The sequence below is a fragment of the Streptomyces acidiscabies genome, assembly GCF_020010905.1.
Classification (GTDB): Bacteria; Actinomycetota; Actinomycetes; order Streptomycetales; family Streptomycetaceae; genus Streptomyces; species Streptomyces acidiscabies.
In genome coordinates, this window is sequence record NZ_JAGJBY010000002.1 from 1437836 (window position 1) to 1668521 (window position 230686).

209 protein-coding genes, 5 tRNA genes, 8 pseudogenes and 2 riboswitches (2 of these 224 cut by a window edge) are annotated in these 230686 nt (G+C 69.7%); of the genes and pseudogenes, 111 read left to right on the top strand and 111 right to left on the bottom strand.

Annotated elements, in window-relative coordinates:
• Positions 1-684, bottom strand: the 5' portion of a protein-coding gene (locus tag J8M50_RS33345) for a cysteate synthase (protein WP_010349997.1). Its footprint begins 645 nt before the window's first position; the window shows 684 of its 1329 coding nt (coding positions 1-684); the start codon lies at positions 682-684; its stop codon lies off the left edge, out of view.
• A 237-nt stretch (positions 685-921) separates the two neighbouring features.
• On the opposite strand from J8M50_RS33345, the gene J8M50_RS33350 reads away from it, so the two are divergent.
• From J8M50_RS33350 to J8M50_RS33360, 3 genes and pseudogenes are all read left to right on the top strand, one after another.
• Complete coding sequence (locus tag J8M50_RS33350) at positions 922-2028, top strand: thiamine pyrophosphate-dependent enzyme (RefSeq protein WP_029183312.1); 1107 nt, start codon at positions 922-924, stop codon at positions 2026-2028.
• A gap of 1 nt (position 2029) precedes the next feature.
• Positions 2030-3001: pseudogene (locus tag J8M50_RS33355) on the top strand (alpha-ketoacid dehydrogenase subunit beta); the annotation flags it as partial.
• Between the two features lie 81 nt (positions 3002-3082).
• Positions 3083-4036: pseudogene (locus J8M50_RS33360) on the top strand (dihydrolipoamide acetyltransferase family protein); the annotation flags it as partial.
• 55 nt (positions 4037-4091) lie between these two features.
• On the opposite strand, the gene J8M50_RS33365 reads toward J8M50_RS33360, so the two are convergent.
• The 3 genes from J8M50_RS33365 to J8M50_RS33375 all read right to left on the bottom strand — a co-directional run bounded on the left by J8M50_RS33365 (position 4092) and on the right by J8M50_RS33375 (position 7510).
• Positions 4092-5528: a tyrosine-type recombinase/integrase gene (locus tag J8M50_RS33365; RefSeq protein WP_010349993.1), complete on the bottom strand. Its 1437-nt coding sequence runs from the start codon at positions 5526-5528 to the stop codon at positions 4092-4094.
• 111 nt (positions 5529-5639) lie between these two features.
• Complete coding sequence (locus J8M50_RS33370; protein ID WP_307718548.1) at positions 5640-6062, bottom strand: helix-turn-helix transcriptional regulator; 423 nt, start codon at positions 6060-6062, stop codon at positions 5640-5642.
• A 296-nt stretch (positions 6063-6358) separates the two neighbouring features.
• A complete protein-coding gene (locus J8M50_RS33375; protein ID WP_010349991.1) occupies positions 6359-7510 on the bottom strand; it encodes a hypothetical protein in 1152 nt (383 codons plus the stop codon).
• A gap of 316 nt (positions 7511-7826) precedes the next feature.
• Between J8M50_RS33375 and J8M50_RS33380 the strand changes: the two genes are divergently transcribed.
• The 7 genes from J8M50_RS33380 to J8M50_RS33410 are packed head-to-tail and all read left to right on the top strand — an operon-like array spanning position 7827 to position 14242.
• Positions 7827-8669 (top strand): sugar phosphate isomerase/epimerase family protein, encoded by an 843-nt coding sequence (locus tag J8M50_RS33380; protein ID WP_040835110.1) that lies wholly within the window; start codon positions 7827-7829, stop codon positions 8667-8669.
• The gene (locus J8M50_RS33385) at positions 8666-9595 is read left to right on the top strand and encodes a Gfo/Idh/MocA family oxidoreductase (protein ID WP_029183311.1); all 930 of its coding nucleotides are present in this window, start codon (positions 8666-8668) and stop codon (positions 9593-9595) included. Before J8M50_RS33380 ends, J8M50_RS33385 begins: the two co-directional genes overlap by 4 nt.
• Positions 9543-10760: a methionine adenosyltransferase gene (locus tag J8M50_RS33390; RefSeq protein WP_010349988.1), complete on the top strand. Its 1218-nt coding sequence runs from the start codon at positions 9543-9545 to the stop codon at positions 10758-10760. Before J8M50_RS33385 ends, J8M50_RS33390 begins: the two co-directional genes overlap by 53 nt.
• Positions 10757-11617, top strand: coding sequence for a phosphoenolpyruvate carboxykinase (ATP) (locus J8M50_RS33395; protein WP_010349987.1), 861 nt, complete (start codon positions 10757-10759; stop codon positions 11615-11617). The genes J8M50_RS33390 and J8M50_RS33395 overlap by 4 nt, the downstream gene beginning before the upstream one ends.
• Positions 11614-12657: a glycosyltransferase family protein gene (locus J8M50_RS33400; protein ID WP_010349986.1), complete on the top strand. Its 1044-nt coding sequence runs from the start codon at positions 11614-11616 to the stop codon at positions 12655-12657. Before J8M50_RS33395 ends, J8M50_RS33400 begins: the two co-directional genes overlap by 4 nt.
• Positions 12654-13376, top strand: a complete 723-nt coding sequence (locus tag J8M50_RS33405; protein ID WP_010349985.1) for a coenzyme F420-0:L-glutamate ligase — start codon at positions 12654-12656, stop codon at positions 13374-13376. The genes J8M50_RS33400 and J8M50_RS33405 overlap by 4 nt, the downstream gene beginning before the upstream one ends.
• On the top strand, positions 13373-14242 hold the full coding sequence (locus J8M50_RS33410) for a shikimate dehydrogenase (RefSeq protein WP_010349984.1): 870 nt from the start codon (positions 13373-13375) through the stop codon (positions 14240-14242). Before J8M50_RS33405 ends, J8M50_RS33410 begins: the two co-directional genes overlap by 4 nt.
• Here J8M50_RS33410 and J8M50_RS33415 read toward each other — a convergent pair.
• The 11 genes from J8M50_RS33415 to J8M50_RS33465 all read right to left on the bottom strand — a co-directional run bounded on the left by J8M50_RS33415 (position 14223) and on the right by J8M50_RS33465 (position 23676).
• The gene (locus J8M50_RS33415) at positions 14223-15113 is read right to left on the bottom strand and encodes an aminoglycoside phosphotransferase family protein (protein ID WP_078480342.1); all 891 of its coding nucleotides are present in this window, start codon (positions 15111-15113) and stop codon (positions 14223-14225) included. The two genes, J8M50_RS33410 and J8M50_RS33415, sit on opposite strands and share 20 nt — an antisense overlap.
• A gap of 48 nt (positions 15114-15161) precedes the next feature.
• Positions 15162-15659, bottom strand: a complete 498-nt coding sequence (locus J8M50_RS33420) for a GntR family transcriptional regulator (RefSeq protein WP_010349981.1) — start codon at positions 15657-15659, stop codon at positions 15162-15164.
• 77 nt (positions 15660-15736) lie between these two features.
• Positions 15737-16579 (bottom strand): endonuclease/exonuclease/phosphatase family protein, encoded by an 843-nt coding sequence (locus J8M50_RS33425; protein ID WP_010349979.1) that lies wholly within the window; start codon positions 16577-16579, stop codon positions 15737-15739.
• Positions 16576-17544 (bottom strand): endonuclease/exonuclease/phosphatase family protein, encoded by a 969-nt coding sequence (locus J8M50_RS33430; protein WP_010349978.1) that lies wholly within the window; start codon positions 17542-17544, stop codon positions 16576-16578. The genes J8M50_RS33425 and J8M50_RS33430 overlap by 4 nt, the downstream gene beginning before the upstream one ends.
• Positions 17545-17796: 252 nt before the next feature.
• Positions 17797-19047, bottom strand: a complete 1251-nt coding sequence (locus J8M50_RS33435; RefSeq protein WP_010349977.1) for an acyl-CoA dehydrogenase family protein — start codon at positions 19045-19047, stop codon at positions 17797-17799.
• 70 nt (positions 19048-19117) lie between these two features.
• Positions 19118-19729 (bottom strand): GAF domain-containing protein, encoded by a 612-nt coding sequence (locus tag J8M50_RS33440; protein ID WP_010349976.1) that lies wholly within the window; start codon positions 19727-19729, stop codon positions 19118-19120.
• Positions 19726-20301, bottom strand: coding sequence for a GTP-binding protein (locus J8M50_RS33445; protein ID WP_010349975.1), 576 nt, complete (start codon positions 20299-20301; stop codon positions 19726-19728). The genes J8M50_RS33440 and J8M50_RS33445 overlap by 4 nt, the downstream gene beginning before the upstream one ends.
• A 7-nt stretch (positions 20302-20308) precedes the next feature.
• On the bottom strand, positions 20309-20707 hold the full coding sequence (locus tag J8M50_RS33450; protein ID WP_010349974.1) for a DUF742 domain-containing protein: 399 nt from the start codon (positions 20705-20707) through the stop codon (positions 20309-20311).
• Complete coding sequence (locus tag J8M50_RS33455; protein ID WP_029183309.1) at positions 20704-21201, bottom strand: roadblock/LC7 domain-containing protein; 498 nt, start codon at positions 21199-21201, stop codon at positions 20704-20706. The genes J8M50_RS33450 and J8M50_RS33455 overlap by 4 nt, the downstream gene beginning before the upstream one ends.
• Positions 21202-21285: 84 nt before the next feature.
• Entirely contained in the window at positions 21286-22719 is a 1434-nt protein-coding gene (locus J8M50_RS33460; protein ID WP_162138040.1) for a sensor histidine kinase, read from the bottom strand.
• A gap of 12 nt (positions 22720-22731) precedes the next feature.
• Positions 22732-23676, bottom strand: coding sequence for an ATP-binding protein (locus J8M50_RS33465; RefSeq protein WP_010349971.1), 945 nt, complete (start codon positions 23674-23676; stop codon positions 22732-22734).
• Positions 23677-23806: 130 nt separating this feature from the next.
• Here J8M50_RS33465 and J8M50_RS33470 point away from each other — a divergent pair, with 130 nt between their 5' ends.
• Positions 23807-25051 carry a helix-turn-helix transcriptional regulator gene (locus J8M50_RS33470; protein ID WP_029183308.1) on the top strand — a complete coding sequence of 415 codons (1245 nt, stop codon included), beginning with the start codon at positions 23807-23809 and terminating at the stop codon, positions 25049-25051.
• A gap of 2 nt (positions 25052-25053) precedes the next feature.
• Here J8M50_RS33470 and cutA read toward each other — a convergent pair whose 3' ends face one another.
• The 5 genes from cutA to J8M50_RS33495 all read right to left on the bottom strand — a co-directional run bounded on the left by cutA (position 25054) and on the right by J8M50_RS33495 (position 28303).
• Positions 25054-25374: a divalent-cation tolerance protein CutA gene (gene cutA / locus J8M50_RS33475; RefSeq protein ID WP_010349969.1), complete on the bottom strand. Its 321-nt coding sequence runs from the start codon at positions 25372-25374 to the stop codon at positions 25054-25056.
• A 103-nt stretch (positions 25375-25477) separates the two neighbouring features.
• Positions 25478-26059 carry a phosphatase PAP2 family protein gene (locus J8M50_RS33480; protein ID WP_010349968.1) on the bottom strand — a complete coding sequence of 194 codons (582 nt, stop codon included), beginning with the start codon at positions 26057-26059 and terminating at the stop codon, positions 25478-25480.
• Between the two features lie 29 nt (positions 26060-26088).
• Positions 26089-27192 carry an MAB_1171c family putative transporter gene (locus J8M50_RS33485; protein ID WP_010349967.1) on the bottom strand — a complete coding sequence of 368 codons (1104 nt, stop codon included), beginning with the start codon at positions 27190-27192 and terminating at the stop codon, positions 26089-26091.
• On the bottom strand, positions 27189-27740 hold the full coding sequence (locus J8M50_RS33490) for a hypothetical protein (RefSeq protein ID WP_010349966.1): 552 nt from the start codon (positions 27738-27740) through the stop codon (positions 27189-27191). The genes J8M50_RS33485 and J8M50_RS33490 overlap by 4 nt, the downstream gene beginning before the upstream one ends.
• Before the next feature lie 131 nt (positions 27741-27871).
• Positions 27872-28303 (bottom strand): helix-turn-helix domain-containing protein, encoded by a 432-nt coding sequence (locus J8M50_RS33495; protein WP_010349964.1) that lies wholly within the window; start codon positions 28301-28303, stop codon positions 27872-27874.
• Between the two features lie 429 nt (positions 28304-28732).
• Between J8M50_RS33495 and J8M50_RS33500 the strand changes: the two genes are divergently transcribed.
• From J8M50_RS33500 to J8M50_RS33540, 9 genes are all read left to right on the top strand, one after another.
• Entirely contained in the window at positions 28733-29038 is a 306-nt protein-coding gene (locus J8M50_RS33500) for a hypothetical protein (protein WP_010349963.1), read from the top strand.
• A 1-nt stretch (position 29039) separates the two neighbouring features.
• Positions 29040-30026, top strand: coding sequence for a hypothetical protein (locus tag J8M50_RS33505; protein ID WP_010349962.1), 987 nt, complete (start codon positions 29040-29042; stop codon positions 30024-30026).
• Positions 30026-30718 (top strand): ATP-binding protein, encoded by a 693-nt coding sequence (locus tag J8M50_RS33510; RefSeq protein ID WP_010349961.1) that lies wholly within the window; start codon positions 30026-30028, stop codon positions 30716-30718. The genes J8M50_RS33505 and J8M50_RS33510 overlap by 1 nt, the downstream gene beginning before the upstream one ends.
• Positions 30719-30804: 86 nt before the next feature.
• Positions 30805-31335, top strand: a complete 531-nt coding sequence (locus J8M50_RS33515) for a WhiB family transcriptional regulator (protein ID WP_010349960.1) — start codon at positions 30805-30807, stop codon at positions 31333-31335.
• The gene (locus tag J8M50_RS33520; protein ID WP_010349959.1) at positions 31332-32327 is read left to right on the top strand and encodes a DUF2637 domain-containing protein; all 996 of its coding nucleotides are present in this window, start codon (positions 31332-31334) and stop codon (positions 32325-32327) included. Before J8M50_RS33515 ends, J8M50_RS33520 begins: the two co-directional genes overlap by 4 nt.
• A 90-nt stretch (positions 32328-32417) precedes the next feature.
• On the top strand, positions 32418-32642 hold the full coding sequence (locus J8M50_RS33525) for a hypothetical protein (protein ID WP_029183306.1): 225 nt from the start codon (positions 32418-32420) through the stop codon (positions 32640-32642).
• The gene (locus tag J8M50_RS33530; protein ID WP_010349956.1) at positions 32639-33265 is read left to right on the top strand and encodes a plasmid mobilization protein; all 627 of its coding nucleotides are present in this window, start codon (positions 32639-32641) and stop codon (positions 33263-33265) included. Before J8M50_RS33525 ends, J8M50_RS33530 begins: the two co-directional genes overlap by 4 nt.
• The gene (locus tag J8M50_RS33535; protein WP_010349954.1) at positions 33262-34917 is read left to right on the top strand and encodes a relaxase/mobilization nuclease domain-containing protein; all 1656 of its coding nucleotides are present in this window, start codon (positions 33262-33264) and stop codon (positions 34915-34917) included. Before J8M50_RS33530 ends, J8M50_RS33535 begins: the two co-directional genes overlap by 4 nt.
• Before the next feature lie 65 nt (positions 34918-34982).
• Entirely contained in the window at positions 34983-35384 is a 402-nt protein-coding gene (locus J8M50_RS33540; protein WP_010349953.1) for a hypothetical protein, read from the top strand.
• Here J8M50_RS33540 and J8M50_RS33545 read toward each other — a convergent pair.
• Both J8M50_RS33545 and J8M50_RS33550 read right to left on the bottom strand, forming a co-directional pair.
• Entirely contained in the window at positions 35381-36832 is a 1452-nt protein-coding gene (locus J8M50_RS33545; protein ID WP_141655518.1) for a hypothetical protein, read from the bottom strand. The genes J8M50_RS33540 and J8M50_RS33545 overlap by 4 nt on opposite strands.
• Positions 36833-36984: 152 nt before the next feature.
• Positions 36985-37303 (bottom strand): annotated as a pseudogene (locus J8M50_RS33550) (transposase family protein); the annotation flags it as partial.
• Positions 37304-37481: 178 nt separating this feature from the next.
• Between J8M50_RS33550 and J8M50_RS33555 the strand changes: the two are divergent.
• A pseudogene (locus J8M50_RS33555) lies at positions 37482-37627 on the top strand (IS5/IS1182 family transposase); the annotation flags it as partial.
• Between the two features lie 6 nt (positions 37628-37633).
• Here J8M50_RS33555 and J8M50_RS33560 read toward each other — a convergent pair.
• Positions 37634-40819: a DEAD/DEAH box helicase gene (locus J8M50_RS33560; protein WP_223786366.1), complete on the bottom strand. Its 3186-nt coding sequence runs from the start codon at positions 40817-40819 to the stop codon at positions 37634-37636.
• A 286-nt stretch (positions 40820-41105) separates the two neighbouring features.
• Between J8M50_RS33560 and J8M50_RS33565 the strand changes: the two genes are divergently transcribed.
• Complete coding sequence (locus J8M50_RS33565; RefSeq protein ID WP_223786367.1) at positions 41106-41819, top strand: hypothetical protein; 714 nt, start codon at positions 41106-41108, stop codon at positions 41817-41819.
• Between the two features lie 76 nt (positions 41820-41895).
• Positions 41896-44184, top strand: coding sequence for an SF1B family DNA helicase RecD2 (recD2, locus tag J8M50_RS33570; RefSeq protein WP_010349947.1), 2289 nt, complete (start codon positions 41896-41898; stop codon positions 44182-44184).
• Positions 44185-44281: 97 nt separating this feature from the next.
• On the opposite strand, the gene J8M50_RS33575 is transcribed toward recD2, so the two are convergent.
• Genes J8M50_RS33575 through J8M50_RS33585 form a run of 3 tightly spaced genes read right to left on the bottom strand, consistent with a single transcriptional unit; the run spans position 44282 to position 45270 of the window.
• The gene (locus tag J8M50_RS33575) at positions 44282-44602 is read right to left on the bottom strand and encodes a hypothetical protein (protein WP_010349946.1); all 321 of its coding nucleotides are present in this window, start codon (positions 44600-44602) and stop codon (positions 44282-44284) included.
• A gap of 46 nt (positions 44603-44648) precedes the next feature.
• Complete coding sequence (locus J8M50_RS33580) at positions 44649-44861, bottom strand: hypothetical protein (protein WP_010349945.1); 213 nt, start codon at positions 44859-44861, stop codon at positions 44649-44651.
• A 43-nt stretch (positions 44862-44904) separates the two neighbouring features.
• Positions 44905-45270, bottom strand: a complete 366-nt coding sequence (locus J8M50_RS33585) for an SPDY domain-containing protein (RefSeq protein WP_010349944.1) — start codon at positions 45268-45270, stop codon at positions 44905-44907.
• 132 nt (positions 45271-45402) lie between these two features.
• Between J8M50_RS33585 and J8M50_RS33590 the strand changes: the two genes are divergently transcribed.
• Complete coding sequence (locus J8M50_RS33590) at positions 45403-45684, top strand: hypothetical protein (protein ID WP_010349943.1); 282 nt, start codon at positions 45403-45405, stop codon at positions 45682-45684.
• On the opposite strand, the gene J8M50_RS33595 is transcribed toward J8M50_RS33590, so the two are convergent.
• Genes J8M50_RS33595 through J8M50_RS33625 form a run of 7 tightly spaced genes read right to left on the bottom strand, consistent with a single transcriptional unit; the run spans position 45681 to position 50195 of the window.
• Positions 45681-46151 carry a hypothetical protein gene (locus tag J8M50_RS33595; protein WP_010349942.1) on the bottom strand — a complete coding sequence of 157 codons (471 nt, stop codon included), beginning with the start codon at positions 46149-46151 and terminating at the stop codon, positions 45681-45683. The two genes, J8M50_RS33590 and J8M50_RS33595, sit on opposite strands and share 4 nt — an antisense overlap.
• Entirely contained in the window at positions 46148-47047 is a 900-nt protein-coding gene (locus J8M50_RS33600) for an SPDY domain-containing protein (RefSeq protein WP_029183302.1), read from the bottom strand. Before J8M50_RS33600 ends, J8M50_RS33595 begins: the two co-directional genes overlap by 4 nt.
• A 5-nt stretch (positions 47048-47052) precedes the next feature.
• Positions 47053-47835 (bottom strand): winged helix-turn-helix transcriptional regulator, encoded by a 783-nt coding sequence (locus tag J8M50_RS33605; RefSeq protein ID WP_010349940.1) that lies wholly within the window; start codon positions 47833-47835, stop codon positions 47053-47055.
• Positions 47832-48446: a hypothetical protein gene (locus J8M50_RS33610; protein WP_010349939.1), complete on the bottom strand. Its 615-nt coding sequence runs from the start codon at positions 48444-48446 to the stop codon at positions 47832-47834. The genes J8M50_RS33605 and J8M50_RS33610 overlap by 4 nt, the downstream gene beginning before the upstream one ends.
• Positions 48443-48901 (bottom strand): type II toxin-antitoxin system RelE family toxin, encoded by a 459-nt coding sequence (locus J8M50_RS33615; protein WP_050987097.1) that lies wholly within the window; start codon positions 48899-48901, stop codon positions 48443-48445. The genes J8M50_RS33610 and J8M50_RS33615 overlap by 4 nt, the downstream gene beginning before the upstream one ends.
• Positions 48898-49650: a hypothetical protein gene (locus tag J8M50_RS33620; RefSeq protein ID WP_010349937.1), complete on the bottom strand. Its 753-nt coding sequence runs from the start codon at positions 49648-49650 to the stop codon at positions 48898-48900. The genes J8M50_RS33615 and J8M50_RS33620 overlap by 4 nt, the downstream gene beginning before the upstream one ends.
• Positions 49647-50195: a DUF4913 domain-containing protein gene (locus J8M50_RS33625; RefSeq protein ID WP_029183301.1), complete on the bottom strand. Its 549-nt coding sequence runs from the start codon at positions 50193-50195 to the stop codon at positions 49647-49649. The genes J8M50_RS33620 and J8M50_RS33625 overlap by 4 nt, the downstream gene beginning before the upstream one ends.
• A gap of 178 nt (positions 50196-50373) precedes the next feature.
• Between J8M50_RS33625 and J8M50_RS33630 the strand changes: the two genes are divergently transcribed.
• Positions 50374-50691: an Imm51 family immunity protein gene (locus J8M50_RS33630; RefSeq protein WP_010349935.1), complete on the top strand. Its 318-nt coding sequence runs from the start codon at positions 50374-50376 to the stop codon at positions 50689-50691.
• Positions 50692-50721: 30 nt separating this feature from the next.
• Here the strand turns inward: J8M50_RS33630 and J8M50_RS33635 are convergent, their stop codons facing one another.
• Together J8M50_RS33635 and J8M50_RS50435 are read right to left on the bottom strand one after the other, a co-directional pair.
• On the bottom strand, positions 50722-51843 hold the full coding sequence (locus J8M50_RS33635) for an IS630 family transposase (protein ID WP_305793695.1): 1122 nt from the start codon (positions 51841-51843) through the stop codon (positions 50722-50724).
• Between the two features lie 109 nt (positions 51844-51952).
• Positions 51953-53022 (bottom strand): IS630 family transposase gene (locus J8M50_RS50435; protein WP_422397533.1). Its coding sequence is split into 2 segments (ribosomal slippage): positions 51953-52536 and positions 52536-53022, totalling 1071 coding nucleotides; the frame shifts between segments, so codons are not numbered across the junction.
• A gap of 294 nt (positions 53023-53316) precedes the next feature.
• Here J8M50_RS50435 and J8M50_RS33650 point away from each other — a divergent pair.
• Positions 53317-53901 (top strand): hypothetical protein, encoded by a 585-nt coding sequence (locus J8M50_RS33650; RefSeq protein WP_141655604.1) that lies wholly within the window; start codon positions 53317-53319, stop codon positions 53899-53901.
• 18 nt (positions 53902-53919) lie between these two features.
• Here the strand turns inward: J8M50_RS33650 and J8M50_RS33655 are convergent, their stop codons facing one another.
• Positions 53920-55131 (bottom strand): S1 family peptidase, encoded by a 1212-nt coding sequence (locus tag J8M50_RS33655; protein WP_141655605.1) that lies wholly within the window; start codon positions 55129-55131, stop codon positions 53920-53922.
• 495 nt (positions 55132-55626) lie between these two features.
• Entirely contained in the window at positions 55627-56634 is a 1008-nt protein-coding gene (locus J8M50_RS33660; protein WP_010355948.1) for a PIN domain-containing protein, read from the bottom strand.
• Positions 56635-56937: 303 nt separating this feature from the next.
• On the opposite strand from J8M50_RS33660, the gene imuA' reads away from it, so the two are divergent.
• From imuA' to J8M50_RS33685, 5 genes are all read left to right on the top strand, one after another.
• Positions 56938-57600: a DnaE2-dependent mutagenesis accessory factor ImuA' gene (gene imuA', locus J8M50_RS33665; protein ID WP_063748100.1), complete on the top strand. Its 663-nt coding sequence runs from the start codon at positions 56938-56940 to the stop codon at positions 57598-57600.
• A gap of 29 nt (positions 57601-57629) precedes the next feature.
• The gene (locus J8M50_RS33670) at positions 57630-59129 is read left to right on the top strand and encodes a DNA polymerase Y family protein (protein ID WP_223786468.1); all 1500 of its coding nucleotides are present in this window, start codon (positions 57630-57632) and stop codon (positions 59127-59129) included.
• Positions 59122-62223 (top strand): error-prone DNA polymerase, encoded by a 3102-nt coding sequence (locus J8M50_RS33675; protein WP_010355952.1) that lies wholly within the window; start codon positions 59122-59124, stop codon positions 62221-62223. The genes J8M50_RS33670 and J8M50_RS33675 overlap by 8 nt, the downstream gene beginning before the upstream one ends.
• A 498-nt stretch (positions 62224-62721) precedes the next feature.
• On the top strand, positions 62722-63918 hold the full coding sequence (locus J8M50_RS33680) for an ISAs1 family transposase (protein WP_079187963.1): 1197 nt from the start codon (positions 62722-62724) through the stop codon (positions 63916-63918).
• A 460-nt stretch (positions 63919-64378) separates the two neighbouring features.
• Positions 64379-64906, top strand: a complete 528-nt coding sequence (locus J8M50_RS33685; protein ID WP_141655684.1) for a hypothetical protein — start codon at positions 64379-64381, stop codon at positions 64904-64906.
• A gap of 24 nt (positions 64907-64930) precedes the next feature.
• Here the strand turns inward: J8M50_RS33685 and J8M50_RS33690 are convergent, their stop codons facing one another.
• The 10 genes and pseudogenes from J8M50_RS33690 to J8M50_RS33730 form a co-directional block, all read right to left on the bottom strand.
• Positions 64931-65212 (bottom strand): hypothetical protein, encoded by a 282-nt coding sequence (locus tag J8M50_RS33690; RefSeq protein WP_010361065.1) that lies wholly within the window; start codon positions 65210-65212, stop codon positions 64931-64933.
• Positions 65213-65503: 291 nt separating this feature from the next.
• A pseudogene (locus J8M50_RS50245) lies at positions 65504-65830 on the bottom strand (DNA cytosine methyltransferase); the annotation flags it as partial.
• Between the two features lie 64 nt (positions 65831-65894).
• Positions 65895-66065 (bottom strand): annotated as a pseudogene (locus J8M50_RS50250) (DNA cytosine methyltransferase); the annotation flags it as partial.
• A gap of 1 nt (position 66066) precedes the next feature.
• Positions 66067-66636 carry a hypothetical protein gene (locus tag J8M50_RS49370; protein ID WP_010358355.1) on the bottom strand — a complete coding sequence of 190 codons (570 nt, stop codon included), beginning with the start codon at positions 66634-66636 and terminating at the stop codon, positions 66067-66069.
• Positions 66633-67046, bottom strand: coding sequence for a hypothetical protein (locus J8M50_RS33705; protein ID WP_010358357.1), 414 nt, complete (start codon positions 67044-67046; stop codon positions 66633-66635). The genes J8M50_RS49370 and J8M50_RS33705 overlap by 4 nt, the downstream gene beginning before the upstream one ends.
• Before the next feature lie 100 nt (positions 67047-67146).
• Positions 67147-68268: a DnaB-like helicase N-terminal domain-containing protein gene (locus J8M50_RS33710; RefSeq protein ID WP_010358359.1), complete on the bottom strand. Its 1122-nt coding sequence runs from the start codon at positions 68266-68268 to the stop codon at positions 67147-67149.
• A complete protein-coding gene (locus tag J8M50_RS33715) occupies positions 68265-70031 on the bottom strand; it encodes a type IV secretory system conjugative DNA transfer family protein (protein ID WP_010358360.1) in 1767 nt (588 codons plus the stop codon). Before J8M50_RS33715 ends, J8M50_RS33710 begins: the two co-directional genes overlap by 4 nt.
• A 184-nt stretch (positions 70032-70215) precedes the next feature.
• On the bottom strand, positions 70216-71451 hold the full coding sequence (locus J8M50_RS33720) for an ATP-grasp domain-containing protein (protein ID WP_040837941.1): 1236 nt from the start codon (positions 71449-71451) through the stop codon (positions 70216-70218).
• Positions 71452-71491: 40 nt separating this feature from the next.
• Positions 71492-72697, bottom strand: a complete 1206-nt coding sequence (locus tag J8M50_RS33725) for an MFS transporter (RefSeq protein ID WP_040837943.1) — start codon at positions 72695-72697, stop codon at positions 71492-71494.
• Positions 72694-73362 (bottom strand): hypothetical protein, encoded by a 669-nt coding sequence (locus J8M50_RS33730; RefSeq protein WP_010358365.1) that lies wholly within the window; start codon positions 73360-73362, stop codon positions 72694-72696. Before J8M50_RS33730 ends, J8M50_RS33725 begins: the two co-directional genes overlap by 4 nt.
• Before the next feature lie 536 nt (positions 73363-73898).
• On the opposite strand from J8M50_RS33730, the gene J8M50_RS33735 reads away from it, so the two are divergent.
• Positions 73899-75071, top strand: a complete 1173-nt coding sequence (locus J8M50_RS33735) for an amidase domain-containing protein (RefSeq protein ID WP_010358367.1) — start codon at positions 73899-73901, stop codon at positions 75069-75071.
• Between the two features lies 1 nt (position 75072).
• Complete coding sequence (locus J8M50_RS33740; protein WP_010358368.1) at positions 75073-75534, top strand: hypothetical protein; 462 nt, start codon at positions 75073-75075, stop codon at positions 75532-75534.
• 123 nt (positions 75535-75657) lie between these two features.
• Here J8M50_RS33740 and J8M50_RS33745 read toward each other — a convergent pair whose 3' ends face one another.
• From J8M50_RS33745 to J8M50_RS33800, 12 genes are all read right to left on the bottom strand, one after another.
• A complete protein-coding gene (locus J8M50_RS33745) occupies positions 75658-76155 on the bottom strand; it encodes a hypothetical protein (protein WP_010358369.1) in 498 nt (165 codons plus the stop codon).
• A 24-nt stretch (positions 76156-76179) separates the two neighbouring features.
• Positions 76180-76866, bottom strand: coding sequence for a hypothetical protein (locus J8M50_RS33750; RefSeq protein WP_010358371.1), 687 nt, complete (start codon positions 76864-76866; stop codon positions 76180-76182).
• Positions 76863-77303 (bottom strand): hypothetical protein, encoded by a 441-nt coding sequence (locus J8M50_RS33755; RefSeq protein WP_010358372.1) that lies wholly within the window; start codon positions 77301-77303, stop codon positions 76863-76865. Before J8M50_RS33755 ends, J8M50_RS33750 begins: the two co-directional genes overlap by 4 nt.
• Positions 77300-78691: a hypothetical protein gene (locus tag J8M50_RS49375; RefSeq protein WP_010358373.1), complete on the bottom strand. Its 1392-nt coding sequence runs from the start codon at positions 78689-78691 to the stop codon at positions 77300-77302. The genes J8M50_RS33755 and J8M50_RS49375 overlap by 4 nt, the downstream gene beginning before the upstream one ends.
• The gene (locus tag J8M50_RS33765) at positions 78688-80034 is read right to left on the bottom strand and encodes a hypothetical protein (protein WP_010358374.1); all 1347 of its coding nucleotides are present in this window, start codon (positions 80032-80034) and stop codon (positions 78688-78690) included. Before J8M50_RS33765 ends, J8M50_RS49375 begins: the two co-directional genes overlap by 4 nt.
• A gap of 17 nt (positions 80035-80051) precedes the next feature.
• A complete protein-coding gene (locus J8M50_RS33770) occupies positions 80052-81536 on the bottom strand; it encodes a putative type IV secretion/conjugal transfer ATPase (RefSeq protein WP_010358375.1) in 1485 nt (494 codons plus the stop codon).
• Positions 81533-81931 carry a DUF6238 family protein gene (locus J8M50_RS33775; RefSeq protein WP_010358376.1) on the bottom strand — a complete coding sequence of 133 codons (399 nt, stop codon included), beginning with the start codon at positions 81929-81931 and terminating at the stop codon, positions 81533-81535. The genes J8M50_RS33770 and J8M50_RS33775 overlap by 4 nt, the downstream gene beginning before the upstream one ends.
• A gap of 7 nt (positions 81932-81938) precedes the next feature.
• A complete protein-coding gene (locus J8M50_RS33780) occupies positions 81939-83393 on the bottom strand; it encodes an SCO6880 family protein (protein ID WP_075662300.1) in 1455 nt (484 codons plus the stop codon).
• A 63-nt stretch (positions 83394-83456) separates the two neighbouring features.
• Positions 83457-84758, bottom strand: coding sequence for an SCO6881 family protein (locus J8M50_RS33785; RefSeq protein ID WP_029184727.1), 1302 nt, complete (start codon positions 84756-84758; stop codon positions 83457-83459).
• Positions 84759-84789: 31 nt separating this feature from the next.
• Positions 84790-85461, bottom strand: a complete 672-nt coding sequence (locus tag J8M50_RS33790) for a hypothetical protein (RefSeq protein ID WP_010360853.1) — start codon at positions 85459-85461, stop codon at positions 84790-84792.
• Positions 85461-85769, bottom strand: a complete 309-nt coding sequence (locus tag J8M50_RS33795; protein ID WP_010360854.1) for a DUF6112 family protein — start codon at positions 85767-85769, stop codon at positions 85461-85463. Before J8M50_RS33795 ends, J8M50_RS33790 begins: the two co-directional genes overlap by 1 nt.
• Before the next feature lie 80 nt (positions 85770-85849).
• Positions 85850-86932 (bottom strand): C40 family peptidase, encoded by a 1083-nt coding sequence (locus J8M50_RS33800; protein WP_029184728.1) that lies wholly within the window; start codon positions 86930-86932, stop codon positions 85850-85852.
• Between the two features lie 436 nt (positions 86933-87368).
• On the opposite strand from J8M50_RS33800, the gene J8M50_RS33805 reads away from it, so the two are divergent.
• Positions 87369-88115 carry a DNA-methyltransferase gene (locus tag J8M50_RS33805; protein ID WP_010360857.1) on the top strand — a complete coding sequence of 249 codons (747 nt, stop codon included), beginning with the start codon at positions 87369-87371 and terminating at the stop codon, positions 88113-88115.
• Between the two features lie 70 nt (positions 88116-88185).
• Here the strand turns inward: J8M50_RS33805 and J8M50_RS33810 are convergent, their stop codons facing one another.
• Complete coding sequence (locus J8M50_RS33810) at positions 88186-88905, bottom strand: DUF5655 domain-containing protein (RefSeq protein WP_010360858.1); 720 nt, start codon at positions 88903-88905, stop codon at positions 88186-88188.
• 232 nt (positions 88906-89137) lie between these two features.
• On the opposite strand from J8M50_RS33810, the gene J8M50_RS33815 reads away from it, so the two are divergent.
• Positions 89138-89833, top strand: coding sequence for an IMP cyclohydrolase (locus J8M50_RS33815; protein ID WP_075693088.1), 696 nt, complete (start codon positions 89138-89140; stop codon positions 89831-89833).
• Here the strand turns inward: J8M50_RS33815 and J8M50_RS33820 are convergent, their stop codons facing one another.
• The 4 genes and pseudogenes from J8M50_RS33820 to J8M50_RS33835 all read right to left on the bottom strand — a co-directional run.
• The gene (locus J8M50_RS33820; protein WP_010360948.1) at positions 89834-90415 is read right to left on the bottom strand and encodes a DUF6262 family protein; all 582 of its coding nucleotides are present in this window, start codon (positions 90413-90415) and stop codon (positions 89834-89836) included.
• Positions 90412-93042, bottom strand: coding sequence for a tyrosine-type recombinase/integrase (locus J8M50_RS33825; protein WP_075693844.1), 2631 nt, complete (start codon positions 93040-93042; stop codon positions 90412-90414). The genes J8M50_RS33820 and J8M50_RS33825 overlap by 4 nt, the downstream gene beginning before the upstream one ends.
• Positions 93039-94217, bottom strand: a complete 1179-nt coding sequence (locus J8M50_RS33830) for a tyrosine-type recombinase/integrase (protein ID WP_075692555.1) — start codon at positions 94215-94217, stop codon at positions 93039-93041. Before J8M50_RS33830 ends, J8M50_RS33825 begins: the two co-directional genes overlap by 4 nt.
• Before the next feature lie 120 nt (positions 94218-94337).
• Positions 94338-94562, bottom strand: a pseudogene (locus J8M50_RS33835) (hypothetical protein); the annotation flags it as partial.
• Between the two features lie 138 nt (positions 94563-94700).
• Here J8M50_RS33835 and J8M50_RS33840 point away from each other — a divergent pair.
• The 3 genes and pseudogenes from J8M50_RS33840 (at position 94701) to J8M50_RS33850 (ending at position 97228) form a co-directional block, all read left to right on the top strand.
• The gene (locus J8M50_RS33840) at positions 94701-95288 is read left to right on the top strand and encodes a hypothetical protein (protein WP_141655688.1); all 588 of its coding nucleotides are present in this window, start codon (positions 94701-94703) and stop codon (positions 95286-95288) included.
• A gap of 41 nt (positions 95289-95329) precedes the next feature.
• Positions 95330-95794, top strand: a pseudogene (locus J8M50_RS33845) (transposase); the annotation flags it as partial.
• Positions 95795-95974: 180 nt separating this feature from the next.
• Positions 95975-97228, top strand: a complete 1254-nt coding sequence (locus J8M50_RS33850; protein ID WP_119612590.1) for a hypothetical protein — start codon at positions 95975-95977, stop codon at positions 97226-97228.
• Here J8M50_RS33850 and J8M50_RS33855 read toward each other — a convergent pair.
• Complete coding sequence (locus tag J8M50_RS33855; RefSeq protein ID WP_079187963.1) at positions 97197-98393, bottom strand: ISAs1 family transposase; 1197 nt, start codon at positions 98391-98393, stop codon at positions 97197-97199. The genes J8M50_RS33850 and J8M50_RS33855 overlap by 32 nt on opposite strands.
• Before the next feature lie 321 nt (positions 98394-98714).
• On the opposite strand from J8M50_RS33855, the gene J8M50_RS33860 reads away from it, so the two are divergent.
• On the top strand, positions 98715-100013 hold the full coding sequence (locus tag J8M50_RS33860) for a hypothetical protein (protein ID WP_141655619.1): 1299 nt from the start codon (positions 98715-98717) through the stop codon (positions 100011-100013).
• A gap of 585 nt (positions 100014-100598) precedes the next feature.
• Here J8M50_RS33860 and J8M50_RS33865 read toward each other — a convergent pair.
• The 4 genes from J8M50_RS33865 to gcvT all read right to left on the bottom strand — a co-directional run bounded on the left by J8M50_RS33865 (position 100599) and on the right by gcvT (position 104916).
• Entirely contained in the window at positions 100599-101966 is a 1368-nt protein-coding gene (locus tag J8M50_RS33865) for an L-serine ammonia-lyase (protein WP_010356843.1), read from the bottom strand.
• Positions 101967-102073: 107 nt separating this feature from the next.
• Entirely contained in the window at positions 102074-103339 is a 1266-nt protein-coding gene (gene glyA, locus J8M50_RS33870; protein WP_010356844.1) for a serine hydroxymethyltransferase, read from the bottom strand.
• Positions 103340-103351: 12 nt separating this feature from the next.
• Complete coding sequence (gene gcvH / locus J8M50_RS33875) at positions 103352-103729, bottom strand: glycine cleavage system protein GcvH (protein WP_010356845.1); 378 nt, start codon at positions 103727-103729, stop codon at positions 103352-103354.
• 74 nt (positions 103730-103803) lie between these two features.
• Complete coding sequence (gcvT, locus tag J8M50_RS33880; protein WP_010356846.1) at positions 103804-104916, bottom strand: glycine cleavage system aminomethyltransferase GcvT; 1113 nt, start codon at positions 104914-104916, stop codon at positions 103804-103806.
• A gap of 63 nt (positions 104917-104979) precedes the next feature.
• A riboswitch (glycine riboswitch) is annotated at positions 104980-105085 on the bottom strand.
• A riboswitch (glycine riboswitch) is annotated at positions 105086-105185 on the bottom strand. It lies immediately after the preceding riboswitch.
• Positions 105186-105371: 186 nt separating this feature from the next.
• On the opposite strand from gcvT, the gene J8M50_RS33885 reads away from it, so the two are divergent.
• The 10 genes from J8M50_RS33885 to J8M50_RS33930 all read left to right on the top strand — a co-directional run bounded on the left by J8M50_RS33885 (position 105372) and on the right by J8M50_RS33930 (position 116887).
• Positions 105372-106031, top strand: a complete 660-nt coding sequence (locus J8M50_RS33885) for an AAA family ATPase (RefSeq protein WP_010356847.1) — start codon at positions 105372-105374, stop codon at positions 106029-106031.
• 70 nt (positions 106032-106101) lie between these two features.
• Positions 106102-106881: an enhanced serine sensitivity protein SseB gene (locus J8M50_RS33890; RefSeq protein ID WP_010356848.1), complete on the top strand. Its 780-nt coding sequence runs from the start codon at positions 106102-106104 to the stop codon at positions 106879-106881.
• 158 nt (positions 106882-107039) lie between these two features.
• Positions 107040-107837: an enhanced serine sensitivity protein SseB C-terminal domain-containing protein gene (locus tag J8M50_RS33895; protein ID WP_010356849.1), complete on the top strand. Its 798-nt coding sequence runs from the start codon at positions 107040-107042 to the stop codon at positions 107835-107837.
• Positions 107838-108154: 317 nt separating this feature from the next.
• Positions 108155-109153, top strand: a complete 999-nt coding sequence (locus J8M50_RS33900; protein ID WP_010356850.1) for an ABC transporter permease — start codon at positions 108155-108157, stop codon at positions 109151-109153.
• A gap of 28 nt (positions 109154-109181) precedes the next feature.
• Positions 109182-110930: an ABC transporter substrate-binding protein gene (locus J8M50_RS33905; protein ID WP_040837517.1), complete on the top strand. Its 1749-nt coding sequence runs from the start codon at positions 109182-109184 to the stop codon at positions 110928-110930.
• Positions 110931-111029: 99 nt separating this feature from the next.
• Positions 111030-112040 (top strand): ABC transporter permease, encoded by a 1011-nt coding sequence (locus tag J8M50_RS33910; RefSeq protein WP_010356852.1) that lies wholly within the window; start codon positions 111030-111032, stop codon positions 112038-112040.
• On the top strand, positions 112037-113113 hold the full coding sequence (locus J8M50_RS33915) for an ABC transporter ATP-binding protein (RefSeq protein ID WP_010356853.1): 1077 nt from the start codon (positions 112037-112039) through the stop codon (positions 113111-113113). The genes J8M50_RS33910 and J8M50_RS33915 overlap by 4 nt, the downstream gene beginning before the upstream one ends.
• Positions 113114-113121: 8 nt before the next feature.
• A complete protein-coding gene (locus J8M50_RS33920) occupies positions 113122-114345 on the top strand; it encodes an ABC transporter ATP-binding protein (protein WP_223786369.1) in 1224 nt (407 codons plus the stop codon).
• 437 nt (positions 114346-114782) lie between these two features.
• On the top strand, positions 114783-116174 hold the full coding sequence (locus J8M50_RS33925) for a M1 family metallopeptidase (protein WP_010356856.1): 1392 nt from the start codon (positions 114783-114785) through the stop codon (positions 116172-116174).
• Positions 116175-116230: 56 nt separating this feature from the next.
• Positions 116231-116887 (top strand): trimeric intracellular cation channel family protein, encoded by a 657-nt coding sequence (locus J8M50_RS33930; protein WP_010356857.1) that lies wholly within the window; start codon positions 116231-116233, stop codon positions 116885-116887.
• Here J8M50_RS33930 and J8M50_RS33935 read toward each other — a convergent pair.
• On the bottom strand, positions 116868-118091 hold the full coding sequence (locus J8M50_RS33935) for an alpha/beta hydrolase (RefSeq protein ID WP_010356858.1): 1224 nt from the start codon (positions 118089-118091) through the stop codon (positions 116868-116870). The two genes, J8M50_RS33930 and J8M50_RS33935, sit on opposite strands and share 20 nt — an antisense overlap.
• 164 nt (positions 118092-118255) lie before the next feature.
• Between J8M50_RS33935 and J8M50_RS33940 the strand changes: the two genes are divergently transcribed.
• Positions 118256-119101, top strand: coding sequence for a thioesterase family protein (locus J8M50_RS33940; RefSeq protein WP_010356859.1), 846 nt, complete (start codon positions 118256-118258; stop codon positions 119099-119101).
• Here the strand turns inward: J8M50_RS33940 and J8M50_RS33945 are convergent.
• Positions 119088-119672, bottom strand: a complete 585-nt coding sequence (locus J8M50_RS33945) for a TIGR03086 family metal-binding protein (protein WP_010356860.1) — start codon at positions 119670-119672, stop codon at positions 119088-119090. The two genes, J8M50_RS33940 and J8M50_RS33945, sit on opposite strands and share 14 nt — an antisense overlap.
• 91 nt (positions 119673-119763) lie before the next feature.
• Here J8M50_RS33945 and J8M50_RS33950 point away from each other — a divergent pair, with 91 nt between their 5' ends.
• Entirely contained in the window at positions 119764-120744 is a 981-nt protein-coding gene (locus J8M50_RS33950) for a helix-turn-helix transcriptional regulator (protein ID WP_010356861.1), read from the top strand.
• A gap of 183 nt (positions 120745-120927) precedes the next feature.
• On the opposite strand, the gene J8M50_RS33955 is transcribed toward J8M50_RS33950, so the two are convergent.
• Positions 120928-121554 carry a TetR family transcriptional regulator gene (locus J8M50_RS33955; RefSeq protein ID WP_010356862.1) on the bottom strand — a complete coding sequence of 209 codons (627 nt, stop codon included), beginning with the start codon at positions 121552-121554 and terminating at the stop codon, positions 120928-120930.
• Between the two features lie 127 nt (positions 121555-121681).
• Here J8M50_RS33955 and J8M50_RS33960 point away from each other — a divergent pair, with 127 nt between their 5' ends.
• The 3 genes from J8M50_RS33960 (at position 121682) to J8M50_RS33970 (ending at position 123718) form a co-directional block, all read left to right on the top strand.
• Entirely contained in the window at positions 121682-121858 is a 177-nt protein-coding gene (locus J8M50_RS33960; protein WP_010356863.1) for a hypothetical protein, read from the top strand.
• Positions 121859-121860: 2 nt separating this feature from the next.
• Entirely contained in the window at positions 121861-122136 is a 276-nt protein-coding gene (locus J8M50_RS33965) for a hypothetical protein (RefSeq protein WP_010356864.1), read from the top strand.
• A gap of 412 nt (positions 122137-122548) precedes the next feature.
• A complete protein-coding gene (locus J8M50_RS33970) occupies positions 122549-123718 on the top strand; it encodes a cysteine desulfurase family protein (RefSeq protein ID WP_010356865.1) in 1170 nt (389 codons plus the stop codon).
• Between the two features lie 19 nt (positions 123719-123737).
• On the opposite strand, the gene J8M50_RS33975 is transcribed toward J8M50_RS33970, so the two are convergent.
• Positions 123738-125264: a multicopper oxidase family protein gene (locus J8M50_RS33975; protein ID WP_010356866.1), complete on the bottom strand. Its 1527-nt coding sequence runs from the start codon at positions 125262-125264 to the stop codon at positions 123738-123740.
• A gap of 105 nt (positions 125265-125369) precedes the next feature.
• Positions 125370-126044 carry an N-acetylmuramoyl-L-alanine amidase gene (locus tag J8M50_RS33980; RefSeq protein ID WP_010356867.1) on the bottom strand — a complete coding sequence of 225 codons (675 nt, stop codon included), beginning with the start codon at positions 126042-126044 and terminating at the stop codon, positions 125370-125372.
• An 86-nt stretch (positions 126045-126130) separates the two neighbouring features.
• On the opposite strand from J8M50_RS33980, the gene mnmA reads away from it, so the two are divergent.
• Entirely contained in the window at positions 126131-127252 is a 1122-nt protein-coding gene (mnmA, locus tag J8M50_RS33985) for a tRNA 2-thiouridine(34) synthase MnmA (RefSeq protein WP_010356868.1), read from the top strand.
• A gap of 4 nt (positions 127253-127256) precedes the next feature.
• On the opposite strand, the gene J8M50_RS33990 is transcribed toward mnmA, so the two are convergent.
• Positions 127257-128147 (bottom strand): amidohydrolase family protein, encoded by an 891-nt coding sequence (locus J8M50_RS33990; RefSeq protein ID WP_010356869.1) that lies wholly within the window; start codon positions 128145-128147, stop codon positions 127257-127259.
• A gap of 90 nt (positions 128148-128237) precedes the next feature.
• Positions 128238-128561 carry a DUF427 domain-containing protein gene (locus J8M50_RS33995; protein ID WP_010356870.1) on the bottom strand — a complete coding sequence of 108 codons (324 nt, stop codon included), beginning with the start codon at positions 128559-128561 and terminating at the stop codon, positions 128238-128240.
• Between the two features lie 52 nt (positions 128562-128613).
• Here J8M50_RS33995 and J8M50_RS34000 point away from each other — a divergent pair, with 52 nt between their 5' ends.
• Positions 128614-129153 (top strand): LOG family protein, encoded by a 540-nt coding sequence (locus J8M50_RS34000; RefSeq protein WP_029184264.1) that lies wholly within the window; start codon positions 128614-128616, stop codon positions 129151-129153.
• Positions 129154-129184: 31 nt separating this feature from the next.
• On the opposite strand, the gene J8M50_RS34005 is transcribed toward J8M50_RS34000, so the two are convergent.
• The gene (locus J8M50_RS34005; RefSeq protein ID WP_158002819.1) at positions 129185-129934 is read right to left on the bottom strand and encodes a Stf0 family sulfotransferase; all 750 of its coding nucleotides are present in this window, start codon (positions 129932-129934) and stop codon (positions 129185-129187) included.
• Positions 129935-130031: 97 nt separating this feature from the next.
• On the opposite strand from J8M50_RS34005, the gene J8M50_RS34010 reads away from it, so the two are divergent.
• Both J8M50_RS34010 and J8M50_RS34015 read left to right on the top strand, forming a co-directional pair.
• Positions 130032-131066 carry a glycosyltransferase family 8 protein gene (locus J8M50_RS34010; protein ID WP_010356874.1) on the top strand — a complete coding sequence of 345 codons (1035 nt, stop codon included), beginning with the start codon at positions 130032-130034 and terminating at the stop codon, positions 131064-131066.
• Positions 131067-131427: 361 nt separating this feature from the next.
• Positions 131428-132117: an SDR family oxidoreductase gene (locus J8M50_RS34015; protein ID WP_010356875.1), complete on the top strand. Its 690-nt coding sequence runs from the start codon at positions 131428-131430 to the stop codon at positions 132115-132117.
• 5 nt (positions 132118-132122) lie between these two features.
• Here the strand turns inward: J8M50_RS34015 and J8M50_RS34020 are convergent, their stop codons facing one another.
• On the bottom strand, positions 132123-133529 hold the full coding sequence (locus J8M50_RS34020) for a glycosyltransferase family 39 protein (protein WP_010356876.1): 1407 nt from the start codon (positions 133527-133529) through the stop codon (positions 132123-132125).
• 95 nt (positions 133530-133624) lie between these two features.
• Between J8M50_RS34020 and J8M50_RS34025 the strand changes: the two genes are divergently transcribed.
• The 9 genes from J8M50_RS34025 (at position 133625) to J8M50_RS34065 (ending at position 144571) form a co-directional block, all read left to right on the top strand.
• Positions 133625-134620, top strand: coding sequence for a methionine synthase (locus J8M50_RS34025; protein WP_010356877.1), 996 nt, complete (start codon positions 133625-133627; stop codon positions 134618-134620).
• A 12-nt stretch (positions 134621-134632) separates the two neighbouring features.
• Entirely contained in the window at positions 134633-136807 is a 2175-nt protein-coding gene (gene ligA, locus J8M50_RS34030; protein WP_010356878.1) for an NAD-dependent DNA ligase LigA, read from the top strand.
• Positions 136808-137067: 260 nt separating this feature from the next.
• Positions 137068-139266 (top strand): putative bifunctional diguanylate cyclase/phosphodiesterase, encoded by a 2199-nt coding sequence (locus J8M50_RS34035; RefSeq protein WP_010356879.1) that lies wholly within the window; start codon positions 137068-137070, stop codon positions 139264-139266.
• Positions 139267-139667: 401 nt separating this feature from the next.
• Positions 139668-140021: a VOC family protein gene (locus J8M50_RS34040; protein WP_010356880.1), complete on the top strand. Its 354-nt coding sequence runs from the start codon at positions 139668-139670 to the stop codon at positions 140019-140021.
• 518 nt (positions 140022-140539) lie between these two features.
• Positions 140540-140836, top strand: coding sequence for an Asp-tRNA(Asn)/Glu-tRNA(Gln) amidotransferase subunit GatC (gatC, locus tag J8M50_RS34045; RefSeq protein WP_010356882.1), 297 nt, complete (start codon positions 140540-140542; stop codon positions 140834-140836).
• A gap of 5 nt (positions 140837-140841) precedes the next feature.
• The gene (gene gatA, locus J8M50_RS34050; protein WP_010356883.1) at positions 140842-142335 is read left to right on the top strand and encodes an Asp-tRNA(Asn)/Glu-tRNA(Gln) amidotransferase subunit GatA; all 1494 of its coding nucleotides are present in this window, start codon (positions 140842-140844) and stop codon (positions 142333-142335) included.
• On the top strand, positions 142332-142574 hold the full coding sequence (locus J8M50_RS34055) for a hypothetical protein (RefSeq protein WP_010356884.1): 243 nt from the start codon (positions 142332-142334) through the stop codon (positions 142572-142574). The genes gatA and J8M50_RS34055 overlap by 4 nt, the downstream gene beginning before the upstream one ends.
• Before the next feature lie 16 nt (positions 142575-142590).
• The gene (gene gatB / locus J8M50_RS34060; RefSeq protein ID WP_010356885.1) at positions 142591-144105 is read left to right on the top strand and encodes an Asp-tRNA(Asn)/Glu-tRNA(Gln) amidotransferase subunit GatB; all 1515 of its coding nucleotides are present in this window, start codon (positions 142591-142593) and stop codon (positions 144103-144105) included.
• Positions 144106-144223: 118 nt separating this feature from the next.
• On the top strand, positions 144224-144571 hold the full coding sequence (locus J8M50_RS34065; protein ID WP_010356886.1) for a CDP-alcohol phosphatidyltransferase family protein: 348 nt from the start codon (positions 144224-144226) through the stop codon (positions 144569-144571).
• On the opposite strand, the gene J8M50_RS34070 is transcribed toward J8M50_RS34065, so the two are convergent.
• Positions 144537-145913 carry an acyltransferase family protein gene (locus tag J8M50_RS34070; protein WP_059047697.1) on the bottom strand — a complete coding sequence of 459 codons (1377 nt, stop codon included), beginning with the start codon at positions 145911-145913 and terminating at the stop codon, positions 144537-144539. The genes J8M50_RS34065 and J8M50_RS34070 overlap by 35 nt on opposite strands.
• 180 nt (positions 145914-146093) lie before the next feature.
• On the opposite strand from J8M50_RS34070, the gene J8M50_RS34075 reads away from it, so the two are divergent.
• The 6 genes from J8M50_RS34075 (at position 146094) to J8M50_RS34100 (ending at position 152371) form a co-directional block, all read left to right on the top strand.
• On the top strand, positions 146094-146669 hold the full coding sequence (locus J8M50_RS34075; protein ID WP_010356889.1) for a GNAT family N-acetyltransferase: 576 nt from the start codon (positions 146094-146096) through the stop codon (positions 146667-146669).
• Positions 146670-146836: 167 nt separating this feature from the next.
• Positions 146837-148045: an RNA-guided endonuclease InsQ/TnpB family protein gene (locus J8M50_RS34080; RefSeq protein WP_010356890.1), complete on the top strand. Its 1209-nt coding sequence runs from the start codon at positions 146837-146839 to the stop codon at positions 148043-148045.
• A gap of 56 nt (positions 148046-148101) precedes the next feature.
• Positions 148102-148635, top strand: coding sequence for a hypothetical protein (locus J8M50_RS34085; RefSeq protein ID WP_075661136.1), 534 nt, complete (start codon positions 148102-148104; stop codon positions 148633-148635).
• 189 nt (positions 148636-148824) lie between these two features.
• Entirely contained in the window at positions 148825-148983 is a 159-nt protein-coding gene (locus J8M50_RS34090; RefSeq protein WP_086014047.1) for a hypothetical protein, read from the top strand.
• 114 nt (positions 148984-149097) lie between these two features.
• Positions 149098-152079, top strand: a complete 2982-nt coding sequence (locus J8M50_RS34095; RefSeq protein ID WP_010356892.1) for a helix-turn-helix transcriptional regulator — start codon at positions 149098-149100, stop codon at positions 152077-152079.
• A 67-nt stretch (positions 152080-152146) separates the two neighbouring features.
• Complete coding sequence (locus J8M50_RS34100; RefSeq protein WP_010356893.1) at positions 152147-152371, top strand: DUF6191 domain-containing protein; 225 nt, start codon at positions 152147-152149, stop codon at positions 152369-152371.
• Positions 152372-152384: 13 nt separating this feature from the next.
• Here the strand turns inward: J8M50_RS34100 and J8M50_RS34105 are convergent, their stop codons facing one another.
• The gene (locus J8M50_RS34105) at positions 152385-153578 is read right to left on the bottom strand and encodes a PQQ-dependent sugar dehydrogenase (RefSeq protein WP_075661134.1); all 1194 of its coding nucleotides are present in this window, start codon (positions 153576-153578) and stop codon (positions 152385-152387) included.
• Between the two features lie 53 nt (positions 153579-153631).
• Positions 153632-154624 carry an aldo/keto reductase gene (locus J8M50_RS34110; protein WP_010356895.1) on the bottom strand — a complete coding sequence of 331 codons (993 nt, stop codon included), beginning with the start codon at positions 154622-154624 and terminating at the stop codon, positions 153632-153634.
• Between the two features lie 78 nt (positions 154625-154702).
• Here J8M50_RS34110 and J8M50_RS34115 point away from each other — a divergent pair, with 78 nt between their 5' ends.
• The 6 genes from J8M50_RS34115 to serA all read left to right on the top strand — a co-directional run bounded on the left by J8M50_RS34115 (position 154703) and on the right by serA (position 164645).
• Entirely contained in the window at positions 154703-155689 is a 987-nt protein-coding gene (locus tag J8M50_RS34115; RefSeq protein WP_010356896.1) for a 2-hydroxyacid dehydrogenase, read from the top strand.
• Between the two features lie 390 nt (positions 155690-156079).
• A complete protein-coding gene (locus J8M50_RS34120; RefSeq protein ID WP_010356897.1) occupies positions 156080-159040 on the top strand; it encodes a putative bifunctional diguanylate cyclase/phosphodiesterase in 2961 nt (986 codons plus the stop codon).
• A 287-nt stretch (positions 159041-159327) separates the two neighbouring features.
• On the top strand, positions 159328-161175 hold the full coding sequence (locus J8M50_RS34125; RefSeq protein WP_029184266.1) for an acetolactate synthase large subunit: 1848 nt from the start codon (positions 159328-159330) through the stop codon (positions 161173-161175).
• Between the two features lie 19 nt (positions 161176-161194).
• Positions 161195-161719: an acetolactate synthase small subunit gene (ilvN, locus tag J8M50_RS34130; protein WP_010356899.1), complete on the top strand. Its 525-nt coding sequence runs from the start codon at positions 161195-161197 to the stop codon at positions 161717-161719.
• Between the two features lie 90 nt (positions 161720-161809).
• A complete protein-coding gene (gene ilvC / locus J8M50_RS34135) occupies positions 161810-162808 on the top strand; it encodes a ketol-acid reductoisomerase (RefSeq protein ID WP_010356900.1) in 999 nt (332 codons plus the stop codon).
• A gap of 247 nt (positions 162809-163055) precedes the next feature.
• Positions 163056-164645 (top strand): phosphoglycerate dehydrogenase, encoded by a 1590-nt coding sequence (serA, locus tag J8M50_RS34140; protein ID WP_010356902.1) that lies wholly within the window; start codon positions 163056-163058, stop codon positions 164643-164645.
• Positions 164646-165073: 428 nt separating this feature from the next.
• Here the strand turns inward: serA and J8M50_RS34145 are convergent, their stop codons facing one another.
• Entirely contained in the window at positions 165074-166549 is a 1476-nt protein-coding gene (locus tag J8M50_RS34145; protein WP_050987332.1) for an MFS transporter, read from the bottom strand.
• 96 nt (positions 166550-166645) lie between these two features.
• Between J8M50_RS34145 and J8M50_RS34150 the strand changes: the two genes are divergently transcribed.
• Entirely contained in the window at positions 166646-167221 is a 576-nt protein-coding gene (locus J8M50_RS34150) for a TetR/AcrR family transcriptional regulator (protein WP_010356904.1), read from the top strand.
• Here J8M50_RS34150 and J8M50_RS34155 read toward each other — a convergent pair.
• The 5 genes from J8M50_RS34155 to J8M50_RS34175 all read right to left on the bottom strand — a co-directional run bounded on the left by J8M50_RS34155 (position 167196) and on the right by J8M50_RS34175 (position 173117).
• Entirely contained in the window at positions 167196-167888 is a 693-nt protein-coding gene (locus tag J8M50_RS34155; RefSeq protein ID WP_010356905.1) for an ATP-binding cassette domain-containing protein, read from the bottom strand. The two genes, J8M50_RS34150 and J8M50_RS34155, sit on opposite strands and share 26 nt — an antisense overlap.
• Positions 167885-168841, bottom strand: coding sequence for an ABC transporter ATP-binding protein (locus J8M50_RS34160; protein ID WP_010356906.1), 957 nt, complete (start codon positions 168839-168841; stop codon positions 167885-167887). Before J8M50_RS34160 ends, J8M50_RS34155 begins: the two co-directional genes overlap by 4 nt.
• On the bottom strand, positions 168831-170573 hold the full coding sequence (locus tag J8M50_RS34165; RefSeq protein ID WP_040837526.1) for an ABC transporter permease subunit: 1743 nt from the start codon (positions 170571-170573) through the stop codon (positions 168831-168833). Before J8M50_RS34165 ends, J8M50_RS34160 begins: the two co-directional genes overlap by 11 nt.
• Entirely contained in the window at positions 170570-172063 is a 1494-nt protein-coding gene (locus J8M50_RS34170; RefSeq protein WP_010356908.1) for an ABC transporter substrate-binding protein, read from the bottom strand. Before J8M50_RS34170 ends, J8M50_RS34165 begins: the two co-directional genes overlap by 4 nt.
• Positions 172064-172187: 124 nt before the next feature.
• Positions 172188-173117, bottom strand: a complete 930-nt coding sequence (locus tag J8M50_RS34175) for an NADP-dependent oxidoreductase (protein WP_010356909.1) — start codon at positions 173115-173117, stop codon at positions 172188-172190.
• 104 nt (positions 173118-173221) lie between these two features.
• Between J8M50_RS34175 and J8M50_RS34180 the strand changes: the two genes are divergently transcribed.
• The gene (locus J8M50_RS34180) at positions 173222-173602 is read left to right on the top strand and encodes a winged helix-turn-helix transcriptional regulator (RefSeq protein ID WP_010356910.1); all 381 of its coding nucleotides are present in this window, start codon (positions 173222-173224) and stop codon (positions 173600-173602) included.
• 22 nt (positions 173603-173624) lie between these two features.
• On the opposite strand, the gene J8M50_RS34185 is transcribed toward J8M50_RS34180, so the two are convergent.
• On the bottom strand, positions 173625-174992 hold the full coding sequence (locus tag J8M50_RS34185) for a PucR family transcriptional regulator (protein ID WP_223786370.1): 1368 nt from the start codon (positions 174990-174992) through the stop codon (positions 173625-173627).
• A gap of 106 nt (positions 174993-175098) precedes the next feature.
• On the opposite strand from J8M50_RS34185, the gene J8M50_RS34190 reads away from it, so the two are divergent.
• The 8 genes from J8M50_RS34190 (at position 175099) to J8M50_RS34220 (ending at position 184739) form a co-directional block, all read left to right on the top strand.
• A complete protein-coding gene (locus J8M50_RS34190; protein WP_010356912.1) occupies positions 175099-176025 on the top strand; it encodes a proline dehydrogenase family protein in 927 nt (308 codons plus the stop codon).
• 20 nt (positions 176026-176045) lie between these two features.
• Positions 176046-177677 (top strand): L-glutamate gamma-semialdehyde dehydrogenase, encoded by a 1632-nt coding sequence (gene pruA, locus J8M50_RS34195; protein WP_010356913.1) that lies wholly within the window; start codon positions 176046-176048, stop codon positions 177675-177677.
• Positions 177678-177779: 102 nt separating this feature from the next.
• Positions 177780-178403, top strand: coding sequence for an HAD family hydrolase (locus J8M50_RS34200; protein WP_141655620.1), 624 nt, complete (start codon positions 177780-177782; stop codon positions 178401-178403).
• Positions 178404-178625: 222 nt separating this feature from the next.
• On the top strand, positions 178626-178757 hold the full coding sequence (locus J8M50_RS49380) for a hypothetical protein (protein WP_010356915.1): 132 nt from the start codon (positions 178626-178628) through the stop codon (positions 178755-178757).
• A gap of 90 nt (positions 178758-178847) precedes the next feature.
• Entirely contained in the window at positions 178848-179891 is a 1044-nt protein-coding gene (locus J8M50_RS34205; RefSeq protein ID WP_010356916.1) for a 3-isopropylmalate dehydrogenase, read from the top strand.
• Between the two features lie 216 nt (positions 179892-180107).
• The gene (locus J8M50_RS34210) at positions 180108-181199 is read left to right on the top strand and encodes a branched-chain amino acid aminotransferase (RefSeq protein WP_010356918.1); all 1092 of its coding nucleotides are present in this window, start codon (positions 180108-180110) and stop codon (positions 181197-181199) included.
• Positions 181200-181530: 331 nt separating this feature from the next.
• The gene (cimA, locus tag J8M50_RS34215) at positions 181531-183132 is read left to right on the top strand and encodes a citramalate synthase (protein WP_010356919.1); all 1602 of its coding nucleotides are present in this window, start codon (positions 181531-181533) and stop codon (positions 183130-183132) included.
• A 278-nt stretch (positions 183133-183410) separates the two neighbouring features.
• Positions 183411-184739: a hypothetical protein gene (locus J8M50_RS34220; RefSeq protein WP_010356920.1), complete on the top strand. Its 1329-nt coding sequence runs from the start codon at positions 183411-183413 to the stop codon at positions 184737-184739.
• An 85-nt stretch (positions 184740-184824) separates the two neighbouring features.
• On the opposite strand, the gene J8M50_RS34225 is transcribed toward J8M50_RS34220, so the two are convergent.
• The 4 genes from J8M50_RS34225 to J8M50_RS34240 form a co-directional block, all read right to left on the bottom strand.
• On the bottom strand, positions 184825-185613 hold the full coding sequence (locus J8M50_RS34225) for a S1 family peptidase (protein WP_029184267.1): 789 nt from the start codon (positions 185611-185613) through the stop codon (positions 184825-184827).
• Positions 185614-185838: 225 nt separating this feature from the next.
• Complete coding sequence (locus J8M50_RS34230; protein ID WP_107116109.1) at positions 185839-187089, bottom strand: tetratricopeptide repeat protein; 1251 nt, start codon at positions 187087-187089, stop codon at positions 185839-185841.
• Between the two features lie 182 nt (positions 187090-187271).
• Positions 187272-188468, bottom strand: a complete 1197-nt coding sequence (locus J8M50_RS34235; protein WP_079187963.1) for an ISAs1 family transposase — start codon at positions 188466-188468, stop codon at positions 187272-187274.
• Positions 188469-188541: 73 nt separating this feature from the next.
• Entirely contained in the window at positions 188542-189471 is a 930-nt protein-coding gene (locus tag J8M50_RS34240; RefSeq protein ID WP_010354680.1) for an NB-ARC domain-containing protein, read from the bottom strand.
• Between the two features lie 95 nt (positions 189472-189566).
• Between J8M50_RS34240 and J8M50_RS34245 the strand changes: the two genes are divergently transcribed.
• Positions 189567-190772: a GNAT family N-acetyltransferase gene (locus tag J8M50_RS34245; protein WP_010354681.1), complete on the top strand. Its 1206-nt coding sequence runs from the start codon at positions 189567-189569 to the stop codon at positions 190770-190772.
• 24 nt (positions 190773-190796) lie between these two features.
• Here the strand turns inward: J8M50_RS34245 and J8M50_RS34250 are convergent, their stop codons facing one another.
• Together J8M50_RS34250 and J8M50_RS34255 are read right to left on the bottom strand one after the other, a co-directional pair.
• The gene (locus J8M50_RS34250) at positions 190797-191855 is read right to left on the bottom strand and encodes a Hint domain-containing protein (protein ID WP_010354682.1); all 1059 of its coding nucleotides are present in this window, start codon (positions 191853-191855) and stop codon (positions 190797-190799) included.
• Between the two features lie 135 nt (positions 191856-191990).
• Positions 191991-192590 (bottom strand): YceI family protein, encoded by a 600-nt coding sequence (locus tag J8M50_RS34255; RefSeq protein WP_029183991.1) that lies wholly within the window; start codon positions 192588-192590, stop codon positions 191991-191993.
• A gap of 275 nt (positions 192591-192865) precedes the next feature.
• On the opposite strand from J8M50_RS34255, the gene J8M50_RS34260 reads away from it, so the two are divergent.
• Positions 192866-194449, top strand: coding sequence for an acyl-CoA carboxylase subunit beta (locus J8M50_RS34260; protein WP_010354684.1), 1584 nt, complete (start codon positions 192866-192868; stop codon positions 194447-194449).
• 35 nt (positions 194450-194484) lie between these two features.
• Positions 194485-194676, top strand: a complete 192-nt coding sequence (locus J8M50_RS34265) for an acyl-CoA carboxylase subunit epsilon (RefSeq protein WP_010354685.1) — start codon at positions 194485-194487, stop codon at positions 194674-194676.
• Between the two features lie 46 nt (positions 194677-194722).
• Here J8M50_RS34265 and J8M50_RS34270 read toward each other — a convergent pair whose 3' ends face one another.
• The 9 genes from J8M50_RS34270 to J8M50_RS34310 all read right to left on the bottom strand — a co-directional run bounded on the left by J8M50_RS34270 (position 194723) and on the right by J8M50_RS34310 (position 208561).
• The gene (locus tag J8M50_RS34270; RefSeq protein WP_010354686.1) at positions 194723-197854 is read right to left on the bottom strand and encodes an NACHT domain-containing protein; all 3132 of its coding nucleotides are present in this window, start codon (positions 197852-197854) and stop codon (positions 194723-194725) included.
• A 92-nt stretch (positions 197855-197946) separates the two neighbouring features.
• Complete coding sequence (locus J8M50_RS34275) at positions 197947-198528, bottom strand: GTP-binding protein (protein ID WP_029183992.1); 582 nt, start codon at positions 198526-198528, stop codon at positions 197947-197949.
• Positions 198509-199093 (bottom strand): DUF742 domain-containing protein, encoded by a 585-nt coding sequence (locus tag J8M50_RS34280; RefSeq protein ID WP_029183993.1) that lies wholly within the window; start codon positions 199091-199093, stop codon positions 198509-198511. Before J8M50_RS34280 ends, J8M50_RS34275 begins: the two co-directional genes overlap by 20 nt.
• Positions 199094-199167: 74 nt before the next feature.
• On the bottom strand, positions 199168-199581 hold the full coding sequence (locus tag J8M50_RS34285; protein WP_007384910.1) for a roadblock/LC7 domain-containing protein: 414 nt from the start codon (positions 199579-199581) through the stop codon (positions 199168-199170).
• Positions 199582-199591: 10 nt separating this feature from the next.
• Positions 199592-202873 (bottom strand): sensor histidine kinase, encoded by a 3282-nt coding sequence (locus tag J8M50_RS34290; RefSeq protein WP_010354690.1) that lies wholly within the window; start codon positions 202871-202873, stop codon positions 199592-199594.
• 367 nt (positions 202874-203240) lie between these two features.
• On the bottom strand, positions 203241-203816 hold the full coding sequence (locus tag J8M50_RS34295; protein ID WP_010354691.1) for a GTP-binding protein: 576 nt from the start codon (positions 203814-203816) through the stop codon (positions 203241-203243).
• Positions 203797-204195, bottom strand: coding sequence for a DUF742 domain-containing protein (locus J8M50_RS34300; RefSeq protein WP_010354692.1), 399 nt, complete (start codon positions 204193-204195; stop codon positions 203797-203799). Before J8M50_RS34300 ends, J8M50_RS34295 begins: the two co-directional genes overlap by 20 nt.
• Positions 204196-204307: 112 nt before the next feature.
• Positions 204308-204721: a roadblock/LC7 domain-containing protein gene (locus tag J8M50_RS34305; protein WP_003993189.1), complete on the bottom strand. Its 414-nt coding sequence runs from the start codon at positions 204719-204721 to the stop codon at positions 204308-204310.
• A gap of 9 nt (positions 204722-204730) precedes the next feature.
• Positions 204731-208561: a sensor histidine kinase gene (locus J8M50_RS34310; RefSeq protein WP_223786371.1), complete on the bottom strand. Its 3831-nt coding sequence runs from the start codon at positions 208559-208561 to the stop codon at positions 204731-204733.
• A 561-nt stretch (positions 208562-209122) separates the two neighbouring features.
• Between J8M50_RS34310 and J8M50_RS34315 the strand changes: the two genes are divergently transcribed.
• The 9 genes from J8M50_RS34315 to J8M50_RS34355 all read left to right on the top strand — a co-directional run bounded on the left by J8M50_RS34315 (position 209123) and on the right by J8M50_RS34355 (position 213016).
• Positions 209123-209290 (top strand): hypothetical protein, encoded by a 168-nt coding sequence (locus J8M50_RS34315; RefSeq protein WP_010353904.1) that lies wholly within the window; start codon positions 209123-209125, stop codon positions 209288-209290.
• Positions 209291-209433: 143 nt separating this feature from the next.
• Entirely contained in the window at positions 209434-210210 is a 777-nt protein-coding gene (locus tag J8M50_RS34320; protein WP_010353903.1) for a fumarylacetoacetate hydrolase family protein, read from the top strand.
• On the top strand, positions 210194-211678 hold the full coding sequence (gene gltX, locus J8M50_RS34325) for a glutamate--tRNA ligase (protein ID WP_029183884.1): 1485 nt from the start codon (positions 210194-210196) through the stop codon (positions 211676-211678). The genes J8M50_RS34320 and gltX overlap by 17 nt, the downstream gene beginning before the upstream one ends.
• A gap of 68 nt (positions 211679-211746) precedes the next feature.
• Entirely contained in the window at positions 211747-212478 is a 732-nt protein-coding gene (locus J8M50_RS34330; RefSeq protein WP_040836518.1) for an HAD family hydrolase, read from the top strand.
• A 94-nt stretch (positions 212479-212572) separates the two neighbouring features.
• A tRNA-Gln gene (locus J8M50_RS34335) sits at positions 212573-212644 on the top strand.
• 25 nt (positions 212645-212669) lie between these two features.
• Positions 212670-212742: transfer RNA gene (locus J8M50_RS34340), tRNA-Glu, on the top strand.
• A gap of 31 nt (positions 212743-212773) precedes the next feature.
• Positions 212774-212846: transfer RNA gene (locus J8M50_RS34345), tRNA-Glu, on the top strand.
• A 21-nt stretch (positions 212847-212867) separates the two neighbouring features.
• Positions 212868-212939 (top strand) — tRNA-Gln (locus tag J8M50_RS34350).
• Between the two features lie 4 nt (positions 212940-212943).
• A tRNA-Glu gene (locus tag J8M50_RS34355) sits at positions 212944-213016 on the top strand.
• A gap of 116 nt (positions 213017-213132) precedes the next feature.
• On the opposite strand, the gene ndgR is transcribed toward J8M50_RS34355, so the two are convergent.
• Positions 213133-213849, bottom strand: coding sequence for an IclR family transcriptional regulator NdgR (gene ndgR, locus J8M50_RS34360; RefSeq protein ID WP_007384919.1), 717 nt, complete (start codon positions 213847-213849; stop codon positions 213133-213135).
• Between the two features lie 185 nt (positions 213850-214034).
• On the opposite strand from ndgR, the gene leuC reads away from it, so the two are divergent.
• The 4 genes from leuC to J8M50_RS34380 all read left to right on the top strand — a co-directional run bounded on the left by leuC (position 214035) and on the right by J8M50_RS34380 (position 217254).
• Positions 214035-215462: a 3-isopropylmalate dehydratase large subunit gene (gene leuC, locus J8M50_RS34365; protein WP_010353900.1), complete on the top strand. Its 1428-nt coding sequence runs from the start codon at positions 214035-214037 to the stop codon at positions 215460-215462.
• A gap of 3 nt (positions 215463-215465) precedes the next feature.
• A complete protein-coding gene (gene leuD, locus J8M50_RS34370; RefSeq protein ID WP_010353899.1) occupies positions 215466-216059 on the top strand; it encodes a 3-isopropylmalate dehydratase small subunit in 594 nt (197 codons plus the stop codon).
• Positions 216060-216314: 255 nt separating this feature from the next.
• Complete coding sequence (locus tag J8M50_RS34375; protein ID WP_010353898.1) at positions 216315-216545, top strand: SCO5555 family protein; 231 nt, start codon at positions 216315-216317, stop codon at positions 216543-216545.
• Between the two features lie 136 nt (positions 216546-216681).
• Positions 216682-217254 (top strand): HU family DNA-binding protein, encoded by a 573-nt coding sequence (locus J8M50_RS34380; RefSeq protein ID WP_010353897.1) that lies wholly within the window; start codon positions 216682-216684, stop codon positions 217252-217254.
• Positions 217255-217339: 85 nt separating this feature from the next.
• Here J8M50_RS34380 and J8M50_RS34385 read toward each other — a convergent pair whose 3' ends face one another.
• Together J8M50_RS34385 and cofC are read right to left on the bottom strand one after the other, a co-directional pair.
• A complete protein-coding gene (locus J8M50_RS34385) occupies positions 217340-217543 on the bottom strand; it encodes a hypothetical protein (protein ID WP_010353896.1) in 204 nt (67 codons plus the stop codon).
• 36 nt (positions 217544-217579) lie between these two features.
• Positions 217580-218218: a 2-phospho-L-lactate guanylyltransferase gene (cofC, locus tag J8M50_RS34390; protein ID WP_010353895.1), complete on the bottom strand. Its 639-nt coding sequence runs from the start codon at positions 218216-218218 to the stop codon at positions 217580-217582.
• A 198-nt stretch (positions 218219-218416) separates the two neighbouring features.
• On the opposite strand from cofC, the gene J8M50_RS34395 reads away from it, so the two are divergent.
• From J8M50_RS34395 to J8M50_RS34405, 3 genes are all read left to right on the top strand, one after another.
• Positions 218417-219181 (top strand): lysophospholipid acyltransferase family protein, encoded by a 765-nt coding sequence (locus J8M50_RS34395; RefSeq protein ID WP_010353894.1) that lies wholly within the window; start codon positions 218417-218419, stop codon positions 219179-219181.
• Positions 219178-220188 (top strand): NAD(P)H-dependent glycerol-3-phosphate dehydrogenase, encoded by a 1011-nt coding sequence (locus J8M50_RS34400; protein ID WP_010353893.1) that lies wholly within the window; start codon positions 219178-219180, stop codon positions 220186-220188. Before J8M50_RS34395 ends, J8M50_RS34400 begins: the two co-directional genes overlap by 4 nt.
• 95 nt (positions 220189-220283) lie before the next feature.
• Complete coding sequence (locus tag J8M50_RS34405) at positions 220284-221438, top strand: D-alanine--D-alanine ligase family protein (RefSeq protein ID WP_010353891.1); 1155 nt, start codon at positions 220284-220286, stop codon at positions 221436-221438.
• 2 nt (positions 221439-221440) lie between these two features.
• Here the strand turns inward: J8M50_RS34405 and J8M50_RS34410 are convergent, their stop codons facing one another.
• Both J8M50_RS34410 and J8M50_RS34415 read right to left on the bottom strand, forming a co-directional pair.
• The gene (locus J8M50_RS34410) at positions 221441-221920 is read right to left on the bottom strand and encodes a DUF3515 domain-containing protein (protein WP_029183883.1); all 480 of its coding nucleotides are present in this window, start codon (positions 221918-221920) and stop codon (positions 221441-221443) included.
• 20 nt (positions 221921-221940) lie between these two features.
• Positions 221941-222174 carry an Lrp/AsnC family transcriptional regulator gene (locus tag J8M50_RS34415; RefSeq protein ID WP_010353888.1) on the bottom strand — a complete coding sequence of 78 codons (234 nt, stop codon included), beginning with the start codon at positions 222172-222174 and terminating at the stop codon, positions 221941-221943.
• 197 nt (positions 222175-222371) lie between these two features.
• Between J8M50_RS34415 and J8M50_RS34420 the strand changes: the two genes are divergently transcribed.
• Together J8M50_RS34420 and thiD are read left to right on the top strand one after the other, a co-directional pair.
• Positions 222372-223334: a thiamine-phosphate kinase gene (locus J8M50_RS34420; protein WP_010353887.1), complete on the top strand. Its 963-nt coding sequence runs from the start codon at positions 222372-222374 to the stop codon at positions 223332-223334.
• Positions 223331-224116, top strand: coding sequence for a bifunctional hydroxymethylpyrimidine kinase/phosphomethylpyrimidine kinase (gene thiD, locus J8M50_RS34425; protein ID WP_010353885.1), 786 nt, complete (start codon positions 223331-223333; stop codon positions 224114-224116). The genes J8M50_RS34420 and thiD overlap by 4 nt, the downstream gene beginning before the upstream one ends.
• 82 nt (positions 224117-224198) lie before the next feature.
• Here thiD and rpmB read toward each other — a convergent pair whose 3' ends face one another.
• Complete coding sequence (gene rpmB / locus J8M50_RS34430; RefSeq protein WP_003973430.1) at positions 224199-224384, bottom strand: 50S ribosomal protein L28; 186 nt, start codon at positions 224382-224384, stop codon at positions 224199-224201.
• 203 nt (positions 224385-224587) lie between these two features.
• Between rpmB and J8M50_RS34435 the strand changes: the two genes are divergently transcribed.
• Entirely contained in the window at positions 224588-226252 is a 1665-nt protein-coding gene (locus J8M50_RS34435; RefSeq protein WP_010353884.1) for a DAK2 domain-containing protein, read from the top strand.
• A 1-nt stretch (position 226253) separates the two neighbouring features.
• On the opposite strand, the gene J8M50_RS34440 is transcribed toward J8M50_RS34435, so the two are convergent.
• Positions 226254-229184, bottom strand: coding sequence for a tetratricopeptide repeat protein (locus tag J8M50_RS34440; RefSeq protein ID WP_372462338.1), 2931 nt, complete (start codon positions 229182-229184; stop codon positions 226254-226256).
• 1 nt (position 229185) lies between these two features.
• A protein-coding gene (locus J8M50_RS34445; RefSeq protein ID WP_029183882.1) for an HSP90 family protein crosses the window boundary here: on the bottom strand, positions 229186-230686 show its 3' portion. The gene runs 332 nt beyond the window's last position; the window shows 1501 of its 1833 coding nt (coding positions 333-1833); its start codon lies beyond the right edge, outside the window; the stop codon is at positions 229186-229188.

Genomic DNA, 230686 nt, shown 5'->3' on the forward strand with positions numbered 1-230686 from the left:
GGTCCCGAGCCCGTCCCGCCGCCCCACATTGCGCGCACCCCCCTCCGCCCGATGCCCCGGAAGCGAGGAGAGCAGATCGGCGCAGGCGATGGCGTCGCTGTACGTCGCGGGCCCGTCGAGGACGACGATCCGTACCCGCGGATCGAGCGGCCCGGGGAACCGCATGCCGTCCAGGGCCGGCGCGGGGACGACGATGAGGCAGGGGACTTGATGGAGGGTCGCCGCCCAGGCGAACGCGGCGGCCGTGTTGCCCGCCGAGGGGATCACCAGGACGGGCGGGTCGGCGGGCAGCCGGCCGAGCACGGTGTACGCCTCAAGGTCCTTGAACGTGCAGGTCGGCAGGTGCGCGCCGCGCTCCGGCCAGTGCCCGTTGAAGGCGGTCCACAGCCGGTCGAGACCGAGCCTGCGCCCGAGCTTCTCGGCACGCAGGACGACAGGCCCGGGTACGTCGGGGAAGGTGCGCGCGACCGGCAGCAGCGACGCGAACCGGAACAGACCGGTACGCGGCGCCTCGAAAGGAGCCGCGCCGAAAGAGGTCTCGTACTCCGCACGCAGGAACGCCGGTTCGTGCGCGCCGGCGCAGTCGAGAATCAGCCCGTCGTCCGCGTGCCGCGCCCCGCAGGAGGAGCAGACGAGCGAGTAATGCCGATTTCCCGCGTGTACTGAGGGGCGTACTCGGGACATTCCATTGCCTTCCGCAGGTCGTGCTTCGCCTTTCCATTGCAGCCGGGACTGGGTGAAGAGCGGGAGGGCCGGGAATTGCGGTTGGCCCAACGGTCGGTAGACATTCGGTGCTCGGTCAAGAGGTGGTATAGACCGGTAGATTGTTCAGTTCCGCTTCATCCTCCCTTCTCAGGAAGGGAGTCGAGGGTGTGTTAGCTCTGGCCCGACACGGTTCCTTGACGAGAGGACGGCTGGAAAATGGGCGACAGGCCGACGCGATCGCGGGTGCCGTGGCTGCCATCCGAGAATCCGGTTCGTTTTCTCCCGCGCACTGGAGAAGCGGCCTCGGGCAAATGGTTTTCGGGGAATGAGAACGGGGAATACTCGTTGCCCGATCCGGAGTTGCTGCGCACCGCGTACCGGAAAATGGTCGTCGGCCGCCGCTTCGACGCGCAGGCCACCGCCCTCGCCCGGCAGGGCCGCCTGGCGGTCCACCCCTCCAGCCTCGGCCAGGAGGCGTGCCAGATCGGCGCCGCCCTCGCGCTGCGCCCCACCGACTGGCTCTTTCCCACCTACCGCGACTGCGTCGCCCTGGTCAGCCGGGGCATCGACCCCGTCGAGGCGCTCACGCTGCTGCGCGGCGACGCCCACTGCGGGTACGACCCCGTCACCCACCGCACCGCCCCCCAGTGCACCCCGCTCGCCACCCACACCGCCCACGCCGCCGGCCTCGCCCACGGCGAGCGCCTCAAGGGCACCGACACCGTCGCCCTCGCCCTCCTCGGCGACGGCGCCACCAGCGAGGGCGACTTCCACGAAGCGCTGGGCCTGGCAGGGGTGTTGAAGGCACCGGTGGTCTTCCTCGTGCAGAACAACGGGTACGCCATCTCCGTGCCGTTCGCCGCGCAGAGCGCCGCACCGGCCCTCGCGTACAAGGGAGTCGGCTACGGCGTCCGCTCCGAGCAGGTCGACGGGAACGACGCGGTCGCCCTGATCGCCGTACTGCACAAGGCCGTTGAGAGCGCGCGTGCCGGAGACGGGCCCTGGCTGATCGAGGCGCACACCTACCGCATGGCGGCGCACACCAGCGCCGACGACCCCTCCCGCTACCGGTCCGCCGAGGAGGCCGAGGCCTGGCGGGACCGGGATCCCGTCGAGCGGCTGGAGTCGTGGCTGATGGAGCGTCAATTCCTCACGTCCGCCGAGGTGATGGAGATCGCCGCCGAGGCGGAGGCGTACGCGGCCGGGGTGCGCGTACGGCTCGCCGAGGACCCGGCGGTCGACCCCCGTGGCCTCGTCGACCACGTCTTCAGCACGCCCACACCCCAACTCACCGAACAGTGCGCCGCGTTGGAGGGCTGCTGAGATGACCCCCACGACCATGGCCAAGGCCCTCAACACCGCCCTGCGGGACGCCCTGCGCGCCGACGAGCGCGTTCTCGTCTTCGGTGAGGACGTCGGACGGCTCGGCGGCGTCTTCCGCGTCACCGACGGGCTCGCCGCCGACTTCGGTGAACACCGCTGCTTCGACACGCCAGTTGCCGAGTCCGGGATCGTCGGGCTCGCCGTCGGGCTCGCCATGGCCGGGTTCCGTCCGGTCGTGGAGATGCAGTTCGACGCGTTCGCCTATCCGGCGTTCGAGCAGATCGCGTCCCACGTCGCCAAACTCCGCAACCGTACGCGCGGCGCGCTCACCCTGCCGATCGTCCTGCGCGTTCCGTACGGGGGCGGCATCGGCGGGGTCGAGCATCACAGCGACTCCAGCGAGGCGTACTACGCCCACACCGCCGGGCTGAAAGTCGTCACCCCGGCTACCGTCGGCGACGCGTACGCCCTTCTGCGCGAGGCCATCGACGACCCCGATCCCGTCGTCTTCCTCGAACCCAAACGGCACTACTGGACCAAGGAGGACGTCGAACTCCCCCTGCGCGCCGAGCCGTTCGGTACCGCCGCCGTCCGCCGCGCCGGGAGCGACGTCACGCTCGTCGCGTACGGGCCCGCTGTCGCCGTCGCCCTCGCCGCCGCGGAAGAGGCCGCCGTGGAGGGGCTGGACGTCGAGGTTCTCGACCTGCGGACGCTCGTTCCCCTCGACGATGCCGGGCTCGTCAACTCGGTGCTCCGTACCGGGCGTTGTGTCGTCGTCCATGAGGCGCAGGGGTTCGCCGGGGTCGGGGCCGAGATCGTCGCCCGGGTTCAGGAGAGGTGCTTCGACGCGTTGCGGGCGCCCGTCCTACGGGTCACCGGGCTGGATGTGCCGTATCCGCCGCCGCTGTTGGAACATGCCCATCTGCCCGACGCCGCGCGGGTGTTGACGGCGCTCCGCCGCGTGCACCCCGAGCCGGTGCGCGGCCCCGAACGCACCTTCCACCTTCCCGACCTGGGGGAGGGGCTCACCGAGGCCGAGGTCGTCGAATGGCTGGTGCGCGTCGGGGATCAAGTCACCCACGACCAGCCTCTCGTGGAGGTCGAGACCGCCAAGTCCCTTGTGTCGCTGCCGAGTCCGTACGCCGGGGTGGTGACCGCGCTGCACTGTGACGCCGGGGTGGCGGTCGAGGTGGGCGCGGCGCTGGTGTCGGTCGCCGAGGTCCCGCCCACGCAGGAGCGCTCACGGCCCGACAGCACCACGGAAGCACTCCCGGAGTCCAACAGGCCCACCACGGACGCCGGTTCAGGCGCGGTCCTCACGGGCTACGGCACGGGCCGCACTCCGAAGGGCACCACCCCGAACACCCCCTCCCGCACCCCCCTCAACCGAGCCACCGCCGACAAGTTCCTCCGCGCCCAGCGCGACACCCCCGCCGTCACCATCTGGGCCGACACCGACGCGACCGACCTCCTCGCCCGCAAGAAGTCCGAAGGAGTCGGCCTCCTCGCCCTCTTGGCCGAGGCAGCCGTCAAGGCCCTGGAGAAATACCCCGAGTTCAACTCACGGATCGACCCCGACCGAGGCGAACTGATCCAACTCCCGCACATCAACCTGGCGTTCGCGGCCCAGACCCCGAAGGGCCTGACGGTCCCGGTGGCGAGGAACGCGAACACGCTCCCCCTGAGGGACCTGTCCGCGGAACTCACCCGCCTGACAGCCCTGGCCCGCACGGACACCCTGCCCCCCGACCACCTCACGGGCGGCACCTTCACCCTCAACAACTACGGCCCCCTGGGCGTCGACGGCGCGACCCCCCTCCTCAACCACCCCCAGACGGCGATGCTCGGCGCCGGCCGCCTCACGGACCGCCCCTGGGCGGTGAACGGCGAGGTCACGGTCCGGACGATCCTCCCCCTCTCCCTCACGTTCGACCACCGGACCTGCGACGGCGCCTCGGCGGCAGGCTTCCTCCACCACGCCATCAGCACGCTCACGCAGGGGAGTTGAGGCAAGACCGCCCTGCACCGCGAAACCCGCCGCATCACCGAGCAGCGCGGCCCGTTCAGCACTCGATGATGTTCACCGCCAGCCCACCCCGAGCCGTCTCCTTGTACTTCACGTTCATGCGGGCGCCAGCAGCGATGAGTACCTTGACCTGCGGGTTTGGCGGCAGCTTCTTGATCCATCCCGTGAGCAGGGACTTCTCAGGGACATTCGGTGTCTGACTGGACTCCAGCCACGAGTTCATGACGGACAGACCGCGTTGGCCAGCACCGGGCATGAAGTGAGCGTAGTGCTCCAGGGTGATCTTCGGCGTGGAGTGCCCCATCCAGACGGACAGGCTGACGACCGACTCGCCGGCCGCCAGCTGCACGCTGGCGTAGGTGTGCCGCAGCACATGGAACATGTCCTCGCGGGGCGCTGCGTAGATGGGGGTCCTACGGATTCGCCCGCCGTGCCGTTCGACTTTCTCGCCGACCGCTTGGATCAGACCGGCAGCAGCAAGTGCTGGCTTCCAGCTCTTGTCGTTCCACGTCCGGTAGTAGATGCGGTTGCCGTGCGAGGTGGTGAGGACCAGTTGAACCGTGATCGGCTTCCGCTGTCGAGCCTCCACCGCGTTGGTCGGTGGCTCTGGATTCCTCCACGGCAGAGTGCAGGAGACGGACGGGAATTTCCGGAAGTGCTCACGCGCCCGCACCGCGAGGTTGGGCGGTAGCGGAACCGTACGAGTCTTTTGCCCCTTGGGCAGGCAGAAGTACGGCCGACCTTTGGCATCCCACCTGAGTTGGCGACGGACATGTACGACACCCGCCTCGAAATCGAAGTCCTCCTCAGCCAAGCCGAAGGCTTCTCCTTGGCGCAGGCCGAGGCCCAGCCCGAGGTCGACAGCGAACTTGTAGCGGTCCTGAATGTGGAGGCGGACAGCATCGACGATGGCGCGTGTCCACGCCTTCGCCTTCTTGGCTGTGCGTCGCGGGGCCTTGACACTCTTGTGAACCTTGATGGGGTTGTGGAGGATCCGCTTGTCGTCCGCTGCGCAGGTAAGGATGGTTGAAAGGTGGCCCCAGATCACCTCCGCAGTCGTATTCTCGACGCGGCTCAGCAAAGAGGCTGCGAACGAGCGCAACGCTGAAGCATCGATCTCGCGGAGAGAGAGGTCGCCGAGGAGCGGGATGATGTGATTCCAGATTCGGCTACGCATCGGGGCTGCGGTGGAGGGCTCGTCCGACCTGCTGGGCCACCAGTGGTTGACGATGTAGTCAGTGAGGGAGATGTCGCCGGCGCGTGGATCGATGAACTCTCCACGCTGGGCGTCGGTCTTAGCGGTGGCGAGCCAACTCTTGGCGTCCTCGCTGGTGTCGAACGATCGGTCTTGGACCCCGGGAATCCCCTTGACGCGGTACCTCTTCCCTTTCCCGTAGAGGGAGGTCCTTTCTCGCTTCCCGGTCTGCTTGTCGGGTCGCTTCTTGAGCCAGCGATCCTCTATGTAGCCCGCCACTTCGGTGTCCTCTGGTTGTTCGTTGTTCTTGAAGCGGTTGGTCCTAACGCGCTTCGAGGCAGACCCTTATCCCCGATTTCGAAGTTTCTTCGAGGAGATCTCGATCAAGGGCTACTGCGGTGACTGGGAGGTCGCTGAACGACGCTTCGGCTTTTGCGCCAGAGGGTTGAGGGCAGGATTCGAGCGTGAATCCGCTTGTTCCTGGGCTCGGACCCAAGCGTCGAGAGCCGAGATGCGGTACATCACGCGTCGGCCCATGCGGAAGCTGGGTGGCCCCTGTCGGCGATGACGCCAGACGTAGAGGGTGTTCGGGGAGATTCCCAGATACTCTGCGGCTTTCGGGAGGTTCAAGAAGGCGGCCTCAGGAACCCGGGTAGGTTGCGCCATAGCCTCTGCTCCTGTCGTGATTGGTGCGGTGACAGGATGAGAATCCGAGGAAAGAGCGGCTTGGCTTGGCCGGGGATTCCTGGTAAGGCTGATCGCCAACTGACAGGGAGTTGGAATACGGTTTTCCACCGGGCGGTGGAGAGCCATGAGGTGGGTGGGGTCAGGTCGTTGACCCCGGGGCGGTGAGGCGGACTTCGAGGTCGGCGATGCGCCGGTCTCGGGCTCGCGTACTCGCCAAGACAATCCTGGACATCGGCAGGTCTGCCGCTACGCACGCCGAGGCTGCCAGTGCTACATGTGGGACGGTCCTCGCACCTCGGCGAGAAGGCGCTTTCGGAAGCGCGCTGCCAGGAAGGCTGAGAAGAGTGCCTTCCGTCAGATGAGGTGAGGGGGCGGCCCTTCAGGGTGGTGCCGGTGGGAAGAGCGTGAGGCGTTCCTAGTTGTTATGGACGTGACTCCTGCTCTTCGGCACCTGGATGGCGATGAGCGTTGTCCAGGTGGGTGGTGAAGCCGCCCGCCTGATCGCGGGTCAGGAGAAGCAGGGGGTCGGTGGTGGTGAGGTCGGGGGTGTCGGTGATGCCTCCGATCTTGCGGGTGGTGGTGACGGCGACGAAGTCGCCGTGGTCGGATACGGCGTCCAGGTGGGCGGTGTTGCGGGGGTTGTTGAGGAGGGCTTTCGCGGCGCCGAGGACGCCGAGGGTGTGGCAGCCGCCGAGGAGGATGACGGTGGTGCCCTGGTCGAGGGTGAGGCGGGTGATGACCGTGAGGTCGGCGAGGAGTTCGCCCTCGGGGGCCCAGAGGGGGCCGAATCGGATGTTTCCGTGGCCGGGGAAGGTGAGGTCGGCGTCCGGGGGTTCGGCGAAGCGGTAGGGGAGGTGGGGGCCGAACTCGCGGTAGACGGTGTTGCGGTGGGGTGAGCCGAGGATGATGAGGCAGTCGGGGTCGGCTGCGTAGTACTCGCCGGGGTAGAAGTCGCGGATGGTCGCGGTGGGGAATGCCTGGGCGAGGTGGACGCGGGTGTAGACGAGGGCGTCGAGGTCGGCGAAGGCGCCGTAGCGGGTAGGGGTGGGGTCGCTCCGCCGGGGGCGGGTCATGGTCGAACAGACCACGTGGACGTTGGAGTTGTGGCCGATACCGAAGAACCGTGCCGTCGCGTCGGTGTCCTCCGCTTCGTCTCCGTCTGTCTCCGGGGGTTCTCCGGTGAGGTAGCTGCCGTCGGAGATGAGCAGGGCGAGGCTGTCCAGTGCTTGTCCAGCGTGTCGGCGGACTGTCTTGACCGAGCACCGCAGGACCCGGGCCAGGGACTCCTGCCGTTCGGTGAGGGTCGGCCAGGAGTGTTCGTCGACCAGGTTGAAGTCCGCTGTGGCGTACCGGCGTTCGTGCGGGGAGAGGCCGTCGATCGCCCGGCGCAGGGCCGCGACCAGCCGGGTCGTCTCGCTGGCCGCCGGTGACAGCGGGGGCTGTCGGCTCAGCAGCAGCGCACGTAGGGGACTGCTGAGCGCGGTGACGGCGCCGGGGTGGCCGAGGGCGGGTCCTTGGCGCAGCCGCAGGAGTTCGGCGCGGACGGCGTCAGGGGTGAGTGCGGGGGCGGGCATGTGACCAAGCGTTGTCCAGTGGCCAGGATCTGTCCGCACTCTGGGACAGCTGATGGGATGTCAGGTCTGGTGGGGTCGCGGTGATGGTGGATGCCTTCTCACCTGGGAGGTAACCATGCACACCGCTGTCGTGTTCGCTCCGGGGCAGCCGCCGCCCCCGCCCCCTCCGCCGCCCCCGCCGGGTCCGATCCCCACCCCGCCGCCCCCGGGCGGCGGAGACGGCCCGCTGTGACGGTTCTCTGATCCGGTCCGGTGCCTGGAGGTCAGTTCCGGCGCCGGACCGGTTCCCCCTGTATCGCGAGTGAAGAGAGTGATCGTGAAGACGAGTACGGCACCGTCGCTGGTCCTCAACCCGGACGAGCTGGGCCCCGACCCGGTCCCCGGCATGGACCTGGCGGCGAAGCTGGGCATCACCCGGCTGGAGATCCGCTCGGCCCAGGGCACCAACGTGCTGAAGCTGCCCGACGAGGACATCGAGCGCATCCGCCGCCTTGCCGACGAACGCGGCCTGACGGTAACGGCGTTGGCATCGCCGTTGTGGAAGTGGTGCCGCCCGGAGGCGACGCCGGGACGCGTGGACAGCTTCGGCTTCCCCACCCGGGTCGCGGTGGAGGAGCGGCTGGAGTGGGTGGAGCGTGCGATCGCGGTGGCGGGGATGCTCGGCGCCGGGATCGTGCGGGTCTTCTCCCACCTGCGGGTCGAGGAGGAGCTGACCGAGCGGCTGCCGGGTGACCCCCTGCTGGCCCAGGCCCTGGACCTCGCCAACTCCACAGGCGTACGGCTCCTGCTGGAGAACGAACCGGTGTGCACCGTCGCCCATGTCGAGACGCTCCTAGAGGTCCTCGACCGCTACCACGGCCAGGGGCTCGGGCTGTGGCTGGACGTGGCCAACCTCCACGAACTCGGCCAAGCCACACCGGAGTCGGTCCAGGCGCTGGCGCCGTATGTCGGCTACGTGCACGTGAAGGATTTCCGGGCGGACGGCGGCGGCGGGCGGGTCTTCTGTCCGGCCGGGGAGGGGAGCGTTCCGTATGGCATGGCGCTGCCGGTGCTGCACGCTGCGAACCCGGTGCTGCCCTACGCCCTGGAGACCCACGTCCGCGACACCCCCGCCGACGCGCTGACCGTCGGGGCGGAGTTCCTGCGGGGCGCGTTGTGAGGCGGGTGCTGCTGGTCGGGGCCGGTGAGGTGGGCGGCAAGCACCTCGACGCGCTCGCCGGCGCAACCGACTTGGCCGTGGCGGGGATCGCAGACCCCGCGCCGCGCGCCGAACTCCCCCACGGAGTGCCGGTATTCGGGTCGTGGGAGTCGGCTCTGGCGGCGGTGTCCCCGGAACTGGTGATCGTGGCCGTACCGCCGGGCGCCGCGCTCACCGTCGCCCGCGCGGCTGCCGCGAACGGAGCGGCCGTCCTGGTCGAGAAGCCCGTCGTCCTCGACCCCGCCGCCCTCACCGGCGAGGATGAGGGGATCTTCGTCGGGTTCCAGCCGCACTTCGCTCCCGGCCTCGACACCCTGCTCGCCGATCCTCCGATGGTGGAGCGCGCGGAGGTGCGGCTCGCGGTCCGGCGCGATGCGCACTACTTCCAGGGCTGGCGCTGTCACTTCGCCACTGCCGGCGGCGTACTGCACCAGCAGGCCGTCCACGGCCTGGCCCTCGCCCTGCGATTGATGCCGGGGGACGTCGAGAACACTGCGGCGGTCACGGTGCACGGCCGGGAGCTGGGGGAGATGGAGGACGGGATCGCAGCGGTCGTCACCCTGCCCGAAGGGCGGGCCGTCATCGTCGACGCGCGGATCGACCACCAGGGTCCGCCCCACCACGAAGTCACCCTGCACCTCGCCGACGGCCGCCGCCTCGACGTACGCGGCCGGAATCTCGAAGCCGGACTTGGCGATCCGGCTGCCGCGCCGACCCATGAGGAGTTGCGGCGCCGGATGTATACGGCGGTCCTGGCCGCAGCTGACGGCGGTGCCGTCCACCCCTGTCTGTTCCCGCTGTCGGCGCTGCGGCGCCCGTTGGAGGTGATCGACCGTGTCTATCGCGACGCACACGTGGTCCGGGCAGCGCGCCCCGCTGCCGTCTGACCTGCCCGTCGAGGTCGTCGAGCGCAAGGGCATCGGCCACCCCGACACCCTCGCGGACGGCATCGCCGAACTCGCCTCGATCCGCTACAGCCAGTACTGCGAGGGCGAGTTCGGCGCGGTGCTGCACCACAACCTGGACAAGGTCGCCGTCCTCGGCGGCCGGGCCGCCTTCACCGACACCGACGGTGTGTACGACCGGCCGCTGCGGATAGTCTTCGGCGGCCGGGTCTCCGCGACGTTCGCGGGACGGCCGCTGCCGGTGCGGGAGATCTTCGAGCAGGCGGCCGTCGAGCACCTGCGGACGGCGCTGCCCGGCTTCGAGCGGGTACGGCTGGAGTTCCTCCACGGGACGACGGACTCCAGCAAGTTCCCGTACTGGTTCGCCCCGCGCTCGCTGGAGGACCTGCCGGAGCGGCCGAGGGCGTTCTCCAACGACACCGCGTACCTGGTGGGTTCGTTCCCGCGCACGGTCACGGAGACGGTGGTGCTGCTGGCGGAGTCGTTCTTCCGGCGCCGTCCGTGGGCGGGCAGCGACATCAAGGCCCTCGCGGTCCGCTCCGGTGCGGAGCTGACGGTCACCGTGTGCGTCCCCGCTCTCGCCGGACACCTCGGCAGTGCGGCGGAGTTCCACGACGCGGTCGTCTGCGCGACCGACGACCTGACCGCGCTGCTGCGACAGCGGCTGCCGGGCCGGGTCAGCGTGGTGTGCAACACCCGCGACACCCTCGTCGAGCCGCTCTCCCGCCAGTACTTCACCCTGTCCGGCTCCGCCGTCGACTACGGCGAGGACGGCCTGGTGGGCAGGGGCAACGCCCGCACCGGAGTGATCAGCGGCGCGCATCTCGCGGGCAACGAGGCTGCGTTCGGGAAGAACCCTGCCTATCACGTCGGGAAGGTCGGCGGCTGGTTCGCCGACATCGCCGCCCGCGCCGTAGCCGAACAGTTCGGTCCGTGCCGTGTGGGGTTGCTGTGGCACAACAACGCCGCCTACGACCAGCCCGCGTCCATCGAGATCACCACCTCGAAGGACGCCCCTGCCGAGGAACTGGTCCGGGACGCGCTGGCGCGTACGGGCTGGCTGGCGGACCTCCTGGACGGCCGTTACCTGCCGCGCGTCGAGCCGCTGGAGACGCTGCTGGCCGAACTCGACGAGGCAGTCCGGTGACCCTGTACCGGATCACGACCGGACACGTCCACGGCATCCTCGAACTCACCGACCAGGTGCGGATCCCCGGCGCTCCTGCGCTGCCCGGCGGCTGGACGCTGGAACCGTACGACGCCACGGACACGAAGGCCGACGTCGAGATCAGCCTCGGCACCCCGGACGTCACCGCCGGCCCACACACCGTCCACATCCGGCTGACCCGTGCCGCCGCCACGTCCGACACCTTCGCCCACGTCACCTACACCGCGCTCGAACGCCTCCGCCAGCGGCAGCGCAAGATCACCGTCCACGCCACCGCCCTGGTCGCACCCGACGGCCGCGCGCTGCTCCTCCTCGGCGCGAAGAGCGCCGGGAAGACCTCGACCGCGCTCGCTCTCGCGGAACGCGGCTGGATACATGCCGGGGACGACCTCGTCGTCCTCGGCGCCTCCGGAGACGGAACCGTGGAGGTGTGGCCGGGGAAACCCACCGCCGCCGTCCGCGACCCCCAACAGCCCCTCGCCCCCAAAGCCCAGCTCTCCCTGTTCCCCTTCACGGCCGGACCGTCCCCGCTGGCCTGGGTCGTACGCGTCGCCGTCCACCCCGTTCTGCGGACGCGATCGCTGACGCCGGCGGTGCCGCTGACGCTGAACGAACGCCTGCGGCTGCACGAACTCCTGGCCCGCTACATCTCCGGCCTCCCCACCCCGCTCGGCGTCACCGGGATGCCGTACGGGACGGTGTGGCCGCTGGACAGCCCCGCCCTCGCGCGCCAGCGCCACGAACTGATCCACCTGCTCGCCGCATGCCGGTACGACTACCTCCACGCGCCCGACGCGCAGACGGCCGCCGACCTACTGGACAAGGAGGCCGGATGAGGACGGCCGCGATCCTGCCCAGCCGCAACGAGGCGTCCACCATCGCGGCGGTCACCACCGCCGTCGACAGCAGAGGCATGGTCGTTGTCAACGCGGACTCCTCCGACTCCCCGGACACCACACACCGGTTCACCGCCACCACGACGCGGGCGGCGAAGGTCGCGCTGACCGGCCTGGTACGGGGGAAGGGCGCCCAGATCCTGGCCGCCGCCCGCCGGCCCGAGCTCGGCGACGCGGACGTCGTCCTGATCGCCGACACCGACACCCTGAACCCCGACCCGGCCGTCTACGCCGCACTGATCGACCGCGTCCGCACAGGAGCCGCCCTCGCGATCGCCGACTACCCGCGCCACTGGGACGAAGCCAACCTCACCAACCACCTCGCCCGCCCCCTCATCGCCGCGACCACCGGCCACGACATCCCCCAACCGCTCGCCGGAGACCTCGCACTCTCCCGCACCACCCTGACCACCGTCCTCCGCGCCGCAGAAAAGCTCCCCGAGGAGCTGGCGGCATGCGTGAACGGGTACGGCATCGACGCCTTCCTCCTCCTGACCGCGACCGGCCCGATCGCCTCCGTACGCGTCGACCGGCCCAAGGAGCACGCCGGGTCCTTCCCGCACCTGGCCGCGATCTACCACCAGGCCGTCCCCGTCCTCCTCCACCTGACCACCAGCCGTCCGCCGAGCCCGCAGGCGGACGGCGGGGTGCCGGCTGCGTACCGGGCCGCTGACCGGGAGATCACCCCGGACCGCCTCCAGGCCATGCTGACCACGCTTCGCGAGAGCCTTGGCCCAAGCCCGGACCGATACCATGAACACCCCTGGCCGCTCCCCGTCGCGGAAGCCTGGCAGGCCGTCAACTCCGGTACATCGCCCGCCAGTTCGGCACGCGCGCTGTGGCCGTACTACATCTGGCGCGTCCACGACTGGCTCGCCGACGGACAGCACGCCACCACCGAACACCGCGTACGGCAGCTCGCCGCCGCCCACACCCTCCTGCACACCGCCCTCCACTCCCCACCAGGAGCCCACCCGTGACCACTACCTCCGGCTTCACCGCCTTCGCCCTGGAACCCTTCCCCGAACTCCAGCTCGGCGACGACCTGGCCGACACCATTACCACCGTCCTCACCGACACCGGCACCGCCCTGGAGGACGGAGACATCGTGGTCGTCGCCAGCAAGGTCGTGTCGATCTCGGAGAAGCGGTACGTCGCCCTCGCTGACGTCACCCCCGGCCCCGAAGCCCTCGAACTCTCGGCCTGCACCGGGAAACCTGCACCCATTGTCCAGCTCATCCTGGACCACTCCACCAGCCACTTCCTCGCCACCGAACGCGGCCCGATCATCGCCCAGCACACCCTTGGTTACCAGCTCACTTCCGCCGGCATCGACCGCGCCGGAACCGACGGCGCCTGGCTCCTGCCCGCCGACCCCGACGCCTCCGCCCGCACCCTGCGCGACACCCTCACCGCGAAGACCGGAGCACAGGTCGCAGTCGTCATCGCGGACTCCGACGGCCGCGCCGACCGACGAGGCGCCACCGTCCTGTCCATCGGCGCCGCCGGGATCGCGCCCCTGCGCGTCACCGAACACGGGGGCAAGCGGCAGGAGGAGACCTTCACCGACCTGATCGCAGCCGCCGCCGGCATCATCCTCGGCCAGCGTGGACGCGGCGCCCCCGTCGCCGTACTGCGCGGCGTCACCTACACCCCCAGCGACGACGGCGTGGCCACCATGCTCCACCACCAGGCATGACCCGTAAGCGACTTGCCCTCCTCGGCTCACCAGTCGACGCGGCGCTCTCCCCGGTCCTGCACCGGGCCGCCTACCGCGCACTCGGCCTGAACTGGACCTACCAGGCCATCGACTGCACCCCCGAACAGCTCCCGGCCTTCCTCGCCGGCCTTGACGACACTTGGGCAGGGCTGTCGCTGACCATGCCGCTCAAACGCGCCGCCGTACCCCTCCTCGACGAAGTCTCGGACACAGTGAAAGCCACCGGCACCGCCAACACGATCACCTGTGTGGACGGACAACTTCTCGGAGAGAACACCGACTTCACCGGCGTGCTTTACGCCCTCTGGGACTCCGGGGTCACCCGGGCCGAGTCGGCGTGCGTGCTCGGCGCAGGAGCCACCGCGTCCACCGCACTCGCCGTCCTGCACACCCTCGGCTGCTCCACGGCGACCGTCGTCGCCCGCGACACCAGCCGCATCCACGAACTGGCCCTGGCCGCCGAACGCATCGGCATCACCGCGCATATCCGGCCGTGGGACCAGGCTCTCCGCCACCTGGACGCCGACCTGGTTGTCTCCGCCCTCCCGCCCGGCGCCGCCGACCCCCTCGCCCCGCACTGGCCGACGACGGGGAACACCCTCCTCGACGTCGTGTACCGCCCCTGGCCGACCCCGCTCGCTCGCGCTGCCCAGGACAGGGGGAGCACGGTCATCGGCGGCCTCCCCATGCTCGTGCACCAAGCCGCCCGCCAGGTTGAACTCCAGACCGGCCACAGCCCGGCGCCCTGGGAAGCCATGTACGCGGCGGCGCGACGAGCCCTCCCGGACAGCAGCTCCTCGGTGTACGGGACCGACGTCCGGCCGTTCAGATCTTCGTCCCTTTGATCATGCGGGCCAGGAGACGCCGACCTGACCGGACATGCGCCTCGTTGCCTTCGAAGACGCCGCGCGTCAGCCGGTTCACGGCGCGGAGCGTGATCAGCGAGACGAGCATGTGGCGTTCGGCGGTGCTGATCCTCTGGCCGTACCCCTCGTAGAAGCTGCTGCGCAGGAGGGGGAGGTCGATCCAGCGGCAGGCCAGCGGGACGAGGTCGTGGACGACCGACGCGTGGCGGCTGTTCGCGTAGTCGACGAGCGCGAGCGGGCCGCCTGCCGAGCGGATCCAGTTCCCTTCGTGGGGGTCGCCGTGGATGAAGCCGGTCAACAGCGGTTTGGCGTCCCGGAGATGCTTCACCCGTTGCCTGGCGAACTCCTCTTCCTTCTCCGATAAGCAGGGGCGGCCGGTGTCGAGGAGGCGTTCGGCGGCGTCGGCCGCCTGCGTCAGCGATGTACGGGCCGTGGCCCAGGCGTGTGGGGAGGGCTGGTGGGCGTGGAGTTGGGCGAGGACGGCGCCGGCGCGGCGGTAGATGTCGACCCGGCTGGTCACCGGCATGCGGGCGTGGGAGACGGGGATGCCCGGAACGGCGGTCATGATCAGGGCCAGGCGTCGCTCGGAGGACGCCACGAGCCGAGGGGTGCAGGCGGCGTCCAGGCCGCGTAGGACGTTCCGGTAGGCGTACGTTTCGCGCTGGTAGGCGGTGCGGCTCGCGCACCGTTTGACGAAGAACCTCCGGTCGCTCTGGATGACTTCCCAGACACGGGGGCTGCCTGTGGGGCGTGGGGGGCGAGACGTCCCCAGTGCATCCATGGCCCAGGTCAGCAGAGGGCTCCCTGAGGAGGGGATAGCTGCTGATCGGGCCGCGTTGAAGCTCGTCATGATTCTTTTCCGGAGGCGAGGGAGGAGTGGTCGGAGGTGGCAAGAGGCTCAGATGGGAGGACAGTTGTGGCCGGCGAGGGGTGTGACGCGGGGGCCGATGTGATCGTGAGTGAGGAGTCCTTCGGCGAAGAGAGGGCCGAGAGCCTTGGCGATCGCGGGGGCGGGAACGCCGTACCAGTCGGCAAGCTCTTCGGGCGCCGGGAACTTTCCGCCGGGTGGGTACACACCGTCGGCGAGACGCAGCCGTATCGAATGCTCGATCTGCTGGATCTTCTTCCGGGGGATTCCCGGAGAGGTCGACGCCGTTGAGGCGACGACGAGCGGGTCGGTGCTGACGAGGCCGTCCCGGGCGAGGCCGCGCAGGGCGGCGTGGATGACGATCGTGGGGACGAGGTATCCGGCCGCGAGGTCGGTGACGTTCAACGGGGTGCCGGGCGGGATCTGTCCGGTGGTGATGGCGTCGTGCAGCCCTCGGTAGGCGCGGCCCGCCTGTCCGGTGCGTCGGGGGTCGAGGCCGCGGGTCTCGGCGGCGGTGAGGTCGGTCATTGTGAGGTCGTCCTGTGGATGGTCCGGGCTCTGCTGCCCGCCGTTCCTGAACCCGGCGGGCGGCAGAGAGGCGGTGGTCAGGGGGTGGTGGTTTCGGCGTCGAGGATCACCGGGAGGTGGTCCGACGCCCGCCGGGCGATCGCCGTGTCGTACGTCGTGCAGGCGTGGACCCGGAGGTTGCTGACGAGGATGTGGTCGAAGCGCATCGGGACGGGTTCGTTGTCGTAGAAGTGGCCGACGCTCGCGGCGCGGGGCCGGCCGGTGAGGGTTTCGGGGTCCTGCCATCCGGCGGCGAGCAGCAGGTGGTAGGCGTCGAGGTCGGCGTCGCCGAACGTGCCGTCCGGGTTGATGCGGCAGTAGCGGGACCGGAGGTTGCGCGGGATGAGGTTCCAGTCGATCCGGTCGCCGGGGTGTGGGCAGTTCAGGTCGCCCATGAGGAGTCCGCGGCCGGGGGTGCCGGGGAATTCTCCGGCGTAGTCGGTCATCCGGCGGGCTTCGGCGAGCCGGGCCTCGCCGCCGCTCCAGTCGAGGTGGGTGGTCAGGACGGTCAGGTCGCCGGAGCCGTCCTCAGGTGCGTCTTGGGGGCGCAGCCGGGTGAGGATCAGCGCGTGGTGGAAAGCGGTGACGGCACGCCGCCGGCTGTCGATCAGGCGGAAGGTGTCCGGCCGGTACAGCGTGGCGGTGAAGTTGCGGAACGCGGGGTCCGCGCCGTACGACGGCGCCATGAGGGCGATCTTCATGCCGAGCTTGTCCGCGACCCTGGTGGCGCGGTCCTTCTCGTCCCAGGAGGTGCACTCCTGGAGCGCGAGGATGTCGGGGTGCAGGTGGGTGAGGATGCCGACCTGGTCGTCGAACCGCTGTTCGTCGTCGCCGTCCAGCCCGCCGAGGTAGAGGTTCCAGGTCACCGCCCGCAGTTTCATGCGGCCTTTCCCAGGGGCTTGAAGTCGTACGGGGGCAGAGGGGTAACCGCACGCTTCTGCGCCTCGATGAACTTGGCGCGGCTGTAGACGACTTCGACGGCGTTGTGGTCGGAGAAGTCGCTGGTGTCGTGGATGATGACGTCGACGGCTGCGGTGGCAGTCCAGGGGTCGGTGTAGTGGCGGTCGATGCGGCGTGGTCCGCCCTGGCCTCGGGACTGGGGAGCGTGGCCGGCGGTGGGGTTGAGGGCGTGGGGTTTGCCGAGGTGGTGAGCGGCGTAGCGGGCGGGGTCGTGCAGGCCGCAGGCCAGCAGGGTTCCGTCGAGGTAGGTGCAACTGGTGCGGGTGCCGTCGGGGTTGGGCTTGCTGCGGTGGACCATGTGGACGCGGTCGGTGATGTCGGGGCTGGACCAGTCGATGGGCGGGACCTTCTCACCGTGCGGCACGGGGTATTCGTTGCAGTCCCCGCCGCCGATGAAGCCGAACCCCTGTTTCATCTTGTCGGCGAGATTGGTGATCTCGTCGGCCTCGCGTTCGCGGCCCTTGACGGAGTTGAAGGCGCCGTGCCAGCTGACCACGACGATGGGACGCTCGGGGAGCTCGCGCAAGCAGACGACCGCCTGAGCGGGCGGGGTACGCCAGATGCCGGGGTGGTCGAACTGCCGGAGGATGTTGAACGTGCCAGGGCGGCTGAATAGGGCGGTGGGGTTGTTGCCGACGCCTTCGGCACCGATGAACCCTCGCATTCCGAGGTATGTCTCGGCGGCGTGGAGACGGCGGTTGCCGGTCTTCTTGTCGCGGCTGTAGGTCATCTCCTGACGGAACAGCAGGTCCGGTTCGAGCTCGGAGAGGAAGTGGTGGGCGTCATGCCACCGCTTCGGGAACCGGCCATCCTCATCGGGGCCGCCGTCGTGTTCCAGGTTGAAGGTGACCACTTTGATCACGGGTTCGCTGTACGTGTTGCTCACGGAGTCCCTCCGGTGTTCTTGGACGAGATGCGGACAGAAGACGGAAGTCGGGGTCTCCCTGTCGCCGCGCCGACACGGCAACAGGGAGACGGTCCACCGCGCGGCCGAGCAGCCCAGGGCGCGGTCGCGCGGTGGGTGTGGGGGGTTGGGCTCCTGCCGCCTGCCACCGAGTCGGCGGCAGGAGCCCGCGGTCCGCGTGCGGCCGTAGGCAGAGACGGGGGTGGCCGCGCGCGGTGGCAGGAAAGCGGGAGGTCAGGTGGGGGTGCCGAGGAGTGTGTCGGCGAGTCTGATGCGCTGGGTCTCGCCGGTTCCGGCGGGTGAGTAGAGCATCTGGGCGTCGCGCCAAAGCCGTTGGAAGGGGTGGTCGAGGTCGTAGGCGCGGGAGCCGTGCAGGTGTGCCGCGTCCTGGCCGGAGGCTTCAACGAGCTGCTGGCTGACGTACTTGGCGGTGACGAGATCGGCAGTCCACCGCGTGCGGACGTCGGAGGCGACAGTGTCCGGGACGGGGGCAGGGTCCTGTTCGCCGGGGTGCGGGGGGAGGTCGAGGAGGGCGGAGGCGTGGTAGACGAGGGTGCGGGCGGTGTGAAAGCGGGCCTGCATCTCGCCGAGCTGGTCCCGGACGACGGGGAGGTCGGTGAGGGAGCCGTTGTAGCGGGGACGGCTGCTCAGGTAGCCGGTGGTGGTCTCCAGCATCGCTTCGTGCAGGCCCAGGGAGATCGCTCCGATGTTCAGGCGGCCGGCGGTGATGCTGGCGGTCTGCGCCACGTCCATCCCCCGGCCGACCTCGCCGATGACGTGCTCGGCGGGGACGTGGACGCGGTCGAGGTCGATCTCGCCGAGCGAGAACCCTCGTAGTCCGAGCGCGGGGTGGTGCGGGTGAAGCACGAGGCCGGGCGAGTCGGCGTCGATCGCGAACGCGGTCAGGGCTCGCGAGGCCGTCTCGCCGGGAGCACCGGTGCGGGCGACGACCAGGTGCCAGCGTGCGAGGTGCGCGTTGCCGACGCGGGTTTTGGTGCCGGTGATGAACCAGCCGCCGTCGGGAGCGGGTTCGGCGGTCGTCTCCATCCCGCCGATGTGTCCACCGGCCCAGCGTTCGGTCACGGCGATCGACCACAACGCCGACCCGTCGGCGATCCCCGGCAGCCAGGTGCGCTTCTGCTCGTCGTCGGCGAAGACGGTCAGGCCGTACGCGGGGATCACGGTGGCCTGGAGCGCTGCCGCGACGGCCGCCGAGACGCGCGCGGTGCGGTGGACCAGGACGGTCTTCGCGACATGCCCGGCCTCCGTACCGCCGTACTCGGCGGGGATGATCACCCCGTACCAGCCCTGCTCGGCCATGAGCGCGACGAGCCGCTTCTCGACCCGCACCGAACGTTCCATGGTGTCCACGCGCCGCGCGATGCGGTCGGCCGCGAACCGGTCGGCCGTCTCCCACAGCCTTTCGTGCTGGTCGGTGAGGTAGAGGCGGAGCGACGGCGGCGGTGGCGCGGGGGTGGTGTACATGGGGCGTCTCCCTCTCCCTGGAGTCGGCTTACGGGCGGTACGGCCGGGGACCTCGAACGCGGGGTGTGGTTCAGCGAGCGCGCTGGACGATGACGTCGCGGGCCTCTTCGGCGGCGTCGACGGTGATGTCCCGCAGGCGGTAGGAGTCGGCGACGGTGCGCACCTCGCGGTCGATCGCGCACACCGTGGCAAACGGAGTCCCGGTCACCGGGTCCTTGATCGACATCCCGAAGTAGGTGCGGACGCCGAGGGCTTCGGCGACGAAGTCGAGGTGGAAGCGGGAGGCGTAGATGTCGGGGAGAGGGAGCGCCTTGTCGCGGGTGATGGTGTGGCGGCACCAGCCGCGGTCCAGGCTCATGGTCCGGCCCACCGGGACGTAGCCGTGGCCGTCCGGAGGCTGGCGCAGACCGATGAAGTGCTGCTGGTCGGTGATCAGGTTGACGAACGCGTACTGCATGTCCATGCGGGCGGCCAGGTCGGCGGCGATCTCGTCGAGGACGGGGTCGGGATCGGTGGACAGGCCGAGCCGGTGCGCCACTTCCATCCGGGCGGCGATGTCGGAGAGCCGGTCGGCACGCTCGCCGGTCACGCTCTCGCCGTCGGCTCCGATCAGACCCGGCGGCGGGACGACGAGCGGAGGCTCGGGGGGCTTCGGGAAGGCAGGAGGGAGATGAAAGGTCATGGTGCGTCCAGGAGAAGAGAGTCGGCCGGGACAGCGTCCAGGGCGTGCTCGATGAGGGTGACGAGCGTGCCGACGGCGGCGGCCTGGGAGCGGGCGTCGCAGGTCACGACCGGGATGCCGGGGTGCAGGTCCATCGCGGTGCGGACCTGCTCGGGGTGGTAGCGGTGGGCGCCGTCGAACTCGTTGAGCGCGATGACGAATGGCAGCCGCATCTGCTCGAAGAAGTCGATGGCCGGGTAACTGACGGTCAGGCGGCGGGTGTCGGCCAGGACGACGGCTCCGGCTGCGCCGTATGCGAGGTCGTGCCAGTAGTCGGTGAACCGGTCCTGACCGGGCATTCCGAACAGGTACAGCTCCAGCGGGACGTCTCCGGGGAGGGTGAGACGGCCGAAGTCCAGGGCGACCGTGGTCGTGGTCTTGGACTTGATCCCGTCCAGGTCGTCGGTGGCCTGTCCGGCGGCCGTCATGACCTCTTCGGTGGACAGCGGCTCGATGTCGCTGACCGCGCCGACCATGGTCGTCTTGCCGACCCCGAACCCTCCCGCGATGAGGATCTTCAACATGGTGGTCATGGGTGGTTCACCCGGCCCGCAGGTGGGAGACGGCGTCGGGGAACTTCTTCCGCAGGCCCGCAAGGGCTGCCTCCAGGAGCTGTCGGCGGGGGACGGGGGAGCCGTCCGTGCTGGTGGCGGGGAGGTAGAGGGCGCGGTCGTCGACGAGGTCGGAGAGAAGGACCTTGACCTGAGTCACCGGCAGCCGGGTCCGTCCGGCGAGTTCGGCGACCGAGCGGTGGTGGGTACGGCACAACTCCACGACCTGAATGTGGACTTGCGTGTGCCCCGGCCGGGGTCGTCCCGGCCCGGCCGCGAGGACCGTCTCCAGACTCATCGGATACCGGGGGGTCGTGCGTCCGCCGGTGTGGAGGTAGGGACGTACGAAGTGGCCGTCCTCCACCGCGTCGTGCCGGGAGCCGATCACCGTACGTCAGCTCCCTGAACCTCGCGCACGGGTACGGCGATGTACGGCGCGAAGCTCGCCACCAGCTCGGCCATCTCCTCGCCGATCCTCCCCACGGACGCACCCCGGCCGGCCAGGACACATAGCACCGTGGCCACCTTGGTCTGCCGCTGGGGGAAGACACCCCGGCTCTCCCCGGTGCTCTGTACGAAGAGCCAGAAGTCGTCGTACTCGACCATCACCTGGCGCGGGTCCCCAGCCCGGCGTCCGTTCGGTGTCTGGACGCTGGCGGTCAGCCCGGCGATCCCGGACACGGCTGCAGACTGCTTGTCGGCCCAGGTCTGGTCGTTGCCGGTGTCGACGAGCGGCAGTCCGTCCCGCGACAGCAGCAACGCACGCTCGGCTCCCGGTACGGACTCGACGAAACGCTCTAGCAGCCAGGTCAGGCCCGACATGCCTGCGTCCTGCGCGGTCGATCCGGTCCCGGTCGTGCTGTCCATGCCATGAGTGGTCATGCGAGTGCTCCGTATGTCCGTAACGGTGGGGGCGGCCGTACGCGCTTCTCGGTGGCGAGAGGCGGGGCCGGTGGGGGGAAGTCGTCAGGCGTGGTGCGGTGCGGCGGACTGCTGGCCGTCGAGGAAGTCGGCGAACGCGCCGGGGTCGGGAGCCGCCCGGGGATCGGTGGGGCGTTCGGCCGCAGGTGGCACAGCGGCGGGTTTCCGGCGTGGGAGCGGCGGCGCGCCGTCCCCGGCCGGGGGATGGTCCGGCCGCGGTGACGGGACAAACGGCCGCTGTCGCGCCGGGGATACCGGTCCTGCCGGTTCGCTCCACGTCCGGTCCGGTATCCCGACGGGCTGCGGGGGCAGCGCTGCGCGCAGGAGCCGGGACGGCACGACGACCTGTGCGGTGCTTCCACCGAACGTGTTCTGCACCAACTGGACGTCGATACCGAGCTGGTGCGCGATCTTCGCGGCCGTTACGAGACCCAGCTTCCCGCTCTTCACCCGAGCCGCGATGTCCATACCGTTAGGCGCCTTGAGTAGCCGGTTCAGCTCCACCCGCAATGCGTCCGGCATCGTGAGCGCCTGGTCCTCGACCAGGACCAGCACCCCCGCCGGCACCCGGTCCGTACGGACCGTCACCCGTGCGCTCGGCGGGGAGAAACGCAGTCCGTTCTCGATCAACTCGGCCAGCAGATGGGAGAGTTCAGCGCCCGCGTGTCCGCGTAGGGCCAGTTCGTTGCCCACCTCGGTGTGGACCACGGTGACGCGCGGGTACTCCTCGACCTCGACGACCGCACCGTCGAGTACCTTCGACAACGGCACCGGCTCCCGCGTGTCCCGGAGGGACTCACCGCCCAGCACGGCCATGCTCTCCACCTGGCGGCGCAGCCGTGTCGTCTGATGGTCGGCCTTGAACAGGAGCTGGAGCATCTCGGGGTCGTCGGTCAGGTGCTCTACCTTGGTGAGCGTGTCCAGCATCCGGCTCACCAGCAGGTGCTGCCGCCTCGGCAGGCTCCGCAGGAGACCCAGCAGGACTAGCGACTCCGACTCCTCCTGGACCTGCCGCAGAGCCAGGACCGCAGCAACCGTGACCTGAGCCAGCTCCGACTCCGCCAGCGCCGCCAACCCCTCGTCCCTGTTCACGAGTTCGGCGGACGGCAGGGGAACCTCATTCCCTCGGCACAGCTCGTCGGACGACCACGACACTGTGGTGACCGCCGCCTCCGCAGCCCGCACGATCCGCTCGTGCTCGGCCATCTGGGCTTCCCGCGATGCCTGTTCTGCGGAGTTCGCCAACTGTCCAGCCAGGAAAAGGCCGTAACCGGTGGAGACGATCACTGCACATGCCAGGGCCATCAGGACATCCGCCGCCCCGACCACAGCCCCCTGCCACCAGCAGAACCCCGTCACCACCAGAGACATCGCAACGAGCAGCAGTGGAACGACGGCCGCCTGCCGGAGACGCGTCGCCAGAGCGACGTCCGGGGCTGGCCTGCGGTGCCGTGGGCTGTCGACCAAGCGGGCAGACATGAATGAGGTTCCTCAGCAGTCGACTTGAGCGGACGGGACGAGAGAAGACGTTCGGCTCCCGGAGGGAGGAGCAGCAGCGGGAAGACGGACCGACGCCGTCGTTCCCTCACCGTTGCGCCAGGGCCGCCAGACGATCTCCCCGGCCACCACGCGCACCCGCGCGAGCCCCGGATCCCCCGGCATCGCCTGACCGAAGTCGACCGTCACCGGGACTGACACCGATACGGTCAACGCCTCGTCCACGCCGATCGCCAGACCGAGCACGAATTCTTCGGCGCTGTCGCCGAGCGTCTTCACGGCGTAACCCGCCAACTCCCGGACTGCACCGACCCCGAGGGACTGATCCCCGGACCATGCAGCGCTCGTCAGCGCCGAGCGGACAAACAGGTTGAGTCCCTTGGGCAGGGGCTCCATCGGCCAGTTGGACTCCCAGGCCAGGGGACGGACCGCGACTTGGCTCGAGCCGTCGGCCAAGTAGCCGCCCGCAGGCGCCAGTTCGCGAACGTCAGCCGCAGGGACAGCGAAGGAGCACCACGTCATAGTGCCGTCGCTGCTGACCCCCCACTCCTTGGAGAGAGCGGCGATAAGTAACAGCCCTCGGCCGTTCTCCTCCTCGGCGTTCGCTTCCCTGAGACGGGCCGGCGCCGGGTTCCCGTCCGTGACTTCGACCCGCAGCTCCTGCGCGTTCGTCACCACCCTGAGCCCTGCCGGTTTTCCCTGGCCGTGCTCGACGGTGTTCGTCACCAGCTCGGAGACCGCGAGCGTGACCGCCTCACGCAGAGCCCACAGGCCCCAGTGGCGTAGGTGAGCCGAGGTGATCTTGCGCATCCGCCCGACCTGTACGGGGGTCGGTACGAAGCTCACCTCGAAGCCACGTACGGCCGTCCGCTCCACGCCGGCCGTGGCGTGGAGGTCGCGGTCCTGGCGGCAGTGGGGCGCCTCGCGGAACGTGGTCATGGGCCTATCGCATCGCGCGGCCAAGCCCCCTGCCAGGGGAAAACTGAGGGGGAAAAGTCTGTCAAGTGGGAAACCAACGGGGGGAATTGAAGCCATCATGGGGTTCCACCCACCGACAGAGGGCACGCTCATGGCGACAGATCCGTTTGCCGAACGACTCCTCCGGCTCAGGAAGGCGACGGGTCGTACGCAGGAGGAGCACGCGGAAGCGATCAACGCGGTCTCCGGGCGGGAGACCATGACCCGCCGTGAGATCAACCGCTATGAAAGCGGCAAGAACATCCCCACCAAGCGGACCATCGCCCACATCGCGGTCGCAAGCGGCGTACCTGTTGAACAATTGGAGCGAGAGGCGGCAGCCGCACGCGCCCGCAAGAGGGAGGGAGGACACGGTGGTGAAGAGGACGCGGACGACATGAAACGCCGGACCCTCCTCGGCGGCACCGTTCTCGGCGCTGCCGCTGTCACCGAGCCGTGGGGACGGCTCGCGCACGCCATCGGCAAGGCCGCCAGGATCGACTCACCCGGCGCCCACGTGCTCATCGACCGGGCCTCGGCCCTCCATGTGAGCGAGCACGACCTGGCCGCCCACCAACTTCAGGACGCGGTCGAGTCGCACTTGGACGCGATCACCGCCGTACTGCCTCGCGCTGGCGCGCACGAGCGCGAACTGACCATCGCCGCCGGAGAAACGGCCGCACTGGCGGGCTGGGTCGCCTGGGACCTCGGCGACCATCGCCGGGCACGCGCCTTCTACGAGGTGACCAAGGACTGCGCCGATGTCGCCGGACACCTCCCTCTTCGCGCCCTCGCCCTCGCCTACGCCAGCTACGGAGCCAGCACCCCCGAGAAGGCCATGCGGCTCCTCGCCCAAGCCGCCCAGGACGTCCGGGGCTTCGGCAACGCCACCGCCGCGGCCTGGATCCACGGCCGTTACTCGGAGGAAGCCGCGAACCTCGGGGACGACACCGAGGCACTACGCGCACTGGACCGAGCCCACATCGCGTACGACTTCGCCGACCACACCGCCGAGCAGGCGTGGGTCCAGTTCATGACCCCGTACCGCCTCGACTCCCTCTCGCTCTCCGTGTACGGACAACTCGGCCGACAGGAACTGACCGAGACCGCCGACAACGCGGTACGACGCCTCGGCGAGTCCCTGCCGGGTTCGGGAGTCGTCGTCCTGGGCGACCTGGCCGCTGCCCTGCTGCGCGGCGGAGACATCGACCAAGGCGTCTACGTGTCACGGCAGTTCGTCGCCGCAGCGGACGCCCGCCCCAACACCATGGGCCGGGACCGCGCCCACACCATCGCCTCACGACTCCCCGACAGTGAACGCGAACTCGCCCGCCACCTGCTCCAGTTCGCCGCCTGACGCTACGCGGACGTCTGCTCGCCCACCCACGCCAGGTACGCCTCGGACCCGCCGTCGACCTTGAAGACGACCCACTCCGGGACCTCGTAGCTGTGCTGCTCGTCGACCCACGCCGCAAGCTCCGGCAACCGCTCAGCGGTCGTCTTGTACGAGACCCGCCACTCGCGAGCGGTCTCGATCGCGCCCTTCCACCAGTACACGGCGGTCAGCGGAGGGTCGATGTGCGCGCCGGCGGCCAGCCGGTTCTCGACCGCACCACGCGCCAACGCCTTCGCCAACTCCTCGTCGTCGATGGTCGTTTGTGCGACCACAACCTTCGCCATGAGACCGCCCCTCTTGATCGGTGTATCTCTCGACCCTACCCAGCGGTGTCTCGTCAGGTTCTGGGAGGTGAGGGCGGGCAACATGTCGGGCGGCACCCTGAACTCAGCGCAGTGGCGCGAACGTGAGCACGGCCAGCAGTGCGCCCAGCGCGGTACCGGCGGCGACCTGGGCCGGAGTGTGGTCACGCAGCTCGATCCGTGACCACCCGACAAGGGCCACGAGAACGAAACCGATGAGTGCCCAGGGCCCGTATGCCACGGCGATCATGACGACGCTGCCCGCGGCCACGGCCTGATGGACGCTGATCTTCCAGGCGAAGGTGATCGCGGTGAGGGCGAACAGGGTCACCATCATGGTGACCACCATGGCGATCATCTCCTGGGGCGCATTGCAGGCCAGCATCACGCCGAGGCCGATGGCGACGGACAGGAGGATGAACGGCAGGACGACGAACCGCTGTTTGCGGGAGCCGACGTGGCGGTCGCCGTACTTGCCCTGCTTGACGCCGCGTTTGATGAACACCATGGGGATGACGGCGCAGAAGGCGGCGGCGAAGACGCCCCAGGCGATGCCGGACCAGTGGGAGCTGTGCCATCCGATGACGAGGGTGTTGAGGATGATCCAGGTCCGGGGCTCAAGTACGTCGGTGATGCGTTGTGCGGTCGGCGACTTGGTGGCGGGCATGTGGGGGTTCCGTTCGTGGTCGGGTGCGTTCAGACGGTGGTGAGCGGGGTGGGGGTGGGGTGTTTCATCGCGTCGGAGAGTGACACGAGCCAGCGGAGTTCCTCGGCAGGCGCGAGTCCCTTGTTGCCCAGCTCGGGGCGGGACCCGGAGGGGTAGGGCAGGCCGGCGGCTTTGCGCTCGATCGCGGTGCGCATCCACGCGGCCTCGCGCTGGGCCTGGGAGAGAGGAGCACGCGGGAGGTCGGCCTCGGTGACCCACTCCCGGAGTGCGAGCTGGCCGTCGCAGATCTCGATCACGCGGCGGTGCAGCCACAGTTCGACGCTGAGGACAGGCTCGCGGCGAAGGACGACGTGCGGGGTGGCGCGGGCGACGGTTTTCCAGAGGGGGCGGAGGCGACGCCAGGCGGTGTACTGGTGGTAGGTCCGTGCGGAGGCCGGTAGGAGGGGAAGCGCCTGGCCTACGACGATCAGGAGGAGCGCGGCGCTGCGCAGGGCGACGGCGACGGCGTTCTGGCAGCCGGTGGAGATCGGCGGGGTGAGGTCGGCGAGGCGGAGGTACACGAGAAGGGTCTTCTGGAAGGCGTAGACCGCTCCGAGGGATGTCCCGATGCCGAGCAGGAGCAGTCCGTTGCGCAGCCAGCGTTCTTCCGTTTCTCGAATCGCGCCGAGGAACAGCCGGGAGGCGACGAACATGGTGACGCCGAGGGAGAGTTCGAAGGTCACGGCGTGAGCGGACGGCCAGAAATGCCCCTCGACGTTCTTGAAGGGCATCGAGTCGATTTCGGGCCTGCCCGAGAGGAAGAAGGTGAGTGTCAGGGCCGCGACGGTCAGCGTCCTTCCTGCTATCCGGGCTCTGCCGCTCGGTTTCCGGTCTGGCTGTACGACGGCGATGACGAAGTTCAGGAGGCAGACGGCCGACAGGAATGCGGCGACGTGTTCGATGAGCGAGGAGATGCTGTGGATGTGGAACAGCGTGTTCGTGTAATGCGCGACTGCCGGTATCTCGAAGCTCATGGCGAAGGCGATGAGGAGGAGTGCTCCGGTCCAGGCCGTCTGCTTGCGGGTTCGCCCGAATGTCGGGAGGCGCCAGAGGGCCGCGCACCAGAGAAGACCGGCGACGATGGCATTGCTCATGAGACAGCGTCTTCTCGCTGGGGGCCGAGTGCCCTGGCGAGCCGGGTGATGATGCCGGGCCGTCCCGGGGCGAGATCGCCGGGGTGGTTGTGGCGCAGGATGTCGACCATGATTGTTGCCGCGATCTCGGCCTCTTCCTCCTGCACGGAGCTGTAGGCGGTCAGTCCCAGGGCGCGCTGGACCTGGGAGGAGTCGGCCTCGGAGAGCGCGGAGGCGGCGAGGGCCTCTACGGTCCGGTCGCTGCGGTGGTTGAGGAGCATGTGGGCCAGCTCGTGCCGGATGATCTGACTGCGGTGGCGTCGGCTGGCGGCGGCCTCGTGGAAGATGAAGTCGCTGTCCGGCATTTCGAGCCAGATGCCGCACGGCGCGTTGGTGGCCTCGATCTCCGGGAGCGGCTCCACCCGCAGGGGGCGACCGCGTTTGAGAGAGATGGCCTGGCACAACTCGTCGACGTCGCTGGGGTTTTCGAGGAAGATGCCGCGAAGTGCTTCCCTGCATTCACGTTGCAGCCGGCGCGCTTTTCGGGTGCCGGGCTGGTATCGCCGCATTCCTGTTCCTTCGTACTCACGCCCCCCGTGGTCGTTCATCCAGGTGTGCACGCGGACCGAAAGCAGAGATGAATTCCAGGTGCCGAATTTTTATACGGCGCGATGAATCCCCGGTGCAAGTAATGATCAACTCACGGCTGAGGGTCGGCCGGGTTTTCTGGTGAATCGTCAGACCGGTCAAGTCCCTCTAGTTCACGGGCTCTAGCGACCACAGCCTCGATCATCTTCAGTGACCCGGCGGAAAGTCCGGCGCTTCTCAGGGCGATGTTTCTCACACCGGCATCGGCCAGAACGCCGGCGAGTTCCGACTCCGGAGTGTCCTGACCCGGCGGCATCAGGCGTTCTTCCGGGACGCCGAAGAACTGCGCGAGCGCGGAGATCGTGTTGATCGTCGGGTTGGGTCGGTCGCCGCTGCGCAGGGCGGCCACCGCCGCCTCGCTCAGTCCTGAACCGGCGGCGATCTGGGCGGTGGTGTAGGGCCGGCCGGAGGGGGAGCGGACCTCCTCTATGACCGACTGGAGCCCGCGAGCTACCCGGCCGGAACGCTTGTCGGCTGACGTCATGGCGGTGTCCTCGGTTGGTGGCTTGCGGGCAGAACTCTACGTCAGTGGTCCTGTCGTGTCACTGCGGCGGCTAATTGGTTACTTCAGTAAGGTGCGGCTCGCTGCGGGTGAAGCGGTGGTCGGTGTCGCGTGCACCCCGTCTGAACAGTTGAAACCGTTAACTCGTGGGCGTATGTGATCTCTTCGTCATCAGATCTGACCCCTCTGCGGTAGATGTTTCAGCCACACCACAGTATGTTCATGTCCCGCAGAGGAACACCACAGTAGTGATCGGAGGGGGAGGGGAACGAAAAGCGGCGTCCGGGAGGGCCAACTCCTGAACGCCGCTCGCGACACCGAAGTGCCGACACAGTCACGCGCAGCGGGGCCTCTTAGCCCGAGTCAACCCGCTACGCGCTCCTACAAAAAGCGGAGTATCGCATGGAAACCATGCCGAGCGGAACCTTGGCATGCCCCGAAGACAGCCAGGCCAAGCGGCTGTCCGCGCAGGTCAGGGAACTGGTGGCCGGGGCGTACCGGCTGCGCGTCAGCCTCGCGCACCCCGCTCACACCTGGCCCCACCCGTACTGCCTGGTCCTAGGCGCCGACGGACGCAGCATCCCGGCCCACCATCACCTGACCAGGACGCTCGCCCGGTGGGTGATCCGGACCTTCCCCGACACCGACTGGATGACGGCCCACGAACTGGACCTCACCACCGGAGCGCTGACCGCTCGCTGCGGAAAGGGCTGCTGAGATGGCCCGCATCCGTACGGTCAAGCCGGACCTCTGGATCAACGAGCGCGTCGCGGCCTGCTCGGTGACCGCGGTGGTGACGTACATCGGCCTGTTCACCCAGGCCGACGACCACGGCCGTCACCGGGACAACGCGGCGATCATCACCGGGGTGCTGTGGCCGCTGCGCTCCGAGCACACCCCGGTCCACGTCGAGGACGACCTCCAGCAGCTCGCCGAGGCGGGGCTCATCTGCCGGTACGTCGGCTGCGACGGCAAGCGGTACCTCCACATCACCGGCTGGTTCGAGCACCAGAGGATCGAGCGGCCGAGCCAGTCCCGGCTGCCGGTGTGCACCGAGCACCACGGCGAGGACCGCTGCGGTCCGTGCAAGGGAGCGTGCACCGCGTCGTCGCCTCACGAGGAACTACCTGTCGCCGAGGTGGCGGTGAACCCTCACCGCCACCTCACGGACACCTCGACGCAGGTGGAACGTCCGGGAGCTGCCGCCTCCCAGCCGTCGGCAGGCCGGCAGGAAGCCCTGCTCGACCTCCCCGCCCCGACCGTCGCGCCCGCAGATGAATCCGCAGGTCAGACGGGTTTCGGTGAAGGATCACCGCAGCCTCACCGAAACACCGGGGAAGCCTCACCGTCCGGATCCAGGATCTTGGATCCTGGATCTTCCCCTACGGGGCGCACCGCGCCCGGCGCCTCCACCGGGGCGAACGCTCTCGTCGCCGAGTACATCCGCTCCTGCGACGAGCGCCCGCCGGGCTCGGTGCTCGGGCACCTGGGCCGGGAGGTCAAGAAGCTCCTCGACGAGGGCATCGCGGTCGACCACGTCAGGGCCGGACTGACCCGCTACGGCGAGATCCAGGGCCACCCGTCGCGGCTGCCGAGCCTGGTCAACGACTCCATGAACCGGCCCCGCAACCGCACGGGCGTCCAGACGCACCAGCCCTGGACCAACCCCACCGACGCCGTCTCCGCCTACGCCGAGGAGCTGTGATGACCGACCCGCAGCGCCTCGGCGACGGCGCCCTGCGCAGCATGGAGCGCATCCTGCGCGCCCGGGGCATGAACCCCCGTGCCCTACCCGAGACCGGCCCGGCACCGGACGCCGCTGACCGGCTGGCCCGGGTGGACGAGCGGATCCCGCCCCGCTACCGCAACGCCGAGGCCGACCAGCCGCAGGTGCGGGAGTGGGTCCGCCAGGTGATCGCCCAGGCGCGCCCCGCGAACGCGGGGGCCCGCCCGGAGATCACCACGGGACCGAGCCTGCTGATGGCCGGGGTGACCGGCGCGGGCAAGACCCACCAGGCGTACGGCGCCGTACGCGCCCTGACCCGGGCTGGGATCGCGGTGCGCTGGGAAGCCACCACGGCCGCCGACCTCTACGCCGAACTGCGCCCGCAGACCGGCACGGACACCGAGCGGACTCTCGCCAGGGTCTCCCGGGTCCCGGTGCTGATCCTCGACGAACTCGGCGGCGCGAAGACCACCGAGTGGGTCGAGGAGATCACCACCCGCCTGATCAACCGCCGGTACAACCTGCTGCTGCCGACGCTGATCACCACCAACCTCGCCATCCGGGACCTGCGCACCCAGCTCGGCGACCGCGTCGCCTCCCGCCTCGCGGAGATGACGACCCGGGTCGCCTTCGAGCCGGTCGACCGCAGACGGCAACGCCCGGCCGCCTGACCGGCCGACCGCCCCCATACCAGAACCACCCCGCTTCTCCGCCGACGCCTTCTCCGCGCGCGGAGAAGGAACGGAGCACCACACCCATGCACCGCACCCCGGCGACCCCCACCCGACGCCACCGCCTCCTCGGCGACGTCACCTGGCAGAGCGAGGCCGCTTGCCGCTCCGCCGACCTGAACACCTTCTACCCAGACCCCGCGGACCTCGACTCCGTCGCCACCGCCAAGGCCCTGTGCGCACGCTGCCCCGTACGACGGGTCTGCCTGGACGCCGCCCTGGAGACCAACGACCCCCACGGCATCCGGGGCGGCCTCACCGAGGAGGAACGCGCACCCCTCCACGAGAACGTCGCCCTGCGCATGGACCGCACCCGCGTCGAGGAAGCCCTCGCCGGCCGCGACATCCACCTCACCAAGTCCGAACGCCGCGCCGTCGCCCACGCCGCCCACCTCCGGGGCATCAGTGAGGAGCGTCTCGCCTGGATCCTGAAGGTCACCTTCGAACACGCCCAGAAGCTCCTGCGCGCCGCCCGCCTCGCCGAACAGCACCGCGAGGCCCACAACGGCGCACAGAAGAAGGGCGACCCCCGCTCGGACTTCGGTACGGCGGCGTGAACACCACCCCGACGGCACAGCTCAGCGCCTGGGACCGCGCCGCCGTGATCGCGCTCGGTGCGGCAGGCTGCGCCCTGAGCTACGACGCCCTGCGGCAGATGGCCCTCGCCATCCACGTCCGGCCCACCTTGACCTGGCTCTTCCCGATCGTGATCGACGGCTTCATCGCCTACGGCGTCCGCGCCCTCCTCGTCCTCAAGGACGCGCCGCTGCGCGCCCGCCTGTACGTCTGGGCCCTCTTCGGAACGGCGACCGCCGCCAGTATCTGGGCCAACGCCCTCCACGCGGTGCGGATCAACCAGCAGACTCCGGGGGACGGACTGCACCTCGGCGACATGGTGGTCGCGGTGCTGTCCACGATCGCGCCGCTGGCCCTGGCCGGGGCCGTCCACCTGTACATCCTGATCGCCCGCTCCCCGGACAACGGGCGGCCGGTGACCGACTGCGTCGGCCGGACAGGGGAGGTGACCGGACAGCCGGACACGGTGACCGCGTCCCGGCGGGACGGCGTCGGACAGGCGGCCACCGAAGAGGTGACCGGACGGCCCGACCGTCCGGAACTGACCGGCTCGGACACCGGCCAGGACACCTCCTCAGATGTCCGGGACAGCCGGACGACCGGACAGCCCGCCGACAAGGGCGAACGCCGGACGGAGACCCCGGCCGATCACCTCACGGACAAGGAGGAGGGCGGCCCTCACAGCAGCCAGGACACCCTGGACATCCTCCCGCTCTCCGGCCTCGAACAGCCCGCTGACCTGCGCGGACAGCTCTCCCCGGCCGGGAAGGAGGGGACGGTCGTCGACCGGGACACCAAGGCCCTGCTGGAGATCGCCCGGGAGGCTGTCCGCGCGGAGGACAAGCTCACCCGGAAGGTCGTCGCCGAGGCGATCCGAGGCCAGCGGATTCCCCTGTCCAACGACACCCTCACCACGCTCATGGTCCAGCTCCGCGCACAGCACGGACAGCAGCTCACCACCTACCGGAACTGACCGGCCTGTCCCGGGGTGACCGGCCAGGTCACCCCGGGACAACCGACCGACGGCACCCGGCCGGTCACTCCGAGCCCGAAGGGACAGACGATGCGCAGTACCCCCGCCACAGCGGCCGAAGTCGACGCCTGGCTGACCGTCCTGCACACTCACGGCCACCTCCATCACCGCGAAACCCACCCGGACGGCACCTGGAGCGTCCGGGAACACCCCGACAGCATCCCGTGGACCTTGCACCACCCGGTCCTCGCCATGGACTGGATCGAGGCCCTGGTCCGCGAGATCGCCGCGAACGAGCCGGACACCCGCCGATGAGCGGACCCGGTCCGGCACCGGCCACCGACGGCCAGGACAGTGACCGCGTCCCGGCCACCGGCGGAGCAAGCTATCCCGTACGACACTCCTACGGAGCGACGTACGGACCCGACCCCGCCCCGGGGGGCGAGGACGGGACGTCGGGTCTTCGGACGAGGGCGCCCGAAGACCCGACGGAAGACCGGCACCAGGGGGCACCGGTCTCCGGGGAGAAGCCGTACGTCCGCGTGCCGCGCCGCCGTACCCGTAACCCGAAGCCGCGCAGCCGCACGCAGTTCTTCACCGTCCGCGTCAACGCCGACGAGTACACCGAGATCACCGCCGCCGCGCGAACCCGAGCCGTCACCGCCGCACGCTTCCTCGCGACCGCCGGCCTCGCCGCCGCGCGCGGCACCAGCACGCTCGAAGCGACCGCACAGCGTGACGCCGTCGTCGACGAACTAGCTTCCCTGCGTGCTCACTTGGCGCGGGTCGGCAACAACGTCAACCAGCTCGCGCGCGGCGCCAACGTCGGCGTCGTCCCTCACCCGGACGAGCTGGCCTTCACCCTCACCCGCCTCCGCAAGACGATCGCTGTCGTCGACCGAGCCGCCGACGCGCTCGTCACCCGAAGGCCGTCATGAACCCCAACGTCACCCGAGGCGACCGCACATACGGCCTGCTCGCCTACCTCTACGGACCCGGCCGCCACAACGAACACACCGACCCCCACCTCGTCGCCTCCTGGGACGGCTTCGCACCCGACCCCGGCCGCGACCCCGACGCCACCCTCAAACACCTCGCCACCGCGCTCGACCTGAGGGTGAAGCAGGCCGGGGACAAGGCACCGGCCAAGCACGTCTGGCACTGCTCGATCCGCACCGCTCCCGAGGACCGCCACTTCACCGACGAGGAATGGGCGATGATCGCGCGACGCGTCCTGGCGGAGGCCGGCATCGCCCGCGACGACGACCCCGACTCCTGCCGCTGGGTCGCCGTCCGCCACGCCGACGACCACATCCACATCGCCGCCACCCTCGTACGCGGAGACCTCCGCCGCGCCCGCATCAACAACGACTGGCCCAAGGTCCAGGCCGCCTGCCGCACCCTGGAGAAGGAACTCGGCCTGCGCCGCCAGAACACCGGCGACGGCACCGCCGCCAAACGCGCCACCGCCGCCGAACGCCGCAAAGCCGAACGCACCGGCCGCGCGGAACCCCCACGCGACACACTCCGCACAGTCGTACGCCAGTCCCTGGCCGCAGCCGCCACGGAGACGGAGTTCTTCGACACCCTCACCCGAGCCGGACTCCGCGTCCGCCTCCGGCACGCTCCCTCCGGCGACACCCTCGGCTACTCCGTCGCCCTCCCCGACGACCACAACGCCCAAGGCGAACCCGTCTGGTACGCCGGCACCACCCTCGCACCCGACCTCTCCCTCCCCAAGATCCGCACCCGCCTCGCCACAACGTCCTCCCTCCCCGCCGGCACCGACCCGGCGACGGCCCGCCGCCGCACGACGGCCCGTCTCGACGAAGCCCTCCTGGTCCTGGCGGCCGACGAGGACGAGGCCGCCGACGACCTGACCGGCACCGGAGCCGTCCTCGACGCTCTCGCCGCCACCGCCCACCGCTCCCACCGCGCCGAACTCCTCGCAGCCGCCCGTACCTTCGAACGCGCCACCCGCAGCCACGTCCGCGCCGAGAACACCGACCGCCGCGCTCTGCGCTCCGCCGCACGCGGCATCCTCCACGCCGGCACGGCTCTGGGACGAGGTGAGGACGGCGGCACGACCGCGATGATCCTCTCCACCCTCGTCCTCATGGTCCTCGCGGCAGCTCGCTGGCACGCCGCCCGAGGCCACGCACAGCAGGCAGCCGCCGCACACCAAACTGCCGTGCACCTGCGCGCCGCGTACCACAGGACGGCCACAACTCCCCTGACCCGCCTGCGCGGTCAGGCCGAACACCTCCCCGCGACCGAGCGCCGCCACTACGACACGACGATCCGCACCACCCTCACCGACACCGGCCACCCCGACGTCCCGATGCCCGCACTCGCCGCCACCCTGGCCGAAGCCCAGGCGGCTGGCCACGACCCCGACACGCTCCTGCGCGAGGCGGCCAGCTACCGCGAACTCGACACCGCAGACTCCGTCGAACACGTCCTGGTCTGGCGCATACGACGACTCGCACGCCTCCCCGCATCGCCGGCACTCGTGCAGGCTCCGAGCGACCCGGACCCCTCGGCGGCGGGAGTCCCGGCCGTGCGGACCCGGCCAGGTCCCCGGCGCTGAACTCCCTGGACACCCGACCCTTCGGGGTGTTAGCCCTGAACAACGGACACCTGACGGAGAACCCCATGCACAGAACCCTCCCCCAGCACACCGACAACCCCACCACGACGCCAGCCGCACCGCTCCCGACGACCCGACCCGCCACACCGACCCAGAATCAGCTGAACCAGCAGGAACCGGCAGGTCCCCTCCGGGTGCGGCTGGTCGAGCATCCCGGTCCCTACGCGCTGCGCGGGATGCCGGTGTGGTGCACGCAGTGCAGAGCCAAGAGGGACTGGGTCTTCATCAACCAGGGCCGCAACGTCTGGGTCAGCTGCCGCTGCGGACATACCTGGCACGAACCGGAGATCACCCGCGCCGACTATGACGCGATCAGTATCCCCGGCAGCACCACGTACCTCACCGTCGAAGCGGCTCTAGAAGCCCTCGGGTTCGACGGGAGCCTCCGGGGGATCTACTTCGATTAAGGAGAAGCCTCGTCAGGCAACGACTCGGGCTCGGAAGGCTCTTCGTCGAGGTGTAGACAGCGGATCAGGACCATACGGTCGTCGATCTCCGCGTCACGCCATCCGAGTTCGTCGCATTCCCCACACTGGGCAATCCAGCGACGGTCTCGGACGCGGGCGACGCGGACGTGCTCGGCACAGCCCGGAGCGAGAGCGAGCAATGGCTGGTGCCAAGGGCGACTGTTGTACTCCGGTACCGGTTGCCGCCGTTCGATCGCGTCGCAGATCTTGCCCTCCAGGGTTGTGACGGCGGCGGAGGAAGCCTCGACGGCACCGAGGTTCTTGCGTTCTTTCCAGGACGACGCGGAGTCGGCGGCACGCCAGGCGAGACAGATCATCTGCCCCGTTGTGAAGCCCTGTTCGAAGCCTCGCTCGACGAATGTCGCGAGATCGTGCATACGAGCCGGAGGGACCTCGGGGTAGCGGTACTCCGCCACCAACTGCTCGTTGAAGTAGGTCACCATGTCGGCAACCTCCATCCGCCTGACCAGCGTGGCCAGCTCCTTTCGGGCCGCGGCCCCCGCTTCTCCGTGCGCCAGTTGCAGATGCTTCCTGGCTTTGTCGATCACGGCCTGCGCATGCGTGGTGCCGCCCACCAGTCGCCAACTCGCCAGCCATACCGCGTAGGACACTGTGCCGTCCTGTCCTCGCCTGGTACCACCGGCTGGGGAACTGGGGTGCACGGCGAGGAGTCCGAGGGCGTACAAATCCAGGACGGCGGCGTGGTCCTCCTCGGGGAAGCCCGTCCAAGTGCCTGGGCTGAGTTCCTCGAAACTGGGGATTGGCCTCATGGGGTCGGCACAAGTGTGCCGGAGCATCGCGCTGAGGACGACGAAGGCTGCGGCGCTGATTCTCCCCACTTGAAGATCGGGGTCGGGTTCCCGATCATCCTCCGCCTGCCTGAAGTCAGCAATCTGCTGAGCGAGCCTTTGCTGCTCGCGTTCCGCTTCCTGCTGGGCTTTCTCTTGCTCGATGAGGCGAGCTTCATTCTGCTGCTTGAGCTCCTTGGCCTGAAGGGTCCGGCACGGAGGGCAGCGGAAGTTGGTTGCTCTGCGGTTGAGTTGGGGCCCCGTGAGGAGGCGTGCTTCCCGCCGACTGGCCACTTGGGTCGGTTCCCCGCACACCGAGCAGACGTGGGTGAGCAGGAGGACGTGCGAGGCTTTGGCCACGGTGGTCTCCACCTGGGAGGTGTCACCGAGTTCGCCGATGCGATGCGCCCAGTTTCCTTTCGCGTCCAGCGCCCAGTATCGCTGGCACAGTTCACGGGTCTTCGCTGATGAAGCTTGTTTCAACGCAAGGCGCAACCTGGGGCCGGGGCCCTCAGGTAGGTCGGTGAAGACCAGCCTCGGAGTCTTCACCCGTTTGCCCCCCATGGCTTCTCGCTCCCGGCGGCGTCCACGCTTGCCCATGATGATCTCCAGACTTGACGGTCGGCTAGCCCGATAGTGTGTCGAGTAGGAGCCGGCCGATCTGGGTCGTTTAGACCGGACAAGCGAGAGCAGCTGGGAAGAAAGGTATTTTCTGTTCCTCCGATCGGATGATTCGGTGAGGCTCTTCCGTGTTGCCACTCCAGTGTGAGGACTGCCGCGGCGATTGACGTCATTCGATTCGGGCTGCACCGGGATCTGCGGAAGGTGCGCCAGGACTTCAGCCGTACGACGCCGCGTTCAACCGGTGTTCGTGCGGCGGACAGCGCGCCGCAGTTGACGGTTTGAGGGGTCGGTGTGAGTTCGTGGCCCGGCGGGCATCTGAGGGGTGTTGTTACCCACGGGCTGGCTCCCCACGCAGGCACGGTCGGCGAGGATCGAGACGCCCTGACGTTCGCGGATCCGGATGATCAGGTGGGTGCGGGCCGCAGTCAAGTCGTGGGTCTCTTCCGGACAACAAAGAAGGGCGCCCTCAGCCGGAGGACGCCCTTCTTTGTTGCTTTACGCGGCCAGTCAGGCGTTGGTCTTCGTGTACGCCTAGCGGATGGTCACGGGGACCCAGCCAGGGTCGTTGACCTCATGCTCGTTCATGTTTGTCCACGCCCGGATCGCGGCAACGTCCTCATCGCGCAATCGAGCACTGGCCGCAGCGCGAGCGCCCGTCGAACGCGGCGTCGCGAGGCTGAAGTCCTGACGGATCTTCTTCAAGTCTCGATGTAGCCCCAACCGCATGACGTCAATCACCAGGACATTCTCACGCTGGAGCGGCAGCGCTGAAAAAACTCATTTCTCGGAAGCGTAAGAGTAGTCCGAGAGCCAGCCGGTAGCGACGCTATCCCCTCGGCGGCTGAAGATTGCGAGGCCCAGTTGGGAATCTTCACCCATACCCTCTTCCGAGGGGAAAGGGGTGGTGTTTTCCTCACCGTCGCTGACGGCGTAGTGGGCATGAGGGCCGTTCCAGATGACGACGGTATGGCCGATCGGGGCCTGCCATACGGCTTCCTGTTCACGTAAGTCGGCCCGGCTTCCGGTAGTGCGTTCGCGCAGCAGGGCCGTGTACGCATCGTCGGAGATCTGGCACTGTGCCGGGCGTCCTCCGGCGGTCCAGTCGGGCGAGAGGACGGCGTGCTTCCTTGCCGATGCCCACATCCGAGGGACGAACTCGGAGGACTTCACCGGTGTGGCCATCTGCTCGAGGATCCACAGGAGACGTCCCGAACCACGACTCGGGGCGATATGACGCCAGCGGATGCGGCGTGCGAGATCGGAGGAGACGATCACAGACCACGGGTGAGCGGAGTTCAATGTGCCCTGTGCGCCCAGCCAGTAGAGGTAGCGCTCAGCTTCGGTGAAGACGGAATACATGGCCTCGACGGGGATGCCGCCTACGTGACGTCGGCCGCTGCGGAAGGCTCGCGGGCTGCGGGCGAGAGTCAGCAGGCATGCATGGGCGAAGTCCCCGGGCGCGAGACCGCGCGGTGCAGCGAGCCCGCCTCCGTACTCCTCGGTCGGTGGGTCGGCGTCGAGGTATCCCTCCTTCTTCAACAGTCGCTGGACGGAGTCGCGCATCCGTTCCCCGACTGGTGCCAGGGACAGATCCGGCAGGACAACGCTGATGGTCTCGATCAGTACGCCCTCGGCCGTCGCGGGGTCCGTGGGAAGTTCCAACCGGCCCACATGGGTGCGTACTTCGTGGGCCGAGACTGCCGAGACCATCAACCGTGCGGTCAGAAGCCCCAGTTCGGTCGCGGTCAGCTCATTGTCGGTCTCGCCCATCGGGCGGTGCTGGAGGAAATCGGCCCGGACGAGGAAGCGGAGCGCTTCAGTCAACGGGGCCAGGTCGCGGTGGCCCTGATGGTAGGCGAGCGTCTGTTTCCACCAGGCGTACGCCTCGCGCACCGTGGTGATCCGCCGCTGCACGACTTCGGCGAGCACATGGTCGGGCAGGCTGTTGCCGATCTGAGAAGAGACCGTGTAGCCGGCCGCGAGCTTGGCCTGCCAGAGAGGGCGTTCGGCTTCGTCGGTGAGCAGGTAGGCCCAGCCTTCCCGTTCACCGGCGCCTGCCCGACCCGCCCGCCCAAACATCTGCTGGACCATGGAGACCTCGATGTCGTCGAGGCCGATACGGGTGTCCCGGACCACCACGGCGCGTGCGGGCAGGTTGACGCCGGCGGCAAGGGTGGAGGTGGCGACCACGACGTCGGTCTCACGACGGTCGAAGTCCGCGACCGTGTCGCGTTTGTAGGGCCAGTCGCTGTAGTGCAGCCCCACTCCGGCCTCTCGGCAGACCTGGTGCACCTGGTCTGCGTCGTCCGGATCCACTTTGGTCGTGGAGGCACCTCGGTTGGCGGCGATCGCCAGAGCGGTGGTCCGTACGTTGCGTTTGCTGCCGCAGAAGACGAGCACGCTGCCTTGCTCTTTGACGAACATGGCCGTAATACGCACTGCGGCATTGGTACGCGCCAATTGCTGGGCTGCGCGGTCGAAGCTCACGGGGAGCAGGGGAAGTTGCCAGACCAGCCGAGTGGGGCGCCAGATGACACGGACCAGTTCGGCGTGGAGCCACTCCGCGATGTCCTCGGCGTTGGAGACGGTCGCGGACAGTCCCACGATCCGTACTTCGCTGGCGGTTTCCCGGACTCGCGCGAGTAAGGCTTCCAGGACCGGGCCGCGGACGGGGTCGCCAAGGAGGTGGATCTCGTCCACGACGAGGCAGCCGACGTCTGCGAGTGTCTGGCGCATGCTGGCGGCGCGGCACAGGGCCTCGAACTTCTCCGTGGTGCTGATCCAGACGTCGGCCTGCTTGATCTGCTCCTGGTCGGTGGCGTGTTCGCCAGAGAGCCGGACCACCCGTAGTCCGTTGCGGCGCCAGAGTTCCAGGTCCCGGTCGAGTTCGTCGGTGAGTGAGCGTTGCGGTACCAGCCAGACGGCCTTGCGTCCGGCGAAATGCGCCTTGAGCGCCCCGGTCATACCGATCGGGGTCTTGCCGGCCCCAGTGGGCGCCACCACGACGACGTGACCGTCGCTGCCCAGGACCGCTGGGACTGCCATGCACTGCGCCGGATTGAATGTGGGGTACGGCAAGAAGGGTGTCCACGCCTGGGGAACAAGTTCGGTCACCGACAGGAACACAGGAGGCTCCTGAGGTGTGGGGGCAAGAGATTCCCAGGCGAGGTCGAAGCAGTCTCGGGCGGCGTAGGCGCCAAGGCCGCCGACCGGCGAGCAGTTGGAGTCTTCATTCGGGAAGCGGGGGTGGGCGACCAAGTCGGCCTGCCCACCCTGCTCATTGACCGTCGATACCTCCTCCGACTCCAACCAGTGCGGTACTCGGCGGAACGGAACCGACAGCTCACCGAGACGATCGGCGAGATCTTGGAAACGCTCGGAGTCCGGCAGGATCACCCGCAGGTCGACTTCGTCAGGAAGCGATTCTGGGCTCCAATTCGGCTGTGTGACCTTGACCCAGTGGAGCCTACGAGTCTCGGGACCGACCGGTCGCGGCAGGTCTTCCGGCCACCGCGCGTTTTCCGGACGACGAGGACGAGACGTCCCCCACACTGTCCCGGACACCGCAGGAATCCCTGCTTCAGGGGGTCGCTGCTGTGGAACGGGCGTCGGGTTGAGTTGCTTCCTGGCCGAGGGCGCAGGCTTCTTGAGACTTGAGTACCCCGTCAGGCCCAGATCTCTGAGGGTGTACGCCCGTGCACAGGGCGGACAGACCACGGCGGCGTAGTGCTGGTTCCGACCTCGGCTGACATACGGCTTCCGCACCGTATGCAGCCCCTCGCTGCAGAGCGTGCACGGAAAGGGGACCTCCTCGCCGTAGACCCATCCCGGCTCGTCGAACCGGGCGGGCAACTCGCCCGCCAGTTCGACCTGCCAGCGGTCGAGCACGACTTGGGCGACCGTCCGCTCACCAGGAGGTGTCCCGGAGCCGGCCGCGGGTGCGTCATCGGAGGTCGTAGACACCTACGTTCCTTGCCCTCGCCTTGCGTTGCTGGCCTACGGTAGTTCCGCGCTGAGCTTGACTGCGGTACTACTGGGGGATGTTGACCGGTGCTAGCGGTGGGGCGTCTGGTGTGCCGCTGTGGACGTGATGGCCCCGAGCCACTCTTTCCAGTGGTCCTCGCCGAGGCCAAGGCAGGCTCTTTGAAGCTCAGGAGGCCGGAAATTACTGGCAGTTGGTCTCTGTCCATGCGTCAGCCCATTGGTACGCGGGCATAGATGTGCTTCCTTTGTACGCCATGGTGGCTGGGTGGATGCGGAACAACACACTTCGTATCGGATTCCCCCGCGCCGTCCCTCATTGATGGCCGAACTGCACCGCCAACTGCCCAGCGTGAACGACCGGATCAACTGGCTCTCCGCGCTCGCGGACCCCACTGAGTACGAACAGATCACCGATGACCTGTACGCCGTGTTCATCACGGCGCGAGACCTTGCTCCGGCCCGCAACGCCACTGGATGTTCCCGTCACCCCAACGGCCCGGTCGACACTGAGGCTCCCGCTGGTTGGGGGCTCTGCCTGCTCTGCAACACCAGCCGTCGGATCGGTAACCCCAGTGCCAGAGCAGCGCCGGAACTTCAGCGGAGTATGTGGGTGATCCCTCAACCTCCCTACGACCACCGCGCGTTGACCGGCACTATGAAGACTCTCAACGAGGCCGTCGCGGACCTCGGATTCTGTTCCCCCGACCTGGACTTCGAGCGCGTCGCCGACCTTGTGCACTGCGCCTTCTGGATCGCCCGCGAGCTTGCCCGGCCACCCAGCGAGTCCGGCTGTTCACAACATCCGAATGCGCCCATCGACCACGACGCGCCTGGAGGGCCGCAGTGCCTGTTCTGCCTTGGTCGTCAGCGGCGTGCCCTCCTCGGCGAACCCACCGTCAATGTCCGCCCCAGCCGTCCGCTTCCTGCGCCTCGGCGCCCACCACGCACCTGGCTCATCCATCCCACAGACGACACCTGACCGAAGCCTGCCGTGTATTCGGTGCTCCAGGAAGCCATTCCCCGCTGAAGGCGCGTCCGAGAAAGGTCTTACTTCCGTGACCATCACACAAGTAGAACTCGGCGAGGAGTGCATTGAGGGGGTCGTCGGACATGTGTTGTACATCAGCCACGATCAGACGACCCTGCTGCGGATCACGCTGACGGCGGACGACGACGCCCCCGAAGCCGAAGTCACCGCCAAAGGGATGGCTCTCTTCGGCTGCAAGCCCGGAGAGAGCCTTCGGCTTACCGGAACATGGACTCTGCATCCCCGCTACGGTCGCCAGTTCGCGGCCCGCCGGTGCGAACGCACCCTGCCCGCCGGAGTACGTGCCATCCGCCTCTATCTTGCTTCCGGCCTGATCCGCGGCATTGGTGCGGCGATGGCCCAGGCCATCGTCCACCGCTTCGCGGACCAGACTCTCCACATCATCGACACTGACCCCGAGCAGCTGCTCGAAGTCTTCGGTATCGGCCCCAAGCGGCTCGCAGGGATTCTCGAAGCCTGGGCGGAGCAGAAGGCGGTCGCCGAACTCATGGTCATTCTGCAAGGGCTAGGCATTTCCCCGAACCTGGCAGTGAAGATCTACGACCACTATCACAAGGCCGGCCGCAACCCGCTCGCCGTCGTACAGGAGACGCCCTACAGCCTCTGCCGGGAGGTACGTGGCATCGGCTTCCACACCTCCGACAGTATCGCGCTAGCCTCCGGGGTACCGAAGCACAGCGCCGAACGGCTCCAAGCGGCGCTCCTCGCCGCCCTGGACTCGTCGGTCGCTAAAGGCGACTGCCACCTCGCCGAGGGCGACCTTCTGAAACGTACCCGGGACCTACTTGAGGACAACGACCCGGCCACCGGCCTCATCCTGCACGACGACGTTCTCGGTGAGGCACTGACTGTGTTGCGCCGCATCGGCCACGTCGTCATGGAGAGCATTCCGCTGCGTGTGCGCGAGGACCTCGACACCTTCCACGCGGTGGACACCGTGAGTACCCCCCGAATGCATCGGGCGGAGACCATCCTGGCAGAACACACCCGCAGACTTCTTGATGCCAACCAGAGCTCGCTAAACGGCAGATGGGAGAAGGCACTTGAAGCCCTTCCCGAAGCGGGCACTCTTACCTCCGAGCAACGCCGAGGCGTCCTGGGGGCCTTCACTCACACCCTCTCGGTTCTCACCGGCGGACCGGGGTGCGGCAAGACGCACACCCTGCGCACCGTCGTCGCACTCGCCGGTGGCCTCGGTCTCACCGTGGCGCTGGCCGCGCCGACCGGCAAGGCCGCCAACCGGCTGGCGCAGATGAGCGGACAGGAGGCCCATACGGTCCACCGGCTCCTGAGAGCGCCGGAGGGGGACACCCTCTTCGATCACTCCAGTCCTCTGGCAAGCGCTGACCTCATCGTCATCGACGAAGCCTCGATGTTGGACGTACAACTTGCCGCAGAGCTTTTCACCAAGGTTCCCACCGGCAGCCGCCTCCTCCTGGTCGGCGACGTCGATCAACTGCCCAGCGTCGGGCCAGGACTTGTCCTGCGAGACCTGCTTGCTGTACCGGCTATTCCTCGGACCCGCCTTACTACGATCTTCCGGCAGGGCAACGACAGCACGTCCATTGTCGACAACGCGCACCTCATCTTGAACGGCGACCGCCCGCAACACGCCCGGGGGACATTCGAGATGTCCCCGTGGCAGAGCGGCGAGAACATCGCCGACGAAGTGGTCCGGCTCGTCCGGAACCGGCCGACGCACGTGAGCCTCGACGACATCCAAGTCCTCTGCCACACCAAGCGCAGGGACGCAGGGATCGTTGACCTCAACATGCGCCTCCAGCAAGCCCTCAACCCTGCTGCGCCCGACAAAGCGGAACATCATCACGACGGCCGGGTACTGCGTGTTGGCGACAAAGTCGTGCAGACCCGCACCTTGCGCGAGATCAGCCTGTTCAACGGAACGACAGGAGTCATCAGAAGCATCGACGCGGAAGCGGCGCAACTCCGCATCGACTTTGAAGGCCAGGAACTTGCGTACCCCTTCCCCGAACTCGACGGCCTCCTGCACGCGTACGCGATGACTGTCCACCGCGCTCAGGGCAGTGAATACCCGTACGTCATCATCGCCCTGCCCTGGACAGCACCACTACTGCTCACCCGGAACCTTCTCTACACCGCTGTCACCCGGGCGCGGCTCCGGGTCTTCCTGCTGTTCCAGCAGGAAGCCGTGCAGCGGGCACTGGACAACAGGAGCGGCAATCGTCGCAACACGGCTTTGGAACACCGGATCAGCAGGCGAATCACGCAAGTTCCGGCTCCCCGAGCCGAGGACTTGGATCGACTCGTCTGGTGATCAACTCGGGTGGTGGAAGAACCCTGTGTCCTCGCTGGGATAGCCACGTCCAAGGCGAAGGCCGCTCCGCTGATGTGCGGAGCGGCCGTCCTGAGGTTCAGGTGGGGAGCGCGAGTGAGTGGTTGAGGGCGCGGGTCGCGACGCGGAGTGCGGAGCACAGGCTCCGGACTTCGTGGAGGGTGGGGCGGGTGATGTCGGGCCAGTGGTCGGGGGAGTTGGGCCAGGTGGCGAGGCGGACGGGGCCGGTGGCGAGGCCGAGGTGGGCCTGGACGTTCCAGCCGGTGGGGGCGGGTTCCCAGTGGAGAGCGACCTGGCCGAGGGCGAGAGGGGTGTCGTCGGTGAGCCAGCGGATATGTATGGGCCGGTCGGGGGTGTGAGGGGCGGTCAGGACGAGGGCGCCTCGGGTTTCGGGCGGCATGGGGTGGGTGGCGTGTGGTGGAGCAGAGGCGCGGGGGGCTTTCGGGTCAGGTCCAGTTGAGGGCTTCGGCGACGGGGTGGGGGAGGTAGTCGTCCTGGCCGTTCTCGGCGATGTAGGCGGTGTTGTCGTGGACGATGAGGTGGGGGCGGATGTGGTGGGTGAAGGGGAAGCCGGGGGTGATGGCGAGGCGTACGGGGAGGTGGCCGGGGAGGGTCTGGAGCTGGTCGATGAGGTCGGTGACGGTGCAGGTGTTCGGCATGAACAGGCTTTCTACGAGGGTGGGTTGGCGTCGAACGGTGGCTTCAGCTGGTCGTACGCTCCCGCCCAGGGAGGAAGGGGAGGAGGAAGCACGCGACGGCGGCGGGCGGTGTGTCGATGCCGAACGCCTGCGTCCACGTTGTGCCGTCCTCTGCCGTGACGTGGACCCGGAAGACGACGTCGCGGCTGCGGGCGTCGGGGTCTTCCGGCAGCCAGCCGACGTAGATGTTCCTGTCGGGGCTGGTGGCGTGGAGGTTGGCCTCTGGGGTGGAGACGACGCTCCAGCCGTGGGTGGCGAGGAGGTCGAAGACGGTGCTGACGTCGTGGCCGGAGACCAGAGGGGAGGAGCGGGGGAGGACGGTCGTGCCGAACACGGTGATCCCTTCGTTGACCTGCGGTTTCGTGGACACCGGTACGTTGACATGGGTGTCGGCGCTGGTCGTAGTCCGTTGCCCGGTTCACACGTCTGCCGTCGGCGAACTGCCCTTGCAAGGCGCCGGGTTCGGGAAGACGCCGAAGGAGTGGGACGTCGTGGGAGGGAGATGAACGACCGTACGAAGGAGGTCGATGTGGTGGAGGGTCTGGAGCGCAAGGTGCGGGCGGCGGGGAGGCCGTGGACGGTCGGCGACATTGCGATGGTCGCCGATGGACAGTGGGCGGTACCGGCCGGACCGCGCCGGGACATCGAGGACGCAGGTGCTGTACGGGAGATCCTGCGGCGGGCCGGGGACGGCGAACGGGTGGAGCTGTCTCTGGACGAACTGAGACGCGCCGCCGACCCGGAGGGGGACGACGGCGCGGGGCGGGAGGCGGACGGGGACTAGCGGTGTGGAGTTCGGGCTGGAGCGGACGGAGGGACGGCAGGACTGTCGGCTCCCTGCGTCCGGGTGGCGGCGGCCTGGCGGCGTTCTGCACGTGTCCGGCGTGCCTGGTCGGCGAGTTCGCGGCTGTGGATGAGGTGTTCGATGGCGCGTGTGGCTGTTTCGGCCTCGGTGCTGGCGACGCGGAGCGCGGTGGCCGAGGCGGTGATGCGGTCGAGGTCGTAGCGCGACGTGATGACGTCGGAGCCGGTGAGGGTGTGGAGGTGTTCCTGGTGCGTGTACACGGTCCTGTATGCGGAGGCCAGTGTCTGGCGGATGTGCAGGACCGACCGCAGGAGCGGGTCTTTGTCGGGGTGGTGTATCGCGGTGGCTTCGAGGGTGCTGATCGGCTGTCCCCAGGCGGTGGTGATCATCTGGTCGGCCGCGTGGAGCGGGTCGTTCGTGGCGATGGCGGGTTCCTCGGTGGTCATCGGAGCGGCCGGAGCGAACTGGTCGGCGCAACGGGTGAAGAGGGGAGGGGAGAGGTCGGCGAAGGTGCGGATGCGGGGGATCGAGGGCTGCGGGAGCGCGCCACGACGGTGCGTGGGTTGAGCGTGCCGCCGTGAGCGCGCAGGAGCGCGGCGGTGACGGCCGTACGGCGGACGTCCAGCGGGGTCGGCGCCGTCGTGGGCCGTGGCGGGGTGATGGGTTCGAGGCGGACGGCGTGCCGTACGGAGGGGTGGAGCATGTGGTGTTCGCGCAGGAGGGGGCGGGGGGAGCTGAAGGCGGCCAGGGTGGTGCTGACGAGGTGGTCGGGGGTGGTGGCCGAGAACGTGATCAGGGTCTGGTTCCGGCCGGAGTTCGCCCACAGGACGTACCGGTCGTCGGCGGAGTAGCGGTTGACGTGCAGGCCGGCCATGCGGTCGGGGGAGACCATGTGCAGGGTGTCCCCGGACCGCCGGGTGTCGTCGAGTTTCCAGCCGGCGTCGAGGAGCGGGGCCAGGGGCCTGCTGCGAATGGCGCCCGGGGGGTTCAGGAACGCTTCCCGGCACGCCTCGTAGTCGTCGGCCAGGGTCTTGGTGAGGGCGCCGATGAACTCGGGAGGGGTGTTGTGGTTGGCGGTGACCACCCACGCGAGGTCGGCGACCGGACTGTCATAGGCGCCGATGCGCCACAGTTCGTCCAGGCCGTCGCCGTCCCAGCAGATCTGGATACGCCGGTCCGGGGAGGTGATGATGAACCGGCCGTCGTCCGGGTCGGGGGTGAAGCGCGGCCAGGTGTCGGGGACGGACGCGAAGCCGGGATCACCGATGCCGGAGGAGCCGGCCAGGTAGCCGGGGGTGACGCGGTACTCCCGCCACCATGCCTCGTCGGGATTGTTGGGCACGGTGGTCACCGTCCCCGTATCGCGGTGGTGCCGGGGTGTTGCCAGGGCCTGGCTGTCTCCGCGTGGCTGAACAGCGGTGTCCTCGGAGAACCCGGCGCGGGTACGGACGTTGCTGCGGGGCTGCGGCGTACGGCGGCGGCGCTCTGCGGCATCGCGTGGACCGGTCGTGGTGCCGAGGCGTGGCCGGTCGGAGCGTGGAGGCCGGTCCAGGTGGTGAGGGCGGACAGGGCGGCGGGGACGTCGCGGCCGGCCGGGGTGAGGTGGACGGTGCCTCGGTTGCGCGTGGAGCGGCCGGCGAGTTCGACGAGGCCGTCGGCCGCGAGCTGGTCGATGCGGTAGACCGCCGAGATGTACGCGATCCCCAGTCCGTCGGTGATCTCCTGGGAGGTGGCGCCGGGATGGCGGGCGAGCCAGTCGACCATGGGCACGAGGTGGGTGTGGCGCAGGCGGCGCAGCGCGTCCTCGGTGCGTTCGGCTTCAGCGACGGAGCCGGGCAGGAGGTCGTGGCGGCGGGACCAGTCGGCGAGCGCGGCGTGCACAGGCTGGAGGCTCGCTCCGCGTGGGGACAGGGCGACGGGGTCGCGGGCGTGGCGGGGCTGGAGGAGACCTGTCGTGCTCATGTGCCGGATGCGGCCGGTCAGGGTGGGGTACTTGATGAAGGGCAGGTGCTGCTTCCACAGGTCGACAGGGGCGATCGGCCCGGTGCGGTGGACAGTCTGGACGATCCAGGTGGTCCAGCGCGGGCCGACGACGCGCAGGGCCCGGTCGACGGCGGCGGTGTTGTTCATCGGGGGGTCTCCGTGCGGGCGAGCAGGGTGCGGACGAGGCGGGGGAGGTGGTCGGGGCCGTCGCCGGGACGGGTGTCGCGGTCGGCGACCTGGGCGGCGTCCTCGCGCAGGCCCTCGGCGATCTCGCTGCACTCCGCGTCGATCCGCCCTCCGGCGCGCAACGCGGCGGCCAGGACATCGGCGTACCGGGCGGGAGAGAGACCGCACAGCGCGGCAGCGGCGCGCACCGACGCCAGCTCGACGCCGCTCAGCCCGGACGCCGGCGCGGGCAGCGGCCCGTACTCCTTCTCCGGTACGGCGGGCAGGCCCGCGCGGGTGCAGATCGCATCGACATCGCGGACGAACGTGCTGAGCGACTCGGTGAACCAGCCCAGCGCGGAGGCGAGCGAGGCGAGGGCGAAGAGACTGGCCGGAGTCTGCGGGGGCCGCTCCGCCAGGACGTCGAGCCGCTCCCCGAGGTACGCGGCCACGCGGGGGCCGGCGGCGAGCGGTCCGAGGACGGGGTGGAGGTAGGAGCGGCTCGGCGGGGTCGGGTACGAGGCGACGGGGATGTTGCTGACCTCGTCGGCCGCGTCCCGCAGGAGCTGGGCCAGCTCGGCAGGGGAAGTCACAGGACAGCCCTCCTGAGGGGAACGGGTGGGGCGGGGAGGTGCGCGGGCTCGACGGCGCCCTGGGTGCGGACGGCGTACGGGGAACGGGCCCGGGCTGCGGCGACCTGGTCCGGGGACGGCTGGTCGATGGGGTTGGAGCGGCCGAGGCGGAGCTGGGCGTCGCGATAGACGGTGTAACCGCGACGCGGGCCGACGGCGACGAGGAACACCTCACGCGAGTACGCGCTGCGGGGAGGGGCGTCACGGAACTGCACGACCATCCGCCACTGCGCCTCGGGATCGACGTACACCTTCTGGAACCCGGCCAGCGGACCCGTCAGCGGCAGGCAGTCACCCTCGCCGTGGACCAGGACCTGAAGCCCAACGAGGGTCAAGTCCCGTATCTCCGGCGGCAGAGCGCGCAGGTCGGCCAGGGCGTCGGGGTGAGCGGCGAACCCGAACCGCGCCCGGCTCACCGCGACCGCCCCGGGCCACCGGACGCGTCCGGACCCGCCGGAGGCCGCTCCCGGCATGGCCCTGCGGCCGGGTCTGGGGTGTGCGGGGAGCGGGCGGACGCCGCGCGGGCCCGTCGTTCGGTGAAACCGGGGCCCGGCGGCTGGGGCATCGGGGTGTCCCGGTCGCCCTCCAGCCACTCCCGTGCGTCGGCCACGGATACGAAGGCGCCCTCGGTGAGCGTGTACGTCCCCGCGTCGTAGTCCGGGACCTCCAGCAGCACCCGTACCGGGAGAACTTCGGCCGCGGGGTCCTGCACGATCATCCACGTCGCAGGGAGATCGCTCCAGGAATCATGGACGGCAAGGCCGTCCCCCGAACTCCACAGTTGCTCCTCCAGCGCGCGGGTCGCGTCGTCGGCCGGTTCCAGCAGACCATCGGGCAGACGCAGGATCGGCTCACGCGGACAGCCACGGGCAATCAGCCACGCCTGTCCGAGAGCGGTCAGACTGTGCGGCGCGACGGAGAAGAGGTAGAGCCCCGCATACTGGTCCCGCTCGATGATCAGAGACCTCAACGCAGGAGCGCCCGGGATGCCCCACGTCGCCGACCGGTCGTGGGCCAGCAGGAAGGTGATGTCCCTTCCCGGACCACGGGTCTCGGAATGAGAGGCGAACAGGTCCAGGTCGCCTTCCCACATCGTGCGCCGCGCCTGCAGCGACGGGGGATCGGCCGGGAACAACCCCTCCAATCCGAAAGCGACGTCCCTCACGCGACCGGCTCCAGATCGGCCGGCGTCGACAGCAGACGGTGCGCGATCCGCGACACGCTCGTAGTGCACGCCGCGAACGGGCCGTCAGGCGACCGCAGTTGAGCCATTACATGATCGAGATGATCCCGGTGCCACGTCGACGGACCCGACAGACCCGCCTCGACGTCCGTCAGCTGCTGCCACGCCAGCCACAGCCCGTGCAGCCGGGCCACCGCCTCCGGATGCTCCCGCCACTGCGCACACCACGGACGCGAACTGCTCACCTCCCGCCCGTAGACCGGCAGGAGCAGGTACTCCACCCACGCCGTCAGTGCCTCCAGCTCGGCGGCGTAGGCGTCACCGCCCAGGGCGAGGATGAAACAGGACCGCGCCTCACCGTCCTGCGGTGGAGGGGGAGTTGGGGTGTCGGAGGTGATGCGGTCGAGCAGGCTGCCCTGCTCGCGGGCCTCGGTCATCGTCCGGCGCAACGACGCGGCGAGGCCGTCCAGGTCGGTGTCGGGGAGACGGAAGTCGGGCTCGGCGGAGCCCTCGGGGAAGTCGGGCATGTCGGCGGGCTCCATCTGTGATCGGGAGACATGCCGACAGGGTCCAGGGAACTCCGCGTTTGGACTGGCCAGGGTTTCGAGCTAGTGCTGTGACCGGAAAGGTTCACCGGGGTCGGGAGCGGGTGAGCCTCTGGAGGGAGCGGACGGTCCGTGGGCCGGGCGTGAGAGGATCGCGGCCGTGACCATCAAGCTTCATGACTTCGACGGCGAACACTCGCTGACGTTGGATGTCGGTGGCCTGGCTGCTGATGCCGCAGTGGTCGATGCAGAACACGAGCCGAACGGATACTTCTGGGAAGGTCTCGTGCGGTTTGCCTGGCCAGACATCGCCGAGCGCCTCGACTTCGACAGTGAGGCCGGCATGTTCTGCGCGGTCGGGAGTCCGAGCGACCTCGCGCTTCTCAAGACGGCCGTTGAATCAGTCATCACCAGCCCCGAGGCAGTCCGCGAGATCATCGCCCGGGCGGAAACTTCGGGCTTCGAGTTCGACGATTAAAGATCCAACCGGATAGCAACACCAGTTGGGTCAGGATGCTGTGCTGAGGGGGCGTCCGCCCCAGCGGATGCCCTTCTCGCTGCGGATCCGGGCACGCTCCTTGCGCTGGGCGGCCAGCACGTCGGGGTGTCGGGCGTTCTTGTTGCGCCAGCGCAGGTAGGCGTGCAAAGCCCGGGTCTGGGTGGGGTGGCTGCGGTGGTTGGAGTTAGCGACGGTGAACTGCCGCAGTGGTCCGAAGTGGGCCTCGATCGGGTTGGCCCAGGATGCGTAGGTGGGCGTGAAGCACAACTCGACCCTGTTCCTCCTGGCCCAGCGCCGGATCATCTCGCCCTTGTGGGCAGACAGGTTGTCCAAGATGACGTAGACCGGCGCGCCGTCCGGGCGGGCCGTGCGGATCGACTTCAGCGCGGCCAGGGCGTTCGCGGCGCCCTTCTTGCAGCGGTTGACGCCCCACAGGGTGTCGTCGCCGATCGAGTAGCAGCCGTGGAAGTAGCGGACGCCGTGGGTGCGGTGATAGGTCGCGGGGTGCCGCTCGGGGTAGCCGGCAGGGGCCCAGCCGCAACCGCCGGTGGGGCGGATGCCGAGCGGGCCGAACTCGTCGAACGCGAACACCCGGTCCGGGAACCGCTCCAGGACGTGCTCGATCCGGTCGAGCTTGGTGTCACGCTCGGGGTCGGGTGATTCCTTCCATGTCTTGGTGCGCTGGAAGGTGATGCCGCGGCGGGCGAGCAGGCACCGTAACGCCTCGCGGCCAATCCTGATCACGCGACCGTGCACGCGTCGCAGGTGGGCGGCAAGTTTGCGGACGGACCAGCGGGTGAAGGGCTGGCCGAGCTTGGTCGGGCGGGTGGTGGCCGTCGCGACGACGAAGTCCTCGTCGTCAGGACTGAGCAGGCGGGGACGGCCTCCCGCCCACTGAGGGTCCAGGCAGGCCAGGCCGATCTCGTTGAACCGGTGGATCACGTCGCGGACGGTGTCCTCGTCTGCCTGCACCAGCAGGGCAATCACCGGGACCCGGTTCCCGCCGGCCGACGCCAGCAGCATCATCGCGCGCCGGTAGCGCACCGAACTGGTGCTGCCCCGGCGCACGATCTGCTGCAGCTTCTGCCCCTCCTGGTCGGTCAACCTGCGCACACGGACAGGCTCAGCCACCACACCCCCAGCGATCGGACGAACGGACGTCACCGGACATCCAACCGCCGCGACCACCAACCCGGCGAACCTTCCCGGTCAGAGCACTAGAGATCTTTAATGGCTGAGGTTACGGCGGTTGGGGGTCGAGGCCGGTCTTGGCGATGAGGCCGTCGATGAGACCGGGTCGGTACTGCATCTGTTTGAGTCGGCTCTTCACCAGCGTGGTGAGCTGTTCGAGGCTGTGTCTGGTGAGGTTGGCCAGGGACCTCTTCAGGTGCGACCACACGCCTTCGACCGGGTTGAACTCCGGGGCATAGGGCGGCAGCTGGTAGACGGTCAGCCATGACCGTGCGGCGATGAGTCGTCGCATGGTGTGGCTGACGTGCGTGTTCAAATTGTCCCAGACCAAGACGATGGGGCCGCCGAGCTGCTGGTGCGCGGCATCCAGCAGCCGGGCGTAGTCGGTCTCGGTGAAGCCCTTGCGCCGGCCTTTGGCAGGGCCGTGGTCCAGGTGGATGCGGTAGATCAGCCGTGGCCGACGGCCGTCTTTGGTGCAGATCAGCGCCGCGATCGAGACCCGTTTGGTGCCCGCGGCGGTGACCTTCACGACCGGGGTGCGGCCTCGACGGCCCCATGTGCGGCCTTTGGGCGGCCTCAGGCCCTGTCCTGCCTCGTCCTCGAAACAGAGCCAGGCGCCCAGGTCCGCCGCCTTCTTTTTATGACGGGCCACTGCTCGTCCTTCCAGGCGGCGATCCTCGGTTCGTCCCGCTCGGCGGCTCTGCGGGCCGGGATCTGCACGCTCCAGCCGATCCGGTGCAGCAGCAGGTCGAGCCCGGCCAGGGTGTACTCGGCACCGAACCGGCGGCGCACGATCTCGGCGATCCTCGCCAGCGTCCAGCACTGGTCACTCCAGCCGTACGCGGCCGGACCGGCTTCCAGCACCGTCTCCAGGGCCCGTAACTGACCGGTATCCAGCTTGCAGCGGGCACCACCCGGCCCCTTGGAGACCAGGGCCTGGCGACCGCCCGCGGCCAGTGCCCGCCGCCAGCGGTTCGCCGACATCCGCGTCACCCTGAACCGTCGGGCCACCTCCCCGTCACCAGCTCCCGCCTCGATCAGATCGGCTGCCGCGAGCCGGACTTGCTCGCGTCGAGCCCGCTCCTCGGCCGTCAGCCCACCGCCATCGGAATACCTCATCCCTCCGGCATAGCGCAGCCCACGGCAGACGTCACGACCCGACGTAACCCCCACCATTAAAGATCTCTAGAAGGCACTCGCCGGACGCAAGCTGTGGGGACGATGGCCACACCTTCGGTACCTTGTTGAACAGGGTGATAGTCAACGGCGTACCTCTCTGATGAGAGTGCGCTGGAAGCCTCAAGTTGCCGAGGGGGCTACCTCTGTGGCTGCCGCTTACGGTCCGATGAACCTGATGGCGAGGTGAAGCGTCGTAGTTGTGAGGTTCGGTGTCTGAGGCCCATGGGAGGAAACGTGAAACGCCTGTATGCCGTACGGTGGCTGACTGCGGTGGGAGTTGTGGGAGTTTTGATCACTGGATGCGGAGATTTATCCGGAGATGCGTCCGTCAGTAAACCGGAATCCGCGTCACCGTCTGGGTTTCCTTCCACTGGCACGGACGATCCGGTGCTTTCTGCGGCATCGGACGCTGTGGACAGGGTTGTTCACCCCCGCTATGACGATTGGTACACGAGCATCGTCCTCGACCACCAGAACCGGGCGATGACTATCTACCGGAAGACGGGAAGCGACATGGATAAGGCCGTGCGCTCTCAAGTTCCCGAAGTGAAAGTGGCATTCAAGGACGCAGCCATGTCCGAGAAGGACATGCTGGCCCTGACCCGGAAGGTTCTGGCTGATACCGACTATTGGCGAAGGCAAGGAGTCGTCATTACGGGTGGAGGACCGCTGAGTGATGGTTCAGGAATTGAAGTCATGACGCAGACTGGGGCGCACACGGAAGCGATGCGGCTGTCGGAGCATTACGACAGCCGCATCGTTGTCGAACGTGGTGGTGCTACTGCAGCACCCGGAGGACGGTTTACGCCGTCGTCTTAAGGGGCTGCGACCGATCCATCAGAAGTGGACACCGAGGTTGTTGGCCGCCACCGTGACGTCGGGGTACCACCAACGCCAGGAGCATTTACGGTCGGGACCGTTGGGGACTCCCGGGCAGTCGATGATCTGAGTGCCGTCGTAGGCGCTGATGATGCCGCGTGCGACCCCTGGTCCAGAACTGGAGATGGTGTACACAGGACCGCCGCTGTCGCCGTTGCCGATGCCGGAGGCCCGGTTGGCTGCTTCTACCCGGACCATGTTGGTGACGGTGCCGAAGCCTCCGATGTTCACGGTCTGGTTTACGGCGGCAATTGTGTAACCACAGATGCTGCCGGAGTATGAGCCGCCCTGGCATATGGACTCGCCGACCCGGGTGCTTGAAGCACTGCTGATGGTACGGCCGGTGTTCGTGTCGCCGTCCTGGATGGACGGACCCTCGTAGATGGCGGAGCCGATGTTACCCAGGACCAGTTCCGCGTCGCGGCCAGGGTCCTTTCCTGATAGCACGGTCCCAACGGGCTGATTGGTGCCGGTGCGCCATTCTGCCCCGCCGCAGTGCGCGGCCGTGAGGATGTAGCGGGCGGCCCCGTTGTTGCCGGCAACGCCGAACCCGGTGGTGCAAGAACTCAGGTAGGCACCTGAGGCATTGTGTACGTTGGCGTAGGCCCCACCCCAGTAGGGCGCGGTGTCAGCAAGTCGGCTTGCCGGGCGCGGTGCCATGTCCTGTGTGATGTCGATGTCCACGCTCTTGGTGAGAGCGGTGTCGAGGTCTCCGACCAGTCCGCTGCTGGTACTGACAGCGACCTCCACGCCATTTCCATCAGACCGAGGTCCGACAGAGGTGATCGTCGCTCCGCCCACTGACCCTATGGCGGATAATCGGCTGCTCTCTGAGAGGAGCTGCTTGAGGGTGTACTTCGCTTCTTGGATCTTGACGGTGATGCCGGATCTTTCGATCTCTCGGACGGTCTCCGAGACCTGAAGAGGAAGCTTCCCACGCCAATAGAGGGTGACAGTGTTGCTATCGGCGTCGATCCGATCTCCAGCAAACCCTGACTCGTTCAGAGATTTGACTGCCGCCTGGATCTGATCGGCAGATTCGTTGAGTCGCTCCTGCGTATTGAACAGATCCTTCTGTCCGGCAGGGGTGCGTCCGATGATGTCTGCGTTGGGCGTGGCGCCCAGGAGGAGCCTATGCGTCTCCTGCGCGGGGGTGTCCTCTACCGCCACTGCTGTAGAGGACACCCCCGTCGCAAGTAACGCCGATGCTGCGCAGCCGACGCTCCAGGCAGTGAGTCTGAAGCGGTGTCGTGTTGAGGTGAAGGGCACGCTCAACCTCTTTCTGACTAGAGGGAGGTAACGTTTCGTCACTGATGTGCCTTGCGTGTCCCAGCATTGTTTGAGTGCGCGGCAGGCGTCAACAGTGCTGCACCGTCGCAGCAGCATCAGGCGGAGCGTTTCGGCTGGTTAGCCGACCTGTATCGAGACTTGTAGAAACTCTGGGAACTCGTACGATGGCTGATTTTGACGGGCTGTCCACTGCTGGGCGGTGTCATGCTTCCCAAGCGCATGACCCGGAGGAGTGTGATCACCCGAGCCGCACCGTCAGTTCATCAACGTTGGCAAATGGCTGTGACCTGCCGAGAATCGCAGATTCCGCCGATGGAGGGACGGTGCACACGGGACATCACCGGCCGTTGAGTTGCTGCTACGTGAGTTCTCCGATTACTGGCAGCCGAGGCGGCCGACCTGCCAGTGCCCCCGGCCCGTGACGTCCACGAACATTGCGTGGGCGGTCAGCACATCCCGGACAGACGCCATCCGCTCGGGGTGCCTGGCACCAGGGACAGCCTCTCCCAGGCGCTCCACGATCGCGGTACGGGTCAGAGGCTCCTGCGACCTGACCAATGTCCGTGCGACCCGATGCAGCAACGTGTCGCCGGGCGTCCCCAGCTCCGCCTGCCGCCACCGGTCTTCACCGCGGGTGTGCCGCTCGGCGTGGGCGGCCATCCGCGTCGAGACGTGCTCCAGCATCACCGGCCACACCGGCTGCCGCTGCGAGGGCACTCGCGGGTGCTTCCGAAGCTGCCAGTACACCGCCCCGCCCACCACCCCGGCCACCGCCGCTGCGGCTGCCAGACGCTTCGGGCTGCTCTGCCGGATCACACCCTTCACCAAGTGCTCCGTGATATTCAGGAAGGCGCTGGCCTGCCGTTCCAGGTCGATCATCTTGCCCTCCGTCACCCCCACATCTCCCAGGGCCGAACGCAGCTCCCGCCACTCTTTGACCGCGAGTCCGCTGTCGACCAGGTCCGCATCGGTCCCGATGATGACCACTGGGGCGATCACCCCGGCCAAGAGCAGCATCGGCACGTCGGAGGCATCTCGTCCGGCGAGAACCTGAGCCTGCGGGGTCATCGACAGGCCGGCGGTGTCCACGACGTACAGGACGGGCGCGTACCGGGACTGCCACAGCGCCAGTGCCCGCCTCAGGTCGAACCGCCCGCCTTCCCGATGCCGGTCGGCCAGCACCCGCGGTACTTCCTCCCACACGTCAACAGGGATCAGGCACCGCACCGTCCCTGCCCGAGCCCCGGCGACGAACGATGACGGATCCCGCCGACGGGTGGCCGCGATGATGTCCGTGGTCAGCACGGAGGTGTCCAGCAGAGCGCGGCGCAGCGGCCCGCGCTTGTGCAAGGTGCGCCGCATGGACGCCGCCAGGTCGCTCATCCGCGCATCGTAGTGCGGGCGTTGACCAGGCCGGTGGGGAATTCCGGCGCTGTTCGGGCTGCATCACCCGGCTGGGGAGCGCTGAGCACTACCGCCCGAACCGTTCCCGGCGCTCCTTCCCGGCCCTTATAGCCCCTTGCTGGTCAGCGAGCAGGCTACGGCTTCGGTGCAGGCCGCGATGGCAAGTGCTCAGCCTCCGGCGCGAAGGGGCACCAGCCTCGGAAGAGCTACTGAGACGCATCTGGGTCTGGCTTGAATATGTCGCACATGTATTCGAATATCGTAGGTATGGGTACACCAGTGATGAGTGACGGATCGCGGCATGGCGCTGCTGAGCGGCAGGCCGTGTCGTTGCTGGATGCTCTGCTGCCGGGGGGTCGAGTGCGTGCTGGGAGCGTTGTTTCGGCTGGTGGGGACGTTCCGCTGGCGTTGGCGCTTGCGGCCGAGGTGGCGTGTCGTGCGGCGGGGTGGGCGGTGGTGGGGATGCCGGAGCTGGGTGTGCTGGCGGCTGAGGCGGCAGGGCTGGATCTGGCCAGCGGGATGCGTGTCGATGCGCCGGGCCGTCAGTGGGTTCAGGTGCTGGCGACGCTGCTGGAGGCGGTCCCGGTCGTCGTGGTCGGGCCGGTGGGTGCGGTTCCCGACCGAGTGGCGCGGCGGCTGGCGGCCGTGCTGCGGCGGAGCGGGTCGGTGCTGTTGTCCGTGGACCGGTGGCAGGGGGCAGAGCTTCGGCTGGAGGTGGTCGCAGCGTCCTGGGAGGGAGTGGGCCAGGGACACGGTCTGCTGCGAGGACGGCGGGTGACGGTCGCGGCCACCGGCCGGGGTGCCGCGTCCGTGTCCCGGTACGCGGACATGTGGTTGCCCGGCCCGCAAGGCGCCACCGCTCCGGTATCCCGTCCCGCTCCCGCCGCAGAGCCCGTCCGCGAGGCGGCGGGGGAACGGCGGTCGGTCCTGCGAGTGGTGGGGTGAGCGGGGTGGTGTCCGCTCGCGTGGCGGTGGTGTGGATCCCCGACTTTCCCGTTCTGGCGTGCGGCGGTCCGGACTCTGGGCCTCTGGCCGTCGTGTACCGGGAGGCGGTGGTGGCGTGTTCGGCGGCTGCGAGAGCGCACGGGGTGCGGCGCCGGATGCGTGTGACGACGGCGCAGGTGCACTGTCCGCAGCTCCGCGTCGTCGAGCGGGACCTGGCGGTGGAGATGCGGTTCTTCGAGGAGGTGGCAGGTCATCTGGAGGACACGGTGCTGCCGCGTCTGGAGGTGATCCGGCCTGGCCTGGTCGCCGCGCCCGCGCGAGGTGCTTCCCGCTACTGGGGTGGTGAGCCGCAGCTCACGGACCGGCTGGTCGCCGCAATTGCCGAACGGGGTCTCCCGGCGCGTGCGGGTATCGCCGACTCCCTGTTCACTGCCGCGCTCGCGGCCCGCCGCGGTCACATCGTCCCGGCCGGCGGTGATGCCGCGTGGCTCGCGCCGTACCCGGTCGGGGTGCTGGGGGTACCACGGCTGACGGAACTCCTGGCGCGGCTCGGTATTCGCAACGTCGGCGCGTTCGCACGGTTGCCGGCGGGGAGCGTGGGGAGCCGGTTCGGCGCGGATGCGGTGGCAGCGCACCGCACCGCGCGAGGGGAGGCGGTGCGTCCGCTGTCGGTCCGCGCCGGCCGGGACGAGTACGTCGTGGCGCACGATTTCGAGCCTGCTCAGGAGAGGCCGGAGGCGGTGGCGTTCGCCGCCAAGACGCTCGCCGAGGAACTCCACCATGCTCTGGCGGGAGCGGGGGTGGTGTGTGCGCGGCTGGGGGCTGTCGTCCGTTTCGCCGACGGCCGTACGAAGACGCGGTGGTTCCGTCACGAAGGCAGGCTGTCCTCCCTCGCGGTCGCCGAGCGGGTACGCGGTGTCCTGCAGGCGTGGGCCGACGACGCAGTGCTCGACGCCGGTGGGGAACGCGGGATCGTCCGCCTGGAGCTGCGTCCGGAGGGGCTCGGCGTGCAGACGGGACGCCAGAGTGCGTTGTTCGGGGAACGGCACACTCCGGAGGAGGTCGAGCGGGCCGCCGCGCGGATCCAGGCGATCCTCGGCCACCGCGCGGTGGTGCGTATGGAGGCCGTCGGCGGCCGGGCACCCGCCGAGCAAGTCCGCCTGCTCCCCTTCGGTGACCTCACTCCCCAGCACACGGCCGACGGACCGTGGCCCGGCCGACTGCCTGCTCCCTACCCGGCCAGCACCTTCCCGCAGCGGCTTGCGGCCCACCTCACCGACGCGTCAGGACGCACGGTGCGGGTGTCCGGCCGTGCCTCCGTGTCCGCACCACCCACGCGCCTCGCGGTCGAGGGACATGGGGTGGCCGCGATAGCGGGGTGGGCGGGACCCTGGCCGGTACTCGAAGCATGGTGGGACCACGCGCAGTCCCGGCGGATCGCGCGCATGCAGATCGCCACCGACGACGGACACGCCTGGCTGCTCGCCGTCGACCAGGGACGATGGTGGGCGGAGGCCCACTATGGGTGACGCGCCGATTCTCCGTCTCCCGGCGACCGGCCCGACGGACGGTCCCGGGTGGGCCGAACTCCACGTGCACACCGCGTTCAGCTTTCTCCAGGGCTGCGCGCAGCCGGACGAACTCGTCGCCGAAGCCGCCCGGCTCGGCATCACCGTCCTCGCGGTCACCGACCGGGACGGCCTCTATGCCGCGCGCCGTCTCGCCGAAGCCGCAGGGCCGGCCGGGATCGGCACCGTCTACGGCGCCGAACTCACCCTCGGCGACCCGGACCTCGGCACCCCCGTGATCCTCGCCCGCACCCTGGAAGGCTTCCGCTCGCTGGCCGCGGCCATCAGCACCGCCCAGCTCGCCGGCACGAAGAACGCTCCCGTCTACGACCTGGACGCGCTCTCCCGTACGGCCGCCGCCGGACACTGGGCTGTCCTGCCGGGCTGTCCCCGGCCCGGCACCGAACGCCGGGACGTCACCACGGCCGCCCACCGCTTGCGGCGGCTGGTCGGGGTGTTCGGCACCGCCGTCCACGCCGAACTCACCGACCATCACCTCCCAGAAGACGCCGACGCCAACGACGCGCTCTTCGTCGCCGCCCGCCGCGCCGGTGTTCCCGTCGTCGCCACCGGCGCCGTCCACTACCCCGCACCCCGCCACGCGCGCCTGGCCCAGGCGCTCACCGCACTACGCCGCCGCGAACCCCTCCCCCGAGCCGCCGGACACCTGATGCCGGCCCCGACCGCCCACCTGCGCTCCCACCAGGAAATGACACGGTGGCTGGCCCGCTACCCCGGCGTCGCGGAAACCACCCTCGACCTCGGTCGCACCTGCGTGATCGATCTCAGCCTCCTGCACCCCGAGCTGCCGGGCTTCCCCACCCCCGAGGGACACGACGAGGACTCCTGGCTGCGCCGTCTCGCCGAAGACGCCTGCACCACCCGCTACGGACGGCGCGAAGACCCGCACGCCGCAGCGGCGTGGCGGCAGCTCGGCCACGAACTCGACGTGATCACCGGGCTGGGCATGTCCGGGTACTTCCTCATCGTCCACGACATCGTCCGCCACGCCGCCGAACAGGGGATCTGGGTCCAGGGACGCGGTTCGGCGGCCAGCAGCGTCGTCTGCCACGTCCTGGGCATCACCGCCGTCGACTCCCTCAAGTACGGGCTGCTGTTCGAGAGGTTTCTGTCCCTGGAGAAAGCGGGTCCGCCCGACATCGACCTGGACATCGAGGCCGGCCGCCGCGAGGAGGTGATCCAGTACGTCTACACCCGCTACGGACGCGAGCACGCCGCCCAGGTCGCCAACGTGATCACCTACCAACCCCGGCTCGCCGTCCGCGACGCGGCCAGAGCGCTCGGCCACCTGGCCCCGCAGATCCGCGAGATGACCCGCCACATCCACCACCACACCCCACCCGGCGCCGACATCCCCCTCCCGGCCGACGTACGCGACCTCGCCTCCCAGCTCCACGGCCTCCCACGCCACCTCGGCGTCCATTCGGGCGGCATGGTCCTCACCCGCCGCCCGATCGGCGAGACCATGCCGGTCGAATGGGCCACCGCCGAAGGCCGCTCCGTCCTCCAGGGAGACAAGGACGACGTCGCCGCCGCCGGACTCATCAAGATCGATCTCCTCGGCCTCGGAATGCTCTCCGCACTCCACACCGCCTGCGACCTCATCCACCAGCACCACGGCATCCGCCTCGACCTCGCCTCCATCCCCCAGGACGACCCCGACGTCTACCGCATGATCGCCCGAGCCGACACCATCGGCGTCTTCCAGGTCGAATCCCGCGCACAGATCTCCACCCTCCCCCAACTGCGCCCCACCACCTTCGACGACCTCGCTGTCGCCGCCTCCATCATCCGGCCCGGTCCCATCCAGGCCGGCTCCAAACATCCCTACCTCCGCCGCCGACGCGGCGAAGAACCCGTCACCTACCCCCACCCCCTCGCCGAACCCGCGCTCAAGGCCACCCTCGGAGTCCCCCTCTGGCAGGAACAGGCCATGCAACTCGCCATCGACTGCGCCGGCTTCACCCCCGGCGACGCCGACCGGCTCCGCAAAGCCATGGCCGCCAAACGCGGCCCCGAACACATCGCCCGCCTTCGTGGACGACTCCTCCACGGCATGGCCGACAACGGCATCCCGCCCGCGGCGGCCGACCGGATCGTGTCCATGATCGAATCGTTCTCTGACTACGGCTTCCCCCAGTCCCACGCCCAGTCGATGGCCGGGATCATCTACGCCAGCGCCTGGATCAAACACCACCACCCCGCCGCCCTCCTCGCCGCGATCATGAACCACCTCCCCATGGGTTTCTACGACGTACAGACCCTCATCCAGGACGCCCGCCACTACGGAATCCCCGTCCACCCCGTCGACATCGAGGTCTCGGACGTGCACGCCACACTCGAACCCGGTCCGAAAGAAGGGAAGCCGGCCATCCGGCGCGGCCTGACCAGCGTCACCGGCCTCAGTCCGGACACCGCACGCACCATCGTCGACACCCGCACCGAACACCCCTTCACGGACCTCGAAGACGTCGCGCGACGCACCCGCCTGTCCCCCCGGCTCATGGAACGACTTGCCGCAGCCGGCGCCTTCGACCGCTACGGCGACCACCGCCGCACCGCCCTGTGGACCGCCGGCGCCTTCCCACGCACCCACCAGCCCTACCTCCCCGGCACCGCAACCCTCACCCCCGCACCCCACCTCGCCCCCATGACCCCCGCCGAGGAAACAGCCGCCGACCTCGCCACCACCAGCGCCGGCACCACCCACCCCGTCCACCACATCCGCCCCCACCTCCAGCAACACGGAGCCCAGACCACCGCGACCGCACTCGGCCTCACCGACCAGACCCCCGTACGACTCGGCGGACTCGCCAAATACCTCCAACGCCCCCCGACCGCCAACGGCATGGCCTTCGGCGTCCTGGAGGACGAGACCGCCATGATCAACCTCGTCCTCACCCCACCCGTGTGGGACCGCTACGGCCGCACCCTCCTCGAAGCACCCGCCGTCCTCCTCGAAGGACACGTGGAACGGGCATACGACGCGATCAACGTACTCGTGCACCGAGTCGAGGAACTGCCGTCGTCCTAGAGCTGGATGGAGACAGGCGGACGGATGGTGTCGGCTGCTGGTTCCAGGAGCTCTCGATGGCTCGTTGTCTGTCTTCTGAGCCGCACGGGATACGGTCATGCGGCTACACAAGTTCCACACAGTTCACGCACGGCATGTGCGTATCGAACAAGGGAGAACCTGTGAGTACGAAGGCGCGAAGACTCGGGTCCTTACTCGCGGCTTTGGCCGCGTGTCTCGTCCTGTTGACCCCTGGGGCGCTGGCTTCGGCATACAGCGTCGAACCCGAGGGCGGGCCAGGGCAAGCCACCATCGCGGTTGAAGCCGACAGCCCCGACAACCTGAAGCATCTGATCGACAGGGCTCCGTCAAGTTCCGTGATTGCGTGGAGGGTTGGCGATCAGGCCGGTAGGGGCGGACAGCAGAGCAGGCACGGGGGTTCGTGATCATTGTGGTGTCGAAGCCAGATGATCACGAGGACGTCCCGTGCCTGCTGTTGCATCTTCCCCTATCCCTGCCGTGCTGGAGAAGCTGGGTCCGCTGGATGCGGACCGGATCGCTGACCTGCGTCCCTACCTCGAATCGGTTCCGGATCCGCGCTCGCGCCGGGGCCGGTGGTACTCGCTGACGGCGATCTTGCTGGTGTGTGCCTGCGCGGCCGTCTGCGGAGCGAAGAGCATCGACGAGCTCGCCGAGTTCGGCGAGCGGGCCACGAACTCGCTGCTGGCATCCCTCGGGGTACGCCGTCACCTGCTCGGCTGGCGGCGCAGCCCCAGGCCGGTCACTCTCGGACGCGTTCTTTCGGCACTTGACGGCGACGCCCTGGACCAGGCTGTGGGCGCCTACCTGGCCGACCGGCACCGCATCACCGCGTCCGCGGAAGTGCCCGAGGCCCGATCGCGGCAGGTCATCGCCGTGGACGGCAAGGCCCTCAGGGGCTCAGCCCGCCTGGCCGCGCCGCGCCGTCACCTGCTCTCGGCGGTCACCCACGACCGCGTCGCCACGATTGCCCAGGTCGAGGTCGGTGCGAAGACCAACGAAGTGCGCCACTTCAAGCCCCTGCTGGCGCCACTCGACCTCGCCGGCACCGTCGTCACCTTCGATGCCCTCCACTCAGTGAAGGCCAACATCACCTGGCTGGCCGAGACGAAGAAGGCCCACTACATCGCCGTCATCAAGACCAACCAGCCCACTGCCTACGCCCAGCTCGCCGCTCTGCCCTGGACGTCGATCAAGGTCCAGCACACCACCTCCGCCACCGCCCACGGCCGCCGCGAGTCCCGCTCGATCAAGACCTGCGCCATCGCCGACAACCTCGGCGGCATCGCTTTCCCCCACGCTCACCTCGCCATCCGGGTCCACCGCCGCCGCAAGCCCACCGGTCGGCCCGAAACCCGCGAGAACGTCTACGCGGTCACCAGCCTCGCCGCCCACCAAACCCGCCCCGCCGACCTCGCCACCGCCATTCGCGGGCACTGGGGAATCGAAAATTCCTCCCACTACATCCGAGACGTCACGTTCGCCGAGGACGCCTCGACCATTCACGCCGGCACCACGCCCCGCGCCATGGCCACCATCCGCAACCTCGCCATCGGCACCCTGAAGATCCTCGGAGCCGACAACATCGCCAAGACCACCCGCGCCATCCGCCACGAACCCGAACGAGCACTCGCCATCCTGGGCATCACCAACACCCCGGACACTCACGGAACTTGATCGAGCCCTGTCTGATCGAGTGCACCATCAATGCGACTCAGCCTCGCTACAGTGGTTCGGCCATCACTTCTGTCGGGTACATGAGTAGTTGTACCCCCAGTGCCCCCGAAGTTTGCCGGACGGAGACCGATCTCCTGAGGTATTACCCCGGACCCGGAAGGTTCGAAGTGATCGCGGCCGGTGCTGTGAACTATTCGTGCCCGCCGCCGAACCGGACGAGTACCGCCATCCTGAGGAACTGCACACCCGCCTCCGTCAGCTGGACCTATATGACCCGAACGTACGGGACAATCATCCACGATGGCAGAACAATAACCGGGCACGTGGACAGTTCCCTGCTGAACATCAGGTGCGTTTGAGGTAACCCATCAGGGCTTCAGTGGGTATGCCTGAAGGGGGTATGCGGCAGACCCGCATACCCCCTTCAGGACGCAGTGCCTATCGAAGTGATCGGAGGACCATGACTGTCGATCGAGACGATGCATGGCGGTTCTGCGTGGCAGTGAGTACTGGCTTGTACGAGGAGTGCACACGTGATCCATCGTTCGAGGCCGAGATCAGTCGCCTCTACCAGAAGTGGAGGGCGGATCCTGCTGGGACCAGTTCGAAGGTCCGGATATTAACGTCACTCGCCCTGTATTCATTGATTCTGGACCGCCCGTCTTCTGTGGAGAGCGACTGGAAGCAGATCACAGGAGTAGAGATCCTCAACGCGGTCGTTTCCCGTCCCATCCATGAGCTTTTTGTATCTCTTCCTCGCTTTGCTGAGGAAGAAGAAGGACATGTGCAGGCCCTCAAGCTCATGAGTTACGGCTTCGGGACCGTCTCTGGTCCGTCTACCTCAGTAAACTACTGGGCTTATCTCACCACATTGGTCGGCCTGTTCCTGGAGCAGATCGCCAGGGCAACCAGTGAGGACTCGCCCACCTGCGAGACGATCCTGAACACAGGTGGACAAGAAGCTACACCGGTAGAGGGAAGTGGATGAGGCGAGCACCGAAAACCAGATGAGTTACGCGTGCTGACAGGTGATCAAAGGCTTGAGTTGCTGCAGTGCTTCGATGGCCTGCTGGGGTACGACTCCATTGCCGAGGGCGGTGAGTTGGGCGGGGCGGCTCAGGTCGGGGGTGTCGGTGACCCAGCCGTGGGGGAGGCCCTGCATCCATTCGACGAACCGGGGTTGGAGGCGGCTGTGGGCGTCGACGGGGTCGGGTGCGGGGCGGGTGAGGGCTTCCCATCGGGTGATCGCGGCGGCGTAGGGTCCCCAGCGGTCCGCTGATCGAGGATCGGCCACAGGGATAGGGCTGTTGAGGGCGTCGGCTTCCGGGCAGGGGGCGTATGGCGCCCCGGTTTGCCCTCGGTGGCGGAGTTCGGCCGGAGGGTGGCTGCGGCTGAGGGCAGGGTCAAGTCCCCGGAGCCGTAGCGCTGTCGGGGGCTGCCCTTCGTGCCGTCCGTGGCCTTCGGTGTCGGCAGGAGCCACTCCACCTCGTCCGCGAGGTTGGGGCCGTGGCCTCCCGTTCGGCGTTTGTCGGGGTGTTGGGAGCCGCCGTTGGTGCCGAGGTTGCTGGTGGGGGTTTTGAGGAGTGGCGGTGAGGAAGAGGCGTTCGCGGCGGTGGGGTGCTCCGACGGCGGAGGCGGGTAGGACGAGCCATTTCGCGTCGTACCGGAGGTCGGCCAGGGAGCCGAGTACGGCGCCGAGTGCGCGCAGAGGACGCTGGTCTGGGGTGTTTCCCAGACACCACGGGCAGGGTTCCAGGTCGCGAAGGGGGTGGGCGGGTGAGGTGAGGATGCCTCGGACGTTTTCGATCACCACCAGGCAGGGTTGGAGGGCCTCGATGGCGCGGGCGACGTGGTGCCAGAGGCCGGAGCGGGTGTCGGGGGCGAGGCCGGCGCGGCGGCCGGCGACGGAAATGTCTTTGGCAGGGGAAGCCTGCGGTCAGGACGCAGACCTTCGGGACGGTGGTCCAGTCGACGGTGGTGATGTCGCCGAGGTTGGGGACGCCGGGCCAGTGGCGGGCGAGGATGCGGGAGGCGTGGGGGTCGGTTTCGGCGTGCCAGGTGACGTGGGCGTCGTAGACGGTTTCGGCGGCGAGGTCGAGGCCGCCGTATCCGCTGCACAGGGAGCCGATGGTGCGGTGCGACGGCATGTCAGAGGCTTCGGGCGGTACGGGGCACGGGCGGGGGAGTAGCGGCCGGAGAGCGGTCGAAGCCGGAGGGGGTGAGGGAGGTCGTGGTAGTGCGGGCGAGTGCGGCGGTGATGAGTGGGGGATCGAGGTCGTTCGCGAGGCGGTGGAGGTCTGTGGAGCCCTCGCGCAGGTCGATGCGGGCTTCGGCCAGTGCGTCTTCGAAGACGCCCCGGGACGCGGTGCGTGCGTCGGCGGTGTCGGGCTGGTTGCGGTGGGGGTGGGTGTCGGTGAGGAAGGCGAGTTCGGACAGGGCGCGGCCGACGTTTCCGGTTCCGGTGGCGAGGGCGGCGGTGGCGCGGGTCAGGCGCCACAGTTCCATGGGGTGGCGGTCGAAGGAGGAGGTGGCGTCGAGGCGCAGGACGAGGTCGGTGAGTTCCCTGGTCGTGCGGGTGAGGTCGGCGAACTGGCCGGTGAGCTGGGTGAAGTCGGGTGGGCGGACGGGGTCGTCGAGGTTGGGGAGGCGGGCTGTGTGGCCGTCGACGGCGGTGGCGTAGGCGCGCAGGCGCGCGCCGTTGTCGTGATCGAGGTTCATGGGCGGTGAGGGGTCCTGGTCGAGGGAGATGCGGCCGGGGGTGTCGGTGGCGCGGCGGAGGAGGGGAGCACGGCGGGGGTAGTGCGGTGGAGGGAGGTGCGGGTGCGGTCGACCGTGTCGGCGGCTCGGCGCAGGCCGCTGGCGGCGTCGGTGAGGCTCTCCCGCGCGGCCTCCAGATACAGCGGTACGAGGGACTCGTCCGGTTCGCCGGTGCCGGGGAGCCGGGACCGGATGACGGGGAGGGCGGCGTCGCTGAGCGCGGTGAAGGCGTCGCCGCTCTTCGGGACGGCGTCCACGCAGGCGAGGGTGATGCGGGGGTCGATCTCGGAGTGGCACAGGCAGGTGCGGACGTCGGCGAGGAGGTTGCGGCCGGTGAGCAGGAGGCGTTCGGCATCGCGGGTGAGACGCATGATGCCGAAGCTGTCGAATGGCTCGCGTCCGTCGGGGAGTTGAGCGGCGAAGACGGTGAGGAAGTCGGCGGTCGGTGGTGGGCATCGAGGGCTTCCGGTGTCAGCGGGAGGGACGGGGGGTCGCCTCGGGCCGGTGGCGTACGGCGGGGGAGGTCTCGCCGGGTGCCCCGGAGGAGGGGTGCGGACTGCGGGAGAGCGCGGCAGCCGTACGTTCCGGGCCGGTGACGCGTACGCGGTCCGGCGCGGTGGGTGGCGGCTGGCCGGTGTGGGCGGTGTGCCAGCGGGCGCGGACGGCCTCGGTGGGAGCGAGGGCCTGGTGGGCGAGGCGGATGAGACGGCCGGGGGTGTAACTCGGGTCGCCTGCCGCCGTCTTGATGCGCTGGGCGGTGCTGGAGGCCGCGCGGGTGAGGGAGGTGCGCAGGATCTGTTCGCCGAGCCAGTCGGCGTCCCCGGCGGCGGGCCCCTGGGCGACCGCGTCGAGCCGTCGGCCGAGAGCAGGGTCGGCAGCAGGACCGCGCCGTCGGGCCTCCCACAGAACCGTGATCCGGTCGACGGGCTCGCCACGGTGGACGAGGGCGCTCACACACCGGAACAGGACGCCGTGTTCGGGGACGGTGAAGTCCTCCGCCGTCAGCCACGGCACCTGCGCGAGCGCGGTGGCGTCGTCGAGAAGGACGGCGAGCAGATCACGTTCGTCCGCGACCGGGTCGTCACTGACCGGTACGGGGGTGTCGGGGACGGCGGTGGAGGGCGAGGACGGGCGGGTGCGGACGCCCCAGCGGCGGGCGGCGTCGTCCAGCGCACGGGTGAGTTCGTCCGTACGCCGCAGGACCTCACGCAGGTCCGTGAGGTGGTCGTCGAGCCGGACGGCGTGCTGGAGGACCGTGCGGTGGATCGCGCCTTCGAGGACCATCCGTCCGTAGAACGGGGCGTGTTCGGGCTGCGGGCACGCCCCCACGAGGACGTGCAGGTACGGCGCGTCCAGCCCCCGGACGTGCGTCGTGGCCTCGGCCAGGACGTCCGACAGCCACCGCACCGGAGGAAAGCCTGGCGGGGGAGGGCTGGTTCGGGCGAGCGTGCGCGCTGCGTCGAACAGCGCGGTGTGGACGGGCCGGTCGAAGTCGCCGGGGCGCAGCCAGGTGAGGTGGTCGAGCCGGCGGGGGTCGAGGAGGACCGCGCCGAGCAGCGCCTGTTCCGCGGACAGCAGGGGGCCGGTGCTCATGCCGCGAGGTCCAGGTCGGTGGTCTTGGCCAGGGCACGCTGGGTGATCGCGGCCGTCGCGGCGACGGAGGCCGGACCGATCGTTTTGGCGGCCGGTTCCTTGTACCAGGGCTTGAGGTCGAGGAGGGCGACGCGCAGGCCGGTGGCCAGCAGCAGCGCCTTGCCCTTGGGCAGAGCACGGATCGCGTCCGGCGGCAGGATGCGTTCGGTGCGCATCGATACGGTCGTGGACTTGCCGTTGTCGGAGTCGGAGACCGAGGAGGTCTGGACGTCGTGTTCGCCGATCGCGCGGGAGAGCTTGTCGGCGAAGTCGATGTCGTCGATGCCCGAGCCGACGAGCTTGATCGTGGCGGCGGACCACAGGGCGTCCATGCCGGTCTCGCCCCACACGCGCTGGCCCTGCCGGTAGGACTGCAGGATCGTGATCGGGATGACCCCCCGGCTGCCCAGGTGGGAGTAGAGGTCGGGGAGATCGCTGATCTTGCACACGTTGGCGGCCTCGTCCAGGACGCAGAGGGCGGGTGGGTCGAGGCGTCCCCCGGAGCGTTCGGCGACCGCGACGGCGGCGCGCATCACGGCGTCGGCGGCTGCGGCGATGATCGCCGAGGCGGAGCCGCCGCCGTCCTTCGACAGCAGATACAGCGTGTCGCGGGATGATGCGAACGCCGACGGCCGGAATTCCGGGAGCGTCGTGGACGGGGTGACCCAGGCGGCGATCTCCGGGTCCAGGAGACACGACGCGTACTGCCGCGCCGTCTCGAAGATCCCGTCGCGGGTTTCGACGGCGCCGGTGACGGTGCCCTGGAGCTGGGCGGCAACCGCTTGGTGGCCGGCGTCGGTGAGGAGGTCGACGGGGGTGCGGTCGGCGGGTGAGGCGAGCCAGCCCAGGACGTCGGTGACGGGACGGCGGTGGCCGGCGGCGGCGAGGAAGAGCGCGCCGAGGGTGTTGGAGGCGGCCGTGGACCAGAAGTCGCTGCCGTTGGACTCGTCCACGGAAGCGGCAACGAAGTGCCCGGCGAGCCGTTTCGCCCCGGCGAGGTCACGGGCGTCGGCGAGGATGTCCCACCACATCTCGCGAGGGTGGTGGGCGATCTGCTGGGGGTCCAGCGTCCACACCGTCCCCACCTGCGCGCGGGCGTCGACCGTGGCGGTGAAGGCGTCGTTGGCGGCCTTGTTGGAGGTGAGCAGGACCGGGCCGGGGGCGGCGAGGATCGCGGGGATCGCCAGTCCGCTGGTCTTCCCGCTTCGCGGCGCCATGACCGCGACGATCACGTCCTCCCAGCTCGCACGGACCTCGGCCCGGCCCAGCGTGCCGACCATGATTCCCCGGTCGGCCGGCGCGATCTCCTTCGGCGAGAGTTTCGCGAGGGACGGGCGCAGGGACTTCGCCTTGGCGGTGCTCTCCTTCGCCAGCAGCGGACGCAGTTCCGCCCGCCCGGCCAGTCCCCGGCGCCGTCCCGCCTGGTGACGGAGAAAGAGGAGCCCGGCCGTTGAGAGAAGCGCGGTGGTGAGGACGCCGGGGATGATGCGGGCGCCGACGAGCAGAGCGGCGGGCGAGAGGCCCGGCCACAGCTCGGCGGGATGGAGCGCGGCCTGAACGGGGGAGAAACGGCTCCAACTACCGGCTCCGGTGAGGGCGTTGGCGAGGTTGCCGGTCAGGTAGGCGGCTGCGCCGAAGAGGAGGACGGCGCCGAGCGCGGCGAACAGCGCGTAGAGGAGGGCGTCCGTGCCGGTGGTGGAGGACGGCTGACGGGTGGCGGGCACACAGGCTCCGGGGCGGTGGTGCTGGTGAGGGGCGGAGGCGGGCGGGCGAGGGGGAATCTGCGCATCAGGGGGCTCCTGTGGAAGGGGTGAGGGACGAGCAGCGGAAACAGGAGGGCGTCGGGACCGTCGTCCTCCTGACCGGGAGGCCGTTCAGCCGGATCGCGGCGTCGATACGGGCGCGGCATCAGGCAGTTACGGAGGCACGGACGTCCAGGACGATGGCCTCCTCGGCGTCCCGGCGAGCGGCTTCTGCCTCGGCGAGGGTGGGGGCGGAGGTGATCAGGTAGCCGATCCGCGCCGCGCTGAGGTCCCCCTCGGGCGGCAGGAGAACCGACTCCCCCGGCTCCCGCAGCCACCCGGCCTCCCGCACCTGCGACCCGTCAACGGGGAAGCGTCGTTCGGTGAGGATCCCGGAAGCGGGCGGGTAGACGATCCGGACGGCGGCACTCGCGCGGTGAACGGCCGTGAGATCCGGGGTCCGGTCGGCCGCGATCGACGTAGCGACAGCCGGCAGGTCGAGGCCGGTGGCCAGACCGACGAGCTTGCCGATCCAGTCCCCGCCGATCCGGGCGTTGACCTCGATGATCCGCGGCCCTGAGGAGGTGAGCCGCATCTCCACGTGCTGCACCCCGTCCGTGACCCCGAGAGCCCGCAACGCCCCACGGGCGACGGGGGCCACGACCGGCAGGAGCGGGTCGTCGGCGGTGACGGTGTGCCCGACCTCCTCGAAGAACGGCGCGAACCCGATCTCCTTGCGCGTCACGGCGACCACGACCGTCTCCCCGGCCAGCGTCACGCACTCCACGGAGACCTCCGGCCCGTCGAGGTACTCCTCGACCAGCACCCCGCTTCCCTCTGGCCCCTGCTCACCGGCCCCGGCCGCCGCGAACTCCCACCCGGACGCGAAGCCTTCCGGGGTGTCGACACGGACGACACCGATGCTCGCGGCATGGCTGGCGGGCTTGAGGACGACCGGGTAACCGATCCGGGCCGCGGCCAGCACCGCCTCCTCCCGCGAGGACACCCGCACCGAACGCGCCGAGGGAACCCCCGCCTCGGCGAGGAGACGCCGGGTCGTTCCCTTGTCCCGGCACGCACGAACCGCCGCCACGCTGTTCCCGCGCAGACCGAGACGCTCGGTGAGGACAGCCGTCGGCAGGAGCGCGTACTCGTCCCACGTGAGGACCCCGGCGATCTCGTGCCGCGCCGCCAGGGCCAGGCCGGCGGCGAGCACCGAGGCGGTGTCGCGGGTGTCGGCGACCTCGTGGTCCAGGACAAGCTCGGCGACACGCCCAGCCGGAGCGGCGGTGTCGATGAGGACCAGGCGGTGCTCGGACGAGGCGCCCTCGACGCAGTACCCCCGGTACACCGGGTCGGTACCGCCGACGACGATCACGACAGGCTCAGACACAACAGACATGCGAGGAACTCCAGAAAAGAAAGAGGAAGGGAAAGGAAGTTCAGGCACCAGAGGGGACGAGGGCGCGGCGGAGACGGCCGAATGCCCCGGCCAGAGCCAGCCCCTGCACGAGGGCGCAGACACCGACGACGGCACCGAGACGGTGGGCCGGTACGGCGCCGACAAGGACTCCGCAGAACGGGAGCGGCACGGTGACCAGGAGGATCGACGCGGAGAGCGTCGAGGCGAACCCGTCCACGGGGATGAGGGAGGCGCGCAGAGTCCGCAGGACCACCGTCAACGCGCCCTCCGCCGTCATGAGCACCGCGACCGCGACGGCGTAGACCACGAAACTCGACGACGCGGCGGCCCCAAGGCACCCGGCGGAGCACACGGCCGCCGACACCACCCCGACCGGCCAGACCCCCCACCGGCTCACAGCCCGCTGCGCACCCCATACCGCGCCGAGCGAGGCGACGGCCGCACCACTCCACACCGCACCCACCTGCGCCGCCGACTCCCCGAAACCCACCACGACGGTCACGGGAGCGGCGGCCTGGACGACACCGGTTGCGAAGTTCGACACGGCCAGACCACCCGTCAGCCACAGCAGAGCGGGAGCCGACCGCAGCACCCGCCACCCTGACCGCACACCACTCTTACCGGACACGGAAGTTGAGACGGCCGGGGCCGGTACGACCGGGGTGACGGCAGCGGCGAGTACTGCCAGAGCGGCGAAACCGCCGAGCAGCAACACGGGCCCCGCGACCAGGGCGAGCGCGCCGAGCACCGGCCCGGCCAGCGCCGCCCCCTGATCGATCCCGGTGAGCACCGCCTGCACCCGATGCGCCGCCCCTTCCTCACGGCGGGCAGCCTCGGACCCCAGGGTCTCGCAGGCCACATACCCGAACTCCGAGAGCAGACCCGACACCACCCCGAACACCGACACCGCCACGAACCGGCCCTCGGAACCACCGACCACGGACAGCACCCCCGCCACCGTGACGGCGACGGCGGCGCGTACGGCGTTGGCCAGACGGAAGACCCGATGCGCCCCGAACCGGTCGGCACATGCCCCGGCGAGACCGAACGCCACCAGACGCGGCGCCCACTCGGCCGCGAACGCCATCCCGGTCAGCCCGGCCGACCCGGTGGCCAGCAGAACCAGAAGGGGAACCGCGTAGGAGGCGACCGCACTCGCGAGCGCGTCCGCCGCCCGCATCACATACAAGCGCTCCCACCGAACACCGGAACGCAGACGGATCATCGGCCCCGCCCCGCCGGAGACGTCCGTACGCCGGAGGCCGGACCCACCTCAACCGAAGGAGCGGGAGGAAGAGCGGAACGCACCGCCGCAGGAGACGACGTCCGGGCCGCCGACGACACCGCCCCCTCCACCGGAGCAACCTTCGCGACGTCGACGACAACCCACTCCAGATCGCCGTTGACCGAGTAGAGCAGATCCGAAGCAGCACCCAACCGGTCCGACAGCTCGTAAGCATCCGGATCGAGATCCGTGACCTGCTCACCCGCCGCCTCCTGAAGCCGGATCAGCACCCCTTGCTCCCGGTCGAGCAACTCCACCAGCACACCGGAGAGTTCGGCCCCGCTCTGCGCCCCGCGCAGCCGGTCCGCGAGATGAAGGAGACGCTTCCCGAGACCGAACTGCCCCTCTACAGAAGGCGCGTCGGGACTCAACGACGCGGGTGCGACAACCTCGTACCGAGCCGCTGAGAGCATCCGCACCGCGCTGCCCGCCACTTCGGTTTGCGTCTCGCGCGGCATGGTGGTCGGCAGCCGGAACCGGATCCCGTGCCAGTCCGCATGCCGGGTGAAACCGGCGTGCTTGAGCAACTCGTGGGCGAGCTGGTCCCCGCCGGTGGCGACGACCGCCCCCGACGGCTGCTCGGTGATCGTGACGGTGACAGGCACAGCAGACACTCCAGCCGCGCAGCCGACGACAGGCCGGACGCGGTGCCCGGAGCTGCGCTGACGCAGAGGATCCGGGCGAACCGGAACTTGGACCGGCTGAAGAAGAGTGCTAGAGAGCCATGAAGCCCCGTTGGGCAAGGGTATTTTCGGTCTGTCTTCCGGTCCATGGAATTCACTTGGAGGTTTCCCTGATCCCCTGTTCTGAGTTTTGCCAGGGAGTAGTCCACTAGGTGCGAAGCGTGGCTGGAAATGGCCGATTTTCGTGCCTGTCTCGGGGCTCGAAGCGGAACCCTCCCGGTTGTCCTGGCCTGAGATCTGGCCGATGGGGTGTAGGTAAAGAAACTCCCGCCCTTTCCCCATCTCCATGCAAGACTTGGGTCAAGCGCTCACGGGGGGCGCCTTTTGGGGGACTTGTGATTCGAACGCGTTCGTTGCGCACACTCGTTGTATCCGGCCTCACCGCGACCGTACTGACCAGCGGATCCGCAGTTGCCGTGCAGCCTTCGACATCTGCGGCCAGCGGCACTGCGGCCGTGATGACCGAGGGGACCACCGAACTCTTCGGCGCCCTCGCCGAGGCGGTCATCGAACGGCGGACCGCTGCCCTGCTGGACACGCCGGCGCCCGCCGCGCTCACCGCCAAGCTGGCCACCAGCACGCGCGGCCCGGTGCATCTCAGCTCCGCCACTGTCGCGGAAGAGGACGCCGTCGTCGGGGAACTGGCCGACCTCAAGAAGGAGTTGGCCGAGATCCCGGAGGCGTACACCGCCGCCGAGACGGCAACCACGGTCGACTCGGTCAAGGTCGACGGCACTACCGCCACGGTCGTGGTGACGGAGGACACCGCCCTCACCTACAAGCAGATCCACGGCGACGAACCGCCCACCACCGAGTTCCAGGCCGAGCACCGCTTCGTCTACTCCCTCGGCGCGGACGGAACGTGGGCACTCACGGCCTCCGAACCGGTCAACACGAGCGGACCCGCCCCCATCAACCAGGTGGCAGTGTCGCCCGCCGACCTGACCGTGCCGGAACCGGCCGAGGAAGCGAACGTCGAGGACGGCACCGAGGACCCGGACGACGGCCCGGCCCTCCCGCCCGGCACCGGCGACAAGCCCGGCGACACCGCCGAGGACCCGGCACCGCTCGTCGGCCCGCTCTCCTCGGACACACGGCGAGTGTCCGTGAAGAACCTCGGCGAGGAGCCGCAGAAGAGCGCCGACGGCGTCGCCCTGGCCGCGAGCTACAACTACTCCGCCATGGCCAAGTACGCCGAGAAGTACTGGAAGAACTACAACTCCGCCTACCGCAAGTTCGACGGCAAGGGCGGCGACTGCACCAACTTCATCAGCCAGTCGCTGCGCGCCGGCGGGTGGAAGAACAAGAGCGGCTGGTACCGCAACGCCAACTACTGGTGGTACAACTCCAGCAACCAGACGTACTCCTGGACCGGCGTCGACCACTGGGCGACCTTCGCCAAGAAGAGCGGCCGGACCTCGATCCTCGGCAACGTCTACAACATGGGCATCGGAGACATCCTCCAGATGGACTTCAACCGCGCGGGCGGCAAGGACCACTCGATGATCGCCACCCATCTGGCCAACGGCCAGCCATACCTGACGTACCACAGCAACAACACCTACCGCCGCTCGATGGCCAGCATCGTCAAGGCGTACCCCAACGCCACGTACTACGCGCACAGGACGTGATGTGAAGTCTCCCCACACTCCCCGCTCCCACCGGACATCCCGTGCTCTCGCTGTTCTCGCGCTGTTCTTGGGGGCGGCCGTCGCTGTCACCGGCTGCTCCTCCGATGACAGCGACGGACCGGACACCGACGCCCTGGACACCTTCCTGACCAGCTACGTCGATGACCTGAACACCCAGGACACCGAAGGGCTCGCGAAGCTGCTCGGATCGCCGAACGGGGAGAAGGACGCACCTGCGCGGCTCGCGGAGTACGGAGGCCAGGACTGGAAGGTGACCTGGAGCCACCGCAGCGAGATGGAGGGCGTCTACAAGGTCCGTATCAAGGGCACCGCCCGCAAGGACCAGAAGCCCGTCGACGTCAGCGAAGTCCTCGTCTGGGAGCGCGACCACTGGAACATGGCTCCGCTGGGCGACGGTTCGACGCCCCCGGGGTCCTCCAGCACGGAACGCCCCGCTTCTTGATGCGCTAGAGGTACGGCTGCCGGGGAGACACCCGACCACGTGACGAAGTCCCTGACCCGCAGGCCAGGGACTTCGTCGTGCGCGGGTGAGGCCGGTGAACCCTTTCTGCCGGAGTAGGCAGGTTCAGACGAACGGGTTCTCTGTGAGCCGGTCGTCGGAGGTGGCAGCTCGCAGGAGTTCGGGAAGATCTCCGGGGTCGGTGTTGCGATGGTCGAGCCACCATCCCGCACGGGTGACCAGACGGGCGTCGTCCTCCAACAACTCCCATTCCTCTTCGGTGAGTCCGCCTTCGACGACGAGGGTGGTGTAGGCGGCGGTGAGGAGTTGGTGGCGGCAGCGGACGGCCCAGGGGACGGCGCGTTCGGTGCCGTCGAGTGGGGGCATGTGGTGGTGTTCGGCCCAGGTGTCGGCTTCGGCCTGTTCGGTGGCGCGTTGTTCGGCGAGCCAGGCGTCCTTCGAGGCGGTGTCGGTGGTGCGTGTGGCGTGCCAGCAGTCGGTGCAGGGGCTGCGGGTGAGCCAGTCGGCGAAGCCGGCGCGGCGGTCGGCTGGGCGGTCGGAGAGGTCGCGGTCCGTGGTGTGTCCGCAGGAGTGGGTGATGGTCCAGGTGGTGGGTACGGTCACGGGTGATTCCAGACGGACGGTGGGTCAGCGGGTGCGGGAGGGGAGCGAGGGGAGAGGGACCGACGGGGGAGGGGTAGCCGGTGTGCTGCTGGCCGACTGCCGTGAAGTGGCCGAGTGCGCTGGGCTGTTGGCCACGGCTACCGCACTCATCGGCGGGCGTCCCGGACGGTGGGCGGTGGGAGGGGCCTGCAGGGAGCGGTGCGCGGCGGCTTCGGCGAGGGCGGGCTCCACGGCGACGGTGTGACCGGTTTCTTGGAGGGTCCGGACGGTGCCGACGACGGTCGTCAGGGCGTCGAGGTGGGCGGGGAGCGTGTAGACGTCGAGGGACGGCTGGTACTCCCAGCCGAGGGCGCGCAGGGCGTAGTCGCTGGGGGTGAGGGTGGGCCAGGGGGTGCTGGTGGCGGCGGTGACGCCGAGGTGAGGATGGTCGGCGATCGCCACGTCGGGGTCGGTGGAACGGGAGGCGATGCTGAAGTCGCTCTGCACGGTCAGGCCAGCCTGTTCCATTAGACGGCCTGCCTGGGCGGCGCGTTGGGCGGCTTCGGCGGGCAGGGCCTGGAGGGCGTAGAGGAAGGGGTGGTTGGGGACGCGGTGGAAGCCGAGGCGGTCGAGGTACCAGTCGGCGATGTGGTGCTGGGCGGGGTTGGCGGCGACGATGCCGTGGTCGGGGTGGTGGCCGAGGACGACGTCGGGGGCGGGAGAGGAGGTCATGGGTGGTTCCAGGATTCAGCGGCGCGAGCGGGACGGGGAGGGGCGCTGTGCAGCAAGCGCCGTCGGGTGGGCGGGTCGGGAGACGTGCGTGGTGCGGGGCGGGACGCCGAGGCGGTCGAGGTACGTGTCCAGCGCGCGCAGAAGCGGGATGACGTGGCCGCGCTGGGCTGCGTTGGTCCGCCGGGCGCGGAGTCGTACAGCAGCCGGTGCGCGGGCGAGGCGTCGCGGTTCCAGGAGGCGAGCCACGCTTCGGGCCGGCCGGGCGGATGGTCGCCCGGGGGTTCCTGGGGCGGTGCGATGAACAGGTAGGAGCCGTCGGGGAGTTCGGCGTGGACGACCCAGTCCGACAGCCCGTACTCGACGGTGCAGGTCAGGCCCCGTGCGGTGAGCGGACCGGTGACGTCGCGGTACAGGTTCTGGACGTCGTCGCGTTTCACCGGCCGCGCCGCGAGGGCGAGACCGCCGCGCGGGGCGCGGGCGGGACCGGCGTGGGAGTGGGCCGTCGTGCCGGGAGTTCTTCCGGGGGCGGTTGGGGTGTGCCGACCCGGGAGGTGACGCGGCGGGCGGCGCGGAGCATGGCGTCGCCGTGCATGGCCAGGCCGACGGCGTGGCTCCACGATTCGTAGCCGCGTTCCTTGAGGAGGAGGGGGAGTTCCTCCGGGGGCGCGTGGTGCAGGGCGTTGTCCACGGCCTGTCGTATGCGGGCGGTACCGGTGAGGTGGTGGCGGAGGGCGTCGAGTTCGCGTAGGTCGTCGCGGATCGGGCCGGTGAGGCGGTCGGCGCCGGTGGCCGCGGACTCGATGCCGTTGAGGACGGTGGGGGCGTGGGTGAGGTAGACGTCCACGGCGTCCATGGCTCGGCGGTCGCGTTGTCGGGTCGCGGCGTCGTACTGCTCGTCTCCGCCGAGGGAGTCGGTGTAGGTGGCGGAGACGGCGTTCCAGGAGTGGAGGGTCTGGTGGAGTTCGGCGGTCGCGTGGGCGAGCAGGGTGACGCGGGCGGCCCAGACCGCTCGGGTGAGGGCGGGCAGGAAGCCGGTGGTGATTTCGTCGGCCGCTTCGTGCGCATCGAGGGGCAGGGCGAGGAAGGCGGGGCCGGGGACGAGGGCGTCGGGGGCGACGTACGGGTCGGTCGGGAGGACGGCAGCGGCGGTGACCCGCTGGTAGGGCCCGGAGTCCTGGATGAGGACCAGGTTGTGGTGGGCGTCGGACAGGAGCGTGACGCGGGCGGCTTCGCGGGTGAGGGCCTGTCCTGTCCTCGGCTCGGAGTCCCAGAGCCGGTTGCGGAGTTCGGCCCAGGCGACGGAGTCCAGGGGCAGGCGGCTGGATTCCCAGGAGCCGGGGAGGGCATCGGCGACGGTGTCGGAGTAGGAGGTGAAGGAATGGTCTCGCCGGAGAGCTTCCTGCGGGTCGTGCATGGCTTGTACGAGGGCGAGATGCTTGGCCCACCGCTCGGCGAGGAACCGGATGTCCGTCGTGAAGTCCGGTTCGGTGGTGCTGATGGTGAGGGCGCGCGGGGTCCACGGGTCGTGTGCGGCGATCTCGTCGGGCGGAAAACCGTCGGGGAGGAGCGGGCCGACGACGTACAGCCCTTCGGCGGGGAGAGAGACGGCCAGGAGGCGGATACCGGTGGGGGTAGTCAGGAGCGACGCGGCGGTCGCCCGCCTCAGTGAGTCCCTCAGCAGGGAGTCCGGGATCTGCTGGGCGAGGTCGCCTTGCCGGGGAGCGGTGAGTGTGGTGGCGGTCCAGTCCAGCTTGTCGGCGAGGGATGTGATGAAGGCCAGGTCGGAGGGCGCGGAACGTTTTTCCTCGAAGGGGCGGGGGCTCACCTGCTGCGGCGGACCGGCGTGGGGACCGTGGGAGCTGTGGGCGCCTGAGTGGAGGAGGGGCCCGGAGCGGGTGTTTTCGGTGTGGGAGGGGGCGAGCCGATGCGGTGGGTGACGTGGCGGGCGACGCGTACGACGGCGTCGCCGCGTTCGCCGAGTTGGGCGGCGTGGTGCCACATGTCGGCGTTGCGGTCCTCGACGAGGAACGGCTGCTCGGCGGCGGTGGCCTGCTGGATGAGCTGGGCCCAGTGGCGTTTGATGCGGGTGGCGCCACGGAGGTCTTCGCGTACGTGGTCCAAGGTGCGCAGGTCGCGGCTGAGCGGTCCGGCGAGGTGGTCGGCGCCGGTGGTCACGGAGGCGATGCCGTTCAGGACGGCGGGAGCGTGGGTGAGGCAGACCTGCACGGCATCCCAGGCGCGGGCGTCGCGCAGGACCGCGCCGGCATCGGGGATGCGGGAGGTGTTGTAGGAGTCGGAGACGGCGTCCCACGAGTCGAGGGCCTGCCGCAACTCGACGAGGGCGTGGGCCAGGACACCGGTCCGGGCGGAGAAGACCGCGCGGTCCCAGGAGGGCAGGAGGTCGGCCTCGATGGTCCGGGCTGCTTCGGTGGCGTCGTTGGGCAGGGCGAGCAGGTCCGGGCCGGGGATGAGGCTGTCCGGGGCGATGCGCGGGCGGGGCGGGCGGAGGGCCGCGGCGACGATCCCCTGGTAAGGGCCGGTGTCCTGGACGATCAGCACGCGGTGGCGGGGTCCGGACAGGAGCGCGGCGCGCGCGGCCGAGGCGGCGATCCTGCGCCCGGGTTCGGGTCCGGCGCTCCACAGGCTGTGGACGAGACGCTGGTGGGCGGCGGAGGTGAGGTCCAAGGGTTGGGACGTCCAACTGCCCGGGAGGGAAGCGGAGATGGCCTCGGTGAAGGAGGTGAAGGCGTGGTCGAGGAGTTCCGCTTCGCCCGGTTCGAGCGCCGCCCGTGTGCGGGTGAGGAGCTTCTCCCAGTAGGAGAGGAAGAAGCGGAGGCGGTCGGCGGCGTGGTCGGGGGTGGCTGCGGCACTGACGAGGACGGAGGACGGTTCCCACTCGGCGAGCGCGGCGACCGCGTTGGCGGGCAGATCGGTGGGGCGCAGAGGGCCGACGAGATAGCGGTAGACCTCCGCGTCGGCGCGCGGGGCCACGATGAACTCGATGCCGCCAGGAGTGGTGAGCAGGGCTGCTTCGGATGCCTGAGCCAGGACATCGAGGAGGTGAGTGTCGGTTTCCCACAGAGGGTGGCCGTCCGGGCTCGTCGGGGCGGCGGTCCAACCGAGTTGCACGGCGATGGAGGTGGCGAAGCGGGTGACATCGGAGGACATGGCGGGTTCCCGGGCGTTCAGGCGCCCATGCGGGCGTCGGTGTCGAACAACTGGCGCTCGGCGGGGTGGAGGATGTGCTGGGTGATGAAGGAGCGTCCCGCGACCTTCCACAGGCCGCGTCCCTTGGTGAGGGAGGAGACTGCCTGGGTCTCGACACCGGTCAGGCCCAACAAGGAAGCGGCGGCGGCGAGTTGGTCGGGTTCTTGGCGGTAGATGATCCGGGTGGAGCAGTCCGCGAGCAGGCCCTCAGCCAGCACCCGGCCGCGTGATCCGGCGTCACCGGCGGACAGGAGGTCGGACAGCCGGTGGATGATCATGAGGTTCGCGATCCCCAGGCCCCGGGAGAGCTTCCACTGCGCCTGCATCCGCTCCAGCAGCCCGACATGGCGCATGACCCGCCACGCCTCGTCGTAGATCACCCACCGGCGTCCGCCCGCCGGGTCGGCGAGCGCGGCCTCCATCCATGCCGAGGCGCAGGTCATCGCGAGGACGAGTGCGGTGTCGTCGCCGGTGCCGCCGAGGCGGGAGAGGTCGATCGACAGCATCGGTGTCGCCGGGTCGAAGGCGACGGTGGAGGGTGCGTCGAACATGCCGGACAGGTCCCCGTGGATGAGCCGGCGCAGTGCGTGTGCGAGATCGTCCGAGGCGATGCGTCCGCCGAGTGCCTGTTCCAGGCGGTGCGGGGTGCCGAGGACGGCGGCGATGTCCCCCAGCAGCGGCACCGTCCCCACCCGGTCGGCGTCGGCGACGGTCAGGTCGAGCGCGACGTCGAGCGCGGTGTGCTCGGCCGGACGCAGCTCCCGCTTCAGCACGGTGCGGGCGAGGCCGGCGACCAGCAGCAGACGGCGCTTGCGGACCTCGGCCGACCAGTCCTCGGGTGCGACCGTCGCGGGACGCGCGGGAGCGTCGAGGGGATTGAGCCGTCCGGGAAGGCCGGGTCCGAGCGCGATGCTCTGACCGCCCAGCGCCTGCGCGACCGCCGTCCACTCACCCTTCGGGTCGCAGGGGACGTAGACGCGGTATCCGTGCGCGATCGCCCGCGTCGCGATCGACTTCGCGAGCGCGCTCTTCCCCATCCCGATGATCCCGGCCAGCACCACGTTGGGGTTGGTGAACCCCTCGATCCGGCCGCCGGCGTACAGCGCGAACGGGTCGTAGCAGAACGCTGCCTCCGCGTGCACGTCACGGCCGATGAAGATCCCCTCGGCGCCGAGACCGCCTTCGGCGAGGAACGGGTAGGCGCCGGACGCGGTCGCCGTGGTCAGCCGGTGCGACGGCAGCCGCACCTTCCCGCCGCGCGCCGACGCCGGACCGGGACGGCCCGACGCGGGGAACACCGGCTCCAGTTCAGGGTCCGGACCCGCGGTTTTACGGGGACGGCCGGTGTCCTGGGCCTTGCGGGCGCGGTGGCGAGCGGCCGTGTAGGCGGTGCGTGCGACCTTGCGGTCGGTCCGGCCGCTCCTGCGCGGGGTGAACAGGGAAGTCGCGGTGGTGCGGTTCATCGGGGGTCCCTCTGGGTGCGGAGGTCGGCGGGGGTGATGCGGCGGCGGATGAGGCGCAGCGCGTCCTGGTGACGGCGGCACACGGCGCGGTCCGCCGGCCGGGGTACGGGAGCGGGGGTGGTGTGGGATGCGTGGTGGAGGAGGTCGGCGACCTGCCAGGCCCGTATCCGCGCCGTCCGCAGCGGTACGGCCAACTCGCTGATCGGGCGGGCTCGTTCGGAGTGGACGTCGATCAGCCGCAGGAGCGCGACGGCGTGCGCGTGGAGGGTGTCCAGCTCGCCGGGGTCGGCGACGAGCGGTCCGTCGGGGACGGCCAGGGTCCGGTGCAGGTCCAGGGCGGCGGTGGCGAACGGCAGGAACTCCCCGCCACCGCCGCCCGGTTCACGGGGACGCATCCGTCTCTCACACGGCGAGCACGAGAGGAAGAGCCGCGCAGGTGAACGCGTCGGCCTGCTGCCAGGTCAGCACACGCAGGTCCAACTGCGCGGCCACAGCGGCGGTCTCGACGGTCGCGCACGCCGCGCGCAGCTTCTCCGGCGTGTCCGCCGACACGGTCAGCAGGCCGGTCAGAGCGACATCGGCGTGACCGGCGATGAGCTGCCGCTCCCGTTCACGGATGTCGGCGTACTCGATGCCGTCCGCCTCCGACTCGACCTGTCCGCGCCGCGCGCGTTCGCTCGCGTCCGCGATCACCGAGGCTTTGCGGCGCTGGACGTCACGCATCGCGGACTCGATGTTCTTCGGCGTGTAGGAGAGGGAGAGGGTGCGGCGGACCCCGGCGGAGAACAGCACCTGGTGCAGGAACCCGGCGCCGACTTCGGTGCGCGGCCAGTTCTCCACCCAGTAGGTGGTGTGGCAGGCGGTGTCCGTGGTGATCCGTCCGGGTTCCTCGGCCACGACCACCGGACCGGCCGCAGCCGGATCCGCGCCGGGGACGCCTTCGGGAGTCCACGCATCCAGGGACGGCAGCGCGGCGGGGTCGTAGGCGGTACGGACGACCGACGCGATCTGCCGCGCGTTCAGCCAGCCCAGCGGGGTCAGTCCGGCGGTGCGGGCGGCTTGGTCGAACGTCGCCGCCAGCTGTCCCAGCACCGCGAACCCGCCGGTCAGACCCCCTCCGGCCTGCGCGATGAGACGTCGGGTGGCCTTCATGTCCAGGGAGATCGCGACGTACGACTCGTGCGGTGCCGCCGCCGGACCCGCACCCGCGATCAGCTCCTCGTACAGCGGCCCGGCCAGCGTCGCCCGGGGGTGGCCGTGCTGCTGCCAGTAACGGCGCAGCGCGTCACCGGAGTCCGGGACGGTGCGCTCCAGCACCTGGATCCGCGCGACCTGTCCCGTCCGGGCGAGCGCGGCGAGCGCGCGACCCCAGCCGGTGACGTTGGCGTGCTGGGTGCCGGGGTCCAGGAGCGCGTAGGCGCGGGAGGCGACGCGGACCACGGCGGTCAGGGTCGCGGCGTGCGGATCATGGACGGCACCCAGACGCCGGTCGGCGGAGGTGACCACGCGCAGGCTCGCCGCCCTCCCCGGCAGGTTCAACACCCCCTCCTTCACGGGCCGTCGCGCGGGACGCGTCAGCCACAGGAGCTGGCGACGGACACGGCGCAGGGTGTAGCGGACGACGACCGGCGTCCAGTCGGCCAGCGAGCGCCCCCGGTGCCGCGCCAGGACCACAGCGGCGAACACCGCCCAGACGGGAAGCAGTTGGAGGGCGCCGAGGATTCCCCGGGCGGCGACCACCGTGAGGAGGAGCAGGCCGGTGGCGGCGGTGAGGGTGAGCTGGGCGGCGGTCAGGCCCAGGAGCACGCCCCGGCGGGAGCGGTGCGGGAATTTCACGGTCGGGGCAGAGACAGGCATACACGTTCCAAAAAGACGGAGGGGAGGCGGGGCGGGCCACGAGGGCGGCCCGCCCCGACCGGGTCAGGAGTCCTGGGGAGGGGTGAACTCCCAGCGGCTGGGGACCGCGTTGGGCAGGTCGTACGCCGCTGACGCTCCCGACGGCGGCATCGGAGCCGGGGCCGGCTCGGGCGCGTTGTCGGGGGCCGGCCGGTTGATCAGCGGCGGGATACCGGGGCGGCGGATCAGGGCCTGGCCCCGGTCCCCGCCCGCGTCCGTGTTCTCGCCGTAACGGAAGCGGGTGCGCGGCGGCTCGTGGCCGTCGATGCCTTCCTTGCTGAACGGGCCGCCGGACGGGTCGATCCCGGTGGCCACCCCGGACGAGTCCGCACCGGGAACCCCCGACGGACCCTGCGGCGTCGGCATCCCGGTGGACGCCTGCATCGCCAGGCTCCCCGCGGTCTTCGCCGCACCGGCCGCGACCGCGAACCCGGCCACCCCCGTGCGGTGCACGTCGTCATGGCCGCCGCTGTCGCTCGCCCAGTGCACGAACTTGTAGACGGCATACGGGCACAGCAGCACCAGCACCATCACGACGAGCCCGGCCAGCGCGTCCGACAGTGCCCCCAGCCCGTCGGCGGAATCCGTCTGCCCCAGCGCCGAAACGCCGATCAGGAACACGACCGTCATCAGCAGCTTGGAGACGACGAGCGTCGCGGTGGCCTCGATCCAGCCGCGCCGCCACCGCTTCGCCACCTCCCAGCCGCCGCCCGCCCCGGCGAACACCGCCAGCGCGACCAGGACGAGGACACCCACCTTCCGGGCGACCATCACCCCCCAGTACAGGAAGCAGCCGATCGCGCACACCAGCGCGACCAGCGAGGGCAGGGCCCAGCCCATCGAGTACATCGCGCCGAGGTTGCTGACTTTCACCACCCTGCGCACCGACGCGGCGACCGAGGTGTGCGCGGAGGCGAACAGCCCCTCCGACAACGCGTCCGTCGCGGTCACGGCGACCGACGTGAACGACACCGCACCGAACGAGAACAGGACCCCGGTCATCGTGCCGACGGCGGCCTGCGCGAGCGCCCGCTCGTCGCGGCGCCAGGCGGCCAGCATCAGCTGGAGACAGAACGTCCCCACCGTCAGGATCAGACCGATCGGCAGGATCAGCGCGTAGTTGTCGCGGAACCACGCCGCGTCCAGATCGATCCGGGTGGTCGCGTCCACACCCCGCGCAGCCAAGTCGGCGGCGGACGCGGCGAGTTCACCCATGCTCTTGGCGATCCACGCGCCGATCCCGTCGGTGATGCTCCCGGCCGGGTTCGACGCGAAGTCGACCGCCGAGCAGACGGTGTCCATCAACGGCAGGTCACATACGCTCACTCGGACCCGCCTCCCTTCTTACGGCGGCCGGTCACTGGGCCACCGCCGGGAAAACGCCCGCCAGCGCGCAGGCACGGCCGGGACGGCACTGGACGGCGAGCGTCACCGAGCGGGTCTCGGCGCCGCCCTTCGGGGAGCCCTTCCACGCGATCCGCTGCTTGCCGGTGACGGTGACCGCGTACACGTACGCGGTCGTGAGGCGGGACGGCTCCTCGCGCAACGCCTTCGCGAACGCCACCGGATATTGGGCGTCGGACGCTGTGGCGGTGGCGTACTGGAGCGAGCTGGCCATCTCGCCCCACAGGCTCGGCGAGGGAACCAGGGCGTCGACCGAGCCGGCGTCGGTGACCTTCTTCTCCGTCGACAGCCAGCGGTGCAGCAGCGCGAGGTGCTCGCTCTGGGTGCGGGCGCGGGTGTCGTACGACCACAGCGCGACCGCCGCCGCCTTCGCGTAGGCGAGGGGGTCCCTCGTGGTCGGCGGAAGCAGGGACGACGCCGGACCGGTCGCGGAGGGCGACGGGGAGGGGTGGCTGGAGAGCGGCGCGGCGGGGGAGGGGAGCGGGGCCGAACTCGGGCTACTGGTGGGCCGGTTCAGGTAGCCGACGGTGCCGGCCACGGCCAGGAGCACGACCAGCACCAGGGTGCCGAGCAGCATCCGGCGGCGGACCTGCCCCGGCTCGGGAGACGCGTGGGAGGGCTTCATCAGTGGACCTGCGATCCGAGCGACGAGAAGAACTGGACGATCCCGTTCGCCGCCCCCAGCAGCAGCGCGGCCCCCGCGCTCACCAGAACCCCCTTCTTCCCGCTCGCCTCGGCCTGGTGACCGCCGGAGTGATGGCCCCAGGCCCACACCCCCGCACTCACCGCGAGCGAGCCGACGACGGCGATGATCCCGAAGAGGTTGACCGAGCCCATCACCTTCTTCAGGACCGACAGACCGGGCAGACCGCCCTCGTTGGGGGAGATGCCGGGGTCGTAGGCGAGCTGGACGACGGAATGCGCGAGATGCACAGGGGAACTCCGATTCAGGGCAGGGAAAGGAAGCCCGGTGACGGGCGAGAAGAAAAAGAGGGAGGGGGAGCGGGGGCCGGTCAGATGACGCGGCGGGCCGCGAGAATGTTGCTCTTCCAGGACGCGAGCGTCGCGATCCGCACCACATCGCCGGTGTGCGGAGCGTTCACGATGAGACCGCCGCCGATGAACATTCCGACGTGCTCCGGTACGGCGGCCGTGCCCTCGGTGAACACCAGGTCCCCGGGCTCCAGCGCGGCCACGGACACCGCCTTGCCCTCCTTGACCTGGGTGTACGTGGTCCGCGACAAGGTGATCCCGCCTGCCTTGTACGCCTGCTGCATCAGCGACGAGCAGTCACAGCGGCCCATCGGGTCGGCGCCGTGCGCGCTGGTACAGGTCCCGCCCCACTGATACGGGGTGCCGAGCTGCCTGAGCGCCCACCGGATCGCCGTCCGCACCGCGACCGGCGCGCCGGCCGGGATCACGTACCCGTCAGGGACGGCACCGGCAGGAATCGCACCGAACTCCGTCCCATCGGCCGTACACGAACCGGCCGTCGAGACGGCCTCCGCCGTGGAGGCGGCGGGGGCGAGGGCCTGCTGGAGAGCGGTGGCCAGCGGCTCCCACTTCGCGTACGCGTCCGGGAACCCCGAGCGCTGGACCGCCTGCGCGGCCTGGGCGACGGTCATCGACTCCCAGCCTGGCACGCCCCGCAGCGCGGCGTAGAACTTCGTTGCCGCGTACGACGGGTCGAGGATCTGCTGGACCGTGCCCCACCCCTGCGACGGGCGCTGCTGGAACAGACCGACCGAATCACGGTCCCCGTACGGCAGGTTGCGCAGACCGCTCTCCTGGAGCGCGGTCGCCAGCGCGACGACCTGACCGCGTGCCGGGATCCCCATCGCGGTCCCGGCGGCCACGATCACCTTCGCGTTGGGGACTTGCTCGGCGGGGACGGACAGACCGGGCACCGAGATCGTAGTGCTCTTGTCCCCGGCCAGGGTGCTCTTCACCTGGGCGGCCACGGCGGTGGCGTCCACGTCCTGCGAACTGCTCGCGCACGTGGCCACCGCCATCCCCGAGGACGCGAAAAGCAGTGGAGCGGCCAGCAGCAGAGGACCGCAGGCGACCAGTCCGATCGCCGCGCCGGTCTTCTTCATGACCGGCACCTGGTCGGGCCGGGGCGGGGGAGGCGGGAAGACATAGGACTCCTGGGAGTTGAAGAGCGCGGTGCCGGGGCATCGTGCGGGGAGGAGCGCCGGCATCGCGCTGGTCGTGCGCCGCCGGTCGAGGCGGCTGAGGAGCCCGGGGAGGTGAAACTCCCCGGGGCTCACGGGTCCTGGGGTGCGGCAGCCGGCCGCGCTCGTAATCTCTCCCGACGTCCCACAACCGCCTCCTCCTCCGGGCACGCCGCGCCGAGGACAGCGCGAATGTGCAGGTCACAGCCAGGAAACCCCTGCTCGGGGTGGCTGTGGGGCGAGACAGTAGGCGGCATCTCCGGCCGCACCAAACGACCCCGCGCTCCCAGGGCGCGGCCGGAAAACACGGCTACGCTCCGGCGCCACCCCACCCGCCCGTTCCAGAAAGCGGACCCGCATGACCTACACGCTCCACCGGGGCGACGCCCTCACCGTCCTCAAAACCCTCCCCGACAACTCCGTCGACGCGGTCATCACCGACCCGCCCTACAACTCCGGCGGACGCACCAGCGCCGAACGCACCGGTCGCACCGCCCGCGCCAAGTACGTCACCTCGAACTCGGTACACGACCTCGCCTCCTTCCCCGGCGAGAACCGCGACCAGCGCTCCTACCGCGCCTGGCTCACCGAGCTGCTGACCGAGTGCTACCGCGCCTCGACCGAACACGCCGTGGCCTGCGTCTTCACAGACTGGCGCCAGGAACCCACTACCACCGACGCCCTCCAGATGGCCGGCTGGACCTGGTCCGGCACCATGCCCTGGATCAAACCCTCCAGCCGCCCCCGCAAGGGAGGCTTCAAACAGTCCTCCGAGTTCGTCGTCTGGGGCGTCAAGGGCTCGCTCGACAACACCCGCGACCTCTACCTCCCCGGCGACTTCACCGCCTCCCAACCCCGCAAGGACCGCGTCCACATCACCCAGAAACCCGTCGAGATCATGCAGACCATCGTCCGCGTCTGCCGCGAAGGAGGCACCGTGCTCGACCCGTTCACCGGCAGCGGCACCACCGGCGTCGCAGCACTCCGCGAAGGCCGCCACTTCATCGGCGTCGAACTCAGCGACCACTACGCCGAGATCGCCGAGAAACGCCTCAACGGCGAACTCACCCAGGACGACTTCGAACTCGCCGGGCCGGAAGAGTGAGAACGACGCCGCTGAGACAACAGGAGGGCGGGGCACCGTAGTTCGGTGTCCCGCCCTCGCCGCATGCTGCTCAGGCCGTCTCGAAGGCCCGGTCGATCAGCGGACGCGCCCGGTCCAGATCAGCCACGGACCTGATCCGCACCTCCAGATCCCCGGTCCCGTTGTGCCCGACCTCCCGCATGTCCCGAGTGAACCCCTCGGCCAGCTCCACTTTCGACGGATCGAGCCGCAGATACAGCAGGATGACCCCGGCCTTCGCGCGGAACACCACACTTGCCACGTTTACCATCCGCCGGAACGCGATGTACGTCTGCGTGGGGCGCACCTCGACATCCCGCTCGGCCAGCACCTCCGCCACCTCCCCGTACAGATCCGCCAGCCCGGCCGGCACCTGCACCACGTCCTCCACGACGACACCGGCCTGCTCGTCTGAGGAAGCGCAGACGGGTCCGTCGGGAACCTCCCAGCTCGGCCGCCGGTCCCGCGCTCTGCCCCGACCGCCCGAGACTGACTCCACGAGCTGAAGCGCCAACAGCCCGCCGTCGAAGACCCGGTAGCGCACCATGTCGACCGCGAACCCGATCCGCTTCACCGCATCCCGGTCCGCCCGCGTGAAGTCCGCCGCCACCACGATCACCCGCGGATCACGCCAGTCCACCCCCGCAGCAACCTCGTCCCCCAACTCCTTGCGGACCAGCGCCTCGAACTCATGCCGACTCTCCTGAAGCCACCCGAGATACGACACGGCCTGCGACATCACCCCGGCATCGACCCCGCGCTTGAATTCCACATTACTGACCGCAGGAGCCCGTGCACCGGCTCTGAACTGCGCCGATTCATAGACTACATGTCCGTGACGCTGGCTCACTACCTATCAGTGTCGCTCTTCCGAGGCATTGCCAAGATGAGCCTGATGCGTCGAATAGGGGCCTGTCCAGCGGACGCCGATGCCGTTGCGGTTGGATGGCGGTGCGTAGAGACCTGCGCTTCGCGTTCGAGTAGATAGAGGAGTGTGCGGCCCGGTGGATCTGGTGCACGAGGTTGTCGCAGGCAATCGCTATCCGGGGCGGGGCGTGCTGTGGGCGAGGACGCTCAGCGGCGCGCTGTGCGGTGGCTACTTCCTGACCGGACGCAGTGCGGCCTCCAAAGCCCGCGCCGTGCGCCGCGGCGAGGGAGAACTGATCGTCGCGCCGACCGGCGAGGCCGAACACGATCCGCTTCGGCACTACGTTGCGGCCCGCGAGCGGGATGGGTGGCTGGTTTTCGGCAACGGCGAGCAGGTCGCCGTGGTGTCGGACCGGCTGCAGGAGACTCAAAGCCCGGTCGACGCGCTGGGCGGGCTGGAGTACGAGCCCGATCCACCGATCTTCACGCCCCGTGTCACCGTGGTGGCGGACGTCCACTCGGGACAGGCGGCGTGGTTCGGTGCTGCGCGGCGGAGCCGCAGCGGTCGGGCGGCGGCTGACGTGCTGACGCTCGCGGTCAGGGATCTGGAGCCGGGGGACGCTGTGTTGATGACGACGTACCGCTCCGATGGTCGCTCGGTCGCGACCGGCGAGCCGTTCCTCGAAGCCCGGACCGAGGCAGCCGACCAGGACGAACTCCTGGAGGAGCTCTGGGGCGCCCTCACTCCCGAGCTCCGCGTGGCGGTGGCGGTCTTCGAGCCGGGACGGCTGGCCGATGCCGCCATCCGCCACGAGGTGTCTGCTTGGGTGTGATCAGCTGTCAGGAGCGGCGAGTTGGGCTTCGAGGTCTGCGACGCGGCGGTCTTGGAAGCGGAGGTTGGAGCGGGCGGCCTTGAGCCGTTCGTCGAGGGTGCGGTTGTCGGCGGTGAGCTGCCGGACTCGTTGCTTGAGGGTGGTGTTCTCGGTGGTGATCCGCTGGATGGCCTCCTCGGTCCACTCTGCTTCCAAGTCCCGGATTTGTCCGAGGAGTTCGCCGATGCGGGTGCGCTGGATGCGGATCTCGGCGTGGGCGCCCTTGATAGCCTCCTCGGCGTTCAGCGCACGTTCGCGCCAGGTCGCCTGCCGCTCGGTGTCCTGCTCGACGAGCATCCCCGACCGTCGTTCGCCGGCCTCTGCCATCGCCGAAGCGATGGCGGCCCGGGCATCGGGGTTGTCATAGAGGAAGGTGCGCGAGACGTCCGCGCGGCGGGCAACAGCGGCGACACTGACCTGGGCTTTCTCGCGTCGAATCCGGGCGATCGCGTCGTGGATGCGCTCCAGGGCGGCTTCGGTTTTGCGGCGGCGTGCGGCCAGGGCCGCCGCGGTGCGGGGTTCGGGGACCGTGGCGGTGTTCATGCGGCGTCCTGTTCGGGGGCGTCTCCGTCGTCTGTGCACGTATCGCTGTATTCGCCCTGCTCGTCGCTGCCTGCGTCGGCGAGGTCGGCGGCGCGGAAGGCGGTGGACCACACGCGGTGGAAGTAGTCCTGGGGTTTGCGCAGGTCCAGCGCCAGGGCGTCGTCGAGGAGACCGAGGCCGGCCAGGGCCTTCTCCAGGCCGTCGATGGCGCGGGCAGTGGGCTCGAAGTAGCGGTGGAGGTAGTCGGCGGTGGCGTCATCGGGGGCACCCTCAGCCAGCAGCCGCCACTGCTCACGTTTCCGCCGCCAGTACAGCAAATCGGCGCCGGACAGGACGAACTTGTCGCAGTTGTGGCAGTCGAGGCTCCAGGGGCAGGCGCCGCCGTCGACGACGGGCTGGAAGGTGCAGAACCCGCCCTCGGCGGGGGTGCTGCGGCGTGACAGGTCGATGGCCAGGGCCTGGGCCTGTTCTCGGGTAAGCGGGATGGTGTCGCTGGTGAGGATTTCGCCGGGACTCGTGGTGCCGGGTCCGGCGACCCATACATGCTGGAGGACGTTGTCCAGGTCCGACTGGGTCAGGTGGACGTAGTGCTCGGCCATGCGGTCGGAGACCTGGCCGAGGTAGCGGCGGATGTGCGTCAGGCTCGCGCCGTGCCGCAGCAACCGGGTGGCCAGCGTGTGCCGGGCCTGGTGGGCGACGTAGTGACCGCCGAGGTCAAGGTCGGCGATCCAGCTGCGGAAGCCGGTGTGGAACCAGGTGTAGGACAAAGCGCGGCGGCCGTCGGGGTTGAGGATGTCGGTGGGGAACAGGGCCAGGTGAGCGCGTTCGGCAGCAGTGGGCGGGCGGCCGGCGTGCCGGTCGGCGTAGTGGGTCAGAGTCTTTTGGCGGCGTTCTTCGAGCCGGTCCAGGAGTTGGTCGGGGATGCGGACGGCCGCGTTCAGGTTGCCGACCTTGGTCTGGTCGTGCCAGAGCAGGGGCAGCCCGCCGTAGCGGCCGATGCAGTCCAGGCGGAGCTGGATGACCTCGCTGGCGCGTCGGCCGGTGACGATGATGGTCTCCCACATGTCCCGCAGGCCCCGGTCGTGCGGGTCGTAGCCGTCGGCGAGCTGCTGCAGGTTGGCTTCGTCCGCAAGCGCGCGGGCGACTTCGTCGGGGAAGGGGTTGCGGCTGCGGGGCGTGCCCGGGCCGCCGACCGGCATGGCGGCGATGAAGGTGCGGTCCAGGCCGATTCTCTCGGCGCTGCCGCTGTCCAGCGCGCCGCGCAGCAGGGACCGGCCGTAGTTGAACACCATCCGGCGCGAGTTCTCGGTGACCTTCGCCCTTTTGCCGTCCAGGCGGGCCTGGCCGCGGAAGGCCAGGCCGAGGCGTTCGCGGTTGCGCAGGTCCGCGACGAAGCGGTGGACGTGCTCGCTGCGCAGCACGGTGGGGTCGTGGCCGCCGCCCGGCGCCTCCGCCTCCAAGAACGCGGACAGTTCGGCGCCGGCGCGGCGCACGAAGTCCACCGGCTGGGCGCTGCGCGGGCAGGTGGGCGAGCGCAGTACGTCGGCGATGTGATCCCACAAGAGGTCGCGCAGCCACTGCTGGGTGATGCAGGTCAGGTCGACGTAGCTGGAGCGGTGGGGGAAGCGCACCCCGAAGTGCTCGGTCTCGATGTAGCCGGCATCCCGGGTGTCGGAGGGGGTGAAGTAGATCTTCCGCAGGGCCTGTTGCATCTCCTGGACCATGCGCTGGTGGTAGGCGCGGCGGAAGACGGAGGCTTCCAGGCCGGCCAGGGAGTCCACGTCGCGGCGCTGGCACTCGTCCGCGAGCGACTGCACCCACGTCAGGTGCCACACGGCGACGGGCTGCAGGCCGTGGACATACATGCCCCACTGCAACTCCGCCCTCAGCAGGGGCCGCAGCCCGCGCAGGTTGACCGTTCCGGTGCGGTGCACCGGCAGTTGTGCGCTGCACCAGGTACGGAAGGCGACTTCGTCCTCACAGGTCACGGGCACGGGGCGATCACTGCGCTCGTAGGTGGCGAAGAAGTTCTTCGGCGGCTTCGCCCCGCCCGGGCGCCCGGCCCGGATGTAGCCGCGCTCGTGCGCGCCGCACAACCCCAGCGGCGAGGCGGCCAGTTCGTCGCACACGTCCGCGCGGCACTCGCCGTAGCCCGGCAGGCACGGCTGGTCGGCCAGCCATCGCTCGAACTCCCCCTCGTTCACACGTCCTTCGGGGTGCCGCTTCAGGTGGCTCAGCCACCGGTTGCGGTGCCGGAAGCACAGCACCAGTTGCAGGCTGAACGCCGGCCGCTGCGGGCAGATCCGGCACATCATCGCCTCCGGCATCTCCGTGGCCGGCAGCGGCTCCGCGGTCCGCAGGAACTGAGCCCGGCTTATGCCGCGCGCCTCCGCCTCCTGCCACTGCCCGGCGTGCACCGAGCACATCGCGTAGCGCCGCCAGCGGGGCCGCTCGCAGTCGACGACTGTGCAGCTCCACGGATAGACCGGGTGCGTCGGCGGGATCTTCAGCACCCCGCCGCGCAGCACCGGGTCGAACTCGGGCCCGTTGATCAGCGCGGTGAGCACTTCCAGCCGGTCCCGTCGCGTGCGGGCATCCTGCTGCGGCAGCAGCGACGGCGTCGTCACTTCGTCTCACCCCAGACCGTGCGCAGAGCGGCGTCGAAGACCGGGTCGTGGACATCGACGTGGCCGTACACCTCATCCACCATCGCGGCCGAGGCCCAGCCGCCGGCGTCCCGGGCGATCAGCGTGTTGCCGTCGGCCGCGTCGAGAACCGCGGAAGTAAACGAGTGCCGGAAGGCATGGGGTTTCACGACCCCGAGTCCGGCGCGCTTCCCGGCCCGGCCGAGCATCCGCCGGGCCCCGACCGGCGCCCACGGCTGTCCGGTATCGGCGCCGTGCAACTGAACCAGGAGCATGCCGTGCCCGGCGCCGCGCGGGTACTCGGTGGTGACGTACTCGAAGTAGGTGTGCACCATTGCCGGGCTGACCCGCTTGATCAGCCCGCCGGTCACGATGCCGTGCTCGACCCGCCAGGGGTGCTTGGTCTTGGCCTCGGCCCGGTTCGGATTGCCGGGCCGGTGGCAGACGTGCAGGTGAGGGGCGCGGCACTCGCCGCAGGCCGCGTTCTCGCGCAAGTGCAGGTCGACCAGGTGCAGCCCGCAGAGCTCGCCGATGCGCAGCCCGCCGTCGGCGAGCCAGGTAACCACCAGCCGGTCCCGGGCGCCGTTCACCGTCTCCAGCAGCCTCTCCCGGGCGCCGTCCGGAAGCATCTTCGGATGCCGGCGGTGCGGCCCCTTCGGCGCCAGCGGGTTGCTGGGCAGCGACGACTTCACATGCCCGAGGAACGAACGGCGTCGGTCCACCCGCGACGGCAGCCGCGACTTGTCGAGCTTCTTGCCGAGTTCGCCGTTGATGCCGAGGGAGGACTGGTGCAGGTAGAAGCCCTTCAGACAAGCCGCCGCGGTCGACAACGCGGAGTGGCCGTAGGGGCGCTTGCCGACCCGCCACGGCTCGCCGAGCGGCATGCGGACCTCGGCACCGACGATACCCATGTACCGTTCCAGGTCCCGCAGTTGAACTGCGGCGAAGGTCAGGCCCTCCCGCTCCAGCCACCGCAGATGGTCCACCAGCAGATACGCGTACGTCCTCTGCGTTCCCGAACCATCATGCAGACGCAGGAACCGGTCCGCCTCCGCGTACACCGTCCCCTCGGGCCACACGATCGTCCACGACCGCCGCCCGTCCTTCCGCTCGATCTGCTGGACCCGCAAGTCCCCGACCACCACACGCCGTGCCACTCGTCCTCCGTACCGACTCCAGAACATGACAGACGTCCCGGACACGGTCGGTAAACAAGCCTGGGACGTGCTGGTCACAGTCCCAGACGGACATCACGGGCAGGACTACCTGCGGTCGGTAAACTCCACGACGACCGGCGCCCCGTTCTCGTCCAGCCCCAGCGAATCCACCCGCCCGCCGTGCCACCCCGTCCGGTACTCCGACGCCAGGAACCGCACCCCCAGCATCGCCTCCATACTCGCCTCGACCCGCCGCTGAAGCACTGCTTCCAGACCCACCGTCCCACCACGAAGCTCTACGTCACGACCCTGACCATTCCGACGGAAGACCCGAAGATCCGACATGTCCGCCCCCTCCTTGCTCACCCTCAGACAAGGAGCAATCAGAATCGGGCGGTTGATATTCCGGTATTCGATGTCCGGGATGCGCGGGTGCTGACGCGATGCCGACGGCGTTCCTGTTGCACGTTCTAGCCTGTTGGCATGATGACGAGGTCGTTTGAGCCACACGAACCCAGCGAGGCGGAAGAAGCCGCCAAGTACTTCGTACAGGTGTGGGCGGAGGCCGTCCTGCGCCAAGCGCGACGGACACGAACCATACGGGACAAGAGCGCTGCTGATTCCCGTAGTCATGACCGCAACGAGGACTGGAGCCCCGACGCGCATGAGCTGGGGGAGAATTTCCGGACACAGTGGGCTGAGGAACACATGCTCGTCTGGTCTGCCTACCAACTGGAGCGATGGCGTGCTCGCCTTGCCAAGGAGCGAGGCGAGGAGCCACCACCCGAGAGCCAGAGACTGAAGGACGCACGCGACGCGCTGGAGCACTTGGACGAGGCTCGTCTGGAAGAGGATGGAGCCAGACCGCCAGCCGACAAGGGTATCCAGGGGAAGGCGCTCCGCAAGCTGCCTGAACAGTTCCTCAGGTTCTCGCTCGGCAACAGCAAGCTCTTCGAAGTCCTGGACCCGAACAAGCTTGACGAGGAGGCTCTGGAGGTCGTGGCCTCCATTGAGAAGGAACTTGAGGCTCAGGTCCTAGCTGCGTACGAGGACCTGCTCAGAGGTCGGTGAGCTGTTGGCGACGAGCGGGGTGCTTGGAGAGGGCGACTTGTTGGAGATCTACAGAGCAAGTGTGGAGTGGAGGCCGGGAGAAGCGGTGCTCAGCGGTGGCAGGACGCCTCCAGGACATCTACAACGCCGAGGACAAGGAACACGCGGCCAAGGCTGTCGCCGCGTTCGCCAAGCAGTACGGGGTGAAGTTCCCCAAGGCCGTCAAGAAGATCGTCAATGGCGAGGACGAGCTGCTGGCGTTCTACGACTTTCCCGCCGAGCACTGGATCCATCTGCGGACGACGAACCCGATCGAGTCGACCTTCGCGACCGTCCGGCTGTGGACGAAGGTCACCAAGGGGGCTGGCTCACGAGCCGCCGCCCTGGCGATGGTGTTCAAGCTCGTCGAGTCCGCCCAGGCCCGCTGGCGAGCCGTGAACGCACCCCACCTCGTCGCCCCCGTCCGAGCCGACGCCCGCTTTGAACGCGGAGAGCTCGTCGAACGTCCCGAAGTCCACGCAGCCTGAACAATCAACTGATCCACAGGTCTTGACGATTACTCGGCCCGGTGAGGCAAGGCGCACTGATGGCCATGGTGTAGGCGGAGGGGGGACTGGCGGGGCTTCCTGGCTCTTGCTGAACGGGTGTACCAGTAGACGGACATCGTCTCGCGCACCACTGTAAAGCCCCGCGTACTATGAATTTTCGTGGATCTCGTGGCGCGGGTGCGTCAGGCACTCAGAGAACAAGCTATTCACCCGACGGAGTTCGAGCGGTGTGCGTGCGCTCTCCTGCAAGCGCAGTACCCAGGGCTGTCTGCGGTGGAGGGCGGCCATGACTTCGGTCGCGATGCCGACATCTACTTTCCCCTTGGCGCCGACGACGTGGACGCCCGAGGGCGCCTACTCGCCACCACTGGCGACCCTGTGGCGAACCTGCGCACTGGTCTCCGAAGAATGCGCGAGGAGGGTGTGCGAGCTGACCTGATTGTGGTGGCCTGCTCACGAGCCGTCGACGCGAATACACGTGCGGCAATGGACCGATTGTGTGAGAGGCGCACCCTCCCAGCACCGCATATTTACGCCCAGGAATGGTTCGTTGACCACCTCGTGCGTGAGCCGGCTTGGCGATGGAACCTTCTGCGCATCGCGGCGGACTTGGGTGCTCTGCTTGACCGACCGCTCGAGGCACCGGACCACATGACGGACCTGACCCCGCTCGTGGGCCGGGAGAGCACACTTGCAATGCTCGGCAGTGAGGTTGATGCCGGTCGCGACACTGTTCTGGTCGGTGTCCCCGGTGTGGGGAAGACACGGCTTACTTCTGAGCTGGATTGCCGCGTCGTCTACCTTGAGCAGACGCAACTCGACCGACTCATCGACGAACTGTTGCAGGCCCGGCCTGATGCCGTCGTGGTGGACGACGCCCATGTTCGCCTCGACAACATCCGTGTTCTCCGGCGGGCCCGCCGCCAGGCAGACCTCTCATTCACTATCGTCGCGCCGACCTGGCCTGACAGGGCCGACGAGGTGATGTCAGCACTTCCCGGGGCCGTCCGTGTCGACGTCGACTTGCTGGAACGGGCCGACATGAACACGTTGGTCACCTCAGTCGGTGTGACCGGCCACCGGGCACGTGCTGTGGTTCTCGCTCAGGCGGACGGCAGACCGGGCTGGGCCGTTACGCTCTGTGAGTTGCTTGCCATGGGGGAGGGCGACAGGGTTGTAACTGGTAGGGCGCACCTGGCGAACGTGGAACGACATCTCCGGCGCGTCACTGAATCTGAGACGGCTGTGGACACCCTGGCTTGCGTAGCGGCCCTTGGAGGTGCGTCCACCGAGACTCTGTACGCGCTGGCGCCCCTCGTCGGCGAGCCGCCAGCCAGCATGTCCGGCCTGATGGAGCGCCTCGCGCGCAACCAGGGCTCGATCAAGTTCCGTGAGTGTCCGGGGTGTTGGTGATGCCCAGGATGGCGAGTGCTCGTTCGGGTTCGTGGCGGATGGCGCGGGTGGTCTTGGCGATGTTGTCGGCTCCGAGGATCTTCAGGGTGCCGATGGCGAGGTTGCGGATGGTGGCCATGGCGCGGGGCGTGGTGCCGGCGTGAATGGTCGAGGCGTCCTCGGCGAACGTGACGTCTCGGATGTAGTGGGAGGAATTTTCGATTCCCCAGTGCCCGCGAATGGCGGTGGCGAGGTCGGCGGGGCGGGTTTGGTGGGCGGCGAGGCTGGTGACCGCGTAGACGTTCTCGCGGGTTTCGGGCCGACCGGTGGGCTTGCGGCGGCGGTGGACCCGGATGGCGAGGTGAGCGTGGGGGAAAGCGATGCCGCCGAGGTTGTCGGCGATGGCGCAGGTCTTGATCGAGCGGGACTCGCGGCGGCCGTGGGCGGTGGCGGAGGTGGTGTGCTGGACCTTGATCGACGTCCAGGGCAGAGCGGCGAGCTGGGCGTAGGCAGTGGGCTGGTTGGTCTTGATGACGGCGATGTAGTGGGCCTTCTTCGTCTCGGCCAGCCAGGTGATGTTGGCCTTCACTGAGTGGAGGGCATCGAAGGTGACGACGGTGCCGGCGAGGTCGAGTGGCGCCAGCAGGGGCTTGAAGTGGCGCACTTCGTTGGTCTTCGCACCGACCTCGACCTGGGCAATCGTGGCGACGCGGTCGTGGGTGACCGCCGAGAGCAGGTGACGGCGCGGCGCGGCCAGGCGGGCTGAGCCCCTGAGGGCCTTGCCGTCCACGGCGATGACCTGCCGCGATCGGGCCTCGGGCACTTCCGCGGACGCGGTGATGCGGTGCCGGTCGGCCAGGTAGGCGCCCACAGCCTGGTCCAGGGCGTCGCCGTCAAGTGCCGAAAGAACGCGTCCGAGAGTGACCGGCCTGGGGCTGCGCCGCCAGCCGAGCAGGTGACGGCGTACCCCGAGGGATGCCAGCAGCGAGTTCGTGGCCCGCTCGCCGAACTCGGCGAGCTCGTCGATGCTCTTCGCTCCGCAGACGGCCGCGCAGGCACACACCAGCAAGATCGCCGTCAGCGAGTACCACCGGCCCCGGCGCGAGCGCGGATCCGGAACCGATTCGAGGTAGGGACGCAGGTCAGCGATCCGGTCCGCATCCAGCGGACCCAGCTTCTCCAGCACGGCAGGGATAGGGGAAGATGCAACAGCAGGCACGGGACGTCCTCGTGATCATCTGGCTTCGACACCACAATGATCACGAACCCCCGTGCCTGCTCTGCTGTCCGCCCCTACCGGCCTGATCGCCAACCCTCCACGCAATCACGGAACTTGACGGAGCCCTGGCTGAGGCTCGGCGGGGGGCACGCAACTGGCCATGCGGGAACCACAGATGAGCAAAAGCGCTTGGGGGGTGAAGGAGGCAGCCGCATCCTTGCCACGCTGTATCCCCTGCTCCAAGCCTCTCCCGGCTTGGCCCTACGAGCTCAGCGCATGCTCGACTCAATGCGCGAGCGCAACGGCGCCGGGTGTGAACTCGCATCGTTCAATGTTGATCCGGACCTGGAAGCCTTCGCAGGTCGGGGGTGGCGGAGTCACCTCGACCCTGCTGACGCGGCGGAGCGGGACCAGCCCCTCTCTGTGGAGGCCCTCGCACAGAAGATTGCAGAGCTAGGACCGTACGACGGAGTGGCGCGATTCGGTGAACTGGCCGAGCAATCGGCCCTTGCCGGTGACCAGAGTGGTGGGATCTGGGTCGCTGACCAGATGGCACCACTCCTGAGCGATCCGAGTGCCTGGTATGAGGCCGCTGCGGCGGCCGGGAACCCGCTCCTGCTTCGCAGCGCACTGGGACAGTGGCTCAAGACCGATCCCACTACGGTCCCGAAGGACGTCCTCGCCAGGTCTCTCGACAATCCGGACTTTCGTTCCGGTGTTATCAGCGTTGTGCTCGGACGTGCTGAGATCGACGAGTCCGCCGAGTTCGTGATCGCAGCGATGAGGAAGGAGGACGTCGGCCTACTCGACTTGTTGTTCGTACACGATGAGTCGCATGAGGTGCTGCAACGGCTACTGCTGCACCCGATCGCCGCGATCGCCAGTAGCGCCGCCGTTAGCTTCGCCGTAGGCCAGCGTCACGGCCCCTCGCTGCCCGAGGCATGGCGACCGGCCTGGCGAGAGGCCGTACAGCACATGAGGGTGGAGGACCTGCCTCAGCACAGCCAATGGCGGGCCGGTCAGTTGCTCGGGCACCTAGCGGAGAGCGATCCCGATCTCTTCGAGGCGTGGTTCACCGAACGGCTCGATGAGATGGCCGACCGGGGCTTCTTCACTCTGCTCGAACCCCATGGCTGCGAGGTTCACCTGGCAACTCTTCCCCAACCACACCGATATCGGCTCGCCATCCGTTGTACTGGCCTCCCCCGAATCGGGCCCAGCCCTCTCATCCAGTTGGTTGGCCCTGACCGAGACCTGGCTGAACGATTGCTCCAGGAAGGTGAAGTCACCGCTGACCGGCTTCTCGAAGCCCTTTCCGGCCAGCGCAACGAAATCCTGGAGAGCCTCGGCCCTCTGCTGCTTAACCACGGCGTGCCTGCTGCCCATATTGCCGCCACAGCTGCGTGGTACGACACTTGGTGGGGCCCTGCTTCTGCGAGGCACCGAGAACTCATCGACTACTTCACCACCCTCTCGACCCGTGTGCCTGCTCTCACCGCTGTGGCGGCTGCTGGCCGCGCTCAGCAGGAGTCGTTGCTACGGGAGGCGATGCAGAAGGAGCGGGCCGAGCGGGTGCGGGGAGACTGAGCAAACGGGTCGTCCTCTCTGGGGGGGAGGACGATCTCCATGGGGGAAATGCGGGCGCGATGTTCACCATGGGTGGTTCTACGCTGGCCAGCGCAGAGTCCAGCGTGAGCGGACGGGACAGCACCCGCTGGATTGAGTATCACGCTGCCAAGCCCGGCAAGCCCCTGGCCAGGCAAAATCGGACCGATCGTGATCACGGATCACCGCTCGTCACGATCGTGCAGGCCCTCGTAATGCGTGGGTCTTTACTCGGCGTTCGTTCGCAGCGGCGGGCAGCTACCCAGAGTGGTGCCTGCTGCTGTAGATGGGCCGGAGTCAGCGATGTCCGAGGTGAGGGCGCGGCTCATGGAGAGCGTCACCATGTATCCCTGAGACCTGCTACGGGGCGCTGCCGAGCAGCGGTCCCGCTGACCGTCGAGGCGTGAGTCAGGTCGCCGGACGGCGTGTGGAGCGAGGGACATCCCAGGGACTTTTCAGGGACTTTCACGTCTGTCCCAGGGAGTTTTCAGGGACTTTCCGCCGCGTAAGCAGGGAAGGCCCTGACAGCGCTGAAAGACACGAACGCGCTGGTCAGGGCCGTTTTCCTCAGCACTCGATGATGTTGACCGCCAAGCCCCCGCGCGCAGTCTCCTTGTACTTCACGCTCATATCCGCCCCCGTCTCCTTCATCGTCTTGATGACCTTGTCGAGAGACACCTTGTGCGACCCGTCCCCCCGCATCGCCATCTTCGCCGCGGTCACCGCCTTCACCGCGGCCATCCCGTTCCGCTCGATGCACGGAATCTGGACCAGCCCGCCCACGGGATCGCAGGTGAGCCCCAGATTGTGCTCCATCCCGATCTCGGCGGCGTTCTCGACCTGCTCCGGCGACCCCCCGAGAACCTCGGCAAGGGCGCCCGCGGCCATCGAGCACGCCGAGCCGACCTCCCCCTGACAGCCGACCTCCGCACCGGAGATGGACGCGTTCTCCTTGAACAGCATCCCGATCGCCCCGGCCGCGAGAAGGAAGCGCACCACGCCGTCCTCGTCCGCGCCGGGCACGAAGTTGATGTAGTAGTGCAGGACGGCGGGGATGATCCCGGCGGCGCCGTTCGTGGGCGCGGTCACGACCCGCCCGCCCGCCGCGTTCTCCTCGTTCACGGCCATGGCGTACAACGTGATCCACTCCATCGAGCGGGCCAACGGATCGCCCTCGGCGCGGAGTTGACGAGCCGTCATGGCGGCCCGGCGCCGAACTCGCAGGCCCCCGGGGAGGATTCCCTCCCGGGACATGCCCCGCGACACGCACGCCTGCATCACCCGCCAGATGTCCAGCAGCCCGGCGCGGATCTCGTCCTCGGTGCGCCAGGCCCGCTCGTTCTCCAGCATCAGGGACGAGATGGAGAGCCCCGTCTCCTGTGTCAGGCGCAGGAGTTCGTCCCCCGTACGGAACGGGTACTTGAGCGCCGTGTCGTCCAGCTTGATGCGATCCGCGCCGACCGCCTCCTCGTCGACCACGAACCCGCCGCCCACGGAGTAGTAGGTCCGCGTGAGTACTTCGGCGCCGGAAGCGTCGTACGCCCAGAGGGTCATCCCGTTCGCGTGGTACGGAAGTGCCTTGCGCCGGTGGAGGATCAGGTCGTCGTCGAAGGAGAACGCGATCTCCCGCTCGCCCAACAGCCGCAGCGAACCGGTGGACTTGATCGCCTCCACCCGCTCGTCCGCGCCCTCGACGTCGACCGTGCGCGGCGAGTTGCCCTCCAGGCCGAGGAGTACGGCCTTCGGCGTGCCGTGGCCATGACCGGTCGCCCCCAGCGACCCGTACAGCTCCGTCCGCACGGACGCGACCGACCCGAGCACCCCCTCGCTCCGCAGCCGCCGCGCGAACATCCGCGCCGCCCGCATCGGACCGACCGTGTGCGAACTCGAAGGACCGATACCGACCGAGAAGAGGTCGAACACGGAGATGGCCACGGAGACTCCAACCAGAAAGGACGAGGACACACGACGCCGGGTGCCACGCCGGGGACTACGAATGCGGGCGGGGGCGGCCCGAGGACCAGCCCCCGCCCCGACCGGCTCTACTTGCTCAGCGCCGGATACAGCGGATGCTTGTCCGCCAACGCCTTCACCCTGATCCGCAGCGCCTCCACGTCGTACGCCGGCTTCAGCGCCTCCGCGATGACATCCGCCACCTCCGTGAAGTCCTCCGCCGTGAACCCCCGCGTAGCAAGCGCAGGCGTCCCGATGCGCAGCCCCGACGTCACCATCGGCGGACGCGGGTCGTCCGGGACGGCGTTGCGGTTGACGGTGATGCCGACCTCGTGGAGCCGGTCCTCGGCCTGCTGCCCGTCGAGCGCGGACTCCCGCAGGTCGACGAGGATCAGGTGGACGTCGGTCCCACCGGACAGGACGTTGACCCCGGCCGCGCGAGCGTCATCGGCGGTGAGCCGCGCAGCGAGAATCCGCGCCCCCTCCACCGTACGCCGCTGCCGCTCCTTGAACTCCTCGGAAGCGGCGACCTTGAACGACACGGCCTTCGCGGCGATGACGTGCTCCAGCGGACCCCCCTGGAACCCGGGAAACACCGAGGAGTTGAGCTTCTTGGCGAAAGACGACTTCGCGAGGATGATCCCCCCGCGCGGCCCGCCCAGCGTCTTGTGCGTCGTGGACGTCACCACATCCGCGTACGGCACCGGGTTCGCGTGCAGCCCCGCCGCCACGAGCCCGGCGAAGTGCGCCATGTCGACCCACAGGTACGCCCCGACCTCGTCGGCGATCCGCCGGAACTCCGCGAAGTCCAGCTCACGCGGATAGGCGGACCACCCGGCGATGATCACCTTCGGCTGGTGCTCGCGCGCGAGCCGCTCCAGCTCCTCCATGTCGACGAGCCCGGTGTCGGGGGCCACGTGATACGCGACGACATCGAACTGCTTGCCGGAGAAGTTCAGCCGCATCCCGTGCGTGAGGTGACCCCCGTGCGCGAGATCGAGCCCGAGGATCGTGTCCCCGGGCTGGGCCAGCGCGAAGAGCGCCGCCTGGTTCGCGGAAGCCCCCGAGTGCGGCTGGACGTTCGCGTACTCCGCCCCGAACAGCTCCTTCACCCGGTCGATGGCGATCTGCTCGGCGACGTCGACGTGCTCGCACCCGCCGTAGTAGCGCCGCCCCGGATACCCCTCGGCGTACTTGTTGGTCAGGACGGACCCCTGCGCCTCCATGACGGCCAGCGGAGCGAAGTTCTCCGAGGCGATCATCTCCAGCGTCGACTGCTGCCGGCCGAGCTCAGCGTCGACGGCGGCGGCGATCTCCGGGTCCAGCTCGTGCAGGGACGTGTTCAGGACAGACATGGGTACGACTCCTCAGCCGGCGGTGTAGGCGGTGTACTCGTCGGCGGACAGCAGGTCGTCCGGCTCACCGGCGACGCGCACCTTGAAGAGCCAACCCCCCGTGAACGGCTCGGAGTTGACCAGCGACGCGTCGTCCGAGACGTTCGGGTTGACCTCGGTGACCTCACCGTCCACCGGCGCGTACAGCTCGCTGACCGACTTGGTCGACTCCAGCTCGCCGCAGGACTCGCCCGCGGTCACGGCGGTGCCGACCGCAGGCAGGTCGACGAAGACGACGTCACCGAGGGCGTTCGCCGCGTGCTCGGTGATCCCGACCGTCGCCACGCCGTCCTCGGCGGGCGAGATCCACTCGTGTTCCTTGCTGTAGCGCAGGTTCTGGGGGTTGCTCATGGCTTGAATTCTCCTGTACGCGGGGGAGTGCTGGTGAATGGGGGACTACGGAAGGGACGCGCGACCTGGAAGCTTCACGCACCGCGCTTGTAGAACGGCAGAGCCACGACCTCGTACGCCTCGTGGCTGCCCCGGATGTCGACCCCGACCCCGTCCGTCCCCGGCGCCGCGTGCGCCGCGTCGACGTACGCCATCGCGATCGGCTTGCCCAGCGTGGGGGAGGGGGCGCCCGAGGTCACCTCGCCGATGACGGCGCCGCCCGCGACGACCTCGTACCCGGCACGCGGCACGCGCCGCCCGGCGGCGACCAGCCCGACCAGCACCCGGGGCGGCTTGCGCTCGGCGAGCGCGGCGGCCTCGGTGAGGGCCTCGCGCCCCACGAAGTCCCCGTCCTTGCCGAACTTCACGACCCGCCCGAGCCCGGCGTCGAAGGGCGTCAGCGCCGTCGACAGCTCATGCCCGTACAGCGGCATGCCCGCTTCGAGCCGCAGCGTGTCCCGGCAGGAGAGACCGCAGGGGACGGGCCCCTGCGCGGCCAGCGCCTCCCACAGCGCCACCGCGTCGGACGGCGCCACGAACAGCTCGAACCCGTCCTCCCCGGTGTACCCGGTCCGCGCGATCAGCGCCGGCACCCCCGCGACCGTGCCCGGCAGCCCGGCGTAGTACTTCAGCCCGGCGAGATCGGCATCGGTGAGCGCGCCCAGAACCGCGGAAGCCTCCGGCCCCTGCACGGCGATCAGCGCGTACGCGTCCCGGTCGTCCCGCACGAGCGCGTCGAACCCGGCGGCCCGCTCGGTCAGCGCGTCCAGCACGACCTGCGCGTTCGACGCGTTCGCGACGACCATGAACTCGGTCTCGGCGAGCCGGTAGACGATCAGGTCGTCCAGGATGCCGCCGTCGGCCCGGCAGATCATCGTGTAGCGGGCCCGGCCCACCTTGACCGCCGCGAGATCGCCGACCAGCGCGTAGTTCAGCAGCGCGGCGGCCTCAGGCCCGGTGACGGTGATCTCGCCCATGTGCGAGAGGTCGAAGAGCCCCGCGCGCGTACGGACGGCGGTGTGCTCCTCGCGCTCCGAGCCGTAGCGCAGCGGCATGTCCCAGCCCGCGAAGTCGGTCATGGTCGCGCCGAGCGAGCGGTGCAGGGCATCGAGCGCGGTACGCCGGGGTACGGCGGAACTGCTGGTCATCGGGCGTTCGTCTCCCAGGTGTGACGGGACGGGGCAAGGGCTTCCCGTACGGACACGGGAAGGTCCTCCCCATCTGTCATCGGAACCTGAGAGGTTCGCCGTGACCCTCGCGGGAACACGGCTTGCACCTTGGGTGGGACCACCGGGGCGGCCCGCTTTTCAGATGTGCCTCGCCCACGCGGTAACGGTGCCTGAGAGATTCAAGGGAGGGACTTGCTCCTTCGGCGCCCCGGCGACACAAAAGCCGGGGACTCTCCCGCGCGGATTCGAACGGCCGGTATGCAGTTGGCGCGGCCATCATCGCACGCCACCCCCGCCGCGCGGCAGGCCGGATCTGTAACGGGGCTGTGTCAGGAAGCGCACCAAATCACAAGACAGATTCCATTACCTTCTCTTTACTGTCTATGGGGAGACCCGTACCTGACGGGACTGCTCCAAGGGGAGGACGATCTACGGTGAACAGGACAACGGCGTACGCGACGGCGCTGCCCGCACAGCCCACGGCGCCCGCGAGGGAGAGCCGCGCCGGGCACCCCGCGCCGGTCGTCCGCGATCTGCGCGACCGCGAAGGACACAGCCCGCACGCCCTCCTCTTCGGCCCCCGCGACCTCGTCGTCGTCACCGGCCTGCCCGGCAGCGGCAAGTCCACGCTGATGCGCCGCACGGTCCACGGCGCGGGCATCGACTCCCAGGACACGAGAGACCGCTGGGACGCGCGGACGCCCGCCTGGCTGCCGTACGCCGTCTACCGCCCCCTCGTCCGCCTCGCGCACTACGCGGGCCTGTGGCGCGCCCTGCGCTCCGGCAAGGGCGTCGTCGTCCACGACTGCGGCACCCAGTCCTGGGTACGCAACTGGCTCGCCCGCGCGTCCCGCCGCCGGGGCGGCACCCTGCACCTCCTCCTCCTGGACGTCACCCCGGACACGGCCCTGGAGGGCCAGCGCGAGCGGGGCCGGGGCGTCTCCCGGTACGCGTTCCTGCGCCACCGGCACGCCGCGTCCCGCCTGATCAGGTCGGTGGAGAAGGGCAACCTGCCGGACGGCTGCGAGGCGGCGATACTCCTGGACCGGCCGGCCGCCGACGTCCTGCGCAGGATCGCGTTCACCCGGGGCTGAACCCACCTCACCCAACACCCCCTTAAGCTTTGCCTCTTCGACAGCGGTTTTCAGCAGGCGGTATACAGCGATGGACTTCCCGACCGACTTTCCGGCCCCCGCACACCCCCACTCCCACGGCGGCTGGCCGGGGAACGAACTGGAGGAGGTGCTCTCCGCCTCCCTCGGCGTGCCGTCAGCGGGCGGCCGAATAATCGAGGTCCTCGCGCGCAGCTTCGTCTGGATCCCGCTCCCCAACGGCGGCGGCCCCCGCACCGGCCCCCTCGACCTCCCCACGATCGACGTCGCCGGCCAGGTGTACGTCCCCGTCTTCACCTCCGAGGAACAGTTCCGCCAGGTCACCGGCTCCCACATGGCGTACACGATCGCCCCGGCGGTCGAGTTCGCGAAGGGCCTCCCCCCGCAGGTCGGCATCGCCCTCAACCCCGACGGAGTCGTAGGCGTCCCCCTCCCCCCGCAAGCGGTGGCGGACCTCTGCCGAGCGGACCGCACCCCCCTGCACGGCACGGCCTCCGGCGCCCGAGTCCGCCTCTTCGAACCGAACTGGCAGGACGACCCGATGGACTTCCTCACGGAGGCGTCGAAGGAGTTCGAGGCAACGGGAGTAGTCCTGACGGCCCGCCGCTGCCTGGCGGCGATAGAAACCTCGGACCCGGTGATGTTCGTAGGGGTCGAACTAACCCACTGGGACGGCGAGTTCGGCGAACGCCCCCTGGACGCACTGGGCAGGGCACTGGGCAGGGTCCCGGTCCCGTGGGGAGTGAACCTGATCCTCCTGGACGTGGCACAGGACCCGGTAGGGGAGTGGCTGAAGTTGAACGTCCGCCCCTTCTACACGCGGGCCAGCTGAAGGCTTTTAGGGGCGCGGGGAACTGCGCGAGAAACCACGACGGACCCGCACCCGCCTACGAGCAATCGGCGAACCCCCAATAGGCGCTTAAGCTTGACTGCGACGCCGGGTAACGGACGACCCAGGCCAACTCACGAAGGGGCGGTAAGAACGTGAGCGTGAGCGTGAGCGGCACCGCTGCGGCCGGCCAGGTCGAGCACATGCTGCGCCAGGTCACGCCTGGCCGCTACGACGCCTACGAGGCACTCCTGCGCGCGCTCTCGACCCCCACCACCGGCCAGGTCTGGATGCTGCTGTGGCACGGCCAGTCCGGCTCCCCGGACGCCCAGTACGGCGCGATGGAGGTGGACGGCCACGCGTACGCACCCTGCGTGACGTCCGCCCAGGAGCTGTCCGCGAGCGGCTGGAACCGTTCGTACGAGGTGGTGGACGGCCTCGACGCGGCCCGCACCCTGTACCCGGACCGCCACGGCCTGTGGCTGAACCCGCACGCGCCGGGCGGCGGCGTCGGCGTCCCCTGGCCGGACCTGCGCCGCATCGCGACGGGCCTGGACCGCCAGCCCCCCGGCCCGCTGCGCCTGTCGGACCCGGCGGTGGAGATCCCGCACTTCTACGCCCTCCTCGGCCAGAACGCCCACCGCACCCCCGCGATCAGGGCGCTGCGCCGCGCCTGGGTCCAGCCGTCCCTGGGTCAGCCGTACCTGTCGATCGGCCTGGACGTGTACGACGCGTCCCCGCAGTCCGTCGACGCGGTGCGCGCGATGATGCAGCAGTCGATCGGCGCCGTCCCCGACGGTCTGTCCGTGTCGACGGTCGCGATGACCGACGAGTACGACCCGGTCGTCATGTGGATGCGGGTCAACGCCCGCCCGTTCTACGACCGTGAGGCGCACGCCCCGGCGCAGCAGTCCCCGGCGGCCGGTTACGGCTACCCGGCGACGCCCGGCGCGTACTGATCCGTCCCGCGCGCCCCTTCTTACCCACGAGTACATCCTGACGCTCCGTCATCTCAGGAAACCCGCTCGTTACACCGACCCGTGTTCATCTCCGCGCGTAGAGCGAACCGGTACACGCTACTGTGCCCTGAATTACCGACTTGCCCTCGTCCGAGGGTCGTTACCCACTGTTCGGATAACGGAAGCCCACAGTCGGCATCACGGTTGTGCATACTTTCGGCGCCGCATCTGGCGCGTGATCACGAGCGCGTTGAAGACTCGCCTCCCATAAGACGCGAGTAAGGCCGGTCACCACCGGCGGGAAGGGTCAGTGCACTGTGACCGCACCGATCGAGACCACCGGGTCGGAGGCAGGAGCACAGCCGGAGGCCGTGCTCGCCGGGGCCAGCCAGAGCCAGATCGAAGGGCGTTCACTCACCCAGATCGCCTGGACCCGGTTCAAGCGCGACAAGCTGGCTGTGGCCGGCGGCATCGTCGTCGTCCTGCTCGTCCTCATGGCGATCCTCGCCAAGCCCATCGAGTCCGTCTTCGGCCTCGACCCGAACGAGTTCCACCAGGACCTCATCGACCCGGCGATGCAGGCGCCCATCGGCGGCTGGGGCGGCATGAGCTGGGACCACCCGCTCGGCGTCGACCCGCAGTACGGCCGCGACATGCTCGCCCGCATCATCGACGGGTCCTGGGTCTCCCTGCTCGTCGCGGGCGGCGCCACGCTGCTGTCGGTGGTCATCGGCACGGTCCTCGGGGTCGTCGCCGGCTACTACGGCGGCTGGGTCGACTCGATCATCAGCCGGCTGATGGACACCTTCCTGGCCTTCCCGCTGCTGCTCTTCGCCATCGCCATCTCGGCCTCCGTCCAGGACGGCTTCTTCGGCCTGAACGGGCTCCCGCTGCGGATCTGCGTACTGATCTTCGTGATCGGTTTCTTCAGCTGGCCGTACATCGGCCGTATCGTGCGCGCCCAGACGATGACCCTGCGCAAGCGGGAGTTCGTCGAAGCCGCGCACAGCCTCGGCGCACGCGGACCGTACGTTTTGTTCCGCGAACTCCTCCCGAACCTCGTCGCGCCGATCCTCGTCTACTCGACGCTGATCATCCCGACGAACATCCTCTTCGAGGCCAGCCTGAGCTTCCTCGGGGTCGGTATCGCCCCGCCGCAGGCGTCCTGGGGCGGAATGCTCAGCAACGCCGTGGATCTCTACACAGCTGATCCGCAGTACATGTTCGTGCCCGGACTGGCGATCTTCATCACCGTCCTGGCGTTCAACCTGCTGGGTGACGGGCTGCGCGACGCACTCGACCCTCGCAGCAAGTGATCCACAACGACAGAGGGGGCTTTCCTCGGTGAAGACCAGAAGAGTGACCGCCGCGATCGCGTCGGTCCTGGCGATCTCGCTGGGCGCTTCCGCCTGTGGCGGAGACAGCGACAGCGGTGGCGGCTCCGCCAAGGGGAAGAAGGACGAGGCTCTGACGTCGGTCGTCAACGTCTCGAACAAGAAGGGGGGCACCCTCAGCTTCGAGCACTCGGACGTCGCGGACTCCCTGGACCCGGGCAACACGTACTACGGCTGGGTGCAGAACTTCTCGCGCCTGTACGGCCGTACGCTCACCACGTTCAAGCCGGCCGCCGGCAAGGACGGCCTGACCGTCGTCCCCGACCTGGCCGAGTCGCTCGGTACGCCGAGCGCGGACGCCAAGACGTGGACGTACAAGCTGCGGGCCGGCGTCAAGTTCCAGGACGGGACCCCGGTCACGTCCAAGGACGTCAAGTACGCCATCGAGCGCTCCAACTTCGCGCCCGAGGTGCTGTCCAACGGGCCGACGTACTTCAAGTCGTACCTGCTCGGCGGCGACAAGTACACGGGTCCCTACAAGGACAAGAACCCGAACGGCCTCGCGTCCATCGAGACGCCGGACGCGCAGACCATCGTGTTCAAGCTGAAGCAGCCGTTCGCGGACTTCGACTACCTGGCGACCTTCTCGCAGACGGCCCCCGTGCCGGCCGCGAAGGACGACGGCGCCAAGTACGTCCAGCACATGATCTCCTCGGGCCCGTACCAGTTCCAGTCCTACGAGGAGGGCCGCAGCGCCACCCTCGTGCGGAACCCGCAGTGGGACGCGAAGACGGACCCGATCCGCAAGGCCCTGCCGGACAAGATCACGATCAAGTTCAAGGTGAACCCGGTCACGATCGACAACGACCTGATCTCCGACCGGGTCACCGTCGACGCCGCCGGTGCCGGCGTCCAGGCCGCGACCCAGCCGAAGGTGCTGACCGGCAAGAAGGCCAACCAGACGGACAGCTCGTACGCCGGTGCCACGCAGTACATCGCGCTGAACCAGAACGTCGAGCCGTTCAACAACATCAACTGCCGCAAGGCCGTGCAGTACGGCGTCGACAAGCAGTCCATCCTGGACGCGGCCGGTGGTGCGCCGAAGGGTGACATCGCCACCACGCTGCTGCCGCCGTCGGTCAACGGCTACACCAAGTTCGACACCTACCCGTCGGCCGGCAACAAGGGCGACGCGGCCAAGGTCAAGGAATTCCTCACCGCGTGCGGCAAGCCGAACGGCTTCAACACGATCCTGACCGCCCGCTCCGACCGTCCCGCCGAGATCGCGCAGGCCACGGCCGTCCAGGCGTCGCTCAAGAAGTACAACATCAACGTCGAGATCCGGCAGTTCCCGGCCGGCAAGTACTTCTCGAACTTCGCCGGTGTCCCGTCCTACGTCCACCAGCAGAAGCTCGGCATGCTGTCCATGGCGTGGGGTGCCGACTGGCCGACCGGCTTCGGCTTCCTCGACCAGATCGTCAACGGCTCCGCCATCAAGCCCTCGGGCGGCAACAACCTGATGGAGCTGAACGACCCGAAGATCAACGCGGCCCTCGCCGCCACGATCGCCAACACCGACGCCGCCGCCCGTACCGCGGGCTGGGGCACCATCGACAAGATGGTCATGGACACCGCCACGGTCGTCCCGACCCTCTACCGCAAGAACTTGCTCTTCCGGCCTGCGTCCGCGACCAACGTCACGGTCACTCAGGCGTACCTGGGCATGTACGACTACCTGCTGATGAGCTCCTCCAAGTAGGAGCCCCAGAGCAGGCCGGAATCTTCTCGAAAGGCAGGTGAAGGTTCCGGGTGGCGGGGACGGACACGTTCCGACCCCGCCGCCCGGAGCCGGACAGCTGTGGCTGCGTACATCATCCGGCGCGTATTCGGCGCCCTGGTACTGCTGCTGGTGGTCAGCGCAGTCACCTTCGCGATCTTCTTCCTGGTACCCAGGCTCGGCGGCCAGACCGCCGACCAGCTCGCCACGCAGTACGTCGGCAAGGACGCCAACCCCGACTCCGTGCTGGCGATCAAGAAGAACCTGGGCTTCGACCAGCCCATCTACACCCAGTACTGGCACTTCATCAAGGCGCTGTTCGTCGGTGCCGACTACAAGTTCGGCCCGGACGCCACCCACTGCGGCGCGCCCTGCTTCGGCTACTCCTTCAAGAGCCACGTCGAGGTCTGGCCGCAGCTCACCGAGCGCATCCCGGTCTCCTTCTCGCTCGCCGTCGGCGCTGCCGTGATCTGGCTGATCTTCGGTGTCACCACCGGCGTCATCTCCGCGCTGCGCAAGGGCAGCCCCGTCGACCGCGTCTCCATGTTCATCGCGCTCGCCGGCGTCTCCCTGCCGATCTTCTTCACCGGCCAGGTCCTGAGCGCGCTGTTCGTGTACGAGATCCCCATCTGGGACTCCATCGACTACATCCCGTTCACCGAGAACCCGGCGGAATGGGCCTGGCACCTCCTGCTGCCCTGGATCAGCCTCGCGTTCCTGTTCTCCGCGCTCTATGCCCGCCTCACCCGGGCGGGGATGCTGGAGACCATGGGCGAGGACTACATCCGCACGGCCCGCGCCAAGGGCCTCAAGGAGACGACGGTCGTCACCCGGCACGGCCTGCGCGCCGCGCTCACCCCGATCGTCACCATCTTCGGCATGGACTTCGGCACGCTGGTCGGTACGGCCGTCCTGACCGAGACCGTCTTCTCCCTCCAGGGCATCGGCGCCTACTCGGTCCAGTCGATCCGGGACAACGACCTGCCCATCGTCATGGGCGTCACCCTGGTCGCCGCGTTCTTCATCGTCTTCTGCAACCTCGTCGTCGACCTGGTGTACGCAGCCATCGACCCCCGGGTGAGGTACTCGTGAGCAAGCTCGATAAAGCGGCCCCGGGCGAGCCGGTCGCCGACGCCCCCGACGACACGTTCCTCTCCGTCCGCGATCTGAAGATCCACTTCAACACGGACGACGGCCTCGTCAAGTCCGTCGACGGCGTCAGCTTCGACGTACGGCGCGGACGCACGCTCGGCATCGTCGGCGAGTCCGGCTCCGGCAAGTCCGTCACCTCGCTGGGCCTCATGGGCCTGCACCGCTCCGCCCGCAATGCCCGCGTCAGCGGCGAAGTCTGGCTGGACGGGCAGGAGTTGATCAGCGCCCACAACGACGAGGTACGGCGGCTGCGCGGCCGGAAGATGGCGATGATCTTCCAGGACCCGCTGTCCGCGATGCACCCGTACTACACGATCGGGCAGCAGATCGTGGAGGCGTACCGGGTCCACAACGAGGTCACCAAGAAGGAAGCCCGCAAGCGCGCCGTCGAGATGCTCGACCGGGTCGGCATCCCCGAGCCCGACCAGCGCGTGGACGGCTATCCGCACGAGTTCTCCGGCGGGATGCGCCAGCGCGCGATGATCGCGATGGCGCTGGTGAACAACCCCGAGCTGCTCATCGCCGACGAGCCGACCACCGCGCTCGACGTGACGGTCCAGGCGCAGATCCTCGACCTGATCCGCGACCTCCAGAAGGAGTTCGGCTCCGCGGTCATCATGATCACGCACGACCTCGGTGTCGTCGCGGAGATGGCCGACGACCTGCTCGTCATGTACGGCGGTCGCTGCGTCGAACGCGGGTCGGCCGAGGACGTGTTCGCGGAACCCCGGCACCCGTACACGTGGGGCTTGCTGGGCTCGATGCCGCGCCTCGACCGCGACGACACGGACCGGCTCATCCCGATCAAGGGCGCCCCGCCCTCGCTCATCAACATCCCGTCCGGCTGCGCCTTCAACCCGCGCTGCCCGTACGCGGACCTCCCCAAGGACAACGTCACCCGCACGGTCCGCCCCGACCTCACCGAGGTCGGCACCGGCCACTGGGCCGCCTGCCATCTCGGGCAGGAACAGCGGGAGCGGATCTGGAACGAAGAGATTGCGCCGAAGCTGTGAGCGATGCCGTGAGCGATAAAACCGAGGGTACGGCCGTTTCGGGCGAGGCTCCCGAGGTCTTGCTGAAGGTCTCCGGCCTCCAGAAGCACTTCCCGATCCGCAAGGGCCTCCTCCAGCGCCAGTCCGGTGCCGTCCGCGCCGTCGACGGCATTGACTTCGAGGTCCGCAAGGGCGAGACGCTCGGTGTCGTCGGTGAGTCCGGGTGCGGCAAGTCCACGATGGGCCGCCTCATCACGCGGCTCCTCGAACCCACCGGCGGCACCGTCGAGTTCGAGGGCAAGGACATCACGCACCTCAGCGCCGCGGGGATGCGGCCGATGCGCCGCGACGTCCAGATGATCTTCCAGGACCCGTACTCGTCGCTGAACCCCCGGCACACGATCGGTACGATCGTCAGCGCGCCGTTCAAGCTCCAGGGGGTGTCCCCGGAGGGCGGCGTCAAGGCGGAGGTGCAGCGCCTGCTGTCGGTGGTCGGCCTCAACCCCGAGCACTACAACCGCTACCCGCACGAATTCTCGGGCGGCCAGCGCCAACGCATCGGCATCGCGCGGGCGTTGGCGTTGAACCCGAAGCTGGTCGTGGCGGACGAGCCGGTCTCGGCGCTGGACGTCTCGATCCAGGCGCAGGTGGTCAACCTCCTGGACGACCTCCAGTCGGAGTTGGGCCTGACGTACGTCATCATCGCTCACGACCTTTCGGTGGTCCGCCACGTCTCGGACCGCATCGCGGTGATGTACCTGGGCAAGATCGTGGAACTGGCGGACCGGGACAAGCTGTACAAGTCCCCGATGCACCCCTACACGAAGGCCCTCCTCTCAGCGGTCCCGATCCCGGACCCGAAGCGCCGTGCGGCGAAGAGCGAACGCATCTTCCTGAAGGGCGACGTCCCGTCCCCCATCTCCCCGCCGAGCGGCTGCCGCTTCCACACGCGCTGCTGGAAGGCAACGCAGATCTGCCAGACAACGGAACCCCCCCTCCTGGAACTGATCCCCGGCCAACAGGTGGCCTGCCACCACCCGGAAAACTTCGCAGACCAGGCCCCTCAGGAAACGGTCCTGCTGACGGAAGCGAAGCAGGCGGCGGAGCTGGTGGCGGACGAGGTCCTGGCGGAATCGGCGGAGACGTCGGCGGCGGTGGCGGCGGAGGTAGAGACGGCGGGGGAACCCGAACCTGCTGAAGCGCAGGAGCAGCCGGCAACGGACAAGCCTGAGGGCAAGCCGGAAGCTGGCTGACGCCGGACGGAACCAAGTCTTTTAGGGGCGCGGGGCTGTATCAATATGCGGCTCCGCCGCGCGGGCGCGACCAGCTACGACGAACCTACGGGCGTCAACGCTGGCCGCGCCCAGTCTTTTTAGGGGCGCGGGGCTGTGTCGATGTGCGGCTCCGCCGCGTGGGCGCGACAAGCCACGACGAGCCTGCACCTGACCACGAACCGGATGCGGCACTTCGTAGCTCGCCGCCCAACTCCCCGCGCTTTCATATGCCGGGCGCGCCCAAGTCTTTTAGGGGCGCGGGGAACTGCGCGACCAGCCACATCGCACCCGCACCCAACGACGAACCGGCAACACCCCACTCCTCACAACTTGGCAAAGTCATGCACATGCCCACACCGCGCCCTGCAAAGTCGTCCCCGTCCGATACATCGGCACAACGCATGAAAGGGACGACCATGCCCCTCTCCCGCTCGGCCTGGGCAGGCACAGCCGTAGCCGCGGCAGCCACCCTCTTCGTCGTCGCAGCCTCCCCCGCCCCCACCCCCGGCGCGGACGGCATAGGCGACACCTACTTCCCCCAACTCGGCAACGGCGGCTACGACGCCCTCCACTACGACCTCGGCGTCGCGTACAACCCGGACACGGACCGCCTGGACGGCACCACCACCGTCACCGCGAGAGCGACCCAGAACCTCTCCGCATTCGACCTGGACCTACAGAAGTTGGAGGTCACCAGGGTCGAAGTGAACGGAAAGAAGGCGAAGTTCACCAGAGAGGGCGACGAGATAAAGATTACGCCCCGTCAGTTCCTGAAGAAGGGACGGACGTTCAAGGTGAGCGTGACGTACGGCGGCGTACCGGAACCCTTGGGCGGCCCCATAGTCTTCGGCTCGGACTACGGCTGGATGAAGACCACGGACGGAGTCTTCGTCGCCTGCGAACCGAACGCCGCGTCGACCTGGTTCCCGTCCAGCGACCACCCCGCGGACAAGGCGACGTACGACATCCGCATACGAACTCCCAAGGGCCTGACGGCAGTTTCGAACGGCCGCTTGGTCTCGACGTTCGACAAGGGCGACTCCACGTACACGCACTGGCGCGAATCGAAGCCGATGGCGACGTACTTGGCGACGGCGACGATAGGCAAGTTCGACGTAAAAACGGGCACCACCCCCGCCGGCACCCCCATCTACGTAGCGATAGACCCGGTGTTGGCGAACAGCAACAACGTCGACGTGTACGGAGTGACCGCCGAGGCCACCGACTACTGGTCCCAGGTCTTCGGCCCGTACCCCTTCGAGGAGACCGGCGCGATAGTCGACGACATGCCGCAGGCGGGCTTCTCCCTGGAGGTCCAGAGCAAGCCGGTCTACTCGGCGGTCCGCAACGAATCGACGATCGTCCACGAGCTGGCGCACCAGTGGTTCGGCGACTCCGTGAGCGTCGCGCACTGGAAGGACATCTGGCTGAACGAGGGCTTCGCGACGTACAGCCAGTGGCTGTGGGACGAGCACAAGGGCACCCGCACAGCGCACGACGCGTTCCTGGCGGGCTACAACTCCCGCCCGTCCACCAGTGCGTTCTGGCAGATCACCGTAGGAGACCCGCAGCGGGACACGATGTTCGCCTCGGCGGTCTACCAGCGAGGCGCGATGACCCTCCAGATGCTGCGCGAACGCATAGGCGACGCGGCCTTCTTCAAGCTCCTCCCGACCTGGACGAAGCAGCACCGCTACGGCAACGCGAACACGGCCGAGTTCATCGCCCTCGCGGAGAAGATCTCGGGCCGGCAGCTGGACGACCTCTTCCAGACGTGGCTCTTCACCACAGGGAAACCGACCCTCTAGCCCCTCCGCTCCTTGCATAACAAGGAAGACACCCGGCGATAAGCAAGAATGTGCGGGTGCTCCAGCAAATCTTCAGCCCCTCCGTCCAGCACACCCTGGACCTGGCCGGCATCTTCGTGTTCGCGCTCTCGGGCGCCCTGCTGGCGGTCCGCAAGAACTTCGACGTCTTCGGCATCGCCGTCCTCGCCGAGGTCACCGCGCTGGGCGGAGGCCTGTTCCGCGACCTGGTGATCGGCGCGGTCCCCCCGGCGGCGTTCACGGACCTGGGCTACTTCATCACCCCGTTGATCGCCGCCCTGATCGTCGTCTTCCTCCACCCGGAGGTGGAGCGCATCCAGAACGCGGTGAACGTCTTCGACGCGGCGGGCCTGGGCCTCTTCTGCGTGGCGGGTACGACGAAGGCGTACGACCACGGCCTGGGCCTGACGGCGTCGGCGACCCTGGGCCTGGCCACGGGGGTGGGCGGCGGAGTCCTCCGGGACGTCCTGGCGAACGAGATCCCGTCCCTCCTGCGCTGGGACCGCGACCTCTACGCGGTCCCAGCGATGGTAGGGGCCACGATGGTGGTGGTCTGCATCCACTACGAGGTGCTCAACCCCCTGACCAGCGCAGTCGCCGCCACCACCGCCTTCGTCCTACGCCTCCTGGCGATCCACTACCACTGGCGGGCCCCCCGGGCATGGAACCGTAGAGCTACTGCGCAAGAGGAGTAGTACCCCTGGTACCGGCGGCTCCCGTATTGCCCTCGGCCTCCGTCGTACCCGTACTACCTCCGCCGTCCCCACCCGATACGTTCGTCAGCCCCATCTGCGTGGTCAGCCATTGGAACGCCGGTACCACCTGCGGCTTCCACAGCTTCATGTTGTGGCCGCCGACCTTCTTCGGGATGTAGACGACGTGGACGACCGTCGGCGCCTTGGCCTCCTTCTTGAGGGCGAGGCCCGCCTCGTACCCGTCGCCGGGCTGGCCGGACTGGTAGAGCGAGACGGCCGGGGGAGTGGCCGCCTTCTGGAGCATGAAGAAGGGGTTGGTGTCGTGCCGCAGGGTCGGGTCCTGGGCGGTGAGGGAGGAGCGCTCGCCCATCGGGTCGTTGTACCCCGAGAGGCTGACGGCGGCGCGGTAGCGGTCGGGGTGGGCGATGGCCAGCTTGGTCGCGCAGTGGGCGCCCGCCGAGTACCCGGCGACGGCCCAGCCCTTGGGCGCGGGCAGGGCGCGGAAGTTGTCGGTCACCATCTTCGGTACGTCGACGCTGAGCCAGGTGTCCGCGTTGACGGTGCCCGGCACGTTCGCGCACCCGGTGTCGACGCCCGCGAGGAGCGTCGTACGCGGCGCGACCAGGATGAACGGCGCTACCTTGCCCTGCCGCATGAGCGAGGCGAGCTGCTCGTGCGCGTGCAGGGAGCCGAACCAGGCCTTCGCGGAGCCGGGGTAGCCGGGCAGCAGCTCGACGACGGGGAAGTGGATGTTCTTGAGGGACGGGTCGTTGTACTGCGGCGGCAGCCAGACGTAGACCTCGGCGGTGACGCCCGAGACCTGCCCCTTCAGCTCGGTCTGCATGACCCCGCCGGCCGCGCGCATCCCCGGCCCCTCGGCGTCGGTGAACTTCTGCTTGACCTTCGGGAGCTTCTTCACCGATATCCCGCCGGTGCCGCTCGCGCCGAGGTCGCGGGCCTGGTTGACGTGCGACCCGGTACCGAGCAGGTCGGCCCAGTTGTCGTACAGGTTGTTGGAGTTGTTCACCAGGGTGAAGACCAGCGCGACGGCGGTCCCCTGCGCGAACAGCAGCATCAGGAAGCGCACCCCGCCCCGCAGGACGCGCGGCCCGCCCAGCCGCGTCCACAGGAACAGCGGGAGCACGATGGCGACGACCGCCAGCGCGATCAGCGTGTAGAGGAACGGGGTCCCGGTAAGGCTCATGTCCCTACAGAGGGAAAACGCGGGCCCAGGGTTTACGGACGTGTGCGGACACTTACCGAGAAATTGCCGGAGGCTCACCGAAGCGCGCCGTGGATCTTGCGGGGGCGGGTGGGTACCAGCCGGTAAAGCTACCGCTTAGTAATCGCCTGTTGTACTGTTCACCCATGTCAGAGACAGCCGCCCCCGCCACCGTCGGAGACAGCGAGTTCGACCGCGCGACGACGCTCACTCCCCGCGCCCCCGGTGCGTATGACATAGATCTCCCGGCGGGCTGGACCATCTTCGGCGCCCTCAACGGCGGCTACCTCCTGGCCGTCCTCGGCCGGGCCCTCGGCGACACGCTTCCGCACCCCCACCCCTTCACGATCTCGGCCCACTACCTGAGCGCCTCCCGCCCCGGCCCGGCGACGGTCCGCACGGAAACGGTCCGCACGGGCCGCACGCTCTCGACGGGCCAGGCGTCCCTGTTCCAGTACGACGAGACAGGCGCCGAAGTCGAACGCATCCGCGTCCTCGCCTCCTACGGCGACCTCGCGAGCCTCCCCGACGACGTCCGCACGTCGGCGAAACCCCCGGCGTTCCCGCCCCTGACCCACTGTGTGGGCCCGGACGACGCCCCCGGCTCTGCCGACCAACAGCCCATAGCGGAACGGGTGATGCTCAAACTCGACCCCGCGACGGTCGGCTGGGCCCTGGGCCAGCCCTCCGGCAAGGGCGAGTCCCGAGCCTGGTTCGGCCTCGCCGACGGCCGGGACGCCGACCCCCTCTCCCTCCTCCTCGCGGTGGACGCCCTCCCCCCGACCGCCTTCGACCTGGGCCTCAAGGGCTGGGTCCCGACGATCGAACTCACCGCCCACATCAGGGCGTTGCCCGCCCCGGGCCCGGTCCGCGTCGCCATCACCACCCGCAACCTCGCGGGCGGCTTCCTGGAGGAGGACGCGGAGATCTGGGACAGCGAGGACCGCCTGGTGGCCCAGTCCCGCCAACTCGCCCGCGTCACACTGCCGTAAGGGGCTCCCGCCCGGTCCAGGCGGCCAACTTCCCGTAGAAGTCGGCCCCTTCAGGAGCCTCGACGGCGGACCCGAACGGAATCCCCGGGGGCCGCTGAGGGCCGGGCAGGTTCCGCAGCGCGGCGTCCAGAGCGAACTCCCCGACCTCCGGCGAGAGTTGCACGGGCCACCCGAGGGCCTCGCTCAAGTCCCAGGTGTGGGTGGCGAGTTCCATCACGTACCCCGAGATCGCGGCGGCCCCCGGCACCTCCCCCCACGGCACCCGGACGGTCTTCGCGAGCGACGCGTCGTCCTCCCACGCCTTCACACCCCGAACGCGCGCCTCCTCGAACACCACCCCCCACTCGTCGTCCCCCACCCCTTCCACGAACGCCTCCACGACCAGCCCGTCCCCACCCTCCCCGGTCACGGCGACCCGCACCATCACCCCGACGACGTGCGACAGCAACCCCCGCACGTCGAACTCCGGACACGGCGTCCCCGCCCCGAGCTGCTCGACCCGTACGGCGTCGATCAACTCCCCGATCTGCGCGGTGGCTTGGGCATACAGGGAACGTGGGTCGACGGTCATGGTCGTGCCTTTCCGTAACGGCTGCTGTGTACGGGGACGCTGTCACCGAAACCTGACACCTCCCGTCAGCTTTTTGCGCGATCCTGGTCCCGTGAAATCCGATCGCCTCCTCTCCATCCTGTTGCTGCTCCAGACCAGGGGCCTGGTCCCCGCGCACGAGCTGGCCGCCCGTCTGGAGGTGTCCGAGCGGACCATCTACCGCGACGTCGAGTCCCTGTCGGCAGCGGGCGTGCCCGTGTACGCCGAGCGCGGCCGGCACGGCGGTATCCGGCTGCTCGAAGGGTTCCGTACGGACGTCACCGGCCTGACCGCCGACGAGTCGCGGGCGTTGTTCGTGCTGGCGGCCCAGGGCGCGCACGAAGCCCTCGGCCTGGACTCCGCGTTGGGCTCCGCCCTGCGCAAGGTGATGGCCGCGCTGCCCGCACCGCACCGACCCGCCGCCGAGGTCACCAGCCGCCGTATCCTCGTCGACGCGACGCGCTGGATGAACGGCGAGGCGAAACCCGTGGACCTGGACATCCTCCAGGACGCGATCTTCACGGACCGCCGCCTGCGCCTGCGCTACCGGCACAGCGGTACGACCGACCCCCGCACGTACACCGTCGACCCGTACGGCCTCGTGTCCAAGGCGGGCGTCTGGTACCTGGTCGCCGACCGCCGCAGCAGACCCCAGCTCTTCCGCGCGGACCGCATCCAGTCGGCGAAACACCTCACGGTCCCGGTCAAACGCCGCCCCGGCGTCGAACTGGCCGACGCCTGGGACGTATTGAGACGCCAGGTGGAGGAACGCCCGTCCACGATCGAGGTGAAGGTCCGGGTACGCCGCGACGCCCTGGACCGCTTCCTACGCATAGCGGCAACACAACTTGCCCACCCCCAGCAGGAGTTGGACCTATCAACGAACTGGGTCCCGGTACGCCTCACCTACGCACAACTCCCAGCGACCCGCCAACTCCTCATGTTCTCGGACCAGGTGGAGGTCATCTCCCCACCGGAGGTCAGAGCAGAACTACGCACAGCGCTGGCTGCTGTCACGGCTCTGTACGAGCGCGAGGAAGGGGAGCTGGGGTAAGCGAGCAGGTCGGACGGGAGCACCGAGCGGCGTAGCCGAGGGTCAGCAGGGCTGAGCTTGAGCATCAAACCCCCTGCGCACCGAGGTCTTTTAGGGGCGCGGGGCTGTATTGATTTGCGGCTCCGCCGCGTGGGCGCGACCAGCCACGATGGCGCCGCACTGACCCGCGTCCCCAGCCCCCCGCTACGCATTCCAATGCAACCGCCCGATACTGATCAACCGCATCTGCCGAGCAGCCCGATCCACAGCCACCGCCCGCTCCTCAGCCCCCGCATCCAACGTCTCCAAGAACAACGAGGCGACGATCAACATCTGATCCACATACAACTGAGCCAGCATCAGCAGATCCCCCGCACTCCACCCCCCTGCCTCGGAATCCTTCGCCAGCTCATCCCGAACCTCCTCGGCAAACCGAGCAAGCTGAGCACGAATAGCCTCCCGAACAGGCTGAACCCCCCCATGCCGCTCACGCGCGATGAACCGCACATGCGCGGGATGCGCTGACACGTGCCCGTCGATCAACTCCAGCGCCCGAGCGATCCGTTGCTCAGGATCATCCGTAGCGATAACAGTCGTACGGATCATCGGATGCAGACTCCCGAGCGCCTGCTCGACAAGGGCAACCCCAAGATCGGGGATGGACCGAAAGTGCCGATAGAAGGCAGTCGGCGCCACCCCCACAGCCCGCGTCACCTCGCGGAGCCCCAAGCTGCTGAGACTCTGCTCCTCCAGCAACTCCAACGCGGCATCCAGAAACGCCTGCCGCGTCTTCTGCTTCTGCGCCTGGCGGACACCCACGGTGTGACTCATCTCTCCAGTTAACAACTGTTCTCCGTAATCGCAAAGCCGGCCACAGGGACTAGACTCCCAAGTCAGTGAACAACTGTAACAACAACTGTTCACTCACCTGCAACGAGTCTCGCGAAGGGATCCCCCGATGTTGTTCCTGGTAGCCGCGCTGCTCCTGCTCGGCGTAGCCATGGGCACGGTGGCGCACGCCCCGCTGAGCGTCACGCTGATCGCGGCGACGGTCATAGCGATATGGCTGGCGATCTTCGCCGCACGAGAACGAGCCACCCGCCGCCGCACCACCGGCCCCCGAAGGGAAGCCTGAAGATGCTCCGCCTGACAGCAGCCCCCACCCCCCAAGCCACGGCCACTCCCCGAGACCCGGACGGCATGGCGGTGGCGTCATTCATCCTGGGCCTGGTGGGCCTCCTGGTCCTGAACCTGTTCCTGGGCCCGATCGCAATAGTCCTGGCAACGGTGTCCCTCCTGCGAGGCACAACCCGCCGAGGCCGAGCCTTCCTGGGCCTGGCACTGGGGATAGCGGACTTGGCGGTCCTGTTCGCGTTCATGCAGGCGGACGCATCAATCTCGTGGAGCTTCTAGCAACACCACCACTTACCACCGCCCGCACCCGCTCCACTGCGCCCGCGCAGCTGCGGCTAGCCGCGCCACCCCCACGGCCCCGCCACCCGCTCCACTCGCCCCGCGTAGCTGCGGGCAGTCGCGCCACCCCCACTGCCCGCACCCGCTCCACTGCGCCCGCGCAGCTGCGGCCAGTCGCGCCCACCCCCACGGCCCCGCCACCCGCTCCACTCGCCCCACCCAGCTGCGGGCAGTCGTGCCGCTAGGGGCGGCACGGGTGGGCGCAGCGGCACCCCGCCAGCGCGGGCAAGCGCCAACGCCCCCACCCCAGCCCCCACCAAGCCGCACCAGCCCCACCACCGGAACCACCCACCCCCTCGCCCCACCCCCGAGCCCCGACACCCCGCCCCCAGGCCCGTACAATCGCTGAACCATGGCCTACCTCGACCACGCCGCAACCACCCCGATGCTCCCCCAAGCGGCAGAGGCACTGACCGCGCACCTGGGAGTCACCGGCAACGCCTCCGCCCTGCACGCGGCAGGCCGCAGAGCCCGCCGTACGGTCGAGGAAGCGAGGGAAACCCTCGCGGAGTCCCTCGGCGCCCGCCCCAGCGAGGTCGTCTTCACCTCGGGCGGCACCGAAGCGGACAACCTCGCGGTGAAGGGCCTCTACTGGTCGAGGAGGGACGCGGACCCGCAGAAGACCCGCGTACTCGCCAGCCCCGTGGAACACCACGCCGTGCTGGACGCGATCGACTGGCTCGCGGACCACGAGGGCGCGACGGTCGAGTACCTCCCGGTGGACCCGTACGGAAGAGTCCACCCCGACGCCCTCCGCGAGGCGATCGAGAAGAACCCAGACGACGTGGCCCTCACCACGGTCATGTGGGCGAACAACGAGATCGGCACGGTCATGCCGATCCGCGAACTGGCCGCCGTGGCAACGGAGTACGGCATCCCCATGCACGCCGACGCCGTCCAGGCGTACGGCCAACTCCCCCTGGACTTTGCGGAGTCGGGCCTAGCCGCGATGACGGTCTCGGGCCACAAGATCGGCGGCCCGTACGGCATCGGCGCGCTCCTGCTGGGCCGTGAGTACACCCCCGTACCGGTCCTGCACGGCGGCGGCCAGGAACGCCACGTCAGATCAGGCACGTTGGACACCCCGGCGATCGCGTCGTTCGCGGTGGCCGGCCAACACGCGGCGGAACACCGGGAGTTGTTCGCGAGGGAGATCGGCGCACTGAGGGACGCCCTCGTCGAGTCGGTCCGTACGGCGGTCCCGGACGCGATCCTCGGTGGCGACCCGTCCCCGAACGGCCGCCTCCCCGCGAACGCGCACTTCACGTTCCCGGGCTGCGAGGGCGACTCCCTGCTCCTGCTCCTGGACGCCCAGGGCATCGAATGTTCAACGGGCTCCGCCTGTACGGCGGGTGTGGCCCAGCCGAGCCACGTCCTGCTGGCGGTGGGCACGGACCCGGACCTGGCACGAGGAACCCTCCGCTTCTCCCTGGGCCACACCTCGACGGAGGCCGACATCGACGCGGTCGCCAAGGCGATCGGCCCGGCGGTGGAGCGCGCGAGGGCGGCAGGGCTCACGTAGCCCCACCGCCCCCGAAAACCTAACTCTCCGTCACCATCAGCGCCGCCATCATCCCCTCGTCCTCATGCTGGAGGAGATGGCAGTGCAGCATGTACATGTACGTATCGTCCGCGAAGTCCGTGAACTTCATGGCGATCTTGATGGACCCACCGCCGACCACCTCGAACGTGTCGAACCACCCCAGGTCCACCCCCGTCGGCTTCTCCCCGTTGATCTCGATCAACTGGAAGGGCACGTCGTGGAGATGGAAGGAGTGCTCCAACTGCGTCGCGTTGGTGACGGTCCAGATCTCCTCCGCGTCGAGGGTCGTACTGATCATCGCCATCCCGGACATGGTCGTCCCGACGGACCCGTTGATCGTCATGTTGAGCCCGCTCTGCCCGAGCGTGATCGTGCGCGCGGTGAACGACGAAGTGTCGTACCGGGTGATGGAGTTGAGGGCCGACGGCAGCTCGGCGGGCGTGTCGGAGGCGCTCGGCGTGACGGTCAGGAAGTCGTACGTCCCGCTGCCGCCTCGCACCCACCCGGTCGTGACGACGGTCTGGAGCGTCACGGCGTCGCTGAGATCCATGACGAACTCGGCGCGCGCACCGGCGACGAGCCGGATGGATTCGACCTCGGCGGCGGACGCCAAGTACCCCTGATCCGTGGCGATCTGGGTGAGCGTTCCCCCGTCGCTGCGCTGGATCGTGAGGATGTCGGCGGGGGACGCGTTGAGCACCCGGAACCGGGTCCGCGTCTTCGTCGCGGTGAACGTGAGCGTCGTGTCGTCGACGTTGACCCCGTTGCACAGCAGCGGATAGACGAGGCTGCCGCCGAGGTACCCGGTGAGGTTGTACTTGACGTCGCCGCCGCTGTCGGCGGCCAGCGACTGGAGGATGATCGGGATGTCGTCCACGCCGTAGTCGCCGGGCAGCGCGGCGGACGCCGTCGAGTCGTCCTCGACGATGATCATCCCGGCGAGCCCCCGGACGACCTGCTCGGCGGTCGTGCCGAGCGCGTGCGGGTGGTACCAGAGCGTCTTCGCCTCGTCCTTGACCTCGAAGGTCGGCGACCAGGTCTTGCCGTCGGCGAAGGAGTTCTGCGGACCGCCGTCCATCTCGGGCGGGATGTGCGCGCCGTGGAAGTGGACGGTCGTGTCGGCGCCGAGGCTGTTGGTGATGTTCAGCAGGACGGTCGAGCCGTTGGTCCACTTCATGGTCGGGCCGAGGTAACTCCCGTTGTAGCCCGCGCTGGTGCTGGAGACGCCGCTCAGCACGTCGTGCGTACCGGTCCGCGCCTCCAGCGTGAACGTGGTCGTCGTCCCCGAGGTGGTCCCCTCCAGCAGGTCCGGCACGGTCAGCGTCGCCGTGTTCGTCGCGGCGCTCGCCCTGTTCCCGTCGGTCCCGCCGAGCAGCCCGACCGCCGTACCGGCCCCCGCGACCGCCCCGAACCCGATCCCCGCCATCCCGCCGAGGAACTTCCGCCGGTGCAGGCCCTTCGCGCGCCGGCCGGCCTTCGCGTGCTCACTCTTGCCACTGTTCGTGTGCTCCGTTGAGTGCGTCATGGCGGGGAGCCTGGAGCAGCGGTCTGTGCGCGCCCTGGGGTGAAGTTAGGAGTTGTGTAGGTGTGTTGGACGCGGCCCCGCCCTCTGTCGTGCGCAGCCCCGCCCTCACGCCTCCGCCTTCGACAACGCCTCCTTCGCATCTGCGACCAGCTTCAGATACCGGTCCCAGTCCCAGTGCTCCCCGGGGTCCGTATGGTCTGTCCCCGGCACCTCCACATGCCCGATGATGTGCTCCCGGTCCACCGGAATCCCGTACCGCACGCACACCCCCGCGGCCAGCCGCGCCGAAGCCGCGTACATCGCGTCCGTGAAGTCCTTCGGCCGGTCCACGAAGCCCTCGTGCTCGATGCCCACGCTCCGCTCGTTGTACGACCGGTTTCCCGCGTGGTACGCGACGTCCAGCTCGCGGATCATCTGGGCGATCCGGCCGTCCTGCCCGACGATGTAGTGCGCGGCGGCCAGGTGCCCGGGGTCCTGGAACGCCTTTACGGCGCTGGCGAAATCGCCCTGGGTGACATGGACGACGATCATGTCGACGTCGTAGTCGTCGGGCCGGTCGGCCCACCGGAAGTTCGCGTCGGACGCCTCCACCCACCGCGCGCCCACGAAGTCGACGGCGCCCTCGACCCGGGGCCGCTGGTTCCCGGGCAGCTTCCACCACAGCCGCGACAGGTCGTCCCGCGCGATCACGGCCGTACCGCCCAGGGCCGCCGCCACACCCCCGAAGATCAGCGCCCGCCGCCCGATACGCCGCTCGCCTTCCCGCTGTCTCGACCCCATGAAACCCCTTCCCGCACTGCCCTCACATGATCCCCAACGCTTATCCGTGAGCCCTGGTTCCCGCGGCCCCGTACCCTGGAGGGGCTATGACTGAGACCGCGCGCCCCCTCCGAGTCCTCGCCGCCATGTCCGGCGGGGTCGATTCCGCTGTTGCCGCTGCCCGAGCAGCCGAAGCCGGCCACGACGTGACCGGCGTCCACCTCGCCCTCTCGGCGAACCCGCAATCGTTCCGCACGGGCGCGCGAGGCTGTTGCACGATCGAGGACTCCCGCGACGCGCGCCGCGCGGCCGACGTGATCGGTATCCCGTTCTACGTCTGGGACCTCGCGGACCGCTTCCGCGAGGACGTGGTCGAGGACTTCGTCGCCGAGTACGAGGCCGGCCGCACCCCCAACCCCTGCCTGCGCTGCAACGAGAAGATCAAGTTCGCCGCGCTGCTCGACAAGGCGCTCGCCCTCGGCTTCGACGCGGTGTGCACGGGCCACTACGCGAAGGTCCTGACCGGCGCGGACGGCACGCGCGAGCTGCACCGCGCGAGCGACATGGCGAAGGACCAGTCGTACGTGCTGGGCGTCCTCGACGAGAAGCAACTCGCGCACGCGCTGTTCCCGTTGGGCGACACGCTGACCACGAAGGACGAGATCCGCGCTGAGGCCGAACGCCGTGGCCTCGCGGTCGCCAAGAAGCCCGACTCCCACGACATCTGCTTCATCGCCGACGGCGACACGCAGGGCTTCCTCGCCAACCGTCTCGGCAAGGCCGAGGGCGACATCGTCGACGAGACCGGCACGAAGCTCGGCACCCACGAGGGCGCGTACGGCTTCACGATCGGCCAGCGCAAGGGCCTGCGCATCGGCACACCGGCCGCCGACGGCAAGCCGCGCTACGTCCTGGACATCTCGCCGGTCAACAACACGGTGACGGTCGGCCCGGCCGAGGCCCTCGACGTGACGTCCCTCACAGCCATCAAGCCGCGCTGGTGCGGGACGGTTCCCACAGGGGCGGCGGTCTACACGGCCCAGCTGCGCGCGCACGGGGGCGAGACGGAGGTCACGGCGGAACTGGTCGCCGGGGAACTCCAGGTCGAGTTCACGGAGCCGGTACGGGGTGTGGCTCCGGGCCAGGCGATCGTGCTGTACGACGGGACGCGGGTCGTGGGGTCGGCGACGATCGCGACGACGACGCGGCGCGAGACCGCCGGGGTCTGACGGGTCAGAGCCCGAACAACGCCGCCGCGTTGTCGTGACACACGCCCCGCAGCCACTCCCGGCCCAGCTCCAGTCTCTCCAGTGACTGGAGCTGGTGCAGGTACGGGTACGGGATGTTCGGGAAGTCCGTGCCGAGGAGGATGCGGTCACCGAGGTCGGCCAGCCGGGGTACGACGTCCGGCGGGAACGGCATGAAGGACTCGGCGAAGTCGGTGAACGCCATCGTCGTGTCCAGCCGCACTTCGGGATACCGCTCGGCCAGGTCCAGGAACTCCCCGTACTCCGGCATGCCCATGTGCGCGATGATCAGCCGGAGTCGGGGGTGCCGCGCGAGGACCCGCCCGATCGGCTCGGGACCCGTGTGCTTGCCCGGTGTGGGCCCCGACCCGCAATGAATGACGACCGGGACACCGGCTTCGGCGAGCAACCCCCATACGGGGTCGAGGAGTTCGTCGGCGGGGTCGTAACCCCCCACTTGCACATGCGCCTTGAACACCCGCGCGCCCGCCTCGACGGCTTCCCGGACGTACAACTCGACGTCGGGCTCGGGGAAAAGGGTCGAGGTGTGCAGACAGTCGGGCGTACGCCCGGCGAAGTCTGTGGCCCAGCCATTCAGCCAGCGGGCCATGCCGGGCTTGTGCGGGTAGAGCATCGCGGTGAAGGCGCGGACGCCGAAGTCCCGTAGAAGGGCGGTGCGTTCGGCTTCTTCGGTGCGGTAGGTGATGGGCCAGTCCATGCCGGTGAGAGGGCCGACGGAGTCGAAGTAGTCCCACACTTTGTGGAGGACGCGTTCGGGCATGAAGTGGGTGTGGACGTCGATGAGGCCGGGGAGGCCGAGGTGTTGCCAGAAGGCGCGTATCTGCTCGGCTTCTGGAGTCACAGGGACGTGTGTCACTCTCAGAGTTTCCCTTATTCGGCAGGACGTTCCGGTTCGAACTCGCCCTCACCGAGCCCGAACCGGAACCGTCCGCCGCGTGGGACTCCGTCAGGACACGTCGGGTTCGTAGAAGCAGAGGTGTCCCTTGATCTGTGCGACGGCGTCGTAGGGATCGGGATAGGCCCATGCGAGGTCAGGCGCGTCGGGGAGGGACCAGTAGGAGGCCGTGCCCTTGAAGGAGCAGACGGTGTGGGTGTCGGAGGGGGTCAGCAGATCGATGCGTACGTCCTCGGCGGGGATGTAGTAACGGGGCGGACACCCCGTCTCCTCCAGGAGCAACGCCCGCTCGGTCTCGGCCAGTAGCAGCTCACCGTGCATCACGCGCACGTGCGCGGAGGACGGTTCGATGGTGATGCGATGTCCTTCAGCCATGCACGACAAAACACCGGCGAGCCTCAGCCTGTTCCCCCGTACGGTGTACACCATGCGCATCTGTGTCTTCCTCTCCGCAGCAGACCTCGACGACCGCTACACGCTCCCGGCAAGGGAGTTCGCGACGCTCCTGGGCAAGGGCGGCCACACCCTGGTGTGGGGCGGCTCCGACGCGGGCCTGATGAAGGTGGTCGCGGATGGCGTCGAGGAGTCCGGCGGACGCCTCTGCGGAGTCTCGGTGCAGTTCCTCGCGGTGAGGGTCCGCCCCAGGGTGGACGAGATGGTCGTGGCGAAGGACCTGGCCGAACGCAAGAAACTCCTGATCGAGAAGGCCGACGCTGTGGTCATCATGGTCGGCGGCACAGGCACCTTGGACGAGGCGACCGAGATCCTGGAGATGAAGAAGCACGGCCACACGACAAAGCCGGTGGTCCTCCTCAACACAGCAGGCTTCTACGACGGCTTGGAACAACAATTCCGCCGCATGGAATCCGAGGGCTTCCTCCCGGTCCCCCTGTCCAGCCTGATGCACTTCGCGAAGGAACCGGCGGAGGCGCTGGCGCACTTGCTGGAGAACGAAACCACGTCTTGAGGGGCGCCGTACGAGGGGTGGGTCAGCGGGGTCACGTCGAAACGTCCCGGCGGTACCGGGCCAGCCATTCCGAGTTCACGTCGTTTCCCTGCCGGCGCGTGAGCGGCTGCACCGGACGGTCGTCCCGCGCGACCCCCACGCTGTCCAGGACCCGGTCCACCACACCTTCCGGGTCTGCCAGCGTGTCCTCGTACGTCACCGTGATCGGCGTGATCCCGCTGTCGGAGAACCGGCGCGCCCACTCCTCGTTCTGCTCCCGGATCATGCGCTCCCAGTGCGCGATCCGGTCGTGACGATAGGGAATGTCGGCGCCCACGCCACGAACGTCGTCGGCGTACCAGACGTCGGTCTCCATCGCCCGGTACAGAGACACCGCTTGTGCCGCCGTGTCCAGCCGCCGGTTCCACACATAGACCGGGCGGTCGAAGGCGCGCTCGATCACCTCGCGCCAGCTCGCCCCGTTCGCGGACTGGTACCGCCGCAGCCCGGCGACGACCTCGTCCAGGTACGACCCCATGACGATCAGGCCCCACACGCCGTTGGCCGAAGTCCCGATCCGCGTCAGCTTTCGCAGCTGGTCCGGCTGCGTCCGGTGCGCGGGGCCGATCGGGATGTCCTCACCGTCCAGTTCGACAACGCGGTTGTACAGGTATTCCCCCGGTACCCCCGACAGACCCGTGCTCTCCAGCAGACCGGCCAGCAGGTGAGTCCCTGCCCTCGGTGTGCTGCAAATGAGCAGACCTCCGCCCGCCGCCGGCGCCATGTCGCGCGCTCGCGCCACAGGTCGCACCCCCTTTTCGACCGTCTTGACCCTCGCTCGACCGGCCCCTAGCGTATTGGCTCCTAGGTCGTAACACGGGGGGCATGGGGTACGGGGGATGCGCATAGCGATCGCGTTCGACGGGCAGTACGCATCGGCGGCACGCAACATGCTGTCGTCGCTGGCCCGCTTCCTGCCGCCGCAGAGCGGCGTGCGCATCTCGGCACTGATGACGGACGATTCACCGAGCGCCGACGTCGTCGAGCACGCGAAGTCCCTCGGGCTCGATCTGGAGATCGTCCGGCTGCGCCGCGACCTGTCCGACCTGCCGCTGGTGCGCTACCTGAGCGGCGCGACGTACGCGCGCCTGTTCCTGCCGGAGCTGGTGCCGGACGACGTGGTGCTGTACATGGACGTGGACGTCGTGCTGATGCGAGACGTGACAGAGCTGTTCGCGACGGACCTCGGTGACAGCCCCCTCGCGGCCGTGCGGGACATGTGGCGTCCCAACCTCCACGAGGCGCTGGCAGACGGAGACAGCGGACGGTTCGCGCCCTACTTCAATGCCGGGCTGATGCTGTGCAACCTCCGCCAGTGGCGTCGGGAGAACTTGACCGAGCGGGTCCTCCAGTGGCTCGCGAGCCAGGATCAGGTGCCGGTCTGCCTGGAGCAGGACGCGCTCAACGCGCTCACGCACGGTCGATGGATCGAGCTGGATCCGCGCTGGAACGTGTTCCCGATGACCGACTTCCGCGACATCCCGCCCGAGGCTTGGCCGCCGCGACTGGATACGGAGTACGACGCGTACCGCGAGCAGGAGCGACGTGCCTTCGTGCTCCATTTCATCGGCTCCCGCAAGCCATGGCGTCACCCGTACCCGGACACGGAGAACCTCAGGCGATACCGCCACTTCACCGCGCCGACCGTCGAGGACACGACGCCGAACCCTGTACCCCCGCCCGCTCGGCCGACCTCCCCGCCCGTCGAGGACGCGCCGCCGAATCCCGTCACCCCGCCCCCTCGGCCACCCTCCCGACCCGCCCCGGAGACGCCGCCCCCGGCGCATACCAGGAGAAGGGAGCCGGAACCATTGCCGCCGGAGCCGGAGGTGTTCGGCTACCCCCACCGTCGCAAGAAGACCCACTTCGCCTGACCAAGAAGTACGCCTACGGCGAGGCCCTCCACGCCGTTCTGGTCGGGCGCTTGCTGGCGGGCTCAAGCGCGTCAACGCCCTCGACAAACATCCGCATGCGCTGCCCGACCGTCACCTCGTCCACGTGTACGCCGGGCCGCATCCACGTTCTTCAGGGGCGCGGGACTGTATCGATATGCGGCTACCGACGCGCGGGCGCGGTCAGCCGCATCGCGACCCGCACCCGCGACATGACCTCTCCACCTGCAACCTTCCCGCACTCGCTCCCCGGCGGATCCACGTTCTTCAGGGGCGCGGGGAACTGCGCGACCAGCCACGACGCGCCTGCACCCGCACCACAAGCAAGTGCAAGCATGACCCCATGCCAACACACCTCCTCACCGGCGCCGGTTCCGGTATCGGTGCCGCTGTTGCTCGCCGTCTTCATGCGCGCGGCGACGACCTCGTACTCCATGCCCGGGACGCCGCCCGGGCCAAGGACCTCGCCGCACAGTTCCCCGGCGCTCAAACCCTCGTGGGCGACCTCGCCGACCCCGACAAACTCAGCTGGGCCTTCTCCCACCAGACCCTCCCCGACCGCGTGGACACGCTCCTGCACATCGCGGGTGTCGTCGACCTCGGCCCCGTGGGCGACCTCACGCCCAAGACCTGGCGTCACCAGCTCAACGTCAACCTGATCGCCCCGGCGGAGCTGACCCGCCACTTCCTCCCTCAGCTCCGCATGACGAAAGGACACGTCCTCTTCGTCAACTCCGGCGCAGGGCTGAACGCCCACGCGGAGTGGTCCGCGTACGCCGCCTCGAAGCACGGCCTCAAGGCCCTCGCCGACTCCCTCCGCCACGAGGAGCACGGCAACGGCGTACGGGTCACCTCGGTCTACCCGGGCCGCACCGCGAGCCCGATGCAGGCGAAGGTGCACCAGCAGGAGGGCAAGGAGTACGACCCGCGGAAATGGATCGACCCGGAGTCCGTGGCGACGGCGATCCTGACCGCTATCGACCTCCCCAGGGACGCGGAGATCAACGACCTGACGGTCCGCCCAGGCCGCTGATCCTGTCAGAGGCGTTCAAAAACGATCACCCGCCGCCCCCGGACCTCCTCATCGGCGACCACCCGGAAATACCGCTCCAGCACAGCCACCTTCGCCCGGTCCCGCGCCCCACGCGCGGGCCGCGCGACCCCCTCGGCATCGGTCACGAGCAGCACCCGCCGCTCGACCGACAGCGCGTCCCGTATCCGCGAGGCCTCCGCCTCGACCCCCTTGAGCGTCCCGGACTCCTCAGGCCCCCGCACCAGCGCGATGTCCCGCAACCCCGCGAAGGCGTCGGGCGACACGGACTGCGTATCCCGCCGATCCGACGGCACGAACACCACGGCATCCCCGGGCCCCTTCAACCGCTGTACGTCGGAGGCGACGGCAAGGACGTCGTCGATACGACTCGACGGCGCCCGCTTCGCGAGGGAGTACGGCAGCAGAGCCACCACCGCCACCGCGACCACCCCCGCGAGAACAACCCCCCGCGCTTTCGAAAATGTCCGTATCGCCGCCCCTAGGGACGATCCGATCAACAACGCAAGCCCGAGCATGCTGAAAAGAACGTACCGATCCATGTACAGCGGCCGAATCAACGACAACCCGATCAACCCGGCCTGAGGAACGACCAGCAACGGCAACCCCACACCCGTCACGGACAACCGCCCCGCGCGCGGGCGATCCACCAACGCCCCCGCGCACCCGATCCCCACCAGAACGGCGGGCCCGATCAACATCCCCCACGTCAACGGCGGTATCCACGCCACCTGCTGGGCCTGGGACCGGCTGAACAGCACCAGCGGCAGAACGCCCACCACGGCGAGAGCCCCGGCGACACCCCACCGCACCCACACCCGCCGCCCGACACCGCACCACAGCAACGTCACCAGATGCGCGGCGAGGATCATCAGGGACAGCCAGTTCAGCAGCCCGATGACCAGCACGACACCCCCGTACAGCACCCAACGCCCGCGCCCCCGCACCCCGTTGACGAGCAGCAGCGTCGCCACCGCAGCCCCCGCCGCGACGAGCGCGTACGACCGCCCCTCCTGGAGCTGGAACTGCACGGCGGGCAGCAGCCCGAACGCGAGCCCGGCGGCCAGCCCCACCCACCGGTCGGCGAGCCGGCACCCGACGACGGCGATGCACCCGGCCGCGACGGAGATCCCCGCGACGGACGGCAGCCGCAGCGTGAAGACACTCGCGCCGAACCACTCGAACAGGACGTGCATCAGCAGGTAGTAGAGCCCGTGGACGACGTCGATGTTGCCGAGCATCCGCCAGATCTCGCCGGTGGACCGCGAGGCGGCCTGCCAGGTGGCCGCCTCGTCGCGCCAGAGACTGTCCTGCCGGGTGATCCCCCACAGACCGAACGCCCAGGTCCACAGGACCGGTACGACCCACACCACGGGCAGACGGCGATACGGCATGAAAAGGATCCCCCCGGAACGGCTGTCGACGGCCGGACAGGAAGAGCGAAGATCATCGGACGAGGTTCCCCCGCGCGCGTACGTAGGCTTCGCACGTGAACCCAGACATTCGTTTCGCCCCCGCCACCGGCGTCGGCTCCCTGCCCGGCGGCGACGCCAGGGAGGCCGCCAAGACGGTCACCGGCTCGTTCGAGGACTTCCCCCACCTCGCGGAACTCCCCGCGCGCGGGCCGGGCGCCGACATGATCGGCCGTACGGCGGGGATGCTCGTCGAGATGTACGCGCGCGTGGAGCCCAGCGGCTGGCGCCTCGGCGACCGGCCGGGCCGCGACACGAAGCGGGCCCGCTCGTGGCTGGGCGAGGACCTGGACGCGATGGAGGAGTTCACGCAGGAGTACGACGGCCTCCTCAAGGTCCAGGCGGTTGGCCCGTGGACGCTCGCGGCGTCCCTGGAGCTCCACAACGGCGAGTCCGCGCTGTCCGACCCCGGCGCCTGCCGCGACCTCGCCGGCTCCCTCGCGGAGGGCCTGCGCGAGCATCTCGCGGAGGTCCGGCGCAGGGTCCCCGGCGCCCAACTCGTGCTCCAGCTCGACGAACCGTCCCTCACCTCCGTACTGCGCGGACACGTCAAGACCGCCAGCGGCTACCGCACCCACCGCGCCGTGGACCGCCAGATCGTGGAGGCGACCCTCCGGGACGTCCTCGGCGTGAACGCTCACGGGATCGTTCACAGTTGCGCCCCGGACGTCCCCTTCGCCCTGCTGCGCCGGGCCGGAGCCGCCGCCGTCTCCTTCGACTTCTCGCTCCTCACCGAGCGTGACGACGACGTGATCGGCGAGGCCGTCGAAGCCGGGACGAAGCTCTTCGCCGGTGTCGTGCCCGGCACGGACACGGCATTGTCAGACCCTGCCGGTAGCGTCATGGGTGTCAGGACGCTGTGGCGCAGGCTGGGGCTGTCACCGGCGCTTCTCGCCGAGGCCGTGACGGTGACCCCGGCGTGCGGGCTGGCGGGCGCTTCCCCCGCGTACGCCCGCACCGCGCTCGCCCACTGCGTCCGGGCGGCGAGATCCCTCGCGGACAACCCTGAGTAACGGAGGACAAAGGTGGCCGGCGACAAGCAGACGGAGGCCCGCGAGCGGCACGCGCAGCTCGCGGAGCAGATCGAGGAACACCGCTTCCGGTACTACGTGAAGGACGCCCCCGTCGTCAGCGACGCGGAGTTCGACAAGCTCCTGCGCGCGCTGGAGGCCCTGGAGGAGGAGTTCCCCGAACTGCGGACGCCGGACTCGCCGACCCAGAAGGTCGCGGGCGCGTACGAGACTGAGTTCACGTCCGTCGAGCACCGCCAGCGGATGCTGTCCCTCGACAACGCCTTCGACGACCTCGAACTCGCCGCCTGGGCCGAGCGCGTCCACAAGGACGTCGGCACCTCCGTCCACCACTTCCTGTGCGAGCTGAAGGTCGACGGCCTCGCCGTCAACCTGACGTACGAGCACGGCCGCCTCACGCGCGCGGCGACGCGCGGCGACGGCCGCACGGGCGAGGACATCACGCCCAACGTCCGCACGATCGCCGAGATCCCCGACCGCCTCACCGGCGACAAGGTCCCCGACCTCGTCGAGATCCGGGGCGAGGTCTACTTCCCGATGGAGAAGTTCGCCGAGCTGAACGCCCACTTGATCGCGATCGGCGACAAGCCCTTCGCCAACCCCCGCAACGCGGCGGCCGGTTCACTCCGCCAGAAGGACCCCCGCAAGACCGCGAGCCGCCCCCTGCACATGGTCGTCCACGGCATCGGCGCCCTGGAGGGCTACGACGGCCTCACGCGCCTGTCCGAGGCGTACGACCTCCTCAAGGACTGGGGCCTGCCCACCTCCGCGCACAACAAGGTCGTCAACGACCTCGACGGAGTACGGCAGTTCATCAAGTACTACGGCGACAACCGGCACTCCGTCGAGCACGAGATCGACGGCGTCGTCGTCAAGCTCGACGAGATCCCCCTCCAGGGCCGCCTCGGCTCCACCTCGCGCGCGCCGCGCTGGGCCATCGCGTACAAGTACGCGCCGGAGGAGGTCAACACCAAGCTCATCAACATCCGTGTGGGCGTGGGCCGTACGGGTCGCGTCACGCCGTACGCGCAGGTCGAACCGGTGACGGTCGCCGGGTCCGAGGTCGAGTTCGCCACCCTGCACAACCAGGACGTCGTCAAGGCGAAGGGCGTCCTCATCGGGGACACGGTCGTGCTGCGCAAGGCCGGGGACGTCATTCCGGAGATCCTCGGACCGGTGGTGGACCTGCGCGACGGCACCGAGCGCGCGTTCGTGATGCCCGCCGAGTGCCCCGAGTGCGGGACACCGCTGCGGCCCATGAAGGAGGCGGACGTCGACCTGCGCTGCCCCAACGCCCGCAGTTGCCCCGCCCAGTTGCGCGAGCGCCTCTTCTACCTCGCGGGCCGCAAGTCCCTCGACATCGAGCACTTCGGGTACGTCGCGGCAGCCGCCCTCACCAAGCCGCTGGAACCCGACACGCCGCCGCTGCTCGACGAGGGCGACCTCTTCGACCTCACCATCGAACAGCTCCTGCCCATCAAGGCGTACGTCCTCGACCAGGACAGCGGGCTGCCCAAGCGCGACCCGAAGACCGGCGAGGAGAAGATCGCCACCGTCTTCGCCAACCAGGAGGGCGAGGCGAAGAAGAACGCCGTCGCCATGCTGGAGCACATCGCCGCTGCCAAGGAACGCCCCCTCGCCCGCGTCCTGACCGGCCTGTCCATCCGGCGTGTCGGCCCGGTCGTCGCCGAGGTGCTCGCCCGCGAGTTCCGCTCCATCGAGCGCATCGAGCAGGCCACCGAGGAGGAGATCGCCGCGACCGAGGGCGTGGGCGAGATCACCGCCGCCTTCCTCAAGGAGTGGTTCGCCGAGGACTGGCACCAGGAGATCCTGCGCAAGTGGCGCGCGGCGGGCGTCCGCATGGAGGACGAACACTCCGGCGAGGACGAGGGCCCGCGTCCGCTGGAGGGCATGACCGTCGTCGTCACCGGCACCCTGGAGCACCACACGCGGGACGGCGCGAAGGAGGCGCTCCAGACGAGAGGCGCCAAGGTCACCGGGTCGGTTTCGAAGAAGACGTCTTTCGTCGTCGTGGGTGACAACCCCGGGTCCAAGTACGACAAGGCCATGCAGCTCAAGGTGCCTGTTCTGAACGAGGAAGGCTTCGCCGTCCTCCTGGAGCAGGGCCCCGAGGCGGCTGCGGACGCGGCGCTTCCGGTCGAGGAGTAGCCGTGAAAGGCCACCCGTTCAGTGCATTTGTGAGCGATACGGGTGGCCGGTGCGCATTCGGGCAACCGTCACCGACCGCTGCCCGTACACGCCCTGAGCGGCCTACTGTTGAGTTGTGCGCCTGCCGTGCCCAGTTGCGGTTCGGGGCATTCCCGGCTTGTCAGAACCGGGGACAGGGTTTTCCCACGCGGCGCCGCCCGGACCGAGTCCAGACGTGCGCCGCACGGCGTGGGCACCGCCGGCTGTGAGAGGGAACGGGAATGGAACCGACCGAGAGCGCCGCCCCGGACTCCCGGCCGCGCAGGCCGGGCGGGATCGACTGGCGTGGTCTGTGGGCCGGTCGTACGGCCGATGAGGCCGTGCTGGCGCTGCCGGTCGCCGAGGGCGTGCGGTCGCTGCCGGGTGGCTTCCCGGTGGACGGTGACGCGGAGCGGCAGAGTCCGCCCGCGCTGCCCGCCGTCGTCGTCGCGGCTGCCGCGCTCGCGCTCGGGGCCGGGTTCTACCAGGCCTTCACCGGCGGGCACGCCCTGTTCCCCTCCGGCACCCTCGGGTGGTCCCTCGCGCTCCTCACCGGGGTCATCGTCGGCCACCTCGTCATGCTCGGACGCGTCCGCTGGTGGGGCGGTACGGGGTCCGGGGCCGCGCTCACCCTCGCCGTGCTGCTGCTGTACGGCTGGGTCCCCGCCGGGCTCGTCAGCCTCACCGTCGTCGTCCTCGTCGGCGTCGCGCGTCGGCACCGGTGGCGGCAGGGGATTCTGCACGGCGCCGTCGACATCCTCGGCATCGGGGCGGGCGTGCTGGTGCTCGCGGTGTGCGGGCGGGTGCCGTCCGTCGAAGCGCCGTGGGACCCCGAGACGTGGACCGTCTACACGGCCCCTCAGGTCGTCCTCGTCGCCGTCGCGTACCTCGCCGTCACCCGGGTACTGGTCTGGTTCCTGCAAGGGCCCTCCCACGGCGGGCTGCCCACGGTGGCCCGTACCGCCCTCGTGCGGCAGTCCATCGTCGCCGTCGCGCTTCTCGGGATCGCGCCGTTGGTGTGTGTCGTCGCGGACGCGGAACCCGTCCTGCTGCCGCTGTTCTCCATCCCGCTCATCGCGCTCGACTCCACGCTGTGGATCGCCCGGATGCGCGCCGAGGAGCAACTCCGTGATCCGCTCACCGGGTTGCCCAACCGGCAGTGGCTGTTGGAGCGGATCTGGACCGCGCTGGACGATGCCGAACGGATCGGCGCCCGGGCCGCGTTGATGCTGATCGATCTCGACCGGTTCCGGTCCGTGAACGACACGCTCGGGCATCTCGCCGGTGACCGGCTGCTGTTGCAGATCGCGGACCGGCTCAAGGCGGCGCTGCCTCGCGGGGCCGAGGTGGCTCGGCTCGGTGGGGACGAGTTCGCGGTGCTGCTGCCGGTCGCCGACTCCACGACGTCCGCGACGCGGGTGGCGCGATCCCTTGTCACGACGCTGAGTTCGCCGCTCGACCTCGACGGGCTGACCCTGGTGCTGGAGGCCAGTGCCGGGGTCGCCGTGTTCCCCGATCACGCCGTCGATGCCGAGGGGTTGTTGCGGCGGGCCGACGTCGCGATGTACCAGGCTAAGCGGGACCGTACGGGAGTTGAGGTGTACGAGTCCAAGCGGGACTCCAACACGCCTGATCGGCTGGGGCTGTTGGGGGATCTTCGGCGGGCTCTCGATGCGCACGAGGTGCAGTTGCACTATCAGCCCAAGGTGCGGTTCGACGGGCAGGTGGCCGGGCTTGAGGCGCTGGTGCGGTGGGTCCACCCCGAGCGGGGGAAGGTGCCGCCGGACGAGTTCATCGCGATCGCCGAGTCGTCGGGGCTGATGCCTCATCTCACGGAGTACGTGCTGGAGACGGCACTTGAGCAGGTCGCCCGGTGGCGTGCGCAGGGCTTGCGCGTGCCGGTCGCCGTGAACGTCTCGCCGCGTGACGTCCATACGCCCGGCTTCGCCGGGTCCGTCGCGGCTCGCCTCGCGCGGCACGGTGTCCCTGCGGGAGCGCTCCAACTCGAAATCACCGAGCACGTGTTGCTGGAGGACCCCCAGCGCGCGGCCGACACGCTCAACGGGCTCACCGGCCACGGTGTGAAGATGTCCCTGGACGATTTCGGCACTGGGTACTCCTCGCTGGTGCACCTACGCCGCCTCCCTGTCAGCGAGCTGAAGATCGACCGCTCCTTCGTGGCCCGGCTGGCCGTCGACACACAGGACGCGGAAATCGTGCGCTGCACCGTCGACCTCGCGCACTCCCTGGGCCTCCTGGTGGTCGCCGAGGGCGTAGAGGACGACGAGACCTGGGAACGGCTCCGGGACCTGGGCTGCGACGCGGTCCAGGGTTGGCTGGTGGCTGCGGCGATGCCGCCGGAGGAAACAACGGCGTGGCTACGAGCGCGAGGCGCACGCGGCTGGCAACGCCCCCGAGCGGCGCTCCCTGCGGCGGAGTAACCCACCGGCCCACCCGTTTCCAGCACCTCAAGAGGCGGGCGTCTCCTGTGGGGGCGGGCTCGCCGTCGGCGGCTGCGGGTCCACTGTTTTCGTACGTCCTGCCTCGCCATGCCGTCTGACGGTTCCCGGTTCGTCGTGGCTGGTCGCGCCCACGCGGCGGTAGCCGCATATCGGATACAGCCCCGCGCCCCTAGGAGGGCGCTGACGCGCCCATGGGCAGGGCCCGTCTTCCGAAGTCGGCGTCAGCATGTCCGTTTCCATCACGCCGTCCCCCGCCCACTCCAGAACCAACCCCCACCGTCCCCACCCCAACCCTCACGCACCCCACCGAGCCACCCCACCCCGCAAGCCCCACCCCCCTCGGCCCTGCCGAATGCTCTCTCTTTTGTCACGATGACCCCATGGAACACGTCCTCGGAATCGGCGGCTACTTCATCCGAGCAAACGACCCCGCAGCCCTGCACACCTGGTACCGCGACTGCCTGGGCCTGGACGCTGACGACAACGGGCTATGGCGTCAGGAGCCCGGCCCCACGGTGTTCGCGGCGTTCGAAAGCGACACGGAGTACTTCGGAGCCAGAGAGCAGCGCACGATGCTGAACTTCCGGGTCCGGGACCTGGACGCGATGCTCACACAGCTACGTGAGAAGCGCGCGGACGTGGCGGAGGAGACGCAGACCATGGCCGGCGTCGGAAGGTTCGGCTGGGTCACCGACCCCGAGGGGAACCGGATCGAGTTGTGGGAGCCGGCGTGAGGGGGTCGGGGCGGGAGAGGGCCTCGCGGAGGGGAACCCCCTGCCGTACGGCTACGACGCGCCGCGCGCGCAGGTCGGCGCGTGTACGAGGCCGATACTTGGGCTCCTTCCCGCACCCGCACCCCGACCTCCCGTCGTACCGCAACCCTTCCCCCAGCACAGCGGCCACCACGGACCACCCCCGGACATCCCGCCGCGGCGGCGCGGCGAAGTCGAACCCCGCGCACACGAGCGGACGCGCGCAGTTCGGACACGGCGTCTGCGTCCCCGGCCCGATGTGCCGCTTGAAGCTGACGCGGCAGGAGACGCACGCGTAGTGCGGCTTGTAGAAGACGGAGAAGTAGAAACACATACGGCCACGGTACTGACGAGCCCCCTCGAACCCCCACCGGTTTCCGACGCGGACGGCCCAGAACCCACCCCCTCCAGCCCCCCGCCCCAAACCGTTTACCGTCCACCGACCCCCGCCCCCTAGGATTGGCCCCAAACCACATCCACTCACCCCAGAGGAACGCTGCATGCCTGGCATTACGCGCGAGGAGGTCGCCCACCTCGCCCGGCTGGCGCGTCTGGAGCTGGAGAGCGAAGAGTTGGATCACTTCGCGGGACAGCTGGACGACATCATTGGCGCCGTCGCACGCGTCAGTGAGGTCGCTGATCAAGACGTACCCCCGACCTCGCACCCGCTGCCGCTGACGAACGTCATGCGTGCGGACGAGGTCCGTCCCTCGCTCACCCCCGTGCAGGCGCTCTCGGGCGCCCCGGCCCAGGAGCAGCAGCGTTTCAAGGTGCCGCAGATCCTGGGGGAGGACTAACCACAGTGACGGACATCATCAAGCTCACGGCCGCTGAGACGGCCGAGAAGATCGCGTCCGGCGAACTCACCGCCGTACAGGTCACCGAAGCGCACCTCGCGCGCATCGAGGCGGTCGACGAGAAGGTGCACGCCTTCCTCCACGTCGACCGCGAGGGCGCGCTGAAGCAGGCCGCCGCCGTGGACGCCAAGCGCGCGAACGGCGAGAAGCTGGGCCCCCTCGCCGGTGTGCCCCTCGCGCTGAAGGACATCTTCACGACCGAGGGCATCCCGACGACCGTGGGGTCCAAGATCCTTGAGGGGTGGATCCCGCCGTACGACGCCACCCTCACCAAGCGCCTCAAGGCCGCCGACGTCGTCATCCTCGGCAAGACCAACATGGACGAGTTCGCCATGGGGTCGAGCACGGAGAACAGCGCGTACGGCCCGACGGGCAACCCCTGGGACCTGACGAAGATCCCCGGCGGCTCCGGCGGCGGCTCCAGCGCGGCGCTCGCCGCCCACATGGCCCCGCTCGCGATCGGCACGGACACCGGCGGCTCGATCCGCCAGCCCGCCGCCGTCACCGGCACGGTCGGCGTGAAGCCGACGTACGGCGCGGTCTCCCGCTACGGCATGGTCGCGTTCAGCAGCAGCCTCGACCAGGGCGGCCCGTGCGCGCGTACGGTGCTCGACGCGGCGCTCCTGCACGAGGTGATCGCCGGCCACGACCCGCTGGACTCGACGTCGATCGACGCCCCGGTCCCGCCGGTGGTGGAGGCGGCCCGCAACGGCAGCGTGGCGGGTATGCGCGTCGGCGTGGTCAAGCAGTTCCGCGGCGAGGGCTACCAGGCGGGCGTGCTCCAGCGCTTCGACGAGTCGGTGACGATGCTCAAGGAGCTCGGCGCCGAGATCGTGGAGCTGGACTGCCCGAGCTTCGACCTCGCGCTGTCGGCGTACTACCTGATCGCGCCGAGCGAGTGCTCCTCCAACCTGGCCCGCTTCGACGGCCTGCGCTACGGCAGGCGCACCGGAGACGACGGCACGCACTCGGCGGAGGAGGTCACCTCGATCACCCGCGCCGACGGCTTCGGCCCGGAGGTCAAGCGCCGGATCATCCTCGGCACGTACGCGCTCAGCAGCGGTTACTACGACGCGTACTACGGCTCCGCGCAGAAGGTCCGCACGCTGATCACGCGGGACTTCGAGAAGGCGTTCGAGCAGGTGGACGTCATCGTCTCCCCGACGACGCCGACCACCGCCTTCCCGATCGGCGAGCGCGCCGACGACCCGATGGCGATGTACCTGGCCGACCTGTGCACGATCCCGACCAACCTCGCGGGCAACGCGGCGATGTCCCTGCCGTGCGGCCTCGCGCCGGAGGACGGCCTCCCCGTCGGCCTCCAGATCATCGCGCCCGCGCTGAAGGACGACCGGCTTTACAAGGTCGGGGCCGCCGTAGAGGCCGCCTTCGTGGAAAAGTGGGGCCACCCGCTCCTGGAGGAGGCTCCGTCGCTGTGAGCAACGCACTGTCGAAGGCCAAGGGCTTCAAGAAGTCCAAGTCCGGTACGTACGTGTCCATCGCCACCACCGCGTTCGGCGCGTTCGGTGTCGCCAAGCAGATCAAGAAGGCCCGCGCCGAGCAGGACACCCTGCGCCTGATCGACGCCACCGTCTCCGCGGTCGCGATCGTCACCGGCCTCGCCATCCTGTACCGCGAGCTGAAGCGGCTGGGCGACGACGACGTCCTGCTGGGCTGAGAGGGAAGTTTTCACCGTGACCACCACGACCGACCTGGTGTCGTACGAGGACGCACTCGCGTCGTACGACCCCGTCATGGGCCTTGAGGTCCATGTCGAACTCGGCACCAAGACCAAGATGTTCTGCGGCTGTTCGACCGCCCTCGGGCAGGACGCGAACACCCAGACCTGCCCGGTCTGCCTCGGCCTGCCCGGCGCGCTCCCGGTCGTCAACGCGACCGGCGTCGAGTCCGCGATCAAGATCGGCCTCGCGCTGAACTGCGAGATCGCCGAGTGGTGCCGCTTCGCCCGGAAGAACTACTTCTATCCGGACATGCCGAAGAACTTCCAGACCTCCCAGTACGACGAGCCGATCGCCTTCAACGGCTACCTGGACGTCCAGCTGGAGGACGGCGAGACCTTCCGCGTGCAGATCGAGCGCGCGCACATGGAGGAGGACACCGGCAAGTCGACGCACGTCGGCGGCGCCACCGGCCGTATCCACGGCGCGTCCCACTCCCTGCTCGACTACAACCGCGCCGGCATCCCCCTCATCGAGATCGTCACCAAGCCGATCGAGGGCGCCGGGGAGCGTGCTCCCGAGGTCGCGCGCGCGTACGTCCGTGAGCTGCGCGAGCTGATCAAGGCGCTCGGCGTCTCCGAGGCCCGCATGGAGATGGGCCAGATGCGCTGCGACGTCAACCTGTCGCTGCGGCCCCACGGCCGGGAGAAGTTCGGCACCCGCAGCGAGACGAAGAACGTCAACTCGCTGCGGTCCGTCGAGCGCGCGGCCCGCTTCGAGATCATGCGGCACGCGGCGGTCCTCAACGCGGGCGGCACGATCATCCAGGAGACCCGGCACTTCCACGAGGACACGGGGTCCACGACTTCCGGCCGCGTGAAGGAAGAGGCCGAGGACTACCGGTACTTCCCGGAGCCCGACCTCGTCCCCGTCGCGCCGTCGCGCGCGTGGGTCGAGGAAATCCGTACGGGGCTCCCGGAGTTGCCGCTCGCCCGACGCAACCGGCTGCTCGCCGAGTGGGGCATCACCGGCACCGAGATGCAGGCGATCACCAACGCCGGCGCGCTCGATCTGATCGTCGCGACGATCGACGCCGGCGCGGACGCGGCCTCCTCCCGCAAGTGGTGGATGGGCGAGCTGGCCCGCAGCGCCAACGAGTCCCAGGTCTCCCTGGACGAGCTGGCGATCACGCCGGTGCAGGTCGCCCGGGTCTCCGAACTCGTCACCAGCGGCGACCTGAACGACAAGTTGGCGCGCCAGGTCATCGAGGGCGTCCTCGCGGGCGAAGGCACCCCGGACGAGGTCGTCGACAAGCGGGGCCTCAAGGTCGTCTCCGACGACGGCGCGCTCAACAAGGCCGTCGAGGACGCGATCGCGGGCAACCCCGGCATCGCCGACAAGATCCGCGGCGGCAAGGTGGCCGCGGCGGGCGCGCTGGTGGGCGCGGTCATGAAGGCGACGCGGGGCCAGGCGGACGCGGCACGCGTCAAGGAGCTGATCCTGGAGCAACTGGGCGTCAGCGAGGGCTAGTCGCCCTGAGCGCGAGGAGGGGTTGGCGTGTCACCGCGCCAACCCCTCCAGCCGTTCCCGGAGTGAGTCATCCGGGGAGCAGACCCGTACTCAGGGAGGCGCGCTACGCTCCCGCGCCATGAGGACCGACACCCGGGACGAGACCGACGACATGACGACGACCCACCCCCTGCCCGGCGCCACCGCCGGGGACGCCGAGGACGACGACATGGACCCGTTCGAAGAGGCCCGCCGGGCCCGCTGGACGGCGACCGGCACCGGCATCCTGCTCGCCCTCGCCGGCACCGCCGCCGCCCTCCTGCGCCTCGGCGGACGCACCCCGGCCCTGGTCCCGGCCGCGTTCGCGACGGGCGCCGCGATCTGCGCGTTCGCGGCGTACCTGGGTTCGCGCGGTCACACCCGGCGCGCTCTGTGGCTGCTGGTCCTCGGCGTCATGGTGATGGCGTTCGGGGACCAGGCACACTGACGGGCACCCGAACCGTCTCCTCGGCCGCAGTCTCCCCAGCCACCTGCTCCTCGGCCACCGGCTTCCCAGCCGCTGGCTCCCCGGCCACGGTCTCCTTGGCCACCAGCTCCTCGGCCGCGGTCTCCCCAGCCACCGGCTTTCCGGCCGCAGTCTCGCCAGCCACCGGCTTTCCGGCCGCCGCCTCCTCGGCCACCGGCTTCCCAGCCGCCGGCCCCCCAGCCACCGGCTCCTTCGCCCCCCGCGCCGCCGCCAGCCCCCGGCTGAGCCCCCCACGCATCCACAGCCCCACCGGCCGCTCCACCCACCGATGGATGCCGTACGACAGAAGCAGCATCGCGGTCGTCACGACCGCCATGTTCCCCCAGTGGCCGATGGCGGGCACGTGCCGCGTGATCCCCTTGGCGAGCGGGTAGCCGAGGCTCATGTGGACCAGGTAGAACGGGTAGGTCAGCGCCCCCGCCGTCACCAACCAGCGCCAGCTCACGTCCCGCAGCGGGCCGATGGTGGCCAGCATGAGGACGCCGAGGAACGCCGTCAGCAGCAGCGCGCACAGGCTCCAGGAGACGGTGTGGGTGCTTCCGGGCGCGGCCATGTGCCAGTCGACGCGTATCTGGAGCACGCTGAGCTGGTACGCCCACGCCATCCCCAGCAGGGTCCAGAGCATCAGGTTCTGCCCGAAGCGGAACATCAGGTAGAGCGCGATCCCGGCGACGAACAGTCCCGCGTAGCTGCTCAGGACGAACTGGTCGAGCAGTTTGTTCTGGGTGGAGTGCGTGACGTACGCGGCGACCAGCCAGACCGTGCAGAAGCCGAGCAGCCGCTCGTAGGTCGCGCCGAACTTCAGCACGATCGCCATCAGCAGATAGAAACGCGCCTCCAGATCGAGCGTCCAGGCGACCCCGGCGAGCAGATCGACGTCCAGCGGCCCCGGGAACATCGTCAGGTTGGAGAGCACGGTCCGCGGGTGCAGGTCCTCCGGAAGGTTGTCGGACTTCTGGGGGAACACCGCGAGCCGGGTGACGAGCAGCACGATCACCGCCCAGTACGCGGGGAAGAGCCGCGAGAGCCGGGACACCGCGAACTCGCCCGGCGTGCGCCCCCACGCGCTCATACAGATCACGAACCCGCTGATCAGGAAGAACATCTCGACCCCGAGCCAGCCGTACATCGAGGCGCGGTGCACGGTGTACGCGAAGTCCCGGGGTGCCTCGCCCCATATGCTCGGGAAGTTCTGGCCGAAGTAGTGGAAACAGGCGACCGCGAGCGCCGCCGCGAGGCGCAGCCCGTCGACGAGTGCGAGCCGTGGCGGCCGGTCGGGACTGTTCACCGGACGGATGGACACCGTTCCTCCTGTCGACAGACTGTGCGGTTCCTACGGGTGTAGGAGTCGCGGGCGCCCCAATAGTTGTTGCCGGGACGGGAGTTGTTACACCCCTGTGATGCGACGAGGGGTGGCTCGCCGCCGGATCCGGGAGCCGTGAAAGGGTCGTCCCGACAGCAGACCTACGCGAGAGGCAGCGGTATGTACGGGGTGTCCCTGGGGGACGACGGGGCCGAGTTGCGGCCCCTTGAGACGTGGCACGCCGAGGAACTCCTCGCGCACTTCGACCGGGGACGCGACCACATCGGTCAGTTCATCGGCTTCGGCTCCCGCGAGACGGACGCCGACTCCACGCGCGCGCTGCTCAAGCGGTACGCCGACAAACGCACCGAGGACTCCGGCTCCCTGCACGGCATCTGGTACGACGGGACGCTCGTCGGCGGCGTCCTGTTCCGTACGTTCGACGCCGCGACCGGCGTCTGCGAGGTCGGCTGCTGGCTGGAGCCCGCCGGGGTCGGCAAGGGCCTCGTCACGCGCGCGATGCACGTCCTGATCGACTGGGCCGTCGACGTACGCGGCATGCACCGCGTCGAATGGCACGCGGCCTCCGGCAACACGCCCAGCCTCGACGTCGCCCGCCGCCTCGGCATGAAGCGGGACGGCGTCCTGCGCGGCAGCCACCTCCACAAGGGCGAGCGGCACGACATCGAGATCTGGTCGCTCCTCGCGACGGAGTGGCGTCCCGCGCACAGGGATCATCAGGGCTCTCCTTTGTAGACACCCCCGGCTTCAGCCGGGGGTGGGGGTACCTCCCGCTCACGGGGGAGAAACGAAGTTCCTGCGGAGCGGGGCAGGAAAAGCCGGTTCGCCGCCAGGGCAGGTCGGTGTCCACCGGACACCGGCCGACACCTGCCACTCACACGGAATCTGATACCGTGTGAGGCATGGCGCAGCAGGTCAAGCGGGCGTTCAAGTACCGCTTCCACCCCACGGACGAGCAGGCGGCCGAGCTGTCGCGCACGTTCGGCTGTGTCCGTCTCGTCTACAACAAGGCGCTGGAGGAGCGCACCCGTGCCTGGTACGGCGAGCAGCGCCGGATCTCCTACGTGCAGTCGTCCGCAGCACTCACACAGTGGAAGAAGACGGAGGAACTCGCCTTCCTGACGGAGGTGTCCTCCGTTCCGCTCCAGCAGGCGCTGCGGCATCTTCAGACGGCGTTCGGGAACTTCTTCGCCAGGCGTGCCAAGTACCCCCGGTACAAGTCGCGCAAGAAGTCCCGTGCTTCGGCCGAGTACACCCGCTCCGCCTTCACGTGGCGCGACGGACACCTGACGCTCGCGAAGATGTCGGAGCCTCTGGACATCCGCTGGTCGCGTCCGCTGCCCGAGGGCGCGGTACCGACGACAGCGACCGTGTCCCGCGACAGTGCCGGGCGCTGGTTCGTGTCCCTGCTGTGCGAGGACACCATTCCCCCGGCCTCCGCCACCACGAACGCGGTTGGCCTGGACGCCGGAATCACCTCCCTGGTGACCCTGTCGACCGGGGAGAAGATCGCCAACCCGAAGCATGAGCGGCGTGACCGCGCCCGCCTGGCGAAGGCCCAGCGTGAGCTGTCGCGGAAGGCGAAGGGCTCGGCGAACCGGGAGAAGGCCCGGCGCAAGGTCGCCAAGGTCCATGCCGGGATCGCCGACCGGCGCCGTGACTTCCTGCACAAACTCACCACTCGTCTCGTCCGTGAGAACCAAACGGTCGTGATCGAGGACCTCACCGTCCGCAACCTGCTCAAGAACGGCAGACTCGCACGCGCCATCAGTGACGCGTCGTGGACGGAACTGCGCTCCATGCTGGAGTACAAGTGCGCCTGGTACGGGCGTGAACTCGTCGTGATCGACCGCTGGTTCCCCAGCTCGAAGCTGTGCGGGGCCTGCGGTACGGTCGCGGCGAAGATGCCGCTGAACGTCCGCGAGTGGACGTGCGGGTGCGGCGCGGTGCACGACCGCGACGTGAACGCGGCACGCAACATCCTGGCCGCCGGGCTGGCGGCATCCGCCTGTGGAGACGGCGTAAGACCTCAACGGGAGTCCTCCCGGACGGGGCAGCCGTCGATGAAGCAGGAACCCCAGCGGGCGACCGCTGGAATTTCCCGTCCTTGAGGCGGGGGAAGAAGTCAATAAGGAACCTCTCAGACAGCGTCTGTACGGTGCGGGGCATGGCAACGAAGACAGAAGACAGCACCGGTGAGATCTCCGAGGTGGAGCTGACCAAGGGCGCCGAGGAGGACACCGAGGAGGAGCCCCTCACGGACGACGAACTCCTCGCGGAGGGCGGGGAACCGGAGCCGAAGGAGACCTCGTACGTCGGCCAGGGCGCCGCGGCCGTCGTCTCCGCCGCGCTCGGGTTCGTCTCGCTGAGCGGCAGCTGGATCGGTACGGTCGCGTCCGCGCGCGAAACGCTGATAGGCCAGCTCCAGACCTCGTCGACGGCGAGTGTCGCGACGCAGGTCAAGGAGGTGTACGGCGACGCGTGGAAGACCAGCGCGATGTGGGCCGGCGTCTTCGCCCTGGTCGCGCTCGTGACCGCCGTCGTCGTCCTGGTCCGCCCCGCCTTCGGCAACCCCGACAAGCCGCAGCCCGGGTGGATCAAGTCCGTCGCCTGGGGCGGCGTCTCGCTCGGCGTCATCGGCCTCCTGCTCGCCGTGCTCAAGTACAGCGACGCCCTCCTGAGCCTCCCGGCTGCGGGCTGACCGAGCCGACCGAGCCGACCGAGCTGATCAAGGGTCCTTAGGGATCGCCGTAGGTGCTTACGGCGGTCCCTAAGGACCCTTCTTGCGTTTCTAAGGCCCCCCGCCCCGCCGAAGATGCGGAACTCTCCCGATGTGCCCGACCCCCCTCGTGAACGAAGGTGGAACCACCACCGAGACACGGGAGTTCAGATGTTCCAGTTCGAGTCGCACCAGCTCCGTTCCGCCGAACTGATCCGGCGCGCGAACCACGAGCGGCTGGTCAACGAGGCCGTACGCGCACGCAAGGGCGCCGCCGGGGCGTCCGATACGAAGCAGCCCCAACGGCACTGGTTCACCAGGGCGGCGTGAGTGCCGCCGGACGTTGCGGGCGCGGAGGGGAGGGGCGGTCGGACGGGGGTCGGCCGCCCCTCCGGCGTGCCCGTACTCGCGATAACCGCTGGGGCGTTGTCAGACCCGTGTGCGATGCTCGGCAGCGTGGAGATGAGGTCGGTCAGTCCCGTGTTCGTGGGTCGAGCGGATGAGCTCGGCGCGCTGAACGACGCGCTCGCGCGTGCGGCGGCGGGGGAGCCGCAGGCGCTGGTCGTCGGGGGCGAGGCGGGGGTCGGCAAGACGCGGCTCGTCGAGGAGTTCGGGGCGGTCGCCGAGCGTCAGGGCGCCGTCGTCGCGGTCGGCGGCTGTGTCGAGATCGGCGCCGACGGGCTGCCGTTCGCGCCGTTCTCCACCGCCCTGCGCGCCCTGCGCCGGGCCCTGCCCGAGGAGTTGGCCACCGCTGCCGCCGGACAGGAGGAGGAGCTGGCCCGGCTCCTGCCCGAACTCGGCGAGACCGCGCGCGGGCGGCACGACGAGGAGGGCACCGCCCGCCTCTTCGAACTGACCGCGCGGCTCCTGGAGCGGGTCGCCGACGGTCGTACGGTCGTCGTCGTCATCGAGGACCTGCACTGGGCGGACACCTCCACCCGCCACCTCCTGGCCTACCTGTTCCGCACGCTGCGCACGGGCAGGCTGCTCGTCCTCGCGACCTACCGCAGCGACGACATCCACCGCCGCCACCCCCTGCGCCCCCTCCTCGCCGAACTCGACCGCCTGCGGACCGTCCGCCGCATCGAACTCGCCCGCTTCACGCGCGAGGAGGTGGGCCGGCAGATCGCCGGCATCCTCGCCGCCGAACCCGACCCCGCGCAGGTCGACGAGATCTTCGAGCGGTCCGACGGGAACGCGTTCTTCGTCGAGGAACTCGCCGTCGCCTGCTCCGAGGACTGCTGCGCCGGGCTCACCGACTCCCTGCGGGACCTGCTCCTCGTGCGCGTGGAGGCGCTGCCCGACCACGCGCAGCGCGTCGCGCGGATCACCGCCGAAGGGGGGTCGACGGTCGAGCACGCGCTGCTCGCGGCCGTCGCCGGGCTCTGCGAGGACGACCTCATCGAGGCGCTGCGGGCGGCCGTCGGCGCGAACATCCTGATCGCCGCGCCCGGGGGCGACGGCTACCGGTTCCGGCACGCGCTCGTGCGCGAGGCCGTCGGGGACGACCTGCTGCCGGGCGAGCGGTCGCGGCTCAACCGGCGGTACGCGCAGGCGCTGGAGGCGGAGCCGGGGCTGGTGCCCGCCGATCAGCGGGCGACGCGGCTGGCGAGCTACTGGTACCACGCGCACGACCCGGCGAAGGCGCTGCCCGCTGTGCTGGACGCGGCGGTGGAGGCCCGGTCGCGGCACGCGTACAGCGAGCAACTGCGGCTGCTGGAGCGGGCGATGGAGCTGTGGGACGCGGCGCCGGGGGAGGTCCTCACGCGGCTGCGGCCCGTCGACTACGCGGAGGCGTACCCGCCGTGCGGCTGCGACCCGGAGACGACGCCGCTCAAGTACCTGGACCTCATGGCCGAGGCGGCCGTCGTCGGCCGGCTCTCCGGCGAGCGGGAACGAGCCCTGAAGATCACGCGCCGGGCTCTGCGGCTGCTGGAGGAGGACCCCGATCCGCTGCGCGAGGCATGGTTCTGGGTCCAGCGCTCCAAGCTGCTCTCCGCGCTCGGCCGCGGTGACGGCTGGCAGGAGCTGTCCACCGCGCAGGACCTGGTGCGCGGCCTGCCGCCGTCCTCCGTGCACGCCGAGGTGCTGGCCTCCGTCGCCGGCTGGTACATGCTCCACGAACCGGGACCCGAGGCGATCGACGCCGCTCAGCGGGCCATGGAGTACGCGCGGATGGTCGGCGCCGAGGAGATCGAGTACCACGCGCGCCTGGACCTCGGCGGGCTGATGGTCGGCGCCGGGGACATCGAGGCCGGACTCGCGGAGATGCGCGAGGTCACCGAGCAGGTCGTCGCCCGCCGGATCTTCGCCGAGGTCGGCCGCAGCCACGTCAACCTGCCGTCCGCGCTGGAGAGCGTCGGCCGCTCCGCCGAGTCCGCGACCCTGCTGCGGGAGGGGCTGCGGATCGTCAAGGAGTGGGGGCTGCGCAACAACGAACCCTGGATCTGGGCCAACCTCGCTGAATCCCTGATCTCCCTCGGCCGGTGGGACGAGGGCGCCGAGGCGGCCTTCAACGCGCGGTACGCCGCCCAGGCGACCAAACCTCGCGGCGCCGGCTTCTACTTCCTCGCCCACCTCGCTCTCGCGCGCGGCCGGGTCACCGAGGCGGCCCGGTACCTCGCCGAGGGCCGAGCCTCCTTTGGTCCCCACGACCGGATGCCTCAGTACGTCCTCCCCTTCGCCACCCTGAGCCTCGCCCTCGCCGCCGCCGAGGGGCGGATCGACGACGCCCGTACGGAACTGACGCACGTCCTCGACGACGGGCTCGCCCCGCACGTCCACCGCGACGCCTGGCCGCTGCTGCTCGCCGCCGCGAGCGCCGAGGCGGACGCCCGCGAGGCGTCGGCGGCGCACGTGCTGCGCATCCTGGAGACGGCGCGGAAACTGGCCACGCCCGCGCCGATGTGGTGCGCGTACGACCTGTGGGTGCGTGCGGAACTCCACCGGGCGCAGGGGCGGGACACCGTGGACGAGTGGTCCGACGTGGTCACCGCGTTCGAGTGCCTGGAGCGGCCGTACGACCTGGCGCGTGTGCGCTACCGCCTCGCGGAGAACCTGGTCGTGTCCGGCGGGGACGACGACCGCGCCCGCGCGGCGGACCTCCTCGGCCTGGTCCGGGCCGTCGCCGACCACCTGAAGGCCCGCCCCCTCCTCGAATCCACGGCCCACCTCACCCGCCGGGCCCGCCTCACCCCGCCGCCCACCCCCACCGGCTCCCTCGGCCTCACCACCCGCGAACACGACGTCCTGCGCCTGGTCTCGGCCGGCCATACGAACCGCCAGATCGCCGAGCACCTCTTCATCTCTCCCAAGACGGCGAGCGTCCACGTCTCCAACATCCTGGCGAAGCTGTCGGTGTCGAGCAGGGGAGAGGCGGCGGCGCTGGCGCACCGGCTGGGCCTGTTCCCGGTGGGCGCCGCTTAACCGTCCCGGGCGGGGCGGGGGTGGGTGCGGGACAATGGGAACGCCGCTGAGCCCTGGAGGAACCACGATGTTCAACGCCTTCGAGGAACTCTTCTCCCCGGGCCGCAGGCACACGCAGGACGAGCAGAACCGGCTGGAACTCACGCGTGAGGACGTCGGCGACGGGGACCCCGGGCGGGGGCCGATAGACCTGTCGTCGGGGAAGGTCACGATGTGGGCGCCTCGCGCGGAGGAGCCGGACGCGTCTTCAGAGGGCGACGACGCGGGTGACGACGACACGGAGACGGGCTGACGGCCCCGCCCCCTCAGCTCACCTCCAGCTCCAGAATCCGGTCGTCCCCGTCCCGCACCACACCCCGCCCGTCCGTATTGCTCGTCGTCACCCACAGCTTGTTCTCCCCGGCGGAGACCACGGTTCGCAACCGCCCGTACTCCTTCCCCAGGAACGCCTGCGGTTCGGCGGAAGCCTCGGTGCCGTTCAGCGGGATGCGCCACAGTCGCTGACCCCGGAGCCCGGCCATCCAGATGGACCCCTCGGCGTACGCGATCCCGCTGGGGGAGGCGTCGGCGGTGGACCACTGGGCGAGGGGGCTGCGGTACTTGGCGTCGGTCGACCTGCCCTCCGCCTCGGGCCAGCCGTAGTTGCCGCCGGGGGCGATCGCGTTGAGCTCGTCCCACGTGTTCTGCCCGAACTCGGCGGCGAAGAGGCGTTGCCGGGAGTCCCAGGCGAGGCCCTGGACGTTGCGGTGGCCGTAGGAGTAGACGGGGGAGTCGGGGAAGGGGTTGCCGGGGGCGGGCTCGCCCTCGGGGGTGAGGCGGAGGATCTTGCCGCCGAGGGAGTCGAGGTTCTGGGCGAGCCCCGTGTCGCCGGATTCCCCCGTGCCCGCGTACAGCATCCCGTCGGGGCCGAACGCGATGCGCCCGCCGTTGTGGATACGCCCCTTGGGGATGCCCTTGAACACCGTGTCGGGAGCCCCGAGCCGCTGCCCCGCGGGCCTGCGCTCGTCGTACCGCATCCGGACGATGCGGTTGTCGGACTCGGAGGTGAAGTACGCGTACACCATCCGGTCGGAGGCGAACTGGGGCGACAGCGCGAGCCCCAGCAGCCCCCCTTCGCCGTCGGGCGAGACCCCGGGCACCTCACCCACCTCGGCCGGGGCCCCGGCCCCGACCAGCGTGATCGTCCCCTCGTCCCGTGACCCGACAAGCAGTCCCCCGCCGGGGATCGCGGCGACACCCCAGGGCGACTTCAGCCCCTCGGCGACGGTCCGCACCACCCGCACGGACCCCTTCGCGGGCGGCGGTACCACCTCGCCTTGAGGCGACGGACTCCCGGCAGAAGAAGCCCCACTGGACGCCGCACCCTCAGGTTCTCGCGAATCAGAGTCCCCCGAAGAACACCCGGCCCCCAGCAACAGCACCCCCACAGCCACCCCGGCCACCACACCGCGACGTCCCACGACCCCGACCCCTTCCACCCGCCGACCTCTGCCTGTCATACGAGCCGGACGCCCCACGAGTTCCCGCTCCACCGCAGCAGATCCCACCCGCCTCAGTCCCACGACCCCAACGCCCGGGGCAGCGTGGCAACTTCGGCGAGATCCTCCGCCGTCAACCGCACCTCGGCGGCCCCCGCGTTCTCGGTGACCCAACGTTCCTGCTTGGCCCCCGGCAGAGCGATCACGTGCCGCCCCTGAGCCAGCACCCAGGCGAGCGCGACCTGCGCGACGGTCGCCCCGTGGCGCGCGGCGACGCGGCGCAGCCCGGCGACGATCGGCTGGTTCGCGGCCATCATCTCGGCGGTGAAGCGAGGGTGGCGGGCCCGCATGTCGTCGGGCTCGAAGCCCTGCCCCGGCGTGAGCGTGCCGGTGAGGTACCCGTTCCCGAGGGGCATCGCGGCGAGGAAGGTGATGTTGCGGGAGGCGCACCAGGGCAGGAGGGAGGCGAGCGCCTCGGGGGACCAGACGGACAGTTCCGCCTGGACGGCGGCGACGGGGAACACCTGCTGGACGCGCGTCAACTGATGGAGGGTCGGCTCGTGGAGGTGTGCGCCGGAGCGCCGGTGCCCGCGCGCCCCCAGCGCGCACAGCCCGAGCGCCCGCACCTTGCCCGCGCGCACGAGGTCGGCCATGGCGCCCCAGGTCTCCTCGACGGGCACCTCGGGGTCGGCGCGGTGGAGCTGGTAGAGGTCGATGACGTCGGTCTGGAGCCGCCGCAGGGACGCGTCGCAGGCGCGACGGACGTACCCGGGACGGCCGTTGGCGACGATGTGCTGATCGCCGGCCAGCAGCCCCACCTTCGTGGCGACGAACGCCTCGGAGCGCCGCTCCTTCACGGCCCGCCCTACAAGCAGCTCGTTGGTGAAGGGCCCGTACATGTCGGCGGTGTCCAATAAGGAGGACCCCACGTCCAGCGCCCGGTGCACCGCGCGCGCGGACTCGTCGCCCCGGCGCCGCGATCCGCTGTACCCCCAGCTCATCGGCATGCACCCGAGTCCTACGGCCCCCGCCGAGAGCGCGCCGGCGCCGATCGTCCTGCGCTCCACCTGCCCCTGACCCTCCCTCTCATGAACTCCACAAACCTAACCTCTGCACGCGCGCGTGCCTGACATAACCTCCTGCCCATGACTGACGACACCGCACGTCACAGCGTTCAAGACGTCTGGCTCCCCATCCCGCCGGAGGAGATCGAGGGCCTCCCCGAGGGGCCCAACTACCTTTTCTGGGACGGCGGCCCCGACGGCACCCAGCCCTACCCCGGCGACCCGGCGCGGTGCGCCTTCTACGTCGTGCCGTACATGAAGCGCCAGCCCGTCAAGATCAGCCCGCTGGCCGGGATGCCGGACCTCCGCGTCGTACAGACCCTCACGGCCGGTGTGGACGACATCACGGCACGCCTCGACCTGCTCCCGCCCGGCGTGCAGTTGTGCAATGCGCGCGGGGTGCACGAGACGAGCACCGCCGAACTCGCGCTCACCCTCACGCTCGCCTCCCTGCGCGGCATCCCGGGCTTCGTGCGCGCGCAGGACCGCCAGGAGTGGCAGGGCGGCTTCCACCCCGCCCTCGCGGACCGCACGGTCCTGATCCTCGGCTACGGCGCGATCGGCGCGGCGATCGAGGACCGGCTCACGGCGTTCGAGGTCGCGCGGGTGGTACGGGTCGCGCGCTCCGGGCGCACGACGGAGCGCGGACCGGTGCATTCCATCGAGGAGCTGCCGGAACTGCTTCCGGTCGCGGACGTCGTGATAGTGGTGACGCCGCTCACGGAGAGCACTCGTATGCTCGTCAACAAGCCGTTTCTGGACCGCATGAAGGACGGCTCGCTGTTGGTCAACGTGGCGCGTGGGGCGGTGGTGGACACCACGGCGTTGCTCGCGGAGCTGGAGTCGGGCCGTCTGACGGCCGCGCTGGACGTCACCGATCCCGAGCCGCTGCCCGCCGGGCATCCGCTGTGGAGCGCGCCGGGAGTCTTGATCAGTCCGCACGTCGGCGGTCCGAGCAGCGCTTTCCTGCCGAGGGCCAAGCGACTGCTGGTGGACCAGTTGGTGCGATATGTGAACCAGGAGCCCCTGCGGAACGTGATCCTTACGACGGGCGCGGCAGGTTTGTGATCCGGTTCAGGTACCCTCCGCAGTCCTCCGGACGCGGGGTGTACCGGCATAGTCCCTGGTCGTCACGGAGCGTAGAGAGACTATGTCCCTGAGTGACGAGACTGGTGTATCGTCCCGGACAGGGGCTGCGCCACGCACGATTCGGCGCCGGGGATGGACGTTCACGGATTTGTGAGGGGGGCGACGGGCGATGCACGGCCTACGGGCGAACGATCCGACGCGGCAGGGCCGCCGACGGCGACCCTGGAGCACCGCGCCACGCAGAAACGGCTCGCAAGGCGGTCACACCACCGCACACGGCAACCGGAACAGCGCGTCCCTCGGCACCGACCACCCGCCCCACAGCGGCGACCACCACCGCCCGGGGCCGAAGCAGACCGGGAGGCCCTGGTGAACGCGCCGCCCTCCGCCATGACGACGACGCTCGACGAGATGCTGCGCCCCCACCCCGAACCGGGGACGCCGCCCGCCAGGCCCCCGGCCCCCGAGCGGGCCACCCGGACCCTGATCCACCAACTCCTCATCGCCCTGGTCTGCGCGGGTTACGCCATCGGCTCCGCGCTCGGCTGGGGCGATCGGCAACTCGCCCTCGTCATGGGCGACTTCGGGCTCAGCGCGGCGGCCGGCACCGCGGCTGTGTCCTGCTTCCTGTACGCGCGCAGCCGCCACGTCCGCTTTCGACCGGCCTGGCTGCTGTTCGCCCTCTCCTCCGCGATGGCCTCGCTCGGCAACCTGATCTGGGGCTGGTACGAGGTCGTCCTCGGCGTCCCGGTGCCGAGCCCCAGCTACGCCGACCTGTTCTTCCTGTGCTTCGCCCCGCCCGCCCTCGTCGGCCTCCTCGTGCTGGCGACCAGGCCCGTCTCGAAGGCCGGCTGGGTCTGCCTCGCGCTGGACGCCTGGCTGATCGCCGGCTCGCTGCTCACGCTCTCCTGGAGCCTCGCCCTCGCGCAGGCCGCCAAGTTCGAGGGCACCGGCGTCGCGCACACGGCGCTGTCCCTGGCGTACCCGCTCCTGGACATCGCGCTGGTCAGCATGGTCCTCGTCCTGCACTTCCGCAGGTCCTCGGTGAACCGCACGGCCGTCAACACCGCCGTCGGCGCGCTCGCGCTCACGGTGATGTGCGACGCCCTGTTCACCTCGCCCCTGCTGCACAACGGCTACCGCTCCGGCCAGCTCCTGGACGCGGGCTGGTTCGCCGGCTCCCTCCTGCTGGCGTACGCGCCCTGGGCCGCGACCGGCACCCGCACCGAGGCCCCCGTGAGCCTGTGGGGCGGCGACCCGCGCATCGTCCACGAGCACATCCCGGGCCGCGACCACCGCCACCCGGCGCCGCCGACCCTCGACCGCCCGCGCCCGCGGCCCAGCACACCGCCGCCCGACCGCGCCCCGGCCACCACCCGCCCCATCACGGGCTCGCTGGCCGCCCTCACGCCGTACCTCGCGGCGGCCGTCTGCACCCTGGGCATCCTCTACAACGTCCTCAACGGCCGCAGCGTCGACCGCGTCGTCCTGCTCACCGGAGGCGCCGTCGTCCTCGCCCTCGTCGTCCGCCAGGGCATCATGCTCCTCGACAACGTCAAGCTCACCCAGGAGCTGGCGCAGAAGGAGAACTACTTCCGCTCCCTGGTCCAGGGCTCCAGCGACGTCATCATGATCGCCGCCCCGAGCGGCGCCCTGAAGTACGTCTCCCCGGCCGCCGCGGGCGTGTACGGCCGCCCCGCCGAGGAGATGCACGGCCGCGAACTGGCGCACTTCATCCACCCCGACGACCTCGGCGGCGTCGTCCACGAGGTGCGCCGCTTCCTGGCCACCAGCCCGTACGACGAGCCCACCACCCGCATCGAGTGCCGCTTCCGCTCCGGCGACGGCGGCTGGCTGAACGTGGAGTCCACCGTCAACCGCCACCACGGCGGCCTGATCTTCAACAGCCGCGACGTCACCGAACGCGTCCGGCTCCAGGCCCAGCTCCAGCACAGCGCCGAGCACGACCCGCTCACCGACCTGCCCAACCGCGCCCTGTTCACCAAGCGCGTCCAGCAGGCCCTGTCCGGCCGCCGCAGCTCCGACCGGGGCCACGCCCTGCGCAACACGGCCGTGCTCTTCATCGACCTCGACGGCTTCAAGGCCGTCAACGACACCATCGGCCACGCCGCCGGCGACGACCTCCTGATCCAGGCCGCGCGCCGCCTCCAGGACGCCGTACGCCAGGGCGACACCGCCTCCCGGCTCGGCGGCGACGAGTTCGCGGCGCTCATCATGGGCGACAACTCCCGCGACCGCGGCGCCCGCGAACGGCACATCCTGGAGCTCGCCGACCGCCTCAGGATCGCCCTCTCGCAGCCGTACGCCATCGACGGCAACGACGTGCGCGTCGCCGCCTCCATCGGTGTCGCCTTCGCCGAACCGGGCCTGGGCGCGGGGGAGTTGCTGCGCAACGCCGACCTCGCGATGTACCGCGCGAAGTCCGGCGGCAAGGGCCGCGTCGAGCTGTACCAGCCGCAGATGCAGCAGGACGTGGTGCGCAAGGCGGAGCTGGCGACGCGGCTGCGCGCGGCGCTCAACGACGGCGAGTTCACGCTCGTGCACCAGCCCGTCGTCCGGCTCGCGGACGGCCGGATCTCGTCCGTCGCTGCGCTCGCGCGCTGGCGGTCCTCGCAGGGCGTGCTGTTCACGCCGGCCGAGTTCCTGCGGGTCGCCGAGGACGGCGACCGGACGGCCGAGCTGGCGCAGTGGGTGCTGGCCGAGGCCGTCGAGCGGGCCGCCGAGCGCGCGGCGACCGGGCTGTCCGTGCCGGTGACCGTGCGCACGGACGCGCGGCGGCTCGTCGACCGGTCCTCGCCGCTCGCCTCCGTCGAGGCGCTGCTGACCCGGTACGGGCTGCCCTCCGGGGCGCTCACGGTCGAGCTGGCCGACGCCGATCCGGCGGTGCCGCTGGAGGACCTGGAGCGGCGCCTGAGCGCGCTGCGCCGCCTCGGCGTGCGGATCGTGCTCGACGGCCTCGGCGCGGGCCGTACGGGGCTCACGGCCCTGCGCAGGCTGCCCGTCGACGTCCTCAAGCTGGACCGGGGGCTCGTCGAGGGCGTCGTGGAGTCCGCGCGGCTGCACAAGATCACCGCCGGGGTCCTGCGGATCGCCGCCGACCTGGGGCTCGACACCGTCGCCGAAGGGGTCGACCTGCCCGAACAGGTCGTCGCCCTGCGGGAGATGGGGTGCACGTACGGGCAGGGCACCGCGTTCTCCGGGCCGCTCGACGAGTACCGGCTGCGGCGGGCGCTGACGTCCGGGTGCTATCCGGTTCCGTACGGGCCGGGCGAGCCGGTGCTGGCGGGCGGGGGGCCGGCGCACACGTGACACCCGTGGCCCACATACTGAGACCCCCGTCCCACCCGCTTGACAGTGGATGCGCGTCGGGGGGAGGGTCAATGCCATGCGCACCCGAATTCTCGTACTTGGACAGCGCGTCGGCTGAAGCTGTGGACGCCCGGGACGACCCGGACCTCCCAGCGCACGCACCCGACGCGCTCCCCTCGCTTGCCTTACGGCACGAGGGGTTTTTTGTTGCACGGACGCCTTCCGGGCAGCAGTCGCACTTCGCACGAAACCCGCAAAAAACCCTCAGCATCGAGAAGAGAATGCCGATGACCGAGCAGGCCACCGGGGCCCCGCATCCGCAGCCGCGGCCCCGATCCGGAGGACACTCCACTCCCGTCGAGCATGTGACGGGTGCGCAGTCCCTCGTCCGCTCGCTTGAAGAGGTGGGTGCCGACACGGTCTTCGGTATTCCCGGCGGCACGATCCTGCCGGCGTACGACCCGATGATGGACTCCAAGCGGGTGCGCCACGTCCTGGTCCGCCACGAGCAGGGCGCGGGCCACGCGGCCACCGGCTACGCGCAGGCCACCGGCAAGGTCGGCGTCTGCATGGCGACCAGCGGCCCCGGCGCGACCAACCTGGTGACCCCGATCGCGGACGCGAACATGGACTCGGTGCCGCTCGTGGCGATCACCGGGCAGGTCGTCTCCGCCGCGATCGGCACCGACGCCTTCCAGGAGGCGGACATCGTCGGCATCACGATGCCGATCACCAAGCACAGCTTCCTGGTCACCAAGGCCGAGGACATCCCCCGCACGATCGCGCAGGCGTTCCACATCGCCTCCACCGGGCGTCCAGGACCGGTCCTGGTCGACATCCCCAAGGACATCCTCCAGGCGAAGACCACCTTCTCCTGGCCCCCGGTCATGGACCTGCCCGGCTACCGCCCGGTGACCAAGCCGCACGCCAAGCAGATCCGCGAGGCCGCCAAGCTGATCACCGCCGCCAAGCGCCCCGTCCTGTACGTCGGCGGCGGCGTCATCAAGGCCCAGGCGACGGCCGAGCTGAAGGTCCTCGCCGAGCTGACCGGCGCCCCCGTCGTCACGACGCTGATGGCGCTCGGCTCCTTCCCCGACAGCCACCCCCAGCACCTCGGCATGCCCGGCATGCACGGCGCCGTCGCCGCCGTCACCGCGCTCCAGAAGTCCGACCTGCTCATCACCCTCGGCGCCCGCTTCGACGACCGCGTCACCGGCAAGCTCGACAGCTTCGCGCCGTACGCCAAGATCGTGCACGCCGACATCGACCCGGCGGAGATCGGCAAGAACCGCGCCGCCGACGTCCCGATCGTCGGGGACGCGCGCGAGGTCATCGCCGACCTGATCCAGGCCGTGCAGAAGGAGTACAGCGAGGGGCACCAGGGCGACTACGCGGCCTGGTGGAAGGACCTCAACCGCTGGCGCGACACCTACCCGGTCGGCTACACGCTGCCCGAGGACGGCACGCTCTCCCCCCAGCAGGTCATCGAGCGCATCGGCCAACTCGCCCCCGAGGGCACGATCTTCACCGCCGGCGTCGGCCAGCACCAGATGTGGGCCGCCCACTACATCCAGTACGAGAAGCCGGCCACCTGGCTCAACTCCGGCGGCGCCGGGACCATGGGGTACGCGGTCCCCGCGGCCATGGGCGCCAAGGCGGGCAAGCCCGACCACACCGTCTGGGCGATCGACGGCGACGGCTGCTTCCAGATGACCAACCAGGAACTCACCACCTGCGCCCTGAACAACATCCCGATCAAGGTCGCCATCATCAACAACGGCGCCCTCGGGATGGTCCGCCAGTGGCAGACCCTGTTCTACAACCAGCGCTACTCCAACACCGTCCTGCACTCCGGGCCCGAGGACGTCAACCCCGAGGCGCGCGGCACCCGCATCCCCGACTTCGTGAAGCTGTCCGAAGCCATGGGCTGCCACGCGATCCGCTGCGAGTCCCCGGACGACCTCGACAAGGTCATCGAAGAGGCCAACGCGATCAACGACCGGCCGGTCGTCATCGACTTCATCGTCCACGAGGACGCCATGGTGTGGCCGATGGTCGCCGCCGGCACCTCCAACGACGAGATCATGGCCGCCCTGAACGTCCGCCCCGACTTCGGCGACAACGAAGACGACTGAGAGAAAGCTTCAGCAGAACATGTCCAAGCACACGCTCTCCGTCCTGGTCGAGAACAAGCCCGGCATCCTCGCCCGGATCGCCGCCCTGTTCTCCCGCCGCGGCTTCAACATCGACTCCCTCGCCGTCGGGGTCACCGAACACGCCGACATCTCCCGCATCACCATCGTCGTGAGCGTCGACGCGCTGCCCCTGGAGCAGGTCACCAAGCAGCTCAACAAGCTCGTCGAGGTCCTCAAGATCGTCGAACTGGAGCCCGCACAGGCCGTCCACCGCGAACTCGTTCTGGTGAAGGTCCGCGCGGACAACGAGACCCGCTCCCAGATCGTCGAGATCGTCCAGCTCTTCCGCGCCAAGACCGTCGACGTCTCCCCGGAGGCCGTCACCATCGAGGCCACCGGCGGCACCGACAAGCTCACCGCCATGCTGAAGATGCTGGAGCCCTTCGGCATCAAGGAACTCGTCCAGTCCGGCACGATCGCCATCGGCCGCGGCTCCCGCTCCATCACGGACCGCTCGCTGCGCGCCCTCGACCGCAGCGCGTAATCCGTATACCGAGACCCCGATTCTTCCCCCCACCCCGCCGTCATACGGTGGGGTGGGACGCAACACCTGCACTCAAGGAGAGAACCCACAGTGGCCGAGCTGTTCTACGACGCCGACGCCGACCTGTCCATCATCCAGGGCCGCAAGGTCGCGGTCATCGGCTACGGCAGCCAGGGCCACGCCCACGCGCTGTCCCTGCGCGACTCGGGCGTGGACGTCCGCGTCGGGCTGCACGAGGGCTCCAAGTCCAAGGCCAAGGCCGAGGAGCAGGGCCTGCGCGTGGTGACCCCGGCCGAGGCCGCCGCCGAGGCCGACCTCATCATGATCCTGATCCCGGACCCGATCCAGGCCAAGGTCTACGAGGAGTCCATCGCCCCGAACCTGAAGGACGGCGACGCGCTGTTCTTCGCGCACGGCTTCAACATCCGCTTCGGCTTCATCAAGGCCCCCGCCGGTGTCGACGTCGCGCTCGTCGCCCCCAAGGGCCCCGGCCACCTCGTCCGCCGCCAGTACGAGGAAGGCCGCGGCGTCCCCGCGATCGCCGCCGTCGAGCAGGACGCGACCGGAGGCGCCTTCGAGCTGGCCCTCTCCTACGCGAAGGCCATCGGCGGCACCCGCGCCGGCGTCATCAAGACCACCTTCACCGAGGAGACCGAGACCGACCTGTTCGGTGAGCAGGCCGTCCTCTGCGGCGGTACGTCCGCCCTGGTCAAGGCCGGTTTCGAGACGCTGGTCGAGGCCGGCTACCAGCCCGAGATCGCCTACTTCGAGTGCCTCCACGAGCTGAAGCTCATCGTCGACCTCATGTACGAGGGCGGCCTGGAGAAGATGCGCTGGTCCGTCTCCGAGACCGCCGAGTGGGGCGACTACGTCACCGGCCCCCGCATCATCACCGACGCCACCAAGGCCGAGATGAAGCAGGTCCTCGCCGAGATCCAGGACGGCACCTTCGCCCAGAACTGGATGGACGAGTACCACGGCGGCCTCAAGAAGTACGACGAGTACAAGACCGCCGACTCCGAGCACCTCCTGGAGACCACCGGCAAGCAGCTGCGCAAGCTGATGAGCTGGGTCAACGAAGAGGCGTGAGCCGTCGCGGACGGGGCCGGTACGACACGTATCGGCCCCGTCCGCACACCCCTGCCGGGAGACGCCCACAGAGCCGTCTGTGCCGGGCGTCCGTAATTCGCGCGAGACGTCTACGACACCTCCCCGCGCCATTACACTGCTGCACAACACGCGTCAGGCCCACAGCGTCGTGCGTCTTCCGCGGTAGCCCCTCCTCCGCCGCGGCCGTCGGGACGGCCGTCCGCGCATTGGACCTGTGAGGACTCACGTGAGCTCGAAACCTGTCGTACTCATCGCTGAAGAGCTGTCGCCCGCGACCGTGGACGCGCTTGGCCCTGACTTCGAGATCCGGCACTGCAACGGAGCGGACCGAGCCGAACTGCTCCCCGCCATCGCCGATGTCGACGCGATCCTGATCCGCTCCGCCACCAAGGTGGACGCCGAGGCCGTCGCCGCGGCGAGCAAGCTGAAGGTCGTCGCGCGAGCCGGCGTCGGCCTCGACAACGTCGACGTGTCCGCCGCGACCAAGGCCGGCGTGATGGTCGTCAACGCGCCGACCTCCAACATCGTCACCGCCGCCGAGCTGGCCTGTGGGCTGCTGCTCGCCACCGCGCGGCACATTCCGCAGGCCAACGCCGCGCTCAAGAACGGCGAGTGGAAGCGGAGCAAGTACACCGGCGTCGAGCTGGCCGAGAAGACGCTGGGCGTCGTGGGCCTGGGCCGCATCGGCGCGCTCGTCGCCCAGCGGATGTCCGCGTTCGGCATGAAGGTCGTCGCCTACGACCCGTACATCCAGCCCGCCCGCGCCGCGCAGATGGGCGTCAAGGTCCTCTCGCTGGACGAGCTGCTCGAAGTCTCCGACTTCATCACCGTCCACCTGCCCAAGACCCCCGAGACCGTCGGCCTCATCGGTGACGAGGCGCTGCGCAAGGTCAAGCCGACGGTGCGCATCGTCAACGCGGCGCGCGGCGGGATCGTGGACGAGGAGGCGCTGTACTCGGCGCTGAAGGAAGGCCGCGTCGCCGGGGCCGGTCTCGACGTCTACGCCAAGGAGCCGTGCACCGACTCCCCCCTGTTCGAGTTCGACCAGGTCATCAGCACGCCCCACCTCGGTGCCTCCACCGACGAGGCCCAGGAGAAGGCGGGCATCGCCGTCGCGAAGTCGGTACGCCTGGCTCTCGCCGGTGAGCTCGTGCCCGACGCGGTCAACGTCCAGGGCGGCGTCATCGCCGAGGACGTGAAGCCGGGGCTGCCGCTCGCCGAGCGGCTCGGGCGGATCTTCACCGCCCTCGCCGGTGAGGTCGCGGTCCGCCTCGACGTCGAGGTGTACGGCGAGATCACGCAGCACGATGTGAAGGTGCTGGAGCTGTCGGCTCTGAAGGGTGTCTTCGAGGACGTCGTCGACGAGACGGTCTCCTACGTCAACGCGCCCCTGTTCGCCCAGGAGCGCGGTGTCGAGGTCCGGCTCACGACCTCCTCCGAGTCCGCGGACCACCGCAACGTCGTGACCGTCCGCGGCACGCTCTCCGACGGCGAGGAGGTGTCGGTCTCCGGCACGCTGGCCGGGACGAAGAACGTGCAGAAGATCGTCGCGGTGGGCGAGTACGACGTGGACCTCGCCGTCGCCGATCACCTGGTCGTCCTGCGGTACGAGGACCGGCCCGGTGTCGTCGGTACGGTGGGCCGCATCTTCGGTGAGGCGGGGATCAACATCGCGGGGATGCAGGTCGCGCGGTCTGCCGCCGGCGGGGAGGCGTTGGCCGTGCTGACGGTGGACGAGGCGGTTGCGGCGGGCGTTCTGACGGAGGTGGCCGCGGAGATCGGGGCGACGTCGGCGCGTGCGGTGAACCTGGTCTAGGGCTGAGGCCGGCTGGGGGCTCCGCCCCCAGACCCCCGGCCTATGCCCACCCGCCGCCCGTTTACGGTTAGTTGATGGGTGGACGCAGAAAAGCCCTCGGGGCGGACCGAGTTATCTCGGTCCGCCCCGATGCGTTGTGCGGGTGCGGGTCTGTTGTGGCTGGTCGCGCAGTTCCCCGCGCCCCTGGGGGGTGGGTGTGGGGGCTTCTAGCTTGGCTGGTGCCCTTTGGTGCGACGCGGCGTCTCCTGGTCAACGCGGGCGAGGGCGAAGGCGCAGGGCTTCCCGTTTGGCTGGTGCCCTTTGGTGCGGCGCGAGGTTGGTGCCTTATCGGTGCGACGAACCGGCGTTCCCTGGCCAACTCGGGGCGGCTGCCGTTCTTTTAGGGGCGCGGGGTTGTATCGATTTGCGGCTCCGCCGCGTGGGCGCGATCAGCCACGACGGCGCAGCAGCAAGCCACCCACCGAAGCCCCCACCAACACCACCGCCCCCGCAATCGCCGCCCCCTGCATACCCGACGTGAACGCCTCCCGCGCCGTCTCCGCGAGTCCCGGCACCCGGTCCGCCATCGCCAGCGCGCCTCCCAACGTGTCCCGAGCCGCATCCGGAGCCGTCCCCGGCATCTCGTGCCGATAGATGCCCGTACCGATCGACCCCAGCACCGCCATTCCCATCGCACCCCCGAACTCACTCCCCGTCTCCAGCAACGAAGCCGCAGACCCAGCCCGTTCAGCCGGCGCAGCCCCCACCGCGAGGTCCGTCATGGGAGCCATCACGGCGACGATCCCGGACGACAGGACACCGCACGCCGCGAGGACGAGCCACAGGGAATCCGTACCGGCGAGTGCGAGCATCGCGTAACCGCACGCCGCGACCAGGAACCCGGCGGTCACCACGTACGCCCGGTCAACGCCCTTGTGGACGAGGGACGTTGCCAGGGGGGCGGTGACCCCGATCGGTACCGCCGGGAGCAGGGCCCACAGCGATGCCTCCAACGCGCTCTTGCCGAGGACCGATTGAAGGTACTGCGTGGTGAAGAACGCGGACCCCATCATCCCGAACGCGGCGACGAGGTTGAGCCCGAGGGCCACCCCGAACCCCCGCCTCTTGAACAAGGACGGCGAGATCATGGGGTGTTGGGCAAGCCGCTGACGCCGGACGAACAGCACCGCGAAGACGAGCCCGACCGCGATGGAGAGCAGGTACTCGCCCCGTACCCCCTCGGAGGGAATCTCCTTGAGCCCGTAGACGACGGGCAGCACGGCCCCCATGGACAGCGGAACGCTCACCCAGTCGAAGGCACCCGGCGAGGGATCGCGGGACTCGGGCAGCAGCACCGGCCCGAGGACCAGCAGCAGGGCCATGGCGGGGAGGTTGACGAGGAAGACGGACCCCCACCAGAAGTACTGCACGAGCACCCCGCTCATGACGGACCCGAGCGCGACCCCGGCGGTCATGACGGTGGACCACAGCCCGATGGCCTTGGCCCGCTGGGCGGGGTCCGTGAACATGGTCCGCACGAGGGCCATGGTGGACGGCATGAGCGTGGCCCCGCCGACACCGAGCAGGGCCCGCGCGGCGATGAGCGTCTCGGCGGAGTGCGCGTACGCGGCGAGCAGCGAGGCCACCCCGAAGGCGACGGCCCCGACGAGCAGCAGCTTCCGCCGCCCGATCCGGTCCCCGAGCGACCCCATGGTCATCAGCAGCCCGGCGAGCACGAACGCGTAGATGTCGAAGATCCACAGTTGCTGCGTCCCGCTGGGTTCGAGGTCCGCGCTGATCGCGGGGACGGCGAAGTAGAGGACGGACACATCCATGGAGACCAGCAGCAGCGGAAGCATCAGCACGGCGAGTGCGGTCCACTCACGCCGTCCGGCACGGGTCACATGCGTTGTCGAGTACGTCATGCCGAGAAACATACAGACGTCTTAAACGTTTGTATAGAACGCTTGTATAAGACATGCGTCTGGGACGTTCGTATGAACCCGCGCTAGACTGCCCCCATGGGTCACCGTGAAGATCTGCTCGAAGGAGCCAAGCGCTGCCTCCTGACGAAGGGCTTCGTCAGGACGACAGCCCGCGACATCGTCAAGGAGTCGGGAACGAACCTCGCGTCGATCGGCTACCACTACGGCTCGAAGGACGCGCTCCTCGCACAGGCGTACGTCGGCCTGGTCGAGGGCATGTCGGACGCGTTCGAGGGCCCCGAACTCACCAGCCCCCCGGGCTCGTTGGAGCGTTTCGAGGAGGTGTGGACGAACGTCGTCGCGACGATGAAGGAGCCCGCCTCGCTGTGGAGCCTCAGCATGGAGATCGTGGTCATGGGTGACCAACTCCCGCAGGTGAGGGACGAGTTGGCGAAAGCCCAGCGCGAGGGTTCACGCGGCTTCGTCGCACTGCTCGCCGGCGTCCCGGAGGCGGACGTCACGGACGACACGGCCGACACCCTCGGCGCGTTCTACACGACCCTGATGCTGGGCCTGATCGCGCAGTGGAGGTTCGATCCCAAGTCCGCCCCGGACGGCAAGGAGTTGACGGAGGGCCTGCGCCGCCTCATGGCAGCAGCCGACCCGAAGTGACCCGCCCGTCCCGCATCTCGACGACCCGATCGGCGAAGTGCCGTACGACAGACCGGTCATGACAGATGAACAGGTACCCGAGCCCCAGCTCGTCCCGCAGATCGGCGAGCAGGTTCAGCACCCCGGCCCGCACGGACGGATCGAGCGCCGACACGGGTTCGTCGAGGACGAGCAGCCGGGGCTCGGACGCCAACGCCCGCGCGATGCCGACGCGTTGGCACTGCCCGCCGGACAGCTCGTGCGGACGCCGGTCCGCGTACGACAGGTCGAGACCGACCCGGTCGAGCAGCTCGGCGACCCTCGCCGGACCCGCCACCGGGTCCCACCGCCCCTGCACCTTCAGCGGCTCGGCGACGGCGTCCCGGACCCGGTGCCGGGGGCTCAGCGAACCGTAGGGGTCCTGGAACACGGGCTGCATACGAGGCCGTACGGCACGCAGCTCGCGCTCCGGCAGCCCGGTCAACTCCTGCCCCTCGAACCAGACTTCCCCCGAGTCCGGGCGGCGCAGCAGCAGTACGGCCAGCGCGGTCGACGACTTCCCGCACCCGCTCGGCCCGTCCAGCGCGAGGGTCTCGCCGGCGCTCAGCGAGAAGGACACCCGGTCCACGGCGGTCGCGGAACCGTACCGGACGACGAGGTCACGGACGTCGAGAAGGTACTCGCTCACACGCGCTCCCAGTGATGGCAGGCGACCGTCCGCCCGTCGGCCTCCCGAGGTTCGGGTTCCGTCACCCGGCACACCTCGGTCACGAACGAACAGCGCGGCGCGAACGCGCACCCCGCCGAAACCGCCCCCGGCAACGGGGGGTTGCCGGCGAGCACGGGCAGCCGCTTCGGCCCGCCCGGACGCGGCAGCGAGGCCAGCAGCCCGGCCGTGTACGGCGCACGCGGCGCCCCGAGTACCCGTTCGGCGGGCCCGAGTTCGACCACCCGCCCCGCGTACATCACCAGCACCCGGTCCGCGTGCCGCCGTACCGACTCCACGTCGTGCGTCACCAGCACCAGCGCGGACGCCTGGGCCCGCAGCAGCGCCAGCACCTGTTCGCGCCGCTCCTCGTCCAGCGCGGTCGTCGGCTCGTCCGCGACCAGGATCTCCGGCTCGTTGACGGTCGCCATCGCGACGACCGCCCGCTGCCGCATCCCGCCGGAGTACTCGTGCGGATACGCCCGCGCCTTCCGTGCGGCGTCCGGAATCCCGACCCGCTCCAGCGCGGCGACGGCCAGCGCCCGCGCCTCGGTCCGAGACACGCGCCGCACCGACCGTACGGCGGCGGCGAGTTGATCGCCGACGGGGTGCACGGGGGAGAGCGCGGACAACGCGTCCTGAGGAACCAGCGCGATACGCCGCCCCCGCTGACCCGACAAGTCCGGCTCCACGGCGCCGCCTCGCACCGCCTCCCTCGGCAGCATCCCGAGCAGCGCGCGGGCGGTGAGCGACTTCCCGGCCCCCGACTCGCCCACGATCGCGAGGACTTCACCGGCCCGGACGTCGAAGGAGACGCCCCGGACGGCTTCGACGCCGGAGAAGGAGACGCGGAGGTCACGGACGGAGAGGAGGGGAGCATCTGTCTGCTCGCTCCTCAACTCCCCTTCGGCTCGCACCACTTCGTCACGCTGCAAGAGACACTTCCTTCTTCGCCTTCCGACGCTCCCGCCCCTCCACGAAAGCCGCTCCCGACACCGCGAGCCCCGCCAGCACGGCCAGCGCCACCGCGGGAGCCAGCGCCGCCCAGGGAGCCCGCTCCACATAAGCCCGCGACTCGTCGAGCAGCAACCCCCACTCGGGCGCCGGAGGCTGAGCCCCGAGCCCCAGGAACCCGAGCGACGCCAGCGCCAGCGCGATCCCCGGCAGCCGCAGCAAGGCGTGCCGGGCGACCGGCCCCGCCACCGTGGGCAGCACATGCCGGGTGAGAATCCACAACGGCGTCGCCCCGATGGCCCGTTGAGCCGTCAGGAACGCCGAAGCCCGCACCTCCTGCACCAGCGCGGCCGTATGCGCGGCAAGAGCGGGCCACGACACCAGCGCAACGGCCAAGGCGGCGCCCCCGGTTCCCGGCCCGGTCGCCGCGACGACCAGAATCCCCACGATGACCGGCGGCAACGCGTTCGCGATGTCCGCAGCCCCCTCGGCGACGCCGGGCAGGAACCCGAGCGCGAGCCCGACGACCAGCCCCAGCAGGCAGACGGCGGCGGCGGTCCCGACCGTCGTGGCCGCGCCGTGCCCGAGCCGCGCGAGCACATCCCGCCCCAGCCCGTCCGTCCCGAGGGGATGCCCCCAACTCGGCGCGGAAAGCCGCTCGTCGGTGTGCACGGAGTACGGATCGCGCAGCACCCCCCACCCCACGGCCCCCGCGAGCACCGCGAACAACACCACCGGCACGGCCACCGGCACCCGCACCGGCCGGGGCGGCGGCAACGTCAGCGACGCGTCCCGCAGCGCGGGCCCCAGCAACCGGCGCCGCACCAGCGCCGACAGCGCCCCGATGACGAGCCCGAGCAGCAGCAGGGCCAGCACCGAGCCCTGGAGCAGCGGCAGGTCCTGCGACTTGGCCGCGCCGAGCGCCGTACGCCCGATGCCGGGGACCGCGAAGACGGTCTCCACGGCGACCGCGCCGCCCGTCAGGCCGACGGCGACCATCCCGAACTGCGGGACGAGCGGCGGCAGTACGCGCCGCAGCGCCGCCCCGGCGACCCGCGTACGGCTCACCCCGGCGCCCCGCCACAGCTCGACCCACCGCTCGTCGAGCACGGAGGGCAGCGCGTCCGCGACGAGCCGCCCCAGCAGGCCACCGGCGGGCACGCCGAGCGCAACTGCGGGCAGGATCATGTGCGTCGGTCCCTCCCAGCCGGACGTGGGGAGCCAGCCGAACCACACCCCGAACACCAGCAGCCCGACCGTCGCGAGCAGGAACTCCGGTACGGCCGCCAGCATCGCGGCCCCGGCCCCCGCCGAACCCCGCCCGCGCACCAGTACCGGCGCGACGATCAGCGCGGCCAGCAGCACGGCGACGAAGAGGGCCGCGCCCATCAGGGCCAGCGAGACCTGGAGCCCGGCGGTGACCGACGGGAGGACGTCCGTGCCGGAGACCCAGGACGTGCCGAGGTCGCCGCGCAGCAGGTCGGAGGCCCAACTCCCCAGCAGGGAAAGGGGACCGGCGTCCAGACCGAGGTCCCGCCGGATCGAGTCCAGCGCTTCCTTCGTCGGCTCCTGCTCCGCCGAGCGTGCCCGCAGGACGGTCAGCGCGGGGTCGTTCCCGGAGAGCCAGGGGAGCAGTCCGACGGCGGCAACGACCGCCAGAAGACCGAGAGTTCGGGTCGACCCGGCCGAACTCGGCCTCAAGAACGACCTCATGAACCCACGTACGTCGAAGCCGTGACCAGCTCCCGCTCCCGGGGATCGTGCGCCGCGTCCACCACCCCGGCCGCGTCCCCCTGGATCACCCGCTCGTGCAGCATCGGCACCGCCGCGTCGGTCGCCAGCACGGCCGCCTCCCCGGCGATGATCGCGGCCCGCCGCGCCGCACCGGTCGGCTGGGCGCCCGCCTTCTTCAACGCGGCGTCCACGGAAGGGTCCTTGAGCTGGGCGATGTTGAACGAGCCGTCCGACGCGAAGTCGCTGTACAGGTACGCCACCGGGTCCCCGGAGTCGAGGACGGTCGCCCGCGAGAGGATGAACGCGTCGAACTTCCCGGCCAGCGCGTCCGCTTCGATCGCCGAGTACTCGCGCACCTCCAGCCGCACCTTGAACCCGGCCTTCTGGAGCTGCTGTTGGAGCGCGGCGGCCACCTCGGGCAGCTCGGCGCGGTCGGTGAACGTGCCGATGGTGATGCTGGTGCCCTTCGGCTGACCGGCGGCGGCCCGCGTCACCGGCTTGCGCAGCCCGGCGGCCCACGGGAGCGCGGGGCCGAGCAGCCCCTTCGCGACGTCCGCGCGGCCCTCGTACACGCCCTTCACGATCGACTCGGCGTCGATGGCCTGCCGGGCGGCGGCCCGCAGCGAGGCGTCCTTGAAGGGGCCCGAAGAGGTGTTCAGGTAAAGGGTGTTGGTGCGGGGCATCGGGACTTCGGTGATCAGCTTCTTGTCGAGCAGCGCGGCCTGCGACACCGGTACCGCCTCGACGATGTCCGCCTCGCCGCTGCGCAGGGCGGCGGCCCGGGCGGTGCCGTCGGGCACGAACTTCACGTCGATACCGGGGGACTTGGCCTTGGGGCCCCAGTAGCCGTCGTAGCGGTCGAGGGTCGCGGACGAAGTGCCGTTCACGGCAACCAACTTGAAGGGGCCGGTGCCCGCGCCGACCGGGTTCACCGTCTTTCCGGTGTACGCCTTCGCCGCGAGGATCGACAGCTGGGGGGAGCTGAGGCGCTGGGGGAGGAGGGGGTCCTCGTCGGCGGTCGTGACGACCACGTTGTCACCGGACGCCTTCACCGTCAGCTCGACGCCGTCCAGGATGCGGGGCTTGGGGGCGGCGGTGGCGGCTCTCGCCAGGGACCTCACGACGGCGTCGGCGTCCAGCTCCGTACCGTCGTGGAAGGTGACGCCGCCGCGCAGGGCGAACGTCCAACTCTTCCCGGACCGCGTCCACTTGGTCGCCAGCGCGGGCTGGGCGTCCCCGTTCGCGTTCAGCTTCACCAGCGTCTCCGCCGTGGACCAGCGCGACAGTTTGAACGCGTCGTCCGACAGCGGCGACAGGCCCGAGCGGGGCGGCTGCATCATCGCGACGCGGACACGCTTCCCGCCGTCCCCGCTCGCACCGGACGACCCCGTGAAGCAGCCCGACACGAGCAGCGTCGAGGCCGCCGTGAGGGCGGTGGCGGGTATGAGACGGCGAGCGGGCAGGCGCACGGAGCCCTCCGGGTAAAAGGGTGGTCAAGGCATGGTTGACCAGACCGTAGCACGATGACAATCGTTTTCAACAGCCGCCCTCTCGCCGTCTCCGGGAGCCCGGATGATCAGGCCGTCCGGATGATCAGACCGTGAGCACGACCTTGCCCCGCAGATGACCACCGTCGAGCAGCCGGTGCGCGTCGGCGACGCGCTCGAACGGGAACGTCTCCTGCACGTGGACCCGGAGCTTGCCCTGTTCGACGAGGTCGACGAGTCCGCGCAGGGCGAGCAGATCCGGGCCGACCGCGATGCCGCTGAAGCGCATGCCGGCCGCCTCGTACGCGGCGATGAGCTCCCGGTCCTCCTCGGTGACCGCCGTCACCAGATGACCCCCCGGGCGGAGCACGCCGAGGGACCGCGCGGCGGTGTCGCCGCCGATCGTGTCGAGCACGACGTCGATGTCGCGGACCTTCTCGGTGAAGTCGACCGCCGTGTAGTCGATCACCTCGTCGGCGCCGAGCCCCTCGACGAACGTCCGCTTGCTCCCGCCGGCCGTCGTGATCACGTACGCGCCGCGTGCTTTCGCGATCTGGATCGCCACGTGGCCGACCCCGCCGCCACCGCCGTGGACCAGGACGCGGTCGCCCTCGCCCACCCCGGCGAGGTCGACGAGCCCCTGCCACGCCGTCAGCCCGACGGCCGGCAGCGCCGCCGCCTCGACGTGCGAGAGCGACGCCGGCTTGCGGGCCAGGTGCAGCGCCGGTGCCGACACGGCCTCGGCGTACGCGCGCGCGGCCTGCGGGAACATCGGCAGCCCGAACACCTCGTCACCGGGCCTGAACCGCCAGGTCCCCGGCGCCTGTTCGACCACGCCGCTGATGTCCCAGCCGAGAACGAACGGCGGGCTGCCGAGCAGCGGGAACTCGCTGGCGCGCAGACGCGCCTCCAGCGGGTTCAGCCCGATCGCCTTGACCCGGACGAGGACCTCGGCTCGCAGGGGCCGGGGCTCGGGCGCGTCCACGACGGTGAGCACCTCGGGACCGCCGAGCGTCTGCTGGGTGATGACTCGCATGACTCTCCTGTGCTTCGAAAGCGCTGGAAGTTCGGGGGGAGAACCCAGGCTAGGTTTCCGACAGGAACCGCCAAGTACCTGAGAGCGCGGGTACCTTGGGCGCCATGAGCGGTTTCGGTTGCGGCGGTTCCTTCCTCGCCGACTGTCCGGCGCGTCTGGCGGTCGAGCTGATCGCCGACAAGTGGACGGCGGTCGTGCTCTACGGCCTCAGCGAAGGCCCGGTGCGCCACGGCGAGTTGATCGAGCTGATCGGCGGCATCTCCCGCAAAGTGCTCACCCAGACGCTCCGACGGCTCGAAGCACACGGACTCGTCCACCGGCACGCCTACGCCGAGGCTCCGCCCCGCGTCGAGTACGAACTCACCCCGCTCGGGGCGACGTTGATCGAGCCGATCCACATGCTGACCGAGTGGGCGAGGGCGAACGGCGAGGCGGTGCTCGACGCACTCGACGCCACTCCCGAACCGGCCGCTCACAGCAACTGAGACACCCGCCGGGCGCCACCGCTCAGAGCCGCGCCCCCTTCAACGCCATGTGCAGCAACAGCCGGTCCTCTCCGTCGTCCAGATCCAGCCCTGTCAGCTGCTCCACCCGCGACAGCCGGTAGTACAGCGTCTGCCGGTGGATGCCGAGCGCCGCCGCCGTGCGGCCCGCCTGCCCCGCGCAGTCCAGGTACACCTCGGCGGTCCGCGCCAGTTCGCGGTGGGCGGGGGAGAGGAGGGGGGTGACGGCGGGGTCGGCGGCGGAGCCCAGCGACGTCAGCAGCCGGTACGCGCCGATCTCGCCCCACCGCGCGACCGGCCCCAGCCGGGGCTCGGCGAGCGCGGCGCGCGCAGCGGCCGACGCCTCCGCCCACGAGACCGCCAGCTCCTCCAGCCCCTCGCGCGACCCGGACACCCCGGCGGCGGCCCCGCCCCCGGCCCGCTCCAGCAACCGCGCACCGACATCGACGCCGGGGACGGGCCGCAGCAGAACGGCGAGCGCATCTCCGTACGGCGCCGCCGCGCGCTGGGCCGGGCCCGCTCCGTACGACGCTGAACCTGTCCCGCGTTGAGCCGACCCAGTCCCGTACGGCGCCGACCCCGCCCCGTGCTGACCCGCCCCCGCAGAGGCACCCGTCGCCTCACCGCCCCGCCCCGTCCCGCCACCCGACCGTGCCCCGCCACTCGACCCCGTCCCGCCACCCCACCTGCCCCCGCCACCACCCCACTTCACCCCGCACAACGCCACCGCCCCCGGCACCATCCGCACCGACGGCACCTCCCCCGCCCCCCACGGCGCCACGCACACCACCACATGCGCCCCCTCCGCCCGCGCCCCCAACCCCGTCCGCAGCTCCGCCACCGCCATCTCCCGCTGCCACCCCGCGTCCGCCTCCAGCACCCCCCGCAGCTCCCGGCTCAGATCCGCCCCGTGCTGCGCCTCGTCCCCGAGCAGGACCCCGATCCGTGCCGTCACCTCCATGGCCGCCGCCAGCCGGGCGTCGTCGAGGGCGGCGGAGTCGAGGAGCCAGACGTAGCCGAGGACGACGCCGCGATGGCGTACGGGGAGACAGATCCGGCCCCGGTAGACCCCCGCCTCGGGGGTCGGCGGGATGCGGACGGGGCCGGTCGCGCGGGTGATGCCGAACCCCTCGAACCACTCCCGCACGGTGGCCGTCGAGCGCCGCGTGAGGATCGAGCGCGCGCGGACCGGGTCGAGCGCGGACGCGTCCAGCTCGGCCTCGCTGTCGTACACGCCGAACGCGATCAGCTCGAAGTCCCGGCTCTCCAGGGTCGCGGGGACGCCGAGGAGGCCGGAGATCTCGTCCACGAGGTCCTGGTAGGTCGGGGTCACCCGGCCATTCTGCGCCACGGGGAGCCGTCGTTCATACATCTGTCTGAGATCCCCGCCACGGATGCGTGACACCTGTCGATGGCCCACGATCGGAGAGATCCCTAGGTTCACGGTGACTTGGTGCTTTATGTCTGTGGAGGTGCCCGTGCTGGGTCCCGTGATACTCGCCGCCTCGCGCAGCGACCGGATGCGCCGCCTGATCTCGGCGGCCCCGGTGACCAGGCAGGTCGTCGACCGCTTCATCCCCGGCGAGACGGTCGACGACGTCGTGCCGATCGTCACCGACCTCACCGCGAAGGGCCTCGAACTCACCCTCGACGTCGTCGGCGAGGACATCACGACGCCCGAGCAGGCGACGGCCGCCCGCGACGCCTACCTCCAGCTCCTGGAGCGCCTCGGCGAACTCGGGCTCGGAGAGAAGGCGGAGGTCTCCGTCAAGCTGTCGATGTTCGGCCAGGCGCTCGGCAACGGCCATGAAACCGCTTACAGAAACGTCCGCCGGGTCGTCGAGGCCGCCGACGCGATCGGTACGACGGTGACGCTGGACGCCGAGGACCACACCACCCTGGACTCGATGTTCGCGATCCACACCGACCTGCGCCGCGACTTCCCCAAGACCGGCTGCGTCATCCAGGCGTACCTCTTCCGCACCGAGACCGACGCCCACCGCCTCGCCGCGAGCGGCAGCCGGGTCCGGCTGGTGAAGGGCGCGTACAAGGAGCCCGCCGAGGTCGCCTACCAGCAGAAACACGAGATCGACAAGGCGTACGTCCGGATCCTGCGCACCCTGATGGACGGCGACTGCTACCCCATGGTCGGCTCCCACGACCCCCGCCTGATCTCCATCGCCCAGGAACTCGCCCACCGCGCCCACCGCAAGCCGGACGAGTACGAGTTCCAGATGCTGTACGGCATCCGCAGCGACGAACACCTCCGGCTGGCGGCGGAGGGGCACCGGATGCGGGTGTACACGGCGTACGGGACGGACTGGTACGGCTACTTCATGCGCAGGCTGGCGGAGAAGCCGGCGAACCTGCGCTTCTTCGCACGCTCCACGCTCACCAAGCACTGATATCTACAAGGGAGTTGTCCATGGACGCTGTGACCCAGGTCCCCACCCCCGTCAACGAGCCGGTGCGCGGCTACGCCCCCGGCTCTCCCGAACGGGCCCGGCTGGAAGCCAAGTTGAAGGAGCTGGCCGAGAACCCGGTCGACCTGCCGTGCACGATCGGCGGCGAGAAGCGGCTCGGCGGCGGGGACGCCTTCGAGGTCGTCCAGCCCCACAACCACCGTGCCGTACTGGGCACTTACCGAAACGCCACCCAGCAGGACGCCCGCGATGCGATCGACGCGGCCCTCGCCGCCGCCCCTGCCTGGCGGGCGATGGCCTTCGACGACCGTGCCGCGATCATCCTGCGTGCCGCCGAACTCCTCGCCGGGCCCTGGCGGGAGACGATCGCCGCGTCGACGATGCTCGGCCAGTCGAAGACGGTCCAGCAGGCCGAGATCGACACGCCCTGCGAACTGGTCGACTTCTGGCGCTTCAACGTCCACTACGCCCGCCAGATCCTCGCCGAGCAGCCCCCGGCGAACTCCCCGGGCGTCTGGAACCGCCTCGACCACCGCCCCCTCGAAGGGTTCGTCTACGCGATCACCCCCTTCAACTTCACCGCGATCGCGGGGAACTTGCCGACCGCGCCCGCCCTGATGGGCAACGTCGTCGTGTGGAAGCCGTCCCCGACGCAGACCCACGCGGCCGTCCTGCTCATGCAGTTGCTGGAGGAGGCCGGTCTCCCCAAGGGTGTCATCAACCTCGTCACCGGCGATGGCATCGCCGTCTCCGAAGTCGCCCTGGAGCACCGCGACTTGGCGGGCATCCACTTCACCGGCTCGACCAAGACCTTCCAGTACCTGTGGAAGACGGTCGGCGCCAACATCGAGAAGTACCGCGCCTACCCGCGCCTCGTCGGCGAGACCGGCGGCAAGGACTTCGTCGTCGCCCACCCCAGCGCCGACCGCGCGGTCCTCAAGACGGCGCTGACACGCGGCTCGTTCGAGTACCAGGGCCAGAAGTGCAGCGCGACGTCCCGCGCGTACATCCCGGCGTCCATCTGGAACGACGGTTTCCGCGAGGAGTTCGCCGCCGAGGTCGACGGCATCACCATGGGCGACGTCACCGACCTGTCCCACTTCATCGGCGCGGTCATCGACGAGCGGGCCTTCGCCAAGAACAAGGCCGCGATCGACCGCGCGAAGACGGACCCGGCGTGCACGATCGTCGCGGGCGGCACGTACGACGACTCGGTGGGCTGGTTCGTCCGCCCGACGGTTGTCGAGTGCACCGACCCGGACAACGAGGTGTTCCGCACCGAGTACTTCGGCCCGTTCCTCGCGGTGCACGTGTACGAGGACGACGCGTACGACGCGATGCTCGACCAGATGGAGTCGGTGTCCGACTACGCGCTCACCGGCTCCGTCATCGCCGGTGACCGCGCCGCGGCGGCCCACACCATGGCCAAACTCCGGTACGCCGCCGGGAACTTCTACATCAACGACAAGTCCACCGGCGCGGTCGTCGGCCAGCAGCCCTTCGGCGGGGGGCGCGCCTCCGGCACCGACGACAAGGCCGGCGCCCCCCAGAACCTCATGCGCTGGACCCTGACCAGGGCCATCAAGGAGACGCTGGTCGCGCCGACGGACTACACGTATCCGCACATGGGATGACAATCGACCCGGGGTGCGTGCTACCGTCACGCACCCCGGGCCCCGACGGCACGCGTGGTGGACCAACTCTGCGGGAAGGCACACGAGATGAGCCCGGAGCCGGTGTCCACAGTCCTCTTCGACCTCGGCGACGTCCTCTTCCGCGACCCGTGGGAGACCCTCCTGCTCACCGAACGCACCGGCCTCGCGGACCGCTTGGGCCTCGACCGCGCCAAAGTCACCGAGACGGGCCGCAAGTTGTGGCACCGCTTCAGCCTGAGCGAGACCTCCGAGCAGGACTACTGGAAGGCCCTCTCCCGCCGCCTCGGCCAGCCGGTCTCCCCGTTCCTCATAAGGGAGTTGGAGGAGGAACTGCTCGTCGTGAACCCCTCGGCCGAGACCATGCTGTCCACCGCGGCCCCGGGCCACCGCGTCGGCATCGTCTCCAACAACACGACGTTCTGGTACGCGAAACAGTCCGGCCGCCTCCGCCTCGACAAGTGGATCGACCCCGACCTCGTGTTCCTGTCCTGCCGCGAGGGAGTCTCCAAAGGCACGCCGGGAGAGGGCCTGTTCGAGCGGGCGGCGACCCAGGTCGACCCGGCGACGACCCTGGTCATAGAGGACCGCCCCCGCAATGTCGCCCGCGCCGGATCCGCAGGGTTCCGCACCCTGACGTACTCGTTCTCGGCCTCGTCCGGCGTGATCCCCGCAGACTTGCTGGACACCATCAGGGGAACCGCGTAACCGCAGGTCAGGGGCGTGCCGTCTCAGATAGTAGGAAGTCCGAGTAACTGTGCAGACAACAGCGCTCCGGACCCGTAACTTTGTAGGAGCCGAACGTCTCGCTCGACCAAGCGAAGGCGGATGCGAGCCGGGCCCTGACGCAGCCACCCCTGCGGCTCGACGCTCCCCGCCCGACCGGCGTCTCGTCAACACTTCCCCTGGTGAAGAAGGAGCCGATCACCCATGGCCGAGACGACCGTCCGCCGCCGAGTCCGCCACGTATCGCGTACCAGCGAGAACGACCGCAAGAACGCCGCAGCCGCGCTCCAGCGCGCCCTCGACCGCCGGGACAACGGCGGAGAGACCGGCCACTGAGTCACCGGGAGCCGCATCCTGGTCGACACGGGGTGTCCGTATCGCGGACGCCCCGTGTCACCCCCTGGGACCCGGGGCTAGGCTGCCGCCATGTCTCGCAGCATCGATCTCGCAGTGATCCCCGGTGACGGCATCGGCCAGGAAGTCGTGGCCGAAGGCCTCAAGATCCTCTCCGCCGTCCTCCCCGAGGACGTGAAGCTGGAGACGACGGAGTACGACTTCGGCGCGAAGCGCTACCACGCGACCGGTGAGACCCTCACCGACGCCGACCTCGACTCCCTCAAGAACCACGACGCCATCCTGCTGGGCGCGATCGGTGACCCGAGCGTCCCCTCCGGCGTCCTGGAGCGCGGCTTCCTGCTGAAGCTCCGCTTCGCCTTCGACCACCACGTCAACCTGCGCCCCTCGAAGCTGCTCCCCGGCGTCGCCACCCCGCTCGCCGGCCAGCCGGAGATCGACTTCGTCGTCGTCCGCGAGGGCACGGAAGGCCCGTACACGGGCAACGGCGGCACGATCCGCAAGGGCACGCCCCACGAGGTCGCCACCGAGGTCTCCGTCAACACGGCGTACGGCGTCGAGCGCGTCGTCCGTGACGCGTTCGCCCGCGCGCAGGCCCGGCCCCGCAAGAAGCTCACGCTGGTCCACAAGAACAACGTGCTGACCTTCGCCGGGCACCTGTGGACGAACGTCTTCAACCAGGTGGCCACCGAGTTCCCCGAGGTCACCACCGACTACATCCACGTCGACGCGGCGACGATCTACCTCGTCACCGACCCCGCCCGCTTCGACGTCATCGTCACCGACAACCTCTTCGGCGACATCATCACCGACCTCGCGGCAGCCGTCTCCGGCGGCATCGGGGTCGCCGCCTCCGGGAACATCAACCCCTCGGGCGACTTCCCGTCGATGTTCGAGCCCGTCCACGGCTCGGCCCCCGACATCGCGGGCCAGGGCAAGGCCGACCCCACGGCCACGGTGCTCTCCGTCGCGCTCCTGCTGCGCCACCTCGGCTACGAGGCGGAGGCGGTCCGCGTCGAGGAGGCGGTCACGGCCGACCTCACGGAGCGCGCCTCGCTGCCGTCCCGGTCCACCACCGAGATCGGCGACGCCCTCGCCGTACGCGTAGCCGGATAGGCCCGCGCTTTCCGAAGCCGTCGGGTCGCACACCTCGCGCCCGGCGGCTTTCGCCATTCCTCCGCCGGGTGAAACCATTACCTCAGGCCGCAAACACCCCCGTTCCTCCCGTGCCGTCGGCGTCCGCGCGATAATCGGACACGGAGCCGCGGAATACGGGAGTGCTGTACGACGGTGTGCGCGGCCGTCACTACAACCGGTGAAGGACAACCACTCATGACGACGCCCACGATCGAGCTCAAGCCGTCCGCCAGTCCCTTGGCCACCGCCGACCGCGAGGCCATCCTGAAGAACCCCGGCTTCGGCCGCCACTTCACCGACCACATGGTGACGATCCGCTGGACCGAGGGGCGCGGCTGGCACGACGGCCAGTTGGTCCCGTACGGCCCGCTCTCCATGGACCCGGCGACGACGGTCCTGCACTACGCGCAGGAGATCTTCGAGGGCCTCAAGGCGTACCGCCAGCCCGACGGCTCCGTCGCGATCTTCCGGCCGGAGAAGAACGCGAAGCGGTTCCAGGCGTCCGCGCACCGCCTCGGTATGCCCGAGCTGCCGGTCGAGACGTTCATCGAGGCGTGCGACGCGCTGGTCCGCCAGGACGAGGGCTGGGTCCCGGCGCACGGCGGCGAGGAATCCCTCTACCTGCGCCCCTTCATGATCGCCACGGAGGTCGGCCTCGGCGTCAAGCCGGCCAACGAATACCTGTTCCTCGTCATCGCCTCCCCGGCCGGCGCGTACTTCCCCGGCGGCGTCAGGCCCGTCTCCATCTGGCTCTCCGAGGACCGCGTCCGCGCCGTCCCCGGCGGCATGGGCGACGCGAAGACCGGCGGCAACTACGCGGCGTCCCTCCTCGCCCAGGCCGAGGCGGCGGCCAAGGGCTGCGAGCAGGTCTGCTACCTCGACGCGGTCGAGCACAAGTGGGTCGAGGAACTGGGCGGCATGAACCTGTACTTCGTCTACGGCGACAAGATCGTCACCCCCACGCTCACGGGCTCGATCCTGGAGGGCGTCACCCGCGACTCCCTCCTCCAGGTCGCCCAGGACCTCGGCTACGAGTCCGAGGAATCCCGTATCTCCATCGACCAATGGCAGCAGGACACGGAGAACGGCACCCTCACGGAGGTCTTCGCCTGCGGCACAGCGGCGGTCATCACGCCGGTCGGCACGGTGAAGAGGCAGGGCAAGGAGTGGCAGCAGTCCGGCGGCGAACCGGGCGAGGTGACGCTGAAGCTGCGAGAGGCCCTGCTGAACATCCAGAGGGGAACGACGCAGGACAAGCACGGCTGGATGCACAAGATCGCAGAGTGACGTTGCAAGTGGGCGGGGACTGGTCTGTTTTGTCTTTTAGGGGCGCGGGGAACTGCGCGACAAGCCACAACGCACCCGCACCCGCCCACGAATCCTGACCAGGCAGACGAGCCTGCGCCCCCAACCCCGCCCGCATATTGAGACACCCCCTGACCCCACCCCCAACCCGTGTAAAACTGCCCTGTGCTCTCGTACCCCACGATTATTAGCAACAGAAGCGCCGGTCCTAGCTGAGCAAGCCGCACAGCGACCCGCGCAGACCTCTCGCACCCGCGAGGGGTCTTTTCGTTTTCCAGGAAGCACGCGACCCGCACCGAGGAGCCCCCGCCCCATGACCGACACCGACACCGACGACTCGTTCCACGTCTTCGACACCACCCTCCGAGACGGCGCCCAACGCGAGGGCATCAACCTCACCGTCGCTGACAAGCTGGCCATCGCCCGCCACCTGGACGACTTCGGCGTCGGCTTCATCGAGGGCGGCTGGCCGGGCGCGAACCCGAGGGACACGGAGTTCTTCGCCAGGGCGCAACAGGAGATCACGTTCCAGCACGCGCAACTGGTCGCCTTCGGTGCAACCCGCCGAGCCAACGCGAAGGCGTCCGAGGACCCCCAGGTCAAGGCCCTCCTGGACTCCGGCGCCCCGGTGATCACCCTGGTCGCGAAGTCCCACGACCGCCACGTGGAACTCGCCCTGCGCACGACCCTGGACGAGAACCTGGAGATGGTGCGGGACACGGTGTCCCACCTCAAGGCCCAGGGCCGCCGAGTCTTCGTGGACTGCGAACACTTCTTCGACGGCTACCGAGCGAACCCGGAGTACGCGAAGTCGGTGGTCCGCGCCGCGAGCGACGCCGGCGCCGACGTCGTCATCCTCTGCGACACCAACGGCGGCATGCTCCCCGCCCAGATCCAGGCCGTCGTCACGACGGTCCTCGCGGACACCGGCGCCCGCCTCGGCATCCACGCCCAGGACGACACGGGCTGCGCGGTCGCCAACACCCTCGCGGCGGTGGACGCGGGAGCGACCCACGTCCAGTGCACGGCGAACGGCTACGGCGAGCGCGTGGGCAACGCGAACCTGTTCCCGGTCGTCGCCGCCCTGGAACTGAAGTACGGCAAGCAGGTCCTCCCCGAGGGCAAGCTCCGCGAGATGACCCGCATCTCCCACGCGATCGCCGAGGTCGTCAACCTCACCCCGTCCACGCACCAGCCGTACGTCGGCGTCTCCGCGTTCGCGCACAAGGCGGGCCTGCACGCGTCCGCGATCAAGGTCGACCCGGACCTGTACCAGCACACGGACCCGGCGCTGGTCGGCAACAGCATGCGCATGCTGGTCTCGGACATGGCGGGCCGCGCCTCGGTGGAGCTGAAGGGCAAGGAACTCGGCGTCGACCTGGGCGGCGACCGCGAGGTGGTCGGCCGGGTGGTGGCCCGCGTCAAGGAACGCGAACTCCAGGGCTACACGTACGAAGCGGCCGACGCCAGCTTCGAACTCCTCCTGCGCGCCGAGGTCAAGGGCAGCCCGCTGCGCTACTTCGAGGTCGAGTCCTGGCGCGCGATCGTCGAGGACCGCCCCGACGGCAGCCACGCGAACGAGGCGACGGTCAAACTCTGGGCCAAGGGCGAACGCATCGTCGCCACGGCGGAGGGGAACGGCCCGGTCAACGCCCTGGACCGAGCCCTGCGGGTAGCCCTGGAGAAGATCTACCCCCAGCTCGCCAAGCTGGACCTGGTCGACTACAAGGTCCGCATCCTGGAGGGCGTCCACGGCACCCAGTCGACAACCCGCGTCCTCATCTCCACGACGGACGGCACCGGCGAATGGCAGACGGTAGGCGTGGCGGAGAACGTCATCGCCGCGTCCTGGCAGGCCCTGGAGGACGCGTACACATACGGCCTCCTGCGCGCGGCGGTCCCCCCGGCGGAGTAACTCCCAGGAGCTACGGCACACCCTTCGCCATCCGGCGTAACTCTCAGGGACTACGGCACACCCCGCGCTATCCGGCGTAACTCTCAGGAGCTACAGCTCCACCCCCACCACCCGGCGTAACCCCCACGAGCTACGACCACGGCACCACCCCCGCCACCCCGTGGACACACCCGGCACACCCCCGCCGGGCCGCCGGAATCCCGCAGCGGACGACACCGCTCCCACCCCGTCGACCTACCGAAATGCCGGCCCAGGGAACACGCCGTAGCGTCGGTCGTATGAAGGTCAAAGGCGCCATCCTGCTGGGGCTGGCCCTGGCGGTGCTGATCATCCTCCCGGCGACCGCCCCGCCCGCCCGCACGGCGACGACGGCCACGAGCCTGACGACGATCGCGACGGCCCTCAGACAGAGCCCGGTGTACGTGGACCCGGCGGCCCGCGACCAGCTCTCCGACCAGGACGAACGCGCCCTGGCGGACCGGATCGAGAACGCGGACAAGCCCCTGTTCATCGCGGTGCTCCCGGCCGACTACCCGACCGCGTCCCTGTTCCAGAACCTCCGCACGGCCACCGGGATCACGGGTCTGTACGCGATCCGCCTGGGCACGAGGTTCGACGCCAAGGCGGACTCCCGGGTCCTGCCGGGAACGGCGGTCGCCAACCTCGTACAGAGCGTGCGCGCGACGACCACGACCGGCACCCAGCTCACCGACTTCACGACCCGCGCCCTCACGAACATGACCGGCAAGGCCCCCGCGACCTGGGGTTCCTCGAAGGACAACGGCGTCTCGACGACCGCGCTGGTCACGGCGGGCGGCGTCCTCGCGGCGGCCGGCGCGGGCGCGTACGTCCTCGTACGCCGCACCAGGCGCCGCAAGGCGGAGGAGCAGCGAGCCGCCCTGGACCGCCTGCGCGTCGTCGTGGACGAGGACATCACGGCCTTCGGCGAGGAACTCGACCGCCTCGACTTCCACCCGGCGGAGCAGGGCGCGGACGACGCGATGCGCGCCGACTACGAACGCGCGCTGGACGCGTACGACACGGCGAAGTCGGCGATGGCGGCGGCGACGCGACCGGACGACGTCCGGGGCGTCACCCAGGCCCTGGAGGACGGCCGCTTCTCGCTGGCACAGCTCGCCGCCCGCAGGGAGGGCCGCCCCCTCCCGGAACGCCGCCCGCCGTGCTTCTTCGACCCCCGCCACGGCCCGTCCGTCGCCGACGCGACCTGGACTCCACGGGGCGGCAGCCCTCGCGAGGTCCCGGTCTGCGCGGCCGACCGAACCCGCCTGGCGGACGGCCGCGACCCGGTGATCCGCGAGGTGGACAGCGACTACGGCCGCCGCCCGTACTGGGAGGCGGGCCCGGCGTACGGCCCCTGGGCGGGCGGCTACTTCGGCGGCGGCCTGCTCCCGGGCCTGCTGGTCGGCACGATGCTGGGCAGCCTGATGACGACCCCGTCGTACGCGTCGGACTTCGGCGGCCCGGGCCAACAGGGGTACGAGGGCGGCGACTTGTCCGGCGCGGACTTCAACCCCGGTGACTTCGGGGGCGGGTTCGGGGACGGCGGCGGCGACTTCGGCGGCGGGGGAGGGGACTTCGGCGGCTGACGGCGGTTTCCGGCGTCGGCCTCAACGGGACGGACCCGGCGCCGAGTTGCGGCACCGGGTCCGTACGACGATGGCGGGGCGGACGTCAGAGCGTCCGGGCCGCTGCCGCGATCGCGGAGGCGAAGGTCGAGACCTCGCTGTAGACGCCGGGCGCGTTCGGCTGGGCGCAGCCGTCGCCCCAGCTGACGATGCCGACCTGGATCCAGGCGTTGTTGGCGTCGCGGCGGAACATGGGGCCACCGGAGTCGCCCTGGCAGGTGTCGACACCGCCCGAGGCGTACCCGGCGCAGATCTCGTCACCCGGGACGAGGCCGCTGTAGAGACCGCCGTACGCGCGGCAGGTCGCGTCGGAGATGAACGGCACGGTGGCCTTCAGCATGTAGCGCTGCTGCGCACCGCCCTCGACGGCCGCACCCCACCCGGCGACGGTGAACGTGCCCGTGTTGAAGGTCGTGTTGGTGGCGATCGGCAGCGTCGCGAGGCCGGTGATCGGGGACGCGAGCTTGATCAGCGCCCAGTCCTTGCCGGTGCCGTTGTAGCCGGGCGCGCGGTAGACGTACGTCGAACGGACCTGCTGGCGGCCGGTGGTGGACTGGAGGTCCACGACACCCGCGGTCGCCGTGATGCTCGTGTTCGCGCCGGTGCCGTTCACGCAGTGCGCGGCGGTCAGCACGATCTGGGACGTGTACAGGGCGCCGCCGCAGCCCATGGAGAGGCGGACCATGAACGGGAACTCGCCCTGCGCGGCACGGGTTCCACCGACGACCGGCGCGGGGGCGGCGGTGGCCGTGGAGAGGGGCTGGAGGCTGACGACCGCGAGGGTGACGGCTGCGGCGGCCATACATCTCTTCGCGAGCGTGAGGAGCTTCTTCACCGTTGTTGTTGCCTTCCGTGAGGGGGGTAACGGAGCTGGACGGACCTGCAACGGGTACCGATTCTGACGTGCCCATGCCAAATTGAGATGCCATGGGGAGTTCAACGGTTCGTCATGGGCGAGTCAGGATCTTCGGAGGATTATGAGAAGGCGGTAAAGGGTTGTGCAAGGGGTGGGTTCAGGCCGGGTGGGGGAGTGATTCCGGCCAGAGGGTGTCGGTGGGGGTCATGAACCGCCCGCCAACTTCCGTACTTCGGCGGCCCGTTCGGACAGGCCGCACCGCTCGTAGGCGTCGACGGCTGCACGGAACGCGAGCCGGGCCTCGCCCTTGCGCCGCACTTTGCGCAGGGAGAAGCCGAGGTTGTAGCTGGCGTCACCGACGAAGCCCCACTCCTCGAACTTCGTGCCGAGCTCGATCGCGAAGCGGGCGGCGTCGATGGCCTCGTGGTACCGCTTGAGGTTGGTCAGGGAGGCACTGAGTCCCAACCAGGCGACGCCCGCCTGGTGTTCGTCGCCGAGCAGCCTGCTCCACTCAAGGGACCGGGTGAATGCCTGGACCGCCTCGACGCGTCGCCCCGACTCCCGGAGGATCAGCCCGATGAGCCCCCACGAACCCGCCTGGCCACGCCAGTCGTTGAACTCACCGCTGACCCGCAGGGAGCGGACGGCATGAGGCAACGCCTGGTCGAACTGCCCCGAACGCCGCAGATACTCGGCCAGGTTGTACAGCGGCTCCGCCAACTGGTGCCGCATACCCAGCTCTTCGAACTCGGCGACGGCCAAGGAGAGTGTCTCGCACGCCTCTGCGAGCCGCCCGCAGTCACCGAGGGTCGCGGCGAGCTGAGCCCGCGCGAGGGCGGCGCACGGCGGGTCGTCCAGCGCGAGGGCGTTCGCCAGCGCCTGCTCGCGCGCGTCGAGCGCTTCGTCGAGCCGCCCGAGCCGCTGCAGCGCCGTCGCGATGCCGCTCCACGCGTAGTACCGCCCTTCCAGGTCGCCGACCTGGTCGCACAGCTCCAGTCTCTCCCGGCATGAGTCGAGCCCCTCCTCGAACCTGCGCAGGTGGATCAGCGCAGCGCTGAGGGCGCTGAGCGCGACCGTCTCGCCGTGACCGGCGTCGAGGCGGCGAGCAGTGTCGCGGGCGATCGTCGCCACGTCGAGCATGTCGTCGAAGGCGTGCCGGTTGCGCAGGTGAGGGACGAGCGCGAGAGCTGTCTGCAGCGAGAGTACGGCCATCTGACGATCCTCGGGCCCGCACCACCGCACAGCGTTCAGCATCCCGAGCCGCTCGGTCTCGAACCAGCTCAGCGCCTCCTCGGGCCCGCCAGCGAACAGCTTCTGCGGCTGATCCGGCTTCGTGATCACCTCGTAGGCCACCGCCAGCCGGACGCAATACATAACCTGAAGCTGCATCCGAGCCCGCCCCGCCTCCTCCTCCGTAACCAGAGCCCCCGCATACGCCCGCACAAGGTCATGCATCTGCCACCCCCTACCACCCGGCAATGCACTAATCAGTGACGCAGCCACCAACTCATCCGCAGCCACCCGCCACTCCCCAGCCCCCACCCCACCCATCATCTGCCCCGAAACGGAATCGAAGTACTTCCCCGGCGCCACCCCCAACCCCCGAAAAACCCGAGCCGTTTCCTCCCAGGGCTCGATCAAGTTCCGTGAGTGTCCGGGGTGTTGGTGATGCCCAGGATGGCGAGTGCTCGTTCGGGTTCGTGGCGGATGGCGCGGGTGGTCTTGGCGATGTTGTCGGCTCCGAGGATCTTCAGGGTGCCGATGGCGAGGTTGCGGATGGTGGCCATGGCGCGGGGCGTGGTGCCGGCGTGAATGGTCGAGGCGTCCTCGGCGAACGTGACGTCTCGGATGTAGTGGGAGGAATTTTCGATTCCCCAGTGCCCGCGAATGGCGGTGGCGAGGTCGGCGGGGCGGGTTTGGTGGGCGGCGAGGCTGGTGACCGCGTAGACGTTCTCGCGGGTTTCGGGCCGACCGGTGGGCTTGCGGCGGCGGTGGACCCGGATGGCGAGGTGAGCGTGGGGGAAAGCGATGCCGCCGAGGTTGTCGGCGATGGCGCAGGTCTTGATCGAGCGGGACTCGCGGCGGCCGTGGGCGGTGGCGGAGGTGGTGTGCTGGACCTTGATCGACGTCCAGGGCAGAGCGGCGAGCTGGGCGTAGGCAGTGGGCTGGTTGGTCTTGATGACGGCGATGTAGTGGGCCTTCTTCGTCTCGGCCAGCCAGGTGATGTTGGCCTTCACTGAGTGGAGGGCATCGAAGGTGACGACGGTGCCGGCGAGGTCGAGTGGCGCCAGCAGGGGCTTGAAGTGGCGCACTTCGTTGGTCTTCGCACCGACCTCGACCTGGGCAATCGTGGCGACGCGGTCGTGGGTGACCGCCGAGAGCAGGTGACGGCGCGGCGCGGCCAGGCGGGCTGAGCCCCTGAGGGCCTTGCCGTCCACGGCGATGACCTGCCGCGATCGGGCCTCGGGCACTTCCGCGGACGCGGTGATGCGGTGCCGGTCGGCCAGGTAGGCGCCCACAGCCTGGTCCAGGGCGTCGCCGTCAAGTGCCGAAAGAACGCGTCCGAGAGTGACCGGCCTGGGGCTGCGCCGCCAGCCGAGCAGGTGACGGCGTACCCCGAGGGATGCCAGCAGCGAGTTCGTGGCCCGCTCGCCGAACTCGGCGAGCTCGTCGATGCTCTTCGCTCCGCAGACGGCCGCGCAGGCACACACCAGCAAGATCGCCGTCAGCGAGTACCACCGGCCCCGGCGCGAGCGCGGATCCGGAACCGATTCGAGGTAGGGACGCAGGTCAGCGATCCGGTCCGCATCCAGCGGACCCAGCTTCTCCAGCACGGCAGGGATAGGGGAAGATGCAACAGCAGGCACGGGACGTCCTCGTGATCATCTGGCTTCGACACCACAATGATCACGAACCCCCGTGCCTGCTCTGCTGTCCGCCCCTACCGGCCTGATCGCCAACCCTCCACGCAATCACGGAACTTGACGGAGCCCTGGTTTCCTCCCCCAACCTCCGATACATCGCATCAAGAACCGGCCGCAACACCAGCGACTTCCCGTACTGATCCACCCCATCAGCCGCCAACAACCCCACCCGATCCCCCTCCAACTCAGCCACCAACTCCCGCACCCCCAACCCCCGCCGCCTCCGCAACAACGCAGCGACAATCACCAACGCCAACGGCAACCCCCCACACACCTCCACCAACTCCCGTACCCCGTCCCCAAGTCGAGGATCACCAGGCAACGCCCGCTCGATCAACTCCCGTCCCGTATCCCCCGACAACGCCTCCACCTCGACAGACCGCACAGGAAACGACCCCAGCACATCCCGGGACGTCACCAACACCCGATGCCCAACCCCCTCCCCGGGCAGCAACGGCACCACCTGCTCACCCCCACCCGCATTGTCGAGAACCACCAACATCGCTTCCCGGGAAGCCAGTTCGCTCCGATACCGACCGACCTCCCCTTCCCGCACCCCCATCGCCCACAACAACGACGACACAGCCTGCTCCGCACTCACCGGAACCTCGCCGTCCCCCCGCAGATCGACGAACAGCACACCCCCGGGAAACATCCCCCGCTCCCGGGCCACATGCGCCACGGCGACAGCCAGCGCGGTCTTCCCCACCCCCGCCAACCCGGACACGGAGACGACCCGCTCGACCTCCAACGCCCCCAGCACAGCGGCGACTTCAGCCTCCCGCCCGGTGAACCCCGCAGGCGCGCCCGGCAGCATCGACACCGCCCCCGCCGACGCACCACCCCCCTCGACCTTCCCGTACACAGGCCCGTAGAAAGTCCCGCCCCGAAAGTCGATGTGATCCCCGTTCATGCCCTCATAGTGCCCCTAATTCGCTTGACCCCGCCGCCCCCCGGCACGGCACAGTGACGCGACACCACAAACCCTCCGGGAAGGCGCCGCATCCCATGCACATCCGCCCCACCACGGACGAGGACCGCGACCTCTTCGTCACCACCCTGCTCACCGCGTTCGGCCTGACCCCCGACACCCCGGCGGAGGACGGCGGGGGAGTCTGGTGGGCGGCGGCGGAGATGGACCGCAACCTGCTCGCGGAGACCGAGGACGGCACGCCGGTCGGCACGGCAGGCTCGTACACCTTCGAACTCACCCTCCCCGGCGAGCAGTTGATCTCCGCCCCCGGTGTCACAGCGGTCGGTGTCCTCCCCACGCACCGCCGCAGGGGCGCCCTCACGGCGATGATGCGCCACCAGCTCAACGACTTCCGTGCCCAGGGCGAGTCCCTGGCCGTCCTCCTCGCCTCGGAGGCGCTGATCTACCGCCGGTTCGGCTACGGCCCGGCGACGTACACCCAGCGCCTCACGGTCCCGCACCACAGGGCGGCCCTCATAGAGACGCCGGAGACCCCCGGCACGGTCGAGGTCCTGCACCGCGAGGCCGCCGTGGAGATCATGGAACAGGTCTACGACACCTACCGCCGCACCCAGCCCGGCGCCCTCTCCCGCCCCCACCGCTGGTGGGAGAAGCGCGCGGGCCAGCCCCCGATCGCCCCGGCCCACCGCTACATCGCCGTACACCGCGACGCGAACGGCGTCCCGGACGGGTACGCGAGCTACTCGAAGGACGGCTCCACGCTGACCGTCGACGAGACGATCGCCGGGGACGACGCGGTCTTCACGGCGCTCGCCAGGTACGTACTCGAACACGACCTCACCGAGAAGACCGTGTTCAAGCAGTTCCCGCCGGAACACCCCCTGCGCTGGCAGTTCGTGGACCTCCGGGGCCCCGAACTCGGCGGCCACATGGACTGGTTGTGGGTCCGCCTCCTGGACATCCCGCGCGCCCTGGCCGCCCGGAGCTGGTTCACGGACGGCGAGTTGGTCCTCGACGTCGAGGACCGGTTCCTAGGAGAAGGGGAGCACGGCCGCTATCTGCTGACCGTCACCGACGGCAAGGCGGAGTGCGTACGCACCGACCGGGAGCCCGATCTCTCCCTGGACGTCAGCGACTTGGGCTCGATCTACCTGGGCGGCACCACGCCGACGACGCTGGCAAGGGCGGGCCGCATCCACGCCCACCACCCGGACGCGGCCTCACGAGCCGACGCCCTGTTCCGCGCCGAACGCCCCCCGCACTGCCTGCACTGGTTCTAACCCCCCCTTCTAACTCCCCTTGTCCTAGCCCCCCTTGGCGAACTCGATCAGCTTCTCGAAGTCGATCGACCCGGGATCGCCATGGGTGTTGTGACAGAGCAGCCCGTCGGCGACGTACGTCCGCGTACTGGTCGACAGCGACGCGATGGGCTGCTCACCCACGTACTCGACACCGAGTACGGCCGTACCGTCGCCGCCCACGACGCTCCCCTCCCACCCGGCCTCGGCGCGCACCCGGAGGATGCGGTGGCGGAACGGGTCGAGTTCCTTGCTGGGGACCCACGAGAGGGCGCCGTTCTCGTGGACCAGCCAGGGATGGTCGTACGACGCGGTGATCTCGCCGTCGGCCGTGGTGATCCGGCAACTCCCCTTCACACCGGGCTCGTTGCGGGTGACCGTGCCTGTCCGGTAGCGGCGCTCGCTCCCGTCCTCGTCGAACGACACGATCCCGTCGCCCACTTGAAGGTCGCCGGCGCGCTGCCACGTGAGGTCGGCGCGCAGGACCGGGGTGTCGGGGTGCACGCAGTTCTCGGGTACGTGCATGTGGCCGCAGACACCCCGGAAGCCGTTCCAGCGGTCGTAACTCATGCGCTGGCCCGACCTGTTGCCGGCGGAGGCGGGGTACGAGGGCCACAGCGAGGGGCCCTTGAGGGGGACGCCGTGGTGGTTGTGCATCCAGGCGAGGAAGCGGGCGACCTCGCGCAACGCCCACTCCGGGGCCTGCGGCCAGTAGACGTGCGGGGTGTTGTTCGCCTTCCACTTGCTGTGGATGTCGGGGTCGCAGGTGCCGATCAGCTCCACCTGGCACACGTTCAGCGTGTTCGTCTGCACCCCGCCGGGGGAGTTGACCAGGGCGCGGGAGGAGACGTCGATCTGGAAGTGCTGGTACCAGCGGAGCTTCTGCGCGGCGAGGTCGGGGAGCGCGGTGAGGTTGGGGGCGGCGGCGCCCCCCTTGTAGTCGGGGAGGTTGCGGCCCTCCGTCGTATGGAGCACGACGACGTTGACCTCCATCCGGTCGCCGCCGTACTTCGTCTGGTACCAGTGACCGCGGTCCGCGCCGGGGTAGTTCTGCGGACCTGACATCGTGCTCAAAGTGCCTCCCGGGACCGTGTGTCCGAGCCTGGGTGATACCCGGAACGCGCCCTAAGAGTCCTTCTTTGTGCCGATTGTCGGTAATCGACAGAAACTGCCCCGGCGGGCCGCCGAAGTGACCGGCTCTCAGCTCTTCTTGATCGCCGAGATGTCGAAGGTGAGCTTGATCTTGTCGGACACCAGTACGCCGCCGGTCTCCAGCGCCGCGTTCCAGGTGATGCCCCACTCCGAGCGCAGCAGCTCCGCCCTGCCCTCGAACCCGACGCGCTCGTTGCCGAACGGGTCCTTCGCGGCGCCGTTGAACTCCAGGTCGATGGCGATCGGCTTCGTCGTGCCGAGGATCGTGAGATCGCCGGTGATGCGGTAGTCGTCCCCGCCGAGCGACTCCGCCTTCGTCGAGCGGAACGTCATCGTCGGGAACTCGTCCGTCTTGAAGAAGTCCGCGCTCTTCAGGTGCCCGTCGCGGTCCGCGGAACCGGTGTCGATGCTGCTCATCACGATGTCGAGGGACGCCGTGGACGCGGACGGGTCCGAGCCGTCCAGGTGCAGCTCACCGCTGAACTCGTCGAACTTGCCCTTCACGTTCGTCACCATCGCGTGCCGCGCGGTGAAGCCGAGCGTCGAGTGGGCCGGGTCGACGGTGTAGTCGCCGGTGAGGGCGGCGAGGTCGGCGCTCACCGCCGGTGCCTCGGAGCTGTCGTCGCTCTTGCGGCCGAAGATCCCCATCATGTCCTCCATTCAACTTCCTTACCGTGCTGAGAAAGCTACTCTCCGTCGCCGAAGATCGCCTCCAGAGGGGCTATAGGGTTGAACGTGTTCCCTTGGTATGTGATGTGAGTCTCGCGCCGTTCCTTGTAGGGCCCCCACAATGCGCGACCCCCTTGAGCAGTCGGAAGACGTGCACCCGCCTCGGCTTCTGTTCAGGGGTACCAGGAAAACGGGCCGGAGACTGTACGGAGTCGACGTCTCGTAATCCTTGGACCGCTTCGTATGGTCGCTACATGACCGTTTTGGAAGAAGCGACGGACGGCCCCGCCGACGCGCGAGGCCGCGTGGCCGAGCTGCACGAGATCCGTTCGAGCGCGATCGCCGGTCCGAGCGAGAAGGCGACCGAGGCGCAGCACGCCAAGGGCAAGCTGACCGCCCGCGAGCGCATCGAGCTGCTCCTCGACCCCGGTTCCTTCCAGGAGGTCGAGCAGCTCCGCCGCCACCGCGCGGTCGGCTTCGGCCTGGAGGCCAAGAAGCCCTACACCGATGGCGTCATCACCGGTTGGGGCACTGTCGAGGGCCGTACGGTCTTCGTGTACGCCCACGACTTCCGCATCTTCGGCGGCGCGCTGGGCGAGGCCCACGCCACGAAGATCCACAAGATCATGGACATGGCCATCGCGGCCGGCGCGCCCCTCGTCTCCCTGAACGACGGCGCCGGCGCCCGCATCCAGGAGGGCGTCTCCGCCCTCGCCGGGTACGGCGGCATCTTCCAGCGCAACACCAAGGCGTCCGGCGTCATCCCGCAGATCAGCGTGATGCTCGGCCCCTGCGCGGGCGGCGCGGCCTACTCCCCGGCGCTCACCGACTTCGTCTTCATGGTCCGCGAGACCTCGCAGATGTTCATCACCGGCCCCGACGTCGTCAAGGCGGTCACCGGCGAGGAGATCACCCAGAACGGCCTCGGCGGCGCCGACGTCCACGCGGAGACCTCCGGCGTCTGCCACTTCGCGTACGACGACGAGGAGACCTGCATCGCGGAGGTCCGCTACCTCCTGTCGCTGCTCCCGCAGAACAACCGCGAGAACCCGCCGCACACCGAGTCCACGGACCCGGCCGACCGCCGCAGCGACGTCCTCCTCGACCTCGTCCCCGCCGACGGCAACCGGCCGTACGACATGACCAAGGTCATCGAGGAGATCGTCGACGACGGCGACTACGTCGAGGTCCACGAGCGGTGGGCCCGCAACATCATCTGCGCCCTCGCCCGCCTCGGCGGCCAGGTCGTCGGCATCGTCGCCAACCAGCCGCAGACCCTCGCCGGTGTCCTCGACATCGAGGCGTCCGAAAAAGCTGCGCGGTTCGTGCAGATGTGTGACGCTTTCAATATCCCGATCGTCACTCTCCTGGACGTCCCCGGGTTCCTTCCCGGCGTCGACCAGGAACACGGCGGCATCATCCGCCACGGCGCGAAGCTGCTGTACGCGTACTGCAACGCCACGGTCCCCCGGATCTCCCTCATCCTGCGCAAGGCGTACGGCGGTGCCTACATCGTCATGGACAGCCAGTCCATCGGCGCGGACCTGACGTACGCCTGGCCCACCAACGAGATCGCCGTCATGGGCGCGGAGGGTGCGGCCAACGTCATCTTCCGCCGTCAGATCGCCAGCGCCGAGGACCCCGAGGCGATGCGCGCTCGCATGGTCAAGGAGTACAAGGCCGAGCTGATGCACCCGTACTACGCGGCGGAGCGCGGCCTGGTCGACGACGTCATCGACCCCGCGGAAACTCGCGAGGTCCTGATCAAGTCGCTCCAGATGCTCCACTCCAAGCACGCCGACCTGCCGTCCCGCAAACACGGCAACCCCCCGCAGTAACCCTGCGGAAACCTCTCTCACGGAGACTCATTCTTATGAACCCCCCAGACATCCGCGTCGAAAAGGGCAACGCCGAGCCGGAAGAGGTCGCGGCGATCACGGCGATCCTGCTGGCCCGCGCAGCCTCCCGCCCCACCGAGACCCCGTCCCACCGGGGCCGAGTGAGGGCAGGCTGGCGCCGCTTGGAGCGAGAGAACGGCTTCAGGGCACCGCACAGCTGGCGGTGAGTTGAGCTTCGACGGCCTCGTCTTCCCTGTTGGGAGGACGGGGCTGTCAGCGATATCTGACCTGGACACCGGGGATATCGGTGGGGCGAGGCGTCCATCGGTCGACGGTGACAACCAGGCGAGGTTGTCCGGGACTTCGGGCCAGAGTGTGCAGGGCGAGGGGTGTGTCGCCGGGTGTTCGGGAGGCGGTCAAGGAGAGCTGGCGTAGCTGAGGTAGCGCACCGATGAGTGAGAGATCGGTGGGCAGTCGGCAGTGGAAGAGCTGGAGTGTTGTGAGCGTCGGGCTCGTGGCGAGGGCAGGCAGCCAGTGTTCGAGGTCGAAGCGCTGTAGGTGCAGATGCGTCAGCTTGGACAAGTCTGCGAGGCTGTCCAACCCACGTGGGACACCCGCTCCTTCAAGCGAGAGATACTCCAACTGGCTCCGCTCGGTCAGGAGACCGAGGTGGGTGTCCCGATCGATTTTGCCGAGTCCCAGACGAAGCAGCCCCTCGGGTAGCGGAATGTCCTCCAGGGCAGGGAGTGAGTGCCATTCCTCCAGCTGAAGGATGGTCAGGCCGGTCAGTCCGCGCAGTGGTTCCACGTCGACCAGAGGTCTGTTGTTGCACCAGAGAAGCAGATGAGTGAGTTCCGTGCGGTCCCGAAGGGGAGAGAGGTCGTTGTCCCCCTTCAAGGAACTGATCCAGAGGCTTTTGAGCGTGGGAAGGCCCAGGGTGGCTTGCAGGCCCTCTGTGAAGTCGTACTGGATCCAGATGTGCTGGGCTTGCGGAAGCCGTGTCAACGTCGGCCACTGCGCCGGGTGCTGAAGTTTCAGCAGGCGTCTGTCCAGACGTAGCCGCGTGAGTACTTGATCCGCGTACTCGTCCGGGTCGAAGTACTCCCAGACATCGACCAGATCTCCGTGGGCGTCAGTGTCGGCGTACCCCGCCAACTTCTCCAACGCCCCCGCGCCCCCCACCAACGCCGCAGCCCGAACCGTCTGCCGAGCAGCCGCCGACGTCAACCCCTCCAACGTCTCCGGCAAATGAGCCACCAACCCCACCCCCACCCCCGCCAACGACACCGCCTCCGACTCCCGCCGAGGCGGCAACAACGCCCCCACCGCCGCATCCAGCCTCCCCGCCACCTCCTCCGGCACCGTACTCATCGTCTCCAGACAGGACGCCGCCAGCAGCCGAAGCCGCCGCCGATGCCGAGGCTCCAAGTCCGCGCGGTCGAGGATTCCGGCGATCAACTCCCGCCGCTGAGCCAGGTTTCCGTGCCCGGCCGCCATTACGATCGTCTCGCGCCAGAGGTCTAGATGCGCACGCCCCACCAAGTTGCCCATATTGTCCTCATCGGCCGCATCCTGAGCCGCCAGGTACTCCTGAAACGTCCGATGCAGGAAGTCCACCCGCCCCTCGACAGGAGACCGCAACACCCCGGACCGCGCGACCAGTTGATCCAGCACGGCACCCCCCGACTCCCCGTCCAGATGCCGCATAGAGGCCAGCCGGGAGGACACGTACCGACCCGCCTGCTCCACCCCGATCTCCGTACGGTTGTTGTCGGACAGCCGCCAGGCCAGATTCCGCAGCACACACAGCTTGTCCGGCAACCCCAGCGGCGAGGCGAGAGCGCTCGGCACTCGCCGGTCCGCGTCCCGCCGCTGGACGAGCGTCTCCAGCGCGATGGCGTACAACTCCATCCGGTTACGGGGAAGTTGGTCCCCCTTGACCAGGTGCAGCGCACAGATCAGCGCGGCGAGCAAAGGGTTCGCGGCGAGAGACCGAAGATGCGGCCGGTCCCGCAGACTTGCCAGCAACGCCCGTTCGTACGAAGCCAGTTCCTCCACCGGACACGGCAACTCGTCCCCCTGCTCCCGCACAGCCCGATGCCACTGCCGCACGAACGCCGTGAGGTCGGCCGGCGCCATCCGGTCGAGCTGGAGGGAGACGAACCCCTCCGCGCGCAGCCAGTCCGTGCGGGCGGCGGACGGCCGTGACGTGACGATGGCCCGCACGTCGGGATAGGCGAGCAGTAGCCCGCGCAGCCACTCGCGCACGGCCCGGCGTTCGTCGGCGAGGAGTTCGTCCACCCCGTCGACGAGGAGCAGCACCCGCCCGTCCCGCAGCGCACGGTCCACCCACCCCTTGGGAATGTGCCCGGTGAGGGGACCGGCGACCCCGTCCAGCAGCGCTTCGGGCACGGGCAACGGCCGGCCCGCGTAGCGGCGCAGCTTCACCAGGACAGGCACCAGCCCGTTCCAGCCGTCGAGGGAGCCGGTGAACCCGCCCCGCGCCGCCATCACCGCCAGCCACTGCATCAGCGTCGTCTTCCCGGACCCCGCCTCACCGCGCAGCAACACCCGGGAGGACCCGGCGAGGGCGGTCTCCACCCGCATTCCGGTGCTCTCGGACTCCTGCCAGTCCCGCAGCCCATACCGGGGGAGCGGCCGGGGCCGCGCGCCGTCGTCCCCGGAGGCGCGCAGGCTGACGTACGCCACCGAAAGCTTCGTACGCGGCGGCTGCCGCGAGGTCACCTGGAACAGCTCCACCTCGTCCAGCGACCGGCTCACCAGCCCCAGGTACTCCCGCAGGAACCCCGCGTCCGCGTCCGACCCCTCCGGCGCGTACAGCGACCGCACCGGCAACCGCTCCAGCACGCGCGCCAGTTCGGCCCCCAGCGACGTCGTACGGGAGAGGAGTTCACTCACCGCGCGCTCGGTGAACACCGGCAGCCGCCGCAGGATCCGTACGTAGCAGTCGCAGCACTCGGCGAACAGCGTGTCGTAGTAGCGCTCGGCGGCCTCGCCCAGTCCGGCCGGGCGCGGTACCGAACGCCGGATGCGGCGTTCCAGCTCCACCGGGTCCGCGTCGGACTCGAACACCGACGCGTCGGAGAGGTCGGCCCGGGTGAAGGCGTCCGTCACGGCCCCCACCGCAGCGAGGCGTTCGTTCTCCGCGAGCCCCGCGAACTCGTGGGCCAGCAACGGCTCCACGCGGGCCGCGACCGCGTCCGCGATCTCCTCGAACTGCCGCTCCACACTCCGTGAGGCCCGCAGCCCGGACACCCGGAGCCGGATCAACTCGCCCATCCCGGCCCGGCGTTCCTGCTCGGAACGGCGCCCGCCGAGCCACAGCCGTACCGCGCTCGTCGCGACGGTCTGCCCGAGCCGCACGGCGGCCACTTCGACACTCATCCCCGTACCCCCTCGGCCCGAGTGTGCCAGCGGGGCTACGACGAAGGGGCCCTTTTCGTCGGAACGGAAAGGGCCCCTCGAAGCGTCGGCGCCTACCGCAGGCGGGCCATCAGAGCGTGCTCGACCAGCGTGATCAGCGCCGACTTCGCATCGGCCCGATGCCGAGCGTCGGTCGTGATGATCGGCGTGTCCGGCCCGATCTGGAGCGCCTCGCGCACCTCGTCGGGGGAGTACGGCTGGTTCCCGTCGAAGCCGTTGAGCGCGATCACGAACGGCAGGCCACTGTTCTCGAAGTAGTCCACCGCCGGGAAGCAGTCGGCGAGACGGCGCGTGTCGACGAGGACGATCGCGCCGATCGCCCCCCGCACCAGGTCGTCCCACATGAACCAGAACCGGTCCTGGCCGGGCGTACCGAAGAGGTACAGGATCAGGTCCTGGTCCAGCGTGATACGACCGAAGTCCATGGCGACGGTCGTCGTCGTCTTGTCCCCCGTGTGGGTGAGGTCGTCGATGCCCGCGGAAGCGGACGTCATCACGGCCTCGGTACGCAGCGGATTGATCTCCGAGACAGCACCAACGAACGTGGTCTTGCCCACGCCGAAGCCGCCCGCCACCACGATCTTCGCGGACGTGGTGGAGCGGGAAGGCCCTCCGCTAGAGCTTGCGAAGTCCACTGAGCACCCTTTCGAGCAAAGTCACGTCTGGCTGGCCTCCGGCGTTCTCGTCGCCGCCGGGCTGATGAATGGCGACCAGGCCCGCCTCCGCCAAGTCGGCGACGAGAATCCTGGCCACGCCGAGAGGGATGGTCAGCAACGCCGAGATCTCGGCCACCGACTTGATCTCACGGCACAGGTTGCAGATCCGCTGATGCTCGGGCAGTTGCCCCTGCATCTGGTGCGGCTGTGCGGTGGTGTGCACCAGCGCCTCGATGGCGAGCTGGTAGCGCGGGCGCGTCCGGCCGCCGGTCATGGCGTACGGACGTACCAGGGGGTTGTGCGTGGAGCCGGCGGGCGACGGCTCGGGCGAGCGGCGCTGCGGCGGCTGCACCGGCTGGATGCGCGGCGCGGCCGGCGGCTGCTGGTCGTACGGGGACGGGCCGGGTCCCTGCGGGGCGTACGGCTGCCGTGGCTGGCTGGGTGCGGAGGGGAAGTTGTAGCGGTTCGGGTTCGGTGCGTTCTCGCCGTGGCCAGGGCCGTACGACCAATCGCCCGGATGGGAACCGCCTGGGGGTGTTGCCACTTTCTCTCCTCCTCCGACTGTGCCGCGTCCCGAAACCCTACGGCCTCGGGACGCCAAAACGCACCGTCCGTCTGCTAGTTGAGCAGGCTCCCCTGGAGCTCCGCACGAAGATCGGGCGTCAGGACCGAACCGGCACGGTCCACCAGAAGTGCCATCTCGTACCCGATGAGGCCGATGTCCGCCTCCGGGTGGGCGAGAACGGCGAGGGAGGAGCCGTCGGATACGGACATGATGAAGAGGAATCCCCGCTCCATCTCCACAACCGTCTGATTCACCGCGCCTCCCTCGAAGATCCGGGAGGCGCCTGCCGTCAGGGACGTCAGACCGGAGGCGACGGCCGCGAGCTGGTCGGCGCGGTCGCGGGGGAAGCCTTCGGACATCGCCAGAAGGAGTCCGTCGGCGGAGACCACCACGGTGTGGGACACCCCCGGGGTGTTGTCCACGAAGTTGGTGATCAACCAGTTCAGGTTCTGTGCCGCCTGGCTCATCGGGCTCACACTAACGCTCCTGGTTGTAGGTGCTGTCAGAACCGAAGCCCTGACCGTTCGTTTCACTGCCTGCGGTGCGCCCGCGCTGGACCCCTCGACGCAGGTTGCTCAACCTGCCTCGGATGTCCTCCGGGGCGCGGGAGATCTGGGGACCCCCCTGTTGGGTGCTCTCCGCGGCACCCTCGACCAGGTTGGCCTTGGGGACCCGCCGAGGCAGACCGGAGGAGGTGACCCCGCCGGCCTTCGGCTTGCGCAACTGCGAAGCCTGCTGCCAGCGTTCGTCGTTCGCGGAACGCCAGGAGCCGTCGTCGGCCGCCGTCGCCGGGGCAGCCGTCTCCTGCTGCGCACCGCCGTCGGTACCCCCACCGTCGACACCTCCCGGCATCCCGTTGCCGTTCGCCGCCCCGCCGCGGCGCGGAAGCCCGGCGTCGGTCAGCGAGCGGGCGGCGGAGGGGGCCGGTCCCGGACGCTCGAAGCCTACGGGCTCCGCCTCGGCCGCGTCAGCGACCTGCGCGGATTCCGCTTCGGGAGCGTACTGGTCCGGGTAGCCGTTGCGGTAGTCGCCCTGCTGCGGCCAGTCGTCCTGGTAGGAGGGCTGCTCGAAGGACGGGTACCCGTTCGACGCACCGGCCCCGTTGTCCTGCGCGCCCGGCTCCGGGTAACCCCCGCCGCCGTTCGGAGAAGCCTGCGGCGTGAAGTACGGCTCGTCGTACGTCGGCTGCTGTGTGCCCTCGTACGGCGACTGCGTTCCGTAGGGGGGCTGGGGAGCCTGGGGCTGCTCCACGAAGCCCGTGGCGGCCCCGTCGAAGCCGTTCTGCGGGGATTCGTAGGGCAGTTGAGGAGTCTGCTGGGGGAGATGCGGAGAATCCGTGAAGGAGTCGCCGTACAGCGGCGTCTCCTGCGTGTTCTGCGGGTGCGTGTTCTGCTGGCCGAAGGGCGCCTCGGGCTGGGGCGCGTCCAGCGCCGCCCGCCGCTCCTCGCGCATCAGCGAACGGCCCACCGGGTCCAGGTCGCGGATGTCGTCCGGAACCTCGTACCGCGTGTCGTCGAAGCCGAGTTCGGCCGCCGTACGCATCGGCTGCTGCTGCGGCATCTGACCGAAGCTCTCGCCGCCGGGCTTGCCGAACTGCTGCTCGGGGATGATCTGCGAGACCGTGAACTGGTCCTGCTCCGGCTGGTGTTCGCCACCGCCGCCGTGCGTGATCGCGTCCGGCAGCATGACCAGCGACGTCGTCCCGGCCTGCTCGCCCGAGGGGCGCAGCTGGACGCGGATGCCGTGCCGGTCGGACAGCCGCCCGACCACGAACAGGCCCATGCGCTGCGAGATCGCGGCGTCCACGGTCGGCGGGTTGGCCAGCTTGTGGTTGATGTCCGCGAAGTCCTCGGCGGTGAGGCCGATGCCCTTGTCGTGGATCTCGATCATCACGCGGCCGTCGGGAAGACGCGTCGCGGTGACCCGGACCTTGGTCTGCGGGGAGGAGAACGTCGTCGCGTTCTCCAGCAGCTCGGCGAGCAGGTGCACGAGGTCGGTGACCGCGCGGCCGTGGATCTCGGCCTCCGGGACGCCCGACAGCTCGATGCGCTCGTACTGCTCCACCTCGGAGGAGGCGGCGCGCAGCACGTCGACCAGCGGGACCGGCTGGTCCCAGCGGCGGCCCGGCTCCTCGCCGGCGAGGACCAGGAGGTTCTCGCCGTTGCGGCGCATACGGGTCGCGAGGTGGTCCAGGCGGAAGAGGTTCTCCAGCTGGTCCGGGTCGGCCTCGTTGTTCTCCAGGTCGGTGATGAGGGTCAGCTGGCCCTCGATCAGCGACTGGTTGCGGCGCGACAGGTTGGTGAAGATCGCGTTGATGTTGCCCCGCAGCAGCGCCTGCTCGGCGGCGAGCCGCACGGCCTCGCGGTGGACCTGGTCGAAGGCGCGGGCGACCTCGCCGATCTCGTCCGTCGTGTTGATGGGGATCGGCGCGACCCGCGTGTCCACCCGGCCCGGGTCGGTACGCGAGAGCTGGTCGACCAGCATCGGCAGCCGCTGCTCGGCGATCCCGAAGGCCGCGTTGCGCAGCTGGCGCATCGAGCGGGACATCTGCCGGGCGACGGCCGAGGCGAGGATGAACGCCAGCAGCAGGGCGACGACCACCGCGGCACCCGTGATGTACGCGTCGCGCTGGGCGTTGGACGCGATGTCCGAGGCCTCGTTCACCGCGGTGTCCGACAGACCCGACTCGATCTTGCGGTACGCGTCGAACTTGAGGGTCGTCATGGCCCACCAGTTCTCGGCGGTCACCCCCTGCTCGGCGAGCGCGGCGCGCTCACTGGCGTCCGTCGACTGGATCGAGGCGATCGCGGTCAGGAACTGCACCGGGTCGGTCGGCGGCGCGACGTAGTCCGGGTTCTTGGCCTTCTGCTCCTGGATCATCGTCGCGGCGTCGGCCTGGATCTGCTTCTGGGCCGCCGTCAGCTTCGCGATGTCCTGCTCGGTGCCACCGCTCTGGTACTCCTGGGTCGCGATGTTCTCCAGGTAGGCGTACGAGGTGAGGGCGACCCGCTGCTGGGAGAGGCTCGTCTGGCTGGTGCCCGGCTTGATCAGCAGGTGCATGCCGATGGCGCGCTGGAGGGAGAGCGCGCCCTGCCCGAGTGCGAGCGCGTAGACCGTGCGGCCGTAGGAGGTGATGTTGCCGGTGCCGAGCCCGAGTTCGTTGGAGAACTCCAGGAGCTTGTGCTCGACCTCGACGTACCCCTCCTCCGTCTTCACGCCGGTCAGCTTGGAGGTGTACGCGACCGCGCGGATCGTCTGGAGCTGCGGCTCGACCTTGCGGAAGCCGTCGAGACGGCGTACGAGGTTGGGGCGCTTCGGCATGTTCTGCGCGGCGGCGTCGAACTCGTCGGACGCCTTGTCGGTGGCCTTGCGGGCGGCGACCACGGTCGGGTCGTTCTCGCCCTTGCCCTGGAGCAGCGGGGCGGCGGTGACGTCACGCTCGACGAGGAGGGCGTTGCTGTAGGTGAGCGCCGAGCGCACCAGCTTCGCCGTGTTCTCCGCGTCCTGCGCCTCCTGCCAGGTGTCGATCGAGCCCTTCACCTGGAAGCCGCCCATCACGAGGCCGACCACCACGGGTATGAGCAGGATCGCGTTCAGCCTGGTGGGCACCCGCCAGTTGCGGGGGGAGAGCCGGCCGCCGCTCTTGGCCGGCGCGGTCTGGGGCTCCGAGCCCGGGACGGGGGCGGTCGCCGCTCCGCGCGGCGGCGGGGTGAAGTTGCCCCGGGCCTCAGGCTCGGGACTTTTCTTGCTTCGCCTCACTCGACCAACAACCTCTCGGCGGCAGTGTCTCAACGCCCAGCCAGCCATCGACTGCGTTCGTACCTAGTTACGTCATTGACTATTGGGCAGTTCAGGCATTCCAGCATGGCGAACAGTGCTCTTCCAAACAGTGAGAAGAGCCGATTACGTGTGATGTAAAGCGCTCATAAAACGGTCATACAGAGCGAGCCCCGTCAAAAGACGGGGCCGCCATGCGCGCAGCGGTACCGCACGAACGCGACGCGTGGCGGCACCACCCGATTCCTCTGCCGAAACGTTATGAACACCGAAGCCGACCGTGTCAAAGGCCACAGTCGGCTCCGGGTGAGTCTACGACAACTGCCCTACGGCAGCCTCCACTTGATCATCAGCGCAGGCGGGCCATCAGCGCGTGCTCGACCAGCGTGATCAGCGCCGACTTGGCGTCGGCCCGGTGCCGCGCGTCGGTCGTGATGATCGGGGTGTCCGGGCCGATCTGGAGCGCCTCGCGCACCTCGTCCGGCGAGTACGGCTGGCTCCCGTCGAAGCCGTTCAGCGCGATGACGAACGGCAGCCCGCTGTTCTCGAAGTAGTCCACCGCCGGGAAACAGTCCGCGAGGCGCCGGGTGTCGACGAGGACGATCGCCCCGATCGCACCGCGCACCAGGTCGTCCCACATGAACCAGAACCGGTCCTGGCCCGGCGTACCGAACAGGTACAGGATCAGGTCCTGGTCCAGGGTGATACGGCCGAAGTCCATCGCCACCGTCGTGGTGGTCTTGTCCCCGGTGTGGGTCAGGTCGTCGATGCCCGCCGAGGCGGACGTCATCACGGCCTCGGTGCGCAGCGGGTTGATCTCGGAGACGGCGCCCACGAACGTGGTCTTGCCCACGCCGAAGCCACCCGCCACCACGATCTTGGCGGAGGTGGTGGCCCGACCTCCGTCAGAGCTTGCGAAGTCCACTGAGCACCCTTTCGAGCAGCGTCACGTCCGGAGCGCCACCGTTGTTCTCGTCGCCGCCCGGCTGGTGGATCGCCACCAGACCGGCCTCGGCGAGGTCCGCGACCAGGATCCGGGCCACCCCGAGCGGCATCGCCAGCAGCGCGGACACCTCGGCCACCGACTTGACCTCACGGCACAGGTGGCAGATGCGCTGGTGCTCCGGGAGCAGTCCCATGAGCGCCGCCGGATCGGCCGTCGTGCTGATCAGCGCCTCGATGGCGAGCTGGTAGCGCGGCCGGGTCCGGCCACCGGTCATCGCGTACGGACGCACCAGCGGCTGGTCACCCTCGTCCGTGTACGGGTCCGCGTACGGATCATGATGGGCGGTGGGCGGGGTCATGGATCCTCCGGGCGGGACAGCAGGTCTCGGTCTCGTGCCGTCCCTGGTGGCCGGGTGGGGAGTATGTGCCGACCGGACGGTGATTTGGTGAGGTGGGTGGTGCCGGGGCGGTCTAGTGGAGCAGACTGCCTTGCAGTTCGGCCCGTAGATCCGGCGTGAGCACTGCGCCCGCGCGATCGACGAGCAGCGCCATCTCGTAGCCGACGAGGCCGATGTCGCACTCGGGGTGGGCGAGGACGGCGAGCGACGAGCCGTCGGAGACGGACATGAGGAAGAGGAATCCTCGCTCCATCTCCACGACCGTCTGCGCGACGCTGCCGCCTTCGAAGATCCGGGAGGCGCCCGCCGTCAGCGAGGTCAGCCCGGAGGCGACCGCCGCCAGCTGATCGGCGCGGTCCCGGGGGAAGCCCTCGGACATCGCCAGCAGGAGACCGTCCGCGGAGACCACCACGGTGTGCGAGACACCTGGGGTGTTGTCCACGAAGTTGGTGATCAACCAGTTCAGATTCTGTGCCGCCTGGCTCATCTGACTCAACTATCGCTCCTGCTGGTGGGTGGGGCTCGGGAAGCTGTCTGTCTGCCCGCTCCCGGCCTGACGGCCCTGAGCGATGCCCCGACGGAGGTTGGTCAGCCGGCCGCGCACGTCGTCCGGCGCGCGCGAGACCTGCGGACCCGCTTGGTGCTGTTGCTGCTGCGCCGTGCCCGGTACGAGGTTCGCCCGGGGCACCCGGCGCGGCAGGCCGGAAGTGGTGATCCCGCCCGAGGCGGGCTGACGCACGCGCTCGGCCTGCCGGACCAGATCGTCGTTCGGAGTGGCCCGCCACGAGGAGGCCGACGCCGCCGGAGCGGCGGCAGGCCGCTGCGGAGCAGCCGGAGCGGGCGCGGGAGCAGGGGTGGGCGCCGGAGCGGGTGCCTGAGCCTGCGGCTGCTGCGGCACCCCCTGCGCCTGACCGCCCTGCTGGTGGAACCAGTTCGTCTCCAGCGTGTCGTACAGCGGAGTACGACCGTCCCCCGGACCGGCCGGCGGCAGCGCCTCCGGCTCGGGCCGGACGGCGGGACGCTGAGGCGCGGCGTACCCGTTGGCGTTGGTACGCCCGGGCAACGCGTCGTACCCCTGCTGCCGCGCCGGGAACTGACCGGTGTCCTGTACGGGGTTCTGCGGCATGTTCGGCACGGGGTTCGTCCCGAAGACGTCCGTCCGCACGAACTGCCCGCTGTTGTCCGTGTTGCTGGCGTTATTGACGGGCTCCTGCTCGGTACGCCCGAACTGCCCCCCGGCGTCGCCCGGTTGCCCCCCGCCGATGGCCGGGAACTGGCTCGTCGCCTGGAAGTCGTCCTGCGCACCCCGCCGCTTGCCCTGCGGAGCAGGAGCACCCAGCGCCGGGAACTGGCCCGTGTGCTGTGCGCCGTTGACGTTGGCCCGCCCGAAGTCGCCCTCGACGCGGGGTATTTCGGCGGTCGACCCGGGCCCCTCGATGCGCGGCATCTGCGAGGTGCGCGCCACATCGGGCTCGTCGTGTCCGCGCGGCGCGTCCAGTGCCGGGGTGCGCGCGTTCTCGTCGCCCCAACTCGGCGTACGGGGCTGGGAGTTGCCGCCCGGCAGCTCGGCCCGGGCGCCACTGCGCGGCGGGAGCTGCGGCTGACGGCCACGGCCCTGCTCGCCCTTGCCACCGCGAGAGTCCTGACCACCACGGGAGTCCTGGCCACCGCGCGAGTCCTTGCCGCGCGGGGGCCGCGAACCGCCGCCGAACATGTCCTGGCCCTGCTGCTGGCCCGGCTGCCCCTGCGGCGGCGCGGCCTGGAGCCCGTTGAAGGAACCGGTCCCCGCGGGCGCCGGCGCCGAAGGACGCCCGCCCTGCTGCTGGCCACGCGCCGGAGCGCCGTCCCGCCCGGGCAGCGCGGTCCGGGGACCGCCCCCGAGCGCACCGCCACCGGGACCCGAACCGAACCCGGCGCCGGCACCGCCACCGGAGCCCGCGCCGAACGCGCCGCCCCCGCCGAAGGCACCTGCACCGGACCCCGAACCAGCAGGCCCGGAACCGAAGCCGCCGCCCGGCGCACCCGCGCCGACCGGACCGCCGCCGAACGCGCCGGCAGCACCCTGTCCGGGTCCGCCCTGGCGCCGCGCGGCAGCCGCACCCGCAGCGGCCTGGGCCGCCACCGGGCCACCGGCCTGCGCACCGCCCTGACCGGGCTTCGGCTGCGGCTTCTTGCCGCCCTGCGCGACGTCGACCGGCAGCATGACCAGCGCGGTCGTACCGCCCGAGTCGGAGGGCCGCAGCTGGATACGGATGCCGTGCCGCTGCGACAGGCGGCCGACCACGAAGAGGCCCATGCGCCGGGACACCGACACGTCCACGGTCGGCGGCGAGGCGAGCCGCTCGTTGATGGCGGCCAGGTCCTCGGGGGAGAGGCCGATACCGGTGTCGTGGATCTCGATCAGCACGCGCCCGTCGGGCAGCGCGTGACCGGTGACCTTGACCTTGGTCTGCGGGGAGGAGAACGACGTCGCGTTCTCCAGCAGCTCGGCGAGGAGGTGCACGAGGTCGTTGACGACCCGCCCGGCGACCTCGGTCGTCGGCACGGACGACAGCTCGATGCGCTCGTACTGCTCCACCTCGGAGGCGGCGGCACGCAGCACGTCGACCAGCGGCACGGGCCGCGTCCAGCGCCGGCCCGGCTCCTCACCGGCGAGGACGAGGAGGTTCTCGCCGTTCCGGCGCATACGGGTCGCGAGGTGGTCCAGCTTGAACAGCGAGGACAGCTGGTCCGGGTCGGCCTCGCGGGACTCCAGCTCGGAGATGAGCGACAGCTGACGCTGGATGAGGCCCTGCGAGCGGCGCGAGAGGTTGGTGAACATCGCGTTGACGTTCCCTCGCAGCAACGCCTGCTCGGCGGCGAGTCGTACGGCTTCGCGGTGCACGTCGTCGAAGGCCGCGGCCACCTGGCCGATCTCGTCCCGGGAGTGCACACCGACCGACTCGACGGAGGTGTCGACGTCCTGCGGGTCCGACTCGGAGAGCTGCTTGACCAGCTCGGGCAGCCGTTCCTGGGCGACCTTCGTGGCCGTCTCCTGGAGGCGGCGCAGCGAGCGGATCATCGACCGGGCGACGACGAACGCGCCGACCAGCGAGACGCCGAGCACCATCAGGATCAGCAGACCCGAGATGATCGCGTCGCGCTCGGTCTCGTTGCGCAGCTCACGGGCCTTCTGCTCCATGTCGTCCAGGAGCTGCGACTCGATGTTCCTCATCTGCTGGAGCTTGGTGCCCGAGGCGTCCAGCCAGTCCTGGTACGACCGCTTGTCCTGCGACTCCAGACCGGAGTCGGAGGCGTAGGCGCGGTTCGCGTACTGGTCGGCCTCCTCGATCGTGGCGTTGCCGGACTCGATCGGCTTCAGCAGCTCCTCGGCGCCCGCGTCGCCGTAGATCGAGCGGAAGATCGCGAGCTCGGAGTCCTCGCCCTCGACCGCGGTCTCGCCGTAGTTGCGGTCGTTGTCGCTGAGGTCGCCGAAGACCTTGTTGTTCGCCGGGAGCGCGGCCGTCAGCACGGCGCGCTGGATCGACGAGTACTCCTTGGCGGAGGAGAACGCGGCGAGCGCGCGGGTGCGCTGGATCATCTCCGGGTTGGAGGTGGCCTCGGCCATGTCCTGGGAGAGGTCGACGAGCCGGGTGATCAGCCGGTGATAGCCCTCCACCGTCTGCATCGCGTTGCCCTGCGCCGTGTACGCCGTGGAGCGCAGCTTGGCCAGGTTGCCGAGGTCGCCGACCAGGCCGACGAGGTTGTCGCGGACGCCCTGGAGGTTGCCGTTCTTGCTGGTGGCGTCGATCTCCTCGGACGCGTTGACGAAGGCGTCGAGCGAGCGGTCCGTCGTCGTGCGCAGGCCCTTGACGGTGGCGTCGTCCGCCCTGCCGCCGTGCGCGAGGGGGCCGGCCGAGCGGTCGCGCTCGTTCTGCAGGGCGATCGACAGCTCGGTCGCCTGCTTCGTCATGTCGGTCAGCAGCCGCATGTTGTCGAGCTGCTGGATGTCCTCCATGGACTGGTTGATGCGCAGCGCGCCGAGCGTGGTGGCGGCGACCACGGGGAGGGTCAGCAGGGCCACCAGGCGCGTGGAGATACGCCAGTTGCGCAGCGCGACGCGGTTGCCGGAGTCACCCTTGACGGGCTTGGCCGGGGGTATCGGGGGTATGGAGGTGGGGGTCACCGGGGTGGTGGGAGCGCCGGGGCGGCTCTTGCCGTCGCCTGCCTGGGCGGGACCCGGGTTCTGGGCGTGCTGGGGGGAGGAGCTGACTGTCTTCGCTCCAGTCCCGCCGCGCGGCTCCGGCCCTGCCGGGGCGCTGCCGTCCCTCTTGAATCGTCCCTGCACTAGCGTCGCAACCTCTGGACCAGGCGCCTTGCCGAATGAACGGACAAGGCGGTGTCGGCGTCTTGAGAGGCGCCCTGACTGCGCCCCCCGGGATGGTCGTTGAGTGACCCGGCGCTGGTTCCCCCTATCTCGCCGCCGCGCGGCGCTGGTGTGCGCCCCCTGCGCGCCGGTTCGATCCCGCGGCGGTCCGTGAGATTCCAGCACAGTGCCGGATCTCCAACAAGGTTTGGTGGCCGGGCTGTGACATCCGTGACAGCGCGTACGGAGGGGATCACCCGTCGTCGATTTCTATCCGCCCTAAAGTGTGCGAACCCCGGCAAACCCTCAAAGTGATCAAGGTGTCCCAGTCGCCATGATCAGGAGCGGAATGACAGCTTCAGTCAGATAATGTCCGCTTCGTTACGTTCACTTGCGGGCCTGAATTGACCGGTTTGACGGCTGTTCCGTGAGCAAACTCACACGCCCTCGGGCGGCCCCCCGTGACTTCCCCGGGAATGCCATGTTTAGCCTGACGCTTTACAGATTCGGCATATCCGACACGAGCCAGTGGAGCCCTCGCCCATGTCCCGCAAGACCGCCAACCCCCGCCGCACCACCCTGGTCCACCTGAAGGACGCCGGCGAGCTGGAGACCCCGGTCCAGGAACACTCTGTCGACCTCCCCGCCCAGACCGCGAACCCGCGGCGCACGATCCTCATGGAGCTGCCGGACAGCGTCTCCGCGCAGTAGTACGCGCGAAGATCGCCGAAAGCTCAGGCCGAGAGCTCAGACGGCCCCCGCCGCTCCGCAAGGGACGAGGTGGGGGCCGTCTCGCGCGTTAGCCTGGGGCGTCAGACTCCAGCCAGCAGAAGGTAAAGGGGCGCGAGGATCCCGTGCGCATCGCCAGGTTCTCCATCGACGGCAACGTCGCGTTCGGCGCGGTCGAGGGTGACAAGGACGACGAACTCGTCCTCGACATCATCAAGGGCATCCCGTTCGCCGAGTTCGAACTCTCCGGGACCAAGGTCCCGCTGAGCAAGGTCCGGCTCCTGCCGCCCGTGCTCCCCAACAAGGTCGTCGCCTTCGGCCGCAACTATGCCGAGCACGCCCGCGAGCTGGGCAACGAGGTACCGGACGCCCCCTTCGCCTTCTTCAAGCCCTCCACCTCGGTGATCGGCCACGGCGACGCCATCCAGTACCCCGGCTTCTCCTCCGAGCTCCACCACGAGGCCGAACTCGCCGTCGTCATCGGCCGGATGTGCCGCGAGGTCCCCCGCGAGCGCGTCAAGGACGTCATCCTCGGCTACACCTGCGCGAACGACGTCACCGCCCGCGACGTCCAGAAGCGCGAGAAGCAGTGGGCCCGCGCCAAGGGTTTCGACACCTCCTGCCCCCTCGGCCCCTGGATCGAGACGGACCTCGACCCGAGCGACCTCACCATCCAGCTCACGGTCAACGGCCAGCAGCGCCAGCTCGGCCGCACCAGCGAGATGATCACCTCCATCGAGGACCTGATCGTCAACATCACCGAGGCCATGACCCTGCTCCCCGGAGACGTCATCCTCACGGGCACCCCGGCCGGCGTCGGCCCCCTGGAGACCGGCGACGAGGTCGCCGTCACCATCGAAGGTATCGGCACACTCACCAACAAGGTTGTCAAGCGTGACTAGCGCCCCCGTCCGCGTACGTTTCTGCCCCTCCCCGACCGGGAACCCCCACGTCGGCCTCGTCCGCACGGCCCTCTTCAACTGGGCCTTCGCCCGCCACCACCAGGGCACCCTGGTCTTCCGCATCGAGGACACGGACGCGGCCCGCGACAGCGAGGAGTCGTACAACCAGCTCCTCGACGCGATGCGCTGGCTCGGCTTCGACTGGGACGAGGGCCCGGAGATCGGCGGCCCGCACGCGCCGTACCGCCAGTCCCAGCGCATGGACCTGTACAAGGACGTCGCCCAGAAGCTCCAGGACGCCGGCCACGCCTACCGCTGCTACTGCTCCACCGAGGAGCTGGACGCCCGCCGCGACGCCGCCCGCGCCGCCGGCAAGCCCTCCGGCTACGACGGCCACTGCCGCGACCTCACCGAGGAGCAGAAGGCCGCGTACGAGGCCGAGGGCCGCAAGCCGATCGTCCGCTTCCGGATGCCGGACGAGACCATCACGTTCACCGACCTGGTCCGCGGCGAGCTGACGTTCACCCCCGAGAACGTCCCGGACTACGGCATCGTCCGCGCCAACGGCGCCCCCCTGTACACGCTGGTCAACCCGGTCGACGACGCGCTGATGGAGATCACGCACGTCCTGCGCGGCGAGGACCTCCTGTCCTCCACCCCGCGCCAGATCGCCCTGTACAAGGCGCTCATCGAACTCGGCGTCGCGAAGTACACCCCCGAGTTCGGGCACCTCCCGTACGTCATGGGCGAGGGCAACAAGAAGCTCTCCAAGCGCGACCCCCAGGCGTCCCTGAACCTCTACCGGGAGAAGGGCTTCCTCCCCGAGGGCCTGCTCAACTACCTCTCCCTGCTGGGCTGGTCGCTCTCCGCGGACGAGGACATCTTCACGACGGACCAGCTGATCGCGGCGTTCGACATCAAGGACGTCAACCCCAACCCGGCGCGCTTCGACCTGAAGAAGTGCGAGGCGATCAACGGCGACCACATCCGGATGCTGGACGTCAAGGACTTCACCGAGCGCTGCGCCCCCTGGCTCCAGGCCCCCTTCGCGCCCTGGTCCCCGGAGGACTTCGACGAGGCGAAGTGGCAGGCCATCGCCCCGCACGCGCAGACCCGCCTGAAGGTCCTCTCGGAGATCACCGACAACGTCGACTTCCTGTTCCTCCCGCAGCCCGTCGAGGACGAGGCGTCCTGGACGAAGGCGATGAAGGACGGCAGCGACGCGCTCCTCGCCACGGCCCGCGAGAAGCTGGAGACGGCCGACTGGACGTCCCCCGAGTCCCTCAAGGAAGCCGTCCTCGCGGCGGGCGAGGCCCACGGCCTCAAGCTCGGCAAGGCGCAGGCCCCCGTCCGCGTCGCGATCACCGGCCGCACGGTCGGCCTCCCCCTCTTCGAGTCCCTCGAAGTCCTCGGCAAGGAGGCGTCGTTGGCCCGCATCGACGCGGCCCTCGCCAAGCTCGCGGCGTAAAGAGGCAGTTCACCGGGGCGGCACCCAACAGGGGTGCCGCCCTTGCCCGTTCCCGGTACCGTCGGATCATGGACATTCGCGCGGTGGTGTGGGACGTGGACGACACCCTCTTCGACTACCGGAGCGCCGACCGCCTCGGCATGCGCGACCACCTCACCACCGAGGGCTTGCTCTCCGCGTACGACACCGTCGAGCAGGCGATCAGGAGTTGGCGCGAGATCACCGACGCCCAGTGGGCCCGTTTCGCCGCCGGTGAGACCACCTTCGAGGAGCAACGCCGCGACCGCGTCCGGGTGTTCCTCGGCCAGGACCTGACCGACGCGGAGGTGGACGACTGGTTCGGGCGCTACCTGGTCCACTACGAGAACGCCTGGACCCTCTTCCCGGACGTCCTGCCGGTCCTGGACGCCCTCGCGGCGAGCCACCGGCACTCCGTCCTGTCCAACTCCAGCATCCACGTCCAGGACCACAAGCTCCGCGTCCTCGGCGTCCACGACCGCTTCGAGTCGATCATCTGCGCGGTCGAACTCGGCGTCTCCAAGCCCGAACCCGGCGCCTTCCTCGCCGCCTGCGAGGCCCTCGCCCTGCCGCCCGAGCAGGTCGCCTACGTCGGCGACCACCCCGACATCGACGGCCGGGGCGCGGCCGAGGCGGGCCTGCTCTCCGTCTGGATCGACCGGTACGGCGGCGGCGCGGACGCCGTCGTCCTGCCGGGCCGGCACCGGATCGCGAGCCTCGCCGAACTCCCCGCGCTCCTCGGCGCGGATACCCGTTTTGGAGCCCCGTCCACCTTCGGGTAATGTTCTTTCTGCGCCGCCGGGGAGCGGGCCGAAAGGCCGAGAGACCCGGGGGAGCACTACTAGAACAAGATCCGCTTCAGGATTTGCGTTCCAGTGGCCTATGGTGTAATTGGCAGCACGACTGATTCTGGTTCAGTTAGTCTTGGTTCGAGTCCAGGTAGGCCAGCTTGCAGAAGCTCAAAATCTGCATCGCCCCCGTTGTGTAGCGGCCTAGCACGCTGCCCTCTCACGGCAGTAGCGCCGGTTCGAATCCGGTCGGGGGTACTGGTTCCGATCTTGCGTCGGGACTGCTAGGGCCCCCGTTGTGTAGCGGCCTAGCACGCTGCCCTCTCACGGCAGTAGCGCCGGTTCGAATCCGGTCGGGGGTACTGACTGGTCTAAACCATCATTGGTCTATGGTGTAATTGGCAGCACGACTGATTCTGGTTCAGTTAGTCTTGGTTCGAGTCCAGGTAGACCAGCTCCGCCCCCGTTGTGTAGCGGCCTAGCACGCTGCCCTCTCACGGCAGTAGCGCCGGTTCGAATCCGGTCGGGGGTACAGAAAGAAGCCATCCATCTCAACAGAGATGGGTGGCTTTCTTGTATTTCCGCAGGTGGGTGGGGGAGAGAAGGGCCCGCCGCGGCGTTGAGGCCGGCCCTGGAACCCCCCGGTCCTCAGCCCGTCCTGCGCAGCGCCTCGGAGAGACGGGCCGCCGCGTCGATCACCGCTTGCGCGTGCATCCGGCCCGGGTGCCGGGTCAGGCGCTCGATCGGGCCCGAGACGGAGACGGCGGCCACGACGCGGTTCGAGGGGCCGCGCACCGGCGCCGACACCGAGGCGACGCCCGGCTCGCGCTCGCCGATGGACTGGGCCCAGCCCCGGCGCCGTACGCCCGAGAGGGCCGTGGCCGTGAAGCGGGCGCCCTGGAGGCCGCGGTGCAGGCGCTCGGGCTCCTCCCAGGCCATGAGGATCTGCGCGGAGGAACCGGCCTTCATCGTCAGCGTGGAGCCCACCGGTACGGTGTCCCGCAGTCCGGACAGCCGCTCGGCGGCGGCCACACAGATCCGCATGTCACCCTGGCGCCGGTAGAGCTGGGCGCTCTCGCCGGTGATGTCCCGCAGGTGCGTGAGGACGGGGCCGGCGGTCGCCAGGAGGCGGTCCTCGCCGGCCGCCGCCGCCAGCTCCGCGAGGCGCGGGCCGAGAATGAACCGGCCCTGCATGTCGCGGGCGACCATGCGGTGGTGTTCCAGGGCCACGGCCAGCCGGTGGGCCGTGGGTCGAGCCAGTCCGGTGGCCGCGACCAGTCCTGCGAGGGTCGCGGGTCCGGACTCCAGGGCGCTCAGGACAAGGGCTGCCTTGTCCAGGACGCCGACGCCGCTACTGTTGTCCATGCAACGATACTCCCGTCTCACTCTGTGAAACGCAAGTTCATTTTCCCGTGAGACGCGCAACCCTGGGACATACAGCGCCCGCTGACCGAACGGGCGCGGTGGCGGGTGCCCGGAACAGGGGCGGGCGCCGCTTCCGAGATCTCTAGTTGCGCCGGGACACCACCTGTCCGGCCGGAGGGAAAGCGATGGGTAGGACACTCGCGGAGAAGGTCTGGGACGACCACGTCGTCCGGCGAGCCGAGGGCGAGCCCGACCTTCTCTTCATCGATCTGCACCTGCTGCACGAGGTGACCAGTCCCCAGGCGTTCGACGGACTGCGCCAGAACGGCCGCCAGGTCCGCCGGCTCGACCTGACCATCGCCACCGAGGACCACAACACCCCGACCCTCGACATCGACAAGCCCATCGCCGACCCGGTCTCCCGGGTCCAGCTGGAGACCCTGCGCAAGAACGCCGCGGAGTTCGGTGTCCGCCTGCACCCCCTGGGCGACGTCGAGCAGGGCGTCGTCCACGTCGTCGGCCCCCAGCTCGGTCTCACCCAGCCCGGTATGACGGTCGTCTGCGGCGACTCCCACACCTCCACGCACGGCGCCTTCGGCGGGCTCGCGTTCGGTATCGGCACCTCCCAGGTGGAGCACGTGCTGGCCACTCAGACGCTGCCGCTGGTCCGCCCGAAGACCATGGCCATCACGGTCGACGGCGACCTGCCCGACGGCGTCACCGCCAAGGACCTGATCCTCGCGATCATCGCGAAGATCGGCACCGGCGGCGGCCAGGGCTATGTCCTGGAGTACCGCGGCTCCGCCATCGAGAAGCTCTCGATGGAGGCCCGGATGACCATCTGCAACATGTCCATCGAGGCCGGCGCCCGCGCGGGCATGATCGCCCCCGACGAGACGACGTTCGCCTACCTCAAGGGCCGCGCGCACGCCCCCGAGGGCGACGACTGGGACGCCGCGGTCGCGTACTGGAAGACCCTGAAGACCGACGAGGACGCGGAGTTCGACGCCGAGGTCGTCATCGACGCCGCGGAACTCTCCCCGTTCGTCACCTGGGGCACCAACCCCGGCCAGGGCGCGCCCCTTTCGGCGGACGTCCCCGACCCGGCTTCGTACGAAGACGCATCGGAGCGCCTCGCCGCCGAAAAGGCCCTGGAATACATGGGGTTGGAGGCCGGGCAGCCGCTGCGGTCCATCAAGGTGGACACCGTCTTCGTAGGTTCGTGCACCAACGGCCGTATCGAGGACCTGCGCGCCGCCGCCGAACTCGTCAAGGGCCGCAAAGTCGCCGACGGCGTACGGATGCTGGTCGTCCCGGGCTCCGCGCGCGTGGGCCTCCAGGCCGTCTCCGAGGGCCTGGACGTCGTGTTCAAGGAGGCCGGCGCCGAGTGGCGGCACGCGGGCTGCTCGATGTGTCTGGGCATGAACCCCGACCAACTGGCCCCCGGTGAGCGCTCCGCGTCCACCTCCAACCGCAACTTCGAGGGCAGGCAGGGCAAGGGCGGCCGTACGCACCTGGTCTCGCCGCAGGTCGCCGCCGCGACCGCCGTCCTGGGCCACCTGGCCTCGCCCGCCGACCTGTCCGACGCCCCTGTCGCCGCTGGAGTCCGATAAGCCATGGAAGCATTCACCAAGCACACCGGCCGGGCCGTCCCGCTGCGTCGCTCCAACGTCGACACCGACCAGATCATCCCCGCCCACTGGCTCAAGAAGGTGACGCGGGACGGCTTCGAGGACGGGCTCTTCGAGGCGTGGCGCAAGGACCCGGAGTTCGTCCTCAACCGGCCCGAGCACGAGGGCGCGACCGTCCTGGTGGCCGGCCCCGACTTCGGCACCGGCTCCTCGCGTGAGCACGCGGTGTGGGCGTTGCAGAACTACGGCTTCAAGACGGTCATCTCGTCCCGCTTCGCCGACATCTTCCGCGGCAACTCCCTGAAGAACGGCCTGCTGACGGTCATCCTCGACCAGAAGACCGTGGACACGCTGTGGGCGCTCGTGGACAGCGACCCGCAGGCCGAGATCACCGTCGACCTGGAGGCGCTCGAAGTGCGCGCCGAGGGCATCACCGCCCCCTTCGAGCTGGACGAGAACGCCCGCTGGCGGCTGCTGAACGGGCTGGACGACATCTCCATCACCCTCCAGAACGAGGCCGACATCGCGGCGTACGAGGCGAAGCGCCCCTCGTACAAGCCGCGCACGCTCCAGGTCTGAGCGCCAGAGCGAGTTTCGGCCACCGAGAACCACGCGCCGTACCCCCGATCCGTCCGATCGGGGGTACGGCGTTTTCTGCACCCGTTCGGCCCCGCGCATCTCCCCGAAATCTTCCCAACTTCCCACGTTAAAGGGGTGGTTGACTGGGTACGCGACCGCTGTGGACACAACGTCCAACAGTGCTCGGACGACTGTTTGAGGCGGCAGTTGCACCCCTGGCGGGCGACAACTCGCCCCAGATGGCACAATCTGTGCATGGAACACGACGGCCAACTCACGCTCTACCAGGCCGTCGCGGACCAGCTCAAGGAAGCGCACAGAAGGGTGCGCGCACTGCAAGTCCCGGAGGGCGTACGGATGGCGCTGACCCGGAAGCTGCTGGTCATTACGGCCGCGGCCAAGCACGATCTCGCCGATGCGGCAAGGCGGCTGGAGCTGTTCATGACGGATCTCGACGAGGGGCGAATCCCCGGCGAGGAACGCTGAACAGCCCAATGCGGTCGAGTCCGTTGCGGCACAAGGGTGATAAGCCCGTTTCGTGTTTGATTTGCGGTATACATCTGCCTAACGTGCGAAAAAGCCTGGACACTTTCGTTCCAGCAATGTCTCCGAAGGGGAAGACGTGAACAAGGCGCAGCTCGTAGAAGCGATTGCCGACAAGGTCGGCGGCCGTCAGAACGCCGCCGAGGCGGTCGACGCGGTTCTGGACGCCATCGTCCGCGCGGTCGTCGCGGGGGACCGGGTCTCGGTCACCGGCTTCGGCTCGTTCGAGAAGGTCGACCGCCCGGCGCGGTACGCCCGCAACCCCCAGACGGGCGAGCGGGTCCGGGTCAAGAAGACCTCCGTCCCGCGCTTCCGTGCGGGCCAGGGTTTCAAGGACCTGGTGAGCGGCTCGAAGAAGCTCCCGAAGAACGAGGTCGCGGTCAAGAAGGCGCCCAAGGGCAGCCTGAGCGGCACCGCTTCGGCGACGGTCAAGAAGGCCGCGGCGAAGAAGGCCACCACCAAGAGCGCCGCCGCGAAGAAGGCCGCGCCGGCGAAGAAGGCGGCCACCGGCAAGACCGCCGCGGCCAAGAAGACGACGGCCAAGAAGGCCACCGCGAAGAAGGCCGTCGCCAAGAAGGCGCCGGCGAAGAAGGCCCCGGCCAAGAAGTCGGCCGCTCGCAAGACCACCGCGAAGAAGACGGCGGCCAGCTAGGCGCGGGACTGACGGCGGTACTCACGCGTCGGGCCGGACTCCCACATCCTGTGGAGTCCGGCCCGCGGTGTGTTCGGAAGCGTTGTCAGAACGTCTGGAGCGTCACCAGGGTGATGCGCAGGGCCTCGCCCGTCCCCCGCGTCTCGATGCGGACCCGCTGGCCGACCCTCAGCAGCCGCAGGCCGCCCGCGTCGAACGCCTCGGTCCCGAAGGGGAGCGGGGTGCCGTCGTCCAGGAGGACCTGGCCCGTGCGGGTCTCGGGGTCGTAGGTGTAAGCCGTCGCCTGCATAGGGGCAGCCTACTGGCCGGGTTCACTGGCCGGGTTTTATTGGCCGGGGGTCAGGAGGCGGGCGGTCGCGGTGGTGGTGCGGGGGCCCACGCCGAGGGCCAGCGCCGCGCGCAGGTCCTCGCCGGTGTCGACGTCCTGGCGGACCGAGTCGACGGCGGGCAGGAGGAGTTCGGCCGCGCCCGAGGTGCGGTGCAGGAGGCGGGAATCCGGGCCGAATGCGGGGAGCAGAAGGTGGCCCGCGGTCGCGGCCAGCAAAGTCGTGCCGATCCCCGCGGCATCCGGCAGGAATGCGCGGGGGAATTCGGCGGCGGCATCCAGGACCCGCGTCAATTCACCGGGGCGCAAAGCCGGGAGATCGGCGTTCAGGGCCGCGAGAGGCGTTTTCGGGCTCACTGCGCGTACGGCGCTCTCCCCGTGCGCCAGAGCCGCGTTCAGGCCCGCGCGCGGGGTGTCGGGGACGATCCGGGCGCCCAGCGCACCGAGTTCGCGCCCGGCCAGCGGGTCGTCCGTGACGACCGCCACATCCCGTACGGCCGCCGAGGCCAGCGCCGCGGCCACCGTGTCCTGCGCGAAGGCCAGCGCGAGCGCCGGCCGCACCTCGTCGCCCGCTGTGTCCGACAGCCTGCTCTTGGCGCGCGCGAGGGGTTTCAGGGGGATGACCAACGTCCACTGCACCGGCTTACCGTCCCTTGCTCGTCGCGGTCATTGTCACCCGGCTGCAACCTTGCCCATCTGGCGGTTCTTCCTTCGGGGCGTACGGTGTTCTCGACAGGCCGGCCTGCCGGGGCCACACTTGTGCGGCTCCCGGCCGCCGGAACGACGTGAACAGGCCCGGGGAAGTCCTGGCTCCTGGAGGAAGAGGTAGGTGTCCGCGTGCCCCGCCGCAGAATCGGCTTCTGGTACCGCTTCGCCGCGGTGATCTGCAAACCACTGCTGGTGCCTCTCCTCAAGCGGGACTGGCGCGGAATGGAACACATTCCGGCCGAGGGCGGATTTATCACCGCGGTGAACCACAATTCCCACATCGACCCCTTCGCGTACGCGCACTTCCAGTACAACACCGGACGTATGCCGCGTTTCCTGGCGAAGAGCGCCCTTTTCCGGACGGGATTCGTCGGCGCCTGGATGCGGAACACGCGCCAGGTCCCCGTCTACCGTGAGTCCACCGACGCGCTCAGCGCCTTCCGGGGCGCAGTGGCCGCCGTGGAGCGCGGCGAGTGCGTGGTGTTCTACCCCGAGGGCACGCTCACCCGCGACCCCGACGGCTGGCCGATGACCGGCAAGACCGGCGCCGCGCGCGTGGCGCTGGAGACGAAGTGCCCCGTCGTGCCGGTCGCGCAGTGGGGCGTCAACGAGGTGCTGCCGCCGTACGCGAAGAAGCCCGAACTGTTCCCGCGCAAGACCCATCACGTGCTCGCCGGGCCGCCGTTGGACCTCTCGGTGTACTACGGCAAGGAGATGACCCCCGACCTCCTCAAGGAGGTCACCGAGGTCATCATGGCCGCCATCACACGCCAGTTGGAGGACATCCGCGGCGAGAAGGCGCCCGAGACGCCGTACGATCCGCGCCGGGAGCGGATCGAGCAGCGGCGCCGTACCGAGGCGCAGCACGGCCACGAAGGAGAGATCGGCAAGTGAGCGAGCCCGTCAAGGCGGCAGTCCTCAGCGCAGGTTCATGGGGGACGGCGTTCGCCGTGGTCCTCGCGGACGCGGGCTGCGAGGTGACGTTGTGGGCGCGGCGCCCCGAGGTCGCCGAAGCCATCAACTCGGCGCGGCAGAACCCCGATTACTTCCCCGGGCTCGAACTCCCCACGCGGGTACGGGCGACCACGGACCCCGCCGAGGCCATGGCCGGCGCCGACTTCACCGTCCTGTCGGTGCCCTCGCAGACGCTGCGCGCCAACTTGGCCGACTGGACACCCCTGTTGGCGCCCGACACGGTCCTCGTCTCCCTCATGAAGGGCGTCGAACTCGGCACGACCATGCGCATGAGCGAGGTCATCCAGGACGTCACCAAGGTCGCCGCCGAGCGCATCGCCGTCGTCACCGGGCCCAACCTCGCGCGCGAGATCGCGTCCCGGATGCCGGCCGCCGCCGTCGTCGCCGCCACCGACGAGGCGGTCGCCCAGCGCCTCCAACTCGCCTGCCACACGCCGTACTTCCGGCCCTACACCAACACGGACGTGGTCGGCTGCGAACTCGGCGGCGCCGTCAAGAACGTCATCGGCCTCGCGGTCGGCATCGCCGACGGCATGGGCCTGGGCGACAACGCGAAGGGCTCGCTCATCACGCGCGGCCTCGCGGAGACGACGCGGCTCGGCCTCGCGATGGGCGCCGACCCGCTGACCTTCGCCGGGCTCGCGGGCCTCGGCGACCTCGTCGCCACGTGCTCCTCGCCGCTCTCCCGCAACCACACCTTCGGCACCAACCTCGGCAAGGGCATGACCCTCCAGGAGACGATCGCGGTCACCAAGCAGACCGCCGAGGGCGTCAAGTCCTGCCAGTCCGTACTGGACTTGGCCCACCGTCACGGCGTCGACATGCCCATCACGGAGACGGTCGTCGACATCGTCCACGAGGCGAAGCCGCCGGTGGTGGCGCTGAAGGAACTGATGTCGAGGAGCGCGAAGCCGGAACGGCGGTAGGCGACGCGACGTACCGCGAACGCCCCGCGACGCTCAGCTACAGCGGGGTGGTGGACGCTGACTCGGCGGCTACCAACGGGTACTCTCGTCGCGATATGAGCACCGAGAACCTTCCCCAGAGCCCCGAGTCTCAGCCCGCGCGCAAGCCGCGTGTGGCCGTCGTGTTCGGCGGGCGCAGTTCCGAGCACGGGATCTCCGTGGTGACCGCGGGCGCCGTGCTGCGGGCTCTCGACCGGGACAAGTACGACGTGCTGCCGATCGGCATCACGCGGGAGGGCCGCTGGATGCTCACGGCGGACGCGCCGGAGCGGATGGCGATCGAGGAGCGCCGCACCCCCGAGGTCGCCGACCTCGCGGAGGGCGGCGACGGCGGCGTGGTGCTCCCGCTGGACCCCGCGAGCCGCGAAGTCGTCTACAGCGAACCGGGATCCGTGCCGAAGGCGCTCGGCGAGGTCGATGTCGTCTTCCCGGTGCTGCACGGCCCGTACGGCGAGGACGGCACGCTCCAGGGGATGCTGGAGCTGTCCGGTGTGCCGTACGTCGGCGCCGGGGTGCTCGCGTCCGCCGTCGGCCAGGACAAGGAGTACATGAAGCGCGTCTTCACCTCCTTCGGCCTCGCGGTCGGCCCCTACCTGGTGGTCCGGCCCCGCGAGTGGGCGCAGGACGAGTCCGGGGCCCGCAAGCGGATCGCCGGGTTCGCGGCGGACCACGGCTGGCCGCTGTTCGTGAAGCCCGCCCGCGCCGGGTCCTCCATCGGCATCACGAAGGTCGACGACGCCGCCGGGCTCGACGAGGCCATCGCCGAGGCGCAGCGCCACGACCCCAAGATCCTGATCGAGGCCGCCGTCAAGGGCCGCGAGATCGAGTGCGGCGTCCTGGAGTTCGAGGACGGCCCCCGCGCCTCGGTCCCCGCGGAGATCCCTTCCGCGCACGCCTACTACGACTTCGAGTCCAAGTACATCGACTCGGTCCCCGGCATCGTCCCGGCCCCCCTGGCCCCCGAACAGACCGCCGAGGTCCGCGACTTGGCCGTCCAGGCCTTCGACGCGGCGTCCTGCGAGGGCCTGGTCCGCGCCGACTTCTTCCTCACGGACTCCGGCGAATTCATCATCAACGAGATCAACACGATGCCCGGCTTCACGCCGATCTCGATGTACCCGAAGATGTGGGAGGAGACGGGGGTGGCGTACGGCGAGCTGGTGGACCGCCTGATCCAGGCGGCCCTGCGTCGCTCCACCGGACTTCGTTAGTTCTAGTCGGCGATCCCCTCAGGCACCGTCTTCTTCATCGCCGGTGCCAGATCGATCAGCGGCGACATCCCCTCCGCCGCCCGCGACTTGGGCAACGTCACCTCGACGTACACCACCCGCAGCGCGCTGGTGAAACGCACCGTGCCGTTGTCCTGCTTCTCGACCAGCCACCCCACCCCGTCGGCCTCACCAGCGTCCACATCGGTCTCGTCCATCTTCGGCGGCTTCACCACACCGCACCGCAGTATGATCGCCGGGTCTCCCCAGCCCGCGGTCAGCGGCGACGCGGGCTCGGGGTCCCGCCGCTGAAGGCCGTCCACCTCGGAAGGCAGCGCGGCGTCCAGCTTCCGGCATATCTCCGCGGCTTTCGCGGACGGACTGGGAACCGGGGCCGGCGCGCTGTCGTCTGCCGATGAGCAGCCTGCGGCGCACAGCAGGGCGAGGGCGGACAGACCACTGAGCCGGTGACGGAAGAAGTTCACCGGCCAAGGGTAGACGGGGGCTAGAGATGGACGACGGGGCAGGTCAGGGTCCGGGTGATCCCCTCCACCTGCTGCACCTTGGCGACCACCATCCGCCCGAGGTCGTCGACCGTGTCCGCCTGGGCCCGCACGATCACGTCGTACGGCCCCGTCACGTCCTCGGCCTGGACGACGCCAGGGATCGCTCCGATCATCTCGGCGACGGTCGACGCCTTGCCGACCTCCGTCTGGATCAGGATGTACGCCTGTACCACGGAACCTCCAGGGCGGCCACGAGGATCATGTGGGGAAAAGGAACGCCACGGTATCGCGTCGCCGCGCGCCGAGGGGAGACCCGCGACCCCCGCGCCGGGGAGCGGGCGGGACAGAAACTGACGGCTCCCTCGACCGTATCGAGGACACTGGTCCCGCGCGACCGGGCGCGGACAGGCAGAGAAGGGGCTCAAGGGCGATGAAGGGCACTGTCGGCGAGCTGGGCGAGTTCGGGCTCATCCGTGAGCTCACCTCCCGGCTCACCACCACCCCGGCGGTCCGCGTCGGCCCGGGGGACGACGCCGCGGTGGTCGCCGCGCCCGACCGCAGGGTCGTGGCCAGCACGGACATCCTGCTGGAGGGCCGGCACTTCCGCCGGGACTGGTCGACCGCGTACGACGTGGGCCGCAAGGCCGCCGCCCAGAACCTCGCCGACATCGCCGCGATGGGCGCCGTACCGACCGCGCTGCTGCTCGGCCTCGTCGTCCCGGCGGAGCTGCCGGTGACCTGGCCGACGGAGCTGATGGACGGCATCCGGGACGAGTGCCAGGTCGCGGGCGCCTCCGTGGTCGGCGGGGACGTCGTACGCGGCGACACGATCATGGTGTCGATCACCGCGCTCGGCGACCTGCGCGGCCAGGAGCCGATCATCCGGGGCGGCGCGCAGCCCGGCGACCTGGTCGCGGTGACCGGCTGGCTGGGCTGGTCGGCGGCCGGGTACGCGGTCCTCGCGCGGGGCTTCCGCTCGCCGCGCGCCTTCGTGGAGGCGCACCGCCGCCCGGAACCGCCGTACCACGCGGGCCCGGCGGCAGCCAGGCTCGGCGCGACCGCGATGTGCGACGTGAGCGACGGACTGATCGCCGACCTCGGGCACATCGCCGAGGCCAGCAAGGTACGGATCGACATCCGCTCCGAGTCCATCGACATCCCCACGCAGATGAACGACATCGGCCACGCGGTCGGCGTCGACCCCATCCAGTGGGTGCTGACCGGGGGAGAGGACCACGCGATCGTCGCGACGTTCCCGCCGGACGTGAAGCTCCCCGCCCGCTGGAAGGTCATCGGCGAGGTCCTCGGCCCCTCCGCGCTGCCCCAGGTGACCGTCGACGGCGCGCCCTGGACGCGGCAGGGCGGCTGGGACCACTTCGGGGACGTCGAGTGATACCCCGCGTCCTGACCGTCGCCGGCTCCGACTCCGGCGGCGGCGCCGGCATCCAGGCCGACCTGAAGACGATGCTCGCGCTCGGCGTGCACGGCATGAGCGTCGTGACGGCCGTCACAGCCCAGAACTCGCTGGGCGTACAGGGCGCCTGGGAACTCCCCGCCGAAGCCGTCCGCGCCCAGTACCGCAGCGTCGTCGACGACATCGGCGTCCAGGCGGTGAAGACCGGGATGCTGTCCTCGGCGGAACTCGTCGAGACGGTCGCCGAGCTGCTGACGACGACCGCCGCCCCCGTCGTCGTCGACCCGGTCGGCGTCTCCAAGCACGGCGACGCCCTCCTCGCCGCCTCGGCCCTCGACGCCGTACGCCACCGGCTCCTCCCGGCGGCCACGCTTGCCACCCCCAACCTCGACGAGGTGCTCCAGATCACCGGCGTACGCGTCGAGTCGGAGGCGGGGATGCGGGACGCGGCGGCGGCGATCCTGGCGTACGGGCCGCGCTGGGCACTGATCAAGGGCGGGCACCTGCCCGGGGACGCCGTCGATCTCCTCACGGACGGGCGCGAGGAGCACTGGCTCAGGTCACCCCGGTACGACAACCGCCACACCCACGGAACGGGCTGCACGCTGGCGTCGGCGATCGCGTCGGAGCTGGCGAAGGGGGCGGCCGTACCGGAGGCGGTGGCGGCGGCCAAGAGTTACGTCACCGGGGCGATCCGGGGCGGGTTCGCGCTCGGCGGGGGGATCGGGCCGGTGGATCACGGCTGGGCGCTCAAGCGGTAGATGTGCAGAAAGCCGATCCACCCGAAGGTGGATCGGCTTTCTGCGGCGAACCAGCAGTGGCCACGCGCTCAGCGGCGAAGCGTCAGCGCGAAACCTTGCCGGCCTTGATGCACGAGGTGCATGCGTTCACGCGCTTCGGCGTCCCGCTGACCACAGTACGAACGCGCTGGATGTTCGGGTTCCAGCGACGGGACGTACGGCGGTGCGAGTGCGAGATGTTGTTGCCGAAGCCCGGACCCTTGCCGCAGACGTCGCAGTTGGCAGCCACCGGTCACTCCAAAGACTTCAGATGCACTTACGGATGATCCCGGCATGCCGGGATCGAGATCGAGGATCTGGAAGTGGCGGTGCCGGGGGAAAAGGCCCGATCGGATCGGGCAACCGGAGCAGCATACAACGACCGCTCCCGTTGAACGAAACTACCACGATCGGTCTACGCTGCGTCCAATCCAGCAGCTCAGGGAGGCGCAGGTGGCGCAGGTGCCGCAGACATTCCTCGATGCTCTCGCGGTGCGCACCTGGTGCGGTCTCGCGCTGGCCGCCCTCGGCGGGGCCCGCGAGGAGATCGACGCGATCAACGTCTACCCCGTCGCGGACGGGGACACCGGCACCAACCTGTACCTGACGCTCGAATCCGCCGCGACCGCCGTGGAGGCCGTGTTCGCGGCCCACGAGCCCGGAACACCCTCCCTCGCCGACGCCGCGCACGCGATGGCGCACGGCGCGCTCATAGGCGCGCGCGGGAACTCCGGCACGATCCTCGCCCAGCTCCTGCGCGGCATGTCCCAGGTCCTCGCCGCCGACGGTGACGCCTCTCACACCGACGGCCCCGGCCTCGGCCTCGCCCTGCGCAGCGCCGCCGCCCTCGCCCGCCAGGCCGTCGCCCACCCCGTCGAGGGCACCGTCCTGACCGTCGCCACGGCCGCCGCCGACGCCGCCTGCGGGGACGACGGCGACTGCGGCTCCGTCGCCCGCGCGGCCTATCGGGGGGCGTGCACGGCCCTGGCGGCCACACCCGGGCAGCTCGCGGTCCTTCAGGACGCGGGGGTCGTGGACGCGGGCGGGCGGGGGCTGGTGGCGGTGCTGGGGGCGCTGGTGGAGACGTTCACGGGGGAGGCACCCGCGCGCGGGGGAGCGGTGGGGGTGACGAGCGCCGGGATCGGGGTTCCCGCGCGCGTGCGGGACGAGGGCTCGGGGTGCGCCGAGGGGGACGGGCCCGCCTTCGAGGTCATCTACCTCCTGGAGGCCGGGGACGCGGCCGTCGCCCGCCTCAGGACGCGGCTGGACGCGCTGGGGGACTCCCTGGTCGTCGTCGGCGGGGACGGGCTGTGGAACGTGCACGTGCACGTGGACGACGCCGGGGCCGCCGTCGAGGCCGGGGTCGAGGCGGGACGGCCGTACCGGATCCGGATCACCCACTTCGGCGCCGGGGACGCGCACACCGCGCGCGGGGAACGGGCGCCGCGCGAACGCGTCCAGCGCGCCGTGGTGGCCGTCGTGCCGGGGGAGGGGCTCGCGGGGCTGTACGCGGAGGCGGGGGCGACGACCGTGCTGGCCAGGCCGGGGGAGCCGCCCGCCAGTGGCGAGCTGGTCGAGGCCGTCCGGCGTGCGCACGCGCGCGAGGTCGTGCTCCTGCCCAACGACGCCGACCTGCGCCACACGGCCGCAGCCGCTGCCGAGCAGTCCCGTACGGAGGGCATCCGGGTCGCCCTGATCCCGACCCGCTCGGCGGTCCAGGGCATCGCCGCCCTCGCCGTCCACGAACCCGACCGGCGCTTCGACGAGGACGTCGTCTCCATGACCTCCGCCGCCGGCGCGACCCGCTACGCCGAGGTCACCGTCGCCGAACGCCAGTCCTGGACCATGGCCGGGATCTGCCAGGCCGGCGACGTCCTCGGCCTCGTCGACGGAGACGTCGCCGTCATCGGCACGGACGTCACCGACACGGCCCGCGAGGTCCTCGACCGGATGCTCTCGGCGGGCGGCGAACTCGTCACCCTCGTCCTCGGCGACGACGCCCCCGACACGATCGCCGACCAGCTGGAGACCCGCGTACGGGAGGCGTACCTGGCGGTCGACACGGTCGTCTACCGGGGTGGCCGCCAGGGCTCCCTGCTGCTGATCGGCGTCGAGTAGCTCAGCCGCCTTCACGCACCCCCTGGAGCAACTGCTCCGCCTCCGTACGACGGGACGCCGCCGTATCGTCGTCCGTCCCCGGCCCGTACGCGGCCAGCACCCCCCGCGCGCGGGCGGCGGCGTCCTGCGGGCGGCCCAGGTCCGCCTCCAGCCAGCCGGCCGCCAGCTCGGCGGACGTGCGCGCGTGCAGGGCGTCGTCCGTGAGGACGGCGAAGACGGCGACCGCGTCGGAGATCTGCGCGAGGGCCTCCTCCAGGGCCGCGCGGATCGAGTCGTCGTCCGCGTCCTCGGCTGCCGAACGGGCCAGCAGGTCGCCGAACTGGCGGTGCGTGTGGCCCAGTTCCGCGACGAGCCGGTGCCGGGACTCCTCGTCGTCCGCCGGGTCGAGGGCGTCCAGCGCGTCCGCGCACTCCGTGACCGCCGCCGCCATCAGCTCGCGCGCGCTGTCCACGCCGTCGTCCGTGCGCAGCGCCAGCCACGCGCGGGCGCGCAGGGCCCGCACCAGGCCGTGCACGTTCCCGAGGGAGCGCCACAGCTCACCCGCGCGCGCGTACGCCTGATCGGCCTCCGGGAGCAGCTCCGCCTGGCTCAGCGACTCCGCCGCCAGGTGCGCCAGCGTCGCGTGGTCGTGCTGCTCCGGCCAGTGCCGCGCGATCTCGGCCGCCTGGAGCCGGCGCTCGGCCGCCGCCCGGTGCTCGCCGAGCTCGCTCAGGCAGTCGCCGAGCCACCACTTCGTCTGGACGACCGTCCCGTCGCCGTGCGTCTCGGCGGTCAGGTCCGCCAGCGCCGACTCCAGGACCTCCGCCGCCTCCGCCCACCGGCCCTGCCGGACCAGGTGACCGCCCAGCTGGTGCCGGGCCCACGCGCCGAACGTCGGGCCCTCGCCCGCCTCGTCGGCCCAGTGCGCGGCCTCCAGGGCGTGCTCGGCGGCCTCCTCGGCCTCTCCCCGGCCCCCGATGACCTCCGCGAGCTGAAGATGCAGCTGAGCCCGTCCCACGGGCTCCAGAACCGGCCCACCGTGCTCCAGAGCCGCCCTGAGCGCCCGCTCCGCCTGCGTCATGTCGCCGAGGTGGTGCGCGAGGGCCGCGAGCCGCGCCTCGTACTCCACCGCGAACCACGGCAGCCCCGCCGCCACGAACTCGGCCGACGCGCGCGCGAACAGCTGCGCCGCCCCCTCCGGGTCCCCGCCGAGGGCCGCCAGCTCCGCGAGCATCGCGTGGGCCTCCGCCACACGCGCGTGCAGCCGCACGTCGTCCCCCGCGCGCCCGCCGACCAGCGCGAGCACCTCCCGTACGGCGGCCTCGGCGACCGGGAACACGTCCTGCCCGGCGTCCTCCTCGTGCGCGCGCCGCATCAGGATCCGCGCCCTGCTCATCAGCACCCCGGCCGCCTGCCGCACCCCGGTGGCGTCCTCGGCGTACAGGGCCAGCACCCGGTCGTACGGCTCCTCGACGGCCGCGAGCGCCTCCTCGACGTCACCGGCGAGCGCCCGGACGTACGCCCCGCGCGCGCGGGCCGCCAGGGACTCGCCCGGGTCGTCCGCCTCCGCGTACCAGCGGGCCGCCTCCTCGAAGGACGCCAGGCCCTCCGTGCCGCGTGCCATGCCCTCGTGCTCGGCCAGCTCCGCGCGGTCGCGGGGCGCGAGATCGGCGTCCTCGGCGGCCTCGCCGACCGCCACCCACGCCTCCACGGCGTGCGGCTGGAGCGTGTCCGACTGGCGGCGCGCCTCCGCGAGCAGCGCCGCGAGATCGGGCTCCCCCTCCGAGGACGGCTCCCGCACCGCGCGCGGCGCGGGGACCGGCGCCGACACCGGCGGGCGCGCGCCGCGCACCCCCAGCGGCAGCCGGTCCGTCAGCGGCTCCTGCGCCATCCGCGCGCGGGCCCGCTCCGACACGTGCGTGCTGCCGTTGCGGGCGTCGAACTCGCCGGCCAGCCGCAGCGCCTCCGCGCGCGCGTAGGACCCCAGCTCCGCCGCCGTCCACTCCCGGCCCGCCGGACCCGGCACCTGCCGGTCGCCCAGGCCCAGGCCGGTCAGCCGGTCCGTCAGGAGGGTGACCACGCTCAGGAAGTCCAGCTTGCTGCGCGGATGACCGTCGTCCGTGAAGTACGCGGGACGCTCCGCCAGCAGCTCCAGCGCGCGCGCCTCGTTGCCGGTCAGCGCGCAGAACTCGACGTGGTCCGCGTACGCGCCCCGCATCGACTCCATCGACCGCACCAGCCGGAAACCCCGCAGGTGGTTCGCCCGCGCCTCGTCCACGCGGCCCAGGCGCAGCAGCGGCACCAGGGACGACGCCAGCACCGTGTGCGGCTCGTGCGCGCACGCGTACTCGCCGTCCAGGACCGGCGCCCACAGCCGCAGCGCCTCCTCGTCCCGCCCGCACTCCGCGTGCCACCAGCCCTGCCCGTGCAGCTCGCACGCGTGACAGTCCGCCATCTGGTCGCGGTCCGCCGCCAGCCACGCCGTGAACGCCCGCTCCGCGCGCGCGAGATCACCGATGTGCGCCGCGACACTGAACTCCGCGCTGCGCACCGCCCGCTCCGAATGACCCGCCAGCCGGTAGCGGTGCTCCATCTCGCCCAGCCACTTCTCGACCGACGCCAGCGGGATGTGCGGCTGGTCCAGCATCCCCGCCGACATCCACTTGAACACCCAGTGCAGCGAGTGCGCCTCGTACTCGTCGAAGTCCTCCGGACGCTCGTCCCACATGCGCAGCAGCCGCGCGAACGGGACGAACATCTTCGCCTTCTCGGAGCTGTAGTTGTAGACCTTCAGCTGATGCCCGAGCGCCTCCACCACCGCCAGCGGGATCCCCAGCTTCTCCGCCTCGCCCAGCAGGTGCTCCGCACGCGCGTTGCGCGCCGGGCCCTCCGGCTCCTCGCCGTTCTGAGCCATCGCGTGGCGCAGCGCGTCGAAGTCCCCGATGTTCTCGATCTCACTCATTCCTGCCGCCCTCACCATGAGTGGCCCACTCCAGCAGACCGATGAACGCCCGGTTCAGCAGCGCCGAGTCCGCCGGCCGCAAAGGACGCTGCGCCATCAGCAGCGCCTGCCCGTACAACGACTCCGTCGCCGTCCCGATCAGTTCCGGATCCTTCAGGGAACTGATCCGCCGGATCAGCGCGTTGTGATGGTTGAGCACCAGCCGCGCGCGCGGAGCACCGCCCCGCAGCGACCCCAGGATGCCCGCCCACAGGTCGTCCGCCTGCTCCTCGGCCTCCGCGCGCGCCTGCTCGTGCCGCGCCTGCCGGTCGTCCAGATGCAGCGCCGGCACCGACAGCGGATGGAACGCCCGCAGCACCACGTCACACCCCAGCGGGTCCAGCGTCGCCCGTGCCGCCGCCAGGAACCCCGCCAGCGCCAGCTCCTCCGCCGTGTCCACGGCGTCCAGATGAGCCGTCACCGTGTCCGCGTCCAGCTCCGCCACCGGCGTGCCCGGACGCACCGACGGCAACGCCTCGACCAGCTCACTGTCGTACGTGTAACCGCCGTTGACCACCCCGATGCCCTGCGCCGAGGCGATCGGCGCGACCTGGCGGTACTCCTCCACCGTGCGCGTGAAGTGCACCACCGGGTGACGCTGCGCGAACTCCTCCAGCGACAGCCGGCCGTCCGTCGTCTCGAACGGCAGCCACGGCAGCATCGTCCGCAGCATCTCCGGATCGTGCCGCGCCAGCGACTTCACGCCCAGGTGATGCACCGCCAGGAACGCCGCCAGGCGCTCCGGATCGCCCGCCGCGAGACCCGTCAGCCACGCCCGGATCCGCTCCCCGAGCGCCTCCCGGACAGCCGCCAGCGTCTCGTCCTCGTACAGCGACTCGCGCGACGCCGTGGGCCGCAGCGAGTCCGTGTCCAGGACGCAGCGCACGAAGAACGCCCAGTCCGGCAGGAGCTGTTCGGCCCGCTCCGTCAGCAGCATCCCCTTCAGGTGCACCCGGTGCGTCGCCCGCTGCGCCGGGGACACCGCCGACGGCAGCACGTACGCCACCCCCCGGATCCCCGCCAGCGGCACCGACAGCTCGATCGAGTCCAGCGGCGTGAACCCGAACAGGCCGTGGCAGTGCCGCGCCAGCGCCACCCGCCGGTTCGCCGGGGACGGGTACGCGCGGTCCCAGGGCGCCGGCAGGTCCGTGACCGCCTCCTCGCCCACCCGCACGTCGTACGGCAGCAGCGAGCCGAAGTCCTTCGCCAGCGCCAGCACGCGCGCCTCGGACAGCCACTCGGCCGCGCCCGCGCGCGCCTGGAGGTACACCGTCGTGCCCGGCTCCGGGCGCGCCTCGTCCGGGAGCGTGCGCACGGAGTACGAGCCGTCGTCGCGCGCCGTCCACTCCACCGGACGCGCCCCCGGCGTGCGCGCGCTCCGGGAGACCACGCGGATCCTCTCGGCGACCACGAAACAGGCCAGCAGGCCGATCCCGAACTGGCCGAGGAAGTCC

Coding starts and splice junctions, on each gene's coding strand:
- J8M50_RS33350 (WP_029183312.1), top strand. CDS start 922: ATGGGCGACAGGCCGACGCGATCGCGGGTGCCGTGGCTGCCATCCGAG.
- J8M50_RS33370 (WP_307718548.1), bottom strand. CDS start 6,062: ATGGCTCTCCACCGCCCGGTGGAAAACCGTATTCCAACTCCCTGTCAG.
- J8M50_RS33375 (WP_010349991.1), bottom strand. CDS start 7,510: ATGCCCGCCCCCGCACTCACCCCTGACGCCGTCCGCGCCGAACTCCTG.
- J8M50_RS33400 (WP_010349986.1), top strand. CDS start 11,614: ATGAGGACGGCCGCGATCCTGCCCAGCCGCAACGAGGCGTCCACCATC.
- J8M50_RS33410 (WP_010349984.1), top strand. CDS start 13,373: ATGACCCGTAAGCGACTTGCCCTCCTCGGCTCACCAGTCGACGCGGCG.
- J8M50_RS33415 (WP_078480342.1), bottom strand. CDS start 15,113: ATGACGAGCTTCAACGCGGCCCGATCAGCAGCTATCCCCTCCTCAGGG.
- J8M50_RS33420 (WP_010349981.1), bottom strand. CDS start 15,659: ATGACCGACCTCACCGCCGCCGAGACCCGCGGCCTCGACCCCCGACGC.
- J8M50_RS33425 (WP_010349979.1), bottom strand. CDS start 16,579: ATGAAACTGCGGGCGGTGACCTGGAACCTCTACCTCGGCGGGCTGGAC.
- J8M50_RS33435 (WP_010349977.1), bottom strand. CDS start 19,047: ATGTACACCACCCCCGCGCCACCGCCGCCGTCGCTCCGCCTCTACCTC.
- J8M50_RS33440 (WP_010349976.1), bottom strand. CDS start 19,729: ATGACCTTTCATCTCCCTCCTGCCTTCCCGAAGCCCCCCGAGCCTCCG.
- J8M50_RS33445 (WP_010349975.1), bottom strand. CDS start 20,301: ATGACCACCATGTTGAAGATCCTCATCGCGGGAGGGTTCGGGGTCGGC.
- J8M50_RS33455 (WP_029183309.1), bottom strand. CDS start 21,201: ATGACCACTCATGGCATGGACAGCACGACCGGGACCGGATCGACCGCG.
- J8M50_RS33460 (WP_162138040.1), bottom strand. CDS start 22,719: ATGTCTGCCCGCTTGGTCGACAGCCCACGGCACCGCAGGCCAGCCCCG.
- J8M50_RS33465 (WP_010349971.1), bottom strand. CDS start 23,676: ATGACCACGTTCCGCGAGGCGCCCCACTGCCGCCAGGACCGCGACCTC.
- J8M50_RS33470 (WP_029183308.1), top strand. CDS start 23,807: ATGGCGACAGATCCGTTTGCCGAACGACTCCTCCGGCTCAGGAAGGCG.
- cutA (WP_010349969.1), bottom strand. CDS start 25,374: ATGGCGAAGGTTGTGGTCGCACAAACGACCATCGACGACGAGGAGTTG.
- J8M50_RS33480 (WP_010349968.1), bottom strand. CDS start 26,059: ATGCCCGCCACCAAGTCGCCGACCGCACAACGCATCACCGACGTACTT.
- J8M50_RS33485 (WP_010349967.1), bottom strand. CDS start 27,192: ATGAGCAATGCCATCGTCGCCGGTCTTCTCTGGTGCGCGGCCCTCTGG.
- J8M50_RS33490 (WP_010349966.1), bottom strand. CDS start 27,740: ATGCGGCGATACCAGCCCGGCACCCGAAAAGCGCGCCGGCTGCAACGT.
- J8M50_RS33495 (WP_010349964.1), bottom strand. CDS start 28,303: ATGACGTCAGCCGACAAGCGTTCCGGCCGGGTAGCTCGCGGGCTCCAG.
- J8M50_RS33500 (WP_010349963.1), top strand. CDS start 28,733: ATGCCGAGCGGAACCTTGGCATGCCCCGAAGACAGCCAGGCCAAGCGG.
- J8M50_RS33505 (WP_010349962.1), top strand. CDS start 29,040: ATGGCCCGCATCCGTACGGTCAAGCCGGACCTCTGGATCAACGAGCGC.
- J8M50_RS33510 (WP_010349961.1), top strand. CDS start 30,026: ATGACCGACCCGCAGCGCCTCGGCGACGGCGCCCTGCGCAGCATGGAG.
- J8M50_RS33515 (WP_010349960.1), top strand. CDS start 30,805: ATGCACCGCACCCCGGCGACCCCCACCCGACGCCACCGCCTCCTCGGC.
- J8M50_RS33525 (WP_029183306.1), top strand. CDS start 32,418: ATGCGCAGTACCCCCGCCACAGCGGCCGAAGTCGACGCCTGGCTGACC.
- J8M50_RS33530 (WP_010349956.1), top strand. CDS start 32,639: ATGAGCGGACCCGGTCCGGCACCGGCCACCGACGGCCAGGACAGTGAC.
- J8M50_RS33535 (WP_010349954.1), top strand. CDS start 33,262: ATGAACCCCAACGTCACCCGAGGCGACCGCACATACGGCCTGCTCGCC.
- J8M50_RS33540 (WP_010349953.1), top strand. CDS start 34,983: ATGCACAGAACCCTCCCCCAGCACACCGACAACCCCACCACGACGCCA.
- J8M50_RS33545 (WP_141655518.1), bottom strand. CDS start 36,832: ATGGGCAAGCGTGGACGCCGCCGGGAGCGAGAAGCCATGGGGGGCAAA.
- J8M50_RS33575 (WP_010349946.1), bottom strand. CDS start 44,602: ATGCCGCCCGAAACCCGAGGCGCCCTCGTCCTGACCGCCCCTCACACC.
- J8M50_RS33580 (WP_010349945.1), bottom strand. CDS start 44,861: ATGCCGAACACCTGCACCGTCACCGACCTCATCGACCAGCTCCAGACC.
- J8M50_RS33590 (WP_010349943.1), top strand. CDS start 45,403: ATGAACGACCGTACGAAGGAGGTCGATGTGGTGGAGGGTCTGGAGCGC.
- J8M50_RS33595 (WP_010349942.1), bottom strand. CDS start 46,151: ATGACCACCGAGGAACCCGCCATCGCCACGAACGACCCGCTCCACGCG.
- J8M50_RS33605 (WP_010349940.1), bottom strand. CDS start 47,835: ATGAACAACACCGCCGCCGTCGACCGGGCCCTGCGCGTCGTCGGCCCG.
- J8M50_RS33625 (WP_029183301.1), bottom strand. CDS start 50,195: ATGCCCGACTTCCCCGAGGGCTCCGCCGAGCCCGACTTCCGTCTCCCC.
- J8M50_RS33660 (WP_010355948.1), bottom strand. CDS start 56,634: ATGAGCGACCTGGCGGCGTCCATGCGGCGCACCTTGCACAAGCGCGGG.
- imuA' (WP_063748100.1), top strand. CDS start 56,938: ATGAGTGACGGATCGCGGCATGGCGCTGCTGAGCGGCAGGCCGTGTCG.
- J8M50_RS33675 (WP_010355952.1), top strand. CDS start 59,122: ATGGGTGACGCGCCGATTCTCCGTCTCCCGGCGACCGGCCCGACGGAC.
- J8M50_RS33685 (WP_141655684.1), top strand. CDS start 64,379: ATGACTGTCGATCGAGACGATGCATGGCGGTTCTGCGTGGCAGTGAGT.
- J8M50_RS49370 (WP_010358355.1), bottom strand. CDS start 66,636: ATGAACCTCGATCACGACAACGGCGCGCGCCTGCGCGCCTACGCCACC.
- J8M50_RS33705 (WP_010358357.1), bottom strand. CDS start 67,046: ATGCGTCTCACCCGCGATGCCGAACGCCTCCTGCTCACCGGCCGCAAC.
- J8M50_RS33710 (WP_010358359.1), bottom strand. CDS start 68,268: ATGAGCACCGGCCCCCTGCTGTCCGCGGAACAGGCGCTGCTCGGCGCG.
- J8M50_RS33720 (WP_040837941.1), bottom strand. CDS start 71,451: ATGTCTGTTGTGTCTGAGCCTGTCGTGATCGTCGTCGGCGGTACCGAC.
- J8M50_RS33725 (WP_040837943.1), bottom strand. CDS start 72,697: ATGATCCGTCTGCGTTCCGGTGTTCGGTGGGAGCGCTTGTATGTGATG.
- J8M50_RS33735 (WP_010358367.1), top strand. CDS start 73,899: ATGACCGAGGGGACCACCGAACTCTTCGGCGCCCTCGCCGAGGCGGTC.
- J8M50_RS33750 (WP_010358371.1), bottom strand. CDS start 76,866: ATGACCTCCTCTCCCGCCCCCGACGTCGTCCTCGGCCACCACCCCGAC.
- J8M50_RS33765 (WP_010358374.1), bottom strand. CDS start 80,034: ATGTCCTCCGATGTCACCCGCTTCGCCACCTCCATCGCCGTGCAACTC.
- J8M50_RS33770 (WP_010358375.1), bottom strand. CDS start 81,536: ATGAACCGCACCACCGCGACTTCCCTGTTCACCCCGCGCAGGAGCGGC.
- J8M50_RS33775 (WP_010358376.1), bottom strand. CDS start 81,931: ATGCGTCCCCGTGAACCGGGCGGCGGTGGCGGGGAGTTCCTGCCGTTC.
- J8M50_RS33780 (WP_075662300.1), bottom strand. CDS start 83,393: ATGCCTGTCTCTGCCCCGACCGTGAAATTCCCGCACCGCTCCCGCCGG.
- J8M50_RS33790 (WP_010360853.1), bottom strand. CDS start 85,461: ATGAAGCCCTCCCACGCGTCTCCCGAGCCGGGGCAGGTCCGCCGCCGG.
- J8M50_RS33800 (WP_029184728.1), bottom strand. CDS start 86,932: ATGAAGAAGACCGGCGCGGCGATCGGACTGGTCGCCTGCGGTCCTCTG.
- J8M50_RS33805 (WP_010360857.1), top strand. CDS start 87,369: ATGACCTACACGCTCCACCGGGGCGACGCCCTCACCGTCCTCAAAACC.
- J8M50_RS33820 (WP_010360948.1), bottom strand. CDS start 90,415: ATGAACACCGCCACGGTCCCCGAACCCCGCACCGCGGCGGCCCTGGCC.
- J8M50_RS33840 (WP_141655688.1), top strand. CDS start 94,701: ATGATGACGAGGTCGTTTGAGCCACACGAACCCAGCGAGGCGGAAGAA.
- J8M50_RS33860 (WP_141655619.1), top strand. CDS start 98,715: ATGCGCGAGCGCAACGGCGCCGGGTGTGAACTCGCATCGTTCAATGTT.
- glyA (WP_010356844.1), bottom strand. CDS start 103,339: ATGTCTGTCCTGAACACGTCCCTGCACGAGCTGGACCCGGAGATCGCC.
- gcvH (WP_010356845.1), bottom strand. CDS start 103,729: ATGAGCAACCCCCAGAACCTGCGCTACAGCAAGGAACACGAGTGGATC.
- gcvT (WP_010356846.1), bottom strand. CDS start 104,916: ATGACCAGCAGTTCCGCCGTACCCCGGCGTACCGCGCTCGATGCCCTG.
- J8M50_RS33890 (WP_010356848.1), top strand. CDS start 106,102: ATGGACTTCCCGACCGACTTTCCGGCCCCCGCACACCCCCACTCCCAC.
- J8M50_RS33925 (WP_010356856.1), top strand. CDS start 114,783: ATGCCCCTCTCCCGCTCGGCCTGGGCAGGCACAGCCGTAGCCGCGGCA.
- J8M50_RS33935 (WP_010356858.1), bottom strand. CDS start 118,091: ATGAGCCTTACCGGGACCCCGTTCCTCTACACGCTGATCGCGCTGGCG.
- J8M50_RS33940 (WP_010356859.1), top strand. CDS start 118,256: ATGTCAGAGACAGCCGCCCCCGCCACCGTCGGAGACAGCGAGTTCGAC.
- J8M50_RS33945 (WP_010356860.1), bottom strand. CDS start 119,672: ATGACCGTCGACCCACGTTCCCTGTATGCCCAAGCCACCGCGCAGATC.
- J8M50_RS33955 (WP_010356862.1), bottom strand. CDS start 121,554: ATGAGTCACACCGTGGGTGTCCGCCAGGCGCAGAAGCAGAAGACGCGG.
- J8M50_RS33960 (WP_010356863.1), top strand. CDS start 121,682: ATGTTGTTCCTGGTAGCCGCGCTGCTCCTGCTCGGCGTAGCCATGGGC.
- J8M50_RS33965 (WP_010356864.1), top strand. CDS start 121,861: ATGCTCCGCCTGACAGCAGCCCCCACCCCCCAAGCCACGGCCACTCCC.
- J8M50_RS33970 (WP_010356865.1), top strand. CDS start 122,549: ATGGCCTACCTCGACCACGCCGCAACCACCCCGATGCTCCCCCAAGCG.
- J8M50_RS33975 (WP_010356866.1), bottom strand. CDS start 125,264: ATGACGCACTCAACGGAGCACACGAACAGTGGCAAGAGTGAGCACGCG.
- J8M50_RS33980 (WP_010356867.1), bottom strand. CDS start 126,044: ATGGGGTCGAGACAGCGGGAAGGCGAGCGGCGTATCGGGCGGCGGGCG.
- mnmA (WP_010356868.1), top strand. CDS start 126,131: ATGACTGAGACCGCGCGCCCCCTCCGAGTCCTCGCCGCCATGTCCGGC.
- J8M50_RS33995 (WP_010356870.1), bottom strand. CDS start 128,561: ATGGCTGAAGGACATCGCATCACCATCGAACCGTCCTCCGCGCACGTG.
- J8M50_RS34000 (WP_029184264.1), top strand. CDS start 128,614: ATGCGCATCTGTGTCTTCCTCTCCGCAGCAGACCTCGACGACCGCTAC.
- J8M50_RS34010 (WP_010356874.1), top strand. CDS start 130,032: ATGCGCATAGCGATCGCGTTCGACGGGCAGTACGCATCGGCGGCACGC.
- J8M50_RS34015 (WP_010356875.1), top strand. CDS start 131,428: ATGCCAACACACCTCCTCACCGGCGCCGGTTCCGGTATCGGTGCCGCT.
- J8M50_RS34020 (WP_010356876.1), bottom strand. CDS start 133,529: ATGCCGTATCGCCGTCTGCCCGTGGTGTGGGTCGTACCGGTCCTGTGG.
- J8M50_RS34035 (WP_010356879.1), top strand. CDS start 137,068: ATGGAACCGACCGAGAGCGCCGCCCCGGACTCCCGGCCGCGCAGGCCG.
- J8M50_RS34040 (WP_010356880.1), top strand. CDS start 139,668: ATGGAACACGTCCTCGGAATCGGCGGCTACTTCATCCGAGCAAACGAC.
- gatC (WP_010356882.1), top strand. CDS start 140,540: ATGCCTGGCATTACGCGCGAGGAGGTCGCCCACCTCGCCCGGCTGGCG.
- J8M50_RS34065 (WP_010356886.1), top strand. CDS start 144,224: ATGAGGACCGACACCCGGGACGAGACCGACGACATGACGACGACCCAC.
- J8M50_RS34075 (WP_010356889.1), top strand. CDS start 146,094: ATGTACGGGGTGTCCCTGGGGGACGACGGGGCCGAGTTGCGGCCCCTT.
- J8M50_RS34080 (WP_010356890.1), top strand. CDS start 146,837: ATGGCGCAGCAGGTCAAGCGGGCGTTCAAGTACCGCTTCCACCCCACG.
- J8M50_RS34085 (WP_075661136.1), top strand. CDS start 148,102: ATGGCAACGAAGACAGAAGACAGCACCGGTGAGATCTCCGAGGTGGAG.
- J8M50_RS34090 (WP_086014047.1), top strand. CDS start 148,825: ATGTTCCAGTTCGAGTCGCACCAGCTCCGTTCCGCCGAACTGATCCGG.
- J8M50_RS34095 (WP_010356892.1), top strand. CDS start 149,098: ATGCTCGGCAGCGTGGAGATGAGGTCGGTCAGTCCCGTGTTCGTGGGT.
- J8M50_RS34100 (WP_010356893.1), top strand. CDS start 152,147: ATGTTCAACGCCTTCGAGGAACTCTTCTCCCCGGGCCGCAGGCACACG.
- J8M50_RS34105 (WP_075661134.1), bottom strand. CDS start 153,578: ATGACAGGCAGAGGTCGGCGGGTGGAAGGGGTCGGGGTCGTGGGACGT.
- J8M50_RS34115 (WP_010356896.1), top strand. CDS start 154,703: ATGACTGACGACACCGCACGTCACAGCGTTCAAGACGTCTGGCTCCCC.
- J8M50_RS34125 (WP_029184266.1), top strand. CDS start 159,328: ATGACCGAGCAGGCCACCGGGGCCCCGCATCCGCAGCCGCGGCCCCGA.
- ilvN (WP_010356899.1), top strand. CDS start 161,195: ATGTCCAAGCACACGCTCTCCGTCCTGGTCGAGAACAAGCCCGGCATC.
- J8M50_RS34145 (WP_050987332.1), bottom strand. CDS start 166,549: ATGACGTACTCGACAACGCATGTGACCCGTGCCGGACGGCGTGAGTGG.
- J8M50_RS34150 (WP_010356904.1), top strand. CDS start 166,646: ATGGGTCACCGTGAAGATCTGCTCGAAGGAGCCAAGCGCTGCCTCCTG.
- J8M50_RS34165 (WP_040837526.1), bottom strand. CDS start 170,573: ATGAGGTCGTTCTTGAGGCCGAGTTCGGCCGGGTCGACCCGAACTCTC.
- J8M50_RS34175 (WP_010356909.1), bottom strand. CDS start 173,117: ATGCGAGTCATCACCCAGCAGACGCTCGGCGGTCCCGAGGTGCTCACC.
- J8M50_RS34180 (WP_010356910.1), top strand. CDS start 173,222: ATGAGCGGTTTCGGTTGCGGCGGTTCCTTCCTCGCCGACTGTCCGGCG.
- J8M50_RS34185 (WP_223786370.1), bottom strand. CDS start 174,992: ATGTATGAACGACGGCTCCCCGTGGCGCAGAATGGCCGGGTGACCCCG.
- pruA (WP_010356913.1), top strand. CDS start 176,046: ATGGACGCTGTGACCCAGGTCCCCACCCCCGTCAACGAGCCGGTGCGC.
- J8M50_RS49380 (WP_010356915.1), top strand. CDS start 178,626: ATGGCCGAGACGACCGTCCGCCGCCGAGTCCGCCACGTATCGCGTACC.
- J8M50_RS34205 (WP_010356916.1), top strand. CDS start 178,848: ATGTCTCGCAGCATCGATCTCGCAGTGATCCCCGGTGACGGCATCGGC.
- J8M50_RS34210 (WP_010356918.1), top strand. CDS start 180,108: ATGACGACGCCCACGATCGAGCTCAAGCCGTCCGCCAGTCCCTTGGCC.
- cimA (WP_010356919.1), top strand. CDS start 181,531: ATGACCGACACCGACACCGACGACTCGTTCCACGTCTTCGACACCACC.
- J8M50_RS34220 (WP_010356920.1), top strand. CDS start 183,411: ATGAAGGTCAAAGGCGCCATCCTGCTGGGGCTGGCCCTGGCGGTGCTG.
- J8M50_RS34230 (WP_107116109.1), bottom strand. CDS start 187,089: ATGCATGACCTTGTGCGGGCGTATGCGGGGGCTCTGGTTACGGAGGAG.
- J8M50_RS34240 (WP_010354680.1), bottom strand. CDS start 189,471: ATGAACGGGGATCACATCGACTTTCGGGGCGGGACTTTCTACGGGCCT.
- J8M50_RS34245 (WP_010354681.1), top strand. CDS start 189,567: ATGCACATCCGCCCCACCACGGACGAGGACCGCGACCTCTTCGTCACC.
- J8M50_RS34250 (WP_010354682.1), bottom strand. CDS start 191,855: ATGTCAGGTCCGCAGAACTACCCCGGCGCGGACCGCGGTCACTGGTAC.
- J8M50_RS34255 (WP_029183991.1), bottom strand. CDS start 192,590: ATGGGGATCTTCGGCCGCAAGAGCGACGACAGCTCCGAGGCACCGGCG.
- J8M50_RS34260 (WP_010354684.1), top strand. CDS start 192,866: ATGACCGTTTTGGAAGAAGCGACGGACGGCCCCGCCGACGCGCGAGGC.
- J8M50_RS34265 (WP_010354685.1), top strand. CDS start 194,485: ATGAACCCCCCAGACATCCGCGTCGAAAAGGGCAACGCCGAGCCGGAA.
- J8M50_RS34270 (WP_010354686.1), bottom strand. CDS start 197,854: ATGAGTGTCGAAGTGGCCGCCGTGCGGCTCGGGCAGACCGTCGCGACG.
- J8M50_RS34285 (WP_007384910.1), bottom strand. CDS start 199,581: ATGAGCCAGGCGGCACAGAACCTGAACTGGTTGATCACCAACTTCGTG.
- J8M50_RS34300 (WP_010354692.1), bottom strand. CDS start 204,195: ATGACCCCGCCCACCGCCCATCATGATCCGTACGCGGACCCGTACACG.
- J8M50_RS34305 (WP_003993189.1), bottom strand. CDS start 204,721: ATGAGCCAGGCGGCACAGAATCTGAACTGGTTGATCACCAACTTCGTG.
- J8M50_RS34315 (WP_010353904.1), top strand. CDS start 209,123: ATGTCCCGCAAGACCGCCAACCCCCGCCGCACCACCCTGGTCCACCTG.
- J8M50_RS34330 (WP_040836518.1), top strand. CDS start 211,747: ATGGACATTCGCGCGGTGGTGTGGGACGTGGACGACACCCTCTTCGAC.
- ndgR (WP_007384919.1), bottom strand. CDS start 213,849: ATGGACAACAGTAGCGGCGTCGGCGTCCTGGACAAGGCAGCCCTTGTC.
- leuC (WP_010353900.1), top strand. CDS start 214,035: ATGGGTAGGACACTCGCGGAGAAGGTCTGGGACGACCACGTCGTCCGG.
- leuD (WP_010353899.1), top strand. CDS start 215,466: ATGGAAGCATTCACCAAGCACACCGGCCGGGCCGTCCCGCTGCGTCGC.
- J8M50_RS34375 (WP_010353898.1), top strand. CDS start 216,315: ATGGAACACGACGGCCAACTCACGCTCTACCAGGCCGTCGCGGACCAG.
- J8M50_RS34385 (WP_010353896.1), bottom strand. CDS start 217,543: ATGCAGGCGACGGCTTACACCTACGACCCCGAGACCCGCACGGGCCAG.
- J8M50_RS34405 (WP_010353891.1), top strand. CDS start 220,284: ATGAGCACCGAGAACCTTCCCCAGAGCCCCGAGTCTCAGCCCGCGCGC.
- J8M50_RS34420 (WP_010353887.1), top strand. CDS start 222,372: ATGAAGGGCACTGTCGGCGAGCTGGGCGAGTTCGGGCTCATCCGTGAG.